This window comes from Prevotella sp. E13-17 (assembly GCF_022024035.1).
Classification (GTDB): Bacteria; Bacteroidota; Bacteroidia; order Bacteroidales; family Bacteroidaceae; genus Prevotella.
On sequence record NZ_CP091787.1, the window covers coordinates 1,903,162 to 2,133,847 of the forward strand.

Consider the following 230,686-nt stretch of genomic DNA (forward strand, 5'->3'; position numbering starts at 1 on the left):
GCCCTCAGGTGCTGTGGCGCGCAGCGTGAAATTAGAATCGAAGAAGCCACCCTGTCGCGCAATCACGGGCGCCTCCAGCTGCTCGTTGGCATACGCCGCCCCATTGTTGCACTGCTGCGGCGTGGGCGTGGCCGTATGTGCCCACTGCGCTCCGCCATCCGTGGTGCGAGCCCACGAGGTGCGCCCTATGGCCTCGGCATAGTTCTCGCAGAACAGCTCCTCGCCCCGCTGGTTCGAGAGCATCAGCAAACCGCCCTCGGCATCCAACTTAAACGGTGCCTGCAATGCATTGATATTGTTGCTGCCCATCCATACGGTGCGGTAGCCGCGCGCAGGAATGTTGCCAAAACCATCAGGAATGCGCCATTTCATCGGCATCGACACATCATCACTAAGATAGCATCCGCCTAGCGTAACTTCCTCGTTCAAAGGGTTATAGAGTTCAATCCATCCATCAAAATTGTAAGCAGGACTCATTATCACATCAACATTAGAAGCCATTACTTCGTTCAAGCACAGGCTCCCCTTTTGCGGCACGCGCACCTCAACTTGCTGCAGAATCTTGAAATTATCGAAAATCATCCAGTTGTCGTTGCGCGCCATATCCTGCGTGTTGTATAGGCCAAATTTCACATGGCCGTCTGTCACGTCAAACTCCAACTCGTTGTTGTAAGCCCCAGTGGCAAATGCCATTTGGGCGGTCTCCATCGAGTTAGGAAAAAACACCTTTTCATCGGGCGTATAGCACCGTCCCACCGACTCGTTGAAGTGGAAGCTATATTCGCTCTGCAGCGCCACCTGCTGTTGCTGTGCAAACAGAAATCCGCTGATGGTCTCCGTGCCGTTCTTGTATCGTTCGTAGGCCTTGTCGTGTGCACGGGTGCGATAAAGTCCCTGCACGCTGATGCGATAATGCCCGTTGGGCACGTCCGTCTGCGTATGTTCCAGTCGCATATATCCGTTCCACATCTCCATACACGAGAAGCTCACCGCCCCCAGCGAAGTAGCCTCGCCCGTCAGGTTCCAGTCAGAGCGATCAGAAGTGTCGAACCCAGGGTTCTTCAGAAATCGAGCAGTAACATCTATCCATTTCGTCTCTGCCAGAGCGACATGTGCCACCATCACCAGCAGTGCAAGTATCCATTTAGGATTCATTATCATCATTACGTTTTAGGTTAAAAATCTGTTGGCAAAGATACAAAAAAGTTTCAATACTGCAGAAAAGTTTTCTCATGCAATAGTACACTTGAATTGAAATTGCTATGAATTGAACAATTTATACCTAAAGCCAAACATTCAATGGCTACAATCTCTTATCTACATCCTATATACCAGTTTTTGACAACCCTGTAGAATGGAGCCGCCAAATACCGCATGACAACGGCAAACGAAGTGAATAATGCCCCCCCAAAGAGGCCTCAGGCTTACGTTCAATCAACATTAATCATCATTTACCTATAAACAAAAAGCGGCTCAGTTGCAATTGCGTAGGTTGCGCGATGCTCCCAGAGTCTTGAATTGGCATTTCCTGAGTCTGGAGAGGGTCGTTTTAAAGTCTAAAAGCACGTATTCTAAAGTCTTGAAGAGGCGTTTCTAAAGTCTAAAACCGAAGCTATCATTTCAGCTCTAGCCCCTGGATGCTCTACATCCAGCCCTTAGAACAACCGCATCCAGGGGCTAAAACGACCCGTTCCAAGGGCTGGATGCGCCACATCTAGGGGCTGGACGGACATCAAAAGTAAAGCTATGACAACGCAAAAGCGAAACTATAACAAGGCGAAAGCAGCACTATGACAGTGCGAAACCGTTCCTATCCCGACCAAGAACAACCCCACCACTAACCTCCCGAGGGAGGGGATATTCCTGTCCTTTTTTCTATCTGATTTCTACTTTTATTGATTTCAATCTAAAGAATCTACTGAGCCTCTACTGAAATAATAAAAAAACCTATGATTTTTCGCTTGAGCCCAAAAAGCTCTCACATCTAATCTTTTATTTCTAACCAAAAGAATTAATGCAAAAAAACAAAAACCCCCATCCCATTTTGCAAGGATGGAGGTTTTTATAGTCTAATTAGTGATGTATAATCTTAGAAATTGAAATACAGACCGAAAGTCAGATTGGTGCCGCTCAGATCCACACCGACTTTTGTGGTGTTGTTGTCGTCGCCATCAGGATTGTACTGATCGAAACCAATGAAACCTAAGTGAGAAACAAAACTAATATTGTCTGTCAGGTTAACAGCCAAACCAGGCTTAACGCCAAAAGCAAGTTCTGTCCAGTCAGCCTTTGAAGCAGAGGTAAAATCGATACCGCCATCTACAAAGAAATTAACCTTTCCAGCCTTGAAGAAGGTGTAACGTGCATAGGGATTGAATGTGAAGGCATTTTCGCTCACGCCATTAACACCATTAAATTTGTCGCTTACATAACCGATAACAGTACCTACTGCCCACTCGTCGTTAAGGTTATAGCCGATTTCAGGCAATAAGGCGAAGGTTGTCTCACTCTTATCACCAGCGAGCTTCTGACTACTCCAAGAGTCAACAGAAACACTACCACCAACGTACCATTGTGCATTCATGGTTACAGTTGCGAAAACAGCAACAATTGTCATTAAAATCTTTTTCATTGTTTAGATAATTTATAAAGTTATACAATTGCCCATTGCTAATGCTAACGGGCCTATTTCATCAAGATTTCGGCGGCAAAAGTATATAAAACTTTCAACACCGCAAAAATTTTTCTACATTTTTTTTGTTTTTCCATCAATTCTTTGTCGAATTCTTGGCAGTTTCAGCGGAAATAAGTATCTTTGCACGTCTATTCAACACGATTGTAATAATGAGCAAACAAACAAAATTCATAGCAGGTCCCTGCGTCATTGAATCTGCCGAATTGCTGGAAGAAGTAGCAGCAAAACTTGTGGACATCAATCAGCGTTTGGGCATTGACATCATATTCAAAGCCTCATTTGACAAGGCCAATCGCACCTCAATTCACTCTTTTCGCGGCCCCGGCATTGACAAAGGGCTGCAAATGTTGAGCGATGTGAAAGCGAAATACCATCTGAAGATACTGACAGACATACACGAATCATGGCAAGCTGCACCCACTGGCGAGGTGTGCGACGTCATTCAGATACCCGCTTTCTTGTGTCGGCAGACGGACCTTTTGGTAGCTGCTGCACAGACTGGGCGCATTGTAAACATCAAGAAAGCACAGTTTCTGGCTGGTCGTGACATGCGCTATCCTGTAGAGAAAGCACGTGAAGCCGGAGCCAAGGAAGTTTGGCTGACGGAGCGTGGCAACATGATGGGATACGGCAACTTAGTGGTTGATTTCCGCAACATTGCCGACATGAAAGAAATTGTACCTACCGTTGTGATGGATTGCACGCATAGTGTGCAGCGTCCTGATGCTGCAGGTGGAAAGACTGGAGGCGACCGTCGTTTTGTGCCCTCGATGGCGCTTGCGGCAAAAGCATTCGGGGCAACAGGCTATTTCTTTGAGGTGCACCCCACCCCAGATCAAGGATTAAGTGACGCAGCCAACATGCTGGAGTTGAATAAGCTTGAAGGTTTGATTAAGGCGCTCATCGAGCCAACCGGATATACGATTTGAACAAAATAATAAAAACGTAAACTCCGCAGGCATAAAGAAAAAAAATAATGATGACAACAATAGAATATGGAATACAGGCCATCAAAGACGAGGCCGAAGCACTATTGGAACTGATTCCGAAGATTGACAATAACTTCGAAAAGGCAGTTAACTTGATGTATGATTGCAAAGGAAAGGTCATTGTGACCGGTGTTGGCAAAAGCGGTCACATTGGTGCTAAGATTGCCGCAACACTATCATCTACCGGAACCCCTGCCTTCTTCATCAACCCACTTGACGTTTACCACGGCGACCTTGGCGTGATGACACACGAAGATGTGGTGGTGGCCATTTCAAACTCAGGACAAACAGACGAGCTGCTGCGCTTTATCCCGATGGTGCTGCATATGCAGATACCCATCATAGGCATGAGCGGCAATCCACAGTCGCTGTTGGCCAAATACTCTACATGCCACCTCAATGTGGGCGTAAAAAAAGAAGCATGCCCGCTGAATCTGGCACCCACCAGCTCAACAACCGCCACACTGGCAATGGGCGATGCACTTGCCATTGCCCTGATGCAGAAACGCAACTTCCGTCCTCAAGACTTTGCACACTTCCACCCCGGTGGCGAATTGGGTAAACGTCTGCTCACGACGGCACAAGACGTGATGCGAACCAACGATATGCCCGTCATCAGCCCCGACATGCATTTGGGCGAAGCCATCATACTGGTGAGCAAAGGCAAACTGGGACTTGGTATAGCCGTCGTCGATGAAAAAATCGTGGGATTGATAACCGATGGAGACATACGCCGCGCCATGGAGCGCTGGCAGGCTGGTTTTATCGACCACACGGTGAATGACATCATGACGCGCGAGCCAAAGGTCGTATCACCAGAAACGAAGATTTCTGAAATACAGAATATCATGCAACGCTACAAGATACATTCTGTGCTGGTCGTAAACGAAGAACGGCATCTGCTGGGCGTCGTAGATCACTACTCCTGCATGTTATAATCATTGAAAAGCGATTGAACTCTATTACTACTATATGAAAAAAAGAACAAAAATCTATATAACACTGCTGCTGGTGGTTGCTATATTACAAACTGCAACATCAGCAGAGTATCTTTATAAGAAACTGGAAGCAAGAGATGGTTTAACATCGAGCCAGATTAACTGCATCCTTAAAGACGACAGAGGATACATGTGGTTTGGCACACCAGCAGGTCTTTACAGATATGACGGCTACACATTCCGCCACTTCCAAAGTGACTCGCAAGACGGTTCGTCATTGCCAGACAGTTATGTAGAGAGCATACAGGCCTCGCTGGCAGGCGACCTATGGGTGAAAACCTCTTCTGGCTATTGCATCTATCATCCACAAACAGAAAATTTTGAGCGCGACATGCGACAGATTTTCAGTAAGCTTGGTATGAAGAGTACACCCAGCATCATCTATATTGACCGACACAAAAACCTATGGGGTTACCAACAAAGCAAGGGTGTCTTCTGCTATGACATGCAACAACAGCTACTCTATGAATTTGGATATACCAACGATGCCACAGGTATTCCGCAAGGCGAGATTTGCTCTATTGGCGAATGCAATGATGGTGTCATTCTCGTTTATTCAGACGGCAGACTCGTATGCTGCGATGCAACAATAAAACAGAGAGTTGTTTGGAAGAATCAAGATATTGCTATTCAGCATCTTCGCCATTCAAAAACCTTACGTGTATATACTGATAAGAAAGACATTATCTGGCTTTACGGTCAGGGCACACTGTTCTCTTACGACCGCAAGCTGAACCTTTGGGATACTCATATTGGCGACCAACTGGGGCTAACAGGTGGCAATGCCGACTATGCCGTCAGTTCCGTTTATAGCGACAAAAACAAAAACGTATGGGTGGGCACTAATCGTCATGGGCTCATACATATCGACGCCGTAAGTCACACCATCGAGCCCGTCCAACTAAAAAGCATGTCGCCCATGAGGCGAATCAACGAAAACATGGGTATAAAAAGTGTTTATGTGGACAACACTGGATTGCTTTGGGTTGGCACAGCGAAGGCTGGTGTGGCTTATATAGGCGATAAAATTTATAAGTTTCAGTCGGAGTTTATTGGCGATATCACTGCAATGGCGCAAGATGCCAACGGAAAGGTATGGTATGGTACAAGCGACAATGGTCTGATCGATTATGATGGTCCCCTTGCCAGCATGAAGGTGAGCGCAATGACCTATACCAACGACGGAAGCTTATGGGTGGGCTCTAAGCAGAACGGGCTGACACGCATCGTCAATGGCACTGCGCATATTTACTCAACAGCCAACGACAGCATTCGCAAAACGCTGATTGATGACCACATCAACGACCTCTGCACTGATAAGAGTGCAAACCTGTGGATAGCTACAGATGGCGGATTGCAAATGTATAACCCACGGATGAACCAGTTCTCAAACTATACGAAAGAGAATGGAAAACTTAAAACGAACTATATCACATCACTCTTCTACGCATCACGAAATCGTCTATTGGTGGGCACAGCAGAAGGCGTATTCATCATGAACATCTCGACTGGCGAGATAACACACTTGGTTGGCAACCAGAGCAGTATCACTAAATTCACAAACAATTATATCACGGATATCTTTGAAGACTCCAGAAAACTGTTGTGGATAGGTACGAGAGAAGGTGTAAACGTGCTCGATACAGAAACAGACAACTTGACACAGATAACCGATAAGATTGGTTTGTGCAATAATAACATATGCGGTATCACTGAAGACAAGCACCGTAACATCTGGATAACGACAAGCAATGGCGTATGCCGCATTGTCATACAGCGCGACCACGAAGAAGGAACCTTCAACTATGGCCTCTACAACTACGACTATAACGATGGTCTTCAAAGCGATGAATTTAATCCTGGCGCCATACTTACTCGCAAAGACGGAGAGGTTGTCATGGGCGGACTTTACGGCATCAACATGGTGCGCCCCAAAATGAAAGGCGACACGGAATCGCTACCGCAAGTCATATTGACCCAATTATTTATAGATGAAGAGGAAATTCTGACCGGACATGAATACGACGGCATCGTACCACTTCCTAGTGCATTGAACGAGATAAGCCGTCTGACGCTGAAAAATAGTCAGAATACATTCACCATTAAGTTTGCCGGTGGCAACTACAACCAGAGCGAGCGACTGCAATTTATGTATTGGATGGAAGGCTTGGACCACGACTGGAAGAATGGTGACGCACTTAAACATGGTGTGACCTTCACTGATCTACCCAGCAAGACTTACACACTTCACGTGAAAGCCATGAATGCCGACGGACAAGTAAGCGACCAGGAACGAGTACTCAAAATCACAATACAGCGCCCATGGTACTTACAATGGTGGATGCTCATCATTTATGCACTCCTGTTGGCCGCCTTCATCTTTATCTGGCGTAAGGGCTGGGCACAATTGAAAGCATTGTGGGTCAAAAAGCATGCCATACTCAGAGAGTTAGCCGTACAACGTGATGAGATTAAAGCTGCCAGTGACGACCTGAGGCAACCCATGTCGCGCATGACATCTATCATCATGAATCTGGCTGAATTAGACAGCACGCCCGAAGAACGCGAGCAACTCAATGCACTACATTCGCAGATGCTGACCGTCATCACTCGTGTCAGCGATATGCAGTCAGCGCTTGAACATCCAGAGGAGAAGGCTCAACAAGTCGTAAACAAAAACTTTGAACTGGGCACGATTTCAGACCAACTGTCTTTGCCTGAAATGGTAGAAGAAGAACTGACCTCAGAGATTCGTCCTTCGCAGAACGATCTGCCAACATCTAAGTTCCGCATCGTCTTCGTTGACGATAATCCGGAATTTATCAAGTTTATCAATAACCGACTGCGCTACATCTACGACTTCCACCCTTACGACAACGTGAAGAAGGCACTTGCTGACATAGAAGTGGTGCAACCAGACCTGATTGTATGTAAGCAAGACATGCCTGAGATGAATGGCAGTGAATTGTGCAATCAGATTAAGATGCATCACTTGATGAATAAAATTAAGTTCATCCTGATGACCGACATGAAGTTGTCGTACAACGAGATGATGAACCAAAACATCACAATGGCAGCCGATGACTACCTTGCAAAGCCCTTCAATCTTCATGAAGCCGTCGCACGAATCAACAAGCTGCTGGGTGTTGGTCCAATCGAATTTGACTCAAACCTCATCGAAGGCGCAGAGACACGCATGCTGGAAGGGCGCAACTCGAGTATGACCACAGCGACAGAAAGTGCTGACTTTGAGACCGCTAACAAGCATGTCGATATTGATGATGAACTGAAAGCTGTGTCACTCGTTGTTCGCAACCACAACATAGACGAAAGTGATGATGCCTTTATCACTGGCAGCGAACAGGAAGACGACAGTATGACCTATAACATTGACCGCCAACTGATCAGGAGCATAGAACAATATGTGCAACAAAACATGAGTCGAGGCACAATCAATCTTGAGGAAATGGCTGCTGCAATGGGAATGGGTATGAAACCATTTTTCCAGAAAGTAAGAGACATCACTGGTAAAACACCTGCCGAAGTCGTTCGCGACTTACGTCTGAGAAATGCCTGCGTGCTGTTGCAACGTACGAATATTAACATGAGTGAACTGGCATCAAACATTGGTATCCCTACTGCCGAACACTTTATTAACATGTTTAAAGAACGATTCGGTATCTCTCCATCGGAGTACCGCATGAAATATAGACAATGACAAACAAACACACAAGCATAAGGACGAGAGCCCTACTGACAGTGGCACTCGCCTTTTGCCTTTTACGAATACAAGCACAAGAACCTGACACTTCATCCGATACACTCATCTACAATCAGCTAAAATCGTATGGCATCAGGTTTTCAGATAACAACAACATCAAGGTTATCATGTCAGGCCAAGAGAAGTTTGACAGCATGTTTGATGACATCCGCCAAGCACGCCACAGCATTCATCTGGAGTATTTCAATTTCAGAAATGACTCTATAGCCATGCAGCTATTCGAACTTCTCAAAGAGAAGCGCCGCGAAGGCGTTGAAGTTCGTGCCCTATTCGATGCTTTCGGCAATGACTCCAACAACCAACCGTTGCTGAAGAAACACATCAAAGCGCTACGCAACGACTCGATAGACATCTGGGAGTTTGACCCTATTAGATTTCCATGGGTGAACCATATCTGGCCGCGTGATCACCGAAAGATTGTGGTCATCGATGGTAAGATAGCCTATACTGGAGGTATGAATGTTGCCGACTATTATATAAAAGGTACGGAACAAGTAGGTGCATGGCGCGATATGCACTGCAGAATAGAAGGAGGCACCGTAAATGACCTGCAGCATATTTTTGCAAAGATATGGAAGAAAACCACCAAAGAAGATATTAGCCAAAAGACAGAATACTTTCAAGGTGAAGCTGTCGGAAATAAATGCATCGGTATCGTCAACCGTGAGCCTCGCACAACAAACGATGCGATGCGCTATTTCTACGTGAACGCCATCAACGATGCCAAAGACTCCATACGCATCATCAATCCCTACTTCACCTTGCGCCCCTGCATCACAAAAGCCCTAAAAAGAGCTATCAAGCGTGGTGTAAAGGTGGAACTGATGATTTCAGCCAAAAGCGACATTCCATTAACCCCCGATTGCGCTTTCTATAACATGCATCGCATGATGAAGAAAGGTGCCCATGTATGGCTCTACCAACCTGGTTTCCACCACTCCAAGATCATGATGGTAGATGGTAAGTTCTGCACGATAGGAAGCACAAACCTTGATGCCCGTAGTCTTCGTTTCGACTATGAAGAGAATGCCGTCATCATCGACAAAGAAACGACGCTGGAACTGGACCACATGTTTGATCGGGACAAACATGAAAGCATCTATATGACAAAGGAGGTGTGGAACGAATTCCGCACCCCCTGGCAAAAATTCCGTGGATGGTTTGCCCACCTGCTCAGCCCATTTCTTTAGGTCTGCCGACCAACGCTTTAGTCTTCACTCCACCAGACCTTTAGATGACATTAAGCATCAATGCCCTACACTGATGGTATCTAACATGAGATGTAGCTCAGCATTGTCGATTCCCATTGACGCGATGAGATCCTCTTCATATTTAAACTCTCGTTCGAAGTCCACATGCTTTACGTTCAGCGCACGAAAAATGCTTGAAGCATCCAACGGCTTTCCCTCGAACCAAAGACAATAGCCATAGTTCAAGGTGTCTTGTATATTTGGTTCCTCGGCAGAAAGTAACTGTGAATAAATTTTTTCTGCTTGTTCAAACTTGCGGTTGACAGTAAGCCCCCAAGCAAATACACGTTGAATCTCAACATCTTCGGGATAAAGATAAGACAATTGATAGAGTAATTTCATGGCATCCTCATAACGCTTAACGTGAATAAGGCATATCGCATTGTTCAACTGATAACCCTTATTATCAGGATGTTCAACAAGCAAATCATCATATATCTTCATGGCTCCCTCATAGGCGCCTTCTGAAAAGTAGGCTCGTGCCAAGGCTGCCATAGCTCTTTCATCATAAGGCTTCAAACTGAGAGCCATCTGATACTGGTAGGAATTGATGCGATCAAAATGTCGCAAAATACTGCCTTTAAGCATGTAAAACTGATAATCACGTGTCTTTTCGCTACAGTTCTCCAACACACTCTGCGCCTCTTTATAGTAATGATGCTTGACCATGAAGGCTGCCACCTCGACAAAACGACTCTCAAGTGGAGTTTCCCTAAACAACTTATTGCCAAAGAAGGCGTATTCTATCAAACTAGCATCAGCTGCAAATGGATTCTGAAACTCATTACGGTAAGGGAAGAGCATAAAGAAGCGATAGAGGTTTTGCAGGTATAGCCTTCTGACAAAGGCTGGGTTTCGACGCTCGTCATCAGCAATTTGGGCACCCAAGATGACAGCAGAAGCTTCGCCATCGTTTAACATCTTCACCATATCACTTGGCATATGACGATACACTTGGTCGAAAGCCAACACGAATGAGTAAAGGTCACTGTCGCAAAAGGCACTCGTCTTGGTGAGATTATGCAGAATATTCTTTGCCTTTGAGTTGTTCCACATTTGGCTGATACTTGGATGCTGAGGATAGAAAGGCATAAACCAGTTGAGCGCATCATTAAAGAAGGGGAAGCGCTTCATCTGAGAAAAGCCACCGAAGAAAATATCAGAGCCCTGTTTCTGCATGTCAATCATCTTTTGCATGCTCTTCTCCATGCGCTCCATATTTTGCTCTGAAGCTTCAGGATGCAAGATATCTTCCAAGGAGTCGTCTTCTAATTGCTCAATTCCATGGCGCGTGATTCGCAGGTTATTGCCAGCCATCAGGTCAGGCATAATCTCATTTCGTATTTTCTTGCTGTCATTCTCCACATCCATACAGTAGAGCATCTGCAGCTGCAGCTCGGTTATCTCCTGACAACAACGCTCATCGCTGCAAACCTCACGAATCAGATCCTTCATTTCTGTGTAGAGTAATGCTCGCTCGGCATTCATCGAAAGCACCCACCCTACTAAAGCGCGCTGCCTAAGTCGCTCGTCTGTAGCCTTTTGATAGACGTGCATCAAAACCTTGAACTTATTAGGTCCGAAAGCGTTCATAGCAGATATTGTGATAGCACTCACGATGAGCTGTTGATCGTTCACATCAATCGTTGGCGACAATATGATGTCTTCAAAAGCATCTGCCAGACAATCCTTCCACAGACGTGACGTTAGAATATAGTCGAAAAGGTCGTGCATCATGTCCTGATGTTCTTGATAGACTAGATCAAGTTTTGCCTGTCTCGTGTGAGGAGGCTCGAGTTCAAGAATGGCCACTGTAGAAACAAACGTCTCAAGATCATGTTTCACATTGGACATAGACCAATCTTTTCGGATCTGTCGGGGACGGTTATATAGGGAGTTCAGGAAGGAACTATTGCGAATACGCTGATGTATCATTACATTAACTGTCAGCATATAGAGACGACGAAGCAAACTATCATATAATTCTGCACGTTTAGGATCGGCATACCCACGTTGCCAATATTCTGCCATCAACTGATAATCAGACCTGATGCCAGAAAGTATCTCCATATCCCGCATACTAGTGTGTGATAATAGATAGTTTTCAAGTTCGTCAATAGCCTTACCTAATCTTCGATTTTCGATGAGCTCGATAATCGCATTGAGCGTTTCATTTTGTTGCATTTTGATTGGTATAATGGTTTTGGGTTCGCTTCAACCAGCCACTTACTTGTTTCACATCTGCGTCACGTGGAGGCACTATATGATGATAGCGAATGTCTGTGGGCAAAGAATCACAAGTTGACTCATCTGTGTGGCAGTAACGACTGATTATAGTTTTGTAGTTATTTAGTCCTTTGATATTGATAGAGTCACAAGCCATATTATAAGCTTTGACAAATGCTTTCATTTGCCGTTGTCTCATCGTGTCTTGTCGAACGATGGGATTGAAGGCAATAACACCCAATTGTATATTCAGGTCGCGACTATCAAACAACTGGCGATGTTTCATGTTATGTGCCTCGGTAGCCATTGGTTCGGTCAACATTAGAGCATCCATAATGCCATTGCGCAACATATCCATTCGCACATTCACGTCGTTGACCTGAACGCGAAACACATTTTTCGACTTCAGCTTGAGGCTGTCCAACAGGTAATCGACGAGGAAATCAGTTCCTGAAAAACGAGTCACAGCTATCATCTTGTCCTCTAACTGACTGATACGGACAATACGTGCCGCACGGTTAGTAATAAGTTTCCACTGAAGATTTGTAGAAGATATATAATCTAACGGAGTGCCTTTTAGCTTCAAATACTCGGTTCGCACCAAATCAGTGACGAGCCCCTCTACCCTTCCATTCAGAAAAGCCGTGTCCTGATCCATTTGTGCTTTATAGTGAACCAAACGAACATCTACACCTTCACGCTGAAACATGCCATTTGCCTCAGCAAGAAAAAGCGGCATACAATCGAGCGTTGGCAAGACAGCAATCTTCAATGCCAGCGAGTCCTGCCTTAATTTCTGCACCAAAGCCTCTTGTTCTTTTTGCTGTTTTTCCGCAGTCGAAGACGAACAAGCATAGATAAATATAAGCGCTAATAAATATATATAGGTGTATTTCATCACTCATTTCGAATTTGTCGCAAAAGTAAATATTTTCTTTGATACTACGAAATAAATGTGTAACTTTGTAGCATAAAAAAAACTTAAAAACAGATGAGCAAAGGAAAAACTGCGTATGTTTGTTCTAATTGTGGACAAGAGTCGGCTAAATGGATTGGCAAATGTCCTGCTTGCGGACAATGGAACACGTTCAAGGAAATCAAAATCGAAACCGACAACAGTCGCACAACAGCTACCTCAATAGCAGCACAAGCTGGACACGCACTGAGAAGTAATCGCGTACAGAGACTACGTGAGATTAGCAGTCAAGCTGATCCGCGCATAGATATGCACGACGATGAACTGAATCGCGTATTAGGTGGCGGATTGGTTCCAGGCTCAATCGTACTTCTTGGCGGCGAACCAGGTATTGGAAAATCAACCCTCTCGCTCCAAACGGCATTGAACATGCCAGAGAAAAGGATCCTCTATGTAAGCGGCGAAGAAAGTGCTCATCAGCTAAAGATGAGAGCCGAGCGAATTCCTCACAAAGATATTGACAATTTTCTCATCTTATGCGAAAATTCTCTTGAACACATTTTCGAGCATGTCAAGGAAGAGAAGCCCGAGCTTTTGATTATTGACTCTATCCAGACAATAGCCACAGACGAGGTTGAATCGAGCGCGGGTTCTATCGCACAAGTCAGAGAGTGTGCATCTTCTTTACTCCGCTTTGCAAAGACAAGTGGGGTGCCAGTAATCCTCATCGGCCACATCACCAAAGAAGGCACCCTGGCAGGACCTAAGATTCTGGAACACATTGTAGATACGGTCATCCAGTTTGAGGGCGATCAACACTACATGTACCGCATCTTGCGAAGCATTAAGAATCGTTTTGGAAATACCTCGGAATTAGGCATTTACGAAATGCAGCAAACTGGATTAAGACAAGTCAGCAACCCATCCGAACTTCTTCTCACCCAAGATCACGACGGACTCTCCGGCATTGCAATATCAAGCGCCATCGAAGGCGTCAGGCCATTCCTGGTAGAGACTCAAGCATTGGTATCCTCGGCTGCATACGGTACACCACAACGTTCTGCCACAGGTTTTGACCAGCGCCGACTAAACATGCTCTTAGCTGTGCTTGAAAAACGAGTTGGTTTTAAGTTAATGCAGAAAGATGTGTTCATAAATATTGCCGGTGGTCTTCGCGTCACCGACCTCGCAATGGACCTTTCCGTCATCGCCGCCGTACTAAGCAGTAATGTTGACACGCCTATAGAAAGTGGATGGTGTATGGCAGGCGAGGTAGGACTTAGCGGAGAGGTGCGTCCTGTTAATCGCATTGAGCAACGTATTGCAGAGGCTGAGAAGCTGGGCTTTTCTCATATGATTATCCCCAAATACAACATGCAAGGCATTAATCCAAAGAAATACAAGATAGAACTCCACCCCGTACGCAAAGTAGAGGAAGCCCTCAAGGCTCTCTTCGGATAGCTACATGCCTTTAAATAAAGAAAAGTGGGTTTTCTTTTTGCATTTCATGCTTTTTTTGTATCTTTGCACCAAAATTAAACAGATAACACTAATATCAAAAAGAATAATATGTCCAATCAGCATTCTCTCGTCGGATCAAAAATCAAAAGCATCCGAGAAACTCAGAAGCTCTCTCTTGAAGAGATTGCAGAACGCAGTGGTCTGAGCAAAGACCAAATCATCGCTATTGAAAACAATGAGAACCTACCATCGCTGGGACCCTTAATTAAGATTGCCCGCGCACTGGGTGTGCGACTGGGAACTTTCATGGATGACAATGACGCAATAGGCCCTGTAGTATGTCGCGCTAAAGACCGCGAAGCTGAAACAAGCATTAGTTTCTCAAACGGAACCACCGATGCCCGTAAACATATGGAATATCATCCACTGGCTAAGCAGAAAGCTGGCCGACACATGGAGCCATTTATTGTTGATATTCAACCCTGCGAGGAGAAAGAATTCATTTCTTCTGCCCACGAAGGCGAGGAGTTTATTTTCGTGATGCAGGGCGAAATAGAAATTGACTACGGCAAGGAGAAATACACACTGAAAGAAGGCGACAGCATTTACTACGACTCCATCGTGAAGCACCACATCCACGGTGCAGAAGGCAAAGCCGCAAAAATCATGGCTGTAGTTTATATCCCTTTCTAAACATAGACAAAGGATGAACAACGTAAAATTAGATATGGCAGGCAGACCTCTGCCAGACAGAACATACCCCGCCGAAACCGGCAGCACTGGATACACACTTTCAGAACGCACATTAGGACAATGGTTAGAGCACTGGGCAGAAACGACACCCGACAAAGAGTATATTGTTTACTCTGATCGCGACTTGCGTTTCACATGGAGCCAGTTTAATCAGCGTGTTGATAATCTGGCCAAAGGTCTTATTTCCATTGGTGTCAAAAAAGGCTCAAACGTAGGTATTTGGGCAACCAACGTTCCCGATTGGCTCACGTTCCTATATGCTACCGCCAAGATAGGGGCCGTACTGGTGACCGTGAATACCAATTACAAGCAAAACGAGTTGGAATATCTTTGCAAAGACTCCGATATGGAGGTGCTTTGCATCACCGATGGCACATGGGATTGTAACTATGTGGACATGACTTATACCATGCTTCCCGAGTTGAAAACCTGCGAACGTGGTCATCTGAACAGTGAGCGCTTCCCCTTCCTGAAGAATGTGGTATATATAGGTATGGAGAAATATCGCGGCATGTACAACACCGCCGAACTGCTGCTGCTGGGACAAAACGTCGAAGACGACACGCTCAATGAGATGAAGAAGAACGTGAACTGTCATGATGTGTGCAACATGCAATACACCAGTGGCACCACTGGATTCCCCAAGGGTGTCATGCTGACCCACTACGGCATCACCAACGATGGTTACTTCACCGGTGAGAACATGGGGTTCACTCAAGACGACAAACTTTGCGTCTGCGTGCCCCTTTTCCACTGTTTTGGCGTTGTGCTGGCAACAATGAACTGCCTGACACACGGCTGTACTGAGGTTATGGTCGAGAAATTCGACCCTCTGGTAGTTCTTGCCTCTATTCACAAGGAGCGTTGTACCGCTGTATATGGTGTACCAACCATGTTTATCGCAGAGCTAAACCACCCCATGTTCAACATGTTCGACCTCTCATGCCTACGCACAGGTATCATGGCAGGCTCACTATGCCCAATCGAACTGATGAAGCAGGTGTCTGAAAAGATGTTCATGACCATCACCAGCGTTTACGGACTGACCGAGTCGTCGCCAGGCATGACACAAACTTGCCTAAACGACACCTTCGAACAGCGCTGCACTACCGTAGGTCGCGACTTCCCATTCGTCGACGTCAAAGTGCTCGACCCCGAAACCGGCGAAGAGTGTCCCGTAGGAGTACAGGGCGAAATGTGCTGCAAGGGTTTCAACGTGATGAAAGGCTACTACAAGAACCCACAAGCCACAGCCGAAGTTATCGACAAGAATGGCTATCTGCACTCTGGAGACCTTGGTGTGAAGGATGAACAGGGATTCTATAAAATTACTGGTCGTATCAAGGATATGATTATCCGTGGCGGTGAGAACATCTACCCACGCGAAATCGAGGAGTTCCTCTACCACATGCCAGGCATTCGCGATGTGCAGGTGGCTGCAGTACCTTCGAAGAAATATGGTGAAGCCGTTGGCGCATTCATCATCCTTGAAGAGGGTGCCAAGATGACTGCAGAAGATGTCCAGTTGTTCTGCCGCGGCAAGATTGCCCGCTATAAGATTCCTAAATATGTCTTCTTCATCGACAAGTTCCCACTAACAGGTTCAGGAAAGATTCAGAAGTTCAAGCTGAAGGAGATGAGTCTGGAACTCTGTAAACAACAAGGCATCGAAGTAATATAAATATGAATATCATTGAGAAATATTTCCCTAATCTGACATCAAGGCAGCTAGAACAACTGGCTGCCCTTGATGCTCTATATCACGAATGGAACGAAAAGATTAATGTCATCTCTCGCAAAGACATCGACAATCTCTACGAGCACCACGTGCTTCACTCTCTGGCTATCGCTAAATTCATTGGTTTCAAGCCAGGTACAGAGATTCTTGACTTTGGTACTGGTGGTGGCTTTCCTGGCGTTCCACTTGCCATTATGTTTCCTGAATGTCAGTTCAAGCTGATTGACGGTACGGGCAAGAAAATTCGTGTGGCACAAGAAGTATGTCAGGCTATCGGCTTAGACAACTGTCATCCAGAACATCTGCGCGGTGAAGACGAAAAGGGCAAGTACGACTTTGTGGTTAGTCGGGCTGTGATGCCCCTACCCGACCTGATGAAGATTGTGAAGAAGAACATCTCTACCAATCAGCGTAATGCCATTCCAAATGGTGTTATCTGCCTGAAAGGCGGTGATTTACAGGCCGAAAGTCGCCCATTCCGCAGAATCGTTCAGACGATGGAGCTGGCCCAATATTTCGAAGAGGAATGGTTTAAAGAAAAGCATTGCATCTATGTCCCAGTTTGACGTCAAGACATTCACCGTTAATCCGCTACAGGAGAACTGCTACATCGTCTGCGACGAAAGCAAGGAGTGTGTTATCATTGACTGTGGAGCATTCTTCCAAGAAGAACGCGATGCAGTGATTTACTACATCCGCGACAAGAAGCTAAAGCCTATTCATCTGCTCTGTACACATGCACATTTCGATCATGTATTTGGAGCAGACACCATCTATCAGCACTTTGGTTTAAAACCTAAGATGCATCAGCATGATGAATTCCTTTACAATGCGACCAACGAACAAACACTTGCCGTGATGGGGATTGCCACTAATCTGCAGGTTCCACCCTGTGGTACATTTCTCAATGATGGTGACATCATCTGCTTTGGCAATCACAAGCTGAAGGTCCTTCATGTGCCAGGTCACTCGCCTGGCAGCGTATTGTTCTATTGTGAAAAAGAAAAAGTCGTCTTTTCTGGCGATACGCTGTTTAGAATGAGTGTTGGACGCACCGACCTCCAACGCGGTTCCTGGACAGAACTAATGAACAGTATGGAAAATGTGGTTGCCAAACTTCCTGCAGACACTATCGTCTATACAGGACACGGCCCGAAGACAATCATTGGCGAAGAACTTCAAATGAATCCTTATCTTAAATAAAAGAACAAACGCTATGACTACTAGCTATATTCTAAACATCTTTATTGCGGCACTATTAGGTGGCGCTATCGGATTCGAACGCGAATACAGATCAAAGGAGGCAGGATTCCGCACCCACTTTCTTGTAGGACTTGGCAGCGGACTTTTCATGGTTCTCTCACTTCATGGGTTCGACGATTTTGTAGGCATCCAAGGAATACAACGCGACCCAAGCCGCATTGCGGCTCAGGTCGTTAGTGGTATTGGATTTATTGGTGCTGGCACCATCATCTTTCAAAAGAACGTGGTAAAAGGGCTAACCACTGCCGCAGGCCTTTGGGTTACGTCTGCCATCGGAATGACAGCAGGTACAGGCATGTATATCGTCGCCGCCACAGCCACAGCAATGGTCATTGTTTGCTTGGAACTTGTAGATTTCATTCACCATAAAGTTTTCAAGCACCCCTATGATGAAGAAATCAAAGAAGAATAATATTTCCTATTTATATTTCTGAATAAAGCTCTCTGCCTGCGTGTCACCAAGTTCTTTTGCTTTCTGCAGGTTTTCGATACCATCGGTTTTCTCTCCTTTCAAGCATTGGGCAAGACCGAGAAACAAATAACCGTCACTATAGGTCGGTTGCAACTGAACGAGTGTTTTTGATGTAGTTATAGCATCATCATACATGCCTACACGCACTAATAATGAGGCTTTCTCTGCATAGTAGAACTCATTTTGTGGAGCTAATTCGATAGCCTTTTCTATATCATTCAGAGCCTGCTGAAACAGTCTTCCACCAACTTCTGCCTGATAACGGATATAGTAAAAATTGTCATTCAACTGACTCTTCATCAACTGTTCGTAATCATTGAGGTCAACAACGGCATCGCGATAGCGATTAGCATTAAGCCTCACCTGTGCACGAACTAATAAATATGGAGCTGCTTCTTTTAGCAAAGGACGGCTAAATTGCGCCAAACAACTATCAAGCAATGCCTGCTGAGCTATACTGTCATTTTGTTTTGCCTTACACTGTGATGCCATATAGAACAACTCGGCAGAACGTATTGGAGAATCAAACAACGACTGATATAAATCGTATGCCTCAGCATACTTGTTTTGTGCAAACAGAATTGTGCCCTTTTGATACAAATAATTAGGTTGTGGCGACAATTCATAAGCCATATTGATGTCGTGCATGGCATCCTCAAAACGACCATGTGAGTATGCCAGTTGAGCTCTGCTCACATAACCATCCGGTTCTTTAGGAAACTGTTTCAAAAAATCTGAAATAACCGAAGTGTAGGTCAAAGAGTCATGAGAGCCAGCAATAAGCAACATCAATTGCGCCTGATTCAAATCGTCAGGGATGGCTTTCTTAATATGAACTGCTCGTAATGCCGGATCATTGAGACTCAGCCCTGTCATCTTTAACTGATTGGCAAAGGTAGCAGCGACCGCATAAGCCAATGTGTCGCCATCACTATTCATAGGTTGCATCACTCCCAAAACCTTACCATTGTCATCTAACAAGGGACAGCCGACAAGGTCTAAAGACGAGCGAAGCGACATCGTATAGTAAGTATAGTCTGTATTAAACGATTCCATTTTCTGAAGTTTCGCCTGCACCATGGACATCGAACCCTTATAAGACAAAATCCAACAATTAGAATTAACAGCTGGCTTTGCTGCTGCAAATTCTACAGATGGAGACTTCTTGATTGCAACCCGAAACTTGATAACGTCATATGTTTCGTTAGCACCCAGTATTTTTTCCACGTCCCATTCTTTTCCTGCATTATCTATTGCTACAGCCTTTGCTGCATTTTTAAAGGGTGCATAACTACTGATCGCCTCACCATGCTCTCCTACAAAAAAACCGCTTGAGCTACCCAATAGTTCGCCATCGGCAGAGAAAGTCTTCAGTGTAAACACTGCCTTCGACATTTTTTTACTCCATGAGGGCTGTCCAGCCAAAACTGTCAGGCTTACACAGAAAAACAATATGATTGTCAACGAGTATTTCTTCATCTTTTATCACTTTATATACAATTAATCATTTTCATTTATCTTCAGTAGCTGACGAGCATTTTCGATAGCTGCCGAACTAATATCACTACCGCTAAGCATTTGTGCTATTTCATTCACACGTTCGTCATGATTCAGGCGTAACATATGACTTTTTGTTCCATTATCGGTTTCTTCCTTATACACCTTATAATGAGCGCATCCTTTTGCTGCAATCTGCGGCAGATGAGTAATGCTAATAACTTGACGACCATGATGGCCCATTTCCGACATCATCTGTGCCATCTGCTCTGCAATTTTCCCACTAACACCAGTGTCCACTTCATCAAAGATGATGGTTGGCAACTTAACCACACCACTAATCAATGCTTTTAACGATAGCATCACACGGGCAATCTCGCCACCCGAAGCTACTTGTGAAATGGGTAACAAAGGAGTTGAGGCATTTGCACTAAAGAGAAAAGCCACGCGATCCTGACCTTTCGGTCCCAGATCAGCCTTATCTATTTGAATTTGAAACGTAACGCGCGGCATCCCCAACAATTGCAAACTTGCAATCATCTGTTTGTAAATAAGACGAGAGGCTTCTAATCGCTTCTTGGTTAGTTCCTCAGCTAATTGCTTTGCCACATCGCGCTCTTCTGACAAACGCTGTTCTAATGAAGATAGAGATTCATCACTATTATCAATGGCGTCCAGTTGTCTTTTTAAATTGTCACGCAGAGAAAACAGTTCGTCAATGGTCTCTACACGGTGTTTTTTTTCTAGATCATAGATTTTATCCAGGCGCGCATTCACTTGATCAAGTTCAGCTGGATCAAAATCCACATCCTCCAGCTGTCCACTTACATCCGTTGCGACGTCTTTAGCTTCAATATAACAAGAATTCAAGCGTTCTGCCAAATCCTTTAATTCAGGTAATACATGTTCAATGGAACGCAAAGAAGATGCAGCTTTTCGCAATGCGCCAACAGCACCCACAGACTCATTCATCAACAATGTATCTGCCTCATAAAGAGCCTGCTTAATATCCTCAGCATGCGTCATGCGTTCCTGTTTCTGTTCCAACTCATCTTGCTCTCCATCAACAAGCCTGGCAGCGTCAAGTTCATTATATTGAAATCGGAGAAAGTCGGCCTGCTGCTGATTGCGTGCAATTTCCTGACGCATATTTTCGAGTTCACATTCTGTGGCATGCATTCTCTCATAGCTTTCACGATAACGTCTCATCAAGGATTCATCATCTGCCACGATGTCGATTACTTCAAGTTGGAAATCTTGTTTTCCCAAAAGCAAATTTTGGTGCTGAGAATGGACATCTACAAGTTGATCGCCCAACTCCTTCATCAAGGATAATGCCACCGGCTCGTCATTAATAAATGCACGACTCTTTCCAGCAGATGTCAGCTCACGTCGAACAATTGTATCATCACCGTCATATTCTAAATCATTCTGATCGAAAAAAGCTTTCATCTCATAGCGTGACAAATCAAAATGTGCTTCAATGACACACTTCTCTGCCCCCTGTTTGATAGACTTAGAGTCTGCACGCTGACCAAGAAGAAGTCCAATGGCCCCTAAGATAATACTCTTTCCAGCGCCAGTCTCACCCGTAATGACCGAAAAGCCCGATTCAAAGCTAATGTCAAGCTGGTCAATTAAGGCATAGTTTTTAATATATAACTGTTTCAGCATTTTCTTATTCTTTTGCTTTGCAAAGATACTACTTTTTATTCTAATAAGCAATTGTCGCCTGTTTTTATGCTAATTTGGCAAGAAAAAACTACCTAAATGTAGGTAATCTCAAAAAATATCAGTACCTTTGCAGCACAATACACATATTTTATTATAAAATAGGTTACAATGATTTATTCTAAGGAAGTTGAAAACATGTGCGTTGTGGCAAAAGGCCCCAACCACGGTCCTGCCCCCATCCCCGAAGAGGGAAAGTGGATTCAGGCCAAAGAGATCAAGGACATTTCGGGCTATACCCACGGTATTGGCTGGTGCGCTCCTCAGCAGGGTGCCTGCAAACTGAGCCTGAACGTAAAAGACGGCGTTATTCAGGAAGCTCTTGTTGAGACCATCGGTTGCACAGGTATGACTCACTCTGCTGCTATGGCTTCTGAGATTCTGCCTGGCAAGACCATCCTCGAGGCTCTTAACACAGACCTCGTTTGCGATGCCATCAATACTGCTATGCGTGAGTTGTTCCTGCAGATCGTTTACGGACGTACACAGAGTGCATTCTCTGAAGGTGGCCTGGTTATTGGCGCTGGTTTGGAAGACTTGGGTAAGGGTCTGCGTTCACAGACTGGTACTCTCTATGGCACAGTTGCTAAGGGCACCCGCTACTTGGAGTTGACCGAGGGTTACATCACCAAGCAGTTCTTGGATAAAGACAATCAGGTTTGCGGTTACGAATATGTACACCTGGGCAAGATGATGGAAGCCATTAAGGACGGCATGGACGCCAACGAGGCTGTTAAGAAGTTCACAGGTTCATACGGTCGTACCACTGCTGAGCAGGGAATTGTTAAGGCTATTGACCCACGTAAAGAGTAAGGAGGATAGAAATTATGATTAGAAAAGTATCATTCGAGAGCTACGAGCGTCGCATCAACCAGGTGCTGGCTGCTCTGAAGGAGAACGGCATCAATAGCATTGAAGAAGCTAACGAGATTTGCGAGAAGGCTGGCGTTGATCCCTACCAGATGTGTGAAGAGACCCAGCGTATCTGCTTTGAGAACGCAAAATGGGCATATGTATGCGGTGCTGCCATCGCAATCAAGAAGGGTGTGAAGAGCGCTGCCGAGGCTGCCGAAGCCATTGGTATTGGTCTGCAGAGTTTCTGTATCCCTGGTTCTGTTGCAGACGACCGTAAGGTTGGTTTGGGCCACGGTAACCTGGCTGCTCGTCTGTTGCGTGAGGAGACAGAGTGCTTCGCATTCCTGGCTGGCCACGAGTCATTCGCTGCTGCCGAGGGTGCTATCAAGATTGCTGAGAAGGCAAACAAAGTACGCAAGAAGCCTCTTCGCGTTATCTTGAACGGTCTGGGTAAGGACGCTGCTATGATTATCAGCCGTATCAATGGTTTCACATACGTACAGACACAATTCGACTACTATACTGGCGAGGTAAAGGTAGTGAAGGAAGTTGCCTATTCAGACGGTCCTCGTGCCAAAGTAAAGTGCTATGGTGCAGACGATGTTCGTGAAGGTGTAGCTATCCTGTGGAAGGAGAACGTAGATGTATCAATCACTGGTAACTCTACCAACCCAACTCGTTTCCAGCATCCTGTTGCAGGTACCTATAAGAAGGAGCGCGTGCTCGCTGGCAAGCCTTACTTCTCTGTAGCCTCTGGTGGTGGTACTGGTCGTACTCTGCACCCCGACAATATGGCTGCCGGTCCTGCATCATACGGTATGACCGACACACTGGGTCGTATGCACTCTGATGCTCAGTTCGCAGGTTCTTCATCAGTTCCTGCACACGTAGAGATGATGGGCTTCCTGGGTATTGGTAACAACCCAATGGTAGGTGCTACCGTATCAATCGCTGTAGAGATTGACCTCGCACTGAATAAGAAATAATAAGCCAATTATATACGATAAGGAAGTCTGCTGTTTACAATAGGCAGACTTCCTTTTTTCTTTTTCATCAACAGACAGTAATGAAACGACTACTCTATCTGCTTATACTTATCCCCGCCTTGACAAGTGCACATCATCAAATTTTCTCGCCCAACGTCAAGTCACTCGAAGTTATCCTCAACGACGACTTCACAGCCCTACCCGTGCTACAATTGGGCAGCGACGATTACCTGCAGATAGGTTTTGACGAACTGTCACATAACTACCACCGTTACGTTTGCCACCTGGAGCCATGCAATCCAGACTGGACACCGGTAGAAGGAATTTTCGAAAGCGACTGGTTAGTAGGATTCAATGACACGCCCATTGAAGATTACGAGAACTCAATCAATACACATACGCTCTATACCCACTACAGTTTTCGATTTCCTAATTCACAATGTAATATCAAACAAAGCGGAAACTATCGTCTTTACATCAATGATGAAGATCTAGACGGAGAAACTATTGCCATTATAGAGTTCAGGGTATTAGAATCGTTGATGAATGTTGGCCTCGGTATAACAACGAATACCGACATTGACTTTAACAAAAGCCATCAGCAGGTCAACATGACTATCAACTATAACAGTATCCATGTGACTCGTCCTGACGAGCAACTACAAACCTTTGTCCTACAAAACGGGTGTGAAGGAAACATGAAAGAGAACATTGCACCCAACTACATCACGCCTAAAAGTCTGCGTTGGGAGCACAATCGGCAACTTATATTTGAAGCGGGCAACGAATACCATAAGTTTGAGCTACTAGATCCCAGTCATACCACAATGGGATTAGCATCCGTCTTTTGGGACGAGGACAACGAGGCCTATCACGCCGTACCCTTTCCCTGCTCTATGCAATCCAGCTATATTTACGATGAAGATGCGAACGGAGCCTTTTTGCTTCGCAACAGTGACAACTACGAAGCGACCCGCACATCTGAGTATGTCTTTGTTCATTACCTCCTAAAAGCGGAACGTCCATACGACAATGCCCAAATTGTCATTGACGGACGATGGACATCAGAAGATAAAGATTACTACACCATGAGCTACGATGAGAAAGAAAAAGCATATCATGCCACCATCATGCAGAAACTTGGATACTATAACTATCGGTTTCTGATGAAGGACATGGACGGAACCACCCATCTTGTTCCCGAGGAAGGTTCATTCTTCCAGACAGAAAATACGTACCAAGCGTTGGTTTATTATCGTGGTAGCGGTGAACGAATATGGCGCCTCGTTGGTTACCAACAAAAGACATTCCGACTTTAATTCTTTTTAGACCTATACTCTTTTGGAGTCATCTTATATTCATGGAAGAAATTTCCAATGAAATAATTTGGAGTATAGAAGCCGCACTCCTTGGCTATATTCTCTATAGAGAAGTTGGTGGTTCGCAACAGGTTTGCTGCACGTTGCAGACGAAAGATGCGTGCAAGTTCTCGTGGATTCTTATAAAGCTCGCTCGACATCAACTCATACAGTCGCACGACACTTACGTCACATAGCTGACTTAGCCTCTGCATCGTAAGCGAACGCTTGTCCTGCTGATGTACAAAAGGAGTGATCTTCAGCATGACAGCAATAAACTCTGGCGACAGTTTTGTGTTCGTATCACGCATATTAGCCATCAAATCATCCTGCGTAGGCATCAGTACTTCGGCAGAGAAAGAATCACATCGCTCAACAAATGAACAAATCTTTCTTATCATTTCACCTTCTGCATTGGCCCGACGCACACGCAAGCGAGTGTTTTTATTGTAGATGACGAAGTTAAAAATCACCAGTGCAAAGACAATTATGCCAAGAAAGATATGTACCACCTGAGTCTGCCACCAAGGTTGACTGACGCGAATTTTCCACTTGAAGGGTTCACCCTCCCAAAGGTCTGGAAACATTGAAGCCTGAACTTCCAAAGTATAATCTCCTGGCTGCAATCCGAGAAGAGTCAGATGAAGCCGTCCCTGAATATCCACCTGCTGATGTTCGTCGTTATAAAAGAATGTCTGCCATTCACCTTGATGATCCAATCCGTGCACTCTGACACGGTAATAAGTCTGTAGTGGACGAAAATAGTTCAACGCAGAGAAGGTCAGCGCCAGTGAGTTTTGATCACTGTTCAAATTAATTTCTGTGGCTCGTGTAAACGCCTGATCAATGACGACATTCCCGCCTATTACCTCTCCTGGCAAGACATTAGTCCCATTCACCTGTAGCCGTGTCATTTTCGGATAAAGCTTATGAGGCTTTCTGTCGTTGATAATCCCAAACGAGTCTGGGTGAAATGCAACTATATGATCCAGTCCCTCCATCAAAATGGTGCCATCATTCAGAGATATAGCTCGATTATTCTCGAAGGACTCTATAGGAATATAGTCGAGAGCCGTAAAGCTATTGATAAACACAGGCTCTTCATGGTCTATCATAATATAAGAGATACCGGCAGATGTCGATACCCAGATGTCATGGTTTTTATCTTCCACAACAGCATGAATAACATTATTTGGAAGCCCATCTTGCTTGGTGAAAACGATTGGTTTCTCATTCTCTGAGCGATATAAATAAAGCCCACGCATGGTTCCCTGCCATCTCCATTCGCGACTATCCCGATATAAACAGTTTGCAGCAATACCCCGGAAATCTATGTTTGGCTGCGGTATCCGCTCAAGAATCTTACTATAATCGGCACATTTCGGATGCTCTCTACGGTAAATATGGAAGGGAGACGCCATAGGACCAGAATAAAGGACGCCCCTTTTCTCTGTGCCTATCCACATACCACCCTGGCGATCGAAAGACAGCATATTACAATCTGTTACCAACGGCGTACCATCCATCAAGGTAAATTCCTTGATATGTTCTACTTTTCTGGTAGCAATATCATAAATCCAATAGCCATAAGTACTTGGTATGTAAAGTTTATCGTCCTTCAACGCGAAATTATTCAGACGATAAGGACATTCTGTCAAGGTTGTCCACTTCCTGTTCTTTACATCAAAATAGAGTAAGATGGAGCCCTGTTCACCTTGGCGTATTTGGAAGAAACCATTCTCATATCTGAGGAGTACAGACGTTTTCTTGTATTTACCGACGCAGTCAGCACCATAAGCTTTCTTACGAAACATCAACCGACCTGTTTTTATACTTTGCCCAACCACCTCGCCATCGTCAAAGAATGTCAGGAGTATGTTTCCAATGACATCCAAATCCTGAAGGTTTTTATTTGAGTAAAGACGATGGTATTTATTTTCATCTACAGAAAACAGCCCTTTGGCGGTGACCATCCAAACCGATCCCAGTGTATCTACAAACAAGTCATTCACGGCATCTCTACAGCCCATCTCACGTATTACGCTGTCCACATTTTCCACAAAATGTTCCAGCATCATATCCACACAAGTCACCGTCCCTTGGTTTTTCAGCCAAACATGATGTCTGTTGTCAAAATATAACTGATAATAACCGTGATAAGCAGGCAACAAGTATTGATAATCTGGCCTAGTATCGATATGTGTAAAACTAACGCCATCAAAGAAATTCAAGTTGCCAAGGGTTGAAATAATCATTCGTCCCGTCTTGGTACAGACAACAATCTGAGCACTATTGTCTGCCAAATCGTTAGCTGCATTCAGAAATTTAAATTGTCTATCCGTCTCCGCTGCATTCGCAAACAACGGGAACACAAGTATCAGAAATAAGTATAAGGTTCGCAGCTTCATAACATTATATTGTAGATGCTGCAAAGATACATAAAAATTTATATAATGCAAAAATATTATTATGAAAGTTTTTCAATTGAATCAGCAAGCCCAAAATTGATATTAACAGCCTTTAAAGAAAAAAGGGCTTACGCCCTAAGGATATCGAGCGGAATACGGGACTCGAACCCGCGACCCTCGGCTTGGGAAGCCAATGCTCTACCAACTGAGCTAATTCCGCAAATAACATAAAAGAAAAAGGGACTTTCTACGTCCCGCATTCATATCCCATTTTCAAATGGAGCCGACACCCGGACTCGAACCGGGGACCTACGCATTACGAATGCGTTGCTCTACCAACTGAGCCATGTCGGCCTGCTCCTTTTGTTTTTGCAGCTGCAAAGGTAATCATTTTTTTGTTATCCAACAAATATAATCGCTACTTTTTCGCCGTCAACGGTCTTTTTTATGCTCCTTGAACTCGATGATCGGGGCTGATGATCCATCTGTAAAGGTTGCAACCCATAAAATTACCCAAGACTTCAACAACATAAATCGTTACCAAATTGCCGTCAATAAACTTTGGAATAGCTAAGAAATAGAAAGCGTCGGCAATGGAATGAGTAAAGCCACAGAGGATAAACACCGGAACACCAAACAGCAAAGGCAGGAACTTGCCGCTTCGACCAAATTGAACTGCGGTCGTCATGATAAAGCCACAACCTATGGCTAACAAAAAGCATGCTAAGGGCCCCTTATCCAAACGCGACTGGACGATAAGTTCTGCAGGCGGCAATATGTCGGGCTGAGCATAGGCAAAGACCATTGAACACAGACCGCAGGCGAGAACATTACCCATCACCACGAGCGACAACATGCCCCAGTCGCCTTTTGCCCGAATAAAACCTGCTGTGCCAGTATAAAGTTTCAACTGATAATGGAGAACTGCGAGAAGACCGAAAGAGAATAGAACTGCCCCGGATACACCACCTACTCGGAGGTTGACTATACAACCCACAGAAATACAGAGACCCGCAAGAAATGCTGAACGTAAAATGGATAATGGTTGATTCATGAGTGCAAAGGTACTAAATATTCTACAAATACATAGCACCTTTGCACAGAAAAACCGATATTACTCCTCGAATGAAACGTTTTGTTGTGCCATTGCACTAAACATACATGCTGATGCAAGTAGGCAAATAACTAATAGCCTTTTCATTGTTAGATTAATCATTTATTTATTTTCCTTGGTTCACACATATATATATCATACAAACGCACGAACATATTAATATATTGTGTGGAAGGGAAGCGAATAAAAAAAAGTGGTTGATCATCACTGACCAACCACAAACTAATACTAAACTAAACAAATACTTTATGAATTAATGCTATTGATTTACAATTCAGGGGTAATAGCAGATAACCAGGTTTCTATGCGCGTGTCGGTTTTATCGTCCTCATTGATATCGTCAAGGGGAAGACCCACAAACTTGCCATCAACAACAGCTTCAGAATCATCGAAGTCGTAGCCATCTGTATCGACGCTGCCTACGAACTTTGCCCCACTATCTTTGATGCCATTGTAGAGTTGTCCCATGCCCCCCACAAAGGTGTCGCCATAGGAAGCACAGTCGCCACAACCAAATAGAGCGATGGTCTTATGGCTAAGGTCTGAATTCTGCAGAATCTTCAGCCCATCGTACCAGTCGTCCTGTAGCTCGCCTGCACCCCATGTTGAAGTACCAAGAATAAGGTTGCTATTGGCAGCAACAACATCAGCTGAGAGTTCTTGCACGTTCAAAGCCGAGCATCCTAGTTTCGAGGCAATCTTCTCGGCAAGGGCCTCACATGTTCCTGTTGAGGAACCGTAGATTACAATTGTAGTGTTCATACTTTATTTTTACTATTTATTATGGTTAATTCTTACTGACACAAGGCTGCTTGCACTTACGTTGACAATACCTTTGACACTGTGCACAGATGTCGTAGCCAAGCATTGCACCAAGAATAAAATCTTCTTCGGGAGAAAGTTGATTGAGTGGACGCGTGACAATGAGGCGGATAGCCTCGAGACACTCGCGACGACCAAAATACATATTTAAATTTTGGCGACCCACGGGCTGCAAGACATAGGGAATGCCTTGACTCTCAAGGCGCTGCACAGCCTGCTCTCCAAACTTCTTGTTGCAGGTAAACAATACCATCTGCCGAACACCTTTGTTCAGCTCGTAGATGTGGTTCATCAACACCTTCATCTCTGTGGAAATTGTTGTTTTTGTTTTCATCGGTGCAAAGGTACGACAGAATGTCAATATACACAATACCTAAATCATGGGGTTTGATTTTCCACATACTTGACACACAGAACAAAAACAGATTAATAAAAAGTAGGTATTGGGGGCTAAAACTAAAAATCTTCACAATTTAACAGATAAAAACTGGTGATATCTGTTTAATTATTAGTATATTTGCAAAATAATCAAAATGGCCAAGACCTTTTTGACAAACAGAGTAAATATCAACTTGATAGCAGATATCAATTATTAAATAATAGATTAAGTATTATGACACTATTAGACTTAGTAAGAAAAAGGTATAGCTGCAGAAGCTATAAAGAGGAAAATGTGGAACAAGAAAAGCTTGAATACGTGATGGAATGCGTGCGTATGGCTCCGTCAGCAGTGAACAAACAGCCATGGATGTTTCGCATCATAACGAACGAGGAGGAAAAGATAAAGCTGAGAGAGTGCTACCGAGGCAGTTGGTTTGGTTCGGCACCAGTGTATATCATCTGTAGCATCTTGCATGATCAGGAATGGGTGCGAAGAGACGGCAAACACCATGGCGACATCGATATCGCAATTGCTGTTGAGCATCTTTGCCTGGCAGCAACAGAGCAAGGACTGGGCACCTGCTGGGTATGCAACTTTGATGCTGAGAAATGCAAGCAGTTGTTTCAACTAGACGAGAACGAAGAGCCAGCAGTACTCATTCCCATTGGCTATCCTGCCGATGAGCCAAACGAGAAGATTCGAAAAAACATGAATGAGATATTGAAATAACACGCCGCACGTGTTATAATAGCCAAATTACGATAAGGAGGGTGTGTTCACGTGTTGGCACATCCTCTTTAAAGTTATAACAGATTAAGTTTGGTGTTGCAATGCGTAGATTTCCAAGTGCATGTAGAGTTTAGAACAACCTTTTCTGAGCTCTAAAAGGAGACGTTTTAAAGTATAGAAGAGGCGTTTCTAAAGTATAGAACCAAAGCGATTGTTCCTGTTTTAGCCCCTGGACGCCCTACTTTTAGCCCCTGAATGAACCGTTTTTAGGGGCTGGATCGACCCTATCCAGGGGCTATACACACCACTTTCAGGGGCTGGACGGACATCAAAAGTAAAGCAATAACAACGCAAGAGTGAAACAATAACATGACGAAAGTAAAACCATGACAATACTAAATCGCTCCAATCGTCACGAAGACACACAGCCTTTTTGATTCTCTATTATAACAAATAAAAAAGCAGACCTTAAAAGTCTGCTTTCTCTGTACACCCGCAGGGGTTCGAACCCTGGACACCCTGATTAAGAGTCAGGTGCTCTACCAACTGAGCTACGGGTGCATAACTTAAACGTTTTCCTATCGGTTGTACACCCGCAGGGGTTCGAACCCTGGACACCCTGATTAAGAGTCAGGTGCTCTACCAACTGAGCTACGGGTGCAACGTTTATCGTTTTGCGGGTGCAAAGGTACACACTTTTTCTGATTCGACCAAACTTTTTGGCACTTTTTCTTTAAGAAAGTACTATTTTCCCCATTTTTATCTTATCTGGTGGCACGAAAGCCGTCCAAATTTTCATATTTGCGCCTCATCATACGCATATAGATGTTGCGCAGCCACCAAGGATGAGTCAGTGTGCATACCACCCCAACTGCTATCATTATAAGATAGGCTGTCGTCTCGTCAAACACAAGAAGCAGCACGGTAACCGACACTAAGGGAAGAAACATAGCCACCATCTCGATAATCATCTGTAGCCCATTCTCGACATTTCCTTTTCCCGTTATTTTCTGATTCAAGGGAATCGTCTGCTTATTATATACAGCCAACTGAAAAAGAGTGCCATAAAGCAGTCCACTAGTAGTGGTTATATATGCCAACATCATGAGCCAAGTGAACTTGCCTTCAATGACGGCTGGAGTCATGATTAACAGGGGTACAATGAGGATTGCAACATGAAAATAGTATTTGGCACGTAGCAAGGCTAAGATATTCTCGCGATGTACCAACAACAGGTCTATATAATTGCCTTCGGGCGCCATAATCTTAACCAAGGTTGTCATGCCATAAAGAGCAAAACAATAATAGCACCAGAAGTTGCGCATCATAAAACTATCGTATATATCGGTATAGGCAACGAGTACCGATAAAACTATAATTAGCGTGAGACTCATAATGACACGAGAACGAACTGCCTTGTTTCGCATAATAGACTTGATCTCGAGTTTTAAGTATTCGCCTATCTGACCAAAACGATCAAGGAAGGCAAAGTTGAAGACACGTTTCATGTCGCTTTCCTTCTTTTGCATATTAGCCACCTCCTCATAGGCAAACCTAAACTGAAGAGCTCGGTTGATTGTAAAAAACAGCAATAATAATGACAGAGCAACAAGGGACATCCACCCTGAACTACCCACCTTAACAAAAAAGTCAAGAACTGCATCACAGGTAGCATTATTATCACTTAACAACATCGGAACCAGATAGCCCCCATACACTACGATGGGGAGAGCCCACCATAGCAGAGAACGACCTATGAGTGTACGCATCAAAAGGTACCACTGACTGTTTACTAACACCAAGAGCATTCCACTAATCAGCACCCCAAGTGTAGCCAGAAATTCTGCACCACCAAAGAAAATAACAACACAATATGGCAAAAAGAGACTGAGCCACATCAGATTGTAACCACTCAGCAACGAACTGACAAGAAAATGCTCAATCACAGACAGACGAGGTAGAGGCAATAGCAGATAGGGAGTGACCAATACGGCTGGCGTCTGTTGCACCATGAAACGCATGCCAAAATCTATCAGAAGGAAAATGGGAAGAACAGAAATAAGTAAACCAGGATGACCACTCTCATTGGCTGACATGGCAAGTATCGTGCCCAACATGATGAGATAGACCACCATGAATCCGGCGCCTAAATAAAGCATCACCTGAGCTACGACACTCTGTTCAAATGCAGGACTACGTCGATAACTCAGGCGATTATTCTTTCTGAGGAGTAGAAAAAGTGACAGTCTATTCATCAGCGTAAATCTATAACCTCTGCTGAGGGGAAATCTTTTGCATTAAAACGGAACTGCGCATCGGCAATCTTGTCTTTCTTGAAATTACTGATAGTGAAGGTCGTCCACTTTGATTTCTGCAGCAACTTCACTTCGGTGGGCTGGAAACTCTTTTGATCTACAGTGATAAACATCTCCTGAACCCGACGCTTTGCATCTTTGGCAGTAAGGTGGACACGATAGAAGCCCGATGATTTTGTCATTGTGTAGCTGAAGCCAGTCTTATACAGATTAATAAAATTATAAGGATTCAGCACCTGCAATTGTGACTCACTTGGAGTTGTGACATTGACCTCATCATTCTTATTCATATAGGTCCACAGCGTCTTGCCGTCAAACCACATCTTAGATAAATTAGTAGAGGCCCGAAACATACGACCTTTCACTGCAATATCTCCACTTGTATGTCCATACTGTGCACTCGTCATTTTGAAATGAGCTGATACACCATTCTTGTTGCTTACCACAGCTGCACACTTGTCGAGCACTTGCTTAGCTGTCTGCGCTGCGACATGTGTAAACGTCATTTGTGATGCCAAAAGCATCATCACGAAAAACAATCTTTTCATTATATCTCTCTTTTTATTGATTTGACGATTGAAAGTGACTATTGTTTAATGCCGATAGGTAAACTAAAGTAAAAAAACAGTCGAAATTTCCATTATCATCTAATCTGACTCAACAGATTCTCAAGACTTACTTCGTCCTTTATCAGCACTTCACGGGGCTTAGAACCATGAGCTGCACCAACAATGCCTGCTTTCTCCAGCTGGTCCATCAGTCGGCCTGCACGATTGTAGCCAATCGCAAACTTACGTTGAATAAGGCTGGTTGAACCTTGTTGACTGCCAACAATCAAGCGAGCAGCATCTTCAAACATTGGATCGAGATGAGACAGGTCAGCATCGTTGGCACCTCCACTCTCTTCACCATCACCAACGGGAGGTTCTGGCAGTTCATAAGGAGCAAGATATCCTTGCTGCTTAGCTATGAACTGATTGATACCGTCCACTTCCGGTGTATCAACAAAAGCGCATTGTACGCGGATAGGATCGTTGCCCTGCAAATATAGCATATCTCCACGTCCAATTAACTGCTGAGCCCCCATACGGTCGAGGATGGTCTTTGAATCTATACCTTGTGACACCTTGAAAGCAATGCGCGCCGGGAAGTTGGCCTTAATAGTACCCGTAATAATATTAGTGGTAGGACGCTGTGTGGCAATGATCATGTGAATACCTACAGCGCGAGCCTTTTGGGCTATACGAGCGATGGGCAGTTCTATTTCTTTGCCTGCGGTCATTATCAAATCACCAAACTCATCAATAACGACCACGATATAAGGCATAAACTTATGTCCCTTCTCTGGATTAAGCTTGCGTGCAATAAATTTACGGTTGTAATCCTTAATATTTCTCTCACCTGCAGCCATAAGTAACTCATATCGGGCATCCATCTCTACGCAGAGTGACTGCAACGTACGAACCACCTTAGAGGTATCGGTAATAATGGGGTCGTCGGCTTGTTCGGGCAATGCTGCCAAAAAATGCTTTGATATCGTACGGTAGATACTGAATTCAACCATCTTAGGGTCAACCAGTACGATTTTCATCTCGGCAGGATGCTTTTTGTAGAGTAAAGATGTCAAGATTGCATTCAATCCAACTGACTTACCCTGACCAGTGGCACCAGCTACCAAGAGGTGTGGAGCTTTGGTGAGGTCAAACATAAAAACCTCATTGGTAATGGTCTTACCCATAGCACAAGGGAGCTCCATGGTAGATTCCTGAAATTTCTTGGAGTTCAAGATGGATTCCATCGACACGATGTTCTGTTTGGCATTAGGCACCTCAATACCAATAGTACCTTTACCTGGAATAGGCGCAATGATACGAATGCCGAGGGCAGCAAGACTCAATGCAATATCGTCCTCAAGATTTCTAATACGCGAAATCTTCACGCCCGATGCTGGTGTTATCTCGTACAACGTGATGGTAGGACCGACGGTGGCCTTGATGGAACTAATCTCTACACCAAAGCTACGCAACACGTCAACAATGCGATTCTTGTTGCGATTCTGTTCTTCCATATCAATATATGGTTTTCCATCGCTCTCATAAACTTTCAACAGATCGAGTGTCGGATAATGATAGTTCTCCAAATCACGCTTAGGATCATAGGGCTCCATCTCTTCTACATTTACCAAAGCGCCTTCTGCCTTGTCATCAGCTTCGCCCGTATTAATATCAATGATAATATCATCGTTGCTATTCTCATTTTCATTTGCAGGAACCTGAACGGCCGGTTCTTCGTCATTGAAACCTATAGGAGTAGCAGGGATTTCGGGTTCAACACTTCTCAAATTATCATCCTTGAATTCTACTGTTTCAGAAATGGGGTCATCGAACACCTCTGGATCTTCCACGATATTAAGATGTCCATTAGCGTTATTGGCATTAGCATCATCAGATGAATTAATCGTGAAGGGTACATTCTTGGGGATTAGTGTCAACGGATTCAGCACCTTCCTCAAAATAATGATTGTTTCACTACTTACATATATAAAGAAGAGCAAGGCAATGCAAATCATAATGGCAGCTAAGCCCGGCATACCGACAAATCCTTCTATCATCTTGCCTGCCCATAGACCATGACCTCCGCCAAGATTGAAGTGCAAATCAGGAACAACAGGCGAGACAAACATTGCCAAAGAAACTGACGTCCACAGCATGAGTAGCATCAAGCAGAAGAACCACTTAATAAGTTTTGCTTGATAAGCCTTCATCAATCTCAACGAAACCAAAAACAGGAATACTGGAATACAGAAAGCAGAGACACCAAAACAATGGCTCATAAAAAAATAAGCTGACTTGGCACCTAGTGAACCGCAGGCGTTACGAAATTCGCCATTCTGATTAGCCATCTCGCCAGGATTGGTATCTTCAATAATACTTTGATCAAATTGTCCAGTGGTAAAGTATGATATAAAGGCCCAGATTAGAAAAACAGATACTGCGAAGAGCAGCATACCTAATACAAAGTGCAAACGCTCGTTTTGAAATATCTGTTTAAAACTACTTAAACCTATCGACTCCATCAATGATGGTGCTTGTGTCTTGGTGCTCCTACCGTTTCTTGTGGTTTTCTTAGCCATTCTATTTGGTCATTCGTTAATTCAGTGCAAAATTAGTGGAAAAATTCCACATTAAGTCAAAAAATCGCTTTTTTTTTGTATTTTTGCACCGCAAAAGAACAATGTGATGTCAAAGACGATATACAACAAATACGACAAGAAGTTGATTGCCTCGCTACCAGTGGCCACCTTTGAGGGAAGAATCATTGTAATCTTAACTGCTGGCGAAGCCGAGAAAGCGGTCAACTATCTTCTGTCTCAACCAATACTTGGCTTTGACACAGAGACGCGTCCGTCGTTCAAGAAAGGACAGCATCATCAGGTGTCCCTGCTTCAGGTTTCAACAGAAGACACATGTTTCCTGTTTAGGCTGAACCATACGGGAATGACTCCTGCGCTACTACAGCTGCTCACCGACAAGACTGTGAAAAAGATTGGATTATCTTGGCACGACGACTTGAATGCGCTACATAAGTTAAGCGACTTTAAGGCAGGTTGTTTCACAGATATTCAAGACTTTGCAAAAGTGCTAGGCATAGAAGACCTCAGTTTGCAGAAGCTCTATGCCAACCTCTTTGGACAGAAAATCAGCAAGCGACAACAGTTGAGCAACTGGGAAGCAGACATATTAAGCGACAAGCAGAAAGTATATGCAGCAACCGATGCTTGGGCGTGTATCAAAATATACCAAGAACTGGTTAGGCTGAAAGAGACAAATGACTATCAACTCGTAATACAACAAGAAGACCATGCTCATGCAGAAATATAGAAAGATCTATCTAAAAAAAGGCAAAGAAGAAAGCCTGCTACGTTTTCATCCCTGGGTTTTCTCGGGTGCTATTCAGCAAATAGATGAAGGTATAGAAGAAGGAGAAACTGTTCAGGTGCTGACCTCGCGCAATGAATTTATAGCTGTAGGCCACTATCAGCAGGGGTCTATAGCTGTGCGCGTTTTATCGTTCAGCAATGTGGCTATTGATGAAAAATTCTGGCAGTCGCGTCTTTCTTCGGCCTATCAGATGCGTCTTAGCACTGGCATTGCGGGCAATCCCAACAACAACACTTATAGATTGGTGCATGGCGAAGGTGACAATCTGCCAGGGTTGATTATAGATGTGTATGGACCTACTGCCGTCATGCAGGCACATAGCATCGGCATGCATCTGTGTCGCCACGATATTGCCCGCGAATTAATTAATGTGATGGGCAGTCATATCAAGAGTATTTATTATAAAAGCGAGACTACCCTACCCTACATGGAACCCGAGAATGGTTTCATTTACGGTGGATGCGACGACGATACAGCACTTGAAAATGGTCTGAAGTTTCATGTTGACTGGCTACATGGTCAGAAAACGGGTTTCTTTGTTGATCAGCGCGAGAACCGTTCGTTGCTTGAACATTATGCCAAAGGCAAAAAAGTGCTGAACATGTTCTGCTACACGGGTGGTTTCTCGTTCTATGCCATGCGGGGCGGGGCCAAGTTAGTCCACTCTGTTGACAGTTCGGCTAAGGCTATCGACCTTACCCGTAGCAATGTGGAACTGAATTTTCCTGGCGACAAACGTCATGAGGCTTTCTGTGAAGATGCATTCAAGTTCCTTGATGGAATGGATGGAAAATATGACCTAATAATCTTGGATCCGCCTGCTTTTGCAAAACACAGAGGTGCGCTTCATAACGCATTGAAAGGCTATACACGCCTGAACAACAAGGCTTTTGAGAAGATTGCTAAAGGAGGCATTCTGTTCACGTTCTCTTGTTCTCAGGTAGTCACGAAGGAGCATTTCCGTAATGCAGTCTTTACAGCTGCCGCTCAGGCCAAGCGAAAAGTACGCATTCTCCACCAATTGCACCAACCGGCAGATCATCCCGTGAACATTTATCACCCAGAAGGTGAGTATCTGAAAGGACTTGTTCTATATGTTGAATAAGGTAAAGCAGTTCATCGAACGTCATCATTTGCTCGATATATCACAGAAATATCTGGTGGCCCTCAGCGGAGGAGCAGACAGTGTCTGCCTTCTGCTGATGCTGAAAGAACTGGGATATGAATTAGAGGCTGTTCATTGCAATTTTAAATTACGCGGCGAAGAGAGCTACAGAGATGAGGCGTTTGTGAAACAGCTTTGCGACGAACAACAGATAGATTTACACTTGATACATTTTGATACCAAGACCTATGCATCACTTCACAAGGTTAGCATTGAAATGGCAGCACGCGAGCTGCGCTACAACTACTTTGAGCAGCTGAGAAAAGACTTAGGATGTGCCGGCATCTGCGTGGCTCACCATGAGGACGATACTGTAGAAACCATACTGATGAACATCCTGCGCGGTACTGGATTACGCGGATTAACTGGTATCAAACCTTGCAACGGCCATATCTTACGTCCATTGTTATGTATCAGCCGTCGTAATATAGAAACGTGGCTTGAGGGCAAAGGACAGACTTACGTCACAGACAGCACAAATCTTGAAGCCGATATTTTACGAAACAAACTGAGATTACAAGTAATACCACTACTGAATCAGATATCGCCAAGTGCCAAAACAAATATTTTGAAGACGGCTCGCCACATTAGCGAAGCAACTGTTGTCTATGAAAAAAGCATCAATGACACACTTGCACAAATTCTGAAGAATGATACCATCTCAATAGAACAACTTTGCCAAGAGCCTTCACCCGAGAGTATTCTCTACGAATGGCTAAATCCAAAGGGGTTCTCTTCACAAACAATCGAAAGTATCAGCGACTCACTGGACCAACTACAGTCGGGACGCGAGTGGACATCGTCCACACATCAGTTGACGATCCATCGTGGTCAGCTTGTTGCCGAACCACTATTCTCGGCATTACCAACCCTGCAAATACCAGAAACTGGCATCTACCATTACAATGGAACCGAAAAGTATCACATTAGGAATGTAGAAGGAAAACTGGTCTTATTCGACCACCAAAGTGCCTGTTTAGATGCAGAAAAGCTACGCTTTCCACTCACAATTCGTCCTGTTTTGACAGGCGATCGCTTTCAACCTTTTGGAATGAAAGGCACCAGATTGGTGAGTGACTTCCTTACCGATACACATTTAAACATTTTCGAAAAGCGAAGAACGCTGGTTATCTGTGATGCAAGAGGGAATATTGTTTGGCTTGTTGGTCATCGACCCGACCATCGTTTCTGCGTCACCGACAGCACTAAGAACACAATTGTTATTTCCATAGAAAAACTAAAGTAAATTTGGTCGTATCGAAAATAATATATAATTTTGCACTCAACATAGAACAAATATCTCTAAAACAAACAAGAAAATGTTGAAACCGTTAAACAAGCATTTTGCACCTAAGAGCGTAATGCCCGAGAAGGTGATTCAGTTTGGCGAAGGAAATTTCCTTCGTGCTTTCGTTGATTGGATTATCTGGAACATGAACCAGAAAACCAATTTCAATGGATCAGTCGTTGTAGTACAACCTCTGGCACAAGGTATGGTTGATTGGTTGAATGGACAGGACTGCCTGTATCATGTCAATCTGCAGGGACGTGAAAACGGAAAACCCGTCAACACACTGGAGCGTATTGACGTGATTAGCCGTTGTCTGAACCCCTATTCTCAGAACGAGGCTTTTATGGCACTTGCCGATCAACCTGAAATTCGTTTTGTGATCTCAAACACAACAGAAGCTGGTATTAATTTTGATCCAGAGTGCAAACTGGATGACAAGCCCGCTAGCAGCTACCCGGGCAAACTTGTGCAGTTATTGTATCGTCGCTACCAGACATTCAACGGTGATCCCACAAAAGGCCTGATTATATTCCCTTGCGAGCTAATTTTCCTGAATGGTCATGTTCTCAAGGACTGCATCCGCAAATATATTGAGCTATGGAAGTTGCCAAAGGACTTCAGCAAGTGGTTCGAAGAGTCTTGCGGTGTTTATGCAACGTTGGTAGATCGTATCGTTCCTGGTTTCCCTCGTAAGGAGATTGCACAGATTCAGGAAAAGATTGGCTATCGTGACAACCTCGTGGTTCAAGCAGAGAACTTCCACCTATGGGTCATCGAAGCGCCAAAAGAGGTGGCTAACGAGTTCCCCGCCGACAAAGCAGGTCTGCACGTTCTGTTCGTGCCATCAGAGGAGCCCTACCACAAGCGTAAGGTTACGCTTCTGAATGGTCCTCATACCGTTCTCTCACCTGTGGCATATCTCAGCGGCATCAATATCGTTCGCGATGCTTGCAATCACGAGATCATTGGCAAATACATTCACAAAGTTCAGTTTGAAGAGCTGATGCAGACACTTGATCTTCCCATGGAAGAATTGGAGAAGTTTGCTAGCGACGTACTGGAGCGCTTCGACAATCCCTTTGTTGATCATCAAGTGACCAGCATTATGCTGAACTCATTCCCCAAATTCCAGGCTCGCGACCTGCCCGGTTTAAAGACATATTTAGAGCGAAAGGGCGAACTGCCAAAGGGACTCGTCTTCGGACTTGCAGCCATTATCACATACTATAAAGGCGGTAAGCGCCAAGATGGTGCGGAGATAACGCCTAATGACGATCCTAAGATCATCGAACTGCTGCAACAACTGTGGGCAACAAACGACACACAGAAAGTGGCTGATGGTGTGCTTGCAGCCGACTTTATCTGGCAGGAAGATCTTAATAAGGTTGATGGATTGAACAAAATGGTTAAAGAATTCCTTGATCTCATCCAGCTCAAAGGTATGCTTGAGGCCGTTAAGACAATACTTTAGAACTTAAATTTCACAATGAGTGGCAGGTGGTCGCTGAACCCTTTTTGAAACCGCACGCCATTAAACGAACGCAAAGGACGCTTTCCTCCGAAACGAGTATCTTCGTCTAGGAGGAAAGCTTCATCATTTATATAGGTTTGTTCTACACGATTAGCCACCTTTTCCGAACAGAAAAAGTGATCCAAAGAGCGCCACTCACCATGATAACGATAGGTGCCTTTTGCATATCCATTTTTACCTTGTGAGTTCTTGGTGACGTTGACAAGTGAGAATTCTTCCAGGTACTTCAACGATGCATTATCGATATAATCATTAAAGTCGCCTGTGATAATTACGTTTTCCTGATGACATAATTGCACTTGCTGGCTTATCATCTGTGCCACTTTCATGCGATACGAGCGTGTTTCACGTTCACCACCATATCTGCTTGGAGCGTGAACCACATAAATATGTAGTGTATCGCCTGTTATAATTTGTCCCTGCACATACAGCACATCGCGTGTTGGTCGCATCCCCGGCAATACTGGCACCTCTATTGACTCATAGCAAAGCGGACGAAAAGAAGCCGGTTGAAAGAGTAACGCAACATCGAGCCCACGTACATCGGGTGAAGTGGTCATCAAATACTCATAACCTGCATTACGCAACAAAGAACGTCGCGTCAGCTGATGCAATACCGAATCATTTTCAACTTCTACCAATGCGACAATATCTGGCAGACATGAGGAACACGACAAGATCTCTTGACCGATTCTATTCAATTTTCCCCAATAGCGAGTTCTTGTCCAATGACGTTTCCCCTCGGGCAGAAACTCACTGTCCTCCTTCCCCACATCGTGAGTTGTGTCAAACAGGTTTTCACAGTTTAACTCAACAAATGTGAGAAAGGAGGACAGCAAAAGGGATAATATCATCTTAGCAGACTTTCTCCAGTCGTTTCATAATTAAGAACATGAAAGCTGCTGCCAACAGGCATAGACATGCAAATACTGCCCATACAGTCCATAGAGGAAGGTCACCCCAAAGAAGTCCACCAACCATCACAAGTTGGTTGCCGAGGGCTGTAGAAACAAACCATCCGCCCATGCACGCACCTTTGTATTTTGGAGGTGCGACCTTAGATACGAACGAGATACCCATTGGCGAGAGCAACAGCTCACCAAAAGTAAGAATAAGGTATGTACTAATCAACCAGTATGAAGACACGCGGGGAGCTGCATCACCAAGACTAGCTTGATCTGCAGGCGAAGGTAAGGTGAGTGAAGCATAGAGCATCAAGCAGAATGCCACAGCAGCCACAATCATACCATAAGCAATTTTGCGTGGTGCCTTAGGCTCTTTATTACGAGCTGCGAGCCATCCAAATATAGCAAGCGATACAGGTGTCAGTGCTACTACATAGAAGGGGTTGAACTGTTGGAAGATTGGAGCCTTAACTTCAACACTACCTTCAATTGAATTATAACTATAACTTAAGAAAGCCAGAGCAGCAATGATAACCAGACCGCTTTTTACCTTACCCGAAAATGATTTACCCTGAAACAGAGAGAATGCCGCATAAACCATGACAATGATAGCCACGAGGTTCCAAACATTAAACGCCATGGCTTTCAAACCATCAGCAGAAGTCTCAGTAAACTCATTGGCGAAATAGGTCAGTGAAAGACCATTTTGATGGAATGACATCCAGAAGAAAGCCACAACACCAAACACAAGTAACAATGCAATCAGGCGCTCTTTTGTTTCAGAAGGCGAGAGCGTGTCTTCCTCAGAGGTATTTCCATTCTTTTTAGAACCACCCTCAACATGGCGGAAAGTACTGCGGAATGCATAGTAAATTGCAATGGATAGTATCAATGAAGCACATGCTACTGCGAAAGCAAAATGATATGAGTCGTTTTCACTGACATTAAGACTCTGCTGAGCCCATTCCATAATACGAATAGCCGCCGTTGGAGCAAACAGTGCACCGATGTTGATGGCCATATAGAAAATTGAAAAGCCAGAGTCGCGCTTATCAGCGAACTGCGGATCATTATAAAGATCGCCCACCATTACTTGCAGGTTACCTTTAAAAAGACCTGTCCCCAAGCCGATACTCAACAGGGCAACCAACATTACCACAAGTGCTACCGTGTTGCCGCCCAAGGGAACAGAGAGCAACAGATAGCCCAAAAACATAATGATAATACCTGTGGTTACCATTTTTCCAAACCCAAACTTATCAGCCATAAAGCCACCAATAAGAGGGAAGAAGTAAACAAACATCAAGAACGAACTGTAAATGACGCCGGCTGTGCCAGGTGTCAATCCGTAATTAGCTCTTAAAAACAAAGCAAAGACGGCCAACATCGTGTAATAGCCGAATCGCTCTCCTGTGTTGGCAAGCGCCAAAGCATAAAGACCTTTAGGTTGGTTTTCAAACATAATTATTTAATTTTGGAATTTTTACTTTTAACTAAGTCGAAGAGATAAGTCATCTTAATAACGATATTGCTGATATTAGAACGAGCAAAATAGTCATGCTTAGAATTACCATAGATGTCTCCAAGGCCATAATAATAACGACCTTCGAGCAGCAGATGACCTGCATGTGGAATTGAGAGTTCCAATCCCAAACCTGCAGCAATGCCATAATCCACCTTATGTTCAACCGACATTGTATCCTGGGCAATGATAGTAGAAGTGCGTGAACCTATGTTGATATCTTTAAATTCAAAGTTCTTCTGTGTCTTCTCGTTAAGAAATACACCAATTTGGGGACCTGCCTGAAAGAAAAACTGCAGGCCACGACGTTCACGTCCCCACCCCAAACGAGCAAAAACAGGAATCTGAAGATAAGTCATATCGCGCTGGTATGATTCTGCCAATCCCGTTACTGTATTGACAACCAGCTCGTCTTCTGGCGTTTTAATATCTTCCTTCCACCCCAGCTGGGTATAGTTTACCTCTGCTACTACAGCACAAATACTGTTGAAATACTTTTCAGAAGTATATCGCAGAGTCAAGCCTCCAGTAAGTCCCGTATGCTGACTTTGCGGTACTGTTGGCGTAAAACCAACATTGCTAAGTACGTAACCACCATTGAAACCAATGGAAAACTCATTACGATAATCTCCAATCTGGGCCTTGACTGCAGACGTAAGAGCCAACAAGGCTATTAAGAGAGAGAAACGCTTCACCTTTCTATTAATAATTAAGAGCATCGATTGTGAAGTCAGGTTTATAATGAATAAACATATATGCTTTATTTTGTAATCCGCCATGCCCTATACGCTCGAACTTTAGCGGAGTTTGCACCACCTGATAGTTAAATCTGCCAGGGGCCCCATCGAACTGCATTCCATACTTATGGAGGCCACGCAGGAAATAGACCGCATGATCAAAACCTGTGAGCGCGAAACGAGGCATGATTGTAATCATGTCCTGATGGAAATTCCAACGATAGCGTTGCAATAAACGTATGGTCAGTGGCGAATTGATATTCGTATAGAATGGTGCAGGAATATAGGTGTCAAAGCGGTGGAAGTTTGAGTGCTGTGCATAGATGCCTCCCAACCACTCTGTGTAGCCAAACACAGAAATCTTCACGTCTGGGTGTTGCTGGAGAATGGTATCCAGCCTTTTAAACAGCGGAGTTATAAAAGATGTATTCTCAGAATTAAGAACAACCACATTAGATACACCTTTCAAAAAGGCACCCATAAAATTAAGGTCAGACGAGTAGATACTTGTAAGATTATACATCTTACCATCCTTCTCAAACTGTTTTCTTAAAGCAGATGTAAATCCTCCCTTAGAACTATTGGCATCACTACAATTTACAATAATTGGATGATAATCCCTAAACCACACAGAGAAACGACGTGCAGTGATGTCATCGAGATCTGAAGAGGGTTGATAGATCTGAAAAATGTATCTGTTATTAACCAACTCGGGGATATCAAGTGAAAATGGTACCACCATCAAGCACTGATGTTGCTGGGCAAAAGCTGCCAACGTTGGCACATGCTTATTATAGTAAGGACCAATCAAAAGGTCACACTTAGCATTCTCAATCTGAGGCAATAAAGCACCAAGGTTTGTGTTTTCTGATAAATTCCAAGCGTGCACATCTACTGAAATCCCCTCGTACTTCATACTATCACAAGCCATCAACACACCTCGATAGTACTCCAGCATACGCCTACCATCATCGCTTTGAAGATTTAACGGCAACAACACCCCCAAACGGATTGGACGCTGACGGACATCATCAACTGCAAAATTCGTACGAACATTCTGACTAGCGCCATTTGTTGTTACCGGAATATTAATCAGATCACCTTTCTTCAACTGATAGTCCGACTGAAGCATAACCGGATTGGCTTGCCTCAACTGTTCTTGGGTGATACCATACATTCGAGCTATACCATATACAGTTTCTTTCTTCTGTACTCTATGCACCTTAACGTATTGTGCACGAATAACACCTACACAACACGTTAGAAGAACAATGCAAATACAACGTAACAATCGAACCATAATATTTATAATCTGCTTATTCGACTGCAAAAATACGAAATAATTATGAAATGATTGCAAGCAAACAAAAAAATGTTCTAACAAACAAAGCTTTATTATCAATAAATTAGTATCTTTGCACATTAAAATATAAAAATAATGAAAAATAGAATCATCAGTTCCCTTTGGTTTTCTTTAATGCTTTTACCCTTGACAGTAACAGCACAGAAAGTTAATCCTATGGCATATTATGTCGATGATGAGATGAAAGCACAGGTATCATCGAACATTTCAAATGCGCAAGCACCGCTTGAAGTGACATTCAAGGCGAACCCTACAAATATCGGCGACCATATTCTGTCATATGAATGGCATTTTAGAAAGAAAACAAATACAGACTACGAGGAATTGTTTGTCAGATACGAGGAAGAAACGGAGTACACTTTTCGCGAGTCGGGAACGTACAGCATACTACTTAAGACTAAGCTTGACAATCAAGAAACCGGACTTGAAGATCAAGAAATTGTAATTACCATTGTGGAAAGCAAGTTGGAATTTCCAAATGCATTCTCGCCCAATGGAGATGGCATCAACGATACCTTCAAAGCTAAAGAGGGATACAAGAGCATTGTTAAGTTCAAGGCAATCATCTTGAACCGATGGGGACAAAAGCTTTATGAGTGGAACAATCCCGCTGGCGAATGGGACGGCAAGTTCAATGGAAAGCCAGTGAAAGACGGAGTTTATTATCTCTATGTAAATGCAAAAGGTGCGGATGGAGCTGTTTACGAGTTTCGTAAGGACATTAACCTGCTTAGAGGGTTTACAGACGGAGGTTCTTCAACCTCGACAAAATAATGAATAAGACGACATGGAAGATCATAATAAGATTCAAGTATTCGGGGCACGCGTACACAACCTGAAGAATATTGATGTAGAAATACCACGCAACTCGTTGACCGTTATTACGGGACTATCGGGATCAGGAAAATCTTCACTTGCTTTTGATACGATATTCGCAGAGGGTCAACGACGCTACATCGAGACGTTTTCTGCCTATGCACGTAACTTCTTGGGAGGTATGGAACGTCCCGATGTTGACAAAATTACAGGATTGTCGCCCGTCATTAGCATAGAACAAAAGACAACCAACAAGAACCCACGTTCTACGGTAGGCACGACAACAGAGATTTACGACTATATGCGCCTGCTATTTGCCCGTGCTGGCAAGGCTTATAGTTACAAGACGGGCGAGCCTATGGTGAAATATACAGAAGAGAAAGTTCTGGAGATGATTCTGAATGATTATGCCGGAAAACGTATCTTTATTCTCGCTCCACTTGTTCGCTCAAGAAAAGGACATTATCGTGAGCTCTTTGAAACCATGCGTCGCAAGGGATACCTAACCATGCGTGTTGATGGCGAGATTGTTGAGATAAAACTTGGCATGAAGGTAGATCGCTACAAGAACCACGACATTGAAGTCGTCATTGACAAGATGGCTCTTCCACAGACACCTACAGAAGGAGGTTCGGATGAACGATTAAGAAAGTCGGTAGCCTTAGCCATGAAACAAGGTGAAGGTCTGATCATGATACTCGATAAAGATTCTGGAAACGTGAAATACTTCTCAAAAAGACTCATGTGTCCCACAACGGGTATATCTTATAGCGATCCTGCTCCCAACAATTTCTCATTCAACTCGCCGCAAGGGGCATGTCCTCAATGCAAGGGACTTGGAAAAATCAATGAGATAGACTTAGCAAAAGTCATCCCCGACCAAATGGTGAGCATATACAATGGGGGGATCGTTCCTTTAGGAAAATACAAGAACCAATTGATATTCTGGCAAATAGACGCAATACTAAAGAAATATGACTGCGACATCAAGATGTCAATCAAGGATATACCCGAAGAAGCAATGAACGAGTTACTATATGGTTCGCTTGACGATGTTCGCATTGACAAGGATGTGGTCCGTACTTCAAGTGATTATTTCGTTCGTTTCGATGGTATTATTAAATATCTCCGCGACATAATGGATAGCGACGAGTCTGCAAGCGCACAGAAATGGGCCGACCAGTTCATGGCAGAATGCGAATGCCCCGAATGTCATGGTCAACGATTGAACCGCGAGGCTCTTTCCTATAAGATTTGGGACAAGAACATCAGCGAGCTTTCGTCGATGGACATCAGCGAACTACGTCAATGGATTGACGATGTTGAAACGCATTTAGACAGTCAACAGAAGCAAATTGCAGCTGAGATTCTAAAGGAAATACGTACGCGTTTAGACTTCTTGTTGGAAGTGGGTCTCGACTATTTGGCTTTGAATCGTCAGTCAGCATCATTGTCTGGTGGAGAAAGCCAGCGCATTCGTCTGGCGACACAGATAGGTTCTCAGTTAGTAAACGTACTGTATATTCTTGATGAACCCTCAATTGGTTTGCACCAACGTGATAACGAACGACTCATCAACTCTTTGAAAGAACTGCGCGATTTGGGCAATACGGTTATCGTCGTAGAACATGATAAAGACATGATGATGGCAGCAGACTATGTGATTGACATCGGTCCACGTGCAGGACGAAAAGGTGGTGAGGTGGTTTTCCAAGGTACTCCTGACGAGATGATGAAGACAAACACCATCACCGCACAGTATCTTAGCGGAAAACTTCAATGTAGTGAAATAACAGAAAGAAGGAAAGGGTTGGGTAAAAACCTCGTTATTCGTGGTTGTACAGGCAACAACTTGAAGCATGTTGATGTTACGTTCCCGTTGGGAAAACTAATTGTGGTGACAGGAGTCAGCGGTTCTGGCAAATCTACACTTATCAACGAGACCCTTCAGCCCATACTCTCGCAGCATTTCTACCACTCGTTAAAGAAACCTATGCCTTATGATTCTATTGAGGGCATCGAATATATAGATAAGGTGGTCAATGTGGATCAATCGCCTTTGGGACGCACACCGCGTTCAAATCCTGCCACATATACTGGAGTGTTCTCCGACATTCGCTCGTTGTTTGTAAACCTGCCCGAGGCGAAAATTCGCGGTTATAAGCCAGGACGCTTTTCGTTCAATGTTAAAGGCGGACGTTGCGAGACCTGCGGTGGCAACGGTTACAAGACCATTGAGATGAACTTCCTGCCAGATATTCAGGTTCCATGCGAGGTGTGTCACGGGAAAAGATATAATCGAGAAACATTGGAGGTACGTTATAAAGGTAAATCTATTGCCGACATACTTGACATGACCATCAACCAAGCGGTGGAGTTTTTCGAGAATGTGCCAGATATTCTACGTAAGATTAAAACTATTCAAGACGTGGGATTGGGCTACATTAAACTGGGACAGCCATCCACTACCCTCTCTGGCGGTGAAAGTCAACGCGTAAAATTGGCCACCGAGTTGTCGAAGAAAGACACCGGAAAGACACTCTACATACTGGATGAACCGACCACCGGTCTTCATTTTGAAGACATACGCATTCTGATGCAGGTCATCCATAAATTGGTGGATCGTGGTAATACGGTTGTTATCATCGAGCACAACCTGGATGTTATCAAACAGGCCGACTACATTATTGATATGGGACCAGAAGGTGGACGTAAAGGCGGCACTTTACTTTGCGAGGGTACGCCCGAGGATGTTGCCAAAAGCAAGAAAGGCTTTACGCCTATTTTCCTGAAACAAGAGTTGCAATAGGACATATGGAAAGAAGTAAGGAAATCTATAGAGTCACACTCATCGGAAGCGCTGTCAATGTTCTGCTACTGCTATTCAAGTTTATAGCAGGCATCTTGGGACATAGTGCAGCTATGATAGCCGATGCTGTACATTCTCTATCCGACTTTCTTACCGATATCATCGTTCTTATTTTCGTCAGAATCAGCTGCCTACCTCAAGACAAGTCGCATGATTATGGGCACGGTAAATACGAGACATTGGCGATGACGATAATAGGAATTGCTTTGCTAATGGTGGCAGCTGGCATCATGTATAGTGGTGTTACCAAGATTATAGCGTGGGCCAATGGGGCGTGCCTGAAAGCTCCTGGACTGCTAGCGCTTTGGGCAGCACTTATTTCTATCATTTTGAAGGAAGCCGTTTACCAATATTCCATGATAAAAGCAAGAAAACTGCAATCACAAGCAGTAGAAGCCAACGCGTGGCATCATCGCAGCGATGCTCTATCATCGATTGGAACAGCCATCGGTATCGGGGGAGCTATATACTTAGGACAAGAATGGACGGTATTAGATCCTCTGGCTTCTGTCATCGTTGGCGCGTTTATCTTGAAAATATCTATTGAGTTGTTACGTGATAGCATCGGTGACCTGATGGAGCATTCTCTTCCAGATTCCGTAGAAAACGAAATTATACAACTGGCAGAATCTATTCCTGGTGTATCTTCTCCTCATGATTTGCGAACGCGACGCATAGGAAATCACTATGCCATTGAGTTTCATATTCTTATGGATGGAGATATGCCTCTGCGCAAAGCTCACAATAAAGCTTCGGAAGTAGAAGAGTTACTACGCAATCGCTATGGACAAGAAACTCACATAGCGGTGCACGTTGAACCCAAATAACGATTGTATTCCCCTTCAATTTAAGCTGAACAGTCGCCCAATTCTAGCCGTCTTGCAGGCTTAAAGAAGAGCCTTCTGAAACCAAGACTAGAACTCTTGCTTTAGCTCTAGACTTTAGATAACATATTTCTAGACTCTAGAACGAATAGATCCAGACTCTAGAACGAGAACTTCCAGACTCTGGAATACGCAATTCTAGAGTCTGGAAGCTAACCAATAGTGCCAGTTTTACGCGATTAAACAATAACTATTGAACATCAATCACAATGCTTTTGCAATGCAAAACCAATGCTATTAAATGTTCCCATCGACTTCATCGCTTGGCAATGACAAGAATATTCCAATCACCTATGCTCGCTTGCAACCGAAGGGACGCGATAATGGCCGATGGCCGATGGTCAATAGTCAATGTCCAATGGTCAATAATCAACGACCAATCACTCTTTTGTTGAAAGCTTAAGCACAACAGGTTTCATACCTGCAGCCTGCGCTTTAAGTGTAATAACACCAGCCTCGAGAGTTGAACGAAGTATAACGGTACAAGAGCCATTGAACAGACGACGATGATTGTCAACATGTAGTTCATCTGAGTTGATGTCACCATTAACAACACCTACTATCTGCGCATTTCCATCTACTGTAAAAGTCACATCTTCATTTGTTGTCTGCACGAGGCGACCTTTTGCGTCAAGAGCAGTAATACGAATATGTTGCAGATCTATGCCATCGGCCTTCCAGTTGTTATTATCCGATTCAGCCTTTAGTCTAACAGGAGCTTTTGTCGTTTCTATCTGGTGTCGAGCAACAATTTTTCCTTTAGTACGGGCAATGGCTTCCAACTTACCAGGCTGATAAACAATATCGTTCCAACGAATTTGGTTACGCATCTTGGCATTCTTTACATCATTTTTCTTCACGCCAAGACTCTTACCGTTCAAAAGCAGTTCTACCTCATCGGCATTGGTATAAGTTAACAGCGAAAGATGTTGTCCTGCAATACGGTTCCAGTGGTCGCTCATACCATCATTACCCGTCTGCACACCATTCCACATCTGATCACCTTTTTTCTCTATCACTCCGATATGAACCACAGGCTCGTCAGGACAGAAGAAACTCTTCATGTAGTAAGCCTTGGGTTTGGGATTCAGCTCCAAATCGAAAACGCCCTGGCTCCATCCTTTGGCAGGCCACCCCTGACTCTCGCCTAAATAGTCAATGGCGCCCCAATAGGCCAAACCTATAACTTTTTCAAGATCCATCTCGAAGTAGTTCTGTCCCATAGCAGAGACAGATGCCTCACTTTGATAAAACTTCATCCAAGGAAAGCGACGTCCGTCGCCTGGGAAATACATATACCTATAATTATATGCCTGAACGTCGGTCTTCATGGCCAGGTCACAAGGTAGAGAATCTGTCGCCCAGTTGCGATAGCGGGGATGCATAGCTACAGTCACAAGACGAGTACTATCGTAGCGCAGCACCAATGTCTTCATCAGTTGATACATGGTGACACCAAAATCATTAAAGGGCTGATTTGGATCCTGCTGAAGCTCATTGCCAAGGCTCCACAGCACCACACTGGGCGAATTACGATCTCGTTTCACCCATTCTGGCACGTCATTTTGCCATAATTCTTCGAAAGCCACACGTCCACCGGTATGCTGCTGCGTCCACTTGTCGTAGAGTTCATCAACAACAAGAATACCGTATTTGTCACATAATTCTATAAACTCACGGCTGTAGGGATTGTGCGATGTACGGATATGATTAATGCCAAACTGCTTCATCAACTGGATTCGCTTCTCAATAGCACGTGGATATGCTGCTGCACCAAGTGCACCAAGTGTGTGGTGATTGGCATAACCCTTAAGCAAAACCTTCTTACCATTCAGCTTCAAACCATGATCAGACGTAATTTCGATGGTGCGGAATCCGAAATGTTCGTTATAGGAATCAACAATATCACCATTTGAATTGTGCAGAACAACCTCTACGGTGTAAAGATTTGGATGTTCACAATCCCACAATTTGGCATTATCAATCTCTACCTCTGCCACTTTTTGTTCGATGGTTCGCGATGGCGTATTGCGCCTAATCTCTGTTTTATTACTATACACACAATCACCTTGAGGATCCTTTATTACAATGTCAACAGGAAGCACTTTATCCTTTCCCATAAACGAAGCTTCTGCATAGACGGCTACATAGCGATTGTATTGCGTTACAATTCTCAACGGATTACGCCGCAAAAAAGCCTCTTTGGCGGTACTAATCAAACGCACGTCGCGGAACAAGCCTCCACCTGTGTACCACCGCGAATTAAAAGGATCGCGCGTATCGGCTTTGACTGCCAACACATTGTCTTGACCGAACTTCAACTTATCGGTGATGTCAAGTTCGAAACCTACATAGCCATAATTGGTACCACCAATATATTCACCATTCAAATACACATCGCCTACATACATGATACCTCCAAAATCAAGAAGCAACCTGCGATTCTTCAACGAGTCGTCTGGCGTCAGATGATAGCGATACCAAGCCTTCCCCATTTCTTTAAACCCACGACTTGAAAGCCGACTCTTGATGTTAGCCGCAGGATCGTCGTTGTTGGCCTTCTCATCGGCCGACGGAGCCACCCACGGTTGTTCAATCTGGAAATCATGGGGTATGTTGACCACGCGCCAGTCACTATCATCAAACTGCAAAGAAGATGCATTGGGGACATCGCCAGGCATGAAGCGCCAACCGAAATTAAGACTAATCATCGCACGCGGTTGCGCTGTTAAAGTAAGCGCATAACAGAAAACAGCAAAACAGAAAAAAAGATTTCTCATTATTATTTTAAGTAGTCAGTTATTTTAATTCGAAGACAAAGGTACATATTTTTTTTAGAAAAGATACACTATTTCTAAATTATTTCGTAACTTTGCAGCCAGAAAAAAGACATCGGGGCCGTATTGGTTCGATCGGGATACTCATCAAATAACATTGAAACTCGGGATGTCTTCTCTTGTCAATGGCGGGCCATTAACCAAGCTTTCTTCGAAATGCCGATGGATTACAAAGACGGAGAGCGCCCTTATCTTTTAACAAAGGAGTTTTCATCACATCACCCTTACGGCCCCCTTTTATAATTACAGAAAGGACAAAATACAATATGTTCTCAGGTATTATCGAAGAATTCGCCACTGTCGTAGCCATTGAACACGACAGAGAAAATATTAATTTCACACTCACTTGTTCTTTTACCAACGAGTTGAGCATCGATCAAAGCGTGGCTCATAATGGTGTTTGCCTAACGGTGGTGAAAATTGAAGGCAGCAACTATGTAGTGACCGCCATGAAAGAAACCCTCGACCGCACCAACTTGGGACTCCTGAAGGTGGGCGATAAGGTAAACGTAGAACGCTCAATGATCATGAATGGCAGACTGGATGGCCACATCGTTCAGGGACACGTTGACCAAACTGCAACGTGTATAAATATGGAAGATGCCGATGGCTCAACCTATTTCACATTCGATTATCCAGAAAATCGAGAAATGGCACTTCACGGATACTTTACTGTGGATAAGGGATCTGTTACAGTCAATGGCGTTTCCCTGACGGTATGCAACCCCACATCTCACTCATTCCAGGTAGCCATCATTCCCTATACGCTGGAACATACCAACTTCCAAGATATCAAGGTGGGAAGTGTGGTCAATCTCGAATTCGACATTTTAGGCAAGTATATTGCCCGTCTGAATGAACTAAAACAAAAATAAAAATAATTATGCTTACACTGAAACTCATAACTGAGGAAACCGAGCGCGTGATTCGCGGCTTGGAAAAAAAACATTTCAAGGGAGCCAAAGAAGCCATTGACCAAGTACTCGCTGTTGACAAACAGCGCCGCGAGGCTCAGCAGGAACTTGACAAGAACCTGTCAGAAGCTAAGAAGATGGCAGCTCAGATTGGTGGTTTGATGAAGGAAGGCAAGAAAGCTGAGGCTGATACCATCAAAGAGCAGGTTTCAAAGATGAAAGAAACCAACAAGCAATTAGAAGAAACTATGAATCAGGCTCAGGAAGAGATGACTCGCCTGCTTTGCCAGATTCCTAACATACCTTACGATGAAGTACCTGAGGGTGCTGCTGCCGAGGACAACCGCGTGGTAAAGAGCAACCTCAAGGAGTGCACTGCCAACGACACTGTTGGCAACTGGGACGTCAACCCATCGCTGGGCATCGCCAACCCCCTGCCCCACTGGGAACTGGCTAAGAAATACAACCTCATCGACTTCGATTTGGGTGTAAAAATTACAGGTGCCGGATTCCCCGTTTACATCGGCAAAGGTGCTCGTCTGCAGCGTGCACTCATCAATTTCTTCCTCGATGAGGCTCGCAAGAGTGGTTACACCGAGATTATGCCTCCTACAGTAGTAAATGCAGCTTCTGGCTACGGCACAGGACAGCTGCCCGACAAAGAAGGCCAGATGTACCACTGTGAAGTTGACGACTTCTATCTCATCCCCACTGCCGAGGTACCCGTCACAAACATCTACCGCGACGTGATTCTCGACGAGAAAGATCTGCCTATCAAGAACTGCGCATACACCGAGTGTTTCCGTCGCGAGGCAGGTTCTTATGGTAAGGACGTTCGCGGTTTGAACCGTCTGCACGAGTTCTCTAAGATTGAGATTGTACGCATCGACAAGCCCGAGCACTCAAAGGAGAGCCACAAAGAGATGCTGGCTCATGTAGAGGGTCTGCTCCAGAAATTGGAACTGCCCTATCGTATCTTGTTGCTCTGCGGTGGCGACCAGTCGTTCACATCGTCTATCTGCTACGACTTCGAGGTTTACTCTGAGGCTCAGGGCCGCTGGCTCGAGGTTTCAAGCGTTTCAAACTTCGATACTTATCAGGCCAACCGTTTGAAGTGCCGCTATCGCAATAGTGAGACAAAGAAGACCGAACTCTGTCACACACTGAACGGTTCTGCTTTGGCTCTGCCAAGAATCGTAGCCGCTCTGTTAGAGAACAACCAGACAGAAAACGGTATCAAGATTCCTGCTGCACTCGTGCCTTATATGGGATGTGACATGATTGATTAATCATATTTATCTCACATATTTGTTATAAATTGTGCGTTATTTATAAGAATGAAATGCGCACACTTCGAGTGCCGTATTAAAGAAGTTTACAAAATATTTAAAACAACAATTAAGATGCAAACACAGCAAAGTGTTTGCATCTTTTTTTGTGAAAAAGCGTGGTCAATTAAAAACAAATTGTTATCTTTGCAACCAAAATTCAAACATTTTGAAGCTAACGAATTAATGCAATGAACAAAATCGTCAGAAAAGAGCAATTCTCAGAGAAAGTTTTTCTCTTTGAGATTGAAGCTCCACTAATTGCGAAGAGCCGCAAAGCAGGCAACTTCGTAATCGTACGCGTAGGTAGAAACGGTGAGCGCATGCCACTGACCATCGCAGGCGCAAACATTGACAAGGGCACCATTACGCTGGTAGTGCAAGTGGTGGGGCTCTCTTCCAAGAAATTGGCTGCACTGAATGTTGGTGATTCTGTAGCAGACGTAGTAGGTCCTTTGGGTAATCCAACTAAGATTGAAAACTACGGCACAGTGGTTTGTGCTGGTGGTGGACTTGGGGTTGCGCCAATGCTTCCTATTATTCAGGCCCTCAAAGCTGCAGGCAACCGTGTTCTCTCTGTGATGGCTGGCCGATCAAAAGACCTGATTATCCTTGAAGATAAAGTACGCGAAAGTTCTGACGAGGTTATCATCATGACCGACGATGGTAGCTACGGTGAGAAAGGTGTGGTAACCGTTGGCATAGAAAAATTCATTGAGCAAGAGCATGTAGATAAGATTTTTGCTATCGGTCCTCCCATCATGATGAAGTTCTCAAACCTGACAGCACAAAAGCACAACATCCCTTGCGAAGTATCGCTCAATACCATCATGGTGGATGGAACGGGTATGTGTGGTGCTTGCCGACTCACCATCGGTGGCAAGACGAAGTTCGTGTGTATCGATGGTCCTGAGTTCGATGGCTCACTCGTTGACTGGGACGAGATGTTTAAGCGCATGGGGACCTTCAAGCGTGAGGAGCAGGAGGAATTAGCACATTATGAGGAGCATCTTGACAGCATCAACGCTGAGGAAAAGTTCGAAGCCAAGACTACCGATGTCATCATGGATGCTGACCCAACCAACGACACCATAGAGGTACTCACCGACCGCAATGCCGCCTGGCGTAAGGAACTGCAGCAGAGCATGAAACCCAAGGAGCGCACACAGATAGAGCGCGTGGCAATGCCCGAACTCGATCCTGTTTATCGTGCTACCACACGTACTGAAGAAGTGAACATCGGCCTTACCAAGGAGATGGCGATGACTGAGGCTAAGCGTTGTTTGGACTGCGCTAAGCCAAGTTGTGTGGAGGGCTGTCCGGTGAACATCAACATCCCATCGTTCATCAAGAACATCGAGCGCGGACAGTTCCTTGCAGCCGCCAAGGTACTTAAGAACACCTCAGCACTTCCTGCAGTCTGTGGACGTGTTTGCCCACAAGAGAAACAATGTGAGAGCAAGTGTATCCATTTGAAGATGAACTCAAAGCCTGTTGCTATTGGCTATCTAGAACGATTTGCTGCTGATTATGAGCGTGAGAGTGGTAACGTTAGCTTGCCTGAGATCGCCCCAGCTAACGGCATTAAAATTGCAGTCGTAGGTTCTGGTCCTGCCGGACTGAGCTTTGCAGGCGACATGGTGAAGAAGGGATATGATGTCTATGTATTTGAAGCTCTACATGAAATTGGTGGAGTTCTGAAATATGGAATTCCCGAATTCCGTTTGCCCAACAAGATTGTAGACGTCGAAATCGAGAATCTTGCAAAGATGGGAGTCCATTTCCAAACCGATGTGATTATTGGTAAAACAATTAGCATCGAACAGCTTGAAGACCAGGGATTTAAAGGAATCTTTGTTGGCTCTGGTGCTGGTCTTCCCAACTTCATGAATATTCCAGGCGAAAACTCTATCAACATTATGTCAAGCAACGAGTATCTCACTCGTGTGAACTTGATGGATGCCGCCAACCCCAAGACTGACACTCCATTGAATCCTGCCAAAAGCGTACTTGTGGTAGGTGGTGGTAACACCGCCATGGATTCTTGCCGTACAGCCAAGCGCTTAGGTGCTGAAGTCACATTGGTTTATCGTCGTTCTGAGGTTGAGATGCCTGCTCGTCTTGAAGAAGTAAAACATGCCAAGGAAGAGGGCATCAAGTTTCTCACCCTGCATAACCCCATTGAGTATATTGCCGACGACCAGGGCGCCGTTAAGCAGGCCGTTCTACAAGTGATGGAGTTGGGTGAACCCGATGCATCAGGTCGCCGCAGTCCAGTTCCCATAGAAGGTAAGACGGTAACTCTCGATGTTGATCAAGTTATTGTCGCCGTTGGTGTATCTCCCAATCCGCTCGTACCAAAATCTATCGAAGGTCTTGAGTTAGGTCGAAAGAACACTATCGTAGTTTCTGAGAAGATGCAATCTTCTCGTAATGAAATTTTCGCTGGTGGTGATATCGTGCGTGGTGGTGCAACTGTTATCCTTGCCATGGGCGATGGACGTCGCGCTGCTCAAAACATGGATGCTTATTTGCAAGCAAAGAATAAAGAATAAAAGATAAGAAAGTGAATATTTTACTACCAATGTATCATTGTTTTGGCAAGTAAATATTCACTTTTTTTGTGGAATTATAACCATAAATTATGAACGGATTATATACAATTATACTACTCATACTTAGCAATGTATTCATGACACTTGCGTGGTATGGACATCTTAAACTTCAGGAAACAGGCATTAGCAGCAATTGGCCACTCATCGGTATCATCGTATTCTCTTGGGGCATTGCTTTTCTCGAATACTGTTGTCAAGTGCCAGCCAACCGCATGGGGTTCATCGGCAATGGAGGACCATTCTCCTTGGTACAGTTGAAAGTGGTACAAGAGTGTATCTCACTGGCGGTCTTTGCTGTTATAGCTAACATTTTGTTTCAGGGAGACCATCTTCATTGGAACCATATTTTGGCTTTTTTTCTAATAATATGTGCCGTCTATCTGGTGTTCATGAAATAAAGAATAAATGCGTACAGAAATAGAAAAATTAGAAAAGTATCTGCGCAATCGCTTTGTTAAAGCGTTTGCCACCTATCATCTTATAGCCGATAACGATTATATCCTTGTTGCCCTCTCTGGTGGCAAGGATTCTCTTTGTTTATTAGAACTATTAGCTAAACGTGCAAAAATACAACATCCCCGATTCAAGGTTGACGCGGTACATGTAAGAATGGAAAACATCAAGTACGAGACATCTACAGACTATCTGCAGCAGTTCTGCAATGAGTTAGGTGTTCATCTTCATATATGTACCACCCACTTTATTGTAGATGACAAATCAACTACAACATTAATAAGCGGAAACAAAAAACTTAAAAAACAGAAGCAACCCTGTTTTCTATGCTCATGGTATCGTCGAAAGAAAATATTTGATTTAGCACAAGAATTAGGATGTAATAAGATTGCCTTGGGGCATCATCAGGATGACATACTCCATACAGCACTCATGAATCTATTCTATGAAGGGCGATTTGGTACGATGCCAGCTCTCTTACAAATGAAAAAGATGCCTCTTCAAATCATACGTCCCCTCTGTCTCATAAAAGAATCCGACATACAGCAATACGCAGAATTGCGTGGATACCAAAGACAAATCAAATTATGTCCCTATGAACATGAGAGTAATCGCACTTTTATCAAACATTTATACGATAAAGTAGAACAAATGAATCCAGAGACACGACATAGTCTCTGGAACGCACTCGTAAGAGAAGGAAAACTAATTGAAAATTCTTAAATTCAGTTAATAATACATTCCCTTTATATTATTGTATAATAATAATTTGTACCTTTGTTTGTCCAAACAATGAAAAGCGATGAAAAGATATATTTCTCTTCTATTAGTTGGAGTCCTACTAATACCTATCAGTGTTTCTGCACAGAATAAAAAGTCAAAAAGAAACAATAAAAAGCCAACAGTCGAAACTGTTCAAGAAGATCCACGCATTGCTCAAATGTTGGCAGCCACCCAAAAGATTATGTTCATCGACAGCTTGGTTGTTAACTTGGACGATTTCATGCGTTTTATTCCTATCGCCAAAGATTGTGGCACACTAGTACAAAACAACAATCTCGGACAATTCACCAACGAGTTAAAAGATTTCCGACTGACGACCATCTTTGATGCAAAAGACTCGCTTTCACATCTTTATGTGAGTGATTACATAGGCAATAGATGGAGCCCCCCGGTTGTCGCAAAGGGTATCAATAAAGAAGCAGATGCAAACAATCCATTTATGATGCCCGATGGCACCACTCTCTATTTTTCACAAAAAGGGGCCAACAGCCTTGGTGGCTATGATATTTTTGTGACTCGCTACGATGGCAGCGAAGGCACATTTCTAAAACCCGAGAACCTAGGCATGCCCTTCGCATCAACTGCCAATGATTATTTCTATGCGATCGATGAGTTCAACAATCTAGGCTATTTTGTGACAGACCGTCATCAACCACAAGGCAAAGTTTGCATCTACGTGTTCATACCTAACGACACACGTCAAGTGTATCCATCGGAAGCTTATTCAGAAAGCGAACTCCGTGCACTGGCAGACATCAGCTGTATAGCCAACACATGGGACAAATCCGACCTACGAAAAGCAGCCGTCAACCGATATCGCGAAGCACGACAGAATGTTAATGTCACACACACAAAAATAGTCAGTGAGTTCTCTTCTGAGTTAGACGATCTTCGTCACCAAGCAGAGGTACTCAGCAAGGCATTACGCATGGCACGCAACTACTATGCTCGTGCTAATGAAAACGAACGACAGACCCTTCGCACCGAGATTCTAAACAGCGAACAAGAGTTAGAACAGTTACAATTGCTGATTCGCAAGAAGGAAAAAGAAGAACAAAACGACACCTTACTCCAATAAACATAAATACTAATCGCTATGGAAAAGAAAAAATTTGCACCTTCAGAGCTCATCATCAATACCGATGGTTCATGTTTTCATCTGCATCTCAAACCAGAACAATTGGCCGATAAAGTGATACTCGTAGGCGACCCAGCACGTGTAGATACCGTTGCTGCCCATTTTGACACTAAGGAATGCGAGGTGAGTAGTCGTGAGTTCCACACCATCACCGGTAATTATAAGGGCAAACGCATCACCGTTCAGAGTCACGGCATCGGTTGTGACAATATCGATATTGTGGTCAACGAACTCGACACCCTTGCTAACATCAATTATAACACACGCGAAGAGCACGAAGAGCACCGCACACTCACAATGGTACGCATCGGCACTTGTGGCGGTCTGCAACCCAACACGCCAACAGGAACCTTTGTTGCATCGGTCAAAAGCATTGGATTTGACGGACTACTCAATTATTATGCAGGTCGCAACGTTGTTTGCGACATCCAGATGGAACAGGCTTTTCGCGAGCATATGAAATGGAACCCAATCAAGGGCGCGCCCTATGTAGCTGTGGCCGACAAAGAACTCATTAACCAAGTAGCTCAGAATGACATGGTGCGGGGCTATACCATCTCATGTGGTGGTTTTTATGGTCCTCAGGGACGTGTACTCCGCGCCGATATCGAAGACCCACAGCAGAACGAAAAGATTGAATCATTCGAATATGAAAACATGCGCATTTGTAACTTTGAAATGGAATCCTCTGCTCTTGCCGGTCTTGCCACCCTGTTGGGCCATCGCGCCATGACCTGTTGCATGGTAATTGCCAACAGATACGCCAAGCAGATGAACACCGAATATAAAAACACGATAGATACGCTTATCACAAAAGTTCTTGACAGAATTTAATCATATAATAAACGGATAACTATATAATGACTTCATTCGAAAGCGATTACAACAACGGAGCACACCCTTTTGTGCTTCGGCAACTTATTGAAACCAACAATTCAAATAGTTCTTCTTACGGCTCTGATATATGGAGCGAACAAGCTCGTCAGAAAATCCGTAAAGCTTGTCAGACACCAGATGCAGACATCTACTTCCTCGTTGGTGGTACACAAACCAATGCCACCGTCATTGATGGCGTTCTCACAGGCTATGAGGGTGTTATTGCCGTCGAGTCCGGCCATATCAATGTACATGAGTCAGGTGCTGTAGAGGCTTTCGGACATAAAGTTATTACCATACCCGCTCACAATGGTAAAATGACTGCCGAAGATCTTCGTGCCTTCCACAATAGGTTCTATGCCGACTCATCCTACGAGCATATGGTCATACCCGGTATTGTATATATTACAATGCCTACTGAACTGGGGACTATTTATAATGCTTCTGAAATAGAGGCTATCTATAATCTTTGTCAGGAGTACGAGATTCCACTCTACATTGATGGCGCTCGCCTAGGTTATGGTTTAATGTCTGAAAAATGCGATTTTGACCTGCCATGGCTTGCCCACCATTGTGATGTATTCTATATTGGTGGCACAAAACAGGGGGCACTGTGTGGTGAAGCCGTAGTATTCCCACGGAATAACGCCCCACGACATTTCTTCAACATTATCAAACAGCATGGAGCCCTTATGGCCAAAAGCCGATTGGCAGGTGTACAGTTCGACGCACTCTTTACAGACAACCTGTATTTCGATTTATCCAAACATGCCATTAATAAGGCTATGCAACTTCGTCAACTGTTCTCTGAAGCCAACATTCCCATTAAGGAATCTCCCACCAACCAGCAGTTTGTAACCCTCTCCCATCAACAGATGGAATATCTTAAATCAAAAATTCTTTTCGAGACATGGGAGCCCGTAGATGAAACTCACTCACTATGTCGATTCGTCACCAGTTGGGCCACCACCGACGAGGATATGAATCTATTGTCAGAAGCACTTAAGCAGTTATGAACGACACAATCTGTGCTCTCGCCACAGCCACAGGTGGCGCCATAGGAATCATAAGAATCTCAGGCCCTCAAGCGCTTGAGATTCTTTCTCGTGTGTTTAGTAAGGACATCAGCAATGCCCAACCCAATACCATACACTACGGCAACATCAACGATGGTTCAGAGATTATCGACGAAGTCCTCGTCAGCATCTTCCGTGCACCTCATAGTTACACAGGCGAAGACTGCGCAGAAATATCATGCCACGGTTCAAGCTATATACTCAACCGTATGCTTACCCTACTCATAGAGAACGGATGCCAACAGGCAGGCCCAGGTGAATTCACGCAGCGAGCCTACCTCAATGGTAAGATGGATCTCTCGCAAGCCGAGGCTGTTGCCGATCTGATAGCTTCCAACAACAAGGCCACTCACCAGATAGCCATGAGTCAGTTGCGTGGCCATTTCTCTTCCAAGCTGGCTCAACTGCGCGAACAACTTCTGAAACTCACCTCAATGCTCGAACTCGAACTCGACTTTTCAGACCACGAAGATCTTGAGTTTGCCGACCGCAGTGAGTTACTGGAACTTGCAGAAACTATTGACAATCACATCACTCATCTGGCCAACAGCTTCCAGACAGGCAATGCCCTGAAGAACGGCATCCCTGTAGCTATTATAGGTGCGCCAAACGTAGGTAAAAGCACCCTTCTCAATGCTCTTCTAGGCGAAGAGCGCGCCATTGTTTCTGACATACAAGGTACTACCCGCGATGCCATCGAAGACACCATCCAGTTGGGAGGTGTCACCTTCCGCTTCATCGATACTGCAGGCATCCGCCATACTGATGATCAGATAGAGAGTCTCGGCATCCAACGCTCAAAAGCAGCAGCCCAGAGTGCCCGTATTATCCTGCTCATGACAGAGCCCGGTGTACCCTATCCAGATATAGAGACACACGACAACCAGACCGTCATACGCATTGAGAACAAAACAGATGCCTTCCAAGCCAAATTCGGCATAGGCCTCGAAAACCTGAAGCAACAACTCATCAATTCTGCACCCAAAACCTCCGACTCCGACATCATTATAACCAATACCCGCCACTACGATGCCTTAGTACGTGCCCACCAGCACATCCAGCGTGTCATCGAAGGCCTCAATATACAAATAAGCGGCGACCTCTTGAGCGAAGACCTTCGCCAGACCATCGACACCCTATCCGAAATCACCGGCGGCCAGATCACACCCAACGAAGTCTTAGGAAACATATTCAAGCACTTCTGCGTCGGAAAGTAGAATGTTTCTTTAAGTACTCAATGCATGACTAAAAAAAGTATCCTTCATTTTAACGGAGTATGGAGAAGTTATCAGAAAAGAATTCTTGATGATTTAGATTTCCATTTGCGTGACAACAAACTTCATATCGTTGCTGCACCAGGTGCCGGAAAAACCACTTTGGGAATAGAAGTTATATCGCGTTTGAATCGAGCATCCCTAATTCTATGTCCGACGAATACTATTAAAAATCAATGGAAGGAACGGATTCTTTCTTCTTTTCTACAAAAGAAAGATTTTGGGATTGTCTCAACAGATATCCGTAACCCTGGTTTTCTCACTATCGTTACATATCAAGCCTTGCTGGCCGCATTTTGCGGGCATGATGATGACTCAGAAGACTGTCAACCCGTTGAAAATGATGGAAAGGAAAAGTTATATTCTATTACCATTTCCAACCGATTTCGAATGGAGAAAGCCGAGGAAATTATCAACATCCTCCTATCCGCTAATGTATCTCTGCTTTGCTTCGACGAGGCACACCATCTTAGAAAAGAGTGGTGGAAGGCATTGTCATATTTGGTAGAGCATCTGAAGCCAGCACAGACAGTTTCCCTTACCGCCACACCTCCTTATGATGCAGACATCAACGAATGGAATCGGTATCAAGCGCTATGCGGCGACATCGATGAGGTAATCTCCATTCCCGAATTGGTAAAAAACGGAGATCTGTGCCCTCATCAGGATTTCATTCATTTCTCGCGACTCCACCCGCACGAGCGCAATTTGTTCGAAAACCATAGGCGAAACGTCAATGTTTTGATGGAGAAACTGAGGGAAGATACAAGATTACATGAACTTTTATCGAAAATGCGCTTCCTTCAAGCCACAGATAACGAGATTGAAGCCATTTTGGAAAAGCCTGAATTTTATGTATCTATCGTCTCTCTTTTGAATGAGGAAGGATACTCGATTCCTCGTCGTTTTTTAGACCTGTTTGATGCAACTTCAAAGGATATTCCTATATTCGACATCAAGCAGGCGATGACTTTTCTGAATGAGTTCTTTTCTGTAGAGAAAGAGGAATGGAAGGACATGAAGGCTATTAGCAGTGAGTATCACAGTCTAGCAAGACAAATGGGATTGACAAATGGAAAAAAAGTAATTCTTGACGGAAACGACAAGTTCTACCGACAGATTGCCAATAGCATTGGAAAATTGGACTCCATAGTCAACATCGTCGAATTGGAGAACAGTCTGCTAAAAAAAAATTTGAGGATGGTCATTCTGACCGATTACATCAGACTGAGCTGCCCTGACTACTCTATGCTTGGCGTCGTACCTATTTGGCGGAAATTGAAAACAGAATTCCAAGGAAGAATCTCTTTGGGTGTTCTATGCGGATCGTTAATTCTGTTGCCTGCAACTATCGTAGGAAAATTTCAGCACCTGCTTTCTGACAATGACGTTGCCAATGATGCCGTCAACTTGGAATTTTTTGAGGGAAACGAAGACTACATACGGATTACTCCCAAGGAATCCATCCGCAACCATATTGTCCGTTTAGTAACCGAGCTGTTCAACGATGGAGACCTGACAGTGCTTGTAGGTACTCAATCCTTGCTTGGAGAAGGTTGGGATGCTCCGTCCATCAACTCGTTGATTCTCTCTAGTACAGTGAGCTCCTATATGCTTTCCAACCAGATGCGAGGGCGGGCCATCCGCATCGACTTGAATCATCCAGACAAGGTGTCAAATATTTGGCATCTAGCTACTTATGATCCTTCATTTAAAAACTATAATTACGACCTCGCTCAAATTTCCTCTCGTTTTGAGGGATTTGAGGCTCCCTCCTATTTCGGGAACCACGAAATTATTTCAGGAATTGAGCGGGTTTGTAGGCCTAATACGTCGGGAAATCTTCAAACCAATTTCTCCTTGGCAAAGAATCGGGAATTGACACGTCAATGGTGGAACGATGCCTTGTATATCGGTTATGAGAACAAGCCTTCCATCGGTCTATCTTCTGGTCTACAGACCAATTCTTTAACCATAAAGTCGCTGTGCTATAGAGGATATTTGTATTACATCTGGTTCTTGGCTCTTGTAATACCATTTCTTTTAAACCAACCTCAACTAATTCGGGTTTCCGGTTTTGTGGTTGTCGTTTTCTTGATGGGTCTTGTTGCCTTAAAATTCATTCGTACAGGGACGGTGGAAGGTGTCTTAAAACAAATATCCATCGTCATTTTGGAAACCCTCTCCAGTCAAGGACTCGTAAAAACCTCCCTCAAACAGGTCGGTTTGCAAGTCAGTAATGATAAGGGAACAATGTATGTGTCATGTGTAAATCTTCCTGCAGAGGAGAACAATTTGTTCATCCAATGCTTGCAAGAGTTTCTTGATCCTGTGGAAAACCCAAGATATCTGCTAGTTCGGCATGAACGATTCCACAACTTAATAAATCAAACGGATTATTTTGCTATTCCGTCCGTAATTTCTCCGAACAAGAAAAGCTTAGAGATTTTTATGAAGATTTGGAGAACCTATATCGGAAATTGCGATGTTGTATACACTAGAAGTACCGAGGGGCGGAAAGTCCTACTAAAAGCCCGCAAGTATGCATTCTCTGCAATAAAGAGGAATGTTTCAAAACGAATGTCAAAATGGCAATGATGCTTGGACTATACAATTCATTATAAGCCATCTAAAAATAATTACTCCTTATATAGCTAAACTAAATTGTATTAGAAGATGATTGATTTGAATAAATATGGCACATTCGTTATGAATTACAAGGAGGAAAAACATTGTTATTTGTCAAAAATAAGACTAAAATAACTCAAAAATGCACTTTTTTGTGATAAAACTTTGGTAGATTTTAATATTATACGTATTTTTGCACAAAATATCACACATAATATAATTTGCAAAATGAAATATAATATAGCAACAGCAACAGATTATCTGGAAGAGTTGACAGGCTTCAAGACAAGGAGACTTACTCATGCCAAAGGCGAAGATAAAAAGTTGCCATTGGCGATTGCTACCAGTTATAGCTTTTATGATCTTGAGTTCATGGAAATGCAAGTCACTATTGCTATACCTACAGGTGACGGCATAACGCCAATGCAGTTAGCCAAACATCAAGCTAAGATGATAGAGACATTCCATCATCCTGTCATCTTTGCTTTAGAATCAGTTGCATCCTATCAGATAGCTCGGCTCACCCAAGCAAAGGTTGATTTTATTGTACCTGGGAAAATCGTGTTCATCCCAAGTATGCTAATCGTATTGCGTGAACTGAAGAACACGGTCAAAGAAATGCCTGAGAAGATGCCACCTGTATCCCAGTTGCTGGTGCTCTATCATCTTGAAACAAAAACAATAGACGGACTTACCGCTTCGGAGATAACGGAACTAACAGGCTTGGCATACCCGACTATTAACGTCGCTCTTCGATGGCTTGTGACCAATAACATCATAGCCCTTGTTGGAGGCAAACAGAAACATGTTCAGATAACGATGTGCAAGGAAGAGCTTTGGAACAAATCCCTTCCGTTGATGACATCGCCTATAGAGCGCATACTTTTCACCGACACAAAACCTGAGGGAAGTTTGATGGCCGGAGAGACTGCTATGGGACATTACACCATGCTTGCGGAGCCTGCAACTCCAGTCGTTGCGATAGACAAAGCAACAGCAAAAATTAATGCCGCCATGATGAATAAGGAATTTGGCGACATAAAGGTGGAAGTATGGAAATACTCTCCAGCCCTGCTGTCTGATGGTGAATGGGCAGACAGGCTATCGCTCTATCTGTGCATGAAGGACAGCGAAGACGAAAGAATACAAATGGAATGTGACACTTTAATTGAAAAAATGAAATGGTAACAGGAATTGAACGCTGGAAGGAATATTTCAATGATTATAAGGACAAGTATGTGCTGATAGGAGGTGCAGCCTGCAATCTGCTTGAAGAAGAACTCGACATGAATCCTCGTGCAACGAAGGATCTTGACCTTGTTCTTGTAGTAGAAGCACTCACTCCTGATTTCGGAGCCCGCTTGTGGGATTTAATCAAGTCAGCCAATTACGCTGGTCGAAGCAAAGGAGAGAACGAGTTCAAGCATGAATACTATCGCTTTGTAAATCCAGAAGATAAGACATATCCGAAGCAAATTGAACTGTTCGCACGTAGCACAGGAATCCTCAACCTGCCATCCAATGCACACATAGAACCCATAAGTGTAGGAGAAGACTTGTCCAGTTTGTCAGCTATCTTGATGGATGATGACTACTATGCGTTCACTATAGAGCATAGCAGGAATATAGACGGCATCCATGTAGCAAGTCCAGAAGCTCTCATTTGTCTCAAAGCCAAGGCATACACGGAAATGCTGGACAGAAAAGCCGAAGGTGAACAGGTAGACAGCCGTGACATCGAGAAACATAAGAAAGATGTGTTCAGGCTGATAGCCATGCTGCCACAAGACTCTCGATTCTCGCTCCCAGAGAAATTGAGGAATGACATGAGTGATTTCTATCAAAAGATAGGAGAATTGCCTGATCCAGACTTTTTCAAGAATGCAGGACTAAGAGGTTTGGATGCCCAGCGTCTTCTTGACCTCTTCAACACGGTGTTCCTATAATGAGAACTGAAACGCATCACAACATATACAATTTTCCGGACTGCCGCAACATTGTTATCTGTGGCGACATTCACGGTGACTTCAATCTCCTCGTGAATAAAGTTTGTGTCCAATATCAGATGAAAGATACTCTAGTCATTGTAGCAGGAGATTGTGGCTTTGGCTTTGAAAGAAAAGGGTACTATGAGAATATTGTCAAGCGCAATGCCAAGCGAGTAAATGAATCCAACAACTGGTTCCTTTTCATCCGTGGCAACCATGACAATCCAGCTTACTTTGACGGAAAGACATTCCGGCATAAAAGGTTTACTTGCATTCCCGACTACTCTGTAGTCAAAGCCAATGGTCACACCATACTCTGTGTGGGTGGAGCAATATCTGTTGACCGTCAGCCAAGAATAGATGCATGGGAACACAATCAAAGAAAGGCACATAGGTACAGCCATAACTCTTCTGACATTGAACTTCTTTCACCCAACTATTATTGGCAAGATGAAGCTCCAGTTTTCAACAATGACTTATTATCTGAGATAACCAACTTGCATAAGATAGATACAGTAGTGACGCATACTGCTCCATCTTTCTGTGAGCTACTGAACAAAGACGGATTACTGCAATGGGCAATATATGACAACAGTCTGTTAGATGATGTACAAAAGGAACGTGAGACAATGGATGCAATCTATACCAAATTGAGAGCTGTGCCCGAGCCACTTACACATTGGTATTACGGTCACTTTCATCAAAGCTGGCGTTCATCTATTGATGGAGTCCTATTCAAGATGTTAGACATCATGGAACTGGCTGAAATTACCCCTTGACAAAATCAAGTTTTATAACGCCATTCTGTACAAACATACTACTATTAGACAGAAGTGTAGTAGTTTTGTACGATTATATAAATTCGGCAATAAATACATTTTGTTGCCGAATTTATATTTCCTATCAACCAAACACCTGTATTAAAGGATTCTGATTTCTGCCGTCAAAAAAGAAAGAGATGGTTAGCTTGGTTTCAATTGGGCAAGGGGCGGTTTAGTTTATCCCCATATTATATATCTATAACCTAAACTAAACCTTTTATCTTCCGACGTTGAAACCTTGTCATCAAATGCGTTTCTCAAAATAGGTTAGAAATGACGATGAGCATCACTGTCACTTTTGTTACCTTAAAAAGATGTGTTTACACTGACTATCAGCCACTTATATTTACAGATAGTAACTTCTGAATCGGAAAGTAGATTCTGCGTGGGAAAGTGATATATATAATAGTTGAAAAAATCTCTCCAATATATAGCAAAACTATAGAATACTCCAATTATTATAGAAATTTATCTCCATCTTCGCAATTATTATGAATTTTGACAGAAATAGCATGCAGAATATGATCTTTTAAGGCATTTATTATCTTATGCTTTTCCCCACTACCAGTCGTTGACAAACGAAGTAATGGCAAACCATACACTTCAAGGATATGGTCTTTCATTTCGTCACGTCGATGTTGAGCAGTTTCTTCATTATGGAAGTTGTACCCATCTGTCTCAATTGCCAATAACGGTTTCTTGCTAACATGGTTTACTATAAGAAAGTCAAGATGGGTTGCATAATGAGAGATATATTTGCGCTCTTCATCATTGAGAAGCGACCAGTCTCTTATAATGGTCCTTAGCGGAGTATGACAGAATACGCCCAAGTGAGAATATTCAGGGTACTCACGCAGGATGTTCTCAATCAATGAGAATGTCAGGTTTTCTGAGTCGTATTCTGAGATGTTACGATGACCGGCAAGAAACGCCATACGTTCTGCTGTATATTGACTATAGAGATAATCGAAAATAGAACTGATTTTACTCTCCGTTACTGAGAAATTGTTGTAGGCGATATAGTCTATAAACTCCGTAATATTCCCTTTTCGTTCCTGCTCGTTACCCGAAACGACCAAGTAGAAATGTTTCTTTGCTCTTGATATGGCAACATTCAACAAATTGGGATCATCAGCAAACTCGGATATCTCGTCATCCACGACACTCATGATGATGGTGTCCTTTTCTCGTCCCTGATACTTATGAATGGTGGCGGCCTCTATAGTGGGAATCTGATGATTAAATTCATTCACCTGTTGGTTATATGGTGTAATGATACCAATATCCGTTTCATCTTGCAAGTTTGGCATGATTTCCTCCTTTACCACATCAATCTCGCGCTGGTTATAGTGACCACGCGTATGATGTCCTGGAGCTGTTTTGATGGCTGTCAGTACGTTAGGCTCATCATTGTCTTCCGTCACAATCAACAGATTCCCACCATAGAAACGCTGATTGCAAAAGTTGATGATTTTGGGATGACAGCGGTAGTGCTCCCTGAGCAAGGTTTGCTTGACGTTTGGCATGACTGCACAGACAGACTGCAGAAAGCTGTACTTTGCACAGTTGTACCCTTCCAGCACTTTATATTCTTTGAATATAGTGTCCAATTTCAACTTATCTTCATCTGTTACCACGTTAGGGAGCTGGAGAGTATCACCCACTATTACAGCGTTTCTGGCACAAGTAAGAGCCAAAGCACCCGTTTCGATAGAGACCTGCGAGGCTTCGTCCATAATAAGGTAATCATAAACCATGTCAGGAACAGATGTTCTTGCAGAAAACGTTGTGCTCAGGACAACTGGGTATTGATTCAATAATTCTTCTGCATGAAGGTGCAATTCTTTTACGTCATTAAACACCCTGCGTTGATTCTTGCTGTATTTTCCATTGAGAGAATTTTTCAGAACTGCCATCGAATGATCAGTTAGAGCGGATGACAATGCCTTTGCGTTATAGGAGGCGAGCTGACTCGTGTGGCTGTCTATGAGAACGGTTAATTCCTTAATTCTCACAATATAGTACAATGCCTGTAGCTCCAAGATGGTCGGCAGAATATTGTTTCTATCTAACGGCGACTTTACGCCAAGAAGATATTTTCTGGCAAAATTCATCCAAACCCACTTGATGCGTTCCACGAATTGGCCAAATGTACTGGATGTAACAGCATCGCCTTCAGCGTAGGCCTGATAGCGGAACCAAAGATTCATAATACGTTGGGATTTAGCAGTTCTTTTTGGCGAATAGATTTCTTCGTCTATCTGATTGTCCTGCTTAAAATGCTCCCACTCCAGTTCTATGGCCTTCAGTTCTTGCTTCGTAGAAGCCAAACTCTCTTGCAAATCAAACACTTTCCGCAGTTGTTTCAGAGTATCCCCCACTCTTCGTTTCTCTTGGAACGAATCTGTCATCGACAAACTCCATGTCTGCAATTCATCTGGAACAACAGGTTGGTTATTGACAAAGACTTCTTTGTTTTCCCTCTTTCCTAATGATGCCACAATGAAGTCCAGCCCATACTTCTGCAATTTCTCCAGCACATTGGCTGTTGCAGAGTTATTGTTCGATACTACCATCACCGTTTTTCCCTGTACCAAGATGTTGGCAATGATATTCAAGATGGTCTGAGTCTTTCCTGTTCCTGGAGGACCTTGAATCACGCTGATTTGATTCTCAAAGGCAGCAGTAACGGCTTTCTCTTGACTGGAGTTACAGCCAAAAGGAAAAATCAGGTCAGATACCCGATGCCTCTTGACATGATATACATTTGGGTTAAGATATGGGACTGCGGCCAACTCCTTATCAATGAAGTCTATCTTTTCATAAAGCGCAGGAAGGATGCCACCATGCTCTTCATCCTTACCCAGTTCATTAACCTGTGCAATACGCTTTAGAAATTCAAAAGCATTATTTGCGATGTCGTCTGCCAGACACGATTCTACCACATGAATACTACCATGAAGGTAGTCTTGAACATAACCATTGTTGAATGTAATACGCCAATGCGTTTGTTCACCATGTTGGAAGGAACGAATGTCTTCAACATTATGCTGTTCTCTTCCACCGATGTAAACCTTACAATACAGATGATCATGCCAGACGGCATCCTTCAACCAAACCACATCATTATACCTGTAATGATATGTACGAGGCGAAGACTTGAACTTTACGTCGTACACACCATTACCGCCCATCTGGAACTGCTCTATCTGCAAAGCCTTGGGCTGACCTTTAATGATTATGAATGAGTTTGGCATTTTACAATCCATGATTACACCTTCTTCTTAGCGTCCTCTTCTATCATCTTGATAGAATCAAGATTCGCCAGTTCCACTGCTGTCGCCACCATCCGAATCGTCATTCAGATTTTTCAACCGCTTCACGGGTTTCGACGCACTTGTCTTTTGCCCTCTTGACGAACTTGTAAGAATTCCTTTCGAGTTCCCTCTTCGCTCAATTCCTTAAGCGAGTATTCACACTCACCCTGCCTTCCTCATCCTTATACAGTATCAGTTTATTCTCTTTGTCCATCTTTCGTATAACGCGTTTAATCCGTTCTGTATTACATCTTATTGCGCTCTTTGAGATGCTCAGGCGAGCAGAGCTCGGAGTTTTTCTTCCAACATCCATCTCACACCTTTTAGCCTCCTTCCTGCGAATCAAAGCGCTTATCCCTGAGATCCTGCAGTCCCTGATGATTCTGTCATTCCACAATCTCCCAATGACCGCTATAACCACTACCCACATAACGGATATGCGGCATTTTGGCAAGATGACGCTTGATAGTTTTTGAACTTCGATTACTCAATTTGGCCAAATCTCCTGTTGAGATTTGAGGGTTATTTCGGATCTGTTTCTCTATCCAATCATCAAGTTCATTATCTTGAGGGACATCTTGAGGGACACCCTTTACAGGCCTCTTAAATATCACTACAACAAAGCCACCATTGACTGTCCATGTTGGCGCTGCTACACCTCTCTTCTGGCAAGCCTCCATGATGCGCTTCACCCCCGAGCCCCAGTTCTCAATATATGTTGTACTATATAGCACTGTATCAGTTCCTTCAGTTCATCTATTGTAAGTGCCATATATTCTTATAACGTTTTTATTCCGTTCTTATTTCCGTGTCTTCGAAGTCCGTAAATCCGTAATACTTTCAGCCATCTTCAGCGGATCAAGGAACCGTCCCGTAATTCTGCACATTCTTATTCTCTTTCCGTTTCATCTTTTCAAATATTACCTTTCGTAATCCTAAGCTTGATTCGATTGTCATATTGGGAGAAGATAACATTATTATCCACATCCAATTCATTCTTTGCGACAAATTCATTATACGAAAGGTTCGGAGCATCCCCTATTATAGCTTGACTTTTATACTCAGAATGTCTCTCAACCGTTGAACTGATTAGCCTCAATATAATCTCCCTTATGAGTTCTGAAAGTAGGACATAATCGTAGTAATCATTTAATACTGCATCGTGTACTAAAGTGTTCCTAACCCCTTTGATGAGACACTTTATTTCTTTTGTCTGTTGGATGTTTAGCTCATCAAGAATAAGATAAAACTTAGATGTTGCAGTACTAACATCATTAAGTTTGTTTATTGCATTCTTAAAACTTTTTTTATTATCAACAGGAATATCATCATGTCTTTCAAGTAAATCTATGTACTGCTCTTTTATATCCTCAAAAGTATCTGGTGAGATTTTTGTTGGTGTTTTCTTTTCCTTTTTATGTATGCTGATGTATTTTTTGCATAATCCTTCCAACACCAATATAAGAATAAATGCACTATCTTCGCAATAGAGTAGTTGTTGAGCAGAACATAGGTGATAGACGAACTTGTTGAGATCTAGCAAATGATTCCACCTGACATAATTGTCAAATTCAAAAAGAATAGGGGCAGGCCGAAATACATTTGCGTTTCCACACGCATAATATGAACGTCCCGTGTTTTCGGTTCTGTTATACGAGTATATTCTAAAGAAGCCATTATAATATTCTTTGGTAATTTGTACCTGCGCCCCATTAATTAGAGATAAGTATCCAGCTAATGAGTAGCGAAATAATTGAAACAAGTCTAATGTCAGAGTATTGTGCTCAACAGTTTCATTAATGGGGAAAGTTGCAAACATTACACTTGTCTCAGCATCTTTTTGTATATGAATATCAAACGGTGCGTCATTAACCATCAGACTTGTTACTGGCCATGATGGAATAAGCAAATCTAAACCCCAGAAATCAATTCTCAACAATTGTATAGGCGAGAGATCTTTATCTTTATCTTTTTGATAAGAATAAAAAACATCCTCTTCATGAACAGTAATATAGTCAAAACACTTAAATGTCACCTTCTTCTCCTTGGTTGACATTTTTGTATATGCCATGAAGGGTATTTCTATTTCAATATCATCGAAAGACGACATTTTTGCACTCGCAGGACAACCTAAACTATTGTAGTTAAAGAGGACGAAATCCTCATCATTGAAAATATGAGTTTCAAGGTACAATATTCCACAATCATCCATTACTCTACCAAACTCACATTCCATTTCCCTATAAGGTTCATGCGATTCACGGTCGAGTAAAGAAAGCTCAATTTTACGGACTTTGTATAGTTCTTTCATAATGGAGATTGAATATTGATTCGCATTTCGTTTTTATAGAATATTATACCCCTCCGGCACCAGATGCAGCTTGTTGATTGACTCATAGGCAGAAGAAAGGGAATCATATACCTTCAGCACGTCGTTGTAATCCCAATACTTCAAGTCATCACGAATTGCTTTCACGCTGGCTGCTTCTTTCTTGATTTTCTCTATCTGCTTGGCATCCGATACTGCCACAATACCCTGAACTGACGGGTTGTTCTTTGCCCTCATCAAGTTCATCAACAGGCTGTCGATACTGCCGTTTGTCTGTACTTCAAAGACGTATGTCACGCGCCCCATATTACCTACTGACACTTCCCAGATGGCATCAACAACAGCACCGTCGGCAACCTTCTTCTCTCTATAAGCCTTAAAGCCGAGGAATGAACCAATGTCGCAGATACGGTCGCGCACATCATTATGCACAAAGGTCTTCTGCTTCTCCGTCTCAGGTTTTTCTTCTTCAATTACTTCATCTATAGGAATATCTATCTGCAACTCTTGCCAATAGAAGTAATCCAAGGCAAGCATATTGTCAATTTCGGAATATCCCTTCGACTTAGCCAGTTCAACGAGCGACTTACCAATCTTGCAGAGATAAGCATACCGTTTGCCATCGAGACTTGCATTCTGCTTGGGAACCTTTTCTATCCCTAAAGCGAGAAAAGCCGTCAGCGATTTTCGGTTCCACAACAGATACTCATCAGGATTGAACTTGTTCAGCAGTTCGCTCATAATGGCAGGGCCAATACCTTTGATTTTACTGCGGAAGTCGTCCCAGCGTTTCTCTATGGAATGTTTGCTCCAGAACAACTCTGTCAGCTGCTCACGGATTAACTCCATTCCGTTGCTTTCCACAATGTTGTCGATATAATACTTCTTGTTGCCCCATATTCGCATAGCCCAAAGTGGAGCAATCAGCTCATAGAATTCTTCTTCCGTAAGCTTGGCAAATCTTTCCTTCGAATAGGCTTGCATATCTTCGCACATAGCACGACGTTCGGTGAAGTCCTGCTCAACCTGCTTTTTGTTCTCTTTCGCCCACTTCTGATACTTCTTGAGCGTATCCAAATATAGTTTCTCGTTCATATCGTTAGGTATTTAGTTCGAATTTATAACATTGTCAATAATTGTACGCAATTGTTGGTTATTGAGTTGATCCCTAAAGTTGACATTTAACTCAGGATAGTCCTCACGAAGCTGATTAAAAAACTTCTCGGCACAGCTAATTTTCTTCTTCTCAACGTCTCGTAAATGTGCAGGCACATCAACACCTTTGGTCTCGACAATGATATTCAGTTCCTTAGTGCCATCTGTCTTCTTTACCATATACATAAAGTCAGGGCTATACGAGTCGTTTGTAATCGTTGGAATAGCAATACTCTTACGTGGAATCTTTCCAAACACGATGACCTCGTCAATATCAGAGGTCCTAAGATTTGTCTGCTCCAATTCACTGTCGTATGTGTATGCATCGTAGAGGTATCTGTCAGCCACTCTTGCACTATCCAGATGATTGCCAATGTAACTCTGCACGATGTCTTCATACAACTTGCCGTTCTCGTCAGTAAGCCTTGTACGCTTTACGTCATAAGCTGTCTGCTTATATTTAAACTGACTCATGGAGTTTTCTATCTTCCAATTCGTGATATTGCTGATGATACGAGCCAGCGACTGATCGTTAATCATATCTTGTGAAAAGGTCGGCTTTGTACCAATACCCTCACACATTGCCTTGTGAAGCGTACGGATAGGTACGCTTGTGGCACGATTGATTCGCTTTAGGAATTCGCTATAAGGCATACGGTTTCCTGTTGTCTGATATGAAACGCCCGTATCTTGAACGTAGGCCATTTTTCCATCGTCAGTTTCCACTATCTCTCTTTGACTGGTAATGATGCTCTGTGCGAACACACCATCGCTGAACAGCATTGGTAGTGCTTTCTCCAATTCTTTCTCCAGCAAGGGGTCGAAGAAGATGATATACCTCTTATTGATCTTCATCCAAAGGTCGCGCAGACGGTCGAACACCTGCGGACGAATCTTAATTTTATTGGTATTCTTCTTATTACGGTCAATCACTTTCGACTTGGGTAATCCTGTATTAGCAAACTCTGGGTATTGATTATACAACTCACCCAACATATCACCATTTACTGTTCCCTGCAAATCTTTTATGAAGCCCTTTTGAGCCAGTTCCATCATCAACTGGAACTGATCCACACCTCGTTTCTCTGCTACCCGTTGAATCAGCTCCATAGGAATCTTATCCGTGATAGCTACTTGCTGCGACTGGCCGTTTATTTCAGCAACCAGTTTGGCTGCAAAGTCTGCTTCGTCGAAATCTACAATATAGTTCAGCAGGAATTCTTCGCTGCTGCGATTACCATATTCATCAACTGGCAGGCGCAATCCACGACCAACTTCTTGCAACTTACTAATTTCGCTACCACTGGAACGTAGCTTGCAAATGGTAAACACATTGGGATTATCCCATCCTTCCTTCAGCGTCCACTTTGAGAATATAAAACGACGTACGTTCCAACTACCATCTTCGTTCTTGAACGACAACAGTTGTTTCTTATCGTGCAGAATCTCCTTCACTTGCTGAGCTATCTCCTCGTCGCTGTTTTGGTTATCCTCTGCAAAATAACCTCCATGACAAGCATGAGGGTCTTTCAGCGTTGCCTCCAAGTATGCCTTATAATCGTCTGAGCAAGGTTTGCTAAGTTCTATCTTAATGCGTTCTTTCAGAAGCGACTCAAACTTCTCTGCCAACCAACCGTTTTCCTCTCCCTCTCCACGATACGAACGAATGCTATCGATAAAGAACAGGGCCAGTGTCTTCATGCGCTGAGGACGCTCAAAATTCAAACGCTCCGTTTCGAAATGCCGCTGAATAGCCAACTTCACCATTTCCTCCTGATACGACTGGGCATAGACAGACGGACTGAAGTGTTCGCTGGTATGGAACTGCTTGCCATTAGAAAGTGTCACCAAACCTTTCTCTACCGCAGCCACGCTGACGTTCTGCATCTCTGGTGCCAAAGTGATAGGGTCATCAGCTTGCAGCACCTCCGTTCGATTGCCATATTGCAACGTCACCTTGCGTTCGCGCTCATTAATCTCTTTGATGATAACACGTTCGCGCTGCTGTCCCTGCAACTCAAAATGCTCCTTGGCAACGCCTTTAATCAGATTCTGCGAAAAAGCCTCGCAGGCATTCAGGTCGTAGAGCAGATTCAGATAGTCTTTCGTTACAAGTTTATTCTTACCACGCCCTACGGTTATCTCAGGAAATGTGGCACCATAGCGCAGTATCAGTTGCGGCTTCAACTCATTTAGAATTTGCGTGTAGGCCGACTGGGTGCGGTTAAAGCGGTGAGGTTCGTCAATGATGACAACAGGATGTGTAGCCCTCAATGCATCGAATGGACGATAGAAGCCCAACACACCAAAGTCGTAATCGTTGCGTTTCAATATCTGTGCATTCGTCAGCAGAGCCATGTTCAGCAACAGTACATATATCTTATTGCGCTGTTGGCAAGAACCTTCCACGAAGTTGCGCACCACACCAGGGAAATACCGCTTACCTTTCTTCGTCTTTGCAGCCTCCAATACGCCAACTTCCAGGTCACAATCATAACCACAGGCGTTCTTGAAGTGATGCTGCACATACAGGTCGCTCAGAAATTGCTCTGCGCCTGCCTTGATAGGCAGCGAGGGCACACAGACGATGAATTTATTCAGGCGATAGCGCTGGTGCAACTCAAAAATGGTCTTGGTATAAACATACGTCTTACCTGTACCCGTCTCCATCTTGATATCAAGATTCAGAGGGGCGCCCTCTTCTGGTTCCTGCAACTTCTGAGGCTGATTTGGCAGCAGTTGTTTCTTCACCTCAAAGATAGGTGCACTAAGCTGATAGCGGTTCGACCACGACATTAGCGGATTGGCATAAAAGTCTTTTGGCGACTGCCAATTCACTTCCTTTAGTGCGTCACCTACAGCCTCTACAGGCAATTGCTGGTGCCGCAAATTGTTTTGTAATATCAGTTCCATATCCCCTTAGTAACGCACGTCGATAATGATGTTCTTATCCTTCACCAGATTGATGGTTGGCTTGTTCTTCTCAAGCATATCCTTAGCATTGTGGCCGAAACTATAGCCAAACAGCACGATGCAGTCGGGATTAAACGCAGGATCACTCTGATAGCGATCTACCAACGCTGTCATAGCATCTTCCGTAAAGTCAGCATCCGTCAGATAGAGATGGCGTCCGCAGAGCGTTGCGTGATATTTGTCTAGCACGACATCCTGTGTTTTAGCACCCAATCCGTAACCATCATTAACAAGCCATGTTTCCAATACTGTATCACGTCCAAACATATTCAGCGTATCGTCAGTACTCAGAATAACGTTGGGGTCAAAGGTTTCCAGCTTGTCGAGTGTATTCTGAGGCACTTCCTCCAGCGTGTAATGCTTAAAGCCCAAGTCGCCTGCAAACAGCGGATTCTCTTCCTTGATTTTCTTCGCAGCACGCTTAATGCGCTCCATGCCGATTTCATCGATGGTGCGGTAGCCTGCTTTGTATGCTGCTTTTGTACTGCTTATTTTTTCAGGTAACTGAACAAGAATAAACTTTCTTGATCCTTCATCAGCAGCATTTAAATTCATAATAGCATGTGCAGTAGAACTGGACCCACCAAAAAAATCTACAACGGTAAAGTCCTTTCCGTCTACGAGGCTAATTAAGTATTCCAACATCGAAACATTTTTAGGATTGTTAAACAATCCACTCTTCTCCATTATTTCATTTAAGGTTGTAGTTCCATCGTTGGTAGAAAACTCAATAATACTCTTTGAATTAGATATGGTTTCTTTTATATATTTAAGTGTTCCATCTTTTTCAAAAACGTCATCTTCTGAAATAAACGTTCTTTTAACGATAGTATATGAATCAGAGCCCGACAATTTCTTAACCATTAACTCTGGAGAATCTTTAGCTCTATCCATCTCCCATGTCCATGCGCCCAAATTACCTCTAACTCTAGGTGGACGTATCGCAATATAACCAGCATTGATAAGATCTAAATTGTCTGCATATACAACAGACTCATCATTTGACGTTTTTGCAAGTTCTTTGTCATAGTCTTCCAAGACCTTGACATCTTTTGTCTCTGGATGATAATAAAAGGTATATCCTAAATTTTCACGGCTATTCAAAGTTCCACCTTCTCCTCGTGTCGTAATTGGGTCATTCAGATAAAAGTACTTATCTCCTTCTTTGAATACTGTCTTTTCTGCAAAAGACTGTCTACCTAAAGTTGCAGATAGTTTCCCACCTTTGACAACCTGGGATCTCCTATAACAATATATAAACTCATGATTCTTTTGAATATTTAAAGTATCATTTTTAGAGTTTAATTTATTTTGAATAATTGGTCCAATACCATTTTCTTCTCCAAACAAATAGTCGCATAACAGTTTTAAGTTTGCCTGCTCATTATCGTCAATGGAGATAAAGATTACGCCATCTTTTGACAGCAAGTCGCGAGCCAACTGGAGGCGAGGCATCATAAACGTCAACCAAGCAGCGTGGCTGGCACGATGGCCACTTGTCATTGCAATAATCTTCTCGGCCTCGTCAGGGCTGATGCTCAACTTTTTCTCTAACTCCTCTGCCGTAAACTTGAACTTGTCGTTATACACAAAACCGTCAGTTCCTGTGTTGTAAGGCGGGTCGATATAGATGCACTTCACCTGACCGGCATAGCTCTTAGTAAGATGATGCAGCGCATCGAGGTTATCGCCACTGATATAGATATTCTCGCTGTTGGCGTTCTCAGGCTTCGCGTTGTGCTCTGTGTCAGGGCGAATCACCGTCGTGGTATCCAGCGACGACAGCATACGGGCATAACTCTTACCCAAGAAGTCATAACTGCGACCTTCACGAGTGACATCCACCTGCGGCTGAATAGCCTCACGGAACTTGTCAATATCGAATTCCCCTTGGCTATTAAAGCATTGCGGGAAGTACTCCTTCAATCCAGCCATCTCCCTGCTGACAGGGCTTGCTGTCTCGTTCTTGTTAATAATATGTTGTATCATTGCTCAATATTTTTTTCTTTGGATTTATCTTAACTCTTTTCTATCAGGTCACTTATTGCAGCCATAATTTTCTTGTTTTATTTCTTTGGCAGTTTCTGAGTATCTGTCTCGCCATAGAGATCCTTCTGCTCAACGTTGTAGTTGGTCATCTCCGTCGCCAGGTTCTTGGCGGCAATGGTCAGAGTTGGCAGGCGGTCAGCAAGGGCTCCACTCTTAATATGGAACAGGCATCTTGATCCCATTAACGTGTATTTTTTGCACGTTATTTTCACGTTCTAATTCTCCTTCTTTAAAAACATTGATAACATGCCTACGGATGTTGGATTCTTCTTTGTCAAATAGCATTGCCATCTGACTAGTAGACAGCCACACTGTCTCATTCTCCAAACGGACATCCACCTGCGTCTGTCCATCCTCTGTCTGATATATGATGATTTGATTATTCAAGTCCATAAACAATACTCACTTGCCATACATATTCTTCTCCGAGCTAGCTTGGGTACAAAGATAGCGATTTTTCAGCAGATATCATTTTGTTTTGATAAAAACATGAACAGAGAGGCAAAAATATTTGTCTTTTAACAAATCATCGCTTCAAATTATCAATACCATCATTATGCCATAACACAATTGATGTGTCTTTTATGAAGCAAATTGTATAGTCGTAAAATTTACAGCCATAAAATTTCATAAAGAGGTCCTATGAAGATGTACTCATCGATTGTTAATCGACAAAATTGCAGGTATCTATAAAAAAAAGCCCCAAAAAGAGTAGTCTAAACAGATTATTTGATAAAATGTTTGTTATATTAAACATTTTTATTTATCTTTGCACCCAATAAGATACAATTATGGGAAAGAATACATTTGGTAAAACGATGCCAAGGGCATTGAGCCAGAACCTAAAGATTATGGGCGAGCAAATCATGTTGGCCCGCAAGCGCAGACATTTGTCTATGCAGGACATTGCAGACAGAGCTACTGTGACACGCCTAACTGTCTCAAAGGTGGAACATGGCGACCCAACGGTTTCTATGGGTATCTATGCACGTGTTCTCTTTGCACTTAATCTGGAAAATGACATCACCCTGCTGGCTGCCGACGATGCTCTTGGCAGACAGCTTCAGGATGCAGAATTGTTGGGAAAATGAAAAGAATTATAGTTTATGCAGATTTTGACTTCCTAACCTCTCCCGAAGAGATTGGAACATTAGGCTACGAACATGTTCGTGGCAAAGACCATTTTGTCTTTGAGTATTCGCGCCAGTGGCTAAAACAGCATGGCGGCATTCTGTTGAGCGGTGACCTAATGAACGTTCCTTCTTTGCAGCATCCTCGTGGTAATGATAATGTCTTCGGCTTCGTCAAGGATTCCTTCCCCGATCGCTGGGGGCGTTTGTTGCTCGACCGCAGAGAGCGACTAACTGCCCAACAAGAAAGTAGGCCGAAACGTATGCTTACTAATTACGACTACCTCATAGGGATTGAAGACTTTACGCGCATGGGTGGCATACGTTACAAAGAGGAAGAAGGTGATGACTACATCCGCTCCAGCTCTGCTGGCTTGCTACCAACGGGACGCAAGAACGCGAGTGCAAAATACCTTGTTCCCCCAATTGAGAGTCTCCGTGCCCTGTGCGATGCTAGTCATGAGATTGAGTTGGCTGAAGAACGTAACGAACTACCAGAACAACGCTGGCTCGACCAGTTGATTGCCCCGGGAAGCTCACTTGGTGGTGCTCGTCCTAAGGCCAACGTGGTTGATACTGACGGAAAACTGTACGTGGCAAAGTTCCCATCAAAAAAGGATCTGGAGAATACGGAGCTTATTGAGCACTTCTCGCATCAACTTGCGGCAAAAGCTGGTATCAACGTGGCAAAGACGCGCACCATCAAGATATCAAAGGACCGTAATCTGCTTCTTTCTGAACGCTTCGATAGAACAGTAGAGGGCTGTCGCATTCATTTTGCTTCCGCTATGTCGTTGCTTGGTCTTGATGATGGAGCCGGCAGCGGCACAGGTAACGGCTATCTTGACATCGTTGATTTCATTCTTCGTGGGTGTACCGATGTGCGCCAGAATCTCCGCGAACTCTATCGCAGAGTGGCATTTAACGTCATGTTTGGCAACACCGACGACCACTTCCGTAATCATGGTTTCCTGCTCACCCCGAAAGGCTGGACGCTCTCTCCTGCATACGACATCAATCCAGGAGCAAAGTCACATCAATGCTTGCTTATAGACTCATACACAGAAGAGTCGGACATCAATGTCCTACTCTCTGCAAGCGAGAGCTACATGCTTGAACACCAAGAAGCATCAGAAATTATCGAGGAGGTTCGTGCTGCAATCAAAGACTGGCGCAAAATCGCTACAGAAATACAAATACCCGCAAAGTTGTTAGAATCATATTCTATTCGTTGGGATGAACTATAAAAAGTAGCAAATTCTGCACGTTTTTCGTGAAAAATGTGTAACCTTGCAGCGCAATTGAAACATGTAGCGTACAGAGAGAAACTCGTTGAAATCCAGCGGGATAACACTTTCTCAAAGGTCATTTCCTTTACGCCCTTGTTCTTGCTGATATCTTCGCAAAACGTATTCCAAATTCGCTTCATCTGTACTCTATTAAAAAAACTATTAACATTGTTTTTATTGTGCCCTTTTAGCGTTCTTGCTTCTTCCATCTCCGAACCTACTACGAACCCACTCCGAAGGCATAAGCCTACTTTTGGTTTCAAGATTCACGTATAACTTCGTTAATCACCTCCCAGTGACCTGTTTTATCAGAACCGACACGACGTATGTGTCCATGAATCTGTAGTGACTTGACTGTTCGGGCAATGGTTGGGCGCGAGACGCCGCAAGTTGCCGCCAGTTGTTCATAAGAGTAATCGGGATGCGTACTAATAGCATCCAGTACCGCTTGTTCAGTTTTGGACAACAGAGAGGTATTCGTGCGTTTTACAGTATCATTTACAGTATCATTTACAGTATCATTTACAGTATCATCGTCTCTCATCAGCCTTAGCAGGTCGAGTTGGGTGGCTATCACACGGTCGGCAAGGCAGCGACTCAGGTCTGATGCCTCGTTGTCCCAACATGCCACGAACACCATTCTGAGCAATCAGATAGCAGGCATATCGGGTGAGCACAAAGTCCTGCGCTTCACGTTGTGTCCCTTTGGCCAAAGCTATCATTTTCGTGACCTCACGAAAATGGTCATCAACATTGATTCCCAGCGTTTTACATGATTCTATAGCACGACCTATGGCGCCGATACGAACATTCATTTCTCTGATATAGTCGCCTAAACGCTTGTATTCTGTTTTACTCATCGCTATTCTTGTTTGTCAGACTGATAACAACCTTTGCACCACGCTGAGTGGTATTCGCAAATTTTGTGACTACCACAGATTCTGCCCTTTCCTTCATTATCCATATGTTCCAAAAAGGAACATGTGCATTTTTTGCACAAGTTGACTCACAGTCAAGTTCTTCCACTTTATAGAGATTCTTCTTTTGAACGGTCAAGTATTCCTTTTTAGAAAGCGAAAACAGCAAAAGTCCCACTATATCGACAGATGAAGCGCAGTTTTCAGACCAAAAGTACGAAAAATATGTGATTACCCCTTCCCTCAGGAGGTTCGTTGGTCGGGATAGGAACGGTTTCGCACTGTCATAGTGCTGCTTTCGTCTTGTTATAGTTTCGCTTTTGCGTTGTCATAGCTTTACTTTTGATGTCCGTCCAGCCCCTAGATGTGACGCATCCAGCCCCTAGAACGGGTTGTTTTAGCCCCTGGATGCGGTCGTTCTAAGGGTTGGATGTAGAGCATCCAGGGGCTAGACCAGAAATGATAGCTTCGGTTTTAGACTTTAGAAACGCCACTTCTAGACTTTAGAATACGTGCTTTTAGACTTTAAAACGAACCTCTCCAGACTCTGGAAATGCCAATTCAAGACTCTGGGAGCACCGCGAAACCTACGCAATTGCAACTGAGCCGTTGAATCTCTTCCACATGCAGTTCGGCATTGATAAACGAAAGGAAGCAAAACGTGTCGATTTTGTATTCTGCGGAACGGACAACGTTATTGTAGTCGTGTGGCTGGATGCCGTTGCGTACACCGTTATTTAGGTTTTTACGCAACAAATAAAGAGGATGTGCCACTGTCTTGTGTGACACATCCTCTGTGATTATTTATCGGGGAACATAACCCCTCATTGTAAGGCAAAGTCTGAAACAGGCATTGACACTACTTGCGTATCACTTTATGTCCGTTCACAATGACGATGCCACGGTAGCTTCCCATTACCTTCTGACCGCTCAGGGTGTGAGCCTCTTTAAGCTGACCGTCAGCATGGATGCTGTTGATACCGTTGACTATCGGTGTGCCTACTTCCATGTATTTAACCTTATTTAACAACATGTATTAAAAGATAGTAACTACTACGTTATCACAATGAAGCTCGTGACTCTGCTGGCTATCAGAGTGTTCATAGCCAACACGCCGTTGGGTTCTTTAAAAGTCAACTATTCTTTTTATAGCTCTGTACAGCCCAACAGCCCATCAGCGCACCTATGGCCGCAAGGGCTAAGACTTGATGGGCAATTTCGAGCAAACCTCCACCGCGGATGAAGACGGTGCGAATAGCATCAATAAAGTAGTGCATGGGGTTGATATAGGTGGTAAGATAAGCCCACTGGGGCATGGAGCGCGTTGGGGTGAAAAGACCAGAAAGTAGCAAAATGCTAACCACAAAGAACCACATGACAAACATGGCCTGCTGCATAGTGTCTGAGTAGTTGGACACGATGAGTCCGAACGAAGAGAAAAACAGCGCCAGTAGCATAGCAAGCACATAGATAAGCCACACCGGACCGGCTGGTGTAATGCCATAGACAATCCATGCCAACAGCAAACAAACGGTGATGACAAACAGTGCGATGAGCCAGTAAGGAATGAGTTTGGCGAGGATGAACGACCACTTTGAAACGGGTGTAACGTTGATCTGTTCGATGGTACCAGCCTCCTTCTCGCCAACGATGTTGAGTGTAGGCAGGAAGCCCGTCATCAACATTATCACAATGGCAAAAAGCGCAGGAATCATAAAGAGTTTGTAGTTCTGGCCTTTGTTGTAGAGGAGAAGAGACCCACCCCCAGCCCTCCCTGTGAGGGAGGGAGCAGATACCTGCTGCCCTTGAGAGTAGCCACTCCCCTCCATTACAGGGAGGGGCTGGGGGGTGGGTCTTATTATCTGGCTCAGATAGGCGCTGCCCATAGCCCCCTTGGTGCCGTTGACGGCATTGGCTGCAATGAGATATTTACCATCACGTATTTCCAAAATGACATCGGCCCTGCCTTTCTCCACGTCCTTTATCGCCTCAGCGTAGGTAGCTTTCTGTCCACCAAAAATAAAGTAGTTGGAGGCTGCTATCTGCTGTACCAACCGTTGCGACTCCACTGTGTGATCGATGTCAACCACATCTACTACGATGTTCTTCACTTCCATCTGCATCACCCACGGCATGAGGCACATGATCACGATGGGGAATATGATAATGAGTTTGGGAAGAAACGCATTGCGGCGTATCTGCAGGAACTCTTTCTGTATAAGATATTTCAGTGTCATTATTCTACTCTAACCTAACGTTAAACTTCTTCAGCGCGACAGCCAGTAGCACGACAGTCATACCTGCCAGCACAGATACCTCGTAAGCCACCTCGCCTATGCTTACCCCCATAATCATCAGCTTTCGCATAGCCTCGATATAATAGCGTGGAGGCACCACTGCAGATAGCCACTGCAACACTTGCGGCATCGACTCTACAGGAAACAGCATGCCCGACAACATCACCACAGGCATCAATAGTACCATCGCTGAAAGCAGCAGGGCAACAAGCTGTGTCTGGGCTACACTGGAGATGAGCAATCCCAGCGAGAGCGCCAACAGGATATATAGCGTGCTCACGGACAGAATCCAGAATAGCGAACCAGCTAAAGGCACACCCAACACATAACGCGCCATCAGGAGGATGGTGATAAGGATGCCAAAAGCTAACACCAGATAGGGCACCGCCTTAGCAATAATCACCATCAGAGGCTTAACCGGCGACACTAACAGCACCTCCATCGTACCTTTCTCTTTCTCGCGAACAATAGAAATCGAAGTCATCATAGCACAGATGAGCATCAGCAGCATACCCATGATGGCAGGCACAAAATTGTAGGCCGACCTCATCTGGGGATTGTAGAGGAGCCTCACCCCCAGCCCCTCTCCAAAGGGCGAGGGGAGTGAATAGTGTTTGTCGTCAACTGGCTGAGACAGTATGCTTTGGGCGTATGTGGTCCATTGCTGAGCCATATTGGGGTCGCTACCGTCAACCATGATTTGCCACTGAAGGTTACTACTCCCCTCGCCCTTTGGAGAGGGGCTGGGGATGAGGCTCATATCGGCCTTCTGACTGCGAATAAGCAGCTCTGCCTCTTGCGGGGTGTTCACCGTCTGAGTGATGACGAAGTATTCCGACTGAGCCAATCGCTCTATAGATTGTTGGATGCGGGGTGACATTTCTGACGTGACCACCACTGTACGCACATGCTTCACATCGGTGGTGATGGCAAAGCCGAAGAGGAGCATCATCACCACAGGCATTCCGAAGAGTATTAGCATCGTACGCTTATCGCGCAGGATATGCCTAGTTTCCTTGATAACAAATGCTATAAACTGTTTCATACGCTTAATCACTTGAACGGGTAGCCTGACGGGCCAGATAGGTAAACACGTGGTCCATATCGGGCTGGTGGAAACGCTGTTTCAGTTCATCGGGTGTGCCGAGTGCACTGATTTTGCCGTCCACCATGATAGAGATGCGATCGCAATATTCAGCCTCATCCATATAGTGGGTAGTCACAAAAACGGTGATGCCACGATGGGCAGCGTCGTAGATGAGTTCCCAGAACTGACGACGCGTAGCAGGATCAACACCACCAGTAGGTTCGTCGAGGAATACCACACCTGGGTCATGGAATATAGAAACAGAGAACGCCAGTTTCTGCTTCCAGCCCAATGGCAAAGACCCCACCAGATCGTTGCGATGGTCCTCAAACTTCAACTGCCGAAGCATTTCATCCATCTTACGTTTCACATCATCAGGTTTCACACCATAGATACCGGCAAAGAGGCGGATATTCTCAGCCACGGTGAGATCTTCATAGAGCGAGAAGCGCTGCGACATATAACCTATGTGCTTTTTGATTTGTTCATACTCCGTGCGAATGTCGAAGCCTACCACCCTCCCCGTTCCACTGGTGGGCTGATTCAGTCCTGTCAGCATGTGCATCGCTGTTGTCTTGCCAGCGCCGTTGGCTCCTAAAAATCCGAATATCTCCCCCTTCTTCACGCTGAATGAGATATCATCGACAGCATGGAAATCGCCAAAGGCTTTTACCAAATGTTCCACCTCAATGACGTTGTCGTCTTTTACTTCTGTATCTTTCTCGTGCTCTATGCCTGGCGGGTTAAAGATATCGGCAAACTGGCTGAGGATAGCGTCGGGAGTGCCAATACCGCGCACCTTCCCTTGGTCCAGAAAAGCCACGCGCTCACAACAGCGCACCTCATCGAGATAAGGCGTTGAAGCCAAGATTGTTATACCTTGATCTTTCAACATGAGCAGCATATCCCATAACTCCTTACGACTCACAGGATCGACACCCGTAGTAGGCTCGTCAAGAAAGAGCACACTGGGCTGATGCACCAATGCACATGAGAGTGCCAACTTCTGCTTCATACCGCCCGAAAGTGCTCCTGCCTTGCGGTCCTTAAACCGCTCTATCTGACTATAGATGGCCTTGATAGCGTCGTAACCCTCATCAACGGTGGTGCCGAAAAGGGTGGCGAAGAAGTTCAGGTTCTCCTCGATGGTGAGGTCTTGATAAAGCGAGAATTTGCCCGGCATATAGCCCACACGGCTGCGCACCTCGCGCATCTGCCTCACCACATCGTAGCCATCTACCGCCGCCGTGCCCGCATCGGGCAGCAGTAGCGAGCAGAGGATGCGAAACATGGATGTCTTGCCGGCGCCATCGGGGCCAATCAGTCCGAAGACCTCGCCCTTGCCGACAGCAAACGACACATCGCTGAGTGCCTGCACCCCTCCGTACGACTTACTGATGTTCTTGACTTCTATTGCGCTCATAGCTTCAATTCCCCATACATACCTATTTTCACGAAGCCATCATTTTTGATAGCCACCTTGACAGCATACACCAGGTCGGCACGCTCGTCGTCGGTAAGAATCGTCTTTGGCGTAAACTCCGAACGGGAGGAAATCCAACTGATGGTGCCGGCATACTCCTTGCGCTGCCCGCCGCCATAGTCGGCAAACGCCTTCACCTGCTGACCAATCTTGATGTTCTGCAACTGGGCAGAAGTGACGTAGGCACGCAGGTACATCGACTCGGTGTCGGCTATCTTAAACAGCGGTTTTCCCACACCCACAAACTCGCCAGGCTCCACATATTTCTCAAGTATAGTTCCCTTAGTAGGAGTCACAATATGACACTTGCGCAGCATATCCTGTAACTGTGCTTTCTGCACATCGGCAGCAGCCGTCTGCTTGTCGAGGGCTTGTGTGCTGGTGCTTAGCGATGAGATCTGAGCATCCAACTGTTTCTGCAGCACCTTCACCAGACTCGTGGCATCATCGAGCATCTTCGAAGGAGCAGCCCCGTCAGCCACCAGTTCGCGGTAGCGTTGCTCGTCTTGCTGAGCCTTAGCCAACTGCTGGCGCGTGGCAGCTATCTGTCGTTCCATATCGGGCTTTTGACTCTGATAAAATGCTTTAGTAGCATCCATCTGCTGAATCTTCAGCCACGTCTGTGTGGTGTCTATGAGTCCCACTTCCTGACCTGCCTCAATCAGGTCGCCCTCATTCACATCGAACGTCAGCAATGTGCCGTTCTGTTCGGCAAACACAGTAATTTCGGTAGCCTCGAACGTCCCTGTTGCATCGTAGTCTTTCTCACTTCCTACGCAGGCTGTCATCATCAAGGTCACTCCTGCCAATACATATATCTTTTTCATGTGCTTAATTATTTGTCGTGTATTTGTTATCATATATTTCTTTCAGCATCTCAAGTTCGTGTACCGTCTGTTGCACGCAGGCAGCATTTTCCTGGTTAATCTCGCGCACCAAGTCATTCACGTCGATGATGCCGTGTGCCAACTTCGATTCCGCCGCTTTTCTCACAGCCCGTCGCAACGAGATAATCTCACCGTCGTGCGCCATCAATTTCCGGTAACGCGCCATATTCTCACGCTGCTGAATCTGTTCCAGATTGTTATTGAAGAGGAACACCTCCCGACTGCTTTCCGTCATATCACGCTGCAACTGCAATTTTGCCTTGTCATTTTTGCGAGTATAGAGGGCGCCGATATTCCATGTTACTCGAGCGCCAATGATGCCATTCAGACTCCACTTGTGGTTCATCATATCCTCAAACATATTCAAGCCTGGATAACCGTAAAAGCCTTGAGCAAACACGCCCACCTTCGGCATCAGAGCTGTGTTGAGAGCCTTTTCCTGAGCGTTTAGCACACCAATCTGTGCATCCAGCACCTTCAGTTCCGGCCTGTGGCTTTCGGCCACCATACTTCCGCCATCATCCATCACTTGTGGCTTCTGTAAGTTGTTAATTTCGATACCGCAAAAGACGCTCAACATGTGCTGGAGCATCTTTTTCTGCGATGCCAAATCAGTAGCTTTTTGCACTGCGTTGAGACGCTCTGCCTTCACACTCAGCAAATCGCTCTCGGCTGCAGTTCCCCGCTTAGTCATCGACTCCAATTTGCTTTCGTTGCCAGCCAGCAATGTCTGAAGGTCGTTGTTCAGTTTGATTTGTTCGTCAATCAGCAACAATCCGAAAAACATCTCGTTCACGCGCTTTCTAACACCATATATATTTACCTCGTTCTGAGCCGACTGCACTTTGCCCTGTTCACTGGCTATGCGTTTCCTGCTTCCAATGACGCCACCATCATAGATGGTCTGCTGCACATCAATGCCCACTCGGTACTGGTCCTTTGCAAGTCCCTTCATGTCTATGCCCATACCATTCATCATCGTTTTCATCTCATCGGGCCACGCCGTCACATCACTTTGATACGTAGCTTGTACTGATGCAGACACTTGCGGTAGCCATCCTTTCTGGATATTGGCCACCGTCAACTTGGTGGTTTTCTCGATGAGTCCATACTGTTGTATCAGAGGGTAATTCTTTTCAGCTGCATGCTGACACTCTTCCAGTGTCTGTCCCTGTGATAGTATCGGCAACATCGTTAAAGCTAAAGCCAATTTCTTCATATCTTATTTTGTCATTAATTTCCTTGTGCAAAAATACGATGTTTATTTCATCGCGGCGTTATCTGTAAGAATGGAAAAATGATCTTTTTGTTCGATAATTATAAAAACAGAGCATTATTTTGCGGGAAATAATTATCTTTGCCAGCAAAAAGAACATATAATGAACAGACAGCCGCAATTGATGGATGCCTCACGAATGCGCGACATCCTTACACCACACCTCTCGCAAATCCGAGAGCATGTATTCCTGAATAACGAACTGGGAATGGTTCGTGGCGACTGCACGGTGTTTAGTCTGCTCATACGCCACAAACCACCTTTCATCATCAACGACCATCGCCTGGGCATCGTTATGAACGGTGAGGCCGATATCAACTTAAACCTGCAAGACCGCCACCTCACAAGCGGCACACTCATCTATATCGGTCCAGGCACCATCATTCACCCCAAACGTCTGTCGCCCGACCTCCGCATTTTCGGTATGGGGCTCTTCGCCAACTTCCCCATTCCCTTTGCACAGGGGCAGATGCCATCGGCTTTCAACGGTCAGGTGCGCGATTTCCAGATACCCGCCAATGAAGAAGATATCGCCACTACCATACATATCCTGGACACCATCTGGCAAACGGTTCATGCCACCGACAACTATCACCGTCCCACCATCTCTGCCCTCGTGGCCGCACAGATGCACCACTACGACCATCTGTTCCGTCAACAGGCCGACCAACAGGCCAACAATCGTTCACGCGAGCAGACCATCTTCGACCGTTTCCTCCAACTGGTCACGCAACATTGTGCCGAACATCATCAAATTGGCTACTATGCCGAACGCATGTGCCTTACCGAGCGCTACCTGAGCACCACCATCCGTCAAACCAGCGGGACTACCGCCAAAGACTGGATAGACCGTGCCCTCATTACCCGCATCAAAATAGAACTGCGCCACACTGATAAGTCTGCAGCGCAAATTTCGGAGGAGATGCACTTTGCCAATCCCTCGTTCTTCTCAAAATATTTTCGTCGCCTCGCTGGCATGACACCCAGTGAATATAAATCTATCTGTTAACAAACCACTTGCCCCTATAAAAACAATTAGCGATGGTTCTCTTTGTGAAAAAATGCACAAAAGAGAACCATCGCACGGAAAAGCCTGTACTGAAAGTTGGCTTAACCAAAATAGTCAATCTGCATGGCACGACGAACCTCACTCATGGTCTGTGCTCCCACTTCACGAGCAGCTTCTGTACCCTTGCGCAGAATGTTGTAGATCTCGGGAATGTCTTTCTCCAGCTCAGCACGACGCTGACGCATAGGCTCCAAGAATTTATTAATAACCTCGTTAAGGAACTTCTTACACTTCATGTCGCCCAAACCTCCACGGGTATAATGATCCTTCAACTCGTCAAGGTTCTGATACTCTGGCCAGAAGTTCTTAAAGTCTTCTTCGGTTGAGAAGGCGTCAAGATAGGTGAAGACAGCATTGCCCTCCACGTGGCCTGGGTCGCTGACATTGAGATGAGTCGGGTCTGTGTACATAGAGCGCACCTTCTGCCATACTTCATCTGCAGAGTCTGAAAGGTATATGCAATTGCCCAGCGACTTCGACATTTTCTCCTTACCGTCGGTGCCAGGCAGACGACGTGCGGTCAGGTTCTCTGGCAACATAATGTTAGGCTCTACAAGCACGGGGCCATAGGTATTATTGAAACGGTTCACCAACTCACGTGTCACTTCGAGCATAGGTTCCTGATCCTCACCAGCAGGCACAGTGGTAGCCTTGAATAGTGTGATGTCGGCAGCCTGCGACACAGGGTAGCAGAAGAAGCCCAATGGGATACTCTCGCCACTGAAGCCACGCATTTTAATCTCAGTTTTCACTGTGGGGTTGCGCTGAACACGGCTCACGGTAATAAGGTTCATCAAATAGGTCGTGAGCTCAGCCAACTCGGGCACACCGCTTTGGATGAAGAGTGTGCACTTGGTGGGATCGAGACCAGCAGAGAGATAATCGAGGGCCACCTGTGTGACACTATTGCGAATTTTCTCGGGATTGTCGGCATTATCTGTCAAGGCTTGAACATCGGCCATAAATACAAACATGCGGTCATAGTCGCCAGCGTTCTGTAGTTCTACGCGGCGGCGTAGTGAGCCAACGAAGTGACCCAAATGTAGTTTTCCTGTGGGACGGTCGCCCGTCAAAATTACTTTTCCCATATAAATCTTTTATGTATTTAAATCTTTCAAAATTAGTCAAATTCCAATTGATCCACACGTTTCTGCATCTTGCGGTAAGCATCTTGTAAGTCAGACTGTGAGATATTAATGCTACGCTCAACGGGGCGCCCCACATCGTCCAGACGATGCGAGAAGAGCCACTCGTAGGTCTTCTGCGAGTAAAAGTAGCGCGACAAAGCACCGTGCGAGGCACCACGTAACCAGTCGTAGCGCAGACGTGTAGCTTGCTTGTTTCGCTTCAGTCCTTCGACCACTTTCTGCGACTGCTTGACCGAAACAGCGCGGTCGCCCGTACCATGGATAATCCACAGTGGCACTTCGCCCAACTTCGATTGGTCTGTCAGCGAACAACCGCCACAAAGGGCCATGCCTGCTGCAATTTTCTCAGGATAGGTGCCCACAAAGTCCATCGTGCCATAGCCTCCCAAACTCATACCGAGAACATAAACGCGCTGATGGTCATAGGTATAGTCATTCTTGTCGAGCCACTCAAGGATGTCATTCAGTTTATGAGGACTCCATGCGCCACCAGGATTCTGAGGTGCAACGACTAATGCAGGTACGTCAAGTCCACGTTTGATGGCATCGATGGTGCCATAGCGCAACACACGATCTAAGTTGCGCCCGCAAAGGCTGGCACCATGAAGAAATACAAGGAGTGGTGTGGACTCCTGTGAGTAATAGTAGTCCTCTGGTGTGTACAACCAGAAGTTGTAGCCACCGGGAATAACATTTTTCTTGGCCGAAAGCAAGTCATACTGTGCATAGCTAAACAGCGCACACAGGGCGAACTGGCAACACAACACACATCGCTTCAACATAGGCTTTATTCTCCTTTCTTTTTTATGATAAACTTATTAATCATGGTGCCTCGACAACCCACCACGACAGCATTGCCAACGACAATAGGTGATGACTCAAAATTGGCACCAACAAGTTTCTTGCAGAGCACACGACCAGTCTTGCCTTCAATCAACCGAGCATAGCCACTTGCATCGCCCGTGAAGATAAACATCTGACCATGTTCGTTAAGCAGTTTCACTGGCGAAGACCAACAAAAGTTGCCATAGGGCACAGTGTACCTTACACTACCATCGCGCGTAGATAGAGCTGTCAGTTCGCCACGGCTGGCCGAAGCGCCGTTGCGACAGATATTGGCAAATATCATATCCTCACAATCGCCCGAACCCAGCAGGGGTGTAGAGTACATACCGCCATCGAGCGTTTTACCTGGCAGATTCACGCGCTGACAGGCTATCTGCCGTTCCCACACACGCTCGCCGTTCAAGGCCTTCAGCTTAACAAAATGACAAGTGCCGACATCACCCTGCTTATCAATCTCACACGCAGTATATAAATAAGGTATTCCGTTCTCCTCGCGACAGACCACAGTGCCGTCGCTGTCGTCATGGTTATCATAGCGCCATACGGGCTTCATGGTGTTCAAGTTCACACAAATCACATTGCCACGATTATCGCTGAAGAAACCATAGTTGAGATATACACAGAGACAGGACTCAATGCCCGGAGCCACACCATTAACACGGTAGCGCAATGTCTGCAACCGACGCAGATGTCCACCAGGCGTACGTTCAAATTTATAAAGCGAACCATTCTCGCCTGGCCAGAACAAATAGCCTCCAACCACCACGGGCGAAGAGTCGAAGGCCTGCCATCCACGCCAAGCATGCGAATCGTTGAAGAAGAACGTGCGCTCATGTTTCAGCAAGTCGAAAGCCTGACAGCCCAGCGGATCTTTGATGCTAACACCCTGTCCTGAGTAAAGGTTCATCATCTCGGGGTCAAGCGACATCGTTCCTTTCACCACATTATGTAAATCAAGTGGCTGACGTGAAGGCTTTCCTGTTTGGAAGTTCAAAAAGAATGCTTTGCCACATAGCGAACCTACCATCACTTCCTCTGGACCAAAATCAGTAGTAAGAGCCCTTGACTGCTCACGAAGCTGTGCCATTTCCTTTTCTGTCCAGTGTGCATACAAAGGCTGCCCCGTCCAACCGGTACCCCCACCCCACGAACCGAAACGTGTTGAGTCTGTGCGATAGGGAGTATGGTAGGTCCAGGCGGTCTCTATTGTGTCGGGAATGCCGTTCACCGTGCCACCGAAGTCTGCATCGCGACGCAGGTTCTTGCGGAAGGTCATCACTCGGTCACTGCGCTCATAGCGGTCGTCATAATCCATCAAGAAATGAAGCATTGAATCGTCAGCTTCCACGACGTAGTCCACGACTGCTGCCGAAGCATACATCGTGTCTGGCAACGTCAGCTCCTCAAGAGTCGGCGCAACTACCACCGAATCACTGTCGGAAGCATCAACGGAAAAGACTGTCTGAACACCTTTTCCTGTGCAAGCCGTCATCAGCAAGAGAAACAGAAACAATGCCTGTGCCAAGTATTTCATAATCGATATTTTTTTACAAATTTCTCACCTTCTGCAAAGCCTTCTTCATAGAGGCGTTCCAGTTTGCCCACATCCTGACACATGCGCCCTACTTCCATAGGACGCTGCGGACGGATGACCAACACCTCACCCCAGTCCTCCATCCGTTCGACCATGTCGAGTTGCTCGTTGTAAACACGTACACGCCGACTCAACGCCACACGCAGGCGAGGATAGTCACGGTAAATCATCCTCGGTATATCAATATCACGCTCGGTGGAACGATAGCCGCGATTACGCGTCATCACCACTACATTAAACGGATGTCCCTGCTCCACAGAATGCAATACAGGAATTGAATCAACAATGCCACCATCGAGCATGGGAATACCGTCAACCATTGTAATCTGAGCCACGAAAGGCAGTGAACTGCTGGCCTTGACAATAGCCGTCAAGCGAGCAGCGTCTGAACGCTCACTCAGGTATTCTGCGCGACCTGTAAGACAGTTGGTGGTTACGGCCTCAAAGACTGTAGGATTATTACGATATGACTCGTAGTCAAACGGCAATATCTCGTTGGGAAAACGCTTATAGAGCACATCGGGGTCAAAAATACTGCCATCAGTTATCAATGACTTCAGCGAAATATAGTCATACTTCTTGAGCATGTCAATATTAGAATAGCGCGCCCGACGTGGCTGATTACTCATATAGCTAAGCCCATTGCAGGCACCGGCCGAAACGGCTACCACATAGGGAAAACGAAAGTCGTACTTCATCAGCGCATCAAGCACGCCACTGGTGAAGACGCCACGCATTCCGCCGCCTTCAAGCACTAATCCCGTGTCTTTCCCTAAACATTCCATGCGTTTTCGTTGCAAAGGTACACATTTTTTCGTTTTTTCACATTGATTTCTCCACAAATTAATAAATAATGAGTAACTTTGCAGGAAATTTTCACAATTATGTTTCAAAAAGACACTTACACTCGTCGCAGAGCTGAACTAAAAAAGCTGGTAGGCAACGGTGTTATCATATTTTTCGGTAACAACGAAGCACCTGCCAACTATCCTGCCAACAGCTATGCGCCATTCCGTCAGGACTCTTCTTTCATCTACTACTTCGGCCAACACCGTGACGGACTGATTGGAGTCATCGATGTGGATAATGACGAAGAATGGATCTTCGGCGATGACATCGATATCGAAGACATCGTTTGGATGGGATTCGTACCTTCTGTTGCAGACCTTGGTGCAGAGGTAGGCGTCATGAATACGGCCCCTGTTAAGGAACTGGCCAATAAGATGAATGGTCAATGGAATAAGGCTCAGAAGCACTTCCTGCCCCCCTATCGACACGACACCAAGATTCAGATCATGGATCTCTTGGGCATTCACCCCGCAAAGCAGAAGGAGGCTGCATCGCTGCAGCTCATCAAAGCGGTGGTTAAAATGCGATCTACAAAAGAGCCACAGGAGATTGAAGCCATAGAGCAAGCCTGCGATGTGGGCTATGCCATGCACACCACGGCCCAACTGCTCATCAAGCCAGGCGTCACCGAGCGCTTCATCGGTGGACAGGTGGACGGCATTGCACGCAGTCTGGCTCAGGGCGTCAGCTTTGCCACCATTTTTTCGCAGCATGGCGAAATCATGCACGGCAACCCCAGCGATGCCAAACTGGAAGCTGGACGGCTGGCACTATGCGATGCTGGATGCGAACTAAACGATTATTGTTCGGACAACACACGCACAATGCCCGTAAGTGGCAAGTTCACACAAAAGCAACTGGAGATTTACACCATCGTTGAAGCCTGCCACGACTACGTACTTGAAGTAGCCAAACCAGGCGTGAAGTATCAAGATGTGCACTTCGCTGTATGCCGACTGATGACCGACCGACTGAAAGAACTGGGACTAATGAAGGGCGACACCGAGGAGGCAGTACGCGCCGGTGCCCATGCCATGTTCCTCCCACATGGACTTGGCCATATGATGGGTATGGACGTTCACGACATGGAAGGACTCGGACAAATCTACGTAGGTTTTGACGAAGAGACTCGTCCCAATCTGGAACAGTTTGGTACCAACTGCCTGCGTATGGGTCGCCGACTGGAGGAAGGATTTGTAGTAACCGATGAACCAGGAATCTATTTCATTCCTCACCTCATCGACCTGTGGCGCAGCGAGGGACACTGCAAGGAGTTCTTGAATTTCGACATGCTGGAGACCTATAAGGATTTTGGCGGCATACGCATCGAAGACGACCTCCTGATTACCAAGGATGGATGCCGATTCCTGGGTTCAAAACGCATCCCTTATCACCCTAAAGAATTAGAATCATTTATGAATAATAATTAATTGAAAATGAAAAGATTACTATCAATCACACTTCTGGCCTTACTAGCCATTGGTGCACAGGCTGAAGAGAAAGACACTACCAAGTGCAACAAGCCTGTATTCACCACCATTAAAGAGAATCCTATTACCAGCGTAAAGGACCAAAACCGCAGTGGCACCTGCTGGGACTACTCTACCCTTTCTTTTTTCGAGGCCGAAATCCTGAAGACTACCGGTAAGACCTATGACCTCTGCGAGAGTTTCGTAGCCAACAAGACCTACATGGATCGCGCCATTCAGGTCGTACGCTACCACGGCGACTGCCAGTTCTCTCAAGGTGGCTCTGCCGAAGACGTGCTGGCCACAATGAAGAAGTGTGGCATCTGCCCCGAGGATGCCATGCCCTTCCCCGGTTCTCTCTACGGCGACTCACTGAACAACTTCAATGAGTTCTTCTCACTGCTGGAGCCCTACGTTGCTGCTATCGCTAAGAGCAACGCCAAGAAAATCTCTAGCCAGTGGAAGGTGGGACTGCAGGGCATTTTGGATGCCTATCTGGGACAGTGCCCCGAGAGTTTCACCTACGAGGGCAAGAAATACACACCACAGAGCTTCGTAAAGAGTCTGGGCATCAATCTGGACGACTATGTGTCTATCACCAGCTACACACACCACCCCTTCTATACCGGATTTGCTGTAGAGGTGCAGGACAACTGGCGCGCCCCTCTGAGCTATAACCTGCCCATGGACGAGATGATGCAGGTCATCGACAATGCCATTGAAAAGGGTTATACCATCGCATGGGGCGGCGATGTGTCTGAAGACGGTTTCACACGTCAGGGACTTGCTTACGCCATCGACACCAAGAAGACTGAGAGTCTGGCTGGTAGCGACATGGCCCGCTGGCTGAAAATGACCGCCACTAAGAAGCGTGACCTGATCGACTCACTGGGATGTACCGTTCCCGAGATTACAGCCACACAGGAGCTGCGTCAGGAGCGCTTTGACAACTGGGAACTGACCGACGACCACGGCATGCTGATCTACGGTGTTGCCAAGGACCAAAACGGCAAGGAGTATTATATGGTCAAGAACTCATGGGGCGAGTCTGGCGACTACAAAGGCATCTGGTACATGACCAAGACTTTCATTGCAGCCAACACCATGGACTTCTTGGTAAACAAGAACGCCATTCCTAAGAACATCCGCAAGAAGCTTGGCATCTAAGTTGCTGTAAGCAAAATAGCCAGGAAGCAAGAAGCATTGCATTAAAACGGCGAGAAGTCAAACAACTTAGTAGCAAAAAGCCGTTTTCCATAAAATACGGCATATTCTGTTAAATTTTCAGCAGGATATGCCGCTTTTTCGTTTTTTATCGTTACCTTTGTATGCTATTATTGCCGTAATAGGCAACGATGGCACCTGAAACGAAAATAAAAAAACAATATAATGAACTCTAAATGGAATTATGAACCTCCCACGCCTGAACGACAGTTGGCGGCAAAGGAATTGGCTGACAAGATTAACATGAGCCCAATCCTGGCCGAACTGCTCATCAAGCGTGGCATTCGCACCGAATCGGCCGCCAAACGATTCTTCCGTCCTATGCTCAGCGAGCTCATTGACCCGTTCTTGATGAACGACATGGACGTCGCTGTGGACCGCTTGAACGATGCCATGGGACGCAAGGAGCGCATCATGGTGTATGGCGACTACGACGTGGACGGATGCACGGCAGTCGCACTGGTGTATAAGTTCTTGCAGCAGTTCTACTCCAATATCGAGTACTATATCCCCGATCGCTACGAAGAGGGATATGGCATCAGTATCAAAGCGCTCGACTATGCAGCACAGGCAGGCGTAAAACTGATCATCGTGTTAGACTGTGGCATCAAAGCAATCGATGAAATTGCCTATGCTAAGAGCTTAGGCATCGACTTCATCATCTGCGACCACCACGTGCCCGACGATGAGTTGCCATGTGCCGTGGCCATCCTGAACCCCAAACGTGCGAACTCAACCTACCCCTTCAAGCACCTCTGCGGTTGCGGTGTGGGCTTCAAGTTCATGCAGGCATTTGCCAAAAACAACGGCATCGCCTTTTCGCAACTGGTTCCGCTACTGGAGTTTTGCGCCGTGAGCATCGCTGCCGACATTGTTCCTGTGACGGGCGAAAACCGCATCCTGGCATTCCACGGACTGAAACAGCTGAACCAAAACCCATCGGTGGGTCTGAAGTCCATCATCGAAATTTGTGGACTCACAGGACGCGAAATCACCATGAGCGACATTATCTTCAAGATAGGTCCCCGCATCAATGCCAGCGGACGCGTGCAGAATGGAACCGAAACTGTTGACCTATTGGTGGAGCGCGACTTCCAAAAGGCACTGATGGAAGCCACGCACATCAACGAATACAACGAACAGCGTAAGGACATCGATAAACAGATGACAGAAGAGGCCAACCAAATCGTTGAACGATTGGAGAGCCAAGAACACCAGTCGGCTATCGTTCTCTACGATGAGGGATGGAAGAAAGGTGTGGTAGGCATCGTCGCCTCACGCCTCACGGAAATATACTATCGCCCCACGGTGGTCCTCTCGTGCAACGACGGAATAGCTACTGGCTCGGCTCGCAGCGTGGCCGGCTACGATATCTACGATGCCATCAAGGAATGCAGAGACCTGTTGGAGAACTTCGGTGGCCATACCTACGCCGTAGGTCTGTCGCTGAAGGTTGAGAACATCCCCGAGTTCCGTCGTCGCTTCCAGCAATACGTCAGTCAACACATCCTTCCAGAACAAACAGAGGCGATGCTCGACGTAGAGGCTGAGATTGATTTCAAGGACATCACCAAGAAGCTGCATAACGACCTGAAGAAGTTTGCGCCTCATGGCCCCGAGAACCCCAAGCCGATCTTCTGCACACGTAACGTCTATGACTACGGCACATCGAAGGTGGTGGGCAAGCAACAAGAGCACATCAAGCTGGAACTGGTTGACTCACGTTCAAGCAACGTGATGAACGGCATTGCCTTTGGACAGAGTGCTGCAGCACGCTACATCAAGTCTAAGCGTTCGTTTGACATTGCCTACACCATCGAAGAGAACATCTACAAGCGCAACGAAGTTCAGCTACAGATAGAAGACATACGTCCTTCTGAAGACGAATAAGGCAGTGAACAGCTACAAGGATATACTCAAGAAATACTGGGGTTATGATGATTTTCGCGGCATTCAGCGAGACATCATCGAGTCTATCGGCCAAGGCAAAGACACTTTAGGTCTGATGCCAACAGGCGGTGGCAAGAGCATCACGTTTCAGGTGCCGGCATTGGCACAAGAAGGCACGTGTATCGTCATCACTCCTCTCATAGCTCTGATGAAAGACCAGGTCCGGAACCTGCGGAAAAGAGGCATCCGTGCAGCAGCCATTCATTCTGATTTGTCGCACGATGACATCATCAAAACACTTGAGAACGCTATCTTCGGAGCGGTAAAGTTACTCTATGTATCCCCCGAACGCCTTTCTACAGAACTCTTTCTACAGAAACTCAGCCACATGAAGGTGAGCTTCATCTGCATTGATGAAGCCCACTGCATCTGCCAATGGGGCTATGACTTCCGACCTTCTTATCTGGCCATCGGCAACATACGTAAGCTTTTGCCCGGCACCCCCATATTAGCACTGACAGCAACCGCCACCCCCCCAGTGGTAGATGATATCCAAGAGAAGTTGCTGTTCAAGCAAAAGAACGTGTTCCGCATGAGTTTCGAGCGCAAGAACTTGGTTTATGTCGTCAGAAAGACATCCGACAAGGAAGAGCAGCTCATCCACATCCTGAAAAGTACATCGGGCTCAGCCATCGTCTATACGAACAGCAGACAACGCACCAAGGATACCGCAGAACTGCTTTGCAAAAACGGACTGGACGCCACTTTCTTTCATGCCGGGCTTGACAGCAACGTGAAAGACCAGCGACAGAAGGAGTGGCAAGAGGGAATAGTGCGCATCATCGTTGCCACCAACGCCTTTGGCATGGGTATTGACAAGCCCGATGTGCGCATCGTGATACACCTTGACTGTCCCGACAGTCTTGAGGCATACTACCAAGAGGCTGGTCGTGCTGGACGTGATGGCAAGAAGTCCTACGCTGTTCTGCTTCACAACGGCAAGGACGTCATGAAGTTGCAGAGGCGTATTGTTGACACATTCCCCGAGAAAGACTACATCCGCAAGGTTTACGACCACCTGGCTTACTTCTATCAGATTGGCGTTGGCTCGGGCTACAACGCAGCATTCGAATTCCCTTTGGACAAGTTCTGCTACAACTTCAAGCACTTCCCCATACCCACAGAATCAGCATTGAAGATTTTGGATCGTGCAGGCTACATCGAATATCGTGAGGAAGAAGAAAGCAAGGCACGTGTGAAATTCCTGCTGGAGCGCGACGATCTCTATCGTCTGCATGGCAACAGCAAGGAGGAGGACACACTCATCATCACGCTGTTGCGCAACTATAGCGGACTTTTCAACGACTTTCAGTACATCGACGAGGCATTCTTGGCGCAGAAGACCGATTCTACGACGCCAATGGTGTACCTCTTGCTGAAAGGTTTGGCCCAGAAAAACATCATCCAGTTCATACCACAAAAGAAGACACCCATCATCCGCTATCGTCAGCGACGCGAGGAGTCGCGACACCTTTCCTTTCCACCCGCTGTCTATCAGACATTGAAAGAACGATTCGCCGAACGCATACAACACATGATTGACTATATTACGACCGACAACCAGTGTCGCAGTCAGCAGCTGTTGCGCTACTTTGGCGAGACCGACAGTCAACCTTGCGGACAGTGTGACGTGTGTCTTTCATACAACAACAAGTCTGATTTTGAAGCCGAAACGAAAGCTGCCAGCGAAGCCATCAAAACAATACTGACAGACAAGAAGGCCCATGACTGCAAAGAACTGATGCAGCTTGCGTTTGATACCGAAGCCATACAAAACGCACTACGCAAGATGGCATTCAACGAAGAAATCATAATCGACGGAACGACTGTCCAATTGGACAACTAACGCTTGTCCTCAAACTCCCAATCTTTATATTTATTGCGAGGAAACGTAAACATATTATCATCTATTCCGCCCGATTTAAAGTTACTGATTTTTATCTTTGCCCAGATAAAAGCAACTTTAATCTTAAGAGATACGGGGTGGTAAGTGCCCTGAGTCACTGTCGCCCTCACCTCCTTAATCGTGCCTTTGGCGCCTTTCTTCTGTTTGAGCGTCAACAGAAGGTTACTTCCTTGTTTCTCAACGCGATACGAAAAATCATCCAAGGAGAACTTAAACTTACCAGAATACTTATCCTTTTTGTCAGACATCGCATCATGCACCTCCACCACACGACGTTTGCGATAGGCCATATAGGCCGTCTCGCCATCATTCCAGGTATCTACGCGCTCATCGGTAAAGCGCTGCTTTTTTCCTTTATACCAAATGGTGCCATGCGTTTTATAGACACCAATGATATCCACGTCGTAGCGCAACGTTGCACCTTGCGGACCAAACACCTGATTGTAGGCTTTATCAAAAATCTGTCTGGCCTGTTGCTCGTTGGTGATCTTCGTCTTTCCCCACGCCCCAACAGACATCAATATGAATAGGAAGAATAAGAGTTTTTGTTTCATCGTCAAATGGCTTCTGGTAAAACAAGCTGATAGGCCAACCGCTCATCGCCCGACAACAGATAGATAATGCCACAATACACGAAACCATGCTTCAGCAGGTTGTGCTGCATAATCTGATTATCGCGATGCGTATCCACACGGATATTCCTGTCGTGCGACAGACAGAATTCCATCACACTGGCAAAGATGCCGTGCACATCGGGAAGACTGGCAATGCGGTGCACCACATGATAAGGTCGAGAATCATCGACCCACTTTCCTTCGTAAATATTTAAATAGGTAGGATCGGGCGAAGGCAAAAAGGCAAAATAGCCCACCACACGGCCTCCGTCTTCTACAACAAAGGCACCACGACGCGCCATATCCGACAAAATGATAGTTTCCGAAGGGTAGCCGTCTCCCCACTGGTGTCTGTTGCCAGACTGTCGCATGATGCCCTTGGCAGCCACCATCACTTGCATAATCTCTGGTATTTCAGCTGGTTTAGCTTCTCTGATTATCCTATTCATATCTTACGTCACACACAGCAAGCGCTGCGTTGTAGAGGGTGCAAAGATACGAATAATCTGTGACACTTCAACATTCGTTTTAGTCAATTAACTTTTATTAGAGCCACGCGCCCCCCATTAATAGCCGAAAAGCAGTATCTTTGCAGCCGATAAACTGATTAGGGAATAATTAAAGAGCTAATGAAAAAGATTTTTGTATGCCTGCTGGCTATGCTTGGACTGAACACGGCATGGGGACAACAGGCATTTGAAGACACTGACGTCAATGGATTTGCCGAACTGATAGCAGATGACGATGTCGTCGTTTTAGACGTAAGAACTGACAGTGAATACGCCGAAGGCCATATCGAGCGGGCTATCAACATAGACTTTAAGAAAGATGATTTCATTGAGAAAGCAAAGGCCACCCTATCCACCGACAGGACCATTGCCATCTACTGCCGCAGTGGCAGACGCTCGGCAGGTGCAGCCTACCTGCTGTCGAACGAAGGTTTCAAACTGATAAACCTGAAGGGTGGCATCATCGCATGGACAGAAGCCCAAAAGCCGGTCGTCACGCAGCCTGACAAAAAATAATCCACCAGCATTGGCATTCCTCAGTACCAAAAACAGTGCCACAATCTGGTACAGACAGTACCAAGCATTGATACTGAGACTACCAAAGCCTGGTAGCGCAACTACCAGACACATGTAGCCAAACAGATATTCAGGACCAACGAAATAAATGATAAATATGATTCAAGAACAAACAAACACATTTGATTCCAAATCCGCTTTGCACCTCAAAGAGTTATTACGCAGTCAACAGGGTGAACTGGATGCTGTGCTGATGTATCAGAGACTGGCAAAATTGGCCAAGACGAGCAAAGAGCGCGACGCATTCGTACAACTGGCCAAAGAAGAAGGCAGGCATGCCAGCGTATTTCATGCCTACACGAAGGTTGCATTGAAACCTAAGAAAACCATGTCGCGCCTCATCGTCATCCTTTATTACCTGATGGGCAAGAAGCGACTCTATCGCATGATGGCCGATGGCGAATACAAAGCTGCCGTGGGCTATGAACATCTGATTGCGGAATATCCCGAGGTGGAGAGTGTCAAGAACGACGAGCACCGACACGGCAACATCTTGTCAGGACTGATTTAAACATGCAAAAAAAGAGCGCAAAAGCGCTCTTTTCGCATCTATAGAATAGATATAAAATAACGTAGGAACCCGGTTCCACCTTCTGTTATTTATATAACAACCGCAGTTCCGCTGGTGGCTACCATCAGCATTGAACCATTGGCACCTACGGTCTCATAGTCAATGTCTATGCCCACAATAGCATTGGCACCAAGAGCCGCCGCACGTTGCATCATCTCTTGCAGAGATGTATCCTTGGCCTCAGCCAGCACTTTCTCGTAACTGCCAGCTCGTCCGCCTACAATGTCACGAATGCCGGCAAAGAAGTCCTTGAACATATTGGCACCAATAATTGTTTCACCGGTCACAACACCTTTGTACTCACGAATGGTGTGACCCTCGATTTGTGGAGTTGTTGATAGAATCATAATCGTTTGTTTTAAAAGTTTCTGTTAGTTAGACGTAATAATAAGTTGAAAAGTTGCAATCAATTGACAAATAATAGTTATCTTTGCCGAAAAATTCGAGAACACATAGTCATTATGGGATACATGAATCGCTTCAGACAGTCGGACGAAGGACGGCGCGACGAACTTATTCGCATCATTGAGCACTCCGTCGAGAAACTAACGTTGGCAGAGTTAGAGGCTCTGTATTATGACATGACCACCAAATCATTCATCAACGACAACTAATCGTGCCCCCCCCGGCAATTAGTTCCGCTGGGGCTCAAGCGAAAAAATCACAGGTGTAATCCTTTATTTTCTTTTTGTTATTTCAACAGAGGCTCAGCAGATTCTTTAGATTGAAATCAATAAAGTAGAAATCAGATAGAAAGACAGGATTCCCCCCTCCATCGGGAGGGTCATGGTGGCGTTGTTCTTGGTCGGAATAGGAACGGTTTCGCACTGTCATAGTTCTGCTTTCGTCTTGTTATAGTTTCGCTTTTGCGTTGTAATAGCTTTACTTTTGATGTCCGTCCAGCCCCTAGATGTGACGCATCCAGCCCCTGGAACGAGTCGTTTTAGCCCCTGGATACGGTTGTTCTAAGGGCTGGATGTAGAGCATCCAGGGGCTAGACCAGAAATAATAGCTTCGGTTTTAGACTTTAGAAACGCCTCTTCAAGACTTTAGAATACGTGCTTTTAGACTTTAAAACGCCCCCCTTCAGACTCTGGAAATGCCAATTCAAGACTCTGGCAGCATCGCTCACCACCATTGGCATCTATTTGATTAACAAAGGAAAGAAATGAATATTTTCTTTGCTTTTTCGTTTTTTTATGCTTACCTTTGCAGTCCATAACCAAACTTCAAAATTAAACCTATGGCAATAGTAAAACCATTTCGTGGCATACGTCCACCCAAAGAACTTGTAGAGCAAGTAGAGAGCCGCCCCTACGACGTGTTGGATTCTGAAGAAGCCCGCGCTGAGGCAGGCAACAACGAGAAGAGCCTTTACCATATCATCAAACCAGAGATTGACTTTCCCGCAGGCACCAGCGAGTACGACCCTAAAGTCTATGAAAAGGCTGCCGAGAACTTTCAGAAGTTCCAGGACAAGGGATGGCTGATACAGGACGAGCAGGAACATTATTATATATATGCACAGACCATGTGTCCTGATACGCCAAATGCAAAAACACAGTACGGACTGGTGGTATGTGCTCATACCGACGACTATATGGCTGGTCGCATCAAGAAGCACGAGCTGACCCGTCGCGACAAGGAGGAAGACCGTATGAAGCACGTTCGTGTGAACAATGCCAACATCGAACCGGTGTTCTTTGCCTATCCCGATAATGCGGTGCTCAACGAGCTGATTATGCGCTATGCTGCCACCAAGCCCGAGTACGACTTCGTGGCCCCCATCGATGGTTTCCGCCATCAGTTCTGGGTGATCAGCGACGAGAAAGACATGCAGACCATCACAGCCGAGTTCGCCAAGATGCCTTCAATGTATATTGCCGATGGCCACCACCGTTCGGCCGCTGCCGCCTTGGTCGGTCAGGAGAAGCAGAAACAGAACCCCAACCATCGTGGCGATGAAGAGTACAATTTCTTCATGGCTGTATGCTTCCAGGCCTCACAGCTCACCATCTTGGACTATAACCGTGTGGTGAAGGATTTGAATGGTCTCAGCAGCGAACAGTTCCTCGCAGCCCTACAGAAGAACTTCGACGTAGTGGATAAGGGCACAGAAATCTATAAGCCTGCAGAGATTCATGAGTTCTCTCTATACTTAGACGAACATTGGTACAGCCTGAAAGCCAAAGAGGGCACCTACGACAACAACGACCCCATTGGCGTGCTCGACGTAGATATCTCGAGCCGACTGATCCTCGATGAGATACTGAACATTGGCGACCTGCGCTCTTCTCAGCGCATCGACTTCGTGGGTGGACTGCGCGGACTGGGCGAACTGAAGCGTCGTGTTGACTCTGGTGAGATGCGCGCCGCACTGGCTCTCTATCCTGTATCCATGAAGCAAATCATGGACATTGCCGACTCTGGCAAGATTATGCCGCCAAAGGCTACATGGTTCGAGCCCAAGCTGCGCTCGGGTCTGGTCATTCACAAACTTTCTTAAGATCAAAAGATTGTCCTGTTTTTCTATGTCAGACGAATTCAAGACAATAAAAAATACGAGCGAGGGATTTTACTCTGAGAAGCGGAGCAAATTCCTCGCTTTTGCACATCACGTAGAATCTATCGATGAGGTCAAGGAGTTGATTGCGCAGTATCGCAAGAAATACTACGATGCCCGTCACGTTTGCTATGCCTACATGTTGGGGGCTGCCAGAGAGGAGTTCCGAGCTAACGACGACGGTGAGCCTTCGAGCACCGCAGGTAAGCCCATCCTGGGACAGATCAACTCCAACGAGCTGACCGACATCCTCATCATTGTTGTTCGCTATTATGGCGGTGTCAACCTGGGCACCAGCGGTCTCATCATTGCCTATCGCGAAGCTGCGGCAGATGCTATCGCGCATGCCGAGGTGGAGACAAGACAGGTGGAAGAGGTCATCACCTACGATTTCCCCTATGTCATGATGAACGACGTGATGCGCATCGTTAAAGAGATGCAACCGCGCATTATCTCGCAGACCTATGAGAACACCTGCCAGATCAAACTGTCCATCCGCCAATCCGAGGCTGAACAGTTGCGACAGCGGTTGGAGAAACTAAGCTTTTCATAAACAACAAAAATTGATGGATAACAGTAAAGAGCTATTCCCACTGGTTGACGAGGTCGGAACAGTCATAGGTAAAGCCACCCGAGGCGAGTGCCATAACGGTTCTAAATTACTGCACCCTGTGGTACATCTTCATGTGTTCAATTCTAAAGGCGAACTGTATCTGCAGAAAAGACCCGCATGGAAAGACATACAACCCGACAAATGGGATACCGCCGTCGGTGGACACATTGACTTTGGTGAAACACCTGAACAGGCGCTCAAGCGTGAAGTCAGCGAAGAACTGGGCATTGACGACTTCATCCCACAACGGATAGGCCAATATGTGTTCGAGAGTAGCAGAGAACGTGAATTGGTTTACGTCAATTGTACGATCTACGATGGAGCTATCACCCCATCAATATCAGAGCTCGACGGTGGGCGCTTTTGGCGCATAGAAGAAATCAAGAATGCCATAGGTAAAGGCGTCTTTACCCCCAATTTCGAGAGCGAATTTGCCCGTTTTCTACAAAAATAGCAATTTTTTGAAAAAAGTTGGGCAAAACATTTGGTAATGCCAAAAAAAAACGCTTACCTTTGCACCCGCAAATAAGGAACAGGGTTCCGTAGCTCAACTGAATAGAGCATCTGACTACGGATCAGAAGGTTGTGGGTTTGAATCCCGCCGGAATCACTTCTTTAGTTTTGCATTTGTTCAATGGAACGTTGGTTCCGTAGCTCAACTGAATAGAGCATCTGACTACGGATCAGAAGGTTGTGGGTTTGAATCCCGCCGGAATCACAAAAAGCAAGGAATAGCGAGCGAAGTTTTACTTTAGCTCGTTATTTTTTTCTTTTTGTAACCATTAGCCCGTGGCAGGGCTAAGGGTTCGACAAAGTCAACTCCGCTTAAATCACAGAGTTCATAAATAAAGACTACCCTTTTTTAGAGTAGCCTATAATTATAAGTGAGAGAGACATATTACAGCCTCAATATATACAATCCAGTTATTCTGGCTTATCTGTCAACGCAGTAGCAGTTTCGTTAAAGTCCTTGGTGATTGCCTGTAAGTTGGGATTGTGATTATCAACGATAATGGCAATATATACCATTTCTCCTTCTACCTCTGCTTTTGCAGTGCAAATAGTAAATTGCTCAGGGCTTGCATGACGCTCAAACCAACGCAGAAAGAGCCTGTTGCGCCCGCTTTCTTTACCATCACTAGTATCGCATACGTACAATAAAATATGTTGGTTTGAACGGAAAAACTCATCAATGATAGCAAGAACAGTGGCTTCAATCTTTGGATCGTGTGGAGCACGAGCATGCTCTACATTCTGAAGGATGAATTGGTAGGTCTTGCAACCACCAAGTACGATATCCTCCTCATCGAAACTTACTCGGTAATGGATACCGTTATCTGTTAGGAAAATAAAACCAGCCTCAGACAGTGTGATGTCGTAAGGTGCGTGTTGGAGAATGTGTTGTAAGGAGAAGTCAATCATAATGCTACGACTTTTCCTTCAACGCCTTTCTCCTGTAGCCATTTTTCAAATTTCTTTTTGGCCTCTTTCTTATGCTCTAATGCCTTCTTTAAGGCACTTATTGCGTTCTCTTTTGTAATTTCCATAACTACGTATTATATTATTTCGTTTGCAAAGATACGACTTTTTCTTGAATATGGTTCAATAATTTAGAAAAAGATAGTTTTAACCAACAATTTGAACGTTCATAATTTGGGGGTAACAAAAATAATGGCTATCTATGCATTGTCTTACAGCTAACTAAGTTAGTTAAGTGGACAAAGGGGTAAAGCGTCACCCCTAAACGAACTGCAAATCGGAGAAAAGAAGTGGTTTGCTACCACGGTCGAAAAGGTAGCAATTTATCTTCTAACGAACTGATATACAGACGGGGGTTGAATCCCGCCGGAATCACAAAAAGCATGGAATAGCGAGCAAAGTTTTACTTTAGCTCGTTATTTTTTTGCTTTTTGTAACCATTAGCCCGTGGCAGGGCTAAGGGTTCGACAAAGTCAATTCGCCGGAATCACAAAGAGAGGTTTAAACCTCTCTTTTTTTATTATAAAAAAATATCATAAAAAGTTGTAGGATACGACAACTTTTGTATCTTTGCACCCATGAAGCGTAAGATACTTACATATGGCGGTAACATCTACCGTGTATTCTTTATCTTTGATGACGGACAGATAGTAGTACTGTTCAATGGCTTTCAAAAGAAAACCCAGAAAACGCCAGCAAATGAAATAGAAAAAGCAATAAAAATTAAGGAGGCATATTATGCAGACAAACAATCACAAAATCGTTGACTACGATCTCGTGCTTGACGAGAAGTTTGGCAAGGAGGGAACCCCCGAGCGTATACAAGCAGAAGAAGCTGCTTATTCTTTCTATTCTGGTCAGATACTCCAGGATGCAAGAAAGGAGGCAAAAGTGACTCAGGAGGAGTTGGCACGTCGTACTAACACCACAAAGTCATATATCTCTAAGATTGAGAATGGTGTCATCGTTCCCAGTGTTGGAGTGTTCTATCGTATCATCAATGCACTTGGATTGAGAGTGGAAGTGGTAAAACCACTTTATTAAGAGTTGACTATTCCAGACCATAACCTATGATGAGACGCGATGATTAATAGTCATGTGGTTTCGGGCAGAGTGGCCAGCACCTTCAGGCCGTTCCACTTCATGAGGCAGAGGGTCTTGACCTCCGCAGCTGACAAGTCGCGTGCGAATAGGTGATATACCATGAGCAGCTGCTCGTCTGTCAATTCGGCCCAACTTGTAGGCAATGAGATATTAAAAACTGCTTCCATACCGCAAAGGTACAGAAGCAGTTGATAATGAGAAAAGACAATGCTTATTTAGAAAGCTTGGCTTTTATTTGTTTTAAAGTAATTGATATGTTTGCAAATACTTTAAGTGCAGCCCATGATATTAACGTTGAAATAACTACACCGCAAGTCATTCCAAATCCAGTAGGATTAAAAACGGTCCTTCCGTGGTCTCCGTATTTTGGAACAAAGCAAACGGTAAAGAGCATTACTACTGCAGCTATTATTCCAATTACCAGTGTGATTGTAGCTATCGTAATAAGCGTGTTTTCTGCGCTATTGTTATCAATTTCTTGAGCAGTTTGCTCCTGGGATTTCGATTCTTCTTTAATGTCGAAGCCCATATCATTCATTATATTATTATTTTCCATGTTATTTCTGTCTTTTATAAAGTTCAATAAAGAAATATGATATACCGCACCATCCTGCTAAGCCAATGATGTTTTGGATGATGTATTCTGCTGGAATAGAGTAGTCTTCCGTTAGATTCCGAATGAGATAAAAAACTTGTAGTAAGGTTATAATTATAACCCCTACTAGACCGATTAATGTGGCTTTTTTCATAATTATGTTGTTTTTAGATTAGTGAATTAAATACTCATTTGTTGTAAAACTCTTCAGAATACAAATTCGAATTCTATTTATGCCATTCATTTTCTAGTCCAAATCCTGTATTGCCGTTTTTATAGCTAATTTTGAGGTCTTTAGCTGTTAAAGACTGAATGGAATAGACAAGCTTCTCATCCTCTGTTGCTTTTATAGTAGCAGTAGGGAAAATACTTTCTTTTTTATATGGGTCATTGCCAAATGTTTCATGCTTTATGGAATTGTGGTCAAATACAATCGTAATATCATTATCTTTGATTTGATATGTACCTTGTTTTTCCATAACATTTCCGAAGGTCTCATATTGGTGTGGCCCAGAAACATACTGGCTAGTGGATTTGTGACGGTACAGTACTTTACCATCACCATCAAATTTTATTGATTTTTCGTGTGTAATGGTTTCATTTGGCTTTTCCCATACCTCATGCTGAGCTGTAATCGTGTTTTTGTATTTCCACTCGCCGACAAGCATTTGAGACTTATCTTGCTGTTTGCAAGCAACAAAAACAAAGGAGACACTCAGAAATGTGAGCAAAAAGCTCATAAACTTGAACTGTTTCATATCTTCTTCTGCTTAAAAGTCAGTATTACACCATTCATAAGTATTACTTAGCCATATACCTACTTGCTTGCTTCGGTCTAATTGTAGGTATAATTTATTGGGTACACCTTCTTGGGTAATCTTCTGAATCGTACCTTTATACTGCGTAGGAGTTCCGTAGATGACAAAGGTGACATCAATGCTTGAACCCGATAGAATATAAGTCATTGTGTCCTGGTTGCATAGCATAGAACCAACGACTTGTTGTGTGATTAACAGTCCGTTTCTGAACTTAATATATAGATCATCGTATTTAAAAGATGGGACAGATTCCAGTTCGGCTTTTGTAATGTCGGTATAAACTGGACTTTTATCTTTCTCATCTTCGTCGCCACATCCACAATACATAAATGGCATAAGCATAATTGGTAATGCCAATTTCAGGAACCTCTTCATAATATGAACCATTTTTGAGCGTTTAAAAATTTATTCCAACTTTAAATACGAACCCATCAACATTTTGCCCTGTTCTATCAGTATAGTAGAACTCAGACTTATAGTTGTTGTACTTTGTTCCTGTAGTCATGTTGATTTGCTGAACTGTCAGTTTCCTTATTTCATATCCTACAGATAAAGATAATCCTAAATCTTCACTAATACCATATCTTGCGCCTAACGCAAGATTTGCGTATATGTTACCGTCGTTGTTTACATACGATCCTATCCGAACGTCTGCAAAGGGACTAAATTTTGTTTTAGTAAAGTTTGCTCTTGCATTAAAAAAGAGAGGAATATCAACTTTGGAGTCTCTTTTGTTATATGGATGTCCTCCTACTTCTCCCCATTTACATTCTCCAGTAAAATCAAATCCAAGACCAGCACCCAGATAGATATAAGGATTGAACTGGTAACCATGTGACGTGGTAATCTCAACTGTAGATGGGTCGATTTGGCTAATATAATAGCAATAGCCAATATCAACCATTCCGTGATAACCTTTCTTCAGGCTTTGAGCCTGAGTAAACAGCGGTAATATCATTACCAAGGATAGTAGTAACTTTTTCATATTTGGGTTTTTAAGATCAATATTATTTGCAAAGAAAAAATATATATAAGCAATTACCAGAGTGTAAATAGTAACACAGAATATCTATTCTGATTCTTCTAATTCTATTTCACTTCCGATTCCATAGTCATAGCCGTAACCTCGACTGTAGCCGCGGTCGGCACGTTCTTGCATGATGCGATCAACTCGCTCACGATGACGCTCTTCTCTTTCGCGACATTCTTCTTCGAGGCGCTCTTCCTCCTCTTGTTCGCGCTGTGCGTCTTCAATGGCAGCTAGGCCAAGTAGCTCAATATAATCAATCATTCTCTATGATATTCTATAGATAAGATAGGTGAATCACAAGTACCAATTACCAGTTTCCCTCCATCCAGGACCCATGTATAATATACGAAACCATATTTGGGCTCCATTTTGCACTCTCCATACTTTTCTGTGTATTCATTTATTAATGCAGATGCGGATGGTATATCCTTGTGAAAGATTACTCTTGCGCTTTTTATTTCTTTTGATTCCTCTTCATAATCAAGTCGTATGGTGGCTTTCTTGTTTAAGTAATTACCATAATATATAAGTTGACAATATATTTTGTCTTCATCATAGAATTGATAACCTTTTTTCTCTAATTTGCTTCCAAATGAATAAACATCTCCTTTTATAGGAATCTCCATAAACTCAATATCCCGACTATTATTTGAGACATGACTACAGCAGCAGAATATGATAGTAAATAAAAATAGTATTAGGATATGTATGATTCTTTTTTTCATATTTGAATGAGTTATTGATTTTGGATGCAAATATAAAAAAAAAATCCGCTTAAAACCAATAAGCGGATGATTTTTTTGTTTTGGAATGTTTTTGGAGTGTAAAGATCTGCGACGGAGGAGGAATGCCAGGCGAGGAATACGTCAGGATGTTCGCGGATGATGGTGACCAAGTCGTAGTAGCATTGATGGTTTACTTGGATGTCAGAGAGTAGCTGGAGTTCGTAGGACTGCAGGGAGTGGATGATTTCCAAAAAATAATTCAAAAGTTAGTGCTGCAAAGATACAAAAAGTTTGTAATACATTACTTATTGCTGATCTATTTTTTGTTTCTTTAGGATCAGACGGTACCTGTGCCTCCTACTCTGTGATGTAGCGCTAACAAATTTACTCTTATGAGTCACCTTAATTATTACGTAAAACTCTGCTCTACGTGATAATCCTTTCGATTTTTATAGCGGTATCCTAGTCAGTCATAATATTCTATTTTCAGCAGCTCACTCACATTGAGATCGTCATGAAAGCCATCGTCGTATTTGTAGAAGATACGAAGGCCGCGATACGTCGATGGCACCTTCAGCGTGTCCAACAGGTGCCACTTGGGACGTCCGAAGTCGTACGACTCTCTATCTAGGATAATGCGGTTTGATACAAAGTCGAAAGCGTAGTAGCCACCACCAATGCACTGGTCGCCAGACTTCAGTAGGTGTCTGTGCTGGTCAACCATTCCCAGACGGAAAACACCGTCCATTGTGATAATAAACTTTGGGAGATTCATTCAATTCGTTATTTTATATTCTTCTTGAATATGGCGGGGTTGCCAGCTACGAGTGTTCTGGGAGCCACGTCATTGGTCACCACAGAACCTGCTGCTATAACAGCACCGTCGCCGATGGTGACACCCGATAAAATAGTGGAATGTCCGCCAATCCAAACATCGTTACCTATTGTAATAGGGCTACCGTAAACATCAAGCACACGCCCCTCAGGCTCCAGACGGTGTCCCGCGGTATAGATACCAACATCTGGGCCTATCAGACAGTTGTCTCCAATACGTATTTCCGCCAGGTCAAGCATCGTACAATTATAATCGGCATGGAAGTTATCACCCACATGAATATTCTGTCCGAAATCGCAATGGAAATTATCGCCCACAAAGGGTGCGCTTCCTACAGATCCAAATAGCTCACGAATGAGTGTTTCTTTCTCCTTGAAGTCTATCAGTGTTAGACTATTCATCTGTTTGATTGAAACCGAAGTCTTGGCCATTATCATCTGTACCTCAGGACTAATTTCTGTGCGGCTATACCAGTTCTTTTCCATATCTATCTAATGATTTTTGCTTTCTGAAGGTTGTCGAAGTTGTCCCAGAAGTTCTCTTGTTCGGAAGCGGTGAAACCATCGTTCTCCATTTCTTTCAAGATGGCATCCAGCAACTGTGTTTTGGAGATGTTGAGATTTTGGTCCACATCGATGGGATATGTGAGGATGTCACCCAACGAGCCCACGTGACAATTAGTGACGGTAATCTTGCCACCATCAGAGAGAGCCACCTGAATATGGTGATTCATGCCATATTCGGGCTTGGTCTGGCTGAGCTGCATGAATAGCGGGGAGTCGTTATATTGCTCAGTATTGGCGGATTGAAGTAAATCTTTTAGCGACATTAGCTTGTTATTTCGCTGCAAAAGTACGAAAAATCGGTCATAATTATGTGTTTTTGCCCCAGCAAGATTGTGGTAGAGGAACATTCTTGCGGTATCCCATGCCGGTGACATGACAGATGAGAACATCGTCCTGATTTGTCACGCAGACTTCTACAGCGGGAATCTTATGATGGTCAGACACAAAGACGGCTTCAGCACGGAGGACGTCGTCTTCATGTGCAGAAGCAACAAACATGATTGAGTTGCTGATGCCAAAGGTAAGACGGCCGGAGGCATTCATCAATGCAGCAATGGCCAAGTCAGCCAACGTAAAGAGTGCCCCACCCTGACACACATTCCCGCCGTTGAGATGAGCATTGGTGACTGTCATCACGGCAACGGCATGCCTTTCGTTCACCTCTGTTATCTGGCAGCCAGTATTTGCAGCAAAACGATCTGTCTTATTCAATAATTCCTTGATTTCCATAATAAACAACAACTAGTTTCTAATAATAATGGTATGAAGTCTATTTACTAATATCGATTTCTAATAATTCTCAAAATACAATGCAAAGATACTGATTATACCGCATCTTGTGATACTTTTACAAACAGTTTTAATTGTTATTATTGATAGACATTACAGAACTGCATGACGAAGAGAATCTGCAGATGCAGATAGAAGACCGTTTGGAGTTCGTCCTGCATGTGCCAGATGGAGTCGTAGCCTGTCAAATATTCTTTATAACCTTGCAAGGATTACCTACGGCGACAGTATTCGATGGTATATCCTTTACCACCACTGAACCTGCACCTATTGAGACATTATCACCGATAGATACTCCTGGCAATATTGTTACGCTGCCGCCTATCCACACATTGTTGCCTATAGTGACAGACTTTGCCCATTCCTGACGACTGTTTCGCTCCACAGGGTCGGTGCTGTGACAAGCAGTGTAGATGCTGACGTTAGGACCAATGAAACAGTCGTCGCCAATTGTGACAGGCGCCTCGTCAAGGACCGTAAAATTGAAGTTGGCAAAGAAGCGCTTACCAATGCTAATCTGTTTGCCATAGTCACAGCGGAAAGGTTGGTTGATAAGGAAATGATCGTCGCCGACATGACCGAACAGGTTCTTAATGATCTCCTTCATCCGCCGCGTTTCAGAAGGGCGAAGCGAATTATATTCAAAGATGATCTCCCTCGTTTCCGATAGCTCTTTCACTACTTCTGGATCAATGGCTGAGTATATCTCGCCTGCCAGCATTTTCTCTTTCTCTGTCATATCCAATTGTTATTGCTTTCTGAAAATCACCAAAATCATCCCAAAAGTCTTCTTGCTCAGGATTGATGCTCTGCTCTCTGCCTAACCAGTTCAATCGCCTCTTTGCCAGTCAGATGTTCAATATCAAAACGGATAGCCAACATATGAGCGAGGCCACTTTCCATTTCTTTCTGCAGAGCTTCATCATGATGGGGATTATAGCGATTGCCCAACATACGCATGATGGCAACCTTCTCTGCATCATCCTCCACAATTCGGATTCTGCCAAAGGCTATCACGCTACGAAAGTAGGTGGTGTACTTCTCGGGTCTCACGTCGTCCTGGTCTATGACGCAGAAAGAGGCCTTGTTGCACCTGCGGATGGCATCCACCTTATGGCCCGCCACTGCACTATGAAAATATAGTTTGCCTCCGTCATAGACATAGCTAATGGGGACGGCATAGGGATAGTCGTTGTCGCCCAACAAAGCTAATGTGCCTGCCGTTGCCTTCTGCAGAATGGCAATACAGTCTGCGTCGGCCAGTTGCTGACGCTTGCGTCTCATATCTCTGAACTCACTCATATCGTGGTATTGTGATGGGTATTTATTATTACTAGAACCAAATTTCCATGCAAAGATAGTAATTATTACGCAGAATAGCGTCGATTACAGTCAACAATCAGTCGGACATGACAAACTTTCAGTCAATGTTTAAGGGAGTTTAAAGAATTGTCAGCATTGTTTAACCGAGTTTAAATTCCGTGCCAGTTTGGCAAGTCTTCCACTGCCTTGCCCCGCCCTGCTGCCTCGGGCACACACTTTGCACCACCTTTGATGAAAACCGGAGCGAAAGCCGAGGCAATCACAACAACAAAACATGTTAAACTAAAATATAATTAGGAGGTATTGATTATGTTACCAGTAATGTTTCAGAACAGTTGGATGCCAACAGTATTTGAGGATTTCTTGAACAATGATTGGATGCCTCGTGCCAACAGTACAGCACCTGCAGTCAATGTCAAGGAGAACGACAAGAGCTACATCATGGAACTTGCAGCTCCTGGCATTAAGAAAGAATATTGCCGCGTAGGCATCAACGATGAGGGCAACCTCACCATCGCCATTGAGAACAAGCAAGAGCACAAGCACGAAGATAGCCACCGCCACTATCTGCGTCGTGAGTTCAGCTACTCTAACTATGAACAGAGTTACACGCTGCCTGACGATGTTGTGCGTGATAAGATTTCTGCCAAGGTGGAAGATGGCATCTTGACCATCACGATGCCGAAGACCGAACCGAAGGAGAAAGTAACGAAAGCCATCGAGGTATCGTAATTAGATCGTATTACTCCAAAAAAGCCTCAACTTGTCATGAACAGGTTGGGGCTTTCTCTTTTGTAATAATCAAGTTCCTCATATTGATACCTCATATTGAAACGTATCATGAAGCTATAAGAAAAAAGAATATGTCGATATAGAGAAGTCATGATTCCGAAAGCTGGGACTAATCCCACGTCCAATGCTGGCGAAGCTCATCGGTCATCTGGTCCCAGTCGGCCATGGTAAACTCTCCAGGCCCCACCATCATGATGGTCATTTCTATATTTTCGTAGGTCTTGAAGAGACGACTGTCACGGAAGCCGTTGCGCAGGTAAAAGCTGTGCCGACGGCTTCTTTGTTCAGGATTGGGACAAGGATTCTGGCTAGGACTCTCCATATCCAGAACATTCGTTTGACCCGCATATTTCTTTATCAGCAGATTGAGTATTTGCTGACCAAGTCCTCGACCTCTCAGTTCTTCTTTCACAGCAAAGTACCAGAACCAGTTGGCTTTTGGTCTTGGATAAACAATGGTGAATCCAACTGGCTGGTTGTTATCCTCATAAACGGTAAAGTCGAGATGCATCTCGTCAATGAGCCTAACGAGGTGTTCCCAAGGAATCCGTTCGTTCTCAGGGAATGCCGTTTCATAGATTTGTTTAATCTGTATGTTATCTGCTTGTGCGGAGGTTATTCTCTTTTCTATCATTATCTTTTGAAAATTATATTTTATATAGATGCGAATAGTTCCAAATATCTCTGCAAAGATACTAATTTTACCATATTTTGTGGTAACTTTGCACCGAGTTTTAAATGTGTTTAGGTAATTTTTTGAATGAAACTAACCTACGTTTTTCATAGTTGTTTCGTCCTTGAAGCAGAAAAGTCCATCCTGCTATTCGACTATTGGATGGACCCCAAAAATGTTGTCGCTCCATTTCTTAAGAAAGAGAAAAACATCTATGTGTTCTCCAGTCACTTTCACGAAGACCACTTCAACAGAACAATCTTCGAGTGGAGAAAACAGCGCCAAGACATCATCTATATATTATCTAAGGACATATATAGACATCGAAGAGCCCAGAAGGAAGATGCTGACGTATGGCTGGCAAAGGGCGGAACATGGACAGACGGCACTTTGTCTGTATGGGCATCAGGCAGCACAGACAGCGGCGTGTCTTGGATTATAGAAACAGAAGGAAAACGCATCTTCCATGCAGGCGACCTGAACAACTGGTACGCGAGATTCCTGCAGGATGCTAAACCTGGAGAAACCATCTATAGTGAGGAGTTTGATGAGGAGATAGACCCGATAGCTCACGAGAAACAATACCTGGGTGAACTGAAGGACATCCGCAAGATAACGGATAGCTTCGATGTGGTGATGTTTCCTGTTGACGGACGTATTGGTAATGGCTATACCCTCGGTGCCCGACAATTCACAGATCGCTTCAAAGTTGGACTCCTTGTTCCCATGCACTTCGTAGCCTGTGGTTTTGAGTCAGCTTGGCGCATGAAGGAGTTTACCAATGAGAAAGATGTTGCTTTCTGGCCTATCAGCAGAGAGGGCGACACGATTGAGGTGTGATCAACCAGCAAAAGCCTAACACATATCAGCCATGAACACTACTTATACAGGAATTACCCAAATCAAGCAAGAACAGAAGCGATGAGCGAATATAGATAAGCGCCAAATGAGATCAGCACCCACATCATCAGTACAATGAGGAGCAAGAGAAACAGAAGGACGACAACCGACTGCAGCGCACGCTGGTTGACTTGCTTGATGACTGTCTCATCGCCATCAACAAAACCCTGAATCATGTTCAGGTTCTTTGTGTTGGCACAATGAAAGATGTCTATAACATCGCCAATAAAGAACGGTATCATGCCTAAGAGAACATCTCTGAGGGCATTGTTCAGAACAGCCAACGTCAGCGGGATGCTCTTGACAATGAAAAGTGAGAAATAGACAAACGGCAACACGGAAACAAGTGCTACGACATCGCCCCACCCCGGAATTAGTCCAATGATGGCATCCAGATAATAGCGATCCAGATAGCGTGTGAGAATGGTCATGATCCTATAAGCCTTATTGCTCATCAGGTTCTGACGTCGTTCCAATCGTTTTGTTTCATTCATTTGATACCTATGTTTTTTGCAAGCACTGCTTCAACTTGATAGCAGGTGGTGTTTATGAGTCTCTGCAAAGATACATCAATTTTCGTTTAATCATGATATTTTCACATCAGAATTTTCATGCAACACAACCTTACTTTTCTGCTTTTTTCGGTTTTTCCTCAATCACCGGAGTCACCTCCATATATGAATCCATACGAACAACTTGCCCTTCCTTAAACTCTATTTTTATCACACTATAGTCATGGTATAACGGGATGGTGCGATACTCCCATGTCTCGCTATTATCATGAAAACTTAGATAGAAATTACTGCCGAGAATGTTTCTCACTTCTTGGCTTGTCATTCCCGCTTTAATGCTTTGTGCTCGCTCTTGTATGGGTGGACATAACAGTACACCACAGGAGCTTAGCATCATGGTTAACATGACTAACAAAGAAAGGTTTTTAATTGTATTCATTGTCATATTGATTTAATATTTTCAGTCTGTTCTGATAATACAAAATTAACATAAAGTATTCCAACCTCCAATTCTTTTTCCCTATGCGCTTGTAGGGAAATCCCTATTGTTCCCAAACACGAGATATAGTCGTTAAACAGGAAAACGAATGAGAAATTTGTTTAATAGAAGAAATATGTTTATATTTGCAGAGTATTACTATTAACAAACATAAAGACAAGGAGATTTCATTATGGAATTCATGAAAAGATTCGATTTAAACTTTGTATGTAGAGTGTTTGAATGGCTTGCTATCATAGTCTTCTGCTTCGGTATCTTTGTTTCCCTAATTATGGCAATTATAACTACAGTATATGGGAATTTTGCAACTTTTTGGGGAACATTAATTGCCGGAACTATCTATTCCTTCTTATCTGCAGTATTCTTTCTTTTTCTCTCTCGTATTGGAGATGCAATAGATGATATAAGAAACAAAATCTGCTTTACGGACAACGCAACAGAATGAGGCAGAAACAGAGTGCACAGCAGAACCAGCCCTGCTGTGCACTCTGCCTTAGCAATGTCCTGCCGAAGGTCTTTTTAGAATCTATTGTTAATATCCAGGATTTTGCATCAATCTTGGATTGGTCATGATGTCCATGTAGGGAATGGGCATCAGCAGTTCAAAATCATAGCAACCTGTCACATCTTGCGCTTTGCCGGTACGCTTGAGGAACGCCCAATAGCCGTAGTCCGTATAATCAGAAGCATGCCAGAATGAATCAATATCTTCGTCAAGGACACCATCTTTGTTGAGGTCGATGGTGGGTAGCATCAGTCCATCCTTACTGCCCGCGCTTTCATAGAGATAAAGGTCAACATGCATCAGAGTATAGACTGGACAATAGTTGTTTTGCGGAGCATACAATGCCCAAATAAATCGACTGTCGAGATTGGTCGAGACAGAACGCATATTGCTATATCTGGATCTGTCGATCTGATTCAACGTTGCTACAGCCTGCGACTTACTGCCTAATGCCATCAGTAGCTCGGCTTTCAGCATGCGTCCGGCGTCTCTGTTGAAACACAATCGTCCGTTTTCTATTTCATCAATTGAAGGAAGAGCATCAACAACATCATTAATCTCATCGAAGGCAAATTGTAGTACCACCAACTGACTGGATGGCTCAAAATTAGAGTTATCAACACTAACGACTTCTTTGACAAGAGGAACATTTCCCCAGAGCATAGCCAGATTATAGTTGACAAAAGCTCTCAGTGCCCTCAGCTCGGCAATCATGGTGCCACCCTCCTGATTGCCAAAAGAACTTAATATCATCTCTTTTTTATCAAGTACGAGATTAATTCTGTTGACGATCTGGTATGCATATTGCCATGCGTTGCTAACTGTGGCAGAATTGGGGGTGATCTGATGAACAGTAGAAGGACTGATTCTCACTTCTTCGAGCTTAAGTTGCGCCTTCTCAAATTCCGCACAAGTGGCATAGCAACTATTGTATATGCTAAGTATTTGTTCTTTAGAGCCAAACATATCCTCCTCTATAGTTACCGAATTGGGGATACTCTCCTTGTCCAAAACGACCTCTGCTTGCAGATTGTCATCAAGCGTTCCGTCTATCCTGACTTTTATCTCGTTGTCATTAGCTGCCAAAAGCGTATAAACAAACATCGGTTCTTCGGTCTGCTGATAGTAGGTCTCTACTCTTCCATTGTTTATGCGCCAAGCTGTTTCCATAGAATGAAAAGCCTCACAAGTGCCGTCTTCTTTGAAGCGGATGGTCTTACCTTCCGTGATTTGACTATCTGAACCTCTTTTTATGCTGACACTCATCACTTTCCATTGGAAGTCACCTGCAATGATTTCTTTTGTGAATGCCTTTTCTGTTGGAACGACACTACTTTCACGCTCAAAGATATAACGGAACGTGACACCATTGTTGGCCGTTCCGTCCCAGGTCATACGGTCGCCGCTGATACTGACATTTATGAGAAAGATGCCTCCAGCATCACTGCGTGCCGTAATCTTATTGCCGCTGACCACGTAAGTGCCTGTATATCCAAATGTGGGTGCAGTCGAAGTATATGTACCATTGGGACTGATGGTAATCTCCTTACCAATCATCAGCCCTTGATAGGTCTCTCCATACTGGGTGTCAACACTCTGTGTGCACATCCACGTGCCAGACGCTTTGATAATCAGGTCATCGTCAGAAAGAGTGCCGTCTTTCTCTTCGTCATCACCACACGATGCAATCATCGACCCCATCAGAATAGCAATGAGCAGGCTCAAAAGTCTGAAATGTTTTAGATAATTCATAGTTTGATTTAATATACAACTGACTGAATAAATTGTCTTATATTTGTGTAGAAGCTATTTCTTTCTTTTCTTTGGTTCAGGCAATGCCTTGCAGGTCTCGCGAACCAGCGCAGAGAGATAGTCACGGTCATCGATATCGACCATATAGAAATAGTTCTTGGCGCCTGGATACGGAGGCCGCTCATCTACCCGTTTTAACATAGCACGGACCGCCTCGGTGGGTTTTAGATAGAAACAGTCGTCGCATATCAGCCCAAAGATTTTTCCATCGCAATAGATGCCATAATCACCAAACATCTTTTTGGTGACAATATCGCCTGCTCCACTACACTGGTCAGCGATATACAGAACAAAGTCTTCACTGCATGCCATATATGATTAGTTTCTTTTTTGCAAAGATACAAATAATAGCGGATATTTTTGTACTTTTGCATCACAAAAAGAGACGAAAAGATGAAGATTCTATTCCTACACGGATTCTTTGCCAGCGGACAATGCGTGCCTGCAGAAGCACTCAGGGAGGCTTTCAGAGATAAAGCAGAAGTGCTGACACCCGATCTGCCTATACACCCCGAGGAAGCCCTGAAGTTCATTCGCAAACTAATCGAACGAGAGAAGCCTCAGGTGTTGGTGGGTAACAGTTGTGGCGCCTTCTATGCCCAAATGGTGGCCTCCGAAGTTGCTCTGCCTGCTCTGCTTGGCAACCCCTATTTCAAGATGACGGAATTTTTGAAAACGAGAATCGGTGCTCACCAATACAAATCGCCACGCAAAGATGGTCTTCAAGACTTTGTCATCGATGCACAACTCATCACAGAGTTTACCCAAACAGAAGCTCGCCAGTTTGACAACTATAATCCTACATGCAAAGAGAATATCTGGGGCATTTTCGGTGAACAAGACACTTTGGCGCACTTTGAACCACTGTTTCAGCATTACTACAGCCATTCATATCACTTCCCTGGCGGACATACGCCCACGGCAGATGAAGTTCACCTATACTATGTTCCACTCATTGAAAAGTTGCTGAAGGTCGTTTGATTGTTTTAAATGAAAACGATAGTGGCTGCATGACATAAATAAAGTGCCGCTTTAGCTATACTATACGACACTTCACAAACAAAAGAATCCCCAACCTGTCAACAGACAAGTTAGGGATTCTTAGATGAAATGGTTTAGTTTTGGCTTACGCCACAAACTAATCCAAGTTCTTATTTGTACTGAAATACAACGATTCTAAGTGATTATTTGTTCACCTGGAACTTGGTATCGCCATCCTTGAAGAAGGCATTAATCTGCTTAGCAGCAGCAATACCAGCATTGATGTTGGCCTCGGCTGTCTGAGCACCCATCTTCTTAGGAGTTGAGAAGTAGCGACCCTCGAACTTCTGGAACTCATCGTTGGCATCGGGCATGATGTCGGTCACGAACTTCAGGTCCTCACGCTCAGCCATCAACTTGATGAGCTCGGGCTCGTTGATCACCTCCTTGCGGGCCGTGTTAACCAGCACGCCACCCTTCTTCATCTTGCCTACCAATGCTGCATTGATACTCTGCTTGGTCTCGGGGGTAGCAGGGATATGGAGTGAAACTACATCACAGGTCTCGAACAGAGCCTCCTGATTAGCTACGGCATGCACGCCAGCAGCATCGATAACGTCTGCTGGGCAGAAAGCATCGTAAGCATAAACGTCCATACCAAAGCCTTTGGCAATGCGAGCCACGTTGCGACCCACGTTACCGAAAGCCAGAATTCCCAGCTTCTTGCCAAGCAGCTCGCTGCCGCTCTTGCCGTTGTAGAAGCCACGAACAGCCATCACGAGCAGACCGAAGACCAACTCGGCTACTGCATTTGAGTTCTGGCCTGGTGTGTTCTCAGCAACCACATTGTGTGCAGTGGCTGCAGCCAGGTCAATATTGTCGTAACCAGCGCCGGCACGAACCACAATCTTCAACTGCTTAGCAGCATCGAGTACTTCTGCGTCAACCTTATCTGAACGGATAATCAGCGCATCGGCATCGGCTACTGCAGCCAGAAACTGAGCCTTCTCTGTATATTTCTCGAGCAGCACCAACTCGTTGCCGGCTGCTTCAATCTCTGCTTTAATACCATTGACAGCTGCTGCTGCGAATGGCTTCTCAGTTGCAACTAAAACTTTCATTTTATTCATTGAACTTTGAATGTTGAACATTGACTTAGTGATTAGCTTCGAACTCCTTCATGCAGGCTACGAGGGCATTGACACCTTCGATGGTCTGAGCGTTGTAGCAAGAAGCACGGAAACCACCAACATCGCGGTGACCCTTCACGCCAACCATACCTTTTGACACGGCGAAATCAAGGAAGTCCTTCTCCAACTCCTTGTATTCAGGAGCCATAACGAAGCAGATGTTCATCAGAGAACGATCAGCCTCCTGAGCAGTACCTACAAACATCTTATTGCGATCAATCTCGCCGTAAACGATTTCTGCACGCTGGTGAGCCAACTTATCCATGGCCTCAACACCACCCTGCTTCTTGATCCAACGCAGGTTCTCGAGAGCGCAGTAGATAGGCACTACAGGAGGTGTGTTGAACATAGAACCCTTTGACACGTGTGTGCGATAATCGAGCATGGTAGGAATCTCACGTGGAGCCTTGCCCAGAGCATCGTCTTTCACAATAACAATAGTCACACCAGCCATTGCCAAATTCTTCTGAGCACCTGCATAGATGGCATCATACTTAGCCACATCGATTGGACGACTGAAAATGTCGGAAGACATATCGGCAATCAGACGTACGGGAACGTCGAGATCCTTGCGAAGCTCGGTGCCATAGATGGTGTTGTTGGTGGTGATGTGCAGATAGTCAGCATCTGCAGGAACAGTCCAATCCTTTGGGATAAAGGTATAGTTAGAATCAGCAGAAGAAGCAACCTCAACTACTTCACCGAAAAGTTTTGCTTCCTTCATAGCCTTCTTCGCCCAAACACCAGTGTTCAAATAGGCAGCCTTCTTAATCAAGAAGTTATAAGGAATCATACAGAACTCAAGGGATGCGCCTCCGCCAAGGAATATTACGGAGTAACCCTCAGGAACCTGTAATAGCTCCTTCACGAGCGCTACAGCCTCGTCAACAACAGGCTGGAAATCCTTGGCACGATGGCTGATCTCCATCAAAGAGAGACCAGAACCATTGAAGTCTAAACACTGTTTAGCGGTGGCCTCAATGACTTCACGGGGAAGCATCGAAGGGCCGGCATTAAAGTTGTACTTCTTCATAAAATTGTTTGATTAATTATTTAGTTTAATAACCTTTTTCTTAAAAACGTTGCGAAATTACAATTTTATTTTTAATCCAACAAATATTTTGGCATAAATTAATGTAAAACCGCATTTTTCCTATCATATTGTCAACTCAACGTATCAAATCTTTGATAATTGGCATTTCTATCGGACGGGTTCTACGATTGTGCGGACACCCTTAATCTTTTCACCGCGCGTTAACCGAATCACCTGTTGCATTTTCTCACGACGCACTGCGACATAGGCATAGCGCTCGGCCACATCGATACGTCCTATCTCAGAGGTCTGCAGCCCACCCTTCTTACAGAGGAAGCCCACGATATCACCTTTGGAGATTTTATCCTTCTTGCCTTTGCCAATATAAAGCGTTGCCATGCGAGGGGCAGCCGGCTTTTCTTTGTTTGGCATCAACTCATAGGTCTCGACATCTGAATGAACAAATTCTGGAAGATGCTCTTCTGGTCCGATCAGAAAGAATGTCTTTCCCGAGGCATCCCATCGCGCAGTTCGACCCACACGGTGCACAAGAGCTTCTTCGTTGAGAGGCAAGTGATAGTGGATGATATTATCGATTTGAGGGATGTCCAGACCACGAGAAGCCAAGTCTGTAGAGACCAGCACCGTAGAAGAACCATTAGAGAACTTATATAGAGCATCCTCACGCTGTTGCTGTTCCAGCCCACCATGGAAGGCACTGGTGACGAAGCCCTGCTGACGCAGGAACTCATCGGTACGAACCACCGAGTCGCGATAGTTCAGGAAAACGATGCTTTGGCTCTCGCCAAGCGAAAGGAGCAGATGTGCCAGCGTGCCAAGTTTGTCCTTCTCGGGACTATCCACGCGGTACACCTTAACACGCTCGTTGACAGGTTCATCGTCAACCAAGTAGTCAAGACGGTCTGTACGGCGTAACTCAACGAACTGAGGTATCTGTTCGGCATCAGTGGCAGAAAGCAGTATGCGGCGTTCAAGCGAGGGCAAACAGTCTATGAGTTTTGCCATCTCATTCTGGAACCCCATTTCCAAGCACTTGTCAAACTCATCTATTATTATATATTTAATATGGTGTGCTAGGATATTGCCTTTTTCAAGGTGATCATTCAGGCGACCAGGCGTGCCGAAAACGACCTGAGGTCTGTTCTGGCGCAGAATCTTATGTTCATCCATGGTGGCACGTCCACCATAACAACTCTGAGAACGTAGTCCAGAACCCATCGACTTCAAGACCGCATTCGACTGCAAAGCCAATTCTCGACTGGGCAGCACCACCAAAGCCTGAACCTCATCATCCGATGTATCGAGCAACTGTATAAGTGGCAGAAGATAAGCCAAGGTCTTGCCTGACCCCGTTGGAGAAAGGATAACAACATCATGACGCCCACGAAGTATCTGTTCTTCTGCTTCTTGTTGCATCATGCTCAGCTGGTCTATGCCCAACTTTGCAAGCACATTGTTTAGTAATTCATTCCTCATAGCGCTTGCAAAGATACTAAATTATTTATTATCCTTATTTCTAATATCAAGTTTTTTTTCTACCTTTGCACCTATTATTATATTAGATGCGATGCATACAAATCTCTCCGACGAACAAATCCTGCAACAGGCTGGCATCAGAGTGACTGCCGTACGCCTGCTTGTTTGGCATTACATACGCAACAACTATACAGATGCTTTCAGTCTGAATGACCTTGAGATCGGACTAAAGACGGTTGATAGGTCAACCATTTTCCGCACACTGACCCTGCTTAACGAGGCTCACCTGCTTCACGAAATCGACGATGGGTCTGGATCACAGAAGTACTGCGTGTGCCACCACGACGACACACGCCATTGCACCGGACATGTGCATCTCTCCTGTCGTTTGTGCCATCGCACTTACTGCCTGCCCAACATCAGGATTCCATCGGTGCCTCTGCCCGAAGGCTTTGAAGTAGAAGAAACGGAGTATGTAGTTAAAGGAATATGCGCCAACTGTACAGGAAAGGAGGGACGTAAATGATTTACGAACTACTGAAACGACACTATGGCTACGACACGTTCCGTCCGCAGCAGGAAGCAATCATCCACAACGTATTGGAGGGCAAAGACACGCTGGTGCTGATGCCTACTGGCGGCGGCAAGAGCTTATGCTATCAGATTCCAGCATTGGCACTACCAGGAACAGCCATTGTCGTATCGCCACTCATCAGTCTGATGAAAGACCAAGTGGAGACACTGAAGAGCAACGGCATTGAGGCTGAAGCACTGAACTCGAACAACGACTCGACCATGGACACCATCATTCGACGCAAATGCACGATGGGGCAATTAAAGTTGCTATACATCTCACCAGAAAGGCTCCTGGCCGAGATGGATTTTCTTTTGAAACAAATAAACATTTCGCTCTTTGCCATTGACGAGGCACACTGCATCAGCCAATGGGGACATGACTTCAGGCCTGAATACACCCAACTCGGAAAGTTGCGCGAGCAATTCCCATGCGTGCCAATCATGGCGCTGACAGCGACTGCCGACAAGATTACGCGTCACGACATCCTTAAACAACTAAGAATTGAAGGTTGCAACGAGTTCATCAGTAGCTTTGACCGACCAAATCTAAGTCTCTCGGTTAAAAGAGGTTATAAAGAAAAAGAGAAGCTAGCTTTTATCCAGAATTTCATTAAAGCAAGACCGCTGGATGCAGGCATTATTTACTGCCTCAGCAGGAAAAGCACCGAAAAGGTGGCAGAACAATTACGCCGCCTCGGCATACAGGCTTTGCCCTACCATGCCGCCCTCTCACCACATGAGCGCAGCCAAGCCCAAGAGCTATTCAAGAACGACCAAGTGCAAGTCATTTGTGCGACGGTGGCCTTTGGCATGGGAATTGACAAAAGCAATGTAAGGTGGGTCATCCATTTCAACATGCCAAAGAGCATTGAAAGTTTCTATCAGGAGATTGGTCGTGCCGGGCGCGATGGTGCTAGTGCCGACACTGTTTTGTTCTATTCACTGAGCGACATCGTGCAATTATCTGAGTTTGCAAAACAGAGCGGGCAACAAAGTATCAATATGGACAAACTGCATCGCATGCAGGAATATGCCGAATCAAGCATTTGCCGAAGACGCATTCTTCTGAACTACTTTGGCGAACAGATGGACCACGACTGCTGCAACTGCGACATCTGCCAGAATCCACCCCAACGATTCGACGGAACCAAGCTGTGCCAGATGGCTCTAAGTGCCATCAAGCGCACCAACGAGCAGATCCGCATATCGACAACAGTAGAAATCGTGAAAGGCATGTCGTCACCAGAGGTCAAGAAGATGGGCTACGACCGACTGAAAACATTTGGCGTGGGCAAAGAGCATACCATCAGCGACTGGCAGGACTATCTGTTACAGATGTTGCAGTTAGGCCTCATCGAAATTGCCTACGATGAGAAAAAGCATGCCAAAATCACGCCATTGGGCGACGAGGTGCTCTACGGTCGGAAGCCAATAGAGCTATGCGTCATAGACCACAGCATCAAGGAGACAGCCACCAGAAGGACCAAACACAAGCTGCAACTACAGATACCGACCATCACTATTCCCGGATTGGCAGCTAGCACAGGCACAGAAGACAGTAAGCTATTTGAGGCTCTTAGACAGTTGAGAACGCTCTGTGCGCAGGAAGAGAACATGCCACCCTACATTGTATTCAGCGACAAAGTGTTACATACACTGGCAACCATCAAACCCACTACCATAGAACAGTTTGGATTCATATCGGGTATCGGCGAGTTTAAGAAGCTTAAGTACGGACAGCGATTCGTCAGTCTTATCCAAAAGTTTGTGTAACAGAAAATAAGTATAATATTTTGCTTTTTGCCTAATTATTAGTAATTTTGCACGCGAATAAGGAAATAGACAATGAACGATATAAAGAAAATAGTCCTCACGGGTGGACCATGCGCTGGAAAAACAACAGCATTGGTTCGCATCATTGAGCATTTCTCTAATCTTGGATACAAAGTATTTACAATTCCAGAAGTACCAACGCTCTTCACACAGGCTGGTATGAACTACCTGACGAAGAACAAGGGATTCTTCTATGAAGGAGAGAAAGCAACGCTCGAGATTCAATTGGCACTTGAGGACAAGTTCATGCGTATGGCACAGGAATGCACCGAGCAGCCTTGCCTCATTGTCTGCGACCGCGGCACAATGGACATCTCTGCATATATGTCTTCCGAGATATGGGCAGACATCACACGTGCCGTTGGCACCACATCTCCTGAACTACGTAATCGCTATGATGCCATCCTTCACTTGGTATCGGCAGCCGATGGTGCAGAGCAATACTACACCACTGCAAACAATGCCCAGCGCAATGAGCCGATGACGGAAGAAGGACTTCGGATAGCACGCTCGTTGGATAAGAAAGTGATTCGGGCATGGAACGGGCATCCACATCTGCGTGTCATCAACAACCACGACGATTTTGAGGCCAAGATGCGCCGCGTCCTTAAAGAGATCAGCAGTGTTCTCGGCCTACCCCAACCCATCGAGGAGGAGCGCAAGTATATTGTGGAAGTTACTGGGCAGCTACCCGACGACTGTATCGAAAGCGATATCACCCAAACATACCTACAGGGCGAACCAGGCACAGAGATACGTCTTCGCAAACGCGCCTGGGACGGCAAATACGTTTATGTTCATACCACCAAGAACCAACAGTCTGCAACAGAAGAGATGGTGGTGGAGCGACAAATCAACAACAGTCTCTACGAGATGATGCTCAGGCTGGCAGACCCGACAAGGAAGACCATTCGCAAGCATCGTCACAGTTTTATCTGGCAAGGCCAATTCTTCGAGGTTGACACGTATCAAGATCAACTGGAAGGACTCATCATTCTTGAGACCAAAGGCATTGCCCAAGGCGAACCTGTCAAGTTCCCACCATTCCTTAAAGCCATCAAGGACATCACTGGCGACAAAGAATACTACAACTTTAACTTGGCAAAAAAGAAATAACGATTTTAGGAAATACATACATAAATAATCATGATAGTAGATAAGATCAATCAACTCCTTCAGCAAGTCGATGAACTGAAGGCAAAGAATGCAGAAGAAGTAGAGCAGCTACGACTGAAGTACCTGAGCAAAAAGGGTGAGATCACAGAGCTGATGAACGACTTCCGCAACGTGCCCGCAGAACAGAAAAAAGAAGTGGGTATGAAAATCAATGCGTTGAAGCAGCGCATCACAGAGCGCATCAATCAACTGCGAGAGGCAACTGCCACACAGGAGACTGGCAATGAGCAGATAGACCTGACAAGAACACCCTATCCTATTCCATTAGGTACACGTCATCCGCTGACAATTGTCACCAATGAGATTATTGATATATTCAGCCGTATGGGCTTCGTCTTGGCCGATGGACCTGAAGTAGAGGACGACCTGCACGTGTTCACCAAGATGAACTTTGCCGCCGATCATCCTGCACGTGATATGCAAGACACATTCTTTGTCAGTCAGCATCCCAACGATGTAACCAAGAACATTCTGCTGCGCTCGCACACATCATCGGTTCAGGCTCGTATCATGGAACAGATGCACACCGAGGACGGCAAGCTGACAGGACCTATCCGCGTGATCTGTCCAGGACGTGTCTATCGCAACGAGGCCATCACTGCTCGTGCCCACTGTTTCTTCCATCAGGTTGAAGGCCTGTATATCGACAAGAACGTGTCGTTTACTGACCTAAAGCAGGTGCTCTTGTCGTTTGCACGAGAGATGTTTGGTGCCGACACAAAGATTCGTCTGCGTCCATCTTACTTCCCATTCACCGAGCCTTCTGCTGAGATGGACATTTCTTGCTTCATCTGTGGTGGCGAAGGTTGCGGTTTCTGCAAGCACACAGGATGGGTAGAGATTCTGGGGTGCGGCATGGTTGACCCCAACGTGCTGGAACAGTGCGGTATCGACTCAAAGGTATATTCTGGTTATGCCTTCGGTATGGGTGTAGAGCGCATCACCAACTTGAAGTATCGCGTCAGCGACCTGCGCATGTTCTCCGAGAACGACACACGTTTCCTCGAAGAGTTCCAGGCAGCAGAGTAAACATTTAGCAGATTAATCAAGCGTGATGATTTCTCGCAACAGAACGAAAGTCTAACGCCCAGAATAAAAAAACAATAAAGGTTGGCACCTTCGTATGAGTGCCAACCTTTATTTATGTATTAATGCCGTGAACGTTATTATTTCCAGACAAGTTGACGGCCAATCTGATCGTAGATATACGCATAGTGTGCGCGACTTTCGGTATCGGTAGCTGAAGCAGCTGCCACCTTAGCTTTCTTCTGCAGTTGCTGAAGCGTGTAGAGCACTGCAGGGCGTACCACATTATTATTAGAATTATTAATAGAAATCAGACTAGAAAGCATGCTCTTTTGCAGAGCCATACGATAAGAAGAAATTTTTCTACCAGTATTAAGCTCGGCAAACACCAACTTGCTAAGATCAGAAAGATACTGCTGAGCAGAATAAAGCTCGTTCAACTCAAACAAACGATTCATCATCATAGTCATGATGGGCTCACCGATACTGCTTGACAGATACTGAGGATCGGTGATCAGACGCTTGGCGTAGGACATATCGCGCAACCACATGGGCTCGTGAAGCACCTGCTCGTCGAGGAACTTCAAGGCAGCCTTCTGCTTGGCCAACGGCTGTGGCTCGAACTTATTACCCTCCATACCCTGTGTTTTGGGTTCTACAAGATAGCCACCGATATTGCGCGCCACATGGCCACAATAGCGATAGAACTGCATCTGAATCTGATTATACATCGTTGACAAGTCGTTGCCGTAGATATCTTTCTCGTCGTCCTTAATATACTCAGGAAGGTTCTTAGCAAGACGTTTCAGGTTGAGAATACCATAATAGCTGGCCTTCACGGCATCGTCGCCCAGATCTTCGGTCTGACGACGAGGATCTCTGTGTTCGCCTTCGCCATCACCCCACCACAAACGGCGGTTCTTCAGCGACTCTAGCACCATTGGCTCCAGCATCTTGTGGTCTTCCAGTTCGTCCTTAGCATCGAGCATGGGCTTGTAGCCCCATGTGATAGCCCACATGTCGTAGTCGCCGATGCGGGGGAAAATGCCCTCACGACTAATGCCGTCCTCGGGCTGTGCCACATAGTTGAAGCGTGCATAGTCCATGATACTTGGCGTGTGACCATGAGCCTCCACCCAAGCCTTGTTGCGCAGGTTCTCCACGGGCACCGTGCTCGAGCTGCCGAAGTTATGGCGCAGTCCCAGCGTGTGGCCCACCTCGTGAGAGCTGACAAAGCGGATGAGCTGTCCCATGAGTTCCTCGTCATAGTTCATCTTCTGTGCAGCCTCGTCGATAGAACTAGCCTGAATCATATACCAGTCGTGCACCAGCGACATCACGTTGTGATACCAGCAGATATGACTCTCGAGAATCTCACCCGTACGAGGATCATGCACATTAGGCCCATAGGCATTGGCAATAGGACTGGCCAGATAGCGAATACAACTGTAGCGTGCATCCTCCATACTCATGGTACTGTCGTTCTCGGGCCACTCACGTGCCTGAATGGCATTCTTGAAGCCAGCCTTTTCGAAAGCCTTCTGCCAGTCTTCTACACCCATAATCAGATATTTGCGCCACTGCTTTGGCGTTGCGGGGTCAATATAATAGATAATAGGCTTAGCGGGTTCCACCAACTCGCCGTTCTTCATTTTCTCCACATCCTCAGGACGTGGTTCCAGACGCCAACGGGTGATGAAGGTCTTGCTCTCCACGCGCTGCTGGTCGTCACTATAGCTATTGAAGCGATCGGTGAAGTAGCCGACGCGAGGATCAAAGTAGCGGCGCATCATGGGCTTTTCAGGTAGTAGCACAAAGCTGATGTTCAATCCAAATGTCACCAGACCCGTGCTGGCTGCAGAGGGCAGCGATCTACCCATCGAGGCAAAGGTCTTCACGGTGCGCACCTCGGTGTTCATGGGAAACGACTTAATGTCCTCGATGTAGCTCATATCTCCTCTCATAGCCTGCAGCTCGAACTGCTTCTTGACATATTGAGGAAGCGCCATTGCCACGTTGTCTTGATTGAAGAACTGAGTAACCTTGATCTTATACTTTCCGTTCTTATGACTTTCTATTCTGAAAGAGCCAATGATCGGATTCTCATTACTGATAGTGATTGCTCGGCTGATCTTATCGACGCTATCTGCTACATTAATAATAAGGTTAGCACGCAGGAGCAACTGGTTGTCAACGCCCTTTTGGAAATAGACCGTCTGCTCGTTGACCTGCTCACCACCAAAGATGCCACTTGACGCAGGTGTACTGGTAAAGCGTGTGGTGGTCAGAAACTGACGACCAATAAGACTGTCTGGAATCTGAAAGAACCAATCGTTCTTCTCTTTTGTTACATGAAAAAGGCCCTCGCGGTCAACCAGCGGTTTCTCGACCTTTACAGAATCATTTCGCTGGGGCATCTCTTTCTTTTTCTTCTTGAACAGGCTGAAAGATGTCTTCTTTACTTTCTTACCGACTTTCTGTTCAGTCTTCGCCTTTTCTTTCTTTTCCTTCGTGTCTTTAGCCACAGTTGGTGAAGACACCAACAAAACTGCAGCAAACAAGACGCTTAAATACTTAATGGACATTGTTAAATAAATATTGATTGATTAAAAAATAAAAACATTGCAAGATAGGTTGTATATGGTCTTCTTAATTTTGGGTTTTTGTATTTAGATTACATTAATGGCACGTCGTGCTATTTTGAGTGTGCTAAATTAATGAAAAAAAACAACCTACGGCTTATTATTTCTATTTTTCTTAATAACCTTATCTGAAATTAACGATAATTAAGTATATAAGATCCTTATTGTGGGAAAAAAAAGAAACAATGAGCACGCATATCAAGGTGCTCATTGTTTTGTCAAAGCTCGTGAGTCAGATGATCATAGACGTCGTCAGCCACAGGCTCACACCACTCATTGCTTGCGTTCTCCTGCACATCCTTGTGATAGGTCAGATGCTGAAACCATGAATCTTTAGCGGCTCCATGCCAGTGCTTTACTTCAGCAGGAATGGCAATGACAGTGCCTGGGGTCATCTGAACGGCAGGTTTGCCCCATTCCTGATACCACCCCCGACCAGCGACACAAATCAACACCTGCACCTGTTTGTGATGGATATGCCAGTTGTTGCGGCAACCAGGCTCGAAGGTGACGTTCTTCAGACCACCACCGACATCTGCCAGATAGCTCTGACCAATGAAATACTTGCCGTAAGGATTAGGCTCGCCTTTGGGCCATTTGGTACTCAGTGTGTATCCCTCGTTGCAAAGCCAAGTGCACAGTTCATCGACCAACTGCTGCGTGTTGCCCATATTCACGGCCCCCTGTTTGTGAGCAGCGAGTTGAGGAGTAACACCTTCCAAGCCGCTCAGGGCTGCTACTGTCACAATCTCGCGGTCGGCAGCAGAGAGCTGGTCACCAGCGAAGATATCACCGAAGAGGTGTGACTTTAAATAGTAGTCGTCCTGCGGACAGAACTCATAGTTAAAGGGCTTTCCTGAGAGTTGGGTCTGATTCTTCACGCCCAGCTCGTAGGCCTTTTTGGCATCATCCCATTCGGCAGGGCGTTTCCAAGGCCTACCATCTTGCCAGTTGGCTTGTCGGTTGTCCAACACCTTATTCAGCACACCGAGCGCATTCAAGCTTCGGGGAAAACCTGTGTAGGCATAGAGTTGTGAGAAAGCCTCCTTCAGTTCATTGACAGTCACGCCCTTGTCAAGCGCCATACGCACAGCAGGCTCCAACCGCATCATATCTCCTTGTGCCATCAGGCAGGCACAAGCTGCCAATCCTTTAACCCTTGGTTGAAGCACCTCACGCTCGGCAGAGTCAATGCAAGCATAGCTCTGCTCTCGCTCAATCGGTGCTTTCTGACGCTCCGTCAGCGTCTGACCATTTGCTGTTATCATTGTTACCATTGCTATTAAAGATAATACGATTCTTTTCATATATTATTCAAAACCATTCTGCTTGCACATTTGACAATTTATCTAATTATCTTTTTTTTGTTTTTTATGCAGACTCCTTTCTGTCCAGCACATGCAGACGTGCCAGACAGGGTATAGGCAGAACCATTAGACTTTGCCACTGAACCATCGACCGATTGGAGGCCTGCGGTGTTGCTCAGCGACAACGTGACCTTGACGTTACTCTCGCCAGCCTTCAGGAATGTGCGCAGTTCACTTTCAGACAATCCATCGATTTTTCCCAAACGGGTGTAGCTCCATGAGTTGGTGCCGTAGAACATACAGATGTTGCTGCCGTTGTAAAGGACTATATCGCCTGGTTGCGCATTTACCGGCTCATCGGTTGCTGGCAGCGAGAATCCGAGTGCTCCCCATATTTCAAAGCCACCACTGGAGTTAAGGGTTACCGTGACAGGAGATGATTTTAATCTCGTCAACAATGCTTCTGTCGCTGCATTGCTAACCATCGTGGCGGTATGAGTTGAACCACCGATGGTGATATACAGTAATTGTTCCATATGATTTGAAGTTTGAGAGTTCTGGCTGGACTGCCTGTCCTGAGTCATCGAATGACAATCAGAGTTCGTAACACTGTTGATCCCAAGTGCCAGAAGCAGACCACAAATAACCGTTAGTATTCTCTTCATTGTTTGTTAACTATGTTTTTAGCGTTTGAAAATAGCGTTAAACGTCTCTGGCATCAAGGGCTGCAGGTCTTGCAACTTCAGATGCTTCACCATGTGGAGCGTGCCTTGCTTGTATTTTTTGAAATGGCTGGTCTGAATATGATGCTGATAGGCCTGCTGCGAAGCGTAGATTTCGAGGATACGGATTTGTGTAGAGTCCTCCTTGGTCTGCGTGGGAAACAGGCATAGGACGCCAGGTTCCTCGGCAAGGCTTGCCGCCTGTATCTCAGCAGCTGCAGCAAGATAATCTTTCAGATATTGGGGATGCACCTCAATTTCGGCCAGACGACAGAGCATGCCGTCGGCAGTGCGACTGACGACAGATGGTTTTTCTTTCGTCTGTCCAAAAAGCCATTGCGCATTTTTGCAAAGTATCATCTCGCGAAATGGCGCAAGGTCACTCTCGGAGGAGAGATATTGCCTCATCCTGACAAGACCCTGTGTTAGCACTTGCGGAGCAACATAAGGATAGTCGGAGCCGTAAAGCAAGTGGTCAGGAGTGGTAATGGTAAGCATCATGCGGATGACCTCAGGCGAGTGAGCACCAGCAAGGTCGTAATAGAGGGCCGCAAGATTGGCTTCATAGTCTATTTCACCAACCATTTTTCCTGCCTGCATCACCGGTGTCAGTGACTTCATGCGAGGGATGGCTAAGGGCAGATAGGCACCACAATGAGGCACCACAACCTTTACCTGTGGATAACGCGCTAACACATTTCGACTGATCATGTTCGCAACGGCACGGGTCGTCTCCGCAAGATATTCCTGCATGGCGAGCGGTGTCTGTTGCATCACCTGACGATTGACAGGTTCTGGACGATGAGGATGCAGAATAACCACAGCCTTGCGCTCATTCAAGAAAGCAAAGAGCGTGTCAAGTTCGGGAGCGCCAAGATACTGTCCCTGAACATTGGTAGCCAATTTGATACCGTCGGCCTTTAGCACATCGAGCGCATACCTTGCCTCTTCAATAGCTTTCGAGACATCAGGCAGCGGGAGGGCTGCACAAAACAGAAACCGCTCTGGGTGCTTGCGTTTGATACGAGCAGCAGTCTCATTGCAAAGGCGGATGACAGTCTTTTCGCCACAGTCTTCCCCTTCGATGTTCAGAGAGAGGGCTCGGGACTGCGGCTGGGGGGCTGCCAGTGTCAACACCGACATCCCTACCCCAGCCTCATCCATCCATCTGAGGTGGTTCTCCACATCATAGTCTGGCAATGGGAATCCCTCATCCATCTGTCGTCCTTCGTTTTTTAAGGCCGTCATGAAATCGGCTGTGATGATATGACTGTGCACATCCACCACGTTTTGAGCCATTGTTGCAGTTGCAATCATCGACACAAACAAGAATCCTTTCATTCTTCACTCTACAATCTCTACTCCATCGAATGTTCCCATCCGCCACGGGTGTCAATGCCAGTGGCATCAGCCAGTTGCTCCAGACGGGCAACCTCTTCGGCAGTCAATTGAATCTTGGCAGCCTCAGCAGCCTCGATGACATGACGCTCCTTGGTGGCTCCGATGATGGGCATCGTGCCTTTGGCAATGGCCCAGGCGATACCGATCTGCGAGCAGGAGGCTCCATACTTCTTACCGATAGCCGTCATCTCGTTGGTCAGCGCCTCCAACTGAGGCAGTACGGGGTTGTATTTCTTGCCGCGGTCGCTCTCTGCGGGCAGCGGGTTCTCCTTATTATACTTACCAGAGAGGGCACCCTGCTCCAGCACCATGTAGGCCCAGAACTCGATGCCGTTTGCCTTGCAATAATCCAGCACGCCGCCCTTTTCTGACGAGCGATAGAGCAACGAAAAGTGGTTCTGCACAGCACTCACCTTGAAACCAGCCTCGCCCAATATCTCGTTGGCACGCTGAATCTCCTTGATGTTATGGTTTGACACGCCCACACACTTCACCTTACCCGACTGCAGCAGAGGTATCAGTCCTGGTGTCCAACGCTCCACATCCATTGGATTGTGAATCCAGTAGATGTCTATATAGTCTAAGCCCATGCGTTCCAACGAGGCCTCCGCCATTTTCTCTACCGAGTTCTCATAGACTTCTGCCAACTGTGGTGTGAACTTGGTGCTTATCAGCACATCCTCGCGGCGATAGTCCTTGGCCAGTGTGGCAAGAATTTTCTCTGATTCACCCATGCCATAGACGGTTGCCGTGTCCCATAGGTTCAGGCCAGCCTTCATAGCTGCGTCAAACACCGGCTTCAGGTTTTCCAAGTTCGTGTTACTTCCAAACACGGTGTCGCCACCGAATGCTCCTGCGCCCCAAGCCCAGGTTCCTAATGCTATCTTACTCATCGTTCTTCTATGTTTAATATTTAAATGTCTAAATCAATTCTGAATTGCAACTGTTGATCAAATGCAAAGTTACACTGTTTTTCTTGACTGCACGCTAATTATTTTACGGATTGTATTACCAATTTTACTGAATCTGCAAAAAAAATATTATCTTTGCGCTACTAAAGCGATGAATAATGGAAAATATTTTAAAGGTAAACACCCCAAACGACTATGCCAGATACGTGGGTGCTGAAACATTACACGACGACATTTGCGTAGTACACTACGATGAGTTGGAGAACTGCCGACATGCCTTATGCAACTATGGTGTTTACGGCATATTCTTGCTCGAGGAGAGTCCATATACCATCAGCTACGGACTGGGCCAGTACCATTTCAGCAGTGGATCACTGCTTTGCGTTGCCCCTGGACAGATGGGGGGTGTCAGCGACAATGGCGAAATTATCCACATCCGCGGTTGGGTGCTCATGTTTTCAGCACAACTGTTAGTGGGCACGCCTTTAGAAGGTCGTATTGACGACTTCCATTTCTTCTCATACTACGACAGCGAGGCTCTGCAGATGCTGCCCGACGAACTGCGTACGCTCACAATGTGTATGAAGATGATTCGCCACGAACTGCAGACCCACACCAATGACCCACGTAGTAAGAATGTCGTGGTGACCTATCTCCAACTTATTCTGGAATACAGCGCGCGGTTCTATGACCGTCAGTTCCAATCGGAAGCCCAGAAGCAGACCAACGATCTGTTGATTCGCTTCGATGCTCTGCTAAAGCGCTACTACGACAAACAAATCTTTCGCCAAAACGGCCTACCCACCGTGCGCTACTGTGCTCAAGAACTATTTCTCTCGCCTAACTACTTCGGTGACCTCATCCGACAAATGACAGGCGACAATGCCATTTCCTATATCCGTCGTTTTATCATGCAGCGCGCCCAACAGCTACTCAGTGCAGGCCATACCATTGCAGAAACAGCAGAAATGCTGGGGTTCGACTACCCACAACATTTCACGCGCAGCTTTAAAAAGCATTTCGGACAGACGCCATCAGAATATATCCGAAGATCGCACCTTTGATGATATTGTAGCTCAGTTGCAATTGCATAGGTTTCGCGATGCTCCCAGAGTCTTGAATTGGCATTTCCAGAGTCTGGAGAGTGTCGTTTTAAGGTCTAAAAGCACGTATTCTAAAGTCTTGAAGAGGCGTTTCTAAAGTCTAAAACCGAAGCTATCATTTCTGGTCTAGCCCCTGGATGCTCTACACCCAGCCCTTAGAACAACCGCATCCAGGGGCTAAAATGACTCGTTCCAGGGGCTGGATGCGCCACATCTAGGGGCTGGACGGACATCAAAAGTAAAGCTATTACAACGCAAAAGCGAAACTATAACAAGACGAAAGCAGAACTATGACAGTGCGAAAGCAGAACTATGACAGTGCGAAACCGTTCCTATCCCGACCAAGAACAACGCCACCACGACTCTCCCGAGGGAGGGGGTAATCCTGTCCTTTTTCTATCTGATTTCTACCTTAATTTATTTCTATCTAAAGAATCTGCTGAGCCTCTACTGAAATATCTGCCGTTTCTGCTTTCGAGAGACGATGAAATTAGGTTGCAAAGATTACTATATGGTAAAATTACAAAGAAATCCGCAATCTGGTTATACCCAAATTACGGATTCGTTTATCCTTTCTTAATAGCACCGATACGGCGCACAATGGCTGTTCCCATACTACCGGCACCCAATAGCGCCACTACCTGTTTCTGTTCGTTTCTGTCGAAAATCATAATCGTAAAGTTTTAATTGTTCTATCTCTATACTTTCACTTTTTGCTGAAAAGATGTTATGGCCGTTTTCAAAGATGGAAGAATGCTCTAAACTTCTTCCAAAATGAAGGACTCGGCTCTTCATCCAAAAGGTTTAGCACGAATCCATCGGGATAGACAACCTTGTTGCTGCTTATGTCAAAGAGGGCCACATCATGTTTCTTTGCAAGGTCTGCGACTATCGGATGCACTTCCTTTGCATCCGACCAAGCAAAACCGACATAAATGCAATCTTCAGCTATGCAATAGTCGCCTTCTTGGAATTTACCATTTCCAAGAATCTCGTCTGACGGGGCAAACTCTCCATTGAGCGGCGGCACTATGTCCTTCATTGCAAGAAACCACTTCTGAAGGTTAGGTGTAGCATGACGGTAGTCATTATAGTCTATATCTTCCGCCCATTCCGTAACGGCATTGTACCACTCCAAAAACTCGTTTTCGCTCGTAAAGCGTTTATGCTTATCAAGGACCATTAAATCGTAACTCATAACGTGTACTGTTTTTTATAATAATTCATGCCTAATTTCGTTGATTCACACAATTCAATTGCAAAATTACAAATAATCCGCAAAACTGTAAAGGTTCTTACGATATAATTGCCATAAATAACTTATTTCTCCACTCACGAACTCCGTCACCTGCCGTCCGTCACGCTTCGTGTTAATCAGATTACAACCGTAAGTATCTTCCATAACTTCTATTTGTTTTTCAAGATAACGGAAGTGGGTGGCTGTTTAGTGTGTCGCTTGGAGGTATTGCAAATCACCATACCAATAAGATGCTGTGCAACCTCCGTCAATCAGGAAATCGGCACCGCTGATGAAGCGGCCACGGGAGGACATCAGGAACTCTGCCAAATCGCCCACTTCGTCAGGTGTTCCGGCACGATGGGCTGGCATCCCCTCAATCATCTTCAGGTAACCATCCTTGCGCGGGCCATGCAATTCATCGTTTGCCAATGGTGTGATGATGATACCTGGTGAGATTGAGTTAATGGTAGCACCACGACGCCCCCAGCGGGTAGCCTCGAACATCACGCGGAGCACATTGCAGCGCTTCGAGTACTGATAGGCTTTCAGCGTGTCGTTGATTTCCTTCAGGAACGGCAATTCCAGCAACTTGTCAACAGGAGTTGTGGCTAAGGCATCGTTTTGCTCCTGAGGTAAGGCTGGCAGACGATGACCGCTCTGTGATGAGATAATCACACCCGAACCACCTTCGGCAATCACCTTGCCAAACTCCTCCAACAATACACTTGTTCCGTAGAGGTCAACGCGAAGAATTTCTTCAACAGGAGCCTGTGACGGTGAAACACCAGCAGCATTCACAACATTTGTCACATCTCCCTTGTTGGTGGCAAACTCTACCAACTTCAGGATGTCCTCTTTCGAGCCAAGGTCGCATTGGATAGTTGAGCACTCAAAGCCCGCATTCTCCAATGTCTTTGCTGCTCGCTGAGCATTCTCTATGGAGTAGTCTGCCAGCACAATTTGCTTACCAGCCGACACACGACGGATAATAGCCTGTCCGATACTGCCAGCACCTACTAATACTGATACTTGTTTCATTGCCTTATCCGTAATTCTGAATAAGATACTTCACAAACTGCGGGTCGCCGAAGTTGATGATGCCCGTGTCGTGCTGGTTCAGCTGGGCAATCTGAGCCATATCATCGTCACTCAGCGAGAAGTCAAAGATGTCGATGTTCTGCGCCATACGCTCCTTGTGGCTCGACTTCGGAATAGCCACGACACCGCGCTGGGTGAGCCAACGGAGAGCGACCTGAGCGGCACTCTTACCATATTTCGCTCCGATGGCAGTCAGCGCCTCGCTCTTCACGATGCCGTCAACACCCTGTCCGCCAAGCGGTCCCCACGCCATCATCTTCGTGCCAAACTCAGCATGAATCGGTTCGATGTCTGTCTGCTGGATGAGCGTGTTGCACTGCAGCTGGTTCACCATCGGCTTCAGCTCTACATAGTGGGCGAAGTCGAAGAAACGGCCTGCCTGGAAGTTGCTCACACCGATGGCACGAACCTTACCTGCACGATAGGCCTTCTCCATAGCCCGCCACGTACCGAATACGTCGCCATAGGCCTGATGGATGAGCAGCAAGTCGATATACTCCGTCTGCAACTTGCGCAGGCTCTCATCAATGCTCTTGGCAGCCTTTTCCTCACCAGCATTGGATATCCAGACCTTTGTTACAAGGAACAAATCTTCGCGTTTGATGCCACTTTTGCGCCAAGCATTGCCAACGCCCTCCTCATTCTGGTAGGCCTGTGCCGTATCAATCAGGCGATAGCCTACACTTAATGCATCACTCACGCAACGCTCACACTCGTCAGGGCTTACCAAAAATACACCGTAGCCCAATGTCGGCATCTTGACACCGTTTGATAATGTAATGTACTCCATTTTATTAACCACGAATTTCTCTAATTAAACGAATTATTTTCTGCTAATGGTACTGCGGTATCAAATTCTTCATTCTTCACTCTTCATTCTTCACTTCCTTAAGCCACTTCTCAACCTTTTTCTTTTCCGTACGCACTTCGTGACCGTAGATGCTGAAGCCCTTGGTGACATTTGCACCAGGGAATGCATTCTTCACATCCTCCACACAGTTGGCCAATCCTGAGCCTTCGTGGGTGGTGAAAGGAATGACGGTCTTGCCCTTTAAGTCGTTAGCATGTTTCTTGAAAAAGGTGAACATCACTTGCGGATAAGTGCCCCACCATACGGGGCCACCGATGAACACCGTGTCGTATTTATTTAGGTCGATGTCGCCTTCATATTCAGGCAACTCACCGTTTTTAACTTCTTCCTTTGCCAGATTGATGAGTGGTGTATAGGCCATGCCGTCGTATTTGTGGGTGACGATTTCAAACTGCTCTGCACCAGTCAGTTGACCTTCGGTCGATTTCTGGCTCGACTCGGCAGAGTTGATGCGAGCATCACTCTGCACTCGCTGATTCAGAAATTCTGTGATGTAGTCGGCCACAATTTTTGTGTTACCTACCTCAATGTTTCCTACTGCGTAGTTGTCTCCTGCATGTGAGAAGAATACTACCAATGCCTTTCCGTCCTTGTTCATAACTTTCTCCTGTTTTGCGCCACCGCTGCAAGCTGTGGAAACCAGCAATGCTATGGCGGCTGTGATGATACTCTTGATATTCATAATGATTTGTCTTTATACTAATTTATATTCCCCTGAACTTAACTGCTTGAAATTATCCATATTTATATTCTTTTAAGTTTCACGCTGCAAAGTTACGACGATTTCCTGATACTTTTGTTTCACAAATTACTTCACAATTTTCACTTTTTGCCTAAATCATTCTTTTATATTTAAAATAATGTGTAAATTTGCGCAGTCATGAAGGTAGATTATCTATATTCTACAGACTTCCATGGGATGAACGCCCATGAGTTGAGCCACACCTGCATGCATCTGCTTTGCCTGGCAGGTGAAGGTAGTTTTGTGTTCAACGAGCATTGCTACCACATTGCAAAGAACGACCTGGTGGTGATACCGATGCCCCATCGTATCAGCAACTTGGCGGCACATGACGACTTGCAGGTAGAGTGGTTGGCTGCCGACTACAAGTTCCTGCAGAACCTGCTGCCATCAAACAACTACAGCATAGGTGGCAGTATCTCGCTGAACCAAGACCCCGTCATCAAGCTCTCAGACGAACAGGCTCGGCATCTGCACGATGACCTCCTTCGGCTTCGTGACCGCATGAACGACCGCCATTTGCAGTTTTATCGCGAACTGATGGGCAGTCTCTGCCTGACGATGATGTACGACATTTTCGAGGCCCATGCCCAACGAAAATCCACAGACTTGCATACCGACCGCACGGCCTATATTGTGAAACAACTGATGGCACTGCTGGCTACAGGCATCAGCCGAACGGAGCGCGATGTGAGCTATTATGCAGAACGACTGAATGTGTCGCCAAAATATCTCTCGGCCACCATCAAGCGCGTGACAGGACACAGTATAACTTCATACATTAACCGCTACACGATACCCATACTGAAAGACTATCTGAATGATGAACGTCTGTCACTCACTCAGATAGCCGATCAAATGAACTTCTCCTCCCTCTCCTACTTCAGCCGCTACTGCACGAAGCATCTTGGCCTGTCGCCCAGCGAATACCGCCTGAGTCTTCAACCGAAATAACTTAAAATCTTATAAGTAAGGGGACCTTCCCAGGCGGACAGGTCCCTTTACTTTTGTCATCCATATCGCTGTTTTAGTTTTATAAATCCCTGTTCAGCACTTCGCTGACTTCTGGAATTTCTGGCTGTGGCTGCCATCTGCTCATCAGTTCACAGACCACTACGCCCTCCGAATTCGTTAGCGTATGAAGATAGTTTCCGTCGTCTGTGTGCGACATGCTGCATGTGAGGGTGTCATCAAGATAGGTCTCGTGCAGCCAGTGGACGGTGAGAGAGGACAATGTCTGTGTGGAAAGCACTTCATCGGGCATCGTCAGCATGGCAATAGTGACGTAGCTTCGGTTGCTGACATGGAAATTGAAGTCAAGGTCAAGACGGGTGGCACGATGCTCCATTTGCATATCAGCCGACTGTAGCTTTGGGAATCGTACTTTCTTGTGGCTAGCTGTCATCAGTTCAGTAACCACCGTCAGCTTGTCAGCAAGGAAATCGGTTGTTTCCAATCGCTTGGTGTCTAGATTGAGAATGTTCCACTGACTGGATCCTGATGCTATCAGCTGTTCGTTCTTGCCTTGCAAGCGACCTGAGGTCGAGCGATCCTTGCGGACTATTCGGAAATCGCAGTAGATGCGGAGTGAGGTCAGTTCGCTCACCCATATCTCCACCGTGAAGTCTTCCGACCAATATGTCACCGTCGGCTGAACATCTATATGAACCTCTGTAATAACCCACATGCGGTGCTGCTTTACAATGTCAAAAGCAGCCACATGGTGGATGGTCATCAGCCGTGCGAAACTATCCTGGAAATACATCAGCATGGCATTCGGCGTTAGCCTGTACAAAGGCGTGATGTCCGATGCCGTGGCTGTGTAGGTATGTCTGTATTTTCCGTTTGTAATCATACCTATCTGATAAAGTTCATACTCTGCCACTGTCCGCAGGCTATACAGCCACGAACGGGCTTGTTGCCCAGCTGCATGATTTCCGACTCTACACCATTCTTCTCCAATTGACGGGCTATCTCCGATAGTGCAGTAAAAGTGTTGCCATTCTTGTTGGCACTGCCGTTTAATAATAACACTTTCATTTCGATTCTGTTTTATGTTCTTTTGTAAACTTGTAAATTGCTAACGTAGGAAGGATAACCAATAGCAGCAATGTAACTTCTACCAAAGCATACGAGCCGAAATAGTCAACCAAAGTCTGAAATTTCAGAACTCCATCTATCAGAAAGACCAGAAAGGCAAACCAGCAGATAAAGAAGATGGTTGCGTAATTGATTTTTCTTTTCTTTAATTTCATTTGATGATTCCACTAAATTGGAATTTATGATGATTCAGAGTTATACCTCCTCTGCCTGCATAGGCTTGTATATCGTGTCTACCACTCTGCGCTGGCATTCGTCGGCATCGGAAAGAGGGTGGGTACTGATAAGCATAAGGACACAGGAGGGGTCGAGGTGTGCGTCATTCAGGATTCTGGGATCCTCCAACTCAACATGAAAACAGTTACGCTCGTAGAAGGCGATGCGTCGGCGTGTGATGTCATCAGTCGGAGGCTCCACTTCCCCGATTATCGGCAGATTGCTCTCTTCCCTCAGGAGTCTCAGCGTCAATGCGCCCAAACCCTTGTTACGGTGGATGTCAAGCGTAGCCAAATACAGGAGATAACGACATATGCCTAATTCAAATACTACAGCCATACCGCAGAAGTCGTCATCTTCAGTGATGGCATAAAAAGACATTTCCTGGCAGTGGTCTATCATCCACAGGAAACGTTCAGTTTCAGTTCTCTCCGCTTCGGGAAAAGCAGACTCGTAGAGCTCTGGAACTTGCGCTATCAGCGGGTCTTTACTTGACTGTATTTTTATCAAATTCATGACTATATTACGATTTATCTGTTTGTCTTTTAGAAATTTATTTCTTGCTCTGCCTGAACAGCCAATCCCTGACGGCGGCAATCTTGTAGCCGTAATCGAACGATGCCATATGCTCCATACCCTTGCCTGATTCAGGGAGTACACTGCCTGCCTCCCACTTGATGAAGTTGATATTGCCGCCCTTGGCTATCAGTTCCTCGGCCAATCGTTCCTGTTCTTCGCTTGGAAGCTTTGCACTCCATGATGTGGAGTCAACACGGGCATCATTCTCCTTCAGCACCTTCGCCAGGTCTCTCATGCCACCCGATGCCTTCTGGTCGCCACCAGCTACGATGTAGAAGAAATGCTTCTTGCCGAAGTCCTGCATTTTCGAAGTGTCCCACTGGCTACTGACAAACAATGAGGCCGCAAAAAGATCGGGATATGTGATGTTGAAGTAGAACGACATCATGCCACCCATTGACTGTCCTGTGGTGTATAGTCGGTTGGTATCTACATTGTATTCCTTGCAGACGGTCTGAAGCAGTCGGATGGTCATTTCTACCTCGTCAGTGGTGCTCCAATCATCCTGCACAGCCCAGTCGGTGTACTGTGGAACCAGCACAAAGGAGGGATGCTTCTGCTGATCCCTGTCGGAAGCGAACTCCAAGGCACCATACCCTTGCGTGAGCGGAGCCGTCACTTCCTTTCCTGCAGTACTGGCATCAGCCATGAAGAGCACCAAGGGAAGTTTCTGACCTGCCTCGGCACCTTCGGGAACCAGCAGGTTGTACGCCATCGTCTTGCCCGTCTTGGCATCCTCGAAAGTGAACTGCTTGAACTTCTTCAACGTCTCATTTTTCAGAGCCACAAACATGCTGTCAGAATCTTTGTTAATCTCCATGTGACCACCCTGACGGGGACCACGTTCGCCGCCCTTTTTCTGGGCGCAGGCTGTCAGGCACATGAGTCCTACTGCCAGCAAAAACATTACTTTCTTCATATTCTTAATCCCTGCATTATAGCCGTCCCTTATCAAGGGACTCTAAACTGCCAAGACCCACATGCATTCGTACTTTGTGCGACATAAAACAGCGATTAACGTCGCAAATTTTGCGACAAAAATACCAAATTAATGTCGAATAGCCAAACAAATCTGCATATTATCGCAAATTATGCAACGTTTCTAGTCAATAATCGGGCTCAGTAGAAATTTAGTGGGCTCAGTTGCAATTGCGTAGGTTTCGCGGTTTTGGTTAAAAAAACAGCCCAACCATCCCAAGGGAGGGAGTAATCCTGTCCTTTTTCTATCTGATTTCTACTTTAATTGATTTCAATCTAAAGAATCTGCTGAGCCTCTACTGAAATATCTGCCGTTTCTGCTTTCGAGAGACGATGAAATTAGGTTGCAAAGGTAACTGTTGTTTCTTCATCTACCCAAGGTGATCCGATGGTATGACTCAAAATCTCCACGCCATACGGGTTGTATTTGGAGCCATAACCTTGTGCTGATGGTCACTTGTGAAGCAACATAATTTCTAATCACTCCCGAAAGTAGAGAAATCTACAGTAGGGAAATAAAAAACATCGAGATTATGGAAAATCAACCAACATCATCAAATCTTCCTGTTCTATCGGTCTGATGGTCGCTGTTTTATTCTCCAGACACAGTTCCATCAGAATGTCGCAACGTTCGTAGGCATTATTCTTCAGCGGTATCTCCTTGAATCCCAATTTGCGATAAAGAGCAATGGAGGCTTCCAAGCGGGTGTTGCCCTCGAGAAAGATTCGTTTTACATCATGACTGCGGGCATAGTCTAATAATGCCTCGCCCTGTTGGCGACCGATGCCTTTTCCCTGTGCATCTGGAGAGACTGCCATCTTTGCCAGCTCGTGACAGTCAGATTCAGGATGCGGTTTCAGCGCACAGCAACCCACGACCTGTCTGCTTTCGTCTATAGCCAGAAATATCTGCCCACCATGTCCGATGATGTTGTCATCGATATGTGCAAATGTGTCAAGATCAGACTGCTCCAGTCTGAACCAGGTCTCTATCCACTGCTTGTTCAGTTGGATAAAGTCCTGCTTGTATTGCGGCTCGTATGTGACAATTCGTATCATCAATTGCAAAAGTACACCTTTCTTAGCATTTGTACAATACCATAACAATGGTATTTACTTATTTTAGATGTTCTTATATATATAACAACGTGAGTTCGACAAAAAGAAAAATATTATAACGTCTGCCGTTCCTGCTTCCGTGAGTGGATGAAATTAGGTTGAAAAGGTACACCATTTTTCCGAATCTTCAGGCAGTACATTCTTGAATAATCTGCTCCACGCCTTCTGTGAATGCCACATAGTGGCTGATGCCCTGGGTGGACAGCTGGGGATAGTCTCGGTTAAAGCGGACAAGCGTGGTGTCTGGAAACTGTGCTGCCATCTGCTCGAAGGGGAAGCGGATGATGACGGGAGTGTTGAAGCCCACGCCAAATTCTAAGAGCAGGAGCCGCCGGTCGGATGCCGTGCGCACGAAGTCGCTGTAGCGTTGTGCTTGCTGGTGCCAGTGGCTATCCTCCACGAAAGTGTCGTCACAACGTAGATTCATGCTGACCGGTTGTCCGTCGGGGGTGTGCGGAATCAGTTCCGTGGGTATGCGGCAGTCATGGATGGCTGGCAGCGCACGTTCCACCCACTCCTGATTATTATATAGTTCCTTGGGCGCACCCGATGCTGGCTGGAAATAGCAATAGTCGCCCTGTGTGGCAAAGATGCGATCCGCATCGAAGCCTGCCATCTCGAACTGACCGTCAACATTGGTGGTGATGACGAAGTAATCCTTGCCGTCAACCATCTTCAGCAGTTTCTTGTATAGCGGCAATGCTTCCGTGCGATAGCGGCTGAACCAGATGTGCTTTGCCCACATGGCCCAGCGTTCTTCATCGGTCTTGAAGGGATAGAATCCGGCACTGTAGAGGTCGGTGATGCCGTAGCGGTCTATCCACTCTCGGAACTCCCGTCGGAAGTCCTCACCGGCATAGTCGATGCCAGCGGCAGTAGTTAGTCCGGCTCCTGCGCCAATCAGCACGTAGTCGGCTTCGGCTATCAATCGCTGAAGGTCTGCAAGCCGTTCAGAGAAGTTGCCGGTAGATGTCGCGGTCTTTGTCGAGGAAAACATTGAATACAATCGTTTTAAGTGCATGTCGTGGATATGATTTGACGGTCTCAATGGCAATCTTTGCCGCCTGTTCATTGGGAAAGTGGAATACGCCTGTGGAGATGCAGCAGAAGGCAATGCTCTCCAGTCCGTTCTGTTCTGCCAGGTCAAGGCAGGAACGGTAGCACTGAGCCAACTGCTCTTCCTGCACCTTCGTGGGAACACCATCGGGAATAATCGGGCCAACGGTGTGGATGACATAACGGGCAGGCAGGTTGTAGCCTTGTGTGATGAAGGCATCGCCAGTAGCCAGCAGCCGTCCCTGCATCTTGTCGGCACACTCCTTGCGCAGTTGGATGCCGGCGGCAGAGTGGATGCAGTTGTCTATGCAGTTGTGGAGCGGTGCCCAGCAGCCCAATGCCTGTGCATTGGCAGCGTTGACGATGGCATCCACCTTCAGACGGGTGATGTCACCCTGCCAGATGGTCAGTCCTTCGTCATGAACTTCCACCACCCCTTTGTCCTCTCGCTGCATCTGCAACTCGGCATCCTGCATTTTCAGAAAGTCTACGCTGATAGGTCTTGACTCCCAAACGTTGACTTCGTCTTCGTTTGTCGCGACTCGGCCTTCCAAGCAAGCTTGAATGCTCTCGCTGCTCCAAACGTTCATCAGTGCCCGCATCATCCTTTGCCGCTCTTCGAGTGTAGAAGGAATCCGATGGCTGACATGCTCGTCAGCCATCAGATACATGATGATGTTCTTCAGATTCTCCAACCTGTCCATAGTCCTTACCTTTTTTGAATTTATACTAAGTTATTTGTTTTTGAATCGCTCACCGACAAAGCCGTTACTGACTTCACCCGTCATCAGGTCGAAATGCTTGAATACAGGAGGTGTAGGTGACAGGTCATAGTAGTCCATCTCGGCAATCGGCAGACAGAAGTAAGCCAGACTTTCCCAACTGGTGTAGAGACGGGGCAACACGGGATTATTTTCATAGATCCATTGTCTCACGTCATTCTCCACGTCGAAGTTTACCATACCACTGCAACGGACGGAAACATTGTCCGCGTATGCCAGCAGTTCCACATTAGGGTTCTGCTGAAGTTCGCGCCATACTGCTTTTTCGGGAGAAGTGGCGAAGTAGAGCATATTGCCCTCACGCTTCATCACCTGGAAGACACGAAGCTTTGGCAGATTACCCTCACACGTAGCAAGGGTAATCTCCTTATGCCCGTCCAGGAAACTGAGTGCTGTCTGTAACATACGCTTAATATGCAGCCGTGAAACGCTCCTTGTGGTGGTTCTCCTGCTCCAGTTCGTCAACCATTGCTACGGCATAGTCCTCCACAGAGATGAAACTCTCGCCCTTCTCATCAACAAGCAAGTCATCCTTGCCGAGACGGTATTTGCCGGTGCGAGTGCCGGGCTGCAGGTTGCCGAGGTTTCCGGCTGGCGAGAAGAATATCCAGTCTATATCCTGCTCCTTCATGAGCGTATTCAGGTAGAACTCGCCAAGGCTCTTTACTCCTGGCAGCCACGACTCGGGCAGTGTACCCGTGTCAACAAGGCGCACACCGGGCTTAACGAACAGCGTACCAGCCCCACCGACAATCAGCAGTCGGCGCACACCTGCCTGTTTTGCACCCTCGACAATCTTCGGATAGTTCTCCAGCGTTTCCTCATACTGGCGTGGATTCGCCCAGCCAGGATTGTAGGCACTGATGACAGCATCCTTGCCTTTAGCCAAAGCAGCCAGTTCGGCAGGATTGGTAGCATCGGCCACCACATACTCTATCAGGTCATTCTTCACCTTCACACTGTCCATGTTGCGTACGATAGCCGTAACTTTGTGACCTCTGGAAACCAACTCGTTCAGGATAGCATTGCCTACGAAACCCGTTGCACCGATTAAAACTACATTCTTTGCCATAATTCTTCTTGTTATTATTGTTAATACTTTTGTTTCGACGGTGCAAAGATACTAACTTTCGGTAACTGCTGCAAGAAGGCACCAAAAAGTGGCTTACTTACTTTTTTGTTAGAATTGCTGAAATACAGGCATTTTCTTTAATCACTAAAAAATGTTAAAGATTTAAATTGTTGTCTATGTGCAATTTACCACTTCAGAAATTTGCTTACTTTCGGAAAGTTTTGTACCTTTGCACTCGGATTAAAAAATAGTCAAACATATGCGTAAGATAAATCGAGCAATAGACGAGAAATACAAAGCGTGCCCCATACGCAACGTAATAGAAAAGTTTGGAGACAAGTGGTCGCTGTTGGTGCTATATCATCTCAACGAGCGTGGCACCATGCGTTTCAACGATCTGGGGCGTGACATGTCGGACTGCTCGCAGAAAATGTTATCACAAACGCTGAAACGTCTGGAACAGATAGGTCTTGTAGCTCGTCAAGTCTATCCAGAGGTTCCTCCACGGGTTGAATACTCCATTACTGAATTGGGCCAAAGCCTCATGCCCCATGTCATCGGTTTGATGGAATGGGCCACCCAAAACTTCGAGAATATAGTTAGAGATGAGGGTGATTTATAAGGAAGAGATTTTCATCATTTAGAGTTAAAAGAGTCCATTTCCCGCTTCAGGAATTTGGACTCTCTTTCTTTTAAAATGCAAAACAAATTTCTTGTAAAGCTATGGTTATCAGTCTATTCTGACTCTTCATCGTCATCATCCGCTGAATGATAGCGGTTCGACATCTCCTCCTTTCCTTTTGTTTTTGTAGGCAGTTTCAGTTCTCTTAGTGCTGCTACCTTCTCAGCAAGTCCAACCAATGTGGAGTCAGCAGGAATGCTATCCGTAGCCAGCCTTACATATATCCTGTATCGGGGTGTGGTCTTGTCTGGAATGTCCTGGGCATAGCTGAGAGAATGCTTCGTACCATGATAGACCTTCACGGAATCGTTATGGAAGAACTCGCCAGAGGAAACAGTGATGCTGTCATCTGGGATAAAGTGTTCTGCATTATAATAGATAAGGGGATTCCCATACATGGAGATACGGACATCGGCAATGGTCTTTCCGTCAATCAATTCCGTTACCATAATCTGACCCTTATCGGCATACTCACTGCCATTCCATTTGAAATGGTTTTCAAGAATATCTCTTACCTTATGCTGCAGGTCTGGACAGATGTCCGGCTCGCGAAAAAACTTATTGTTGACTACTTCGTAGTAACGGCAGTAGCCGTCTTTTTGCAGTTCATAGATGTATGGCCAGCCATTTGGAAATCTGTCGCTCTCACAAATACGCTCATAGACGGGTTCTACAAGCAAGCCGTAGCGGTCACGCAAGCCATAAAGCTCACGTGTACTATCTGTCAGGTAGAGAATACCGTGGAATGGTTCCATATAGTAGAAGCCGCTCCTGGCATAGTTGATACAGGCATATTGGTTATAGCCTATGGAGAGCGACGGGAGCAGGATGCCCAGATACAGAACCATCGTGTTCACCAACAGATTGTCCTTGATATGATGATACAACCTCGTACCGACGTAGATGACCAGTCCGAAGCTGACAAGCAACATACTCACTCGCCATACACCTGCCACTATCTGTGCGTACCAGAAGATGGTCATACTAACGACCAGTACCCATACCTTCTCTGCATTCACTTTATGATAGTGGCAAAGCAGCCAGTAAGTGAGTGGCGCAGCTGACATACACAGAATCTGGCAGAGACGAGCATTCATGGCAAGTCCTGTCAGAAATGCAACCAACATCAATAGTAATATAGCGGAACAAGTTCTTTCCAAGCGTCCATGACACAGGATGCCACCAAGTAGTTCCTTCCATGTAAGATCTGTGCGTACCAGTTTCTTTTTGAACAGCAACACTGCATACCAGATATAGGGTACCACGAATAACCATAGCATGAGGAATCCGCCCAAGGCGTACTTCAATGCCACATTATACTCCAATCCTGTCAGGTCAGACACACGGCAGATAATATCACCCACACCATTATAGACCCCGACATATACTGACATGACTATCAACGGCACAAAGATGAGCAGCGGCAGCCATGAACGTTTCTCTTTGTGAGCTAAAGAGAATGAGATAACCAAACGGTATAAGACCTCTAACACGATGAAAGGAAGGGCTATGTAAGCCCAACTGCCCCTCCCTCCAAACATACTTAGCATCCACAACGCGCAGATAGCCAAGTCAAAATAAAATAACTTTGATTTCATGATAACTTCCTTCTAGATTTACTTTCCTCTTCATCGAATGCTTCGTCAGCCATCGTCGTATAACAGACGCGGCGTTCCCTTACTGGCATCTCACGACACTTTCATGCCCTTCATACTCGCGCACCAACATGGAACGCAGGTCGTATGAATCTACTAACACGTCAATGGTGTTTGCCATGATGGTGCCACACATAGAACCTGCACTGGCTGGGACTCCATATTTCTCCAAAATGACCATAATGGTGTACATCGGATTGTCGGCAGGGAAATAGCCGCACAACTCCATGCGGCGGTTGTTGCCCTTGGTATAAAAGGTACGCCCACAAGCGGCAACGGAGGTGTAACTGCGTCCGGCCTTGCGGAACACTCCACGTTTTACGGCATGTTCCATACCCTTCTGTAATGTGGCGATATGCGTTGGTTCTGCTATTTGCTCGTTGAGCACAATGACATCATCTCCTTCTGCCTGTAACTTCACCATACGACCGCCATTGGCTACTGCGTTGTAGAAGGTGAGTATTCCCATTGCATTATCTGGCATATCGGCAAGGTATTCGGAAATTTTATTGTCAAGTAGTGCTGTCTGATTACCATATACCCTTTCCTTAGCTTTTGTGAAAGCAACCTGAGAACGATAACCCAATGCCTGTTCCAATGTCAGTTTTCCGTAACCTCCCCGACACCAGTTGTAGTCTTTCACATCCTTGTAGATGCCAAATTCTGTGTCAATAACGTCATCCGAAGAAATCTTACCAGTGGATAGTAATGCCAGATAGGTTGGACCTGTCATCATCACACTCTGCTCTTTATCGTATGTGTCTTCGTATGGAACGAACTGTTTGCCCTTACTTGACAGAGCTACTTGTGCCTTGATAGCACCTGTTGCTGTCTCCACGACATAGACCATGCCTTTGGTGCAGTTCCGTTCTGTCATCGCTCCTTGTAGGATGGTACTTACGGATGCCTCCAATGCTTCATCCCTATTAGTTGTCGGCTCCTGGTTATCTACGGGTGTTTCTCCTGCAAGAATCTGTAGTCGTTGGATGTCCCTTTCTGACAGAGACAACTTTCCTCCGCTTCTGTGGTAGCCCAGCAGCCATCTGGCTCCTCGCTTGCCTAAACAAGCTTTCTCGTCTGCCTTTAGGTAGTAATAGGCCGCAAGCTGATCATTCTGAAGAGTTTCATCCTCATATCCTGCGTACATCTTGGCAAGAATGGCATTAACAAAGGGAATCTTGTCAGAAAGAGCCGTAAGTTTGTCCACATCAGGGTTGGTGGCACCTCTCCAGTCCGGGACACACTGAAGCAGTTCGGCAAATGTGCTGCCAGCTATGGCTGCCTGTTCAATCAGGCGTACTCCCTCCAGCGTGTCGCCACGTTCCATGGTCAAGATACCCTGTATGGCATATCCATCAGGACAGCCTTTGGCGATTAGCTCTTCAAACATGGAAGTGGCTTCTTCCACGTTCTTTTTCTCGTTGTTCTCTACGGCATCAAAGATGAGTTTGAAATCAGAACCTTTCGGCATCGTTTTCAGATAATCTTCCATATTGGAGATGCCTCCGTATTCACCGGCTTGGGAAAGCATCGCCAGCATACCGATGAAATCTTTGTTCACGCCCTTGCCGTCACGGTAGCAATCGGCAAGTTTCAAAAATGCCTGTCCGTCACCCCAACGGGCTTTCTCAATGAGAGTGTTTAATTCGTTAGTAGATGATAACTCGGTTGTATTACCCACCGTCTCATCTAAGAACTGGCTGTCTGTACAACTGACCATTGCCAGCAGTACCGCCATAACTGCAAACAGATACTTTTTCATGTCTTTGTACTTTTATTGTTTCAACTATTTTATTACCTATTCATCGGCCAGTTCTGCCATGTCATTCCTGAAGAGAGTCCTCACAACACCCAGCATCTGGAGGGAGTTGCGAAGGTTCTGCTCTAACGACTCTTCATTGGCATAGTAGAACTCACAGGTTGCCGTGACATTCTTGAAGGTCTGGTCAATATAGACCTTCGCAAACTTCAACTCGCGTGTCATCTTGTTGCAGACAGCAAGCACAAGTGTTTCCTGGCCTTCTTCAACCTCATGGAACTGTGGCAGCATCATGGAGATATAGGGGTCTTCCTCATCACCTGTCAGCACATAGATGGTCTTCATCTGGTAATGGAGCATGATGTCACCGTCGTTATCTACTTCCGGATTGTGCCCCATCTTTTCGAGGGTTTTCAAGATCAGTTCTTTCTTTTTCATATCGTTGTTTCCTTCTTGCTGAGTTTCCTAGTCATTTGCAAATGCCTTCTTCACCTTGTCGAGGAATGACTTGATCAAATCTTTCTTCGCCATAGTTAATCCTCCTGTATTTTGGTTAAGCTACATCCTCCTTGCCATCAGTGTCGGTATCACTGTCTGTCACTTCCGAAGCGTCCTCACTGTCCTCTTCTGAGCTTGCCATTGCCCTGCGTAGGAACATGAGACCAGCCTCCAGATGGAGAATCATGCGTGAGAGAATCTGTTTCAGGTCTTCTCCACCGAACAGTTCGCGCTCATAAAACAGCCACATGCTGTCGTTGAGCTTGTTGGCCTTGACATACTTCAGAGTGCTGTTAATCTTGTCCATCACCTGATAGAAGCCCACGTTGTTCTCATCGTCAATGTCGAGCACGGCAGGTAGAGCAAGGTTTAGGAAATCCTCATCGTCTTCATTATACATATAGAGGAAGTGCTTGCCTTCGTACTCGAAGCCATATCCGAAACCTTCCAACTCTTCCATCTCAAAGCCCAGTGCCTTGAATGCGTCTAAAATCTTTTCTTTCATAGTCGTATCGTTTTTTATTGTTTATACTCTGTTCATTATCATATATGGAAGCCAATCGTAGCTTGTCTGCATCCCTCATCCTTGGGAGAGAACTCGCTGCGCACTCGTTCAAACTCCCTCAGCTCACGACTACTGACTGATGGTGACTTATGGGAAATAGACTCTTCGAGCAAGGTCTGTGTAATGACCTTATAGGGCTTGTCCTTCTCCCTGATGCTGGCGTTGAACATCTTGCGTGAGGCCACTTTGATGATGTAGCTGATGTCGCTGCAATTATAGCCCTTGGTCATATCAGCCAGACGCTCAAAGTTGATCTCTCCGTCAACGGGAAGTTTGGAGAGAGCAAGACGGAAAAGGCTTTCACGTGCCTTGCTGTCCGGCATATCCACGTATATCAGTTCATCGATGCGTCCTGTTCTCAGCACGGCTTTGTCGATGCGCTCAGGATGATTCGTTGCAGCAAGGACATAGATGCCCTTTTCGGCTGCGTTGTTCAGCATACACAGGAACTCGTTGGTCTCTCCGTTCTGGTAGTTGCGGTCATCATTGGTACGCTGGGGCACCATCGCATCGAACTCATCGAAGAAGATGAGGGTCGGAGCCTTGCGCTCTGCCTTACGGAATACCTCTCCAATCTTCTCTTGTGTGCCATGTACGAGGGTTGATGCCAGGTCATCAGGCACAATCTTCATGAAGTTGATGCCTACTTCCTCAGCAATCTTCTCGGCGAAGAAGGTCTTGCCGCATCCTGCAGGCCCATAGAACAACAGACTTGGCGGTGTGATACCGAAAGCCTTGGCACATTCCTGGTTGTTCAGGACATTGATGAACCCGTCCGTCACCAGTTGCTTCAGTTCTTCCATACCCGCTACGTCACGGAAGCCATGTACGTCCTTGTGTTCTGGACGTTTGTTCTCTTTCTCAGCAGTCACCTTTACCGGCGCAGTCTGCTCCTTCTTCTCCACAGGCTTTCCTGTGGTCAGCTTGCGAAGCCATTCCTTTTCGCCGATGGTGCAATTCCGTCGCGACTCGTCATAGACCATGCAAGCATGGCTCTGAACACGCTGCTCCGTCATTTCTGCGTTTGTTTTGACATTCATATTGACCTCCTTATTTAACTATTCATGGTTAGAGAGTAACGAAAGTAACCAATTTCTATCGGTACATCGTAATTATTTATGTGCACTTCATTGCCCTATCTCTATCTGACCTGCTTCACTTCTTCCACCCCATCAATGGCTGAAATCTGGGCAATGATGGTCTGTAGCTCATCAAATGAATGTACCGAGAATGTGATGGTACAGTTCACGATGCAGTCCACGGTGTTCGTGGTGAGTGAACCGATGGAGAGGTTCAGCTCATTGGTGATGCTGTCAATCATGTCGCTCAACAGGTGGAAGCGGTCAACAGCGAGAATCTGGATGGCTACGGGATAGAGTGCGGCAGGGCTTTCTTTGTAGTCAACGGAAACAATAGAGTCGCCTTTCTGCGAAGCCAGCCCAATGGCAATGGGACAGTTGCGCTTGTGGACGGTAATCGTGCCGTCTGCCTCCTTGAAACCGATGACTTCCTCACCGGGGATAGGATGGCAGTTGGAACAGAAGTGGAAGTTGCTCTTCTCCTGTTTGGCGAAGTACCGCTTCAGAAAGCCTTTTGCCTTGTAGGTCAGGACGTGTTCCATCCAGTCAGGCTTGGGTGTGATGTCTGCGTTAGTACCAATCTCCACGATGTCACCCCTGTGCAGTTCTGTTTTGACGGAAGCCAGTTGTCCGTTGATGCGGGCATAGTGGGCATGTTCACCGATATGGCTGTGAATCTCGAAGGCGAAGTCCAGTGCTGTAGCCCGCTTGGGGAGGTTGACAGGCTTTCCCTTGGGCGTGAAGACCAGAATGTCATCATTATAGAATGTCGTAACCACATTCTCGATGAAGTCACCCTCTTTCTGATGGAACTCCAAATCCTTCAGCACCGTGCGGAACTTTTCAATCCAGCGGCGCACATTATCCTCGCTGCGCTCTGCCACCACTCCGAGCTGGGAAGCACGTGCCATACGTTCACTGCTGATGTGTGCCTCTTCCCAACAGCCGTAATTACTGAGCAACTGAACATGGAACGACTGGTAGCCATTTTCTTTGGGCGAGTCGATGTAGTTGATGATACCACAAGGTTTCTCGTTGAAGACATTGGTCAGACGGGAATAGATATGTAGGGCCATATCCTTCTCCTGTTCTTCATCTGTACAAGTGAAGACAACCTCCACGACGTGACGGAACGGGATGTGGCTGAAGTCATCGCCCGATTTGCGCATCTTGCGCCAGATGCTGTAAGGAGCACGGTAAACAATATTGATTTGTGCATCTATGCCGTTCTGCTTCAGCACCTCACGGATTTTCTCCGTGAAAGCCGTCAGGCGTTTCTGCTGACTGTCTTTGTCCCTTTGGATGAGTCCAGCAATCATTTCGTACTCATGAGGGCAACGATAGCGGAAGCTCAGGTTCTCCAGCTCAATCTTTACATTGTACAGACCGAGGCGGTTAGCCAGAGGTGCATAGAAGAAGTCGGTTTCTCCAGCAATCTTCATCTGCTTGTCGGGACGCATACTGCTCAACGTGCGCATATTGTGCAGACGGTCTGCAAGCTTCACCAACAAGGCACGGATGTCATAGTGGATGGAGTTGAGCATCTGCTTGTAGTTGTCCACCTGCTTGGATATTTCGTAGTTGCCCGTGCTTTTCTTGGTTACGACGCTGACCAGGAAAGTCACGTCATCACCGAAACGCTGACGGATGTCATCCATCGTATAGGCCGTGTCTTCCACCACATCGTGCAGAAAAGCGGCAATGACTGGATTAGCACCCAACTTCAACTCAATGGCTACGATGGTAGCCACGGCGATGGGATGAATGATATACGGTTCGCCCGACTTGCGCTTCTGCTCTGCATGAGCTTCGCGAGCCAGTTCAAAGGCAGCACGGATTCTTGCCATGTCCTCTGCGGACACTCTCTTTTCCATTTCCATGAAGACAATCTGTGCCTTCTCCTGGATCATCATGTCGTAATTCTGCATCATAACTTTAAACTCTAAACTTTCAACAATCAACTCTAAACTCTATCAGTATATGCTTAGAGAGTGCGCCAAGTAACCATTTTCTATCAGCAAAAATGAAAAATGCCCCTCAAATACTATTGAGAGGCAACTTCATCCGTAATATGACAAGACTACGCTATTCCATCTCAATAATAATGGCTGTATAGTTATCACCTGCTTTCTCTTCACAGATGGCACGATATTTCTCTGCTACCTGCTCCACGTCCTTGGCGCATTGCAAGGTGTGCAGCAGTGTTTTATCGTCTATGGCATTATACAATCCGTCCGTGCAAAGGAGGATGCGGTCAAGCGGCTGAAGTTCCACAGTCTTAACATCCGGGACGGCATCTTCTGGATGACGAGTGAAGAATACCCTGTTGATATAGGGCAGACTGATGGAACTGGACTCGATATGGTCAATAGTTCGATACTTGACATTGCCCATGATGTCAATGACATAGCAGCGACTGTCACCTGCATGAGCAATAGTTGCCCGCTTTCCCTCGATGCTACACATCATGAGAGTTGTCCCCATCTGATAGTAGCTGGATTTCTCGTCCAATGTCTTGCTCGCAACCTTTGCGGCATCCTGTACCTTCTGTTCAGAGTCGGACTCATCTGAGTGCTGCTGCCAGTACTCCGAGAAAGCATCACAGACTGTTTGGCTGGCAACTTCACCGCAGGAGTGGCCACCCATACCGTCACAGACTACAAACAAGGTTCGCTTGTCTGCAATCTCAACAATATTGAGACTGTCCTCGTTGTTCATCCGAGGGCCTTTCTCTGTAAACTGAATATACTTCATACTCGATATTATTTGATGTTCCACCCTTTGTTATTCAAGAATGCCTTGCACTCATTACAGAAGGATGGTGTTTGAGAGAACTTGTTCCCATGTTCAGCATCTACCATGAAACAATGCTGATTGCTGCAATGATTCAATCCGAAGGAATGCCCCAGCTCGTGCATCATCAACTTCACCAGGTGGTCATTGCTATGCTGTTTTCCTGATGGACGAGTGGATGATATGACTGCCACGTATGCACCTACAGGGCTTACACCGAATATGCCGTATGTAGGTGAAAGTTCATTGGCTTTGAAGATGACCTCATCTGTCAAACCCAGCACAACGTTCCCTTTGCGAAGCCTGGTTAGGTCTTTCAACAATCCTATTCCACTGTAGCGGTTCCGCACTTTATTGTAGTATTCCTTGGGCAGCACCAAAGACTCTTTCTGTATAGAGACGAACGGATAGGCTTCTTTCAGTGCATCAGCCAGCATCTGTGCTTTCTTGGCAGGAAAATCGTCATAGAGATACAGACTGATTTCTCGGACAGTTGATTTCTGTTTAACGATTTCATTGGGCTCAGCCTCTTTTGACGGAGCGTTGCCTTTACCTCCCTGACAAGCTATAAGCATCGTACAGGATAGTAATATCAGACTTTTATAAATTGCCCTATTCATAATAATACAAATTGCCATAATTAAACGTTGTCAATGGGGATTGCACGTCATCCAACTCTTTCATCCGTATTGGTGTCTGTTCTACTCCATATGTTTCCATACAGTCCTTTAGCCGAATGGTGAACTTTTCCATTTCCGTGTCTATCTCATCCTTGGTGGCGGGCATTCCCAAATCAATAGCTTCTTGCAATTCAGAAATAATCATGCCAGAGAACAATCCATGAAGTTTGTACTTCTCTGCAAACTTGTTGGCATAGCACAAAATACCGATGCAAGTTTGTCTCGCAGGAACTGTACATGTTTGTCTGTAATCATGAAGCGTTTGAAACTGCCATCTTTTTCTGGTTTTGAAAACAAACCATATTCATTGCCGTGTCCCAGCATCATTATGACATCATCGGCACGGAGGGCTCGTTGGACATCAGAAGAGGTGTTTCTCTCTGTAATGCACAGCTTCACATCCTCTCGCTGCTGATACAGAAGCGAGAGGACTTGCGTGGTAGGGTCAGTGGCGTGAATGGCTATCATATCAATTCTTTACATCTTTGTTACTTCACCTCTATAGAGGTCATCTGCCATATGAAGAATCAGCTCGTGCATCTCCAAGTCATCCTTGTAGAACTGAGGAATAGATTCGTACCCAATGGCTGCCCCAAGGATGTTACCTGTCACGGCTCCTGTACTGTCGCTGTCGCCACCATGATTAACGGCAGCAATCATGGCATCTTCAAAGCTGTCGAAATGCTTCAAGGAGCAGTAGAGAGCAATAGCCAATGCTTCGTCGCCAGTCCAACCCTCGCCCAAATGACCGATATTCTCCAAGTCTGTCTTGCCATTGTCGAGCAGGAATATGGAACGTTCTGCCAACTCTGCCATACGTTCCACATCGGTGTGGTAGGCGTTGTAGTGCTTGCGAATCATGTCAACACCTTCCATAATATAGCGTTTCATGCTTTTCTGAGTTGGCTCAATATCACGCGCCAGCCTATAGATGACGTGGGACATCAGAGCGGCAGAAATATAGCCCATTGGATGCTGGTGGGTAATTTCTGCTGCTTCACCTGCCAGCAGGTCAGCCTCCTCTATGTTCATCCTGTCTTGGACAGCCGCATACAATGGGATTGGAGCAATACGCATCACACCACCGCATCCCTTGCTGTTATTCATCGGGTCTTTCCCACGATAGATGTCATCCAATGATGACATACAGGTATTGCCTGGCGCACGGCGATGGTTTAGTTCTGGCACATCACTTAGCCAGCAATCTCTGTACTTGGGCGATTTCTTTCCGATTTGGGTCAAATACCATTCAATGTAGGCTCTACAGATACCATACTTCAGCGAAATGCCTTGTTTCTTAGCGTTCAATAGTCCATTGGCGGTAAAGAGTGTCATCTGTGTGTCATCAGAGACAACGGCCCTACCTGCTTGCTCTGCATCTTCCAACCAGTATTGCTTTGTGTCCAAGCGAGTGATACCATGCTCACCATAGCGTTTCTGAATCTCCTCGAAGGAATATATAAACTCCACTGGATAACCCAATGCATCACCGATGGCACCGCCAATCAGCGAGCCGCGTATTCTGTCTTGTAATGTATTCATTGCTTTTCCGTTTTAAAATATTCAAGTACACTATTCCAATCTGGGAACTTCTCCGAACCGAATTCTATCCATTCACCAGCAAACTCACTTGTTCCGTTCTTACCCCGATCATCTATTAAGTAGTCACCCAGACACAAGTCCTTTCGATGAGTGATAACCATACGCTTGTGGAATACATCATCCAGATACATCGTCACCCACGTCACCTTGTCTGACCAAGCAGAGGGGTTCTTCCAAGGTGCTGTGGAGAGGATAAACATGTCGTAGTGCTTCTGCAACTCGTGCATGGCATCGATGGATCCAGGCATGGGCTTCATCAGTCCGAATAGTCCGGGGATTTCGTCCAAGCGTCCTTCATATTTTTGCTTCACCTCTTCACTGACCTGAGCCAAGCCTGACTCAAAATCCACCAAAACATTGTCCATATCTACGAACACACGCTTCTTCCGCTCTACGCCCTTATCACGCTTGTCATAGTTATCTCGCAGTTCTGTGAGTATCGTGCAAAGTTCGTCTTCTGTCAAGATGGTCTTGAACGGATTACTTTCACCACGAGAATGGTAGAGTATCTGACCTCTTGTTGACATCAGTGCTGTACGGAACCTCTCGTTCTGTTCAAACATTGCCTGATATGCCCGACGGACAAGTTGCCCATATTCTTCAGATTGTCTGTCTATAGCGACACCCTTCCACCATACTATTTGGTCTGTCTGCCAACCTGTAGAAGTCATCTTCTTGGCATTCTTGCCCTTCATGGAGCATATCTGCCTCTGTTTGTCCATATCCTTTTGTTTCAACGACTGAAGGAATCCCTCCATGCTGCCGCACACCATGCCGTCAAAACGGAATCCGTTGCTGCACAAGTTGGAAAGGACATCTGCAGGGTAATCACTCTTTGACCATATATCTACAGCCTTACCCCGCCATACTAACCACTTTATATATAATCTTCTAAACATTATCTTACTTCTTACTCAAATTATTAATCATCTTCTTACGTTCCTTGAACACTTCAATGGGCATTGGTTCTTTGCCATCTCGTTCTGCCATATACTGATAGAAAGCGTTGAGCACACGCAAAATCTTGTTGGTGTTGTGACCATCCTCTTGTCTGTAACCCCTGATGGATGGTGGAGCAATACCTTTATCAGCTGCATAGAATACCCAATAAGTGCAGAGTGCGATGTCGGTCCTGTGAAGTCCCATGGCACAAGCAATATAGAAATCGCCCTTATCTATTTTCTCACAGAGAGTAGGAAACATTTCCACCATCTTGGCAATAGTCTCACGGTCGTTATCAATAGGATAGTGGAAGTAGTCCACTCCATACTGACGGCATAACTCTGGATATCTATCAGCGGAATAGTCTTTCCTAAGGTCTATTACTTGTCGAAGACCAGCTGCCACAACCGTCTTCCATGCGTAAGCCTGCTTATGTGACGATATGGTACGTCCTCTCACGCCTCCATATACTGGGGCTATGTCGGGGATTCCAGTCTGTATGATTCTTTCTATGTCAAGCATCTTACTACCCTCCTTTTATGTTTCTTCTTTCTTGTATATATCTTTTCCGACTTATGGTCCCTGTTATGCGAATGGAAGCCAGGGCCAAGCAGTTCCATTTCTGACTCACGCCCTCCACGCCTCATGGCTTTGATGACATCCAAAGTCGACGGCTTCATAGTTTTCTTTTTCAGATTCTTCATTCATACTGCTTTACCTTTTATGTTATAAGAGAGTGGAAAGTAATCAAGTTTCTATCGAACTACATCATTCCTTCGCTATTTTTAACTCTAAGCCTTTCTTTGCACAAGTTCATCCCCAACAATTACAAATTCCTTATTGTAGTATAATGGTAGCTCTGCTAAGTCAAAATAATCAATATTCATGTGATGTGGCAAATTAATTTTTTCAACATGGAAACAATCAAAAAACGCCTCTTTCCCAATTTTTTGAAGACTCTGAGGAAGTACGATTTCCTTCAGACATCCAAAACTTTCAAAAGCATTTTCCCCAATATAAGTAATCCCCTCACTAATCCTCAATTTGTTTGGCATAACTCCATACCTATCACATCCGACCCAAGGTGCTTGACCTTCACCTGTATATGAAAGCCAGTGGTTAATATAGTCAGGCATACGTCCATTACCGGAAATTTCTAATATGCCGTTAGAATATAACCTCCATATGAGACCTTCCCCAAATCTCTCCTGATGCAACATACGACCATCTGAAACATTGTCATTTACCCTTATTGAAGATTCTTGCCAGTTCTCCATACGATATAGACTCTTTTCTGATAGTACCTTTACTGTATCTACTGATGAGGATTCCTTGTTGCCCGTGTGGTCAAATTCTTCTGCAAAAGGTCTAAAGTTACCAACAGGATTGTGCTTCTGATGAGCATTGTGGTCATCGAGGATGGCAAACACAATAAAACGATATCTGTTCTTGAATTCAGGTTCATCCATCACTTCATGGAAGAGACTGGCTACATGACGGGGGGGATTCCTACGACTGGCCATGTTCAGCACAGCAGGGTTATATCCTTGTTCTTTTAATTCCACACCTGCATACAGGCAGTCAATGTTCTTTACCTCTACTATCGTCTGTTCACCGCACTCTGCCTTTTCAACCATAGGAATCTCATGGTCGTAGAACACGGTGTGACGCATCATGTCCGAATCATTCGGAAAGGTATATTCAACACCACTCTCTGCCACATAATGACCTTGGTTCACAATCTCCACCGTATTACGAAACTCCTTTGTACGCAGTTCCTTCACTTGATAGTATGCCACCTGGTCACTTGCTTTCACTCTTTCCATCAAGGCACGGTACTTTTCAAGGAAGTCCTTCTCATGGTTCCATGAACAAACAGGGATATCTTTTACAACTACGTATCTATGCTCACTTTTGAGATAAGCAACATATTCCGTTTTTTCTTCCCGGGTCATTCTCTCCATCTTTTTCACATCCTCATCGAAGAATTTGATTTTCACTGCCTTGAATTTCATTGTGGCCATATCATTATTTAACCAATAGCCCAAATATTCAACAAAGGCCTTGGGCAAGATGATGTTCTCCACGTCAATGGCAGTCTGAAACAACGGAGCAATCTCCTCAACCTTGAATCCTGCAATTCCACAACCTATCTGGGTTACATAGAATTTAAGATCTGTACGAGTCCGTGCAAAACGAATGAAATCATCTACGTATGGCTTGATGGTTTCAACTCCACCTTGCATCGTTGGAATGGCGTAACTCTGCCCTTGTATGCCAACGCCCTGCCCCCATATCGCGCCAAAACGATTATAGGCAAGTCGTGCCGCACCACCACCATGCGCCCCTGCGAGGTTGCTACCAAAGACAAATATCTCATTCGGCTTCAGCTCCGTAATTCTTTCGAGCGTATATTCTCTGTTGTACATATTCTTCTACTGTCTTGATTTTACAATTCTTTCCGCTTCTTTACGCATCTTATCTAATTCGCCATAGCATTCATTGATGTTCTTGAACTTCACCACGACCTTGGCATTCTGGTCAATGAAGCCATAGATTTCTATTTCTTCATCATCTGTCATCCCATAACCATCTTCGTCCATGTAGTAGCGACCATCGGGATTGAGCTGCCAACTGACTTCTGCCACTCCGTTCTCAAAATGACAAATGAATGAAGGGAAATGAAAAGAGAGTGCCCTTGCTGTGGAAATGGCATCTTCGGGTAAATTCTTCAGCGACTCCCAATCAATATCATCCTCTGTGACAGTTACAAGGTTTTGTTCCTTGTCCATGAACTCGTATGCACATTTGGTATTGTGGTTGATAAGAAAACGATGTTTCCACCATCCCCACATCGTTTCACCAATCACAGCCATACCCTCACCGAGGTCTGAATACTCATAAGGACGTTGCTTGTATTCATCGGTATTCAAGACTTCGTAGAGTTTTTCTTCATCACTCTCATGTCCCATCATTTTGCTGATTATGTCGTATATGCTCATAGCGTTTCGTGTTTAGAATGGAAAATCATCTTTATTCTCATCTATCGAAGTTATAACCTGACTCATTTGTGCAGCAAACGCATCCGGCATATTCATTCTGGCACTTTCACCACTTGCCTCCGCTCTCTTATCATATTCTTCATCGGTCATTATTTTGTATTTCTTTGGAAGAGCATAATAAAGGTACTTCTGAACGATGGATGCAAGTTTCTCCTTATAGTCATAGTCTGAGATAGGCTCGCGATTGAGGCCTTTATATTCTTCGCAGTCACTTACAATACTCCGCACTCTGCTTTCCCACAAGCGAAAGGCTGTCACTACATCATCATTACCCATCTTTTCCAAATAGTGCAGGGCTATGGAAACATTGGTAAAGTTAGATGCGGTCATCACCTCACGTCGATGGGATGTGTTGTCTCTTGACAACTCCATGGAAGGGTTCCAGTGGAATGCAATATCCCTTACTATTTCATACAAGGTATCAGTTGCCTCAACATCATCAAAATGTCTTTCAGCATGTGACAATGCCATCAGGTAGTCCGTCTTGCTCATCTTGCTTTTGTCTATCACAAAGTCGCTATCCTCTGCCAGCCTACGGCAGATGAAGTAATAATCCCTGCCTTCATGGAATAGATCGATATGTTCCCTGAGATATTCCTTCGGAAAATGCCTAATGATGACCCATGAACATTTCTCTTCGTGGTAGGCCTCCCAAAGTGCCTGCACCTGCGGCTCAAAGGAGGCATCCCACAAGTCAAGGAGCCTTGAATATGCCCAGTTCCTGTCAGAAACACCCGAATCAAGAAAGGCTGCCATAATCCTCTTCTGGTCTTTCCAGTCAAGACCGAAGAAACGTCTCTGAATCTCATTACGAGCGTCAGTCACTTTGCCACTCTTCTTGTTCGTATAGTTTTTGATGACTGTGGCAATGGGGTTATTTCTTGATACTGTTCTCATATTCGTTTTGTTTGAGAATTAACTTCAGTGATTTTGGGCTGCGTCTCAGTAAAGTTCATGTAAACTTTTCTCTGCGTTCGACTTGCACTAAAATTCTAATCTAAATCCTTTTGATTTCATTTCCTTGTATTTGTCAGGATTGAACCTGTAGTGAACAGGTACTGTTCTTGCAGCATCCTTTGGACGGTCACCTGTCTCTTTCAGAATACCTAACTTCAACATTTTGTTGGCAAAGTTTCTGCGGTCGAAGTGGACTTCCAGAATGGCTTCATACAATGCCTGCAACTGTGACATGGTGAAGACATCAGGCAGCAACTCAAACCCGATAGGCTGGAAGTGTATCTGCTCCTTCAGATGCTTCAGAGCCATACGGAGAATCTTCTCATGGTCGAAGGCCAACTGCGGTACATCATCAATGGGAAACCACTGTGCATTCCTCGCGTCATCACCTCCCTTCACGGCTCCTTTCTGCACCAGCGCATAGTAGGCAATGGTAATGACTCGTCCTCGTGGGTCTCTGTCAACATCTGAGAAGCAGCCCAACTGCTCCAGAAAGCCCCTCTCCACAAAACCGTGAAGAACATTCTTGCAGAAACTCTTTTCATTTTACTTGATTTTGATGTTATACAATGCTTATACAACATAAAAGAGCCACCGAAGCAGCTCTTTCTATCAGTATATCAACAAAAAACTATCGACTTATCTTGAATCCTAGTTTCATGATTAGTTTAAGTGTACCGATGGAAGTATTACGATCATATTCTTTCTCTTCTTCTGGCAGTTCCTCATAAGGGATGAGACATGGGTGAGTCTTCAACTCATCATTACGCTGTTCTCCATACGTCCACCCCTGACTGACTCGAGTCTCAGCCCATACTTCATGTACGTTCTTTGACATCTTTTCTACTAGTACTTCTAACTCAATTGGCAGCTTAACATCACTTGTGTCAATTGGCTGCGGTTTATACATCTTTTTATTCATACTCAAACAATTTATGTTACATCATTATCAGAGAGCCAGTTTCTGTTGATTATCTATCATTCATCCTCAAAAGCTTTATTTTCGATATGATGTCCCGTAATTTCTTCCAGGAAATCCTCACGCATCACCATCAGTAGGTCACGAGTGTATTCTTGCAGAAGCCCTTTATAGTACGTCACGTCCTTGTGGTTCGTCTTAGTGATACGCTCCCACAGAGTTTGTTCTGTAGCATCTTTATGGGCCACATCTATCAACTCCCGATCATCGTCAGTCATCAGCTTACGCAACTTCTGCTCCTCCAATACAAGTGGAGTCCCTTTTAAATCAACGGGAGCATGTTCTTTCCATAACTCTTCAAGAAACACACGACATTCCGCCTCTATCTTCAACGGCAGGTCGTTCATGTACTCGCCAATAGTTTATGTTTTATCGCAGCCTCTTTTACAAGGTTGGCAAAATACTTGTTGAGCAGTTCCTGCTCTTTCTCTTTACAGAGATTGATAACTTCTTCTGTATTCATGCTATATAATCTGTAGGATAATGTTTTTTTTATCTTTTTCAATAAGTGCCATAACTTTGGTCTTTGCCACCTTATGCAGCTTGACGCAGAACCAAATGAGGACAAAGAAACTCAGCCCTCCAATATATGGATTCACAAGCCCACTCATCGCCAAGGCATCATAAACGCCATGAGCCGCTACTGGTACTAATAGAATACAAGCAGCTACTTTGGGTGAATGGTCAACGAAATGATAGACAGAATAGTAGTAACCCATCAGTATTGCAAAGGCATAATGACCAGGCACAGCCAACAATGCACGGGATATAGCTACTGACACCCATTCCTCTTCACTCAACACATAGAATATGTTCTCAATAGCTGCAAATCCGAGGCCTACACATACGGCATATACGATTCCATCAAAATGCTCATCGAAATAGGAATTCTTGCGCAGTACCAGCCATAGCGCAAGAAGTTTGAATGATTCTTCAGGTAAAGCAGCTACAACAAAAGCTTGCATAGTGGAGCCAATTAGAGTTGTTGGTTCTCCGTCAACGCCCCAAAACACAGTTTGGATTAGCATTTCGAGAAAAGCGACAGGAATACAAATTGCCATACCCCACACTACGGCTTTAATCAGCCAAGATGTCGGTTCTGGTTGTGGGTCTTTCTTCCATATGTATAACAAAAGCAGAATAGCTGGAAGAAGTGCTGCCGCTAATACTAGTATTATACTCATTTCTTTACAATTTCAAATCCGAGTTTCTTTACTAATTTGATGGTATCAAGCGCCATTAAGCGGTCATATTCCTTCTCACTGTCTGGCAATGATGAATAGGGGATGAGGTCAGGATGTTTTTTATTTACATCATCACGTTCTGGGCCAAATGTCCATCCTTCTTTCTTTCGCGCTGTTGCCCATACATCATGAGCATTCTCTGCAATGGCCTCACGCAATTCCCAAAGGTCATCGGTAAGCGAAATATCGTCAAGGTTGATGGGGCGTGGCTCATAATCCTCTATTGATTGAAGCACACGAACCATGTAATTGTGTGATTCCTTCCATGCATCCAGGAATGATGACAAGGGAACTTTTATGTCAGTATCTTCAAGTGTTGGGTCAAATAGTGAAACACTCTCACCTTGGACTCCTCTTACAACGACTGCATGGTTGGGGGCATCCTCGTTATTCTCCAGTTGATATAGTTTTTCTTTATCCACAACAACAATAACGTCATTATCAAGAGCCAAGGCTGCACTAATATCATTAATTGTAGCATCATAATGGCGTGTTACCATCAAATCGTAGTGAGCCAACAACTGCCCGATAGAATGAAGTGGAGAACCTTCGGGCTTCAACCATCGATTATTCTGGGCAATAGAAAGTAATTCCTTTTCTTCAAATGGCACTTCTCTTCGATGAAGGATAAATGCTTCGCACAGTACACTACAGATATTATTACCGCTCTCAGCGGCAAGTTTCATCATGGGCATATCAGTTGTATTTACCATACAATATGCAATTAGCATGCTCTGTAAAAACATAACACTTTTCCCTTTTTGTTCTACATTCTTATCTTAAATATCTCATAATAACTTTTCCCATCTGCAAAGAACCTCTCAAACGGATACAAATATCAAATCTATTTTGTCGTGGAGTCGGTCATGAATCCATATCCCTTCAAAAATGTCATCAGTACCTGCTTGCATTCGAATCGTGTTCATAACTTAGGAATATTTTCATAATTTACTTTTTGTTGTTTAATCCCTATCCCGTGACAAGTTTTCTGTCCCTATGTCCATCCTAGTGTCTTTTAATCAGACAATAGGTCCAGCTCTAACAATTGCCTATACAGGACGGAATTATGACTATCGAGGAAATCCGAATCTATATCGATTACCTTTTTCCACATATTCAATGCATCTTGAGAATTCCCTTGCATAAGTAAAATCTCTCCTTTAGAATCATAGTAGTTTGCTTCTTTGGGGTATAGTCTTATGGCTTTTTCGATGCACATCATTGCCAAACTATATTTGGCATCCCTTGCAAATTCATATGCCATAGCGTTCAAAGCATCACCCGACTCCTCTAAAGCGATTCTTTGCTTATTAATGTTACTATCATCCCATTTAAATACAGATACTACATGTGACAACAATTCGTTATCCTTTTTCAATATTCCTAAATCGGTCATGTGAGCTATTTTCGAAGATATGTTATTATAATAAGCCACAATACTATCGGTAGTATTTAGATTTGTTTTTCCAAACTTTATTAGCTCTTCATCCATTTCTGACAATTTCCCACCAAAATAAAGGGAGAGACATAAATTGCATGAAGCATTAAGGCTGTTGGGATATGCAGTCATAGACGCTTTTGCATTTTGCTCTGCTTTGGCTTTATTGCCAGATAATAAATATAGGTATGACCTATTCTCATTAGAAATACCATTGGAATGTCCATCCTCCTGATTCACCTTATTCCATAGTCTATTTAAAATTGCGTCCTCAAGTTCCCCAGATCTATCCGAAACAAAAAGGTAGCTGGCATTTAGAGCTGCCTGCTCTAATTGCTCAATTGTGAAAGGAGATTTCTCGTTCTTTTTTAGCAACGGTTCTAAAGTAGCTTCATTATAACATCTTATAAGTAACTTCATAACATCACCATCATAATCCCAAACTCGTATCTTTCCTATTCCACCATAAAATCTGTAGTTATCTAAGTCTTCCATATTCTTACAGGTATTTGCAAGCTCTTGAATGAAAAGTTTCACCATTGTCGCTTTTCTATCTTTCTCGGAGATACATTTGTTGTCATAACTTAAGAAAGGCATTGCATATCCTTGGTAATTCTTTAACCAGCTGTTGACATAACTAATACCATATTTATTTTTAAACCCAAGAAAATGAAGACCATTCAAGGTTTCATTCCTTCCATCTGCGGTCATTACATCAAATGACAGCAGTTTCTCATAGTCTTCAGATTGCTTCTCATATGCATATGAATAAGCAGCATAGCCACTTCCTCTGTATCTGACTTTAAAGATCTCCATTAGCGTGTATCTCAATGGATAGACGGATTCAACAATATTCGTGTTTATAGAAAACGTAGATGCGATTCTCTTGTATTTAGGTTCAACGATTATTTCTGAATAATCCATAACGCCAAAATTTCCTTCTTCATCTTGTATCGTCATGAAATAAATATTACGCGCATCGCTTGATATAGCACCATTCCACACTCTACTAACAGAATTTAAAGAAATATTGAAGATATTATAGCCCAAACATATCAAGGGCAAAAGGAATCCTACAAATACTGCGAAGGCAGAAACGCGTAAAGCAAACAGTTTCCTGTTTTGAAGAACTTCTTTATGTAATAGATGATATAAAACCCAAATCGTTATTGATATTGCAGCCAGGATAATTAAATATAATTTAAACTTTCCAATCACGTATTGAACACCCACAATTATTTCAGATAATATAATAATAGGTACAATCAGTTTGAGTGAGAAAGCAGTTTTTGGTGTTGTCAACTTGAATTCGGAGCACCCCGCATGAACAGACAATAGGCACGCTATAGGTAACGCGACGAATGGTACAACATCAATGTATTTAGTTGCAATAACACCCATCAAGAATATGGCGAAACAAATCAATATTGTATATAAACGGGTTTTGAACGACTTGTATTTAATAAAAGCCTGAAAGCTTAATACGTTTTTGTAATAGTCAGTGAAACTTTGTTTTTTAGGTTGTTTTACATATTGTATAGCATAAAATATGCTCAGTATTCCTATTGCACCCCATATTACGACAAACGCATATTCAAACGCATCGGAATTTCCAGAAGGTAATACATGATATTTCGAATGCACCCATAACATAATTGCAAACAATAAAATAAACAATGTATAGGCTGATGAATACCCTGACAATAACTTTGATGATTTGTTTTTTGAGTCTTTCCATAGCACATAGAGAGGTGATAGCGCCAATAGAATGCTTGGAAATAGAAATAGAACGAGAAGCATTGCTGTAGCGGATGAATCATATTCTTCTTTATTAACGATGTATGTAAAGCAGCCCAATAAGATTGATTGAAATAAAAGAAAAGCCAAATACACATAAGCAGAATGCTTCATATTTTTAAAGTATTGGTATTTTTTACTTAGTTCCTTTTTACACAATATAGCAAAAGGCATCAATAGAATTCCTATTGGTATAAATGAAAGAATTGAAGCAGCAATAGGACCGTATAAGTTGGGAGAACCTTCATTTATATTGAGAGAATCCAAATTACTACTCCATCCTGCAGCTAATCCTCCTTCTATCGCAATACCTGTGATAATAAACCAAATAGTATTGCTTAGGTTTTTATCAGCAACCGTCCTGTTTACAATTATCATATAAAGAAAAGCAATGAATGGCAGGGAAAAACATATTAAGAGTATCGCAGAATTCAGGCCTACGTAATAAGAAGCCAATAATACGGAAGAGAAAGCTGAAAATAGTATGGCATTATCAATCGTGAACGCACGACGAGCAGCCTTTTCGCCTTTCATCTTTTCAATAGCGTCTCGCTCATCCTTGCGCTTTTTGGCTATTTTGCAGAGCACATCATGGGTAAATTCAACACGGAGGTTATGATTGACATCTTCTATACGGATAATGCGGTTTTCTGCCAACAAATCAAGCTGTTCTTGCAGAACACCATTTTCAAGAAGATTCTCTAATGCCACAGAGTTTCTGAATCCACTATGGGTCAACAACTGATTTTCCAAATAGACATAAATCTGCTTGGGTAGTATCTGCATGTTACGATCATAGAACCATTCAAGTATATTTCCTCCATAAAGGTCTACCAAAGGGATTGATATTTCGCCTTTATTATCTGACATTGCATAGTTATACAGTTCTGTACAGAACAAAGACAGAATGGAGGTGTCAACAGACGTTGCCTCAAGTTTACGCTCATTATCTGAAATAGGTTTTCCTACAACTTTTGAAATGATATGCAATGCAACCTTTCGTGTCACCATTTCAGGACGGGGCCTTAGAATAACCTCTAATGCTTGCTGACCATTCAGAGGTTTCAGTCCTATCCTGTTCTTACGGAGAGCTGGAATGTTATACGAATAATCCTCTAATCGTGCCAAGAAATCCTCGCGCATAGAGAAAACCATGCGGAAATTCTGCTCTTCGACAAATGAAACAAATTGGTCGGAGTTTTCCATTGCCTGGAGTATTCTTTCAGTAGGAGTGCTATACTGAAGAGAATCTATAATATTGAAGAATGCCCATATATTGTCCACGTCATCATTCTTCGTAAATATTTCCTCAAACTGGTCTATAAAGATAATAGGGTTGATGATATGATTGTCTTTTGACCAAAATTTACGGGAATGGAAATAAAGCCACAGTTTGTCAAGTTCGGAATCTATCGTATGCCCGACAATATCCTCCGATTCTGCATTGATAGATGTAAGAGCATTTTCTACAGCTTTAATGATTTGCATATCGTATGGAACGTGTCCGCCATTGTGGTCAAGACGGATGTATATTGGTAGAAAAGCCTGCTTGTCTAACAGCGGAAACAGACCTGCGTTGATGATAGACGTTTTACCGGCTCCAGATATACCATACAAAGTTGTAAATGCATTCTGCTTGATGACAGAGGCAATATCTTTTAGTTCCTGGTCGCGACCATAGAAACGGTCTGCATCCTGATATGTATAGCTTGACAACCCCTTCCAGGGATTTCCGTTGATGATAGTTTGTTCCATTGTCTTTACTGTCTAAACGAACGTATAAGTCTCTTTATCTCATTCTCAAAGTCTGTTGTATGATAACTCAATATGTGAGTTTCCTTGAATTCCTTAGGAATGTGGCTTGATGCATAGTCTAAATTGTCAATTGATATCGGTGCGATGTATGGTGAACCAAGTCGGAATCTCAATTCATCCAAAGCCCAACTCCATTCCTTGCGAAAATATCCACGGCGTTCTGTTTCAGTGGTCATGGAAAGGATTGGAACAAAACGTTGACATTCGGAAATTTTTTCATTGATGATTTTGTCGTATAAATCAGAGCCTCGTAACGCAGTGCTATCAAACCATACTTTTGCACCAAACTTTTCAAAAATATCTGCAATCTTTGCGACCGTGTCATAATCTCTATGTGAATAAGACAAGAACACATCACACAACGCATCATTAGGGGTGTATCCATTTTTTTCTTCATCTTCTATCTGTACATCGCTACGCTTCCTATTCTTGAGCTCAGTCATAAAGACCTTTCCATTTGCATAAGTTTGTGTCTGGACTCGCGACAGAAACCGAGATAGCTCATTGTCCGAATTTAGCATAGAACTTGCCACAATTCCTTTCAAACCCTCATTTCCTGAAAGCAGATTGAAATTCTTAATGGAATGCCAGAAAAATCGGAACAACCAATTAGGATAGTTGCATCCTATAAGAAGGAGAAACTTGTCGCTAAGATATTCGCTAATGTTATGTGGTCTTGTCTCAATATTATGCCAAAGGTGCATATAGTCCAACAAATCATCCTCAGTTACCATATAGGTCTTGTTTGCCTTGCTACATTTACCGAAAAGGTAGTATAGCGTGCTGTTTTGGGAATTAACATTGCCGATATCTATTCGTGGTGTCTTATCATATGCCTTGATTGCGATATTATCGCTAAGAATTGTTTCCAATCCAGGAATATACGATGTGGTTAGTATCAAAGGGAATTGGAACGATGACAGGAAATCTTGCAGACATTGGTCACATTCAACAGGAGTGTTTTTTACGATGTCCCCTATCTCGTAATATATACTTGTCGCATTAGAAAAAGATCCCATTAGACTTTGCATCTGATTATTTACCTTTATTAGGTCAGCAATCATGTTGAAGTCTGGAGTCAGTTCTTTGGGAGGATTAAATTTACTGATTAGTGACTTTAGAATATATTGCTTGTAATTAACTGTCTCTCCGTTAACAGTAGCATAAAAGAACTCGTCACCAATAATTGGTACAACCCTTTTCTGTTCAATCGTGTCAAGGAGTATTTCCCAAATCTTTTCGCTCTCCATATTAATTATATTTTTTTATTATATGCCTAAACATTTACCTCCTACTTCATTTTTTTTCATTCAGTATCATCCTCTCCACTTTCTGCTTGGCTTCTTCTAGCATCTGTTTTCCTTCTTCCTGCAAGTTCTTGGCTCTTAGACTCAATTCATAGACGTGGGTGGCAATTTCCATTTGTGACTTATCCTCATTCAGTGAGATAAGTCCCCTGTCTATTCCTATCTGTATATAGTCCTTCATCTGTCGTCGGTTTTTAGTGTCATTATTATTGACGGCGTAAAGATACAAATATTCTTCTGCACGACCAACGAAATGTTGCCGAAAGTGCAAAATTTTGATAGATTCGGCACCGTTTCAAGCCTTTTCAGCTTCTTGTAGCCATACTTCAGGCAGCAATCACTCTGCTTCTAGCCATACTCTAAGCATACTCTTGGCATACTCATACTGCTGCCTAGAGTATGCTTGGGGCTTGTCAACGGCTTGCTAACTCCTTGTCATCTCCTTGCCTAAGGACCGTTATGCTCACTGTTCTATCCATAATAGTATGCCTAAGGTACGCCTATGCTATGCCCTTGCTATCTTGCAACTGTTTACCCCAACTTCGCTCCACACTCCGGACAGAACTTGGAGGTGCCGTCGGTCTTAGTACCACAGTTGGTGCAGAACTTATGTGTGCCTGTGAAGGGAGACGTGAACGATGATGCAGAAGCAGACGATGAAGTGCCTCCGGCAATGGCTTGCTCTGCAAGTGCCAAGGCACGGTCGTCGAGGGAGGACTGCTCCACCAAGCCCCATATCTGGGTGATGAGTACGGGCCAGAAGAAGAGTATGGAGATGACGGTGGGGATGGCCTGCTGACCATAGATACCCACGTTAGCATCGAAGAGCACGCCGTCAGTCTGAGGGATGAGCGTGACCTTCAGGGCAGAACGCATACCCAGTACGGCCTTGAAAAGGTTGCCTTTGGTGATGCTGATGTCCTTGCCACCACTCATCAGCGTATCGACATTCACCTCAAAGTCGTCGCGCACAAAGTCGTTTTGGATAGCCTCTGCAATGGCATTAATCTGCGAGGGGTGCGCAGCCAACAATTTCTTTTTGCTATATGTTGCCATAATCATCTGATGTTTTGGAGTGAATACTGATGGTAAATGACTGAAAGAACATTGGTCTCTGCAAAGAGTTTCTTTACCAGCAGTTGGTCCTCTTCGCTAAAACGGTTCTCTACTTCATGGAGCAGATCGATGACGCGGTTGGTCTGCTCACGCAACTCGTCACTGGTCACAACCCCGTCTGCCATGATTTTCTGAAATGACGGCTCCTGGGCTATCATCTCATCGATGTTAATAAATCCTTGTTCGTTGAATATCATTGTCGTATAGTTTTAGTTTTAGTTTTATCAAGAATTGGAGAGTTTGAGAATTAGATATACGTCAAAGCTGACATCCGCAGTTGCGGCAGAAACGCCAGCCAGCATCTACAGGACTGCCACATCGTGGACAGGTGCGACCAGAAGGACTATCCACCGTTCCGCCATTCTTTATCATCCGATATTGCTCACTCTCGCCCCACTTCAATATCTCCCGCACACGAACGGCAGAGAACGGATGATCGAGGCCGGCTATCACGGCTAACTGCAGGGTTTTGTTCCACAGCCCGTTGTTCTGTATCTTATCGTATTCGTCAGCCTGCGATGCCCACTCCTTCAGGTCAATCTGCGACGTGATGCTCTTCGGTCCGCCCGACAATCGTGCCATCGTGGTGGCTACCACCTCAGGTGAAGTGACGATACTGGCAGCGCGGTCAGCAGAGAGTTCACTCTTGCGGTACCAATAGAGCAGCGCATACTGAACGGGAGTGGCCAGCGTTCCCAAGATTCCCAGATTAGCCAATCCGCTACTAATCCCATTGCGCCACGGTGTGGTAGAGCACGTGTCGGCACAGGATATGTCCGCACTCATGGGCGAGGATGGCATCCAATTCCTCATCACTCATCATCTCCAGCAATCCAGAGGTGACAACGATATAAATCCGCGTATCACCCATTGTCCATGCATTGGGATTGGGATCCATCTGGAGATAGAACTCCGGCTCAGAAATGCCCAAATGCCTGCAAATAGGTGGCAGATGCTTATATATCTTTGGCAACTGCCGCTCCGACAGCCGTATGGTGGATGCCATATTCACCCCATACTGCAAGTTCTCAATGCCAATGGCCAGTATCTTCTTCACCAATGCTGCAAAGCCAGGGATTCCCTCCATCTGTCGCAGTGCAGCAGCATCTTCAGGAGGTATAAAATCGGATGGTTTCATATTCTCGTTCACTAGTGTCCGGTTAAAATCTCACCAAAACGAAAGTTGTATAGGTGGATCGTCCGAACGGTTATTATTATCATCTTTAGTTACATTGAATATGGAATGGATATCACTTTGCTTGAATAGGAGCGGACCAATAGCATTTGAGATTGCATGAAGCGACTGAGGCAGACGGAATTTCTTCTTTGCAATGATGAGTAGCAGGTAGTCACACACGGCAATCCAAAGCTGTAGATAGACAGCATTCTCAGTAGTCCCATAGAACTTCTTGATATGCAGGTGTTGCTTCACCCATTTGAAGAACAGTTCGACCATCCATCTTTCTCTATACAGTTCTGCAACTGTCAGAGAATCAATGGTTAAGTTGTTCGTAAGAAATCGGTAGACGTTATCTGTTGAGTAGTCCTCGTATACTACCATACGCAATGGCTCAGGATACTCCACCGAGGGATTCTTACCCGTCAGACGGATTATTTGATAGCTGATGAGTCCTGCTGATTTGTCAACCTCATGTTCCTCTGCGACCTCATACACCATGTTATCTTTTGCTCTGGTAACGAAGAATGCTCCCTTGAGATGAAAACACTCATAAAGCTGCTTAAAGAATACATAGCCCTTGTCCATAAGATAGAAGGCACATGCTTCAACAGGTATCATCGGCATAACCTTGGAATCGTGCACCAGTCCGTTTGTCATTATGATATAGGACGGGATGCTTCCTCTCAAATCAATCAAGGTATGCATCTTTACGGCGCCTTCTCCGTGATGAAACTCTGCCCATGGGGATAATTCCAGACATAGCTGGATGGTGGTACTGTCTAAAGCATAGACCCTTTCTTTAAGGCCAAGACGGAAGTAGTCATCGCGATACAGCATCTTCGCTTCCTTTATAAGGGGTTGCGCGAAATCCCTGTATATCATCCAGTTCCTTTTCTCGTTGGCTTCTGCCAATGAGAAAAGGAACAGAGCAAAGACCTGCATGATAGAGATCATTTCCACGGAGCCCAAGTGTCATCTCGATGTCTCTCAGACCTGACCTGTCTGTAAACTGAGCAAAGCTCATGACCTTGAATTGATCAAAGCAGGCTAACGATCTGGTTCGCCAGTCACCCTTGTAGCGATCAACACATTTCTGGAATTCATAACATGAAACCAGAGACATGATCTGTGAAAAGATGGTCTTTTTCGTACTCATTATAGCAATATACATCCACTAGAGGCCGAATTGCTAAGGTACAAAATTTAATCCAAAAATTCAAAGAACGCTATATTTAATTATCAATAAGTTAAACCATATGCTCCGGATCTTAACCAGACAACAGTGATACTTGATTTAAAAACTATAAAATACGAATTTGTAGCCAACTACAATATACAACAGACTCTAATATTTTAAAGATTTCCACAGCAACTCAGGAAAATAGTCTGATGCTGGTGTAAACATGCTTGTCCCCATATTATTTAATGTGTACATACCAGTTTGGAAAGGAATTATATCGCAGATATACTTTCTAATAATAGAAACAAATTTATTTGAATTCCTAAAAGAGTCCATTAGCCCAGGGTAATAATTCTGTAGTTCGGAAATTAGAGTACTCATCATTACTCTATCTTTTTCATAGACATGAAAAGTTATATCAACTTTGTTGATTAGCAGAATGACTTTATCTGAGGAAGAAATGAAAGACTTTCGATATTTATAAATGTTCTTTATATAAGATTCTGAGACCTCCTTTCCCTTCCATTTCGGTTCTATCAACATTATCCATATTTTGGGATTATGTGTGTGTACAATTTGATGAAAATAAGCTGGTATACAATCATTACTATTGAATATATCGCCAGGAACATCTATGCATTGCAGTACTGAGCTATTCCCTCTCCCCACACTAATCATAACGCATTCATTCCAACAATTTCCCCTAGCTTGAATGTTATTTGCAATTAGGTAGTCAAAATAATCACACAAATTGCAATAATATGAATCGTTACAAGGTCTAAAAGACCTATCTGCTGAAACAGTATAACCTTTTTGCATGAGATATTTTGCTAATCTCACAATTGTCATGGTTTTTCCAACTGCTGGCGGTCCAACAAAAATTGCCATTGGAGTGGATTGATCATTAATTGATACGGGAATGTTAACGTTGAAAGAATCACATTCATCTAGATATTGGACACCTTTATTATCATGTTTGTTTTCTAACGGTAGAGCTTTAAGCTCATGCTGAGGAACTGTCTTATCTTTATTATCCTTTATCCTCCACTCTATTTCAACTATTTTTTCTTGCATCGCATCTATTTCCTCATCAATTATCATTGACAGATTTGTCACAACATTAACAACCTTGAACCTATAATCCCCTTTCCTTGGTACTGGCAAGTAATAAGGTTCATCAGACATCCCTTCAAGACTACATACTAATTTCCCCTCTTTGAATACTTGACAATTTTCATTGGAATAGAACTTGAAGACAGATGTTGTTTTGTCAAGAATGTTCGGGTTGGAAAGGAGATAATCCTTCTTAATTAGTTTGTCAAGATATGCCTCAAAGAATGAAAAGTTAAAATCTGGCGCATTTTTTAGACTAAGCTCCTTCAGCCTTTCAGGAAAGAATTCCTGTGAGGGCATCTTGTAACCGCCTATTAAAATGGGGATTATATTCCTTTTCTTCTCCAAAGCAAAAGCTATTTCTTGGCAAAACCAGTCTTTCTCCCATTCGTCATCTTTACAAGCATCAAGAGAGCCTTCCTCCAAGATAACAAACACATCCTTTGCATTCTCTATGTAGGTTAGCAGTTGCACATTGAAATTATCTCTCCCCATTTCTTCCAAATCGAAGAATGTGGAGTAGCCACGAGTCGTCAGCCTGTAATACAGATTGTTCGCCGTAGGTAGGCTCTTTCGCTTATAGCTTATGAATATGTCAAATCTTTCCTGCTGCATACAATAACTTTTAACTACACTTTTTAATTACAGAATATCCATCTTCTTCACAATAATTTCTTCATACACTTTTTGCAGACTATCTGAAAGGTCGTTCTTTATTAGCAAACGGAGATGATCATTATCAGAGTAATCCTGCCAATACTGAGATTCGTCATTTATCCTCTTCCTGGTATTCTCAACATCTTTGTTGTGAGCGTCAGATAATCGAGAGTATACAAAGATGTGTGGACGACGGTACTGTTTAAATGAGTCCATCGCAATATTAAACTCTTCTTGCGTTTTCCCACCAACATTACCATTAAGAACAAAAATGACAATGTCTGAATAGTTTTTTATGAATTCATTATACGTGCACTGATGTCCATCAAAAACAAACTCATGCTCAAAATTTTGAAATGAGTAGCCATACAAATGAATATTTTTGTCCTTCCATTTCGTCTGTAACTGGCTGACAACGTTGCTGTAAATATCCCGCTCAGTCTGTAATGCTTTCGAACCTGCAAAAAAAACATTAATTTGTCGAGAGAACAACTGCTCGCCAATCATGTTAACTTCCTCACCATCGTCATCCATATGCACCTTTACTCCATTCAGGAGTTCCTCTGCCTTCATAAATTCTATCTCTTGAAGATGCAGATAATCTTCTTTACGTTTGCTTAAAGCTATGTCTGAAGGTAAAAACTTTAGCCTTGTACGTTGCTGTTCATAAATCTTTAAGGTACTTGAAGGGAATGAACAAAGTCCCTCTAAAGCGCCATAATACAAAGCATTAGATTCATGTTGGAAGCACTTTAGTCTATTTTCTGCAAAGAGCCAACTTGATGATATTATTGTTTCAGAATTCAAAAGATCAACCAAAAAGTTAAGGTTTTCTATTAACTCTTTCCCCGTAGATTCTGTTACCGCCAATGCTGCCTGAATCTCCTGAGTACTTAATTTGTGCTTATGGAGGATTATTGATTTTAGTCCTGAAGGTTGAAAAGACAAATGAACATTATTATTGTTCATCTGTATGATTTCATTTTTTCGGTACTTTATTTCCTCTATCAGCTTCTTCTCTAGCAGATATGACCTTTCTCCTTTCATAGCTTTTTTAAGACAGAATTTATGCCACGAGATCAGAATATCATTATTCACTCCACACAACTGGTCTATAAAAATAATTGTATTACTATATATGGCACAAACTTCATCGCATACAGTTTCCTCATACTTCCGATACCCTTTAAAAAGCAGAAAAAGTATCGTTAAAATAATACACAAGATTATGAAGACGATCTGATCCATCTTTGGGGCTATTTATTATAGTTTAAGCTTAAACTTTTGTTGTTTCTGATCCAATTAAAAATATGCAATGGCTAAATATGGTTGTTACAAACAACCCTCCATACATTCCCTTTCAACAAGAAGCAAATTGACACTAATGAGGAACAAAGGGACACCTCTTCCAAGCTACAGCCATACTCTATCCATACTATAGGCTGCTTCTTGCTTGCTTCTAGGCTTACTCAAACAGCAGGTTAGAGTATAGCTAAAGCCTACCATCACCGAGGCTACACTATAACTGATGCCTATCAAGTATGATTTCAAGTTCTCCCGTTCCATAATTTTGCGTTTATATTGTGAAGTTCATACCGAATCCTAAAATATACTGCGTTTCCTTCTTAGTGAAGGTAAGCATATAGAAGGTTTCTGCCTGCATATAGTTGGTGACGTCGTAGGCACATGCAGCGTAGTTGCGAGTCCTGCGCCATTCGTTGCCCCAAGTGAATGTTTCAGTAGCCACATAGGGAATAAGTTTTAGGCTAGGGATTTTATATGATACCAATAACCGGGTACGGAGCTCGTCGTCTTGGGTGTGAAGTTCTGGTTTCCAAGTATGGAGATAACGGAATCGCAAAGAAGCAGAAAGCCGTCCCTCTTTGAGTGTTCCTGTTACTTCGGGGACTAAACGATGCCCGTATGTATCAGGCACCTTCAAGTAGTCGTAACTTAAGCCCAACTTCAGCCATGATAATACATTATATCTTACGCCGGGGCGCAAATACCAGCAATCCAACCGTTTATACTGGTAGTTCTCATGCTCGAAATAGAGCATACCCGTCACTTTAGAGTCGCCAAACCTGTGGGCGATTTCCACAAAATGCCAGCCTCCAAAGCTGTTGTCATCTTCCTGCTGGGCATAGCCAGAAGGAGGCGACAACAGCATAATGGCGAGTATCAGAGACTTACCCAGCATAAGCAAGAACTAAACGATAAAATCGCCGTCAAACTCTATCTGCTCGTTGAAATGCTTGCGAACAGCCTGATACACCTCGCTCTCCACGATGAGTTCATGCACCAGCTGCTTCTGTTCATAGGTAAAAGTGTCCTCCATCTTACGGAATATAGACTTGATGTGCTGGTACTGCTGACCTATCTCATCCAATGTTACATACTGATCAGCCATAATACGCTTGTAAGAGGGATGTGACTTGGCAGACTGACTGACGTTTAGTGTACCATCTTCATTAAAAAATACTTGTTTCATAATGTTACTATTTTTATTGTTATTCATTTACTTTAGCTAGAATGTTGGGGATTGCCAACATCAAAAAACTATCATATTTCATATTGTCAGGATCTACACGACGAAGATCCGAGTATGAGCAAAGGTCGATGTGAGTTGGTGACTGCCAATCACTTTTTAAGTCCTTTCTGTATTTCTTCTTCTCTTCTTTATTATATATATTTCCTTCATCGGTAAGTCGTTGCTGATTACTCATAGGTTTAAAACCAAGAATAAGTTTCTCGACAACCCACCTGGCGTGCTCACTTTTGCTCAAGGATAGGAAGTGCTTCTCCCATGCCTGTCTCTCCGTCAATTTTCCATTCTCCCAACAGGGCTTGATAGAGTTATATCTTGTCTTAAAGCAGTCGGCACAAAAGATATTTGACAAGCCTAATAAAACGTCCATTTGGTTGTCTTTGTCATTCCAGGCTTTTTCATCCACAATGTACCCTAACTCCTTTTCCATTTTTGAATATAAGAAAACATCTAAGGCCATCGAATATCGCTCAACACTATGGATGTCCTGATATGGAAGATTTTCAATCACCGTACCAAGACCATAAATCCTATCTGCATATTGCGCCATACTGGTGTCAATACTATAGATTTCATCTTCAAGTTTAGAGTTACAGAAAGAGACAATTTCTGATTCTGTAATGGTCAGTCCAACCTCCTTTTTCTTATCAATCGTAGGCTTCTTTTTGACAACTTCAAATTCGATGTCGATATAAGAATCCTTATGCTTTGTTCCTGTACTTGTTGAGTATTTACAAATGTCCAATAGGTTGCACAAATATTCTTCTGATTTAAGTTCGCCTATTAAAGCCTCGTCCTTTTCGCTGATGATGCTCACTACTGTCCGATTCTTACGGTGTTCTTCATCATAATTAGGGAAATGGGCTGTTAAGGCTATCTGGCGTACGACTGATAGCATTAGCGCAGAGTCACCATCAACAATGACATGAAGATGTTTGTTGTCATTTGGCGAGATACAGATACTCTCGAACTTGTTCAACACAAAAGCCCAAGCACGATACCAGTTCTTTATGATGTTATCATCAAAAGAATCACCAACTTGATAGGGTTCTCCTATTATCGATTTTTTCCTTTTCAAATAATTGAAAGGACGTTCAAGTGGTTTATTCATATTTTTACCTCCTTTCTATAGTCTGCCGGTTCTTTCGTTAAATATATATTGCTGTTGCTGACATCAAAAGCAGACGGACTCTGATAAAGCCTAAGTCCGAACCAATCCAAAGACTTAATGATGTGCTCTATGATTTGCGACTGCTGCCACTCGAACTGCGCCAATGTACTATCAGTAATGAACGCATAGACTTGTAGCGCCATTCCACCATCTTTCTGTTCCATCCAGTTCACTATCAAACGAGGCTGCTGAGAGATGTGCTGATGGTTCATCAGCCAATGATAGATATAGAGTCGGTAAAGTTGAGCATTAAGCATGCCTTTGTGAATTTCCTCTGAAAACAGGTTCATCGAGACGGATTCTCTATTGGTTATATCAGGTGCAACAACTTCTTTCTTTATCTGTTCAATTTCGTCATCAGACAACACACGAAACCATCCCGTATCAAGAATAAAGGTCTGGAGCATACGGCGACCATAGGTCTTTCCATCCTTCATACTTTTCAGATTAATAAAATGCTCGGTTTGCAGGGCATTGATCGGTATTGTGGAAGTGGTAGTATCCCAGTTATAGACAATGACCGATGTCAGGGTTATCTTCTGTACTTCTCCATCAACTCCAAGTTTTTCAACTATCAACCAGTCGTCAATATTCAGTAAATGGTGTAAACGGAGATGGAAAAAGGTTACAACTCCTTTTATCTTGTCTTGGAAAATCCACGTAAGCAATGATCCTATAACACCTAAAGCAGTTGCTATGCTTCCGTTGTTTTCTATTTTAAATATAAAGACAAAACTAATTATCCACAATCCAATAGCGAAAAGAATTGTTACATAGCACCAAGTAATGCTATTACCATCCTTTTTTAAGTTGAATACCTCTAACAGCCTACGGCATACTTTAATAGTTAGCCATACAACTAGGTTTAATATTACGAATTCTGTGAAAGCAAGAAACTTCCCTGAAGGTTGAGAAATATGGGATGTGAGTATAAAGGTGATGCCCCCTGATAGAGGAATAACCAATATAACAAACGCCCAAAAGAACTTTGGCCTCCATATAAATAAAGCTCCTATTATCTGTCGCCAAAGATGCTCTGAAGCGAGGTTTTTCTTGCTAAGTTTCTCGAGGATGCTCATATGCTATTTCTTTTGCTCATCAATCCACTTGATACAATTTCGTAACTCTTCAATATATCTTTCTTTTCTATCTTTTATCTCACTTGGATTAGTTTCCTTTTCTTCAAAGGATTCTTTCTCCTTTGTTGGAATGTCTTTTGGTTTAAGAATATCTAATATAGCACCTTGGTACTCCTTCCTGAGCGAAAACCATTTTTCTTCTTTTTCTTTGGCTCGTTCAGCTTTTTGTTCTTTACGCAACCTGGTATTCTTAATCCAACAGTACGCAAGGAATGAGAGAGCAACAATCAAGACTATAGTAACAATCGCTCCACATATAAATACAGCAATTTTCAAATCATTACAGTTTGTCGAAGCTTCTTGAACACAAGGATGGCAAGAATCAGCAACTTTTACTGAATGAGCAATTATCGTGTCCTTTAGAATTAATATAGTACCCATATCGTTTTTGTTTTAGGTTTACACTTTGCTTTAATAAGGTGCATTAGCTATCCAACTTGGATCATCTGGGTCATCATTGGTGTGAATCTTCTCTTTCCATTCACAGCCACACTTAGAGTTGGGACATTTGTATTTGAACCACTGATTCATATCATGGCCATTCTCTATTGACATAATAGTCGCTTTACCGGCAAAATAGCCTGCAATAGCTCCTATTCCAGCACCGATGGGACCACCAAAAGTAGCGCCAATAAGTGCTCCAGACACTGCCGTTACTCCACCAAAAGCCTTGTCTCCTTTAGTGGCATACCGCTCTGGATCTATCTCTGTGCCACATCGTGGGCATTTCTTGATATACTTGCTGGTGTCCATATTATTAATTCGCTACTTTCTTTTCTTTAATTCCCAACCCAACTTCTTCACAAGTTTAATGGTATTTATCGCCATAAGACGATCATACTCTTTTTCACTTTCAGGGAGCAAATTGTATGGCAGCATATCCGGATGGAGTTTCTTAGCGTCATCTCGTTCTTTACCATACGACCAGCCTTGGTCTTTACGGGTTTTGGCCCAAACCTCATGCGCATTCTCCGCTATAGCCTCTCGAAGTTCTAAAAGCTCCGGTTCTATTTCTACATCGTCAAGATCCAGAGGATGTGGTTCGTAGTTACTCTGATTGCTTAGGATTACAATATAATTGGCAGAATCATCCCACGCGTTTTGGAAAATATCTATCGGATATGTTTTGGATAAAGTGGTATTATCCGAATCAAGCATTGTGATGGTTTTGGCTTCCAAATCAACAGATTGAATAATGACCGCATGATTGGGACTTTTCCCATTCAACAAATCATTCTTTTTGGCTTCTTCAAGAGACTGACTTAATTCCGTATTATCAATTGCGGCAATAACTATTTCTCCTTTTTTTACCGCTCGAATAATGATATCTATTGAGCAACCATACCTTCGGGACACATATAGCCCACGTTTCTCAGACAATAATCCGATGCAATGCAATGGAGTACCCTCTGGCTTAAGCCATTTATTTTCTTCTGCTTCTTTTTCCAACTCTTCATCTGACACATCTATGCCTAAAGCCCGTAATGCATATCCTTCGCATCTTATAGCGCATAAATTATCAACAACATTCTGAGCAGCCTTTGACATTAACGGGAGAATACTGACGGAAGGAGCATTTGTATCAGAATCATCATCTTCAATCTCATCCAATAGTTCATCTAATTCTTCGTCAAAAGAACGGGAAGGAACTTCTCTGTCTTTATCGTCTAACTGTATGTCGAAGTCCTCATCCATCATAATCATCACGGATTCCAACTCCTCAGGATGCTCCGCAAGATACTGACGAACGGCGGTGCGCTCTGAGTCAGAAACATTTCCTTCAGCATATGCTGCCAACAACTCGTTTGTAATATCCATGTTCTGTTCTTTATTTAATTCGACATGATGATTTTTAGTTCTTTCTTGGCACGTTGCACGAGGACGTTGAGGTAGCCCTCATCCGGCACGACAACCTCGTTATCGTTGTTATACTTCACGATGCCGTACTTCTGCCATTTTATCTTGAGCATATCTGCTATCTCCTTGCTCTTATAGCCTTCCAGCCGCTTCAGGATGGCAAACCGCTGGTCTTCGTCCTTCAACTTACCGATGGCTTCCATGAGCATTACCTTGTTCATGCGACGTTCATAGGTTTCTTTGCCTCCGTCAGGCAGTTGCACTGGCGGTTGCTTTGGGTCGTCGTTATCTATAGAAACGTTACGACCTCCGTTTTCTATCAGTTTGGGCAGAACTTCACAAAATTTGCTGTATGCAAGTTTCCTCAGCCAATAGCCAAATGTGCTACGCCATTCGAAGTTGGCAAGAATCCGCCAAGAGCCGTCCTTGCCTTTGATGTGCATGAAAAGTTCATCAACGCAATCATCGAACCATGTGTCGTCTGTCGTAAGGCGACGATACAATTTATGTAAGAGAGGGGTATAGCGGTCGTGCAGCAAATAGACAGCAGCCTCTTCATCATGAGGCTCTGCCAGAATCTTCGCGACAACCTGTTTGTCGGAGAGTTTGCTATAGTCGAGTTTATAATGAAAATCCATATTTTGATGGTTGCTTTTATAGGTCATCAATAATCATAATAAACGCAGATGGAATGTATGCCGTTGAAACAAGGCCAACATTCGTTATTGAAACAATAACGCGTTGCTGACCTGATACACGAGCAACCTTTCCTTCCACTTCTTTGAAGGGACCTTCTATCACCTTCACTATTTCACCGCCTTTGTAATGACATTGTTCTTCATTAACGAACTTCAGATGTTCGTTCTTATTGCAGGTTGCAAAAATGAAGTTCTCCATTTCTTTGCAGGAAACAGTCAATGGTGGATTCTTCTGATCATCGTTCAGTTCAAAATGATTGTAGTAGTAGGTAAGATAGGATAGGGCTGGCGTGTTCTTTATATACTCCTCAGCCTTCTCATCGTTGGTATATACGAAAAAATGGTTCGGGATTAAAGTCTCCAAAACTTTCTTTTGTTTACCATTTACCGACTTGCGGGCGTAACGCTTGGCGATATAGACAAACGTACCGTCTTCTACTATGTAGTTTGATGCCTTATCTTCTCTGCCATATGAAGCACGGAACACGTACCACCTTTTGTCGGGTGTAGGCACATATTTTACCGACACCCCGGTTTGTGTGCTTTTAGCTTCGGGGATGTTCTCAGGAGCAACCCTGACACTTGGAGGTTTAGCCTGGCCTCTTCCAGTTTCCACATTAGACAATGTACTCATATCGGACCTAATTTAAGTGTTTCGGTTCGATGCCTACGCCAAAGCTCGTTTTTGATGATATTTGTAATATTTACCTAAACTTTGTTCATCGGTTAGCGTATTTACATGGCAAATATAATAAAAAAAAGTCAAACAACTGCAAATAACTTCAAGAATCTTTCAGTTATTCGCATTTTTTGCCTAAATCTCGCGCAAAACGCCATCTAAAGGTGCCAAAAAATGGTAATTCTGACGTTCTAAATGTACATATAACGACATTTTTGATTCTTTTACGCACATCGGACTCACTTTGTTCCAATCCTGTTACTATCTCGCTACACTAGCCACACGATAGCCGCATGCTATCTGAATGCCTGACCTCCTTCCTTTCTTTTCCTCATTCCCCTTTCTTATAAGTAGGCTCAAGCAATTGCCATACAGACAGTCTTAGCCGAACATTCCTGTTCACTTTTCCCATTCTTCGGTTGTAACCTATCTACTGCATTGCATCCTGTGCTCGTCGATGGGCATTCTTCGTTTCCCATACTTCTTACTGATAGCGGAATAATACGCTGTGACCTCGCTATGTCCTTCTACGTCCGATGGCCATGACGTGCCCAGTCTGAGCGTTGGACGGTCGGACATCCTCCTTTTCGCATCTGTCACTGAATTGTTGCCTTTGGTGAAGTTTTCTCGGCTCAGTAGAAATTTAGTGGGCTCAGTTGCAATTGCGTAGGTTTCGCGATGCTCCCAGAGTCTTGAATTGGCATTTCCAGAGCCTGGAGAGGGTCGTTTTAACGTCTAAAAGCACGTATTCTAAAGTCTTGAAGAGGCGTTTCTGAAGTCTAAAACCAAAGCTATCATTTCTGGTCTAGCCCCTGAATGCTCTACACCCAGCCCTTAGAACAACCGCATCCAGGGGCTAAAACGACCCGTTCCAGGGGCTGAATGCGCCACATCTAGGGGCTGGACGGACATCAAAAGTAAAGCTATTACAACACAAAAGCGAAACTATAACAAGACGAAAGCAGAACTATAACGCAACTTTCTGAGACCTTTCGTGTTTTCAGTTTGTGTTTATTGAACAAAAACCGAGAACACCCCTTTGTGAGGCAGAAGTCTCTGTCGAGCCTTTCATGGTGTCAGTGGTAATCCTTCTTGTGAGCAAGTTCACATCAGGCTTCCCACTGACACCATGCCCCCTTCGGGCTTCTGTCTCACAAAGGAAAAGCCACGGACCTTCGGTCCTGAAAACCAATCGGAGCCCTCCGAAGGAAAACTCCCCCCCGGTCCTCCCGATTGGGGAGACATTCTGTCCTTTTCTATCTGATTTCTACTTTAATTGATTTCTATCTAAAGAATCTGCTAAGCCTCTACTGAAATAACAAAAAGCGCAAATAAAGGATTACCCCTATGATTTTTCGCTTGAGCCGTTTTACCACCAAAAACGTCTGGAGATAAAACATAAAAAGGGACCTGCCCAAACGGACAGGTCCCTTTATTAAATATGTCAGAGTTATTTTACTCCTCAACAGCTGCCTGGGCGGCGGCTAACGAATACTGATTATCTGCACATTACGGCGAATCTGGGAAACATTTGGGAAACATTATGAGCATGAACTGCACATTCTGCACCCGATTTCCTCAAAATATTCGACCATTTTTGCCACTTCGACAACTTTTTTTCGATATTTTAGTTGTTAAACACTAACTGTTAGATCACAGATTACATTACGACTTTTCAGCACGTTCTGCAAATTTTGCTTGTAAAATTAATAATTTCTCATGACATTACGGTCGTTTTGCACGTTTTTCTTGCAGAATGTGTTTGTTTTTAATATAAATTAAGGGGAAAAAACACATCCAATATACCAATTTCTTGTTTCGATTAAAAGAAAATGTCACTCACTGACACAACGCATCTCAAAGATCTCTTCGACAAAACTATATTCAAAAATGACAAAGACCGAAGCGGTTCAGGTGAACCTGATTTATTTAAATTTTAAACTCGTCCATTTTTAGTGGACACTAGTGATTTCTATTTAAAGTGTTATACCTGAAACGATCTTAAAACCTTAATTAATATAACTTAATACCCGAGATAGATGTCTCTTGTTTTATGTTGCATAAGTTAACAACAATCCATCTAAAGCAAAAAAGTCTGGGGTAAAAACGTCCCCATTGCCCATTATTTTTGACCTAAACAAAAAAAAACATCCCAACAGAAACCACTTAAGGAAATGTTTATTATATTTGCGGAGAAATAGAAAAAATATACATTACAAACTCTAACTTATAATACTTATTTCTATGATTCTAATGATTATTGAGTTGCTGGTGGTACTACTGGCGCTCTATGTAGGATCCCGATACGGAAGTCTGGCGTTGGGTGCCATTTCCGGTATCGGATTAGCCCTGCTCGTATTTGGTTTCGGCATGAAACCAGGTTCTCCACCAACGGATGTAATCTACATCATCATCGCCGCCGTAACCTGTGCTGGCATCATGCAGGCATCGGGCGGTATGGACTGGCTGATTCAGATTGCAGAAAAGATGCTCCGCAAGCATCCTGACCGCATCACATTCCTGGCCCCTCTCTGCACTTTCTTCCTGACGGTGCTTGTAGGAACCGGCCATGTGGTCTACACGCTGATGCCTATTATCTGTGACATTGCCATCAAGAAGGGTATCCGCCCGGAACGTCCCTGCGGTGTCGCTTCCATTGCCTCACAGGTAGGTATCACCTGCTCTCCGATTGCTGCCGCCGTAGTGGCCTTCGTCACCATCTCGAATGCAAACGGCTTCGACATCAGCATCCCGCAGGTGCTCATGGTCAGCATCCCCGCTTGTCTTTGCGGACTGATGGCTGCCGCCACCGCTTCCTTTCATCGCGGACTCGATCTCGATAAAGATCCTGAGTTCCAGAAGAGAATCCAGGACCCAGCTCAGCGCGAATACATCTATGGAGGTTCGGTCACCACACTCGACAAGGAAATCCCTCAGAGCGCCAAGAATGCCGTCTTCGTGTTCCTCGGTGCCCTCATCATCATCGTGCTTTTCGCTATCTTCCAGGATATTCTTCCTGAATACAGCACCGTAAAGGCCATCAAGGATGCTCCTGACTTCACCTTCTCCGACGGAACCGTAGCCAGCGCAGCTGCTTTGGCCAAAGCCAAGGCTGTCATTCCCGGTATCACAGAAGTTTCTACCGTTAAACTCAAGATGAACGTCATTATCCAGATTGTGATGATTACCGCCGCCGCCATTATGATTCTCTTCTGCAAGGCCTCTCCTCAAAAGGCCGTCCGCGGAGCCGTATGGCAGTCGGGTATGGTAGCCGTCGTGGCAATCTTCGGTATCGCATGGCTGGCCGATACTTACTTCTCCAATTATACCGACGAGATGCAGACCATGTTAGGCGACATCGTGGCCAAATACAACTGGTCAATAGCCTTCGTCTTCTTCCTCGTTTCCGTTCTTATCAACTCACAGGGCGCTGTAGTTGTCTCTATGTTGCCACTGGCTTACTCGTTAGGAATCCCCGGACCTGTTCTGCTCGGCGTTCTGCCCAGCGTTTACGGATACTTCTTCATTCCCAACTATCCGTCGGATATCGCCACCGTGAACTTTGACCGTTCAGGTACCACTGTCATCGGTAAGTATCTGCTAAACCACTCGTTCATGATGCCCGGACTTATTCACGTCACGGTAAGTACCCTTGTGGCTTATGCCTTGTCAATGATTATCTATTAAATCCTTACTGACTATGTTGATTATCTTTATAGAATTATTAGTAGTTCTCCTGGCACTTTATCTGGGTTCCAAGTACGGAAGCCTTGCGCTGGGAGCCATCGCCGGTCTTGGACTTGCCATCCTCGTTTTTGACCACGGTTTGAAACCAGGCACACCCCCCACCGACGTTATCTATATCATTGTGGCCGCCGTCACTTGTGCCGGTGTGCTCCAGGCATCAGGCGGTATGGATTGGATGATCCAGATTGTGGAACGCATCCTGCGCAAGCACCCACAGCACATCACTTTCCTGGCTCCGTTGAGCACTTTCTTCCTGACTGTCGCATGCGGAACCGGTCACGTAATGTACACGCTGATGCCAATCGTCACCGATGTGGCCATCAAGAAAGGTATCCGACCGGAACGCCCGTTGGCCGTAGCCTCCGTGGCTTCCATGCTGGCCATCGTCTGCTCTCCTATCTCGGCTGCCGTTGTGGCCTTCTCCACCATCTCAGGACTTAACGGCTTCTCCATCAGCATTCCGCAGATTGTTGCCGTTACGATTCCCGCCTGTCTCTGTGGTATCATTGCCGCCGCCTCCTGGTCATACAACCGCGGTCTGGACCTCAATAAGGATCCTGAGTTCCTTGAAAAAATCAAAGACCCCGTTCAATATGCATTCGTATACGGCAACACAGCTACGACGCTCGACAAGCAGATTGACAAGAAGTCAAAGTGGGCTGTCTATATCTTCCTGGCAGCCATCGTTCTGATTGTCATCCTGGCATTTGCCCAGAACATCCTCCCTGCTTTTGACACCGTGAAGGCCATCGAAGGTGCTTCCGCCGTGGCATTGCCCACTGGCAAGACCGTCAGTCCATCAGATCTGGCCTCTGCCGGAATCGTAATGGCTGGCGTTACAGAGAAGGTCCCCGCAACCATCCACATGTACCTCGTCATTCAGATTATCCTCATCTCGGCTGCTGCCCTGATGATCATCATCTGCGGCACCAAGCCAAAGGCTGCCGTTGCCGGCAACGTATGGCAGTCGGGTATGGTGGCCGTGGTAGCCATCTACGGTATCGCTTGGCTGGCCAACACCTTCTTCGGCGCACACATGGCTGAGGTGGAAGAATTGCTCGATGATATGGTGGACAATTATCCGTGGGCCATCGCCCTCGTGTTCTTTATTTTCTCGGTGCTCATCAACTCTCAGGCAGCCGTTGTGGTGGCTCTTCTGCCCGTGGCCTACAAACTGGGTATTCCCGGATGGATCCTGCTCGGCGCCTTGCCTTGCGTTTATGGATACTTCTTCATCCCGAACTATCCTTCGGATATCGCCACCGTGAACATTGACCGCACAGGTACCACAAAGATCGGTAAATACGTGCTCAACCATTCATTCATGGTTCCAGGACTCATCAGCGTAGCTATCAGCACCGTTGTGGCCTACATTATTTCCAGCATCTTCTTCTAAAAGAAGCAACATACAAACGAGAAAGGCCCGGTCATCAAGCCGGGCTTTCTTGTTATCTGCAACAAAAGAAAGACGGCGCACATCTTTCGATATACGCCGTCTTGAATTTCAATACTCGAAGACTTACTCCTCAACAGCTGCCTGGGCGGCGACTAACGGATGCTGATAATCAGCCACTTACAGGTTTAGTGTAAAGTACTGGCACCTCTTTTTAGACTCATTCTGCTCATTTTGCCTCATTTTTCAGAAAAAAAATGGCTCAATGCCAGATTCATTCTCATTTCTTGATTTTATCTTTATTTTGTTTTACACTAGATTGCTTGACTGCTGTCTTACTATTGTTAACTGTAAATGCTTCGTAAGTCCGGAAGATTGAACTTCATGAACAAACGCCACATTCTAGTTGCAAAAATACAAAATAATCTTGAATTCAGACCCATTTTCTCATTTTTCGTGCAGAATGAGTTTGATTTTAACAAAAAAAACTAAAGCTGCATATCTATTTCATACTTTCAATAAAAAGAGAAATAGTTGGTTTCCATCTTTGAGGGTTTAGGTTTAAGTTTAGATGTTCTTATATATATAATTAAGGTATAGTAAACCAAAATCAGGAGATTGAAGGTTTTATGTTTAAGTTTAGGGAGGCATGTATATATACATGGGTAAACGTAAACCTAAACTTTGCAGAATGAAACGTCTTAATGTTTCAAAACACATTTTTCTTTTTACTGAAGATGAACCAATTTATACTCTCCCCTTCTCATTCCACTTTCCTTTTAACTGAAAAAAAGGTACCAGAGATAACAAAGTCACATTTTGAGATAACTGCGGATAATTCAAAAGGAAACTCATCGAAATACAAAAAAAACTACAAATCGACGAGTTATCATTGTCATTTTCAATATGTCGAAGCACGTGCAGATGTAAAATACCACCTGCCTTCTTCCTTGGAAAGGTTGAAATGAAGCTGCAAACTCCAGATGTGACGTCTGCCTCCGAAAACAGCTGCTGTTACACGACTGCGACCTGTCAGGGTGGCATGATTGCCGTTGACTTTGATTTCCATCTGTTCATGCTCGGCTGAATAATAATTCAGCGTACCTTCTGCAATAGCCCTGATGTACTCTTGCTTTGACTGGTGCATCCCCGTCATGTGGGTCAGCACGAAATCATCGGCATGGACACGGTTCAGCGTTGCCGTGTCTTTTGCCACCATCGCCGCATACATCTCACGGTAGAGGGCTTCTATCTGTACTTTGTCGGTCATCTTCTTACTTGATAAAGTTTGTTGCGATACGTCTGGATTCCTGCTCTGACAAACCGCCACACTCACGCTCAGCATGGATGGCACGGATAAGAAAAGCCATGTTGCGCCCCAGCACACGTATTGTCTGCAATCCTTCTTCATCTTTCAAAACTTCCTCAGATGTGCTACCATGCATGGCATTCCAATAGCGACTTGCGGCTACAGGCATCTCGCCATGCAGGAAATTTCTTTGCCCAAAAGCCTTGGGTCATTGCCCTCTATACACGCGATAGTTTGCTATTGGTGCCACCGTCAACGGATGGCGAGTAGCAATGCGATAGGGCAGGTCTGTCTGGCGTAGTTCGTTGAGGAAGGCATCAAGGTAAGTGTCATCTGCAAACCGCTGCATCAGGCTGATACAGAACGTGCCGCCCACGGCACTCATCTCAATGGTGAGGGCATACGGCGTATAGGCCTCTGTGTACATCTCGCTGACGTATTGTTCGGCTGCGCCCAGATTGGCCTTGCCGACGTAACTGACACAGGTTGTGGCTGCTGATGTTGCGACACTGTAGGCTTTGGCCATTGCCTGATGGCGACCCTCAAGGGTGGGAATCTTTTCGAACATATCTTGTGTATTCTGAGTTTGCCAGAAATTCTCAATGACGTTGTCATCGTTCGACTGTAGGGCCACCATGCCTCGGAATATGGTCTGCTGCGTTTCAATATCCATCCCTCGCATCTCGTCGTTCAGGGTCAGGCGGAGCGATGCTGCCAGTGATTGGCAGGCCTGCGGACAGCCCAAGGCAGGGCGCTGGTTGATGGCCAGTGCCACCATCGGCACACCTTCCGTCAAGTCGGGATGCAGACGGGCAATGGCACGGGTAAGCAGCAGCGACACAAGTGTAGCGGGCGACGTGTCGCCTGAGGTCACATACTTCATCATCTTTTGCTCTTCTATCAGGATGTTGACAGTTTCCACGTCCTCATTTACCGTCGTCTTTGCCTGTGTGGTCAGATTGATGCAGCGCAGACGCTCTGGAAGGGGTAGCGGGTGCATTGGGTCGGGCTTAGCCTGTGCGGCTGGGTCTTCCCACTCCTCTGGGCTGATGGTGTCGCCAACCACACGAATGTTCGCCATACCCTTATCCAATGTCGCATCATAGCGACGGTAAGAATATTCATAGAGCAAGGTGCGCAGGATGTTATAGGCTCCTGTGCCGTCAGTTAGGCAGTGGAAGAAATCGATAGCGATGCAGTCGCCCCAGCAGCAGAAGGCCAGCAGATGGTTGTTCGACTCCGGGCCAATCAGTCTCACTGGTTTTTCCCCTTCGCTGACTACCCACGGCTCGCTGTTGTCTTCATACACAAAATATTCCGTGCCTTCTGCATCTTTCCTAATGCCGAGTTTCACTTGATAGTATGGATATCGCAGGCGCGTTGATTCTACAGCCTGACGCAACAAGTCGCCGTCAACGATGTCCCGCATCTTCATGGTCATTCGTACCGTCCAACTCATCTGTTCTCCTGCCCATGTCAGGTAGAATCTTTCTGAAAGCAGTTTCTTCTCTTTATTAAAGTTCATAACTGTGACTAAAATTTTTACTAATGTGTAGTTTTCAAATATTGCAAATCGCCATACCAGTAACTGGCTGTGCAGCCACCGTCGATGAGGAGGTCGGCACCACTGATGAAACGTCCACGTGAGGACATGAGAAACTCAGCCAAGTCGCCAACTTCGTCGGGTGTACCGGCACGATGGGCTGGCATGCCTTCAATCATCTTCAGGTAACCCTCTTTGCGTGGGCCGTGCAGTTCATCATTAGCCAATGGAGTGATAATGATGCCAGGAGAAATGGAGTTGATGGTGGCACCCCGTTTGCCCCAGCGGGTGGCTTCATACATCACACGGAGCACATTGCTACGCTTGGAATATTGATAGGCTTTCAGCGTGTCGTTGATTTCCTTTAAGAATGGCAAATCTAACAGTTCATCCACGGGAGTTGTTGCCAATGCTTCGTTTTGCTCCCGTGGCAAAGCAGGAAGACGATGACCGCTTTGCGATGAGATAATCACACCAGAGCCACCCTCTGCAATCACCTTGCCGAACTCTTCCAACAGAACACTTGTTCCGTAGAGGTCAACGCGAAGAATTTCTGCTACGGGAGCCTGTGAGGGCGATACACCAGCAGCATTCACAACATTAGTCACGTCTCCCTTGTTGGTGGCAAACTCCACCAACTTCAGGATGTCGTCTTTTGAACCAAGGTCGCATTGGATAATTGAGCATTCAAAACCTGCATCTTCAAGCGTCTTTGCAGCCCGTTTCGCATTCTCCTCACTATAATCTGCCAACACGATGTGCTTACCAGCCGACACACGACGGATGATGGCTTGTCCGATGCTACCAGCACCCACTAATACTGATACTTGTTTCATTTGTAAATTCCGATTTATCTGTTTTTGTACTATTCTCTATTACCTGCAACGATATACGTATGAAGTTATTATTTGAAAAGAGTCCTTATATCCATAGAAAGGAACTCTTCAGCGCTTATACCACCGTCACCCACTATAAATGCAGATTTAGGGCGGAACTTATCTCTAAACTTATCAAGTCCTTTCGTATTCTTTTCTGCATTACTCTTTACCTCGATGGCAACGACTGTTCCCTTCTTGCGAAGAATAAAATCAACCTCGTCGGCAAGTTCACGCCAATAGAACACTTCAATACGATGAACAAAAGACTGACTGACAATCCAAGCACCTATCCCCGATTCAAAGATGCGCCCCCACTCCTTGCGATCCATAATAGCCTGATTGAACGTATGAGGATTATACACCATCTTTAGAGCATTGTTATATACCTGAAATTTGGGAATACTGGCTCGACGTCGGGCTGTATCGATACTATACTTTTGAAGTCCGCACAGCATACCACTCTCATCAAGCAGATTAATATAACCTGCCAGAGTAACGGTGTTTCCTGCATCTTGTAAAGAGCCAAGCATTTTGTTAAGAGAGAGTATCTCGCCAGAGTAAGAAGCACCAAGTTCAAAAGTCTGACGAAGAAGGGCCGGCTTACTGATAGGTGTATTCATCAAGATATCCTTATTGATGGTCGCATCAATGATTGCCGACTGTATATACTGCTCCCAGCGGTCAGCCTCATTTATCAGGCCCGCAGCACCAGGATAACCTCCAAAGAAAAGATACTGGTCGAGTGTAAAGCCAAAACACTCTTTCATTTCAGGATAGCTCCAATGAGTCATGCGTATTTCTTCGAAGCGCCCACCTAACGACTCAGAAAGTCCTTTTTCTAAAAGCACACGACTACTTCCAAGCAGCAACACTTTTATGTTGCGATCGTGTAAGGTATCATCATCCCACTCCTTCTTTACGACCTCACTCCAATTAGATATCTTCTGAATTTCATCGATAACAAGAATCATACTATCAAGGCCTTTGCTCTCCTTCAGACTACGAACAGCAGCCCAACAGTTAGACACCCAAGCAGTATTTGATGCTGGCACATTATCGGCAGAGAACTGTTGATAAGGCAAATCCAAATCTTGAAGCACCTGCTTAACAACAGTAGATTTACCCACTTGGCGCGGTCCCATAACAACCTGAATGAACTTTCTTGGCTCTTTTAGCCTACTTGTAATTATTTGATATTCAGACCTCTTGTACATAATTCAAATTTTACTCAGTGAAGTGAGTAATTTTACTCAGTGCAAAGATATAAATAAAAAGTAGTACCACCAAACATTTTACAAAAAAGATACAGTTTGTCTTGTTTTGTGACTTAAAAACAAGACAAATTCTAAGTACGGGGCATAAGTAACAAAAAAAAGAGCGCAACTCTCGAATGGAATTGCGCTCAAAGTATAATATAGAGTTTTGCTTACTCTTCAACTGCAGCCTGTGCGGCGGCAAGACGGGCGATGGGCACACGGAAAGGAGAGCAAGATGCGTAGTTCATGCCAATCTTAGCACAGAACTTCACAGAGCTAGGCTCACCGCCATGCTCACCACAGATACCGCAGCGGAGGTCAGGACGAACTTCGCGACCACTCTTCACGGCATACTTGATGAGCTTGCCTACACCCTTCTGGTCGAGCACCTGGAACGGGTCAACCTTCAGGATCTTCTTCTCCAGATAGACGGGCAAGAATGAAGCGATGTCGTCACGGCTGTATCCGAAGGTCATCTGAGTGAGGTCGTTAGTACCGAATGAGAAGTACTGAGCCTCTGTAGCGATGCGATCGGCAGTCAGGGCTGCACGAGGAATCTCGATCATTGTACCAATCTCGAACTCAACCTCTATACCCTCAGCGGCAAACACTTCCTTAGCAGCAGCCTGGATAACTTCCTTCTGCTGCTTCAACTCATAAAGTGTACCAATCAGAGGAACCATGATTTCTGGCATAGGATTCTTACCTTCCTTCTTCAGTTCACAAGCAGCACCCAGAATAGCCTTTGTCTGCATAGCGGTGATCTCGGGGAAAGTGATACCCAGACGGCAACCACGATGACCCAGCATTGGGTTGTTCTCTGCCAGAGAGTCAACACGACGCTTGATATCCTCTACGCTGACACCCATCTCCTTGGCCATGGTCTCCTGACCAGCCAGATCGTGGGGAACAAACTCGTGCAAGGGAGGATCGAGCAGACGGATGTTCACGGGCAGACCGTCCATAGCCTCAAGGATGCCCTTGAAGTCAGCCTTCTGATAAGGCAGCAACTTTGCCAATGCCTTCTCGCGTCCGGCTACACTGTCAGCCAGGATCATCTCACGCATAGCAACAATCTTCTTGTCCTCGAAGAACATGTGCTCTGTACGAGTCAGACCGATACCCTTGGCACCAAACTCACGAGCGAGCTGTGCGTCGCGTGGTGTATCAGCATTGGTACGTACCTGCAGTTTGGTGTACTTATCGCAGAGGTCCATCAGCTCCTTGAAGTCGCCAGACAGCTCAGCAGCCTTTGTGGGCACCTCACCTGCATAAACCTGACCAGTGGTACCGTTCAGAGAGATATAATCACCCTCCTTATATACAACACCATCGATCTCAACGGTCTTATCCTTATAACTTACATTCAGAGAACCAACACCCGATACGCAACACTTACCCATACCACGGGCAACCACAGCAGCGTGAGAGGTCATACCACCACGTGCAGTCAGGATACCCTCGGCAGATGCCATACCAGCCAAGTCCTCTGGAGAAGTCTCGATACGAACGAGCACAACCTTATGTCCTTCATTGTGCCAAGCCTCTGCATCGTCAGCGTGGAATACAATCTGACCGCAGGCAGCACCAGGCGATGCAGGCAGACCCTGAGCAATCACCTTAGCGGCAGCAAGAGCCTTCTTATCGAATACAGGGTGCAGCAACTCATCGAGCTTCTGAGGCTCGCAGCGCATGATGGCAGTCTTCTCGTCAATCATACCCTCATGGAGCAGGTCGATGGCAATCTTCACCATAGCAGCACCTGTGCGCTTACCGTTACGAGTCTGGAGGAACCACAGTTTGCCCTCCTGTACGGTGAACTCCATATCCTGCATATCGTGATAGTGGTGCTCCAGTTTATCCTGAATGCTGTTCAGTTCAGCATAGATCTCAGGCATGGCCTCTTCCATAGAAGGATACTTAGCTACGCGCTCTGCCTCTGAGATACCTGCGCGTTCGGCCCAGCGCTGAGAACCGATCTTTGTGATCTGCTGTGGTGTGCGGATACCAGCCACAACGTCCTCACCCTGTGCGTTAACCAGATACTCACCGTTGAACAGGTTCTCACCATTAGCGGCATCACGGCTGAAGCATACACCAGTAGCAGAGGTATCACCCATGTTACCGAATACCATAGCCATGACAGATACGGCTGTGCCCCACTCGTCAGGAATACCCTCCATCTTGCGGTAGAGGATAGCGCGCTCGTTCATCCAAGAACGGAACACGGCGCAGATAGCGCCCCACAATTGCTCAATAGGATCGTTGGGGAAGTCCTTACCAGTGCGCTCTTTGATGGCAGCCTTAAACAGCTTAACCAGCTTCTTCAAGTCCTCAACAGAGAGATCCTTATCCAATACGACACCGCTCTCTTTCTTCACTTTTTCGATAATCTCTTCGAATGGATCAATATCGGTCTTGTTTACAGGTTTCATCTCCAGTACAACGTCACCGTACATCTGTACGAAACGGCGATATGAGTCGTACACAAAGTGAGGATTATTTGTCTTAGCGGCCATACCCTCAGCCACTTCGTCGTTCAGACCTAAGTTTAGGATAGTATCCATCATACCAGGCATAGAAGCACGAGCACCTGAACGGACAGAAACCAGCAATGGGTTCTTAGCATCACCAAACTTGCAGTTCATCAAGTTCTCGATATGCTTTACAGCTGCCATCACGTCATCATTCAGCAACTCCATAATCTTCTGCTGTCCGACCTGATAATATTCATTACAGCAGTCAGTAGTAATTGTAAAACCAGGAGGAACAGGCACACCAATGTGGTTCATCTCAGCAAGGTTTGCTCCCTTGCCACCGAGTTCCTCGCGCATCTTTGCATTACCTTCGGCCTTGCCATTGCCGAAGAGGTAAACTCTTTTTTGACTCATAAAGTTAGTTTTTATAACGATTAACAATAATATTTTTGTTTTATATTGCGCAAAGTTACGTGATTTTTCGCATATTGCCAAACAAAATAAGGAAAAATTGCAATGCCGACGTGACAATTTTCGATTTTCACTTTTCGCTCCTGATGCCATTTATATATTATTATTGTTCGCGCGAAATGCCACATTTTCTCCAGCATGTTATGAAAATCAAAAAAAACTTCGTATCTTTGCACTCATAAACTTTTTACTAACTGACACTTATAAAATGACACTAACACGTTTCCTAACTACATTTGCATTCACTGTGGCCACCCTACCCCTACTTCATGCCCAGGCGCCCACAGTCATAACCAATCCACGCTTTGCACGTGGAGCAACGATGGCCTTTGCACGAATCCAGTCATTTAAAGCGGCAACAGGCACTACGATTTCCGAAAGAGGTATTTGCTGGAGTGAGCATCCTCAGTCCACGATAGAAGATTCGAAAACGACCACCCTCCTACCTGCTCACGGCAGCGAACTACAGGCTGGCATCTATTGGTTAAAAGACCTAACTCCTGCCACCAAATACTACATGCGTGCCTATGCGAAAGCCAGCGATGGCTCAGTAGGATACGGAGAAGAGATAAAGTTCTACACACTCCCCATGGGCACCATCACCCTCCAAATGCGAAGCGGTGGTGACGAAGCTACCTACAACCGTATCAAGCAGGCATCAGAAAAAGCCGTTGAGTATTGGAACAACCTGACCGAGATAAAGGGTTTTTCATCGAGAGTTGGATACGATGCCGACGTAAAAACAGCCGACTGTTCCTATGGCGGCTGGATTCGGGTGGGCAGCAACACCTCATATCAGCGTACCGGAACCATTCTCCACGAGATGCTTCACGGTATTGGCGTTATACCTTGGAATGATACAGAATGGAGCCGCCACACTCTTCGTTCAGGCGTTAATGGTGATGGCAACGGTACAGGCTTATGGCTGGGAGAACGTGTCACGGAGCTCATGCGCTTTCTAGCCAACAACAATACGGCGACTCTGAATGGCGACTATCAACACCTGTGGCCCTTCGGCATCAATGGCGCACAAGAGGACACCGGCTCTGAATCACTTTACATTGCTAATGGATTGGTATGCCAGGCTTTAGGCGAGGATGGTCTTCAGCACACCAAAAGTCTTTTTGCCGAGCCCTACTATGCCTTCGATCACAACGATGACACGAAGTATTACTTAAAAAACGAGTCAAGCGACTGTGGCCTTTACACATCCTATCTGGGCATCAGCGATAAGGGAACGCTCAAAAACATTGCCATCAGTGCTCAGGATGCAGTGAAGAACGACAGCTTGGCATGGTACATCTCGTTCACCCCAGACAACCAATACTATCAGTTCCGAAATGTTGCCACCGGACGCTACCTTACTTACAACTTACTGTTTCGCACCTCTGACGTCAAAAATCCAGGAAACACCGAAAATTTTCAAGTGATGAAGGGACGAGAAGATATTGGCACAGGCAAGAATGCAAAACGCGGTTATTGGATCATTCGCCCAGACAACACCTGGACACCGAAAACGCTGACTGCAACTAATACTGGAGGAATCAGCGGAAAAGGCTTCGACATCACTAATGCTGCTAAAGAGCAACGCTGGCTGATACTCAAGGCCGACGAGCTCAATGGTATGGAGACGGCAGCACTCGATCAACTCAAGCAAAAGATTGCCGTAAAAGTCCAGGAAGTCAAACCTCTTCTCGACGTTCCTCACCAAGAACTCGTTGAGGGCACTGACGATACTTTCGCAAAAGTCATCCACGCCACAGAAAGTGCATTGGAAAATGGCAGCAGTACCACTGAACTATCATCGTTAACCGACGACATCAAACAGGCCACTTACCATTTTCTCTGCAATGTCACCCCAACAGACGCAAAGCGACCTTTCGATCTGACATTCATGATCACCAACCCAGGCTTCGATTCTGCTGATGGCTGGTCGGAAGAACCCACCATCAGTAATTCATGCGCAGAGTTCTTTCAAAAAACGTTCGACATCAACCAGACTATCAATCAGTTACCCGCTGGCAATTATACCGTCAACGTACAGGGATTCTGCCGCCCTGGTACTTCCGCAACAGCCTACAACGACTATTTATCGGGCACCGACAATGTATCTGTAGTATTCTATACAGGCTCGCAATTCCAGAAGTTGGCCCACATTGCCACTGAAGCGCAAAATAGCAGAGTGGCAGCAGGCGACATACAAGTAAGCGACAAGTTCATACCTAACAACATGGCATCTTCGAGTGCTTATTTTGCCAAAGGCTGCTACAACAATAGCCTCATCACATCGGTTGCCAAGAACGGCAGTAACTTAAAGATAGGACTTCGAACCACCAACATGCCATCAAACTATTGGTGCTGTTTCGACAATTTCCGTCTTCATTTCTATGGCAACATGGATGCAGAAACCATTTCCACCGACATTCGTACACCTATGGCCGCCACGTCCAAGACATTCAATGTTTACAGCATAGACGGACGACTGATACTACAAAACATAAACAAACTAAACGACTTGTCACGAGGCCTTTACATCATCAATGGCCGCAAGGTGGTTATCAACAAATAGCATAAGGATGCTCACACTGAAAATATTATTTTGGACACTATTGACTCTCGTACTCTACACCTACGTAGGGTACGGAGTCATTCTTTTCATCATTCTGAAAATCAAACGACTGTTCATTTCTAACAGTACTGAACCATCTCTACCATCCAACGAACAACTGCTTCCTCCAGTAACCCTGATGATATGTGCCTACAACGAGCAGGACATCATTGAAGAGAAGATGGCAAACATCGCTCAGTTAAACTATCCACAAGACAAACTGACCGTCATGTGGGTCATTGACGGAAGCACAGACCGTTCTTATGAAAAGCTGCAGAGCTACCCCAACGTAAAAATCGTATTCCAACCCGAAAGAATGGGCAAGGCTGCAGCCATCAAACACGGTCTTGAAAACAATGATGCAGAGTATGTGATATTCACAGACGCCAACACCATGCTCAACGCAGATGCCATTCGCGAAATAGTAAGACAGTTCCTGAAAAACAACGTAAGCTGTGTATCTGGAGAGAAACGGGTCACCGCACGACATTACGGACAAGTGGCCTCTGAAGGTGAAGGTCTCTACTGGAAGTACGAAAGCACCCTGAAGCGATGGGACAGCGAACTCTATTCGGCAATGGGAGCCGCCGGCGAACTGTTTGCCGTCAAGATGAGCGACTATCACGAGGCGCCATCCAATGCTTTGCTCGACGATTTCATGATTTCCATGTTGATGGTGAAAGACGGCCATCGCATAGCCTACACCCACCAAGCATACGCTGTGGAATATGGATCAGCCGACATGACCGAGGAATCGAAACGAAAGCGCAGGATAGCTGCCGGAGGACTGCAAAGCATCTGGTGGCTGCGCAGTTTGATGAATCCATTCGCCCACCCCAAAGTAGCCTTTCAGTTTATTTCTCATCGCGTGTTGCGTTGGAGCCTTACACCAATAGCCATGCTACTATTAATTCCCATCAACATCATACTGACCGTCTGTCGTGCTGGCATCATCTACGACCTCACCGCCATAGCTCAGATGCTGTTCTACACAGCAGCGATTGCCGGATGGTGGATGGCCCAAAAAGGTCGCAAGCACCGTCTTCTCTACACCCCCTATTATTTCCTCTTTATGAACATAAATGTCTTCAAAGGCTTTTTCTATTTAACCGGCCATAATAATAGTGGAATGTGGGAAAAAGCAAAAAGAGGATGATATTTGAAAAAAAACATTATTATTCTTGCAAGTTTTCAAAAAAAGCAGTAATTTTGCATACAGAATTATCTATAGATAGTAAGTCAGCGCAAAATCGACAATGAGTCACGACGAAAAAGAAATATTAGAACAGAAGTTTGCCGACGCCAGTCATAGACTTAACATGGCCTACCAAGAGTTAGAATTGGCAAACAAAAAACTAAAGGAATATGAGGAGAAAGCAGCTAAAGCCGAGAAGGCCAGCCGCATGAAATCATTATTCCTAGCAAACATGTCTCATGAAATCAGAACCCCCTTGAATGCCATTGAAGGTTTCTCGAGGATTATGGCTGAGACCGATTCGTTTGACGAGCGAATGACTTACATGGAAATTATTGAAAGTAACAACAGTCGCTTGTTAAGTCTGGTTAACGAAATCCTTGATCTTTCAAGAGTAGAATCAGGCGAAATCGTTATTAAAAACACATCTACAGACCTCAACAGTTTGATGAGCAGCATCAAGCAGTTGTTCAAGTTCCGTTGTTCAGAGTCAGTCAACCTGACATGGACAAAGCCCAACATGCCTGTTGTGATGACAACCGACGAAAACCGCCTGACTCAAGTATTCTCAAACCTTATTTCCAACGCATTAAAGCACACGCCTAAGGGCACCATAACATACGGTTACCGCTTGATTAACGAGGGTTCTACCATTGAATTTTATGTCAGCGACACAGGCTCTGGCATCCCCCCCGAGTTCATAGACAAAATTTTCGACACCTATGCCTCCAAAGACGCAGAACATCAGAAAGGCTACGGTCTGGGCTTAGCACTGTGTCGGATTATCGTTGAGAAGATGGGCGGACGCATCACCGTCAAGTCAAAAGTGAACGAAGGCTCTACGTTCACCTTCACGTTGCCATTCCATGGCTCGTTTGGCGGACTGAGCATGACTGGCCGCACCACGACACAGAACATGCGTACGCTGCGTGTCAGCAACCGCAAAGATGATTCTGAGTTAAAGAAAGTCTTAGTGGCAGAAGACGAAGAGAGCAACTATGAGTTGGTGCGCATCGTCCTCCAGAAGCGCTATCGTCTGCTTAGAGCTCACAATGGCATTGAGGCTGTGACACTGAACGAGGAAGAGAAACCCGACCTCATTCTGATGGATATCCGTATGCCTGAGATGGATGGTCTCGATGCTACACGTATTATCAAAGAAATAAATCCCGACACACCAATCATTGCACTGAGTGCCTATGCTTTCAACGAGAATATTCAGGAAGCAAAGGCTGCTGGATGCGATCTTTTCTTGGCAAAGCCCTTCAAAGTTGAAGAGTTATTAGAAACCATAAAGAAATTCATCGGAGATTAAGTTGCATGGGCAAGAAAGCAATCTACAAGTTTATTTCATTCATGATATTGGTTGTCACCATGCTGATGGCAACCTTCACTTTGTTTGGTATCTTTGGCGGCAGTGCAGACCCCACCAGCAGTACTGCCTTGGCCATGTTGGTTTACATTCTACCAATACTTATTGCAGGAAATGTTATCACACTGATATTCTGGTCGATACGCCGTCATTGGCATTGGACACCGATGCCAATCATTGCCATACTCTTCAGCATTCCGTATATGGGCACATTGTACCAAGTCAAAATATTCAAAGGGTGGAAGAATACAAGTAACGCACTGACTGTTGCCACCTATAATGTGGCACGCTTTGGGCGAGAGACATCAGGTTTCAAAGCCGAGGACATTCTGTCGGAAATGAAGAAGCACGATGTAGATATACTTTGCATGCAAGAATATCTGAACACCAGTGGCGACAAGCTGAATTCAGACAAATACAAGGAGAAATTCCCTTTCATGGCTACAGGCTATGACGACATGGTGATCTATAGTCGCTACCCCATTAAAGGTTTTGAAACCATTTCATTTGGCAGTCACACAAACAATAGTGCCATGTGGGCAGACATCAGCATCAAGGGGAAGATGGTACGCGTGTTCAACGTACATCTGGAGACGACAGGTTTCAATCGCACGATACATAATGTTGCCAAGATTCAAGCACAGGGGCTCGAGGTTGAAGAGAATTCTATCATTAGAGCCCTTTGGGGCAATTACACAATGGGTATGGCCGTTCGTGCCCAGCAAGCCGACATGGTGGCCAAACAGATTGCTGACTCACCCCATCCAGTAATTGTGTGCGGAGACTTCAACGATGTGCCCTACTCTTACGTCTATAAGACCATGCTAGGCGATTTGGAAGATGGATTCAAAGAGTGTGGCGAAGGCTTCATGTTCACCTATCGAGGCGCAAAGAGCGTGCGCATCGACTACATCTTCCACGACAAGTCGATGGATGGCATTGACTACTACAAACAGAATTTAAGTTACTCCGACCACTATCCAGTATATATGGAAATAGCTCTCTAATCAATAGGGAGCTATTTTTCTAACGTTGCGATTCCATTTTTCCTTCGTCAGAAAGTCATACGATTTTAAATCGCACACGAAAAGAGCGCTCTGCCTCGTCCCAATTAGTTCCCAGCATTTCAAAACGACCTATCTGAGCCGTCGAGCGCACATGCTTGCCAATACACGGACACACATCATAGTCGCCAATACGCACCAGTCGAATCGTCTCGCTGGCATCGGCTGGCAGGCGGTCCAGCACCACACCTCCTGGAATATCATCTCGCGTCACAAACTCATACTTCACCGGCAGATCCTCTGCTATCAGCTCATTCATCCTGCGTTCTATCTCTTTCTCTTCCTGGCGCGAAGGCTTATGATCCAAGTGGAAGCTCATCTTGCTTTTCTTTCTCTCCACATGCGCATTATAGCTGCGTCCACACCCAAAGAGCCGAATCATGGTTTGATTGAGCAGATGTTCAGCCGTATGAGCCGGCGGAAATTCCTCCTTATGATGTTCGTTCAACACGTACTCTTCCATCTTCATTTCATTTTAAGTACCACAGCGCCACGTGCTTCCAACTTGATCGATACGGGATTGTTGCCACGCATCAGCACAACCGACATCTGGTTGTCGCTCAACAGCTCTTGAACCTTGTAGGCTTTCTCCTGTATTTCCAAAAAATCAAAAGCATAATCAGGTATGTTGAGATGCATCTCAACAGGTTCGTCATCGAAGTTGGCAACGACCAGCAACATCTCCTTACCCGCCTTGCGGATGAAAGCATATTGACGATAGTATTGCGTATTGGCATACATCACATCAAACATTTGCCCTTCAGCCACAGCCTTTTCCGAACGAGCGATATTCAACACCTTTGTATAGACGTTAACCAATGGCGAATATGTTGATTCAAACGACCAATAATCAAAGATCGTTGTTCTGCCATCACGTCCGCTATAGCCCTCGGCATCCATGCCGCGCTCGCCCCACTCCTGCCCTGCATAGACCATAAAGGGATTCTTCTGCATCAGTGCATTGACTACCAATGCCGGCACTGCCTTCTCGCCACAACCAGCAAAGAAGTCGCTGGCAATGCGTTGTTCATCATGATTCTCCAGGAAATAAAGCATGTGGTCACGGATATCATCGGTTTGTTGCCAAGCCCAAGTGATAGCATCAGTACCACGACGATGGCAGATGACATCGCGCATAGCATCATACATCCCCACTTTATCGTAGAGGTAGTCGAAGCCCGAAGCAATGTAGTGACGATACTCATTGGGATTATAGACTTCACCAATAAAACGAATATAAGGGTACTGCTCACGCACCTTAGCGGTGGCCCATGCCCAAAACTCGGCGGGCACCATCTCTGCCATATCACAACGGAAGGCATCAACACCTTTCCCTGCCCAGAACAGCAATATATCGAGCATTTTATGCCATGTCGAACAGCGCTCGTCCAACATAGACCATGTGCCGTTGTAGTCGCGTCCGTAGTTCAGTTTCACCGTCTCATACCAGTCGTTTCGACCAGGTGAGTTGTTGAAACAATCATTACCCGTTGCCTTGGCGGGCATCTCGGTATAAGGCTCCTCTTCATCATGATAGAGATCAAAATAGGGTGTAAACTGCTGTCCGGGACAGTAGTAGAAATTGTTTCTCACGGGATCAAAACCCACAGAGGGGTTATCATCTTCACCCAGATCGCGCACGCCATCAGGTTTGCAGATGCTCTTATACTGGCGTGCCACATGATTAGGAACAAAATCGATGATTATCTTGAGTCCGGCACGATGCGTGCGAGCCACCAATGCCTCAAACTCCTCCATGCGCTTGTCTATGCGCACTGCCAAGTCGGGGGCAATGTCGTAGTAGTCTGTGATGGCATAAGGCGAGCCTGCCCTACCCTTCACCACAGCAGGATGCTGTCGGGGGATGCCATATTTTGAGTAGTCTGTCTGTGTGGCATGACGTATCACGCCGGTGAACCAAATATGACTCACGCCCAGCTCCCTGATGTTCTTCAGGGTGCTGGGCGTGATGTCGTTCAGTTTTCCACAACCATTTTCTTCTATCGTACCATTAACAATACGGTTATTGTTACGATTACCATAGAGACGGGTGAAAATCTGATAGATAATAATCTTATTCGATGCCATGAGCATTTACTTCTTTGTTAATTTTGGCAATCATGCCCTGCAGTGCTTTGCCAGGACCGCATTCGGTGAAGTCATCAGCACCATCGGCAATCATGTTCTGCACACACTGGGTCCAACGCACAGAAGAGGTAAGCTGAGCAATCAGGTTCTGCTTGATCTCTGCAGGATCCGTATGAGGCTTACCATCCACATTCTGATAGATGGGGCACTTGGGGGTCTGGAACTGAGTATTCTCGATGGCTGCCTGCAGTTCATCCTTTGCAGGTTGCATCAGTGGGCTATGGAATGCGCCGCCCACCTTCAGGGGCAGAGCACGCTTAGCGCCAGCAGCCTTCAGCTGCTCGCATGCCTCGTTGATAGCCTCTACATTACCAGAGATGACCAACTGACCAGGATTGTTATAGTTAGCACAAACCACGATATTACCCTCGCGGTTGATACCTGCGCATACCTCTTCCACCTTCTCGTCGGGCAGACCAATGATGGCAGCCATTGTTGAGGGAGCAGCCTCGCAAGCCTTTTGCATAGCCATTGCACGTGCATAGACCAGTTTCAGTCCATCCTCGAAAGACAATGCACCAGCAGCAACCAGCGCAGAGAACTCACCCAGCGAGTGACCCGCAGTCATGGCAGGCTGGAAAGCATCGCCCATGCAGATAGCCGAGATAACCGAGTGGAGGAACACAGCAGGCTGTGTCACCTTGGTCTGCTTCAGGTCTTCGTCGGTACCCTCGAACATAATATCAGTAATTCTGTAGCCCAGAATCTCGTTAGCTTTTTCAAACAACTCTTTTGCTGTTGCGTTGTTGTCGTAGAGGTCCTTACCCATTCCTACGAACTGCGCTCCCTGACCAGGGAAAACGAATGCTTTCATTTCTTTCTCCTTAATTTAATTAATGAATAAATGTTTGCGGCTGCAAAGATAATAAAAAAAAAACCGAAAAAGAAAAGAATATTAATTTTTCACCATACACTACTCACTTTTACTTTATTTTTCGTACCTTTGCAGACGAAAAAATAAATGCCAATTATGGACAAGCATAATTTCGTCACCATTGCCAATCTCACTAGGGAAAAGATTCTCTACATGATTGAATTGGCACAGGAGTTTGAAAAGCATCCAAACCGTGAACTTCTCAAGGGTAAAGTTGTTGCTACCCTTTTCTTTGAACCCAGTACAAGAACCCGTCTATCTTTCGAAACAGCTGCCAACCGCCTTGGTGCGCGTGTCATCGGCTTTGCCGACCCTAAAGTGACAAGTGGCACCAAAGGTGAGACGCTCAAGGACACCATCTTGATGGTGAGCAACTATGCCGACGTCATCGTGATGCGCCACTATATTGAAGGTGCAGCACAATATGCCTCCGAGATTGCACCTGTCCCCATCGTCAATGCAGGCGATGGAGCGCATCAGCACCCTTCACAATGTATGCTCGACTTGTATAGTATTTACAAGACACAAGGCACACTCGACAATCTGAACATCTACCTCGTTGGCGATCTGAAGTACGGACGCACCGTCCACTCGCTCATCATGGCCATGCGCCACTTCAACCCCACGTTCCACTTTGTGGCACCCAAGGAGTTGGCCATGCCTAAAGAATATAAGGTGTATTGTGATGAACACGGCATCAAGTATCAGGAGCACACGGCCTTCAACGAGAAGGTGATTGCCGATGCTGACATTCTTTATATGACACGCGTACAAAAGGAACGCTTCTCTGACCTGATGGAATACGAACGTGTCAAGAATGTGTACGTGCTGAACAACGAGCTGCTGAAGAACGCCAAACCCAACATGAAGATACTGCACCCACTGCCACGCGTGAACGAGATTGCCTACGAGGTGGACGACAATCCACATGCTTACTACATACAGCAGGCCGGCAACGGACTCTTTGCACGCGAAGCTATCTTCTGTGATGTGCTGGGCATCACGCTCGATGAGGTTAAGAACGACAAAACAATTATTGAGTGAACACACTATGAACAAGAAAGAAATGCTCGTTGCCGCCATCAAGAACGGCACCGTTATAGACCACATACCCAGCGACAAAACCTACCAGGTGGCACAGTTACTGGACCTGCATCATCAGGAAACGCCCGTCACCATCGGCTACAACTACTTGTCAAAGAAACTGGGAAAGAAGGGCATCATCAAAGTGGAAGACAAGTTCTTCACCGACGAAGAGATCAGCAGACTGAGCGTCGTTGCACCCAACATCGTGCTGAACATCATCAAGGACTTTGAGGTGGTTGAAAAGAAACAAGTGATCACACCCGACGAAATACATGGCATCGTCAGATGCAACAACCCGAAGTGCATCACCAACAACGAGCCCATGAGCACCTACTTCCACGTGACTGATGGCATACTGACATGCCACTACTGCGAAAAAGAACAGGATATCAACAAGGTGGAGCTCTGCTAAAGAGACAACACCATACATCAAACATTAATGAAAGGAAAAAACTAAGATGAAGGAAACACCCGTATTACTGCTTACAGGCTATCTGGGCAGCGGAAAGACAACTTTACTAAACAGGATTTTGAGCAACAACAAGGGCATTAAGTTTGCCGTCATCGTCAACGATATTGGCGAGGTAAACATCGATGCTTCACTGATACAGCAGGGCGGCATTGTGAACCAGCAAGACGATTCGCTGGTGGCACTACAGAATGGCTGCATCTGCTGCACGCTGAAGATGGATCTGGTGCAACAGCTGCAAGACATCATCCAGATGCAGCGTTTCGACTACATCGTCATCGAAGCCAGCGGCATCTGCGAGCCTGGCCCCATCGCACAGACCATCTGCTCTATTCCCTCAATGGCACCCGAAGTGGTGGAGAACGGAGTTCCCCGTCTGGATTGCATCGTCACAGTGGTTGATGCCCTCCGCATGCGCGATGAGTTTGAAGGCGGTCAACTGCTGACACGCCCCGACATCGACGAGGAGGACATCGAGAACTTGGTCATCCAACAGATAGAGTTCTGCAACATCGTGCTGCTCAACAAGGCCAACGAGGTATCGGCCGAGGAACTGGGACGTGTGCGCCAAATCGTACGCACACTGCAGCCTAAGGCTGAGATTATTGAGTGCAACTATGGCGATGTGGACTTCGACAAGATTCTGTTCACCAATATGTTCGACTTCGACCGTGTGGCCACCTCGGCCGCTTGGATTCAGGAGGTAGAACGCCATCACGAGGATGAGGATGAGCACGATGAGGATCATGACCATGACGACGACCATGAGCACGAGGAGCACAAACATCATCATCACGATGACGAACACGAGCACCACCACCATCATCATCACCACGACGAAGGCGAAGCCGAGGAATATGGCATTGGCACATTTGTATATTACCAGCGCCGCCCGTTCAATCTGGGACTCTTCGACCACTTCGTGGCACGCCAGTGGCCCAAGGGCATCATTCGCGCCAAGGGCATCTGCTACTTCAGCGACGAGAAAGACATGTGCTACATCTTTGAGCAGGCCGGCAAGCAGGTGAGCCTCAAACAGGCCGGACAGTGGTTTGCCACCATGCCCGCCGCCGAACTGGAAATGATGAAGCAACGCGACGCAGCCCTGCGTGCCGACTGGGACGAGCAGTACGGCGACCGCATGCAGAAGCTGGTGTTCATTGGTCAGCACCTCGACAAGGAGCTTATCACCAAGGAGCTGGACGCATGCCTTGCATAACAAGCAGAAATCCAATATGTTAAACAACCAAAAATAAACAAAGATGAAAAGAGACAACACCGTTTTCGAGTTGATCGAGAAAGAACATCAGCGTCAGCTGAAAGGTATCGAACTGATTGCCAGCGAGAACTTTGTGAGCGACCAGGTTATGGAAGCCATGGGTTCTTACCTGACCAACAAGTATGCCGAAGGTTATCCCGGCAAACGCTACTATGGTGGCTGCCAGGTAGTGGACGAGGTAGAGAAGTTGGCCATCGAGCGAGTATGCAAACTGTTTGGTGCCGAGTATGCCAACGTGCAACCCCACTCTGGTGCACAGGCCAACGCAGCCGTACTGCTGGCAGTGCTGAAACCCGGCGACACCTTCATGGGTATGAACCTGGATCACGGAGGTCACCTCTCTCACGGTTCGCACGTCAACACGAGCGGTATTCTCTATAACCCCATCGGCTACAACCTGAACAAGGAGACTGGTCGTGTGGATTACGACGAGATGGAGCGACTGGCTCTCGAAAACAAGCCCAAGCTGATCATCGGTGGTGGCTCTGCCTACAGCCGCGAGTGGGACTACAAGCGCATGCGCGAGATTGCCGACAAAGTGGGTGCTCTGCTCATGATCGACATGGCTCACCCCGCTGGTCTGATTGCTGCCGGTCTGCTGGAGAATCCTGTGAAGTATGCTCACATCGTCACCTCTACCACTCACAAGACCCTGCGCGGTCCTCGTGGCGGTATCATCCTGATGGGCAAAGACTTCGAGAATCCTTGGGGCTACAAGACTCCTAAGGGCGAGGTGAAGATGATGTCTGCTCTTCTCAATTCAGCCGTATTCCCCGGTCAGCAGGGTGGTCCTCTGGAGCATGTCATCGCTGCCAAGGCTGTTGCCTTCGGCGAGGCTCTGCAGCCCGAGTTCAAGGAGTGGGCTCTGCAGGTGAAGAAGAACGCAGCCAAACTGGCCGACGAGCTGATCAAGCGCGGCTTCACCATCGTCAGCGGTGGCACCGACAACCACTCTATGCTGGTTGACCTGCGCTCTAAGTATCCCGATCTGACTGGTAAGGTGGCTGAGAACGCACTGGTTGCTGCCGACATCACCGTCAACAAGAACATGGTGCCCTTCGACAGCCGCAGCGCTTTCCAGACCTCTGGTATCCGTCTGGGCACGCCTGCCATCACCACACGTGGTGCCAAGGAGGATCTGATGGTTCAGATTGCCGCATGGATTGAGGAGGTTCTCAACGATCCTACCAACGAGGAGGTTATCGCCAGCGTTCGCGCTCGCGTCAACGAGAAGATGAAGGAGTATCCCCTCTTCGCATACTAATCCTTTATGGATTGACAACAAAAAGCAGCTAAGCATCCCGCCTAGCTGCTTTTTTTTCGAGGATTATCGTCCTCAGCAGTCTGCTCTTTGCTGAGGATATCTTCTACCAGCCTATTCAGCTTCAGACATTTTTCGCGTGAAATGATGCGACGCTCCATGTGATACTCCCATGGACATACCTGCAACAGGCGTCCTTCAGAACACGCATCAAACGACTCTCCTGCAGGTTTATACAAAGGCGGGAATCCATTCTCCCTGACAACAATGATTTTGTAGCCTCTGTTCATAGCCTCTCGCATCACCTCTTTCTCGCGCGTGGCAATAGCAGCGCTCACCAACACGCCACCAGCCTCTCCGCAAGCCAGCCATTCCCGCTTATAATCAGCAAACTCCTTGTCACTATAAGCATTATGAACAATCACCGCAACCTTCAGAGGGATATCAAGCAAGAAGCGGTTACCAACCGTCTGACAATGCCATTCACCAATATCCACATAGTTCATCGTGGTGAAAAAGTCTGGAAACATTCGCTTAACAGCCAGCCGTCGAGGATTATCATCAAGATAACGAGCCCAATTATCCAGTTGCCCGTCTTCCAACAAAATCAAATCATTATACCCACTCTCAAAGAGAACAGGAAGCTTTGCTTCTCCGCCAGCCACGACTCCCGCTGCTTCTCCGCCAGCCACAACTCCCGCCGCTTTTCCGGCGGGCACAACTCCCGCCACATCTCCACCAGCCACAACTCCCGCCGCTTCTCCGGCGGGCAAAGTCTCCGACAGCCGCCACCAGGCTCTTGTGCATCCCACTTTAAATCCCCTCACCACATTGCCTAGATGCTTTCCCCCAGGCATATCTTCTTTCACCCTAACAATCATATGGATATGGTCAGGCATTACACAAAGCTTCCAAACTTCCACCATCCCATAGTATTTGGAAATCTTTTGCAGTTCCTTATCACGGATCTCCTTCCCGAGCTCCGACAGTTCCACATACGCCCTAACCGTCTGCTTTCCGCCAGCACTCTTCGCGACAGGCGCAGTCACCACCTTGCCAAACACCGATTGACGACCTTCTACCACCAGTGTCAGCATATAAGTACCCTTACGACTATAGTCATGCCAAGGCTTGCGTCGTTTCATGTTATGCTGTGTCTCTGACACAGGCACGCCAAGCGCAATAGCTTCTTCCCTACTTCTAGACATTCCGTTTTTTGTCGATTAATTCTAGAAACAAAGGTAGTCCTTTTTATACAGAAAACTGCGCCCGCCACCACTTTGTTATGTTATTCTTAACAACTTTTATAACACACAATATAGTTTATTGGTACATAATGCTTAACTATTTTCTGTTAAGCACAGCAATTGTAAATTCCCTATTAATTCGATACAATGATAACTTAAGCTGCGCCCCATCCATATCCCTGTATTGCCATATCGATGAAATGATTCATAATAAGGTTTGTCTTGTCAACAAACGATACCCTATCATAGCTTTCAGGCAAGTCGCGATTCAATGATACTTGTATTAGTGAGAATACCTTCTTTCTTGGCTGTTCATCTTTGTACCAATCAACTACCAAGAAACTGTCTTTCTCGGCCATCAGCTTTTGGTAGAGGTTCTTTGCAGCCAAGATTACTTTTTGCTCTTCGCCCTTTGTTAGCATCTTACCTTGAATCAGCAAATCGTATATTTCAAGTTCCTCTTTCTTCAGTCCAAGATTGGTAGAGCGAACTTGTTCTTTCTTTAATTCTTCTATCAGCTGCAACAGCTTCTCGTAATAATCCTCGTTCTCGCTTCCGCCAGCATTATAACGATTAATGATACTCTTGTAGCGTTCAGAGAATGATATGCGCATACAGTTCTTATTAATCATCTGCTCTAACAATTTTTCTATGAAAACACGCAGGTTATCAATCTCAAAAGCCTTATATGGGGTAAGACTGATTTCCTTGCGTAAATCATCCACATTTATCTTACTCAGGTCAATCACCTTGCCTTGATGTATCACATAATCGGCATTATCACATACCTGGTTAGTTGATGTCACGCTCTGATCCAGTTTCTCTGCCATTCTGGCTTTGGCTCTTTCCAACTTCTCATCGTCAATCTGATTACAGAAAAGCCCATTGATATAACTAATAGGTGCAAACTTATCGTTATGCCATCCACGCTCAAATATCTCTGGTTTGCTGGCATCGTAGAGGTTCATCAGTAGATTACTGAGCACCTTGAAGCGATCCTTCCAATCGTCCTTCTCCAAGATACGCACATAAGCCTGGCGCAGCATCTCCAGCCTGTCCAGCGTATTCGTTTCTGCTATTATCTCGTCTAAGTTGATACCAAGCGTCAATAGGAATGCATCGCACTCAAGTATGCAGTTGTCGATATTGGTAATCAGCTGTTCGATGTTCTTGGCAGGATAATCGCCTTCATCACCATAAACAAGAACATGGTGTCCTTCGATAGCCGCAGCGCATTCCAGACCTCTGGTATCCGTCTGGGAACTCCCGCTATCACCACACGTGGTGCCAAGGAGGATCTGATGGTTCAGATTGCCGCTTGGATTGAGGAGGTTCTCAACGATCCTACCAACGAGGAGGTTATCGCAAGTGTTCGCGCTCGCGTCAACGAGAAGATGAAGGAATATCCCCTCTTCGCATACTAATCCTTTATGGATTGACAACAAAAAGCAGCTAAGCATTCCCGCCTAGCTGCTTTTTTATTGCATCCCTCTACCCTCCACAATATCTTCTGCCATTTTGTTCAACGCTAAGCACATGGCACGCGTCAACGGAATACGTTCATTCTGGTGAGGCCAGGGAGCCAACAGTAATAGCCGCCCATTTGCACAAGCCTCAAAATACTGGTGCCCTGGCTTTGAGAATTTATTAAATCCCCATGGCGTAATGAAGACTAGCGGCAGATGAGCATCCATGACCGAACGCATAACCACCTGCTCACCTTTTGAGATGGCTGGCGATACTAACACCGTACCAGTCTTAGCCATAGACATAAACCGTTCCTTTTCCACTATAACCTGAGCCTCAGTCAGTTTACGTGTCAGCTGTACCTGCGCCATATCGGGACTTTCCAATAGGAAACGATTGCCAATAGCAGCATACGTCTGCCCTGCAATCGTAACACCAAACTGAACACGGAAATAGTCGGGATGTTCTCGGCGAATGGCCAGGCGTCGAGGATTATCATGTACATAGGCAGTTAGACACGGCAGCATGTCATAGCTCTTTGATATAAGGTCGTTATATCCACGTTCAAAAAGCAGTCCAAGGCTTCTATCATCCTTCTTTAGCCGATGTTCTGAAGGCAGTGGAAGTGGCGATGCCACCTCGTACGCAGAAGCCTCCTTTAGCTCCCTCTGCGTATGTTGAGGCACCTTCTGCGTATGTTGAGGCACCGCCTCAACAAAACAATCCTCAACCAACCGCCTATACGCCTTATTACATCCAGCCTTAAAACCACTGATAACCTGTCCCAGATGTTCCTCCATAGCTTCCTGCACAAAGAGGACGCCATGCAAATGGTCGGGCATCAACTGAAAAGCCAACAGTTGCACCTCCTTATGAAACTGAGGTATAAGCTTCCAACAGCGCATCACCTCCTGTCCCAAAGCTGTCGGTACAATACACGGAGCACCTACTTCACCATCAGGAACAGAGGAACTACCCGTCAGTCTGCCAAGAAGCGGACGACGCCCTTCCACAGCCATCGTCACCATATAGATATGGCGCCCATAGTAGTCATTGATATTACTGCGGCGCTTCATGGAAGGAATTTTCTCCCCAGCAAAGCGCAACTTCTCCTGCAACCTTTTTTCTTTTTCGTCCATTGAGATTGCAAAGGTACAAAAAAATATTGGAATAAAGAGAGAGATAATTATTTGGTCATATTATTAAAAATGTGTATTTTTGCACACGAAACATCAAGAGCAGTCGCCTTCGGGCAGACTCACCAACCGAGCTCTAATGACTTAGCCACGGTGGTAGAGACGATGTGGAAGAATCAAATATTCACTTCAAAAACAAAAAGTTATGCAACAACACATTTATTACATTCGCTATGCGCTGCAATTTGCAGACATGCAAATCACCGAGTTAGTTAACACATTCAACAGTCAGGCTGGCAATCGTTGCTGGACCAGCATGCGTGCCTACCACGACCAGGCCCTGATCGACGAGTTCCAACGTCGAGGCATCGATGTCTCAGCCGTATATGACGGCAAGGCCATCTCATTCGCCTATCCCGTTAGGTACGATATAGCAGCTAATCGTCTGACAGCCATCGGCTGAAATCCCTCTTATATCAAATACTCCACCCTTGCCGTCTGCTCTTGGCAAGGGTGAAGTTTATTACCAATTATATCCTTCATCAAAAAAATCTAAATAACTTGCTGGTATTGTTTCTCGTATAGCTTTTACATCTTGGTAACCACCATAAGTAAATCCGTGGTCAGTCACTATGTTCTCCACGAAATCATTACAGTTAATTCTGTAGCACATTGAATCTCCACGCCCTTCACGGTATGCTATTTTTCCCCAACTACGAGGAACATGACTTGTATAAAAACAAATACGTCCAGCATTCCCCCATGAACCAGTTTCTTCATTGTACTCATATACAACTTTTATATCAGCATGAGCGAGATACCCAAGGAAACGGTAATAATCCTCAGGTTTAGGGAAACGAAGTTGTCCCAGTTTTCCAAAATAGCTATGATACATATATTTTTTATTTATTGTAAATTTTATTACAATCTTTCCAAAGGTGCATCTTCTGCCGCCATCCACATGACAGGCTCATTATCTGGAATATTCTGTCTCATGGTTTGATGTTCCACATATTTCCTCACAACTACATACCACTCTCTTGCTCCCATGGAGGCATAGTCTTTACCAAATAACTCTTGTAATGCAACTGACAAAGCGAGTATGCCTATCCCATTTTTTCTACGCATGAGTTCATCGGCATACGAAACCAACGCAGGAGACTCGAACAAAGAAGTAATTTTGTGCTCATACAGACTAGGAGTTTGTTCTAAGAAGATTAGTAGCTGGGGAATATCATACGGACGAATCTTAATCTTTCCTTTCGAATCTGCTGAAACATAATTGATTTGTCTGAGACTATCTATATAAATTGAAGGGGCAACAAAGATACACTGAGATTGTTGCTTCTTTTGAAAATCTTCAAGATGACGTTCAATTGGCCAGACCTCCATCATCGTTTGTGCTCTTCCTATTGCCATAGTTACTTCAACTAATACCCCATTCTGCTGTTCGTAACATTCTATATCACCTTTGTTTCCTCCTGCCGTTGAAGTAGGAAGACCTTCATCATCACAGCTGTAGTTAGGAACAACTCTAACATCGGGCATCCTGCAACGAATTGCCAAAGCCGTCAGAAATTCCAATCGCGTAGGAGCGGCCAATAGTTTTAATACATTATCTGTACTATTTTTCCTAGTAGCAAGATTTGTTAGCTCTTTCTTAATGATATTCCAATTATAAACTGAAAGCCAATTATCCAACAGTTTCTCACTTGCAGTAGCTGATGGCAGATGAGATGTTATCTTGATTAGATTCGTATCCAGCTCTGCCATGTAGTCAAAATAAGCACGTTCGTCGTCGAAGTGATGGTAGAGGGAATAGTGAGAAAGAATATAATCCACCTTCTCTATCTCGTTCTTATTGATATCTAAAAAACGACCAGCACCGCGAAGTGAGAGTAATCCTGTCAAGCGCATCTTGCGAATAAACTCGTCTGGATAATCCACCATTATTGACTTAGTGTCAAACTCCTTAAAGTTTCCCTCCATAATTTCTTTTAAGCAGATGTCGCAAACCACTTCATCGCTTGGGTCGTATCTGTGTTCTTTTCTAAGTTTTACAATACGTTGATAAAGGGATTGAGAGTCGTTATTCTTCCAAAAAATCAATAGTGGAAGTTCACGTCTTGATATGCCGCATCCATTCTGTTGTGGGTCTGCATTCAATTTCTTTATTGTTTCTAGCAAAAGAATCAGAGGAATATTGTCATTCAATACACGCACAAAGGGGTTCATTCGTTGCGATTTTGCCATTGCCTGCAAGAATACCTGTTGCTCATATTCAGGGTGTGTAATCTTACAAACTACGAAACCTGAAGCAGGGTCGACCTCAATGGTGAACGAAGATAAGAGATGATGAGCCAGTTGTGAAATGATTATTGGCTCACCTGGCCAATAGTAAGCAAGTCCCAATTCCTTCGTTAGATCATAAATCGTTGCGAAACGTGATGGCCACCCTTTAGCAAATCCGGCCTCTTTATGCCCCTTTATATCGTCCCATTGGGTTGAATCATTATTATCAAGAACTGATTGTACTTCATAGTCTGTCAATGCATATTCCGCGAACTCCCCCTTTGGCGTTGTGCTCCATTTTTGCTTTATAATGTCACAGATTCTCTTAGTAGGCCTGAATAGACCATAACGAATAGTCTCACCACAAATCTTCGTAGCAAGTTCATCATTGAGAATCTGTCCCTCAAACATATTCAGCACATACAGCATGAACTTCAATCTGCCGGGATTGCGCATCGTGGTTGTATAAAGCAGAGGCTTATATTCAGGATTTACTTTTCGTGACATAGGCTGTTAATCTTTAGTAATTAGTTACCAGCACCTCGTTGAACTGTTTGATGCTGTTGTCGTTGAAACTGATGTAGTTGCTGTTTATAGGATGGCTGTGATAGTGGGCAGACCAATCCAAAAAGAGAGAATTCGTGCGCCCACGATAGTGGGTGACGTTAGAGATTGCAAAATGGATTCCACGAGCATTCATATCATCAAGCAATGCCAGTAGGTCACGCTCAGTCTCGTCATTCCACAACTTATTATATTCGCTGAAAGTAATCAAATATGGAGGGTCGAGATATATCAAATCATCCTCTTGATAGTTGATATTACCCAAGAAGAGGCGGAAGTCCTCGTTGTGCCATTCCGCTTGCTTTGTTGTCATCACGCGGAAGTAATCTTCCAAAGCATCGTGGGTATTCTGATTGTAATCAACATTGCCGACAGGAAGGTTGAAGAGGCCTTTCTTATTGAACCTCAGCATACGATTGAATCCATAAATCAACAACACGTATAATTGCATCCAATCCTGTTGTCCGCCCGCTATGAAATCAGATTTCAGTTGGCGGTAAGCCTCCTTGTTGTATTTTGCGAAATAGGTTTTGGGATGGGCTTTTTTCAACTCCTGCGGAACTGGATTCTCACGAAAAGAAAGCGAAAGTCCATATTGGTCGACAATGCGATAGAATTCAGTATAAAAGTCCTGTTCCCTACCTACATAACCACAAAGCATTCTGTGCAAACCTATCACATAACTATCAATATCGTTCAATAGATACCCATCAGCATCGACATTCATCATCACCGAACCGCCTCCAACAAACGGTTCTATTAGTCTGTTGATGCGGTCGGGGAAGTGAGTGCGGATTTCGCGAATCAACTTAAACTTATCACCCACGTAAAACATCGGGGAACGACTGATTCCGTTTCTCATTGTCAACTTCAGTTATGAATAAATACTCACGATGATCGTCAAACTCAGTTTTGCCAGAGTTGAATGCTTTAAACTCGTGATTGAACACCTGTGTTTTACCACACTTATTAAGCACCTCTTCCAACTGTTCCAACTTAATTTTGTTCTCTGACGACGTGCTCTTAGAATGATAAGTGTTGTTATATGATACCACTAGATAGCGGCTATTGATATGGCTCACCAAATCCGTAAATGCTTTGAGTGCAGCGGTACGGCAATAATCACTCATATTCTCTTCCTTGGGTTTCAAGGCAGTACCATACAATTGTGGTTTCTTCCATTGAACCAAGTTCTCGTAAACATGATAGAACCTACTATATTGACGTGAATTGTAGGGAGGGTCGAGATATGTCAAATCAACATTGACGTTTCGAGCCAATTGATTGGCATCCTCCTGATGAATCTCCACACCTTCATACGACTCTGCATCTATCATTCGCATCTGGAATTGGTGAGCAGCAGGTGCTTTACGATAATAGGCATCAAAATGCCCCATCGTATTGGCATGGCGATCTATGCTATATATAAGTGAAGCCATCAATACAGAATACTCCTTATCCGTCAAGTCCTTCTGCAATGTCTGTAATCTACCTCTGATGTAGCCCACAATCTTAGCTGTATCGTGATAGAAATACTTACCGCCAAAGTTTTTCGAAAAGTAGTTCTCACCAATCTTTGCAGGATTGATGTCATTAAACTCACTAATGATTGTTTGTACCCTTTCTTCACTCCATTCACCAGGAGCAAAGAAAGCGCGATACATTACATTGTTCGAGTGGAGAAAATCATTTACAACCACTCGTTCATACGTCTGCAATGCCCGATGAGCCACCACACCTGTGCCTGCGAAAATGTCACAGAAGAAGTGAACGTCATGGGTTTGCTCTTCGATGAGGCTGAATATCCAGTCCACCAATTTGGTTTTACAACCAATATACCGACGACTCTCCAGAGAGAATCGTTGCATTTCTTGTGCTTTATCCATAAACATCTATCATTGTTTATGGCAGTCGCATGGCTTATCGATGTATATTCACGAACTATCCTACAACCATATAAAAGCAGATACAGAAAAAGCGCAGACCTGTGCTATATCTATATCTGGAGGCTGTAGGAAACGCCCGTATAATGGAGATAAGCCCAAGCCCACGCTATCGCGTGAGCAAAAAGCAGTATCGTTACCATTATACAAATATCTAATTGAACTTCCTACATTCCCAGATATTTTTCGATAATCAGCTATTGCCGTTATTATAACCCACAAAAATCGCACCGGCCACCTCCGCTAAGGTTCTGCGCCAGTACTTATGTGCAAAGGTAGAACAAAATTTTGAATGTTGCAAGAGTTACTTGGGGAAATGTGTAACAAAACGTCACTATATATTAAGCTAGGAGATGAATCCAAGCCTATCGTGTGCCAAGACAGCCGATACTGCATAATTAAACAATGACTATTGAAAGGCAAGAGGGGACGTCTTTATGGGTAAAAGTATAAGTATTGATGCTGTTCCAGACCCTGGAATGCACAAATCCAGCCCCTGGACAACACGCATGCAGCCCCTAGAATTAGGTTGTCTAGGGGCTAGAAGCGAGTCGTCTAGGGGCTGGATGTGATGCAAAAGTTATGCTATTGGAATGGGAAAGTTTAACTATGAGAACTCGAAAGTAAAACTTTACGGGCAGTAAAGTGCCACTTTACAACTTGAAAAGTGCCGCTTTACTGCCCGTTTGACGGATTTACTGCCGATGGGATTCCATTATTTGTTCGGCAACAGAGGGTTATTTGTTGGTCTTATGCCACTTCACGCTCAAAGGCTGCTGCAGACTGGAGAGGGTCCAGTTGATGCGCTGCTGCCATTCGGCCTGTGTGCGGATGTCGTACTTTGACCAGGCGGAACCGAAGTAATAGGTGTAGGGTTCGCCCTTGTAGTTGTTCTTGATGCCAAGGGCATGACCTGCGTTGCCCCCACTCTGCTTGCCGAACTTCTTCATCAGGGTCTGGCTGACGCCCTGAGGATAGAGGGTGGCTACAAAGAGCTGGCAGTTGTTCACCTCCACATTGTCGGTGGGATCGGCATACTGCACGTAGTTCTTGCCCAAGACGTAGCTCTTGGCATCCTCGGAATGAATGACAACGCCAGAGGCCAGTTTGACCGGTTGGGTGAGTCCGGCATAGCTGACGGTCATCTTATTGAAATTGGAACCTTTGTCCAACTGGATGATGCGTGTCTCTACGACGGTGTCGCCCTGCACCACAGTAGGATGATAGGTGAAACGGGCAGTCATGCGCAGTGGACCGTTGTCGAGCATCTCGTAGTCTTTGAAACAGTAGGGATAGACGAGTTCGTCATTGACCATCAAGGCTGGTGTGCCGCAACCTAGCGTGGGTCCTACTTTATAGAGATCCATGCCGCGACCGTGGTCGTTGTGATAGGAGTTCAGGCGATAGAGAGAGTCGCCACGCTGACGGTTCTCGCGACGCAGTTTCTCTACGGCAGGCATCATCACGACATCCTCAATCCAGTAGCGCTGATCGAGCACCAGCTCGGGGGTGTTCTTCGACCACACATCTACACCAAAGCTTCTCTCGCCGGTGCGCTGCAAGGCCGGACCATAGATGCGATAGGCACCGCGGTCGTTCTCCCAGGCAAAGTCGTCTTTTCGCTCAGGGAAGATGCGACCATAGCACACGTTCTTATAGACCTTTGGCATGCCTGTGCGGATGTAGAAGGTCTGAGTGCCACGAGGACGAACGCCGGCATCAATGAGGATCTTCTTGTCGTAGGTGAGCTGATAGGGTACTTCGAGTCCGCCGGCATCGTAAACGATGAACTGGCGTCCGCCATGAATGCCCAGCTTCACATCGACCATCACCTCGTCGAGCTCTACCAGCTGCTGACGAAACTCATTGCTTTTGTTGGTGATGGTCACCTTCACCTCGCCATTGGCCTGTCGGTCTTCATAGCGCAGATGTTCGCAGGCAGCCAAGAGGAAAGCACCGACGCCAAAGTTGGCCTCATTCTTCTCAGAGAGTTGCTGACCAGGAATAGCTCGCTCGCCAATGGGCTGCACAAAACCGACGGCGCCACTGGGCTGCAGGGCTTTCGTTGTGAGATAGTCCCAAGCGCGCTGAATGACTGGAGCATACTGGGCGTCAGAGAGCAGTCCGTGGTTGACGCCCCACAACAGTCCGTAGGTGAAGAAGGCGGTGCCAGAGGTCTCAGGGCCCTCGGCATGGTCCTTGTCGAGCATGGAGCGGGTCCAATAGCCTTCGGGCTGCTGGCAGCGGGCAACGGCCTCGGCCAGTTCCAAGAAGCGCTGCACGAAGAATGGACGATGACAATAGTCTTGCGGCATGTCGGTCAAGACCTTGGCCAGACCTGCCAACACCCAGCCATCGCCACGTGCCCAGAAGTCTTTGCCACCATTGCGCGTGGTGGCCTTGGGATAGATGTATTTGGCATCGCGGAAATAAAGGTGGGCCACGGTGTCGTACATGAGTTCGTCGGCCCAGCGATAGTTGGCGTAAAGCTTGTCCAGATACTTCACTTCACCGGTGGTCTTATAGAGCTTGGTCATCACGGGCATCACCATATAAAGAGCATCGGCCCACCACCAGAAGTCGCATTGAGGCTGGCGAACCTCGTAGTCCATCACCTCAAGCGCTCGCTTGATCTTATAATCATCAGGGGTTATCTCATAGAGATCGAGATAGGTCTGGAAGCAGATCTGCCAATCGCCAAAAAGTGCGAAGTCGTGTCCCTCGCCATAGGTCTTGTACTTCCACTTCGAAGGGTCTTTCTGCTGAGCACCCATCCACTTGTTGTGGCGGGCCCAAGCGTCGCTGTAGGCCAGCCAACGGGCATTGCCCAGCAGTCGGTAGGCTTCCATATTGCCGGTGTGATAGGCTGCCTCGTCCCAGAAGGAGCGCACCTCTGGCTTGTGATGTTGCTGCCAATAGTCGTTCACCTTGACGATGATGTCAACAGTTGAAGGCATGCCGCCGGCAGGATTCCACTGGCGCGAAGCATCGCCCTGTGCGCTGGAGGTCATTGCAGCACAGAGGAGGATAGTAGATAGTAGTAGTTTTTTCATTTTATAGAGGTTGTTACTTTAACTTTTCATTAAAGAAGTTCACGCACTGTCGGAACAGGTGGTTGCGGGTGTTACCCCCGAAAATACTGTGATTGCGATTGGTATATACCAGCTGACGGAAGTCTTTGTCGGCCTGCACGAGCGCTTCTACATACTCGGCGGTGTTCTGATAGTGGACATTGTCGTCGGCCAAACCGTGAACCAACAACAGGGCTCCATGCAGTTGCGAGGCGCGAGCAATAGGGTTCACCTCGTCGTAGCCACTGGCGTTCTCATTGGGCGTGCGCATGAAGCGCTCGGTATAGACCGTGTCGTAATAGCGCCAGCACGTAGGAGGAGCGATGGCAATGCCACAGGCAAACACAGGACGGCCCTCCGACATGGACATCAGCGTGTTCCAGCCGCCATACGACCAGCCCCAAATGGCAATACGGTTCTTATCGACATAGCTCTGCGATCCCAACCACAATGCCGTCTCGACCTGGTCTTTGGCCTCGAGCTCGCCCAAGCGCAGGTAAGTGCATTTCTCAAATGCTGCACCACGGCCACCCGTGCCACGATTGTCAACACACACGCAGATGTAGCCCTGCTGGGCCAAATACTGCTCCATAATGGCGCCCTGACCGCTCATACCAATGTTCCAACTGTTTTTCACCTGCTGAGAGCCGGGGCCGCCATACTGATACATCACCACGGGGTACTTCTTCTGTGGGTCGAAGTTGGCTGGCTTGACCATCCATCCATACAACTTAACACCTTCGCTGGTCTGGAATTCGAAGAGCTGCTTGGTGCCCATCGTGTAGCTATCGTATTGCTTCTTCAGGGCGTCGTTTTGCTTCAGAGCGACAAGTGTTTTGCCCAGATTGTTGCAGAGAGCAGCAACGGTGGGGTGATTAATGTCGCTCCATGTGCAGATAAAGTGCTTGAAGTCTGAAGAGAATACAGCCGTATTCCATCCATCCTTGGGCGTCAGGCAATCGGTCTTGCCATTCTTGTGGTTTACATAGATTTTCTGATTGAGGGGGCCGCCCACAAGTGCTGCATAGTAGAGGTCGCCGGTGGCTTCATCGAGACCATAGACATTGGTCACCACTCCTTCGGTCATCTGGCGCTGGCGCTGACCGTTCAGCGTGTAAACATAGATATGATTATAGCCATCGCGCTCGCTGGTAAGTATGAGATGCGATGGTGTAAGCTTGACATTGGCAAAGATATTCTCGTTGATATACTTGTCGATGTTGTCCTCTACAACTTGCTGTGCTACAGTACTTAATGGATTGACCATAAACACGCGCAAACGGTCTTGATGGCGATTCAAAGTGAACACCGCCACCTTTGTAGGATCGGTGGTTGCCTTGATGCGGGGAATGTAGCCATCGGCATCGAGGGGCACCTGCATGGTGCGGGTCTGATGGCTCTTGATATCAAAGCTCATCACTTTTACCTTGGCGTTTGCCTCGCCCGGTTTTGGATATTTATAGGTGTAGAATCCTGGATAGGTGGCATACTCCTTGCGCTCGGGATTGAGGCCCTTGAACATCGACATGGAGTACTCCTTGACTTCGCTCTCGTCATAGCGCACCCACACAATCTGGCGTGAGTCGGCACTGAACACCATTGAAGAGTTGAACGAGAACTCTTCTTCGTTGACCCAATCGGGAAGTCCGTTGATAACCTCGTTGCGCTTGCCGTCCTTGGTCACCTGGCTCTCGGCATTATTATACAGCAGCTTGACCAGGAAGATATTGTTATCGCGTACGAAGGCCACCTGATTGCCGTCGGGACTCCAAACGGGAGTCTGCTGAGGTCCGCCATCTGACAGCGGCTCAAGACAATTGTTGGCTATATGATAGATGTAATAAACGGCAGTAAACGAATGGCGGTAAATGGGCTTGGTCTGAGTCTGAATCAGAATGCGCTTCATGTCGGGACTGACGATATAGCCCTCTACCCTCTCTACCTTGGCGCCT

Annotated in this window: 203 protein-coding genes, 6 tRNA genes, 11 pseudogenes and 1 riboswitch (2 of these 221 running past the window's edge); of the genes and pseudogenes, 74 read left to right on the forward strand and 146 right to left on the reverse strand. The window is 45.1% G+C overall.

What is annotated here, in order from left to right; genetic code table 11:
• Together L6472_RS07490 and L6472_RS07495 are read right to left on the reverse strand one after the other, a co-directional pair.
• Positions 1-1,164, reverse strand: partial view of a CotH kinase family protein gene (locus L6472_RS07490; protein ID WP_237803833.1) — the 5' end (the start) only. 2,418 nt of this gene lie to the left of the window's left edge; the window shows 1,164 of its 3,582 coding nt (coding positions 1-1,164); its start codon is at positions 1,162-1,164; the stop codon falls past the left edge of the window.
• Positions 1,165-2,089: 925 nt separating this feature from the next.
• Positions 2,090-2,632 carry an outer membrane beta-barrel protein gene (locus L6472_RS07495; RefSeq protein ID WP_237803834.1) on the reverse strand — a complete coding sequence of 181 codons (543 nt, stop codon included), beginning with the start codon at positions 2,630-2,632 and terminating at the stop codon, positions 2,090-2,092.
• Positions 2,633-2,844: 212 nt separating this feature from the next.
• On the opposite strand from L6472_RS07495, the gene kdsA reads away from it, so the two are divergent.
• The 4 genes from kdsA to cls are packed head-to-tail and all read left to right on the forward strand — an operon-like array spanning position 2,845 to position 9,653.
• Positions 2,845-3,624: a 3-deoxy-8-phosphooctulonate synthase gene (gene kdsA, locus L6472_RS07500; protein WP_237803835.1), complete on the forward strand. Its 780-nt coding sequence runs from the start codon at positions 2,845-2,847 to the stop codon at positions 3,622-3,624.
• 47 nt (positions 3,625-3,671) lie between these two features.
• Entirely contained in the window at positions 3,672-4,622 is a 951-nt protein-coding gene (locus L6472_RS07505; protein WP_237803836.1) for an SIS domain-containing protein, read from the forward strand.
• Positions 4,623-4,656: 34 nt separating this feature from the next.
• Positions 4,657-8,400 (forward strand): two-component regulator propeller domain-containing protein, encoded by a 3,744-nt coding sequence (locus L6472_RS07510; protein WP_237803837.1) that lies wholly within the window; start codon positions 4,657-4,659, stop codon positions 8,398-8,400.
• The gene (gene cls, locus L6472_RS07515; protein ID WP_237803838.1) at positions 8,397-9,653 is read left to right on the forward strand and encodes a cardiolipin synthase; all 1,257 of its coding nucleotides are present in this window, start codon (positions 8,397-8,399) and stop codon (positions 9,651-9,653) included. Before L6472_RS07510 ends, cls begins: the two co-directional genes overlap by 4 nt.
• A 57-nt stretch (positions 9,654-9,710) precedes the next feature.
• Here cls and L6472_RS07520 read toward each other — a convergent pair whose 3' ends face one another.
• Both L6472_RS07520 and L6472_RS07525 read right to left on the reverse strand, forming a co-directional pair.
• Positions 9,711-11,897 (reverse strand): tetratricopeptide repeat protein, encoded by a 2,187-nt coding sequence (locus L6472_RS07520; protein ID WP_237803839.1) that lies wholly within the window; start codon positions 11,895-11,897, stop codon positions 9,711-9,713.
• Positions 11,884-12,741: an ABC transporter substrate-binding protein gene (locus L6472_RS07525; RefSeq protein WP_237803840.1), complete on the reverse strand. Its 858-nt coding sequence runs from the start codon at positions 12,739-12,741 to the stop codon at positions 11,884-11,886. The genes L6472_RS07520 and L6472_RS07525 overlap by 14 nt, the downstream gene beginning before the upstream one ends.
• A 189-nt stretch (positions 12,742-12,930) precedes the next feature.
• Here L6472_RS07525 and radA point away from each other — a divergent pair, with 189 nt between their 5' ends.
• From radA to L6472_RS07555, 6 genes and pseudogenes are all read left to right on the forward strand, one after another.
• Positions 12,931-14,316, forward strand: a complete 1,386-nt coding sequence (gene radA / locus L6472_RS07530) for a DNA repair protein RadA (RefSeq protein WP_237803842.1) — start codon at positions 12,931-12,933, stop codon at positions 14,314-14,316.
• Positions 14,317-14,424: 108 nt separating this feature from the next.
• On the forward strand, positions 14,425-15,009 hold the full coding sequence (locus L6472_RS07535; RefSeq protein WP_237803843.1) for a helix-turn-helix domain-containing protein: 585 nt from the start codon (positions 14,425-14,427) through the stop codon (positions 15,007-15,009).
• A 13-nt stretch (positions 15,010-15,022) separates the two neighbouring features.
• Positions 15,023-16,750 (forward strand): AMP-binding protein, encoded by a 1,728-nt coding sequence (locus L6472_RS07540; protein ID WP_237803844.1) that lies wholly within the window; start codon positions 15,023-15,025, stop codon positions 16,748-16,750.
• Between the two features lie 2 nt (positions 16,751-16,752).
• Positions 16,753-17,373, forward strand: a complete 621-nt coding sequence (gene rsmG, locus L6472_RS07545) for a 16S rRNA (guanine(527)-N(7))-methyltransferase RsmG (protein ID WP_237803845.1) — start codon at positions 16,753-16,755, stop codon at positions 17,371-17,373.
• Positions 17,360-18,010 carry an MBL fold metallo-hydrolase gene (locus tag L6472_RS07550; RefSeq protein ID WP_237803846.1) on the forward strand — a complete coding sequence of 217 codons (651 nt, stop codon included), beginning with the start codon at positions 17,360-17,362 and terminating at the stop codon, positions 18,008-18,010. Before rsmG ends, L6472_RS07550 begins: the two co-directional genes overlap by 14 nt.
• A gap of 13 nt (positions 18,011-18,023) precedes the next feature.
• A pseudogene (locus L6472_RS07555) lies at positions 18,024-18,431 on the forward strand (MgtC/SapB family protein); the annotation flags it as partial.
• Positions 18,432-18,488: 57 nt separating this feature from the next.
• On the opposite strand, the gene L6472_RS07560 reads toward L6472_RS07555, so the two are convergent.
• Together L6472_RS07560 and recN are read right to left on the reverse strand one after the other, a co-directional pair.
• A complete protein-coding gene (locus L6472_RS07560) occupies positions 18,489-20,021 on the reverse strand; it encodes a hypothetical protein (RefSeq protein WP_237803847.1) in 1,533 nt (510 codons plus the stop codon).
• A gap of 21 nt (positions 20,022-20,042) precedes the next feature.
• Complete coding sequence (recN, locus tag L6472_RS07565; protein WP_237803849.1) at positions 20,043-21,713, reverse strand: DNA repair protein RecN; 1,671 nt, start codon at positions 21,711-21,713, stop codon at positions 20,043-20,045.
• A 168-nt stretch (positions 21,714-21,881) separates the two neighbouring features.
• On the opposite strand from recN, the gene L6472_RS07570 reads away from it, so the two are divergent.
• The 3 genes from L6472_RS07570 to L6472_RS07580 all read left to right on the forward strand — a co-directional run bounded on the left by L6472_RS07570 (position 21,882) and on the right by L6472_RS07580 (position 24,930).
• Positions 21,882-22,583, forward strand: coding sequence for an iron-sulfur cluster assembly scaffold protein (locus L6472_RS07570; RefSeq protein WP_027450376.1), 702 nt, complete (start codon positions 21,882-21,884; stop codon positions 22,581-22,583).
• Positions 22,584-22,597: 14 nt separating this feature from the next.
• Entirely contained in the window at positions 22,598-23,611 is a 1,014-nt protein-coding gene (locus tag L6472_RS07575) for a GGGtGRT protein (protein WP_027450377.1), read from the forward strand.
• Between the two features lie 80 nt (positions 23,612-23,691).
• Entirely contained in the window at positions 23,692-24,930 is a 1,239-nt protein-coding gene (locus tag L6472_RS07580; RefSeq protein WP_237803850.1) for a DUF5103 domain-containing protein, read from the forward strand.
• Here the strand turns inward: L6472_RS07580 and L6472_RS07585 are convergent.
• From L6472_RS07585 to L6472_RS07610, 6 genes are all read right to left on the reverse strand, one after another.
• Positions 24,927-27,047: a helix-turn-helix domain-containing protein gene (locus L6472_RS07585; RefSeq protein ID WP_237803851.1), complete on the reverse strand. Its 2,121-nt coding sequence runs from the start codon at positions 27,045-27,047 to the stop codon at positions 24,927-24,929. The two genes, L6472_RS07580 and L6472_RS07585, sit on opposite strands and share 4 nt — an antisense overlap.
• Before the next feature lie 477 nt (positions 27,048-27,524).
• A tRNA-Gly gene (locus L6472_RS07590) sits at positions 27,525-27,597 on the reverse strand.
• Positions 27,598-27,655: 58 nt separating this feature from the next.
• Positions 27,656-27,731 (reverse strand) — tRNA-Thr (locus tag L6472_RS07595).
• Between the two features lie 91 nt (positions 27,732-27,822).
• Positions 27,823-28,431, reverse strand: a complete 609-nt coding sequence (locus L6472_RS07600; protein ID WP_237803852.1) for a formate/nitrite transporter family protein — start codon at positions 28,429-28,431, stop codon at positions 27,823-27,825.
• A gap of 327 nt (positions 28,432-28,758) precedes the next feature.
• Positions 28,759-29,253 (reverse strand): flavodoxin FldA, encoded by a 495-nt coding sequence (gene fldA, locus L6472_RS07605; RefSeq protein ID WP_237803853.1) that lies wholly within the window; start codon positions 29,251-29,253, stop codon positions 28,759-28,761.
• A gap of 25 nt (positions 29,254-29,278) precedes the next feature.
• The gene (locus L6472_RS07610) at positions 29,279-29,647 is read right to left on the reverse strand and encodes a DUF2023 family protein (RefSeq protein ID WP_237803854.1); all 369 of its coding nucleotides are present in this window, start codon (positions 29,645-29,647) and stop codon (positions 29,279-29,281) included.
• 279 nt (positions 29,648-29,926) lie between these two features.
• Here L6472_RS07610 and L6472_RS07615 point away from each other — a divergent pair, with 279 nt between their 5' ends.
• Positions 29,927-30,424 (forward strand): nitroreductase family protein, encoded by a 498-nt coding sequence (locus L6472_RS07615; protein ID WP_237803855.1) that lies wholly within the window; start codon positions 29,927-29,929, stop codon positions 30,422-30,424.
• Between the two features lie 488 nt (positions 30,425-30,912).
• Here L6472_RS07615 and L6472_RS07620 read toward each other — a convergent pair.
• From L6472_RS07620 to L6472_RS07640, 5 genes are all read right to left on the reverse strand, one after another.
• Positions 30,913-30,985, reverse strand: a tRNA-Lys gene (locus L6472_RS07620).
• Between the two features lie 27 nt (positions 30,986-31,012).
• Positions 31,013-31,085: transfer RNA gene (locus tag L6472_RS07625), tRNA-Lys, on the reverse strand.
• Between the two features lie 103 nt (positions 31,086-31,188).
• Entirely contained in the window at positions 31,189-32,679 is a 1,491-nt protein-coding gene (locus L6472_RS07630) for a DUF5687 family protein (RefSeq protein WP_237803856.1), read from the reverse strand.
• A complete protein-coding gene (locus tag L6472_RS07635) occupies positions 32,679-33,287 on the reverse strand; it encodes a LolA-like putative outer membrane lipoprotein chaperone (RefSeq protein ID WP_237803858.1) in 609 nt (202 codons plus the stop codon). Before L6472_RS07635 ends, L6472_RS07630 begins: the two co-directional genes overlap by 1 nt.
• Before the next feature lie 95 nt (positions 33,288-33,382).
• Entirely contained in the window at positions 33,383-35,872 is a 2,490-nt protein-coding gene (locus tag L6472_RS07640; RefSeq protein ID WP_237803859.1) for a DNA translocase FtsK, read from the reverse strand.
• A 106-nt stretch (positions 35,873-35,978) separates the two neighbouring features.
• On the opposite strand from L6472_RS07640, the gene L6472_RS07645 reads away from it, so the two are divergent.
• The 4 genes from L6472_RS07645 to L6472_RS07660 all read left to right on the forward strand — a co-directional run bounded on the left by L6472_RS07645 (position 35,979) and on the right by L6472_RS07660 (position 40,607).
• A complete protein-coding gene (locus L6472_RS07645) occupies positions 35,979-36,620 on the forward strand; it encodes a 3'-5' exonuclease (protein ID WP_237803860.1) in 642 nt (213 codons plus the stop codon).
• Entirely contained in the window at positions 36,607-37,785 is a 1,179-nt protein-coding gene (locus L6472_RS07650) for a class I SAM-dependent rRNA methyltransferase (protein WP_370640832.1), read from the forward strand. Before L6472_RS07645 ends, L6472_RS07650 begins: the two co-directional genes overlap by 14 nt.
• Positions 37,775-39,091: a tRNA lysidine(34) synthetase TilS gene (tilS, locus tag L6472_RS07655; RefSeq protein WP_237803862.1), complete on the forward strand. Its 1,317-nt coding sequence runs from the start codon at positions 37,775-37,777 to the stop codon at positions 39,089-39,091. Before L6472_RS07650 ends, tilS begins: the two co-directional genes overlap by 11 nt.
• Positions 39,092-39,167: 76 nt before the next feature.
• Positions 39,168-40,607, forward strand: coding sequence for a tagaturonate reductase (locus L6472_RS07660; protein WP_237807997.1), 1,440 nt, complete (start codon positions 39,168-39,170; stop codon positions 40,605-40,607).
• Here L6472_RS07660 and L6472_RS07665 read toward each other — a convergent pair.
• Genes L6472_RS07665 through L6472_RS07680 form a run of 4 tightly spaced genes read right to left on the reverse strand, consistent with a single transcriptional unit; the run spans position 40,604 to position 45,131 of the window.
• Positions 40,604-41,521 carry an endonuclease/exonuclease/phosphatase family protein gene (locus L6472_RS07665; RefSeq protein ID WP_237803864.1) on the reverse strand — a complete coding sequence of 306 codons (918 nt, stop codon included), beginning with the start codon at positions 41,519-41,521 and terminating at the stop codon, positions 40,604-40,606. The genes L6472_RS07660 and L6472_RS07665 overlap by 4 nt on opposite strands.
• A gap of 1 nt (position 41,522) precedes the next feature.
• Entirely contained in the window at positions 41,523-43,034 is a 1,512-nt protein-coding gene (locus L6472_RS07670; RefSeq protein ID WP_237803865.1) for a peptide MFS transporter, read from the reverse strand.
• 2 nt (positions 43,035-43,036) lie between these two features.
• A complete protein-coding gene (locus tag L6472_RS07675; RefSeq protein WP_237803866.1) occupies positions 43,037-43,813 on the reverse strand; it encodes a porin family protein in 777 nt (258 codons plus the stop codon).
• A complete protein-coding gene (locus L6472_RS07680; protein WP_237803867.1) occupies positions 43,797-45,131 on the reverse strand; it encodes a LysM domain-containing protein in 1,335 nt (444 codons plus the stop codon). The genes L6472_RS07675 and L6472_RS07680 overlap by 17 nt, the downstream gene beginning before the upstream one ends.
• 219 nt (positions 45,132-45,350) lie before the next feature.
• Between L6472_RS07680 and L6472_RS07685 the strand changes: the two genes are divergently transcribed.
• The 3 genes from L6472_RS07685 to L6472_RS07695 are packed head-to-tail and all read left to right on the forward strand — an operon-like array spanning position 45,351 to position 49,706.
• Positions 45,351-45,968 (forward strand): gliding motility-associated C-terminal domain-containing protein, encoded by a 618-nt coding sequence (locus tag L6472_RS07685; protein ID WP_237803868.1) that lies wholly within the window; start codon positions 45,351-45,353, stop codon positions 45,966-45,968.
• Positions 45,969-45,981: 13 nt separating this feature from the next.
• Positions 45,982-48,819, forward strand: a complete 2,838-nt coding sequence (gene uvrA / locus L6472_RS07690; RefSeq protein WP_237803869.1) for an excinuclease ABC subunit UvrA — start codon at positions 45,982-45,984, stop codon at positions 48,817-48,819.
• A 5-nt stretch (positions 48,820-48,824) separates the two neighbouring features.
• Positions 48,825-49,706 carry a cation diffusion facilitator family transporter gene (locus L6472_RS07695; RefSeq protein ID WP_237803870.1) on the forward strand — a complete coding sequence of 294 codons (882 nt, stop codon included), beginning with the start codon at positions 48,825-48,827 and terminating at the stop codon, positions 49,704-49,706.
• 437 nt (positions 49,707-50,143) lie between these two features.
• On the opposite strand, the gene L6472_RS07700 is transcribed toward L6472_RS07695, so the two are convergent.
• Positions 50,144-52,474, reverse strand: coding sequence for a glycoside hydrolase family 2 TIM barrel-domain containing protein (locus L6472_RS07700; RefSeq protein ID WP_237803871.1), 2,331 nt, complete (start codon positions 52,472-52,474; stop codon positions 50,144-50,146).
• 392 nt (positions 52,475-52,866) lie between these two features.
• On the opposite strand from L6472_RS07700, the gene L6472_RS07705 reads away from it, so the two are divergent.
• The 13 genes from L6472_RS07705 to L6472_RS07765 all read left to right on the forward strand — a co-directional run bounded on the left by L6472_RS07705 (position 52,867) and on the right by L6472_RS07765 (position 68,452).
• The gene (locus L6472_RS07705; protein WP_237803873.1) at positions 52,867-53,475 is read left to right on the forward strand and encodes a riboflavin synthase; all 609 of its coding nucleotides are present in this window, start codon (positions 52,867-52,869) and stop codon (positions 53,473-53,475) included.
• An 8-nt stretch (positions 53,476-53,483) separates the two neighbouring features.
• The gene (serS, locus tag L6472_RS07710; RefSeq protein ID WP_237803874.1) at positions 53,484-54,803 is read left to right on the forward strand and encodes a serine--tRNA ligase; all 1,320 of its coding nucleotides are present in this window, start codon (positions 53,484-53,486) and stop codon (positions 54,801-54,803) included.
• A gap of 230 nt (positions 54,804-55,033) precedes the next feature.
• Entirely contained in the window at positions 55,034-57,397 is a 2,364-nt protein-coding gene (locus tag L6472_RS07715) for a bifunctional dihydroorotate dehydrogenase B NAD binding subunit/NADPH-dependent glutamate synthase (protein ID WP_237803875.1), read from the forward strand.
• A gap of 89 nt (positions 57,398-57,486) precedes the next feature.
• Positions 57,487-57,855: a DMT family protein gene (locus L6472_RS07720; RefSeq protein WP_237803876.1), complete on the forward strand. Its 369-nt coding sequence runs from the start codon at positions 57,487-57,489 to the stop codon at positions 57,853-57,855.
• A gap of 7 nt (positions 57,856-57,862) precedes the next feature.
• Positions 57,863-58,633 carry a tRNA 2-thiocytidine biosynthesis TtcA family protein gene (locus L6472_RS07725; RefSeq protein ID WP_237803877.1) on the forward strand — a complete coding sequence of 257 codons (771 nt, stop codon included), beginning with the start codon at positions 57,863-57,865 and terminating at the stop codon, positions 58,631-58,633.
• A gap of 79 nt (positions 58,634-58,712) precedes the next feature.
• On the forward strand, positions 58,713-59,771 hold the full coding sequence (locus L6472_RS07730; protein ID WP_237803878.1) for a hypothetical protein: 1,059 nt from the start codon (positions 58,713-58,715) through the stop codon (positions 59,769-59,771).
• Between the two features lie 18 nt (positions 59,772-59,789).
• Complete coding sequence (locus tag L6472_RS07735) at positions 59,790-60,665, forward strand: nucleoside phosphorylase (RefSeq protein ID WP_237803879.1); 876 nt, start codon at positions 59,790-59,792, stop codon at positions 60,663-60,665.
• A gap of 26 nt (positions 60,666-60,691) precedes the next feature.
• A complete protein-coding gene (locus L6472_RS07740; RefSeq protein ID WP_237803880.1) occupies positions 60,692-61,723 on the forward strand; it encodes a low specificity L-threonine aldolase in 1,032 nt (343 codons plus the stop codon).
• Positions 61,720-63,000, forward strand: coding sequence for a tRNA uridine-5-carboxymethylaminomethyl(34) synthesis GTPase MnmE (mnmE, locus tag L6472_RS07745; protein WP_237803881.1), 1,281 nt, complete (start codon positions 61,720-61,722; stop codon positions 62,998-63,000). The genes L6472_RS07740 and mnmE overlap by 4 nt, the downstream gene beginning before the upstream one ends.
• 24 nt (positions 63,001-63,024) lie before the next feature.
• Positions 63,025-65,655 (forward strand): DEAD/DEAH box helicase family protein, encoded by a 2,631-nt coding sequence (locus L6472_RS07750; RefSeq protein WP_237803882.1) that lies wholly within the window; start codon positions 63,025-63,027, stop codon positions 65,653-65,655.
• A 258-nt stretch (positions 65,656-65,913) separates the two neighbouring features.
• The gene (locus tag L6472_RS07755; RefSeq protein ID WP_237803883.1) at positions 65,914-66,873 is read left to right on the forward strand and encodes a DUF3891 family protein; all 960 of its coding nucleotides are present in this window, start codon (positions 65,914-65,916) and stop codon (positions 66,871-66,873) included.
• Complete coding sequence (locus L6472_RS07760; RefSeq protein ID WP_237803884.1) at positions 66,867-67,631, forward strand: nucleotidyl transferase AbiEii/AbiGii toxin family protein; 765 nt, start codon at positions 66,867-66,869, stop codon at positions 67,629-67,631. Before L6472_RS07755 ends, L6472_RS07760 begins: the two co-directional genes overlap by 7 nt.
• Positions 67,631-68,452 carry a metallophosphoesterase gene (locus L6472_RS07765; RefSeq protein ID WP_237803886.1) on the forward strand — a complete coding sequence of 274 codons (822 nt, stop codon included), beginning with the start codon at positions 67,631-67,633 and terminating at the stop codon, positions 68,450-68,452. The genes L6472_RS07760 and L6472_RS07765 overlap by 1 nt, the downstream gene beginning before the upstream one ends.
• A gap of 500 nt (positions 68,453-68,952) precedes the next feature.
• On the opposite strand, the gene L6472_RS07770 is transcribed toward L6472_RS07765, so the two are convergent.
• The 7 genes and pseudogenes from L6472_RS07770 to L6472_RS07800 form a co-directional block, all read right to left on the reverse strand.
• The gene (locus L6472_RS07770) at positions 68,953-71,763 is read right to left on the reverse strand and encodes an AAA domain-containing protein (protein ID WP_237803887.1); all 2,811 of its coding nucleotides are present in this window, start codon (positions 71,761-71,763) and stop codon (positions 68,953-68,955) included.
• Positions 71,764-72,197: 434 nt separating this feature from the next.
• Positions 72,198-72,545, reverse strand: coding sequence for an ATP-binding protein (locus L6472_RS07775; RefSeq protein WP_237803888.1), 348 nt, complete (start codon positions 72,543-72,545; stop codon positions 72,198-72,200).
• 179 nt (positions 72,546-72,724) lie between these two features.
• On the reverse strand, positions 72,725-74,122 hold the full coding sequence (locus tag L6472_RS07780) for a hypothetical protein (protein ID WP_237803889.1): 1,398 nt from the start codon (positions 74,120-74,122) through the stop codon (positions 72,725-72,727).
• Between the two features lie 33 nt (positions 74,123-74,155).
• Positions 74,156-75,235 carry a hypothetical protein gene (locus L6472_RS07785; protein WP_237803891.1) on the reverse strand — a complete coding sequence of 360 codons (1,080 nt, stop codon included), beginning with the start codon at positions 75,233-75,235 and terminating at the stop codon, positions 74,156-74,158.
• 12 nt (positions 75,236-75,247) lie between these two features.
• Positions 75,248-78,208, reverse strand: a complete 2,961-nt coding sequence (locus L6472_RS07790; protein ID WP_237803892.1) for a type III restriction-modification system endonuclease — start codon at positions 78,206-78,208, stop codon at positions 75,248-75,250.
• Between the two features lie 6 nt (positions 78,209-78,214).
• Positions 78,215-80,257, reverse strand: coding sequence for a site-specific DNA-methyltransferase (locus L6472_RS07795; protein ID WP_237803893.1), 2,043 nt, complete (start codon positions 80,255-80,257; stop codon positions 78,215-78,217).
• Positions 80,258-80,364: 107 nt separating this feature from the next.
• Positions 80,365-80,460, reverse strand: a pseudogene (locus L6472_RS07800) (DNA damage-inducible protein D); the annotation flags it as partial.
• A 648-nt stretch (positions 80,461-81,108) separates the two neighbouring features.
• Between L6472_RS07800 and L6472_RS07805 the strand changes: the two are divergent.
• Positions 81,109-81,408 (forward strand): helix-turn-helix domain-containing protein, encoded by a 300-nt coding sequence (locus tag L6472_RS07805; RefSeq protein WP_237803894.1) that lies wholly within the window; start codon positions 81,109-81,111, stop codon positions 81,406-81,408.
• A complete protein-coding gene (locus L6472_RS07810; RefSeq protein WP_237803895.1) occupies positions 81,405-82,694 on the forward strand; it encodes a type II toxin-antitoxin system HipA family toxin in 1,290 nt (429 codons plus the stop codon). Before L6472_RS07805 ends, L6472_RS07810 begins: the two co-directional genes overlap by 4 nt.
• Before the next feature lie 301 nt (positions 82,695-82,995).
• Here the strand turns inward: L6472_RS07810 and L6472_RS07815 are convergent, their stop codons facing one another.
• From L6472_RS07815 to L6472_RS07850, 8 genes and pseudogenes are all read right to left on the reverse strand, one after another.
• On the reverse strand, positions 82,996-83,280 hold the full coding sequence (locus L6472_RS07815) for a MarR family transcriptional regulator (RefSeq protein ID WP_237803896.1): 285 nt from the start codon (positions 83,278-83,280) through the stop codon (positions 82,996-82,998).
• Between the two features lie 91 nt (positions 83,281-83,371).
• Positions 83,372-83,563, reverse strand: a pseudogene (locus L6472_RS07820) (DNA damage-inducible protein D); the annotation flags it as partial.
• Between the two features lie 949 nt (positions 83,564-84,512).
• The gene (locus L6472_RS07825) at positions 84,513-84,686 is read right to left on the reverse strand and encodes a hypothetical protein (RefSeq protein WP_237803897.1); all 174 of its coding nucleotides are present in this window, start codon (positions 84,684-84,686) and stop codon (positions 84,513-84,515) included.
• Between the two features lie 100 nt (positions 84,687-84,786).
• A complete protein-coding gene (locus L6472_RS07830) occupies positions 84,787-85,890 on the reverse strand; it encodes an ABC transporter permease (RefSeq protein WP_237803898.1) in 1,104 nt (367 codons plus the stop codon).
• A gap of 4 nt (positions 85,891-85,894) precedes the next feature.
• On the reverse strand, positions 85,895-86,995 hold the full coding sequence (locus L6472_RS07835) for an ABC transporter permease (RefSeq protein WP_237803899.1): 1,101 nt from the start codon (positions 86,993-86,995) through the stop codon (positions 85,895-85,897).
• Between the two features lie 4 nt (positions 86,996-86,999).
• Positions 87,000-88,460 carry an ATP-binding cassette domain-containing protein gene (locus tag L6472_RS07840; protein ID WP_237803900.1) on the reverse strand — a complete coding sequence of 487 codons (1,461 nt, stop codon included), beginning with the start codon at positions 88,458-88,460 and terminating at the stop codon, positions 87,000-87,002.
• Positions 88,457-89,347, reverse strand: coding sequence for an HlyD family secretion protein (locus tag L6472_RS07845; protein WP_237803902.1), 891 nt, complete (start codon positions 89,345-89,347; stop codon positions 88,457-88,459). Before L6472_RS07845 ends, L6472_RS07840 begins: the two co-directional genes overlap by 4 nt.
• A gap of 4 nt (positions 89,348-89,351) precedes the next feature.
• Positions 89,352-90,626 carry a TolC family protein gene (locus L6472_RS07850; RefSeq protein WP_237803903.1) on the reverse strand — a complete coding sequence of 425 codons (1,275 nt, stop codon included), beginning with the start codon at positions 90,624-90,626 and terminating at the stop codon, positions 89,352-89,354.
• Between the two features lie 160 nt (positions 90,627-90,786).
• Here L6472_RS07850 and L6472_RS07855 point away from each other — a divergent pair, with 160 nt between their 5' ends.
• Complete coding sequence (locus L6472_RS07855; protein WP_237803906.1) at positions 90,787-91,692, forward strand: AraC family transcriptional regulator; 906 nt, start codon at positions 90,787-90,789, stop codon at positions 91,690-91,692.
• 101 nt (positions 91,693-91,793) lie between these two features.
• Here the strand turns inward: L6472_RS07855 and trpS are convergent, their stop codons facing one another.
• From trpS to L6472_RS07875, 4 genes are read right to left on the reverse strand one after another with little or no spacing between them, the layout of a single operon-like run.
• Positions 91,794-92,840, reverse strand: coding sequence for a tryptophan--tRNA ligase (gene trpS, locus L6472_RS07860; protein WP_237803909.1), 1,047 nt, complete (start codon positions 92,838-92,840; stop codon positions 91,794-91,796).
• A gap of 32 nt (positions 92,841-92,872) precedes the next feature.
• Positions 92,873-93,682, reverse strand: a complete 810-nt coding sequence (locus L6472_RS07865) for a phospholipase (protein WP_237803911.1) — start codon at positions 93,680-93,682, stop codon at positions 92,873-92,875.
• A 5-nt stretch (positions 93,683-93,687) separates the two neighbouring features.
• On the reverse strand, positions 93,688-95,280 hold the full coding sequence (locus L6472_RS07870; RefSeq protein ID WP_237803914.1) for a PQQ-like beta-propeller repeat protein: 1,593 nt from the start codon (positions 95,278-95,280) through the stop codon (positions 93,688-93,690).
• Positions 95,277-96,125, reverse strand: coding sequence for a patatin family protein (locus tag L6472_RS07875; protein WP_237803916.1), 849 nt, complete (start codon positions 96,123-96,125; stop codon positions 95,277-95,279). Before L6472_RS07875 ends, L6472_RS07870 begins: the two co-directional genes overlap by 4 nt.
• Before the next feature lie 99 nt (positions 96,126-96,224).
• On the opposite strand from L6472_RS07875, the gene L6472_RS07880 reads away from it, so the two are divergent.
• The 4 genes from L6472_RS07880 (at position 96,225) to L6472_RS07895 (ending at position 102,678) form a co-directional block, all read left to right on the forward strand.
• Positions 96,225-97,619, forward strand: coding sequence for an aminopeptidase P family protein (locus L6472_RS07880; protein WP_237803918.1), 1,395 nt, complete (start codon positions 96,225-96,227; stop codon positions 97,617-97,619).
• A gap of 6 nt (positions 97,620-97,625) precedes the next feature.
• Complete coding sequence (locus tag L6472_RS07885) at positions 97,626-98,825, forward strand: aminopeptidase C (RefSeq protein WP_237803921.1); 1,200 nt, start codon at positions 97,626-97,628, stop codon at positions 98,823-98,825.
• A gap of 222 nt (positions 98,826-99,047) precedes the next feature.
• The gene (gene recJ / locus L6472_RS07890; protein ID WP_237803923.1) at positions 99,048-100,772 is read left to right on the forward strand and encodes a single-stranded-DNA-specific exonuclease RecJ; all 1,725 of its coding nucleotides are present in this window, start codon (positions 99,048-99,050) and stop codon (positions 100,770-100,772) included.
• Between the two features lie 4 nt (positions 100,773-100,776).
• Positions 100,777-102,678: an ATP-dependent DNA helicase RecQ gene (locus tag L6472_RS07895; RefSeq protein WP_237803926.1), complete on the forward strand. Its 1,902-nt coding sequence runs from the start codon at positions 100,777-100,779 to the stop codon at positions 102,676-102,678.
• On the opposite strand, the gene L6472_RS07900 is transcribed toward L6472_RS07895, so the two are convergent.
• Both L6472_RS07900 and L6472_RS07905 read right to left on the reverse strand, forming a co-directional pair.
• Complete coding sequence (locus tag L6472_RS07900) at positions 102,675-103,292, reverse strand: hypothetical protein (RefSeq protein ID WP_237803928.1); 618 nt, start codon at positions 103,290-103,292, stop codon at positions 102,675-102,677. The genes L6472_RS07895 and L6472_RS07900 overlap by 4 nt on opposite strands.
• 2 nt (positions 103,293-103,294) lie before the next feature.
• A complete protein-coding gene (locus tag L6472_RS07905) occupies positions 103,295-103,801 on the reverse strand; it encodes a GNAT family N-acetyltransferase (protein WP_237803930.1) in 507 nt (168 codons plus the stop codon).
• 180 nt (positions 103,802-103,981) lie between these two features.
• On the opposite strand from L6472_RS07905, the gene L6472_RS07910 reads away from it, so the two are divergent.
• Together L6472_RS07910 and L6472_RS07915 are read left to right on the forward strand one after the other, a co-directional pair.
• Positions 103,982-104,377: a rhodanese-like domain-containing protein gene (locus L6472_RS07910; RefSeq protein WP_237803932.1), complete on the forward strand. Its 396-nt coding sequence runs from the start codon at positions 103,982-103,984 to the stop codon at positions 104,375-104,377.
• Positions 104,378-104,534: 157 nt separating this feature from the next.
• The gene (locus L6472_RS07915) at positions 104,535-104,948 is read left to right on the forward strand and encodes a rubrerythrin (protein ID WP_237803934.1); all 414 of its coding nucleotides are present in this window, start codon (positions 104,535-104,537) and stop codon (positions 104,946-104,948) included.
• A gap of 89 nt (positions 104,949-105,037) precedes the next feature.
• Here L6472_RS07915 and L6472_RS07920 read toward each other — a convergent pair whose 3' ends face one another.
• Entirely contained in the window at positions 105,038-105,355 is a 318-nt protein-coding gene (locus L6472_RS07920; RefSeq protein WP_237803936.1) for a heavy metal-binding domain-containing protein, read from the reverse strand.
• 114 nt (positions 105,356-105,469) lie between these two features.
• Between L6472_RS07920 and L6472_RS07925 the strand changes: the two genes are divergently transcribed.
• The 6 genes from L6472_RS07925 (at position 105,470) to L6472_RS07950 (ending at position 108,902) form a co-directional block, all read left to right on the forward strand.
• Positions 105,470-105,622 (forward strand): hypothetical protein, encoded by a 153-nt coding sequence (locus tag L6472_RS07925; protein WP_237808040.1) that lies wholly within the window; start codon positions 105,470-105,472, stop codon positions 105,620-105,622.
• A 629-nt stretch (positions 105,623-106,251) separates the two neighbouring features.
• Positions 106,252-107,514, forward strand: a complete 1,263-nt coding sequence (locus L6472_RS07930; protein WP_237803938.1) for a DUF1015 domain-containing protein — start codon at positions 106,252-106,254, stop codon at positions 107,512-107,514.
• Between the two features lie 25 nt (positions 107,515-107,539).
• Positions 107,540-108,124 carry a YigZ family protein gene (locus L6472_RS07935; protein ID WP_237803940.1) on the forward strand — a complete coding sequence of 195 codons (585 nt, stop codon included), beginning with the start codon at positions 107,540-107,542 and terminating at the stop codon, positions 108,122-108,124.
• Positions 108,125-108,137: 13 nt separating this feature from the next.
• Positions 108,138-108,638: an NUDIX domain-containing protein gene (locus L6472_RS07940; protein WP_237803942.1), complete on the forward strand. Its 501-nt coding sequence runs from the start codon at positions 108,138-108,140 to the stop codon at positions 108,636-108,638.
• Positions 108,639-108,720: 82 nt separating this feature from the next.
• Positions 108,721-108,794, forward strand: a tRNA-Arg gene (locus L6472_RS07945).
• A gap of 34 nt (positions 108,795-108,828) precedes the next feature.
• A tRNA-Arg gene (locus tag L6472_RS07950) sits at positions 108,829-108,902 on the forward strand.
• 206 nt (positions 108,903-109,108) lie between these two features.
• On the opposite strand, the gene L6472_RS07955 is transcribed toward L6472_RS07950, so the two are convergent.
• Entirely contained in the window at positions 109,109-109,606 is a 498-nt protein-coding gene (locus L6472_RS07955; RefSeq protein WP_237803944.1) for a DUF6169 family protein, read from the reverse strand.
• Positions 109,603-109,731 carry a hypothetical protein gene (locus L6472_RS13580; protein WP_255399769.1) on the reverse strand — a complete coding sequence of 43 codons (129 nt, stop codon included), beginning with the start codon at positions 109,729-109,731 and terminating at the stop codon, positions 109,603-109,605. Before L6472_RS13580 ends, L6472_RS07955 begins: the two co-directional genes overlap by 4 nt.
• Before the next feature lie 531 nt (positions 109,732-110,262).
• Between L6472_RS13580 and L6472_RS07960 the strand changes: the two are divergent.
• Positions 110,263-110,430: pseudogene (locus L6472_RS07960) on the forward strand (type II toxin-antitoxin system RelE/ParE family toxin); the annotation flags it as partial.
• Complete coding sequence (locus L6472_RS07965) at positions 110,402-110,707, forward strand: helix-turn-helix domain-containing protein (RefSeq protein WP_091854463.1); 306 nt, start codon at positions 110,402-110,404, stop codon at positions 110,705-110,707. The pseudogene L6472_RS07960 and the gene L6472_RS07965, both read left to right, overlap by 29 nt.
• Positions 110,708-110,757: 50 nt before the next feature.
• Here L6472_RS07965 and L6472_RS07970 read toward each other — a convergent pair whose 3' ends face one another.
• The 16 genes and pseudogenes from L6472_RS07970 to L6472_RS08035 all read right to left on the reverse strand — a co-directional run bounded on the left by L6472_RS07970 (position 110,758) and on the right by L6472_RS08035 (position 117,427).
• A complete protein-coding gene (locus tag L6472_RS07970) occupies positions 110,758-110,934 on the reverse strand; it encodes a hypothetical protein (RefSeq protein ID WP_237803946.1) in 177 nt (58 codons plus the stop codon).
• A gap of 44 nt (positions 110,935-110,978) precedes the next feature.
• Positions 110,979-111,323: a hypothetical protein gene (locus L6472_RS07975; RefSeq protein ID WP_237803949.1), complete on the reverse strand. Its 345-nt coding sequence runs from the start codon at positions 111,321-111,323 to the stop codon at positions 110,979-110,981.
• Position 111,324: 1 nt separating this feature from the next.
• The gene (locus L6472_RS07980) at positions 111,325-111,516 is read right to left on the reverse strand and encodes a hypothetical protein (RefSeq protein WP_237803951.1); all 192 of its coding nucleotides are present in this window, start codon (positions 111,514-111,516) and stop codon (positions 111,325-111,327) included.
• A 73-nt stretch (positions 111,517-111,589) separates the two neighbouring features.
• The gene (locus L6472_RS07985; RefSeq protein ID WP_237803953.1) at positions 111,590-112,120 is read right to left on the reverse strand and encodes a hypothetical protein; all 531 of its coding nucleotides are present in this window, start codon (positions 112,118-112,120) and stop codon (positions 111,590-111,592) included.
• A 12-nt stretch (positions 112,121-112,132) separates the two neighbouring features.
• On the reverse strand, positions 112,133-112,555 hold the full coding sequence (locus L6472_RS07990) for a hypothetical protein (RefSeq protein ID WP_237803955.1): 423 nt from the start codon (positions 112,553-112,555) through the stop codon (positions 112,133-112,135).
• Between the two features lie 22 nt (positions 112,556-112,577).
• Positions 112,578-113,165, reverse strand: a complete 588-nt coding sequence (locus L6472_RS07995; RefSeq protein ID WP_237803957.1) for a hypothetical protein — start codon at positions 113,163-113,165, stop codon at positions 112,578-112,580.
• Between the two features lie 84 nt (positions 113,166-113,249).
• Positions 113,250-113,471 carry a hypothetical protein gene (locus tag L6472_RS08000; protein WP_237803958.1) on the reverse strand — a complete coding sequence of 74 codons (222 nt, stop codon included), beginning with the start codon at positions 113,469-113,471 and terminating at the stop codon, positions 113,250-113,252.
• Positions 113,468-113,836, reverse strand: coding sequence for a hypothetical protein (locus L6472_RS08005; protein WP_237803960.1), 369 nt, complete (start codon positions 113,834-113,836; stop codon positions 113,468-113,470). The genes L6472_RS08000 and L6472_RS08005 overlap by 4 nt, the downstream gene beginning before the upstream one ends.
• A gap of 110 nt (positions 113,837-113,946) precedes the next feature.
• Positions 113,947-114,198, reverse strand: a complete 252-nt coding sequence (locus L6472_RS13635; protein WP_370640833.1) for a DUF6712 family protein — start codon at positions 114,196-114,198, stop codon at positions 113,947-113,949.
• Positions 114,199-114,401: 203 nt separating this feature from the next.
• A complete protein-coding gene (locus tag L6472_RS08010) occupies positions 114,402-114,710 on the reverse strand; it encodes a hypothetical protein (protein WP_237803963.1) in 309 nt (102 codons plus the stop codon).
• Between the two features lie 26 nt (positions 114,711-114,736).
• Positions 114,737-114,886 (reverse strand): annotated as a pseudogene (locus tag L6472_RS13640) (DapH/DapD/GlmU-related protein); the annotation flags it as partial.
• Positions 114,887-114,946: 60 nt separating this feature from the next.
• Positions 114,947-115,255, reverse strand: a pseudogene (locus L6472_RS13645) (sugar O-acetyltransferase); the annotation flags it as partial.
• Positions 115,256-115,257: 2 nt separating this feature from the next.
• Entirely contained in the window at positions 115,258-115,599 is a 342-nt protein-coding gene (locus L6472_RS08020; RefSeq protein ID WP_237803967.1) for a hypothetical protein, read from the reverse strand.
• Between the two features lie 43 nt (positions 115,600-115,642).
• Complete coding sequence (locus L6472_RS08025; protein ID WP_237803970.1) at positions 115,643-116,065, reverse strand: PaaI family thioesterase; 423 nt, start codon at positions 116,063-116,065, stop codon at positions 115,643-115,645.
• A 244-nt stretch (positions 116,066-116,309) separates the two neighbouring features.
• The gene (locus tag L6472_RS08030; RefSeq protein WP_237803973.1) at positions 116,310-116,864 is read right to left on the reverse strand and encodes a sugar O-acetyltransferase; all 555 of its coding nucleotides are present in this window, start codon (positions 116,862-116,864) and stop codon (positions 116,310-116,312) included.
• Positions 116,865-116,920: 56 nt separating this feature from the next.
• Positions 116,921-117,427 (reverse strand): NimIJ family nitroimidazole resistance protein, encoded by a 507-nt coding sequence (locus L6472_RS08035; RefSeq protein ID WP_237803975.1) that lies wholly within the window; start codon positions 117,425-117,427, stop codon positions 116,921-116,923.
• Positions 117,428-117,757: 330 nt separating this feature from the next.
• Between L6472_RS08035 and L6472_RS08040 the strand changes: the two genes are divergently transcribed.
• Positions 117,758-118,180 carry an Hsp20/alpha crystallin family protein gene (locus L6472_RS08040; RefSeq protein WP_370640834.1) on the forward strand — a complete coding sequence of 141 codons (423 nt, stop codon included), beginning with the start codon at positions 117,758-117,760 and terminating at the stop codon, positions 118,178-118,180.
• A 169-nt stretch (positions 118,181-118,349) separates the two neighbouring features.
• Here L6472_RS08040 and L6472_RS08045 read toward each other — a convergent pair whose 3' ends face one another.
• On the reverse strand, positions 118,350-118,874 hold the full coding sequence (locus tag L6472_RS08045) for a GNAT family N-acetyltransferase (protein WP_237803979.1): 525 nt from the start codon (positions 118,872-118,874) through the stop codon (positions 118,350-118,352).
• A gap of 126 nt (positions 118,875-119,000) precedes the next feature.
• Between L6472_RS08045 and L6472_RS08050 the strand changes: the two genes are divergently transcribed.
• Positions 119,001-119,753, forward strand: coding sequence for an MBL fold metallo-hydrolase (locus L6472_RS08050; protein WP_237803981.1), 753 nt, complete (start codon positions 119,001-119,003; stop codon positions 119,751-119,753).
• A gap of 62 nt (positions 119,754-119,815) precedes the next feature.
• On the opposite strand, the gene L6472_RS08055 is transcribed toward L6472_RS08050, so the two are convergent.
• The 4 genes from L6472_RS08055 to L6472_RS08070 form a co-directional block, all read right to left on the reverse strand.
• Positions 119,816-120,307: a DUF4112 domain-containing protein gene (locus L6472_RS08055; RefSeq protein ID WP_237803983.1), complete on the reverse strand. Its 492-nt coding sequence runs from the start codon at positions 120,305-120,307 to the stop codon at positions 119,816-119,818.
• Between the two features lie 130 nt (positions 120,308-120,437).
• A complete protein-coding gene (locus L6472_RS08060; RefSeq protein ID WP_237803985.1) occupies positions 120,438-120,764 on the reverse strand; it encodes an outer membrane protein assembly factor BamE in 327 nt (108 codons plus the stop codon).
• A 592-nt stretch (positions 120,765-121,356) separates the two neighbouring features.
• Positions 121,357-123,081 (reverse strand): RagB/SusD family nutrient uptake outer membrane protein, encoded by a 1,725-nt coding sequence (locus L6472_RS08065; protein WP_237803988.1) that lies wholly within the window; start codon positions 123,079-123,081, stop codon positions 121,357-121,359.
• Positions 123,082-123,135: 54 nt separating this feature from the next.
• Positions 123,136-123,453, reverse strand: a complete 318-nt coding sequence (locus L6472_RS08070) for a TfoX/Sxy family protein (protein WP_237803990.1) — start codon at positions 123,451-123,453, stop codon at positions 123,136-123,138.
• 81 nt (positions 123,454-123,534) lie between these two features.
• On the opposite strand from L6472_RS08070, the gene L6472_RS08075 reads away from it, so the two are divergent.
• On the forward strand, positions 123,535-124,122 hold the full coding sequence (locus tag L6472_RS08075) for a YqiA/YcfP family alpha/beta fold hydrolase (protein WP_237803993.1): 588 nt from the start codon (positions 123,535-123,537) through the stop codon (positions 124,120-124,122).
• A 203-nt stretch (positions 124,123-124,325) separates the two neighbouring features.
• On the opposite strand, the gene L6472_RS08080 is transcribed toward L6472_RS08075, so the two are convergent.
• The 3 genes from L6472_RS08080 to L6472_RS08090 all read right to left on the reverse strand — a co-directional run bounded on the left by L6472_RS08080 (position 124,326) and on the right by L6472_RS08090 (position 127,842).
• Positions 124,326-125,243, reverse strand: coding sequence for an NAD(P)-dependent oxidoreductase (locus tag L6472_RS08080; RefSeq protein ID WP_237803996.1), 918 nt, complete (start codon positions 125,241-125,243; stop codon positions 124,326-124,328).
• A 34-nt stretch (positions 125,244-125,277) separates the two neighbouring features.
• A complete protein-coding gene (gene serC / locus L6472_RS08085) occupies positions 125,278-126,345 on the reverse strand; it encodes a 3-phosphoserine/phosphohydroxythreonine transaminase (RefSeq protein ID WP_237803998.1) in 1,068 nt (355 codons plus the stop codon).
• A gap of 168 nt (positions 126,346-126,513) precedes the next feature.
• Entirely contained in the window at positions 126,514-127,842 is a 1,329-nt protein-coding gene (locus L6472_RS08090; RefSeq protein WP_237804000.1) for a DEAD/DEAH box helicase, read from the reverse strand.
• A gap of 91 nt (positions 127,843-127,933) precedes the next feature.
• Here L6472_RS08090 and L6472_RS08095 point away from each other — a divergent pair, with 91 nt between their 5' ends.
• From L6472_RS08095 to pheS, 4 genes are all read left to right on the forward strand, one after another.
• Positions 127,934-128,368, forward strand: a complete 435-nt coding sequence (locus L6472_RS08095; protein WP_237804002.1) for a Fur family transcriptional regulator — start codon at positions 127,934-127,936, stop codon at positions 128,366-128,368.
• Entirely contained in the window at positions 128,368-130,191 is a 1,824-nt protein-coding gene (gene recQ, locus L6472_RS08100) for a DNA helicase RecQ (RefSeq protein ID WP_237807999.1), read from the forward strand. Before L6472_RS08095 ends, recQ begins: the two co-directional genes overlap by 1 nt.
• A gap of 72 nt (positions 130,192-130,263) precedes the next feature.
• Positions 130,264-131,367, forward strand: a complete 1,104-nt coding sequence (locus L6472_RS08105; protein ID WP_237804004.1) for an AAA family ATPase — start codon at positions 130,264-130,266, stop codon at positions 131,365-131,367.
• 30 nt (positions 131,368-131,397) lie between these two features.
• On the forward strand, positions 131,398-132,456 hold the full coding sequence (gene pheS, locus L6472_RS08110; RefSeq protein WP_305079831.1) for a phenylalanine--tRNA ligase subunit alpha: 1,059 nt from the start codon (positions 131,398-131,400) through the stop codon (positions 132,454-132,456).
• Positions 132,457-132,593: 137 nt separating this feature from the next.
• Here the strand turns inward: pheS and L6472_RS08115 are convergent, their stop codons facing one another.
• The 5 genes from L6472_RS08115 to L6472_RS08135 all read right to left on the reverse strand — a co-directional run bounded on the left by L6472_RS08115 (position 132,594) and on the right by L6472_RS08135 (position 139,418).
• Positions 132,594-134,978, reverse strand: a complete 2,385-nt coding sequence (locus L6472_RS08115) for a zinc-dependent metalloprotease (protein ID WP_237804005.1) — start codon at positions 134,976-134,978, stop codon at positions 132,594-132,596.
• A 335-nt stretch (positions 134,979-135,313) separates the two neighbouring features.
• The gene (locus L6472_RS08120; RefSeq protein ID WP_237804008.1) at positions 135,314-136,372 is read right to left on the reverse strand and encodes a carboxymuconolactone decarboxylase family protein; all 1,059 of its coding nucleotides are present in this window, start codon (positions 136,370-136,372) and stop codon (positions 135,314-135,316) included.
• A 68-nt stretch (positions 136,373-136,440) separates the two neighbouring features.
• On the reverse strand, positions 136,441-136,938 hold the full coding sequence (locus tag L6472_RS08125) for a cyclophilin-like fold protein (protein ID WP_237804010.1): 498 nt from the start codon (positions 136,936-136,938) through the stop codon (positions 136,441-136,443).
• Positions 136,939-137,085: 147 nt separating this feature from the next.
• Positions 137,086-138,465: an amidohydrolase family protein gene (locus tag L6472_RS08130; protein WP_237804013.1), complete on the reverse strand. Its 1,380-nt coding sequence runs from the start codon at positions 138,463-138,465 to the stop codon at positions 137,086-137,088.
• A 17-nt stretch (positions 138,466-138,482) separates the two neighbouring features.
• Complete coding sequence (locus L6472_RS08135) at positions 138,483-139,418, reverse strand: aldo/keto reductase (RefSeq protein WP_237804016.1); 936 nt, start codon at positions 139,416-139,418, stop codon at positions 138,483-138,485.
• Positions 139,419-139,594: 176 nt separating this feature from the next.
• On the opposite strand from L6472_RS08135, the gene L6472_RS08140 reads away from it, so the two are divergent.
• On the forward strand, positions 139,595-140,500 hold the full coding sequence (locus L6472_RS08140; RefSeq protein WP_237804019.1) for an AraC family transcriptional regulator: 906 nt from the start codon (positions 139,595-139,597) through the stop codon (positions 140,498-140,500).
• Between the two features lie 778 nt (positions 140,501-141,278).
• On the opposite strand, the gene L6472_RS08145 is transcribed toward L6472_RS08140, so the two are convergent.
• The 4 genes from L6472_RS08145 to L6472_RS08160 all read right to left on the reverse strand — a co-directional run bounded on the left by L6472_RS08145 (position 141,279) and on the right by L6472_RS08160 (position 144,430).
• Entirely contained in the window at positions 141,279-141,737 is a 459-nt protein-coding gene (locus L6472_RS08145) for a hypothetical protein (protein WP_237804021.1), read from the reverse strand.
• A gap of 246 nt (positions 141,738-141,983) precedes the next feature.
• Positions 141,984-142,817, reverse strand: a complete 834-nt coding sequence (locus L6472_RS08150; RefSeq protein WP_237804024.1) for an SDR family oxidoreductase — start codon at positions 142,815-142,817, stop codon at positions 141,984-141,986.
• Between the two features lie 4 nt (positions 142,818-142,821).
• Positions 142,822-143,667 carry an aldo/keto reductase gene (locus L6472_RS08155; RefSeq protein WP_237804026.1) on the reverse strand — a complete coding sequence of 282 codons (846 nt, stop codon included), beginning with the start codon at positions 143,665-143,667 and terminating at the stop codon, positions 142,822-142,824.
• Positions 143,668-143,743: 76 nt separating this feature from the next.
• Entirely contained in the window at positions 143,744-144,430 is a 687-nt protein-coding gene (locus tag L6472_RS08160) for a flavodoxin (RefSeq protein WP_237804028.1), read from the reverse strand.
• 198 nt (positions 144,431-144,628) lie between these two features.
• On the opposite strand from L6472_RS08160, the gene L6472_RS08165 reads away from it, so the two are divergent.
• Positions 144,629-145,444, forward strand: coding sequence for an AraC family transcriptional regulator (locus tag L6472_RS08165; RefSeq protein ID WP_237804030.1), 816 nt, complete (start codon positions 144,629-144,631; stop codon positions 145,442-145,444).
• A 79-nt stretch (positions 145,445-145,523) separates the two neighbouring features.
• Here L6472_RS08165 and L6472_RS08170 read toward each other — a convergent pair whose 3' ends face one another.
• From L6472_RS08170 to L6472_RS08210, 9 genes are all read right to left on the reverse strand, one after another.
• Positions 145,524-146,345 carry an acyl-[acyl-carrier-protein] thioesterase gene (locus L6472_RS08170; RefSeq protein WP_237804032.1) on the reverse strand — a complete coding sequence of 274 codons (822 nt, stop codon included), beginning with the start codon at positions 146,343-146,345 and terminating at the stop codon, positions 145,524-145,526.
• A gap of 2 nt (positions 146,346-146,347) precedes the next feature.
• Entirely contained in the window at positions 146,348-146,530 is a 183-nt protein-coding gene (locus L6472_RS08175; protein ID WP_370640835.1) for a flavodoxin family protein, read from the reverse strand.
• Positions 146,531-146,785: 255 nt separating this feature from the next.
• Positions 146,786-147,322 carry a GNAT family N-acetyltransferase gene (locus L6472_RS08180; protein ID WP_370640836.1) on the reverse strand — a complete coding sequence of 179 codons (537 nt, stop codon included), beginning with the start codon at positions 147,320-147,322 and terminating at the stop codon, positions 146,786-146,788.
• A gap of 37 nt (positions 147,323-147,359) precedes the next feature.
• A complete protein-coding gene (locus tag L6472_RS08185; RefSeq protein WP_237804036.1) occupies positions 147,360-148,304 on the reverse strand; it encodes an alpha/beta hydrolase-fold protein in 945 nt (314 codons plus the stop codon).
• 590 nt (positions 148,305-148,894) lie between these two features.
• Complete coding sequence (locus tag L6472_RS08190) at positions 148,895-149,422, reverse strand: GNAT family N-acetyltransferase (protein ID WP_237804040.1); 528 nt, start codon at positions 149,420-149,422, stop codon at positions 148,895-148,897.
• Between the two features lie 187 nt (positions 149,423-149,609).
• The gene (locus tag L6472_RS08195) at positions 149,610-150,479 is read right to left on the reverse strand and encodes a Sir2 silent information regulator family NAD-dependent deacetylase (RefSeq protein ID WP_237804042.1); all 870 of its coding nucleotides are present in this window, start codon (positions 150,477-150,479) and stop codon (positions 149,610-149,612) included.
• Positions 150,433-151,242 carry a protein-ADP-ribose hydrolase gene (locus tag L6472_RS08200; protein ID WP_237804045.1) on the reverse strand — a complete coding sequence of 270 codons (810 nt, stop codon included), beginning with the start codon at positions 151,240-151,242 and terminating at the stop codon, positions 150,433-150,435. The genes L6472_RS08195 and L6472_RS08200 overlap by 47 nt, the downstream gene beginning before the upstream one ends.
• Before the next feature lie 30 nt (positions 151,243-151,272).
• On the reverse strand, positions 151,273-151,725 hold the full coding sequence (locus L6472_RS08205; RefSeq protein ID WP_237804047.1) for a pyridoxamine 5'-phosphate oxidase family protein: 453 nt from the start codon (positions 151,723-151,725) through the stop codon (positions 151,273-151,275).
• A gap of 4 nt (positions 151,726-151,729) precedes the next feature.
• A complete protein-coding gene (locus L6472_RS08210) occupies positions 151,730-152,392 on the reverse strand; it encodes an NAD(P)-dependent oxidoreductase (RefSeq protein WP_125240153.1) in 663 nt (220 codons plus the stop codon).
• 259 nt (positions 152,393-152,651) lie between these two features.
• On the opposite strand from L6472_RS08210, the gene L6472_RS08215 reads away from it, so the two are divergent.
• Positions 152,652-153,014: a helix-turn-helix domain-containing protein gene (locus tag L6472_RS08215; protein ID WP_036886555.1), complete on the forward strand. Its 363-nt coding sequence runs from the start codon at positions 152,652-152,654 to the stop codon at positions 153,012-153,014.
• Between the two features lie 113 nt (positions 153,015-153,127).
• On the opposite strand, the gene L6472_RS08220 is transcribed toward L6472_RS08215, so the two are convergent.
• The 41 genes and pseudogenes from L6472_RS08220 to L6472_RS08420 form a co-directional block, all read right to left on the reverse strand.
• Entirely contained in the window at positions 153,128-154,672 is a 1,545-nt protein-coding gene (locus tag L6472_RS08220; protein ID WP_237804049.1) for a hypothetical protein, read from the reverse strand.
• A 79-nt stretch (positions 154,673-154,751) separates the two neighbouring features.
• The gene (locus tag L6472_RS08225) at positions 154,752-156,491 is read right to left on the reverse strand and encodes a penicillin-binding transpeptidase domain-containing protein (RefSeq protein ID WP_237804052.1); all 1,740 of its coding nucleotides are present in this window, start codon (positions 156,489-156,491) and stop codon (positions 154,752-154,754) included.
• Positions 156,492-156,527: 36 nt separating this feature from the next.
• Complete coding sequence (locus L6472_RS08230) at positions 156,528-156,926, reverse strand: hypothetical protein (protein WP_237804054.1); 399 nt, start codon at positions 156,924-156,926, stop codon at positions 156,528-156,530.
• A 115-nt stretch (positions 156,927-157,041) separates the two neighbouring features.
• The gene (locus L6472_RS08235) at positions 157,042-157,491 is read right to left on the reverse strand and encodes a hypothetical protein (RefSeq protein WP_237804056.1); all 450 of its coding nucleotides are present in this window, start codon (positions 157,489-157,491) and stop codon (positions 157,042-157,044) included.
• Between the two features lie 38 nt (positions 157,492-157,529).
• Complete coding sequence (locus L6472_RS08240) at positions 157,530-158,591, reverse strand: ATP-binding protein (RefSeq protein WP_237804058.1); 1,062 nt, start codon at positions 158,589-158,591, stop codon at positions 157,530-157,532.
• 101 nt (positions 158,592-158,692) lie between these two features.
• The gene (locus tag L6472_RS08245) at positions 158,693-160,561 is read right to left on the reverse strand and encodes a bifunctional (p)ppGpp synthetase/guanosine-3',5'-bis(diphosphate) 3'-pyrophosphohydrolase (RefSeq protein WP_237804060.1); all 1,869 of its coding nucleotides are present in this window, start codon (positions 160,559-160,561) and stop codon (positions 158,693-158,695) included.
• A 154-nt stretch (positions 160,562-160,715) separates the two neighbouring features.
• Positions 160,716-161,384, reverse strand: a complete 669-nt coding sequence (locus L6472_RS08250) for a PP2C family serine/threonine-protein phosphatase (protein WP_237804062.1) — start codon at positions 161,382-161,384, stop codon at positions 160,716-160,718.
• Positions 161,385-161,392: 8 nt separating this feature from the next.
• Complete coding sequence (locus L6472_RS08255; protein ID WP_237804064.1) at positions 161,393-162,043, reverse strand: archaemetzincin; 651 nt, start codon at positions 162,041-162,043, stop codon at positions 161,393-161,395.
• 201 nt (positions 162,044-162,244) lie between these two features.
• Positions 162,245-162,571 (reverse strand): hypothetical protein, encoded by a 327-nt coding sequence (locus tag L6472_RS08260; protein ID WP_237804066.1) that lies wholly within the window; start codon positions 162,569-162,571, stop codon positions 162,245-162,247.
• Between the two features lie 9 nt (positions 162,572-162,580).
• The gene (locus L6472_RS08265) at positions 162,581-163,645 is read right to left on the reverse strand and encodes an ADP-ribosylglycohydrolase family protein (protein WP_237804068.1); all 1,065 of its coding nucleotides are present in this window, start codon (positions 163,643-163,645) and stop codon (positions 162,581-162,583) included.
• Complete coding sequence (locus tag L6472_RS08270) at positions 163,642-164,604, reverse strand: hypothetical protein (protein ID WP_237804069.1); 963 nt, start codon at positions 164,602-164,604, stop codon at positions 163,642-163,644. The genes L6472_RS08265 and L6472_RS08270 overlap by 4 nt, the downstream gene beginning before the upstream one ends.
• A gap of 4 nt (positions 164,605-164,608) precedes the next feature.
• On the reverse strand, positions 164,609-165,169 hold the full coding sequence (locus tag L6472_RS08275; RefSeq protein ID WP_237804071.1) for a hypothetical protein: 561 nt from the start codon (positions 165,167-165,169) through the stop codon (positions 164,609-164,611).
• Between the two features lie 269 nt (positions 165,170-165,438).
• Positions 165,439-166,671, reverse strand: a complete 1,233-nt coding sequence (locus tag L6472_RS08280; protein ID WP_370640911.1) for a poly(ADP-ribose) glycohydrolase domain-containing protein — start codon at positions 166,669-166,671, stop codon at positions 165,439-165,441.
• Positions 166,672-166,692: 21 nt separating this feature from the next.
• Positions 166,693-167,076 (reverse strand): annotated as a pseudogene (locus tag L6472_RS08285) (hypothetical protein); the annotation flags it as partial.
• A gap of 6 nt (positions 167,077-167,082) precedes the next feature.
• Positions 167,083-167,649, reverse strand: a complete 567-nt coding sequence (locus L6472_RS08290; protein ID WP_237804073.1) for a hypothetical protein — start codon at positions 167,647-167,649, stop codon at positions 167,083-167,085.
• A gap of 12 nt (positions 167,650-167,661) precedes the next feature.
• On the reverse strand, positions 167,662-168,606 hold the full coding sequence (locus tag L6472_RS08295) for a hypothetical protein (protein ID WP_237804075.1): 945 nt from the start codon (positions 168,604-168,606) through the stop codon (positions 167,662-167,664).
• An 87-nt stretch (positions 168,607-168,693) separates the two neighbouring features.
• The gene (locus tag L6472_RS08300) at positions 168,694-169,173 is read right to left on the reverse strand and encodes a hypothetical protein (protein WP_237804077.1); all 480 of its coding nucleotides are present in this window, start codon (positions 169,171-169,173) and stop codon (positions 168,694-168,696) included.
• A gap of 124 nt (positions 169,174-169,297) precedes the next feature.
• On the reverse strand, positions 169,298-169,588 hold the full coding sequence (locus tag L6472_RS08305; protein WP_237804079.1) for a RyR domain-containing protein: 291 nt from the start codon (positions 169,586-169,588) through the stop codon (positions 169,298-169,300).
• A gap of 56 nt (positions 169,589-169,644) precedes the next feature.
• Entirely contained in the window at positions 169,645-169,992 is a 348-nt protein-coding gene (locus L6472_RS08310; protein WP_237804081.1) for a hypothetical protein, read from the reverse strand.
• A gap of 117 nt (positions 169,993-170,109) precedes the next feature.
• Positions 170,110-170,829, reverse strand: coding sequence for a PrsW family intramembrane metalloprotease (locus L6472_RS08315; RefSeq protein ID WP_237804083.1), 720 nt, complete (start codon positions 170,827-170,829; stop codon positions 170,110-170,112).
• A complete protein-coding gene (locus L6472_RS13650) occupies positions 170,826-171,578 on the reverse strand; it encodes a RyR domain-containing protein (protein ID WP_370640837.1) in 753 nt (250 codons plus the stop codon). The genes L6472_RS08315 and L6472_RS13650 overlap by 4 nt, the downstream gene beginning before the upstream one ends.
• Before the next feature lie 326 nt (positions 171,579-171,904).
• A complete protein-coding gene (locus L6472_RS08325) occupies positions 171,905-175,879 on the reverse strand; it encodes an ATP-binding protein (protein ID WP_237804085.1) in 3,975 nt (1,324 codons plus the stop codon).
• Between the two features lie 5 nt (positions 175,880-175,884).
• Positions 175,885-177,189, reverse strand: a complete 1,305-nt coding sequence (locus tag L6472_RS08330; RefSeq protein WP_237804087.1) for a toll/interleukin-1 receptor domain-containing protein — start codon at positions 177,187-177,189, stop codon at positions 175,885-175,887.
• Positions 177,190-177,235: 46 nt separating this feature from the next.
• Positions 177,236-177,427: a hypothetical protein gene (locus L6472_RS08335; protein WP_237804089.1), complete on the reverse strand. Its 192-nt coding sequence runs from the start codon at positions 177,425-177,427 to the stop codon at positions 177,236-177,238.
• A 350-nt stretch (positions 177,428-177,777) separates the two neighbouring features.
• Positions 177,778-178,302, reverse strand: coding sequence for a zinc-ribbon domain-containing protein (locus tag L6472_RS08340; protein WP_237804091.1), 525 nt, complete (start codon positions 178,300-178,302; stop codon positions 177,778-177,780).
• A 2-nt stretch (positions 178,303-178,304) separates the two neighbouring features.
• Entirely contained in the window at positions 178,305-178,559 is a 255-nt protein-coding gene (locus L6472_RS08345; protein ID WP_237804093.1) for a hypothetical protein, read from the reverse strand.
• Positions 178,560-178,620: 61 nt separating this feature from the next.
• Positions 178,621-179,148 carry a zinc ribbon domain-containing protein gene (locus L6472_RS08350; RefSeq protein WP_237804095.1) on the reverse strand — a complete coding sequence of 176 codons (528 nt, stop codon included), beginning with the start codon at positions 179,146-179,148 and terminating at the stop codon, positions 178,621-178,623.
• A complete protein-coding gene (locus L6472_RS08355; RefSeq protein ID WP_237804097.1) occupies positions 179,087-179,500 on the reverse strand; it encodes a M48 family metallopeptidase in 414 nt (137 codons plus the stop codon). The genes L6472_RS08350 and L6472_RS08355 overlap by 62 nt, the downstream gene beginning before the upstream one ends.
• Before the next feature lie 30 nt (positions 179,501-179,530).
• A complete protein-coding gene (locus L6472_RS08360; RefSeq protein WP_237804099.1) occupies positions 179,531-180,496 on the reverse strand; it encodes an IS4 family transposase in 966 nt (321 codons plus the stop codon).
• Positions 180,497-180,533: 37 nt separating this feature from the next.
• Positions 180,534-180,713: pseudogene (locus L6472_RS08365) on the reverse strand (DUF4372 domain-containing protein); the annotation flags it as partial.
• A gap of 174 nt (positions 180,714-180,887) precedes the next feature.
• Entirely contained in the window at positions 180,888-182,450 is a 1,563-nt protein-coding gene (locus tag L6472_RS08370; protein ID WP_237804101.1) for a TIR domain-containing protein, read from the reverse strand.
• 27 nt (positions 182,451-182,477) lie between these two features.
• Positions 182,478-183,539, reverse strand: a complete 1,062-nt coding sequence (locus L6472_RS08375; RefSeq protein WP_237804103.1) for a hypothetical protein — start codon at positions 183,537-183,539, stop codon at positions 182,478-182,480.
• Between the two features lie 529 nt (positions 183,540-184,068).
• Positions 184,069-184,692: a DUF2490 domain-containing protein gene (locus L6472_RS08380; protein WP_237804105.1), complete on the reverse strand. Its 624-nt coding sequence runs from the start codon at positions 184,690-184,692 to the stop codon at positions 184,069-184,071.
• A 9-nt stretch (positions 184,693-184,701) separates the two neighbouring features.
• Positions 184,702-184,983: a hypothetical protein gene (locus L6472_RS08385; protein WP_237804107.1), complete on the reverse strand. Its 282-nt coding sequence runs from the start codon at positions 184,981-184,983 to the stop codon at positions 184,702-184,704.
• A 19-nt stretch (positions 184,984-185,002) separates the two neighbouring features.
• Positions 185,003-186,151, reverse strand: coding sequence for a hypothetical protein (locus tag L6472_RS08390; protein WP_237804109.1), 1,149 nt, complete (start codon positions 186,149-186,151; stop codon positions 185,003-185,005).
• Entirely contained in the window at positions 186,148-187,290 is a 1,143-nt protein-coding gene (locus L6472_RS08395) for a mechanosensitive ion channel domain-containing protein (RefSeq protein ID WP_237804111.1), read from the reverse strand. Before L6472_RS08395 ends, L6472_RS08390 begins: the two co-directional genes overlap by 4 nt.
• 3 nt (positions 187,291-187,293) lie before the next feature.
• Positions 187,294-187,731: a hypothetical protein gene (locus L6472_RS08400; protein WP_237804113.1), complete on the reverse strand. Its 438-nt coding sequence runs from the start codon at positions 187,729-187,731 to the stop codon at positions 187,294-187,296.
• A 30-nt stretch (positions 187,732-187,761) separates the two neighbouring features.
• Entirely contained in the window at positions 187,762-188,103 is a 342-nt protein-coding gene (locus L6472_RS08405) for a hypothetical protein (RefSeq protein ID WP_237804115.1), read from the reverse strand.
• A 12-nt stretch (positions 188,104-188,115) separates the two neighbouring features.
• Positions 188,116-189,168, reverse strand: coding sequence for a RyR domain-containing protein (locus L6472_RS08410; RefSeq protein ID WP_237804117.1), 1,053 nt, complete (start codon positions 189,166-189,168; stop codon positions 188,116-188,118).
• A gap of 14 nt (positions 189,169-189,182) precedes the next feature.
• Positions 189,183-189,845, reverse strand: coding sequence for an RNA polymerase sigma factor (locus L6472_RS08415; RefSeq protein ID WP_237804119.1), 663 nt, complete (start codon positions 189,843-189,845; stop codon positions 189,183-189,185).
• A 16-nt stretch (positions 189,846-189,861) separates the two neighbouring features.
• Complete coding sequence (locus L6472_RS08420; protein ID WP_237804121.1) at positions 189,862-190,539, reverse strand: UpxY family transcription antiterminator; 678 nt, start codon at positions 190,537-190,539, stop codon at positions 189,862-189,864.
• Positions 190,540-192,416: 1,877 nt separating this feature from the next.
• Here L6472_RS08420 and L6472_RS13655 point away from each other — a divergent pair.
• The 3 genes and pseudogenes from L6472_RS13655 to L6472_RS08430 all read left to right on the forward strand — a co-directional run.
• A pseudogene (locus L6472_RS13655) lies at positions 192,417-192,524 on the forward strand (IS4 family transposase); the annotation flags it as partial.
• Positions 192,525-192,828: 304 nt separating this feature from the next.
• Positions 192,829-194,271 carry an anaerobic C4-dicarboxylate transporter gene (locus tag L6472_RS08425; RefSeq protein ID WP_237804123.1) on the forward strand — a complete coding sequence of 481 codons (1,443 nt, stop codon included), beginning with the start codon at positions 192,829-192,831 and terminating at the stop codon, positions 194,269-194,271.
• Positions 194,272-194,284: 13 nt separating this feature from the next.
• A complete protein-coding gene (locus tag L6472_RS08430; protein WP_237804125.1) occupies positions 194,285-195,727 on the forward strand; it encodes an anaerobic C4-dicarboxylate transporter in 1,443 nt (480 codons plus the stop codon).
• An 898-nt stretch (positions 195,728-196,625) separates the two neighbouring features.
• Here L6472_RS08430 and L6472_RS08435 read toward each other — a convergent pair.
• The 6 genes from L6472_RS08435 to ppdK form a co-directional block, all read right to left on the reverse strand.
• A complete protein-coding gene (locus tag L6472_RS08435; RefSeq protein ID WP_237804127.1) occupies positions 196,626-196,994 on the reverse strand; it encodes a nuclear transport factor 2 family protein in 369 nt (122 codons plus the stop codon).
• 4 nt (positions 196,995-196,998) lie between these two features.
• On the reverse strand, positions 196,999-197,202 hold the full coding sequence (locus L6472_RS08440; RefSeq protein ID WP_237804129.1) for a hypothetical protein: 204 nt from the start codon (positions 197,200-197,202) through the stop codon (positions 196,999-197,001).
• 39 nt (positions 197,203-197,241) lie between these two features.
• Positions 197,242-198,558, reverse strand: coding sequence for a hypothetical protein (locus tag L6472_RS08445; RefSeq protein ID WP_237804131.1), 1,317 nt, complete (start codon positions 198,556-198,558; stop codon positions 197,242-197,244).
• A 20-nt stretch (positions 198,559-198,578) separates the two neighbouring features.
• Positions 198,579-199,412: an SDR family oxidoreductase gene (locus L6472_RS08450; protein ID WP_237804133.1), complete on the reverse strand. Its 834-nt coding sequence runs from the start codon at positions 199,410-199,412 to the stop codon at positions 198,579-198,581.
• Between the two features lie 68 nt (positions 199,413-199,480).
• Positions 199,481-200,668, reverse strand: coding sequence for an ATP-binding protein (locus L6472_RS08455; protein ID WP_237804135.1), 1,188 nt, complete (start codon positions 200,666-200,668; stop codon positions 199,481-199,483).
• A gap of 212 nt (positions 200,669-200,880) precedes the next feature.
• Positions 200,881-203,601, reverse strand: coding sequence for a pyruvate, phosphate dikinase (ppdK, locus tag L6472_RS08460; RefSeq protein ID WP_237804137.1), 2,721 nt, complete (start codon positions 203,599-203,601; stop codon positions 200,881-200,883).
• 265 nt (positions 203,602-203,866) lie between these two features.
• Between ppdK and L6472_RS08465 the strand changes: the two genes are divergently transcribed.
• From L6472_RS08465 to L6472_RS08480, 4 genes are all read left to right on the forward strand, one after another.
• Positions 203,867-206,227, forward strand: coding sequence for a hypothetical protein (locus L6472_RS08465; protein ID WP_237804139.1), 2,361 nt, complete (start codon positions 203,867-203,869; stop codon positions 206,225-206,227).
• A gap of 7 nt (positions 206,228-206,234) precedes the next feature.
• Positions 206,235-207,422, forward strand: a complete 1,188-nt coding sequence (locus tag L6472_RS08470; RefSeq protein ID WP_237804141.1) for a glycosyltransferase family 2 protein — start codon at positions 206,235-206,237, stop codon at positions 207,420-207,422.
• Between the two features lie 100 nt (positions 207,423-207,522).
• On the forward strand, positions 207,523-208,776 hold the full coding sequence (locus tag L6472_RS08475) for an ATP-binding protein (RefSeq protein WP_237804143.1): 1,254 nt from the start codon (positions 207,523-207,525) through the stop codon (positions 208,774-208,776).
• Between the two features lie 5 nt (positions 208,777-208,781).
• Positions 208,782-209,840 carry an endonuclease/exonuclease/phosphatase family protein gene (locus tag L6472_RS08480; protein WP_237804145.1) on the forward strand — a complete coding sequence of 353 codons (1,059 nt, stop codon included), beginning with the start codon at positions 208,782-208,784 and terminating at the stop codon, positions 209,838-209,840.
• 55 nt (positions 209,841-209,895) lie between these two features.
• Here L6472_RS08480 and L6472_RS08490 read toward each other — a convergent pair.
• Positions 209,896-211,985: pseudogene (locus L6472_RS08490) on the reverse strand (alpha-amylase family glycosyl hydrolase).
• Positions 211,972-212,859 carry an ACP S-malonyltransferase gene (gene fabD / locus L6472_RS08495; protein WP_027450498.1) on the reverse strand — a complete coding sequence of 296 codons (888 nt, stop codon included), beginning with the start codon at positions 212,857-212,859 and terminating at the stop codon, positions 211,972-211,974. The pseudogene L6472_RS08490 and the gene fabD overlap by 14 nt, the downstream one beginning before the upstream one ends.
• Before the next feature lie 156 nt (positions 212,860-213,015).
• Here fabD and pyrB point away from each other — a divergent pair, with 156 nt between their 5' ends.
• Genes pyrB through glyA (L6472_RS08515) form a run of 4 tightly spaced genes read left to right on the forward strand, consistent with a single transcriptional unit; the run spans position 213,016 to position 217,017 of the window.
• A complete protein-coding gene (pyrB, locus tag L6472_RS08500; protein WP_237804151.1) occupies positions 213,016-213,963 on the forward strand; it encodes an aspartate carbamoyltransferase in 948 nt (315 codons plus the stop codon).
• 7 nt (positions 213,964-213,970) lie between these two features.
• On the forward strand, positions 213,971-214,417 hold the full coding sequence (locus L6472_RS08505) for an aspartate carbamoyltransferase regulatory subunit (RefSeq protein WP_237804153.1): 447 nt from the start codon (positions 213,971-213,973) through the stop codon (positions 214,415-214,417).
• Between the two features lie 46 nt (positions 214,418-214,463).
• Positions 214,464-215,693: a GTP-binding protein gene (locus L6472_RS08510; protein ID WP_237804155.1), complete on the forward strand. Its 1,230-nt coding sequence runs from the start codon at positions 214,464-214,466 to the stop codon at positions 215,691-215,693.
• Positions 215,694-215,736: 43 nt separating this feature from the next.
• Positions 215,737-217,017 carry a serine hydroxymethyltransferase gene (gene glyA / locus L6472_RS08515; RefSeq protein ID WP_237804157.1) on the forward strand — a complete coding sequence of 427 codons (1,281 nt, stop codon included), beginning with the start codon at positions 215,737-215,739 and terminating at the stop codon, positions 217,015-217,017.
• Between the two features lie 41 nt (positions 217,018-217,058).
• Here the strand turns inward: glyA (L6472_RS08515) and L6472_RS08520 are convergent, their stop codons facing one another.
• Complete coding sequence (locus tag L6472_RS08520) at positions 217,059-218,222, reverse strand: transposase (protein WP_237804159.1); 1,164 nt, start codon at positions 218,220-218,222, stop codon at positions 217,059-217,061.
• A 194-nt stretch (positions 218,223-218,416) separates the two neighbouring features.
• Complete coding sequence (locus L6472_RS08525; RefSeq protein ID WP_237808004.1) at positions 218,417-219,559, reverse strand: type I restriction enzyme endonuclease domain-containing protein; 1,143 nt, start codon at positions 219,557-219,559, stop codon at positions 218,417-218,419.
• Between L6472_RS08525 and glyA (L6472_RS08530) the strand changes: the two are divergent.
• Positions 219,446-219,685, forward strand: a pseudogene (gene glyA / locus L6472_RS08530) (serine hydroxymethyltransferase); the annotation flags it as partial. The gene L6472_RS08525 and the pseudogene glyA (L6472_RS08530) sit on opposite strands and share 114 nt — an antisense overlap.
• A gap of 54 nt (positions 219,686-219,739) precedes the next feature.
• Here glyA (L6472_RS08530) and L6472_RS08535 read toward each other — a convergent pair.
• On the reverse strand, positions 219,740-220,867 hold the full coding sequence (locus L6472_RS08535; protein ID WP_237804161.1) for a hypothetical protein: 1,128 nt from the start codon (positions 220,865-220,867) through the stop codon (positions 219,740-219,742).
• A gap of 85 nt (positions 220,868-220,952) precedes the next feature.
• Positions 220,953-221,071: riboswitch (SAM-I-IV-variant riboswitch) on the forward strand.
• Between L6472_RS08535 and L6472_RS08540 the strand changes: the two genes are divergently transcribed.
• The gene (locus L6472_RS08540) at positions 221,070-221,327 is read left to right on the forward strand and encodes a hypothetical protein (protein WP_237804163.1); all 258 of its coding nucleotides are present in this window, start codon (positions 221,070-221,072) and stop codon (positions 221,325-221,327) included. Its footprint overlaps the riboswitch before it by 2 nt.
• A gap of 60 nt (positions 221,328-221,387) precedes the next feature.
• On the opposite strand, the gene L6472_RS08545 is transcribed toward L6472_RS08540, so the two are convergent.
• The 6 genes from L6472_RS08545 to L6472_RS08570 form a co-directional block, all read right to left on the reverse strand.
• Positions 221,388-221,759, reverse strand: coding sequence for a hypothetical protein (locus tag L6472_RS08545; RefSeq protein ID WP_237804165.1), 372 nt, complete (start codon positions 221,757-221,759; stop codon positions 221,388-221,390).
• Positions 221,760-221,785: 26 nt separating this feature from the next.
• Entirely contained in the window at positions 221,786-223,663 is a 1,878-nt protein-coding gene (locus tag L6472_RS08550) for an AlwI family type II restriction endonuclease (RefSeq protein ID WP_237804167.1), read from the reverse strand.
• Between the two features lie 13 nt (positions 223,664-223,676).
• The gene (locus L6472_RS08555) at positions 223,677-224,582 is read right to left on the reverse strand and encodes a DNA adenine methylase (RefSeq protein ID WP_237804169.1); all 906 of its coding nucleotides are present in this window, start codon (positions 224,580-224,582) and stop codon (positions 223,677-223,679) included.
• Positions 224,539-225,606, reverse strand: coding sequence for a DNA adenine methylase (locus tag L6472_RS08560; protein WP_237804171.1), 1,068 nt, complete (start codon positions 225,604-225,606; stop codon positions 224,539-224,541). Before L6472_RS08560 ends, L6472_RS08555 begins: the two co-directional genes overlap by 44 nt.
• 794 nt (positions 225,607-226,400) lie before the next feature.
• A complete protein-coding gene (locus L6472_RS08565) occupies positions 226,401-228,716 on the reverse strand; it encodes a DUF4861 family protein (protein ID WP_237804173.1) in 2,316 nt (771 codons plus the stop codon).
• Between the two features lie 13 nt (positions 228,717-228,729).
• Positions 228,730-230,686 carry the 3' portion of a S9 family peptidase gene (locus tag L6472_RS08570; RefSeq protein WP_237804175.1) on the reverse strand. It continues 245 nt past the right edge of the window, so 1,957 of the gene's 2,202 nt are visible here — the last part of the coding sequence; its start codon lies beyond the right edge, outside the window; the stop codon is at positions 228,730-228,732.

What these genes read in the sequence shown, in the direction of transcription:
- L6472_RS07495 (WP_237803834.1), bottom strand. Translation starts at nt 2,632, where the DNA reads ATGAAAAAGATTTTAATGACAATTGTTGCTGTTTTCGCAACTGTAACC.
- kdsA (WP_237803835.1), top strand. Translation starts at nt 2,845, where the DNA reads ATGAGCAAACAAACAAAATTCATAGCAGGTCCCTGCGTCATTGAATCT.
- L6472_RS07505 (WP_237803836.1), top strand. Translation starts at nt 3,672, where the DNA reads ATGATGACAACAATAGAATATGGAATACAGGCCATCAAAGACGAGGCC.
- L6472_RS07510 (WP_237803837.1), top strand. Translation starts at nt 4,657, where the DNA reads ATGAAAAAAAGAACAAAAATCTATATAACACTGCTGCTGGTGGTTGCT.
- cls (WP_237803838.1), top strand. Translation starts at nt 8,397, where the DNA reads ATGACAAACAAACACACAAGCATAAGGACGAGAGCCCTACTGACAGTG.
- L6472_RS07520 (WP_237803839.1), bottom strand. Translation starts at nt 11,897, where the DNA reads ATGCAACAAAATGAAACGCTCAATGCGATTATCGAGCTCATCGAAAAT.
- radA (WP_237803842.1), top strand. Translation starts at nt 12,931, where the DNA reads ATGAGCAAAGGAAAAACTGCGTATGTTTGTTCTAATTGTGGACAAGAG.
- L6472_RS07535 (WP_237803843.1), top strand. Translation starts at nt 14,425, where the DNA reads ATGTCCAATCAGCATTCTCTCGTCGGATCAAAAATCAAAAGCATCCGA.
- L6472_RS07540 (WP_237803844.1), top strand. Translation starts at nt 15,023, where the DNA reads ATGAACAACGTAAAATTAGATATGGCAGGCAGACCTCTGCCAGACAGA.
- rsmG (WP_237803845.1), top strand. Translation starts at nt 16,753, where the DNA reads ATGAATATCATTGAGAAATATTTCCCTAATCTGACATCAAGGCAGCTA.
- L6472_RS07550 (WP_237803846.1), top strand. Translation starts at nt 17,360, where the DNA reads ATGTCCCAGTTTGACGTCAAGACATTCACCGTTAATCCGCTACAGGAG.
- L6472_RS07560 (WP_237803847.1), bottom strand. Translation starts at nt 20,021, where the DNA reads ATGAAGAAATACTCGTTGACAATCATATTGTTTTTCTGTGTAAGCCTG.
- recN (WP_237803849.1), bottom strand. Translation starts at nt 21,713, where the DNA reads ATGCTGAAACAGTTATATATTAAAAACTATGCCTTAATTGACCAGCTT.
- L6472_RS07570 (WP_027450376.1), top strand. Translation starts at nt 21,882, where the DNA reads ATGATTTATTCTAAGGAAGTTGAAAACATGTGCGTTGTGGCAAAAGGC.
- L6472_RS07575 (WP_027450377.1), top strand. Translation starts at nt 22,598, where the DNA reads ATGATTAGAAAAGTATCATTCGAGAGCTACGAGCGTCGCATCAACCAG.
- L6472_RS07580 (WP_237803850.1), top strand. Translation starts at nt 23,692, where the DNA reads ATGAAACGACTACTCTATCTGCTTATACTTATCCCCGCCTTGACAAGT.
- L6472_RS07585 (WP_237803851.1), bottom strand. Translation starts at nt 27,047, where the DNA reads ATGATGCTGGAACATTTTGTGGAAAATGTGGACAGCGTAATACGTGAG.
- L6472_RS07600 (WP_237803852.1), bottom strand. Translation starts at nt 28,431, where the DNA reads ATGAATCAACCATTATCCATTTTACGTTCAGCATTTCTTGCGGGTCTC.
- fldA (WP_237803853.1), bottom strand. Translation starts at nt 29,253, where the DNA reads ATGAACACTACAATTGTAATCTACGGTTCCTCAACAGGAACATGTGAG.
- L6472_RS07610 (WP_237803854.1), bottom strand. Translation starts at nt 29,647, where the DNA reads ATGAAAACAAAAACAACAATTTCCACAGAGATGAAGGTGTTGATGAAC.
- L6472_RS07615 (WP_237803855.1), top strand. Translation starts at nt 29,927, where the DNA reads ATGACACTATTAGACTTAGTAAGAAAAAGGTATAGCTGCAGAAGCTAT.
- L6472_RS07630 (WP_237803856.1), bottom strand. Translation starts at nt 32,679, where the DNA reads ATGAATAGACTGTCACTTTTTCTACTCCTCAGAAAGAATAATCGCCTG.
- L6472_RS07635 (WP_237803858.1), bottom strand. Translation starts at nt 33,287, where the DNA reads ATGAAAAGATTGTTTTTCGTGATGATGCTTTTGGCATCACAAATGACG.
- L6472_RS07640 (WP_237803859.1), bottom strand. Translation starts at nt 35,872, where the DNA reads ATGGCTAAGAAAACCACAAGAAACGGTAGGAGCACCAAGACACAAGCA.
- L6472_RS07645 (WP_237803860.1), top strand. Translation starts at nt 35,979, where the DNA reads ATGTCAAAGACGATATACAACAAATACGACAAGAAGTTGATTGCCTCG.
- L6472_RS07650 (WP_370640832.1), top strand. Translation starts at nt 36,607, where the DNA reads ATGCAGAAATATAGAAAGATCTATCTAAAAAAAGGCAAAGAAGAAAGC.
- tilS (WP_237803862.1), top strand. Translation starts at nt 37,775, where the DNA reads ATGTTGAATAAGGTAAAGCAGTTCATCGAACGTCATCATTTGCTCGAT.
- L6472_RS07665 (WP_237803864.1), bottom strand. Translation starts at nt 41,521, where the DNA reads ATGATATTATCCCTTTTGCTGTCCTCCTTTCTCACATTTGTTGAGTTA.
- L6472_RS07670 (WP_237803865.1), bottom strand. Translation starts at nt 43,034, where the DNA reads ATGTTTGAAAACCAACCTAAAGGTCTTTATGCTTTGGCGCTTGCCAAC.
- L6472_RS07675 (WP_237803866.1), bottom strand. Translation starts at nt 43,813, where the DNA reads ATGCTCTTAATTATTAATAGAAAGGTGAAGCGTTTCTCTCTCTTAATA.
- L6472_RS07680 (WP_237803867.1), bottom strand. Translation starts at nt 45,131, where the DNA reads ATGGTTCGATTGTTACGTTGTATTTGCATTGTTCTTCTAACGTGTTGT.
- L6472_RS07685 (WP_237803868.1), top strand. Translation starts at nt 45,351, where the DNA reads ATGGCATATTATGTCGATGATGAGATGAAAGCACAGGTATCATCGAAC.
- uvrA (WP_237803869.1), top strand. Translation starts at nt 45,982, where the DNA reads ATGGAAGATCATAATAAGATTCAAGTATTCGGGGCACGCGTACACAAC.
- L6472_RS07695 (WP_237803870.1), top strand. Translation starts at nt 48,825, where the DNA reads ATGGAAAGAAGTAAGGAAATCTATAGAGTCACACTCATCGGAAGCGCT.
- L6472_RS07700 (WP_237803871.1), bottom strand. Translation starts at nt 52,474, where the DNA reads ATGATTAGTCTTAATTTCGGTTGGCGCTTCATGCCTGGCGATGTCCCC.
- L6472_RS07705 (WP_237803873.1), top strand. Translation starts at nt 52,867, where the DNA reads ATGTTCTCAGGTATTATCGAAGAATTCGCCACTGTCGTAGCCATTGAA.
- serS (WP_237803874.1), top strand. Translation starts at nt 53,484, where the DNA reads ATGCTTACACTGAAACTCATAACTGAGGAAACCGAGCGCGTGATTCGC.
- L6472_RS07715 (WP_237803875.1), top strand. Translation starts at nt 55,034, where the DNA reads ATGAACAAAATCGTCAGAAAAGAGCAATTCTCAGAGAAAGTTTTTCTC.
- L6472_RS07720 (WP_237803876.1), top strand. Translation starts at nt 57,487, where the DNA reads ATGAACGGATTATATACAATTATACTACTCATACTTAGCAATGTATTC.
- L6472_RS07725 (WP_237803877.1), top strand. Translation starts at nt 57,863, where the DNA reads ATGCGTACAGAAATAGAAAAATTAGAAAAGTATCTGCGCAATCGCTTT.
- L6472_RS07730 (WP_237803878.1), top strand. Translation starts at nt 58,713, where the DNA reads ATGAAAAGATATATTTCTCTTCTATTAGTTGGAGTCCTACTAATACCT.
- L6472_RS07735 (WP_237803879.1), top strand. Translation starts at nt 59,790, where the DNA reads ATGGAAAAGAAAAAATTTGCACCTTCAGAGCTCATCATCAATACCGAT.
- L6472_RS07740 (WP_237803880.1), top strand. Translation starts at nt 60,692, where the DNA reads ATGACTTCATTCGAAAGCGATTACAACAACGGAGCACACCCTTTTGTG.
- mnmE (WP_237803881.1), top strand. Translation starts at nt 61,720, where the DNA reads ATGAACGACACAATCTGTGCTCTCGCCACAGCCACAGGTGGCGCCATA.
- L6472_RS07750 (WP_237803882.1), top strand. Translation starts at nt 63,025, where the DNA reads ATGACTAAAAAAAGTATCCTTCATTTTAACGGAGTATGGAGAAGTTAT.
- L6472_RS07755 (WP_237803883.1), top strand. Translation starts at nt 65,914, where the DNA reads ATGAAATATAATATAGCAACAGCAACAGATTATCTGGAAGAGTTGACA.
- L6472_RS07760 (WP_237803884.1), top strand. Translation starts at nt 66,867, where the DNA reads ATGGTAACAGGAATTGAACGCTGGAAGGAATATTTCAATGATTATAAG.
- L6472_RS07765 (WP_237803886.1), top strand. Translation starts at nt 67,631, where the DNA reads ATGAGAACTGAAACGCATCACAACATATACAATTTTCCGGACTGCCGC.
- L6472_RS07770 (WP_237803887.1), bottom strand. Translation starts at nt 71,763, where the DNA reads ATGGATTGTAAAATGCCAAACTCATTCATAATCATTAAAGGTCAGCCC.
- L6472_RS07780 (WP_237803889.1), bottom strand. Translation starts at nt 74,122, where the DNA reads ATGAAAGAACTATACAAAGTCCGTAAAATTGAGCTTTCTTTACTCGAC.
- L6472_RS07785 (WP_237803891.1), bottom strand. Translation starts at nt 75,235, where the DNA reads ATGAACGAGAAACTATATTTGGATACGCTCAAGAAGTATCAGAAGTGG.
- L6472_RS07790 (WP_237803892.1), bottom strand. Translation starts at nt 78,208, where the DNA reads ATGGAACTGATATTACAAAACAATTTGCGGCACCAGCAATTGCCTGTA.
- L6472_RS07795 (WP_237803893.1), bottom strand. Translation starts at nt 80,257, where the DNA reads ATGATACAACATATTATTAACAAGAACGAGACAGCAAGCCCTGTCAGC.
- L6472_RS07805 (WP_237803894.1), top strand. Translation starts at nt 81,109, where the DNA reads ATGGGAAAGAATACATTTGGTAAAACGATGCCAAGGGCATTGAGCCAG.
- L6472_RS07810 (WP_237803895.1), top strand. Translation starts at nt 81,405, where the DNA reads ATGAAAAGAATTATAGTTTATGCAGATTTTGACTTCCTAACCTCTCCC.
- L6472_RS07815 (WP_237803896.1), bottom strand. Translation starts at nt 83,280, where the DNA reads ATGAGAGACGATGATACTGTAAATGATACTGTAAATGATACTGTAAAT.
- L6472_RS07825 (WP_237803897.1), bottom strand. Translation starts at nt 84,686, where the DNA reads ATGTTGTTAAATAAGGTTAAATACATGGAAGTAGGCACACCGATAGTC.
- L6472_RS07830 (WP_237803898.1), bottom strand. Translation starts at nt 85,890, where the DNA reads ATGACACTGAAATATCTTATACAGAAAGAGTTCCTGCAGATACGCCGC.
- L6472_RS07835 (WP_237803899.1), bottom strand. Translation starts at nt 86,995, where the DNA reads ATGAAACAGTTTATAGCATTTGTTATCAAGGAAACTAGGCATATCCTG.
- L6472_RS07840 (WP_237803900.1), bottom strand. Translation starts at nt 88,460, where the DNA reads ATGAGCGCAATAGAAGTCAAGAACATCAGTAAGTCGTACGGAGGGGTG.
- L6472_RS07845 (WP_237803902.1), bottom strand. Translation starts at nt 89,347, where the DNA reads ATGAAAAAGATATATGTATTGGCAGGAGTGACCTTGATGATGACAGCC.
- L6472_RS07850 (WP_237803903.1), bottom strand. Translation starts at nt 90,626, where the DNA reads ATGAAGAAATTGGCTTTAGCTTTAACGATGTTGCCGATACTATCACAG.
- L6472_RS07855 (WP_237803906.1), top strand. Translation starts at nt 90,787, where the DNA reads ATGAACAGACAGCCGCAATTGATGGATGCCTCACGAATGCGCGACATC.
- trpS (WP_237803909.1), bottom strand. Translation starts at nt 92,840, where the DNA reads ATGGGAAAAGTAATTTTGACGGGCGACCGTCCCACAGGAAAACTACAT.
- L6472_RS07865 (WP_237803911.1), bottom strand. Translation starts at nt 93,682, where the DNA reads ATGTTGAAGCGATGTGTGTTGTGTTGCCAGTTCGCCCTGTGTGCGCTG.
- L6472_RS07870 (WP_237803914.1), bottom strand. Translation starts at nt 95,280, where the DNA reads ATGAAATACTTGGCACAGGCATTGTTTCTGTTTCTCTTGCTGATGACG.
- L6472_RS07875 (WP_237803916.1), bottom strand. Translation starts at nt 96,125, where the DNA reads ATGGAATGTTTAGGGAAAGACACGGGATTAGTGCTTGAAGGCGGCGGA.
- L6472_RS07880 (WP_237803918.1), top strand. Translation starts at nt 96,225, where the DNA reads ATGTTTCAAAAAGACACTTACACTCGTCGCAGAGCTGAACTAAAAAAG.
- L6472_RS07885 (WP_237803921.1), top strand. Translation starts at nt 97,626, where the DNA reads ATGAAAAGATTACTATCAATCACACTTCTGGCCTTACTAGCCATTGGT.
- recJ (WP_237803923.1), top strand. Translation starts at nt 99,048, where the DNA reads ATGAACTCTAAATGGAATTATGAACCTCCCACGCCTGAACGACAGTTG.
- L6472_RS07900 (WP_237803928.1), bottom strand. Translation starts at nt 103,292, where the DNA reads ATGAAACAAAAACTCTTATTCTTCCTATTCATATTGATGTCTGTTGGG.
- L6472_RS07905 (WP_237803930.1), bottom strand. Translation starts at nt 103,801, where the DNA reads ATGAATAGGATAATCAGAGAAGCTAAACCAGCTGAAATACCAGAGATT.
- L6472_RS07910 (WP_237803932.1), top strand. Translation starts at nt 103,982, where the DNA reads ATGAAAAAGATTTTTGTATGCCTGCTGGCTATGCTTGGACTGAACACG.
- L6472_RS07915 (WP_237803934.1), top strand. Translation starts at nt 104,535, where the DNA reads ATGATTCAAGAACAAACAAACACATTTGATTCCAAATCCGCTTTGCAC.
- L6472_RS07920 (WP_237803936.1), bottom strand. Translation starts at nt 105,355, where the DNA reads ATGATTCTATCAACAACTCCACAAATCGAGGGTCACACCATTCGTGAG.
- L6472_RS07925 (WP_237808040.1), top strand. Translation starts at nt 105,470, where the DNA reads ATGGGATACATGAATCGCTTCAGACAGTCGGACGAAGGACGGCGCGAC.
- L6472_RS07930 (WP_237803938.1), top strand. Translation starts at nt 106,252, where the DNA reads ATGGCAATAGTAAAACCATTTCGTGGCATACGTCCACCCAAAGAACTT.
- L6472_RS07935 (WP_237803940.1), top strand. Translation starts at nt 107,540, where the DNA reads ATGTCAGACGAATTCAAGACAATAAAAAATACGAGCGAGGGATTTTAC.
- L6472_RS07940 (WP_237803942.1), top strand. Translation starts at nt 108,138, where the DNA reads ATGGATAACAGTAAAGAGCTATTCCCACTGGTTGACGAGGTCGGAACA.
- L6472_RS07955 (WP_237803944.1), bottom strand. Translation starts at nt 109,606, where the DNA reads ATGATTGACTTCTCCTTACAACACATTCTCCAACACGCACCTTACGAC.
- L6472_RS13580 (WP_255399769.1), bottom strand. Translation starts at nt 109,731, where the DNA reads ATGGAAATTACAAAAGAGAACGCAATAAGTGCCTTAAAGAAGGCATTA.
- L6472_RS07965 (WP_091854463.1), top strand. Translation starts at nt 110,402, where the DNA reads ATGCAGACAAACAATCACAAAATCGTTGACTACGATCTCGTGCTTGAC.
- L6472_RS07970 (WP_237803946.1), bottom strand. Translation starts at nt 110,934, where the DNA reads ATGGAAGCAGTTTTTAATATCTCATTGCCTACAAGTTGGGCCGAATTG.
- L6472_RS07975 (WP_237803949.1), bottom strand. Translation starts at nt 111,323, where the DNA reads ATGGAAAATAATAATATAATGAATGATATGGGCTTCGACATTAAAGAA.
- L6472_RS07980 (WP_237803951.1), bottom strand. Translation starts at nt 111,516, where the DNA reads ATGAAAAAAGCCACATTAATCGGTCTAGTAGGGGTTATAATTATAACC.
- L6472_RS07985 (WP_237803953.1), bottom strand. Translation starts at nt 112,120, where the DNA reads ATGAAACAGTTCAAGTTTATGAGCTTTTTGCTCACATTTCTGAGTGTC.
- L6472_RS07990 (WP_237803955.1), bottom strand. Translation starts at nt 112,555, where the DNA reads ATGAAGAGGTTCCTGAAATTGGCATTACCAATTATGCTTATGCCATTT.
- L6472_RS07995 (WP_237803957.1), bottom strand. Translation starts at nt 113,165, where the DNA reads ATGAAAAAGTTACTACTATCCTTGGTAATGATATTACCGCTGTTTACT.
- L6472_RS08000 (WP_237803958.1), bottom strand. Translation starts at nt 113,471, where the DNA reads ATGATTGATTATATTGAGCTACTTGGCCTAGCTGCCATTGAAGACGCA.
- L6472_RS08005 (WP_237803960.1), bottom strand. Translation starts at nt 113,836, where the DNA reads ATGGAGATTCCTATAAAAGGAGATGTTTATTCATTTGGAAGCAAATTA.
- L6472_RS08010 (WP_237803963.1), bottom strand. Translation starts at nt 114,710, where the DNA reads ATGAATCTCCCAAAGTTTATTATCACAATGGACGGTGTTTTCCGTCTG.
- L6472_RS08020 (WP_237803967.1), bottom strand. Translation starts at nt 115,599, where the DNA reads ATGTCGCTAAAAGATTTACTTCAATCCGCCAATACTGAGCAATATAAC.
- L6472_RS08025 (WP_237803970.1), bottom strand. Translation starts at nt 116,065, where the DNA reads ATGGAAATCAAGGAATTATTGAATAAGACAGATCGTTTTGCTGCAAAT.
- L6472_RS08030 (WP_237803973.1), bottom strand. Translation starts at nt 116,864, where the DNA reads ATGACAGAGAAAGAGAAAATGCTGGCAGGCGAGATATACTCAGCCATT.
- L6472_RS08035 (WP_237803975.1), bottom strand. Translation starts at nt 117,427, where the DNA reads ATGAGTGAGTTCAGAGATATGAGACGCAAGCGTCAGCAACTGGCCGAC.
- L6472_RS08040 (WP_370640834.1), top strand. Translation starts at nt 117,758, where the DNA reads ATGTTACCAGTAATGTTTCAGAACAGTTGGATGCCAACAGTATTTGAG.
- L6472_RS08045 (WP_237803979.1), bottom strand. Translation starts at nt 118,874, where the DNA reads ATGATAGAAAAGAGAATAACCTCCGCACAAGCAGATAACATACAGATT.
- L6472_RS08050 (WP_237803981.1), top strand. Translation starts at nt 119,001, where the DNA reads ATGAAACTAACCTACGTTTTTCATAGTTGTTTCGTCCTTGAAGCAGAA.
- L6472_RS08055 (WP_237803983.1), bottom strand. Translation starts at nt 120,307, where the DNA reads ATGAATGAAACAAAACGATTGGAACGACGTCAGAACCTGATGAGCAAT.
- L6472_RS08060 (WP_237803985.1), bottom strand. Translation starts at nt 120,764, where the DNA reads ATGAATACAATTAAAAACCTTTCTTTGTTAGTCATGTTAACCATGATG.
- L6472_RS08065 (WP_237803988.1), bottom strand. Translation starts at nt 123,081, where the DNA reads ATGAATTATCTAAAACATTTCAGACTTTTGAGCCTGCTCATTGCTATT.
- L6472_RS08070 (WP_237803990.1), bottom strand. Translation starts at nt 123,453, where the DNA reads ATGGCATGCAGTGAAGACTTTGTTCTGTATATCGCTGACCAGTGTAGT.
- L6472_RS08075 (WP_237803993.1), top strand. Translation starts at nt 123,535, where the DNA reads ATGAAGATTCTATTCCTACACGGATTCTTTGCCAGCGGACAATGCGTG.
- L6472_RS08080 (WP_237803996.1), bottom strand. Translation starts at nt 125,243, where the DNA reads ATGAAAGTTTTAGTTGCAACTGAGAAGCCATTCGCAGCAGCAGCTGTC.
- serC (WP_237803998.1), bottom strand. Translation starts at nt 126,345, where the DNA reads ATGAAGAAGTACAACTTTAATGCCGGCCCTTCGATGCTTCCCCGTGAA.
- L6472_RS08090 (WP_237804000.1), bottom strand. Translation starts at nt 127,842, where the DNA reads ATGAGGAATGAATTACTAAACAATGTGCTTGCAAAGTTGGGCATAGAC.
- L6472_RS08095 (WP_237804002.1), top strand. Translation starts at nt 127,934, where the DNA reads ATGCATACAAATCTCTCCGACGAACAAATCCTGCAACAGGCTGGCATC.
- L6472_RS08105 (WP_237804004.1), top strand. Translation starts at nt 130,264, where the DNA reads ATGAACGATATAAAGAAAATAGTCCTCACGGGTGGACCATGCGCTGGA.
- pheS (WP_305079831.1), top strand. Translation starts at nt 131,398, where the DNA reads ATGATAGTAGATAAGATCAATCAACTCCTTCAGCAAGTCGATGAACTG.
- L6472_RS08120 (WP_237804008.1), bottom strand. Translation starts at nt 136,372, where the DNA reads ATGGTAACAATGATAACAGCAAATGGTCAGACGCTGACGGAGCGTCAG.
- L6472_RS08125 (WP_237804010.1), bottom strand. Translation starts at nt 136,938, where the DNA reads ATGGAACAATTACTGTATATCACCATCGGTGGTTCAACTCATACCGCC.
- L6472_RS08130 (WP_237804013.1), bottom strand. Translation starts at nt 138,465, where the DNA reads ATGAAAGGATTCTTGTTTGTGTCGATGATTGCAACTGCAACAATGGCT.
- L6472_RS08135 (WP_237804016.1), bottom strand. Translation starts at nt 139,418, where the DNA reads ATGAGTAAGATAGCATTAGGAACCTGGGCTTGGGGCGCAGGAGCATTC.
- L6472_RS08140 (WP_237804019.1), top strand. Translation starts at nt 139,595, where the DNA reads ATGGAAAATATTTTAAAGGTAAACACCCCAAACGACTATGCCAGATAC.
- L6472_RS08145 (WP_237804021.1), bottom strand. Translation starts at nt 141,737, where the DNA reads ATGAGTTACGATTTAATGGTCCTTGATAAGCATAAACGCTTTACGAGC.
- L6472_RS08150 (WP_237804024.1), bottom strand. Translation starts at nt 142,817, where the DNA reads ATGAAACAAGTATCAGTATTAGTAGGTGCTGGCAGTATCGGACAGGCT.
- L6472_RS08155 (WP_237804026.1), bottom strand. Translation starts at nt 143,667, where the DNA reads ATGGAGTACATTACATTATCAAACGGTGTCAAGATGCCGACATTGGGC.
- L6472_RS08160 (WP_237804028.1), bottom strand. Translation starts at nt 144,430, where the DNA reads ATGAATATCAAGAGTATCATCACAGCCGCCATAGCATTGCTGGTTTCC.
- L6472_RS08165 (WP_237804030.1), top strand. Translation starts at nt 144,629, where the DNA reads ATGAAGGTAGATTATCTATATTCTACAGACTTCCATGGGATGAACGCC.
- L6472_RS08170 (WP_237804032.1), bottom strand. Translation starts at nt 146,345, where the DNA reads ATGATTACAAACGGAAAATACAGACATACCTACACAGCCACGGCATCG.
- L6472_RS08175 (WP_370640835.1), bottom strand. Translation starts at nt 146,530, where the DNA reads ATGAAAGTGTTATTATTAAACGGCAGTGCCAACAAGAATGGCAACACT.
- L6472_RS08180 (WP_370640836.1), bottom strand. Translation starts at nt 147,322, where the DNA reads ATGAATTTGATAAAAATACAGTCAAGTAAAGACCCGCTGATAGCGCAA.
- L6472_RS08185 (WP_237804036.1), bottom strand. Translation starts at nt 148,304, where the DNA reads ATGAAGAAAGTAATGTTTTTGCTGGCAGTAGGACTCATGTGCCTGACA.
- L6472_RS08190 (WP_237804040.1), bottom strand. Translation starts at nt 149,422, where the DNA reads ATGATACGAATTGTCACATACGAGCCGCAATACAAGCAGGACTTTATC.
- L6472_RS08195 (WP_237804042.1), bottom strand. Translation starts at nt 150,479, where the DNA reads ATGTTTTCCTCGACAAAGACCGCGACATCTACCGGCAACTTCTCTGAA.
- L6472_RS08200 (WP_237804045.1), bottom strand. Translation starts at nt 151,242, where the DNA reads ATGGACAGGTTGGAGAATCTGAAGAACATCATCATGTATCTGATGGCT.
- L6472_RS08205 (WP_237804047.1), bottom strand. Translation starts at nt 151,725, where the DNA reads ATGTTACAGACAGCACTCAGTTTCCTGGACGGGCATAAGGAGATTACC.
- L6472_RS08210 (WP_125240153.1), bottom strand. Translation starts at nt 152,392, where the DNA reads ATGGCAAAGAATGTAGTTTTAATCGGTGCAACGGGTTTCGTAGGCAAT.
- L6472_RS08215 (WP_036886555.1), top strand. Translation starts at nt 152,652, where the DNA reads ATGCGTAAGATAAATCGAGCAATAGACGAGAAATACAAAGCGTGCCCC.
- L6472_RS08220 (WP_237804049.1), bottom strand. Translation starts at nt 154,672, where the DNA reads ATGAAATCAAAGTTATTTTATTTTGACTTGGCTATCTGCGCGTTGTGG.
- L6472_RS08225 (WP_237804052.1), bottom strand. Translation starts at nt 156,491, where the DNA reads ATGAAAAAGTATCTGTTTGCAGTTATGGCGGTACTGCTGGCAATGGTC.
- L6472_RS08230 (WP_237804054.1), bottom strand. Translation starts at nt 156,926, where the DNA reads ATGAAAAAGAAAGAACTGATCTTGAAAACCCTCGAAAAGATGGGGCAC.
- L6472_RS08235 (WP_237804056.1), bottom strand. Translation starts at nt 157,491, where the DNA reads ATGAAAGAAAAGATTTTAGACGCATTCAAGGCACTGGGCTTTGAGATG.
- L6472_RS08240 (WP_237804058.1), bottom strand. Translation starts at nt 158,591, where the DNA reads ATGAATGTCAAAACAAACGCAGAAATGACGGAGCAGCGTGTTCAGAGC.
- L6472_RS08245 (WP_237804060.1), bottom strand. Translation starts at nt 160,561, where the DNA reads ATGATGCAGAATTACGACATGATGATCCAGGAGAAGGCACAGATTGTC.
- L6472_RS08250 (WP_237804062.1), bottom strand. Translation starts at nt 161,384, where the DNA reads ATGAAGTATATTCAGTTTACAGAGAAAGGCCCTCGGATGAACAACGAG.
- L6472_RS08255 (WP_237804064.1), bottom strand. Translation starts at nt 162,043, where the DNA reads ATGAATAGGGCAATTTATAAAAGTCTGATATTACTATCCTGTACGATG.
- L6472_RS08260 (WP_237804066.1), bottom strand. Translation starts at nt 162,571, where the DNA reads ATGATAGCCATTCACGCCACTGACCCTACCACGCAAGTCCTCTCGCTT.
- L6472_RS08265 (WP_237804068.1), bottom strand. Translation starts at nt 163,645, where the DNA reads ATGAATACATTACAAGACAGAATACGCGGCTCGCTGATTGGCGGTGCC.
- L6472_RS08270 (WP_237804069.1), bottom strand. Translation starts at nt 164,604, where the DNA reads ATGTTTAGAAGATTATATATAAAGTGGTTAGTATGGCGGGGTAAGGCT.
- L6472_RS08275 (WP_237804071.1), bottom strand. Translation starts at nt 165,169, where the DNA reads ATGCTTGACATAGAAAGAATCATACAGACTGGAATCCCCGACATAGCC.
- L6472_RS08280 (WP_370640911.1), bottom strand. Translation starts at nt 166,671, where the DNA reads ATGGCCACAATGAAATTCAAGGCAGTGAAAATCAAATTCTTCGATGAG.
- L6472_RS08290 (WP_237804073.1), bottom strand. Translation starts at nt 167,649, where the DNA reads ATGAGCATATACGACATAATCAGCAAAATGATGGGACATGAGAGTGAT.
- L6472_RS08295 (WP_237804075.1), bottom strand. Translation starts at nt 168,606, where the DNA reads ATGAGAACAGTATCAAGAAATAACCCCATTGCCACAGTCATCAAAAAC.
- L6472_RS08305 (WP_237804079.1), bottom strand. Translation starts at nt 169,588, where the DNA reads ATGAATAAAAAGATGTATAAACCGCAGCCAATTGACACAAGTGATGTT.
- L6472_RS08310 (WP_237804081.1), bottom strand. Translation starts at nt 169,992, where the DNA reads ATGAACGACCTGCCGTTGAAGATAGAGGCGGAATGTCGTGTGTTTCTT.
- L6472_RS08315 (WP_237804083.1), bottom strand. Translation starts at nt 170,829, where the DNA reads ATGAGTATAATACTAGTATTAGCGGCAGCACTTCTTCCAGCTATTCTG.
- L6472_RS13650 (WP_370640837.1), bottom strand. Translation starts at nt 171,578, where the DNA reads ATGATGAAACTTGCCGCTGAGAGCGGTAATAATATCTGTAGTGTACTG.
- L6472_RS08325 (WP_237804085.1), bottom strand. Translation starts at nt 175,879, where the DNA reads ATGGAACAAACTATCATCAACGGAAATCCCTGGAAGGGGTTGTCAAGC.
- L6472_RS08330 (WP_237804087.1), bottom strand. Translation starts at nt 177,189, where the DNA reads ATGGAGAGCGAAAAGATTTGGGAAATACTCCTTGACACGATTGAACAG.
- L6472_RS08335 (WP_237804089.1), bottom strand. Translation starts at nt 177,427, where the DNA reads ATGAAGGACTATATACAGATAGGAATAGACAGGGGACTTATCTCACTG.
- L6472_RS08340 (WP_237804091.1), bottom strand. Translation starts at nt 178,302, where the DNA reads ATGGCAACATATAGCAAAAAGAAATTGTTGGCTGCGCACCCCTCGCAG.
- L6472_RS08345 (WP_237804093.1), bottom strand. Translation starts at nt 178,559, where the DNA reads ATGATATTCAACGAACAAGGATTTATTAACATCGATGAGATGATAGCC.
- L6472_RS08350 (WP_237804095.1), bottom strand. Translation starts at nt 179,148, where the DNA reads ATGAGTGCGGACATATCCTGTGCCGACACGTGCTCTACCACACCGTGG.
- L6472_RS08355 (WP_237804097.1), bottom strand. Translation starts at nt 179,500, where the DNA reads ATGAAACCATCCGATTTTATACCTCCTGAAGATGCTGCTGCACTGCGA.
- L6472_RS08360 (WP_237804099.1), bottom strand. Translation starts at nt 180,496, where the DNA reads ATGATCTCTATCATGCAGGTCTTTGCTCTGTTCCTTTTCTCATTGGCA.
- L6472_RS08370 (WP_237804101.1), bottom strand. Translation starts at nt 182,450, where the DNA reads ATGCAGCAGGAAAGATTTGACATATTCATAAGCTATAAGCGAAAGAGC.
- L6472_RS08375 (WP_237804103.1), bottom strand. Translation starts at nt 183,539, where the DNA reads ATGAAAGGAGAAAGGTCATATCTGCTAGAGAAGAAGCTGATAGAGGAA.
- L6472_RS08380 (WP_237804105.1), bottom strand. Translation starts at nt 184,692, where the DNA reads ATGCTGGGTAAGTCTCTGATACTCGCCATTATGCTGTTGTCGCCTCCT.
- L6472_RS08385 (WP_237804107.1), bottom strand. Translation starts at nt 184,983, where the DNA reads ATGAAACAAGTATTTTTTAATGAAGATGGTACACTAAACGTCAGTCAG.
- L6472_RS08390 (WP_237804109.1), bottom strand. Translation starts at nt 186,151, where the DNA reads ATGAATAAACCACTTGAACGTCCTTTCAATTATTTGAAAAGGAAAAAA.
- L6472_RS08395 (WP_237804111.1), bottom strand. Translation starts at nt 187,290, where the DNA reads ATGAGCATCCTCGAGAAACTTAGCAAGAAAAACCTCGCTTCAGAGCAT.
- L6472_RS08400 (WP_237804113.1), bottom strand. Translation starts at nt 187,731, where the DNA reads ATGGGTACTATATTAATTCTAAAGGACACGATAATTGCTCATTCAGTA.
- L6472_RS08405 (WP_237804115.1), bottom strand. Translation starts at nt 188,103, where the DNA reads ATGGACACCAGCAAGTATATCAAGAAATGCCCACGATGTGGCACAGAG.
- L6472_RS08410 (WP_237804117.1), bottom strand. Translation starts at nt 189,168, where the DNA reads ATGGATATTACAAACGAGTTGTTGGCAGCATATGCTGAAGGAAATGTT.
- L6472_RS08415 (WP_237804119.1), bottom strand. Translation starts at nt 189,845, where the DNA reads ATGGATTTTCATTATAAACTCGACTATAGCAAACTCTCCGACAAACAG.
- L6472_RS08420 (WP_237804121.1), bottom strand. Translation starts at nt 190,539, where the DNA reads ATGAGTACATTGTCTAATGTGGAAACTGGAAGAGGCCAGGCTAAACCT.
- L6472_RS08425 (WP_237804123.1), top strand. Translation starts at nt 192,829, where the DNA reads ATGATTCTAATGATTATTGAGTTGCTGGTGGTACTACTGGCGCTCTAT.
- L6472_RS08430 (WP_237804125.1), top strand. Translation starts at nt 194,285, where the DNA reads ATGTTGATTATCTTTATAGAATTATTAGTAGTTCTCCTGGCACTTTAT.
- L6472_RS08435 (WP_237804127.1), bottom strand. Translation starts at nt 196,994, where the DNA reads ATGACCGACAAAGTACAGATAGAAGCCCTCTACCGTGAGATGTATGCG.
- L6472_RS08440 (WP_237804129.1), bottom strand. Translation starts at nt 197,202, where the DNA reads ATGCCTGTAGCCGCAAGTCGCTATTGGAATGCCATGCATGGTAGCACA.
- L6472_RS08445 (WP_237804131.1), bottom strand. Translation starts at nt 198,558, where the DNA reads ATGAACTTTAATAAAGAGAAGAAACTGCTTTCAGAAAGATTCTACCTG.
- L6472_RS08450 (WP_237804133.1), bottom strand. Translation starts at nt 199,412, where the DNA reads ATGAAACAAGTATCAGTATTAGTGGGTGCTGGTAGCATCGGACAAGCC.
- L6472_RS08455 (WP_237804135.1), bottom strand. Translation starts at nt 200,668, where the DNA reads ATGTACAAGAGGTCTGAATATCAAATAATTACAAGTAGGCTAAAAGAG.
- ppdK (WP_237804137.1), bottom strand. Translation starts at nt 203,601, where the DNA reads ATGAGTCAAAAAAGAGTTTACCTCTTCGGCAATGGCAAGGCCGAAGGT.
- L6472_RS08465 (WP_237804139.1), top strand. Translation starts at nt 203,867, where the DNA reads ATGACACTAACACGTTTCCTAACTACATTTGCATTCACTGTGGCCACC.
- L6472_RS08470 (WP_237804141.1), top strand. Translation starts at nt 206,235, where the DNA reads ATGCTCACACTGAAAATATTATTTTGGACACTATTGACTCTCGTACTC.
- L6472_RS08475 (WP_237804143.1), top strand. Translation starts at nt 207,523, where the DNA reads ATGAGTCACGACGAAAAAGAAATATTAGAACAGAAGTTTGCCGACGCC.
- L6472_RS08480 (WP_237804145.1), top strand. Translation starts at nt 208,782, where the DNA reads ATGGGCAAGAAAGCAATCTACAAGTTTATTTCATTCATGATATTGGTT.
- fabD (WP_027450498.1), bottom strand. Translation starts at nt 212,859, where the DNA reads ATGAAAGCATTCGTTTTCCCTGGTCAGGGAGCGCAGTTCGTAGGAATG.
- pyrB (WP_237804151.1), top strand. Translation starts at nt 213,016, where the DNA reads ATGGACAAGCATAATTTCGTCACCATTGCCAATCTCACTAGGGAAAAG.
- L6472_RS08505 (WP_237804153.1), top strand. Translation starts at nt 213,971, where the DNA reads ATGAACAAGAAAGAAATGCTCGTTGCCGCCATCAAGAACGGCACCGTT.
- L6472_RS08510 (WP_237804155.1), top strand. Translation starts at nt 214,464, where the DNA reads ATGAAGGAAACACCCGTATTACTGCTTACAGGCTATCTGGGCAGCGGA.
- glyA (WP_237804157.1), top strand. Translation starts at nt 215,737, where the DNA reads ATGAAAAGAGACAACACCGTTTTCGAGTTGATCGAGAAAGAACATCAG.
- L6472_RS08520 (WP_237804159.1), bottom strand. Translation starts at nt 218,222, where the DNA reads ATGTCTAGAAGTAGGGAAGAAGCTATTGCGCTTGGCGTGCCTGTGTCA.
- L6472_RS08535 (WP_237804161.1), bottom strand. Translation starts at nt 220,867, where the DNA reads ATGGACGAAAAAGAAAAAAGGTTGCAGGAGAAGTTGCGCTTTGCTGGG.
- L6472_RS08540 (WP_237804163.1), top strand. Translation starts at nt 221,070, where the DNA reads ATGCAACAACACATTTATTACATTCGCTATGCGCTGCAATTTGCAGAC.
- L6472_RS08545 (WP_237804165.1), bottom strand. Translation starts at nt 221,759, where the DNA reads ATGTATCATAGCTATTTTGGAAAACTGGGACAACTTCGTTTCCCTAAA.
- L6472_RS08550 (WP_237804167.1), bottom strand. Translation starts at nt 223,663, where the DNA reads ATGTCACGAAAAGTAAATCCTGAATATAAGCCTCTGCTTTATACAACC.
- L6472_RS08555 (WP_237804169.1), bottom strand. Translation starts at nt 224,582, where the DNA reads ATGAGAAACGGAATCAGTCGTTCCCCGATGTTTTACGTGGGTGATAAG.
- L6472_RS08560 (WP_237804171.1), bottom strand. Translation starts at nt 225,606, where the DNA reads ATGGATAAAGCACAAGAAATGCAACGATTCTCTCTGGAGAGTCGTCGG.
- L6472_RS08565 (WP_237804173.1), bottom strand. Translation starts at nt 228,716, where the DNA reads ATGAAAAAACTACTACTATCTACTATCCTCCTCTGTGCTGCAATGACC.